This window comes from Streptomyces cinnamoneus, assembly GCF_002939475.1.
In the GTDB taxonomy this organism is placed as follows: Bacteria; Actinomycetota; Actinomycetes; order Streptomycetales; family Streptomycetaceae; genus Streptomyces; species Streptomyces cinnamoneus_A.
Genome location: NZ_PKFQ01000001.1, coordinates 4641585 through 4867504, shown reverse-complemented (window position 1 = coordinate 4867504; position 225920 = coordinate 4641585). Strand labels below are relative to the sequence as shown.

The 225920-nt window shown below is 72.7% G+C and carries 202 protein-coding genes, 3 tRNA genes and 1 riboswitch (2 of these 206 cut by a window edge); of the genes, 85 read left to right on the top strand and 120 right to left on the bottom strand.

The window, feature by feature from the left end:
• A protein-coding gene (gene pyk / locus CYQ11_RS21920) for a pyruvate kinase (protein WP_099201124.1) crosses the window boundary here: on the top strand, positions 1 to 876 show its 3' portion. 552 nt of this gene lie to the left of the window's left edge; the window shows 876 of its 1428 coding nt (coding positions 553-1428); the start codon falls outside the window, past its left edge; it ends in the stop codon at positions 874 to 876.
• Between the two features lie 85 nt (positions 877 to 961).
• Here the strand turns inward: pyk and CYQ11_RS21915 are convergent, their stop codons facing one another.
• The 4 genes from CYQ11_RS21915 to CYQ11_RS21900 all read right to left on the bottom strand — a co-directional run bounded on the left by CYQ11_RS21915 (position 962) and on the right by CYQ11_RS21900 (position 5011).
• Complete coding sequence (locus tag CYQ11_RS21915) at positions 962 to 2284, bottom strand: hypothetical protein (RefSeq protein WP_099201125.1); 1323 nt, start codon at positions 2282 to 2284, stop codon at positions 962 to 964.
• The gene (locus CYQ11_RS21910) at positions 2274 to 2723 is read right to left on the bottom strand and encodes a DUF6114 domain-containing protein (RefSeq protein ID WP_099201126.1); all 450 of its coding nucleotides are present in this window, start codon (positions 2721 to 2723) and stop codon (positions 2274 to 2276) included. Before CYQ11_RS21910 ends, CYQ11_RS21915 begins: the two co-directional genes overlap by 11 nt.
• A 104-nt stretch (positions 2724 to 2827) precedes the next feature.
• Positions 2828 to 3457 carry a DUF6230 family protein gene (locus tag CYQ11_RS21905; protein WP_099201127.1) on the bottom strand — a complete coding sequence of 210 codons (630 nt, stop codon included), beginning with the start codon at positions 3455 to 3457 and terminating at the stop codon, positions 2828 to 2830.
• 588 nt (positions 3458 to 4045) lie between these two features.
• On the bottom strand, positions 4046 to 5011 hold the full coding sequence (locus CYQ11_RS21900; RefSeq protein ID WP_181143744.1) for a tetratricopeptide repeat protein: 966 nt from the start codon (positions 5009 to 5011) through the stop codon (positions 4046 to 4048).
• 251 nt (positions 5012 to 5262) lie between these two features.
• On the opposite strand from CYQ11_RS21900, the gene CYQ11_RS21895 reads away from it, so the two are divergent.
• Positions 5263 to 5937, top strand: a complete 675-nt coding sequence (locus CYQ11_RS21895) for a TetR/AcrR family transcriptional regulator (protein WP_099201129.1) — start codon at positions 5263 to 5265, stop codon at positions 5935 to 5937.
• 93 nt (positions 5938 to 6030) lie between these two features.
• Here the strand turns inward: CYQ11_RS21895 and icmA are convergent, their stop codons facing one another.
• From icmA to CYQ11_RS21870, 5 genes are all read right to left on the bottom strand, one after another.
• Positions 6031 to 7731, bottom strand: coding sequence for a coenzyme B12-dependent isobutyryl-CoA mutase large subunit (gene icmA / locus CYQ11_RS21890; protein ID WP_099201130.1), 1701 nt, complete (start codon positions 7729 to 7731; stop codon positions 6031 to 6033).
• A 131-nt stretch (positions 7732 to 7862) separates the two neighbouring features.
• Positions 7863 to 8195 (bottom strand): DUF3817 domain-containing protein, encoded by a 333-nt coding sequence (locus tag CYQ11_RS21885; protein WP_099201131.1) that lies wholly within the window; start codon positions 8193 to 8195, stop codon positions 7863 to 7865.
• A gap of 77 nt (positions 8196 to 8272) precedes the next feature.
• Positions 8273 to 8827 carry a MarR family winged helix-turn-helix transcriptional regulator gene (locus tag CYQ11_RS21880; protein WP_099201132.1) on the bottom strand — a complete coding sequence of 185 codons (555 nt, stop codon included), beginning with the start codon at positions 8825 to 8827 and terminating at the stop codon, positions 8273 to 8275.
• A gap of 66 nt (positions 8828 to 8893) precedes the next feature.
• Positions 8894 to 9202, bottom strand: a complete 309-nt coding sequence (locus CYQ11_RS21875; RefSeq protein ID WP_099201133.1) for an MTH1187 family thiamine-binding protein — start codon at positions 9200 to 9202, stop codon at positions 8894 to 8896.
• Entirely contained in the window at positions 9199 to 9543 is a 345-nt protein-coding gene (locus tag CYQ11_RS21870) for a DUF3817 domain-containing protein (RefSeq protein WP_099201134.1), read from the bottom strand. Before CYQ11_RS21870 ends, CYQ11_RS21875 begins: the two co-directional genes overlap by 4 nt.
• A 170-nt stretch (positions 9544 to 9713) precedes the next feature.
• Here CYQ11_RS21870 and CYQ11_RS21865 point away from each other — a divergent pair, with 170 nt between their 5' ends.
• The 4 genes from CYQ11_RS21865 to CYQ11_RS21850 all read left to right on the top strand — a co-directional run bounded on the left by CYQ11_RS21865 (position 9714) and on the right by CYQ11_RS21850 (position 12463).
• Positions 9714 to 10355, top strand: a complete 642-nt coding sequence (locus CYQ11_RS21865) for an AIM24 family protein (RefSeq protein ID WP_099201135.1) — start codon at positions 9714 to 9716, stop codon at positions 10353 to 10355.
• A 109-nt stretch (positions 10356 to 10464) separates the two neighbouring features.
• On the top strand, positions 10465 to 11115 hold the full coding sequence (locus CYQ11_RS21860; protein ID WP_099201136.1) for an AIM24 family protein: 651 nt from the start codon (positions 10465 to 10467) through the stop codon (positions 11113 to 11115).
• Positions 11112 to 11879, top strand: coding sequence for an AIM24 family protein (locus tag CYQ11_RS21855; protein WP_099201137.1), 768 nt, complete (start codon positions 11112 to 11114; stop codon positions 11877 to 11879). Before CYQ11_RS21860 ends, CYQ11_RS21855 begins: the two co-directional genes overlap by 4 nt.
• Positions 11880 to 11986: 107 nt before the next feature.
• Positions 11987 to 12463: a MarR family winged helix-turn-helix transcriptional regulator gene (locus CYQ11_RS21850; RefSeq protein WP_099201138.1), complete on the top strand. Its 477-nt coding sequence runs from the start codon at positions 11987 to 11989 to the stop codon at positions 12461 to 12463.
• Positions 12464 to 12530: 67 nt separating this feature from the next.
• Here CYQ11_RS21850 and meaB read toward each other — a convergent pair whose 3' ends face one another.
• Entirely contained in the window at positions 12531 to 13487 is a 957-nt protein-coding gene (gene meaB, locus CYQ11_RS21845) for a methylmalonyl Co-A mutase-associated GTPase MeaB (RefSeq protein ID WP_099201139.1), read from the bottom strand.
• 32 nt (positions 13488 to 13519) lie between these two features.
• Positions 13520 to 14731 carry an acetyl-CoA C-acetyltransferase gene (locus tag CYQ11_RS21840; RefSeq protein WP_099201140.1) on the bottom strand — a complete coding sequence of 404 codons (1212 nt, stop codon included), beginning with the start codon at positions 14729 to 14731 and terminating at the stop codon, positions 13520 to 13522.
• A 141-nt stretch (positions 14732 to 14872) separates the two neighbouring features.
• Between CYQ11_RS21840 and mce the strand changes: the two genes are divergently transcribed.
• The 7 genes from mce (at position 14873) to CYQ11_RS21800 (ending at position 25791) form a co-directional block, all read left to right on the top strand.
• On the top strand, positions 14873 to 15313 hold the full coding sequence (gene mce, locus CYQ11_RS21835; RefSeq protein WP_099201141.1) for a methylmalonyl-CoA epimerase: 441 nt from the start codon (positions 14873 to 14875) through the stop codon (positions 15311 to 15313).
• A gap of 162 nt (positions 15314 to 15475) precedes the next feature.
• Entirely contained in the window at positions 15476 to 20449 is a 4974-nt protein-coding gene (scy, locus tag CYQ11_RS21830) for a polarized growth protein Scy (RefSeq protein ID WP_240003568.1), read from the top strand.
• Between the two features lie 124 nt (positions 20450 to 20573).
• Positions 20574 to 21512, top strand: a complete 939-nt coding sequence (locus CYQ11_RS21825; protein WP_071962662.1) for a coiled-coil domain-containing protein — start codon at positions 20574 to 20576, stop codon at positions 21510 to 21512.
• Between the two features lie 174 nt (positions 21513 to 21686).
• Positions 21687 to 22667, top strand: a complete 981-nt coding sequence (locus CYQ11_RS21820; protein ID WP_099201143.1) for an ABC transporter ATP-binding protein — start codon at positions 21687 to 21689, stop codon at positions 22665 to 22667.
• A gap of 2 nt (positions 22668 to 22669) precedes the next feature.
• A complete protein-coding gene (locus CYQ11_RS21815) occupies positions 22670 to 23440 on the top strand; it encodes an ABC transporter permease (protein ID WP_181143875.1) in 771 nt (256 codons plus the stop codon).
• 222 nt (positions 23441 to 23662) lie between these two features.
• Positions 23663 to 24868: an ABC transporter ATP-binding protein gene (locus CYQ11_RS21805; protein ID WP_099201144.1), complete on the top strand. Its 1206-nt coding sequence runs from the start codon at positions 23663 to 23665 to the stop codon at positions 24866 to 24868.
• Positions 24865 to 25791 (top strand): ABC-2 transporter permease, encoded by a 927-nt coding sequence (locus CYQ11_RS21800; protein ID WP_099201145.1) that lies wholly within the window; start codon positions 24865 to 24867, stop codon positions 25789 to 25791. Before CYQ11_RS21805 ends, CYQ11_RS21800 begins: the two co-directional genes overlap by 4 nt.
• A 21-nt stretch (positions 25792 to 25812) precedes the next feature.
• On the opposite strand, the gene CYQ11_RS21795 is transcribed toward CYQ11_RS21800, so the two are convergent.
• Entirely contained in the window at positions 25813 to 26145 is a 333-nt protein-coding gene (locus tag CYQ11_RS21795; protein WP_099201146.1) for an Rv1322 family protein, read from the bottom strand.
• A 206-nt stretch (positions 26146 to 26351) separates the two neighbouring features.
• Here CYQ11_RS21795 and CYQ11_RS21790 point away from each other — a divergent pair, with 206 nt between their 5' ends.
• A complete protein-coding gene (locus tag CYQ11_RS21790; protein ID WP_099201147.1) occupies positions 26352 to 27377 on the top strand; it encodes an LLM class flavin-dependent oxidoreductase in 1026 nt (341 codons plus the stop codon).
• A 57-nt stretch (positions 27378 to 27434) separates the two neighbouring features.
• Here CYQ11_RS21790 and CYQ11_RS21785 read toward each other — a convergent pair whose 3' ends face one another.
• Positions 27435 to 27827, bottom strand: coding sequence for an SCO5389 family protein (locus tag CYQ11_RS21785; RefSeq protein ID WP_099201148.1), 393 nt, complete (start codon positions 27825 to 27827; stop codon positions 27435 to 27437).
• Positions 27828 to 28033: 206 nt separating this feature from the next.
• On the opposite strand from CYQ11_RS21785, the gene nucS reads away from it, so the two are divergent.
• The gene (nucS, locus tag CYQ11_RS21780; RefSeq protein WP_099201149.1) at positions 28034 to 28693 is read left to right on the top strand and encodes an endonuclease NucS; all 660 of its coding nucleotides are present in this window, start codon (positions 28034 to 28036) and stop codon (positions 28691 to 28693) included.
• A gap of 70 nt (positions 28694 to 28763) precedes the next feature.
• Here the strand turns inward: nucS and CYQ11_RS21775 are convergent, their stop codons facing one another.
• The 3 genes from CYQ11_RS21775 to CYQ11_RS21765 all read right to left on the bottom strand — a co-directional run bounded on the left by CYQ11_RS21775 (position 28764) and on the right by CYQ11_RS21765 (position 32999).
• Positions 28764 to 31409: a Cdc6/Cdc18 family protein gene (locus CYQ11_RS21775; protein ID WP_099201150.1), complete on the bottom strand. Its 2646-nt coding sequence runs from the start codon at positions 31407 to 31409 to the stop codon at positions 28764 to 28766.
• Positions 31410 to 31675: 266 nt separating this feature from the next.
• A complete protein-coding gene (locus tag CYQ11_RS21770; protein WP_099201151.1) occupies positions 31676 to 32008 on the bottom strand; it encodes an STAS domain-containing protein in 333 nt (110 codons plus the stop codon).
• Positions 32009 to 32150: 142 nt separating this feature from the next.
• Positions 32151 to 32999, bottom strand: a complete 849-nt coding sequence (locus CYQ11_RS21765; RefSeq protein WP_099201152.1) for a 3-hydroxyacyl-CoA dehydrogenase family protein — start codon at positions 32997 to 32999, stop codon at positions 32151 to 32153.
• A gap of 388 nt (positions 33000 to 33387) precedes the next feature.
• Between CYQ11_RS21765 and CYQ11_RS21760 the strand changes: the two genes are divergently transcribed.
• Entirely contained in the window at positions 33388 to 33624 is a 237-nt protein-coding gene (locus CYQ11_RS21760) for a DUF7848 domain-containing protein (protein ID WP_099201153.1), read from the top strand.
• Positions 33625 to 33736: 112 nt separating this feature from the next.
• On the opposite strand, the gene CYQ11_RS21755 is transcribed toward CYQ11_RS21760, so the two are convergent.
• Both CYQ11_RS21755 and CYQ11_RS21750 read right to left on the bottom strand, forming a co-directional pair.
• Positions 33737 to 34753 carry a hypothetical protein gene (locus CYQ11_RS21755; protein WP_146104726.1) on the bottom strand — a complete coding sequence of 339 codons (1017 nt, stop codon included), beginning with the start codon at positions 34751 to 34753 and terminating at the stop codon, positions 33737 to 33739.
• Between the two features lie 64 nt (positions 34754 to 34817).
• Positions 34818 to 35444 (bottom strand): TetR/AcrR family transcriptional regulator, encoded by a 627-nt coding sequence (locus tag CYQ11_RS21750; protein WP_099201155.1) that lies wholly within the window; start codon positions 35442 to 35444, stop codon positions 34818 to 34820.
• Between the two features lie 80 nt (positions 35445 to 35524).
• Between CYQ11_RS21750 and CYQ11_RS21745 the strand changes: the two genes are divergently transcribed.
• Genes CYQ11_RS21745 through CYQ11_RS21735 form a run of 3 tightly spaced genes read left to right on the top strand, consistent with a single transcriptional unit; the run spans position 35525 to position 37666 of the window.
• Positions 35525 to 36307, top strand: coding sequence for an ABC transporter ATP-binding protein (locus CYQ11_RS21745; protein WP_099201156.1), 783 nt, complete (start codon positions 35525 to 35527; stop codon positions 36305 to 36307).
• An 11-nt stretch (positions 36308 to 36318) separates the two neighbouring features.
• Positions 36319 to 37080, top strand: coding sequence for an ABC transporter permease (locus CYQ11_RS21740; protein ID WP_099201157.1), 762 nt, complete (start codon positions 36319 to 36321; stop codon positions 37078 to 37080).
• Positions 37081 to 37093: 13 nt separating this feature from the next.
• A complete protein-coding gene (locus tag CYQ11_RS21735; RefSeq protein WP_099201158.1) occupies positions 37094 to 37666 on the top strand; it encodes a cob(I)yrinic acid a,c-diamide adenosyltransferase in 573 nt (190 codons plus the stop codon).
• A 68-nt stretch (positions 37667 to 37734) separates the two neighbouring features.
• On the opposite strand, the gene CYQ11_RS21730 is transcribed toward CYQ11_RS21735, so the two are convergent.
• The 3 genes from CYQ11_RS21730 to CYQ11_RS21720 all read right to left on the bottom strand — a co-directional run bounded on the left by CYQ11_RS21730 (position 37735) and on the right by CYQ11_RS21720 (position 41758).
• Positions 37735 to 39771 carry a glycoside hydrolase family 18 chitinase gene (locus CYQ11_RS21730; protein WP_099201159.1) on the bottom strand — a complete coding sequence of 679 codons (2037 nt, stop codon included), beginning with the start codon at positions 39769 to 39771 and terminating at the stop codon, positions 37735 to 37737.
• Between the two features lie 77 nt (positions 39772 to 39848).
• Entirely contained in the window at positions 39849 to 40556 is a 708-nt protein-coding gene (locus CYQ11_RS21725) for a response regulator (protein ID WP_099201160.1), read from the bottom strand.
• Entirely contained in the window at positions 40553 to 41758 is a 1206-nt protein-coding gene (locus tag CYQ11_RS21720; protein WP_099201161.1) for a sensor histidine kinase, read from the bottom strand. The genes CYQ11_RS21725 and CYQ11_RS21720 overlap by 4 nt, the downstream gene beginning before the upstream one ends.
• A gap of 159 nt (positions 41759 to 41917) precedes the next feature.
• On the opposite strand from CYQ11_RS21720, the gene CYQ11_RS21715 reads away from it, so the two are divergent.
• Positions 41918 to 42508 (top strand): hypothetical protein, encoded by a 591-nt coding sequence (locus CYQ11_RS21715; RefSeq protein WP_099201162.1) that lies wholly within the window; start codon positions 41918 to 41920, stop codon positions 42506 to 42508.
• On the opposite strand, the gene CYQ11_RS21710 is transcribed toward CYQ11_RS21715, so the two are convergent.
• The 25 genes from CYQ11_RS21710 to CYQ11_RS21590 form a co-directional block, all read right to left on the bottom strand.
• Positions 42495 to 42944 (bottom strand): DUF2550 domain-containing protein, encoded by a 450-nt coding sequence (locus CYQ11_RS21710; RefSeq protein ID WP_099201657.1) that lies wholly within the window; start codon positions 42942 to 42944, stop codon positions 42495 to 42497. The two genes, CYQ11_RS21715 and CYQ11_RS21710, sit on opposite strands and share 14 nt — an antisense overlap.
• 122 nt (positions 42945 to 43066) lie before the next feature.
• Positions 43067 to 43441, bottom strand: a complete 375-nt coding sequence (locus CYQ11_RS21705; RefSeq protein WP_099201163.1) for a F0F1 ATP synthase subunit epsilon — start codon at positions 43439 to 43441, stop codon at positions 43067 to 43069.
• A 112-nt stretch (positions 43442 to 43553) separates the two neighbouring features.
• Positions 43554 to 44996, bottom strand: coding sequence for a F0F1 ATP synthase subunit beta (atpD, locus tag CYQ11_RS21700; protein ID WP_099201164.1), 1443 nt, complete (start codon positions 44994 to 44996; stop codon positions 43554 to 43556).
• The gene (locus tag CYQ11_RS21695; RefSeq protein WP_099201165.1) at positions 44996 to 45916 is read right to left on the bottom strand and encodes a F0F1 ATP synthase subunit gamma; all 921 of its coding nucleotides are present in this window, start codon (positions 45914 to 45916) and stop codon (positions 44996 to 44998) included. The genes atpD and CYQ11_RS21695 overlap by 1 nt, the downstream gene beginning before the upstream one ends.
• Positions 45917 to 45918: 2 nt before the next feature.
• The gene (gene atpA / locus CYQ11_RS21690; protein ID WP_099201166.1) at positions 45919 to 47490 is read right to left on the bottom strand and encodes a F0F1 ATP synthase subunit alpha; all 1572 of its coding nucleotides are present in this window, start codon (positions 47488 to 47490) and stop codon (positions 45919 to 45921) included.
• 142 nt (positions 47491 to 47632) lie between these two features.
• Entirely contained in the window at positions 47633 to 48448 is an 816-nt protein-coding gene (locus CYQ11_RS21685) for a F0F1 ATP synthase subunit delta (RefSeq protein ID WP_099201167.1), read from the bottom strand.
• Positions 48445 to 48996, bottom strand: a complete 552-nt coding sequence (locus CYQ11_RS21680; protein WP_398779786.1) for a F0F1 ATP synthase subunit B — start codon at positions 48994 to 48996, stop codon at positions 48445 to 48447. Before CYQ11_RS21680 ends, CYQ11_RS21685 begins: the two co-directional genes overlap by 4 nt.
• A 54-nt stretch (positions 48997 to 49050) precedes the next feature.
• Positions 49051 to 49302: an ATP synthase F0 subunit C gene (gene atpE, locus CYQ11_RS21675; protein WP_099201169.1), complete on the bottom strand. Its 252-nt coding sequence runs from the start codon at positions 49300 to 49302 to the stop codon at positions 49051 to 49053.
• A gap of 76 nt (positions 49303 to 49378) precedes the next feature.
• The gene (atpB, locus tag CYQ11_RS21670) at positions 49379 to 50173 is read right to left on the bottom strand and encodes a F0F1 ATP synthase subunit A (RefSeq protein ID WP_099201658.1); all 795 of its coding nucleotides are present in this window, start codon (positions 50171 to 50173) and stop codon (positions 49379 to 49381) included.
• A gap of 282 nt (positions 50174 to 50455) precedes the next feature.
• Positions 50456 to 50893, bottom strand: a complete 438-nt coding sequence (locus CYQ11_RS21665) for a Cg1360 family ATP-synthase-associated protein (RefSeq protein WP_099201170.1) — start codon at positions 50891 to 50893, stop codon at positions 50456 to 50458.
• A gap of 253 nt (positions 50894 to 51146) precedes the next feature.
• Positions 51147 to 52457 carry an MraY family glycosyltransferase gene (locus tag CYQ11_RS21660; protein WP_240003571.1) on the bottom strand — a complete coding sequence of 437 codons (1311 nt, stop codon included), beginning with the start codon at positions 52455 to 52457 and terminating at the stop codon, positions 51147 to 51149.
• A gap of 112 nt (positions 52458 to 52569) precedes the next feature.
• Complete coding sequence (locus CYQ11_RS21655; protein ID WP_099201172.1) at positions 52570 to 53898, bottom strand: serine hydroxymethyltransferase; 1329 nt, start codon at positions 53896 to 53898, stop codon at positions 52570 to 52572.
• Positions 53899 to 54088: 190 nt separating this feature from the next.
• Entirely contained in the window at positions 54089 to 54742 is a 654-nt protein-coding gene (locus CYQ11_RS21650) for an arsenate reductase/protein-tyrosine-phosphatase family protein (protein WP_099201173.1), read from the bottom strand.
• Positions 54739 to 55386 (bottom strand): L-threonylcarbamoyladenylate synthase, encoded by a 648-nt coding sequence (locus tag CYQ11_RS21645; RefSeq protein ID WP_099201174.1) that lies wholly within the window; start codon positions 55384 to 55386, stop codon positions 54739 to 54741. The genes CYQ11_RS21650 and CYQ11_RS21645 overlap by 4 nt, the downstream gene beginning before the upstream one ends.
• Positions 55387 to 55438: 52 nt before the next feature.
• Positions 55439 to 56284: a peptide chain release factor N(5)-glutamine methyltransferase gene (gene prmC, locus CYQ11_RS21640; protein ID WP_099201175.1), complete on the bottom strand. Its 846-nt coding sequence runs from the start codon at positions 56282 to 56284 to the stop codon at positions 55439 to 55441.
• Positions 56285 to 56403: 119 nt separating this feature from the next.
• A complete protein-coding gene (gene prfA, locus CYQ11_RS21635) occupies positions 56404 to 57483 on the bottom strand; it encodes a peptide chain release factor 1 (protein WP_099201176.1) in 1080 nt (359 codons plus the stop codon).
• Positions 57484 to 57626: 143 nt separating this feature from the next.
• On the bottom strand, positions 57627 to 57851 hold the full coding sequence (rpmE, locus tag CYQ11_RS21630) for a 50S ribosomal protein L31 (RefSeq protein ID WP_099201177.1): 225 nt from the start codon (positions 57849 to 57851) through the stop codon (positions 57627 to 57629).
• A 164-nt stretch (positions 57852 to 58015) separates the two neighbouring features.
• A complete protein-coding gene (locus CYQ11_RS21625) occupies positions 58016 to 59131 on the bottom strand; it encodes an LCP family protein (RefSeq protein ID WP_099201178.1) in 1116 nt (371 codons plus the stop codon).
• 352 nt (positions 59132 to 59483) lie between these two features.
• Positions 59484 to 61526 (bottom strand): transcription termination factor Rho, encoded by a 2043-nt coding sequence (gene rho / locus CYQ11_RS21620; RefSeq protein ID WP_099201179.1) that lies wholly within the window; start codon positions 61524 to 61526, stop codon positions 59484 to 59486.
• Between the two features lie 417 nt (positions 61527 to 61943).
• Positions 61944 to 62858 (bottom strand): homoserine kinase, encoded by a 915-nt coding sequence (thrB, locus tag CYQ11_RS21615; protein ID WP_099201180.1) that lies wholly within the window; start codon positions 62856 to 62858, stop codon positions 61944 to 61946.
• Positions 62859 to 63167: 309 nt separating this feature from the next.
• Complete coding sequence (gene thrC / locus CYQ11_RS21610; protein ID WP_099201181.1) at positions 63168 to 64256, bottom strand: threonine synthase; 1089 nt, start codon at positions 64254 to 64256, stop codon at positions 63168 to 63170.
• Between the two features lie 32 nt (positions 64257 to 64288).
• A complete protein-coding gene (locus tag CYQ11_RS21605) occupies positions 64289 to 65581 on the bottom strand; it encodes a homoserine dehydrogenase (RefSeq protein WP_099201182.1) in 1293 nt (430 codons plus the stop codon).
• Between the two features lie 174 nt (positions 65582 to 65755).
• On the bottom strand, positions 65756 to 67150 hold the full coding sequence (lysA, locus tag CYQ11_RS21600; protein WP_099201183.1) for a diaminopimelate decarboxylase: 1395 nt from the start codon (positions 67148 to 67150) through the stop codon (positions 65756 to 65758).
• Between the two features lie 21 nt (positions 67151 to 67171).
• The gene (nrtL, locus tag CYQ11_RS21595; protein WP_099201184.1) at positions 67172 to 67993 is read right to left on the bottom strand and encodes an ArgS-related anticodon-binding protein NrtL; all 822 of its coding nucleotides are present in this window, start codon (positions 67991 to 67993) and stop codon (positions 67172 to 67174) included.
• Between the two features lie 93 nt (positions 67994 to 68086).
• Positions 68087 to 68530, bottom strand: a complete 444-nt coding sequence (locus CYQ11_RS21590; protein ID WP_099201185.1) for a response regulator — start codon at positions 68528 to 68530, stop codon at positions 68087 to 68089.
• Positions 68531 to 68713: 183 nt separating this feature from the next.
• Here CYQ11_RS21590 and CYQ11_RS21585 point away from each other — a divergent pair.
• Positions 68714 to 68785, top strand: a tRNA-Arg gene (locus CYQ11_RS21585).
• A gap of 1180 nt (positions 68786 to 69965) precedes the next feature.
• On the opposite strand, the gene CYQ11_RS21580 is transcribed toward CYQ11_RS21585, so the two are convergent.
• Together CYQ11_RS21580 and CYQ11_RS21575 are read right to left on the bottom strand one after the other, a co-directional pair.
• Positions 69966 to 70781, bottom strand: coding sequence for a polysaccharide deacetylase family protein (locus tag CYQ11_RS21580; RefSeq protein WP_099201186.1), 816 nt, complete (start codon positions 70779 to 70781; stop codon positions 69966 to 69968).
• A gap of 129 nt (positions 70782 to 70910) precedes the next feature.
• On the bottom strand, positions 70911 to 72008 hold the full coding sequence (locus tag CYQ11_RS21575) for a ferritin-like domain-containing protein (RefSeq protein ID WP_099201187.1): 1098 nt from the start codon (positions 72006 to 72008) through the stop codon (positions 70911 to 70913).
• A gap of 177 nt (positions 72009 to 72185) precedes the next feature.
• On the opposite strand from CYQ11_RS21575, the gene CYQ11_RS21570 reads away from it, so the two are divergent.
• The 4 genes from CYQ11_RS21570 (at position 72186) to CYQ11_RS21555 (ending at position 75194) form a co-directional block, all read left to right on the top strand.
• Positions 72186 to 73145: an AurF N-oxygenase family protein gene (locus CYQ11_RS21570; protein WP_099201188.1), complete on the top strand. Its 960-nt coding sequence runs from the start codon at positions 72186 to 72188 to the stop codon at positions 73143 to 73145.
• 85 nt (positions 73146 to 73230) lie between these two features.
• A complete protein-coding gene (locus CYQ11_RS21565; RefSeq protein ID WP_099201189.1) occupies positions 73231 to 73953 on the top strand; it encodes a TetR/AcrR family transcriptional regulator in 723 nt (240 codons plus the stop codon).
• 104 nt (positions 73954 to 74057) lie between these two features.
• The gene (locus CYQ11_RS21560; protein ID WP_099201190.1) at positions 74058 to 74375 is read left to right on the top strand and encodes a DUF8847 domain-containing protein; all 318 of its coding nucleotides are present in this window, start codon (positions 74058 to 74060) and stop codon (positions 74373 to 74375) included.
• Between the two features lie 108 nt (positions 74376 to 74483).
• Positions 74484 to 75194, top strand: a complete 711-nt coding sequence (locus CYQ11_RS21555) for a coiled-coil domain-containing protein (protein ID WP_099201191.1) — start codon at positions 74484 to 74486, stop codon at positions 75192 to 75194.
• A 245-nt stretch (positions 75195 to 75439) separates the two neighbouring features.
• Here the strand turns inward: CYQ11_RS21555 and CYQ11_RS21550 are convergent, their stop codons facing one another.
• From CYQ11_RS21550 to CYQ11_RS30690, 5 genes are read right to left on the bottom strand one after another with little or no spacing between them, the layout of a single operon-like run.
• Positions 75440 to 76774 (bottom strand): styrene monooxygenase/indole monooxygenase family protein, encoded by a 1335-nt coding sequence (locus CYQ11_RS21550; RefSeq protein WP_181143743.1) that lies wholly within the window; start codon positions 76772 to 76774, stop codon positions 75440 to 75442.
• Positions 76775 to 76781: 7 nt separating this feature from the next.
• Positions 76782 to 77423, bottom strand: a complete 642-nt coding sequence (locus tag CYQ11_RS21545; RefSeq protein ID WP_240003605.1) for a GTP-binding protein — start codon at positions 77421 to 77423, stop codon at positions 76782 to 76784.
• A 58-nt stretch (positions 77424 to 77481) separates the two neighbouring features.
• Complete coding sequence (locus tag CYQ11_RS21540; protein WP_099201193.1) at positions 77482 to 77901, bottom strand: DUF742 domain-containing protein; 420 nt, start codon at positions 77899 to 77901, stop codon at positions 77482 to 77484.
• Positions 77898 to 78410 carry a roadblock/LC7 domain-containing protein gene (locus CYQ11_RS21535; RefSeq protein ID WP_099201659.1) on the bottom strand — a complete coding sequence of 171 codons (513 nt, stop codon included), beginning with the start codon at positions 78408 to 78410 and terminating at the stop codon, positions 77898 to 77900. The genes CYQ11_RS21540 and CYQ11_RS21535 overlap by 4 nt, the downstream gene beginning before the upstream one ends.
• Before the next feature lie 35 nt (positions 78411 to 78445).
• The gene (locus tag CYQ11_RS30690; protein ID WP_275666422.1) at positions 78446 to 81316 is read right to left on the bottom strand and encodes a sensor histidine kinase; all 2871 of its coding nucleotides are present in this window, start codon (positions 81314 to 81316) and stop codon (positions 78446 to 78448) included.
• Between the two features lie 100 nt (positions 81317 to 81416).
• Between CYQ11_RS30690 and CYQ11_RS21525 the strand changes: the two genes are divergently transcribed.
• Positions 81417 to 82190 (top strand): protein phosphatase 2C domain-containing protein, encoded by a 774-nt coding sequence (locus tag CYQ11_RS21525; RefSeq protein WP_099201195.1) that lies wholly within the window; start codon positions 81417 to 81419, stop codon positions 82188 to 82190.
• Positions 82191 to 82219: 29 nt separating this feature from the next.
• Here CYQ11_RS21525 and CYQ11_RS21520 read toward each other — a convergent pair whose 3' ends face one another.
• The gene (locus CYQ11_RS21520; protein ID WP_181143741.1) at positions 82220 to 82714 is read right to left on the bottom strand and encodes a MarR family winged helix-turn-helix transcriptional regulator; all 495 of its coding nucleotides are present in this window, start codon (positions 82712 to 82714) and stop codon (positions 82220 to 82222) included.
• 231 nt (positions 82715 to 82945) lie between these two features.
• On the opposite strand from CYQ11_RS21520, the gene CYQ11_RS21515 reads away from it, so the two are divergent.
• Positions 82946 to 83797, top strand: coding sequence for a lysozyme (locus CYQ11_RS21515; protein WP_099201197.1), 852 nt, complete (start codon positions 82946 to 82948; stop codon positions 83795 to 83797).
• A gap of 88 nt (positions 83798 to 83885) precedes the next feature.
• On the opposite strand, the gene CYQ11_RS21510 is transcribed toward CYQ11_RS21515, so the two are convergent.
• On the bottom strand, positions 83886 to 86747 hold the full coding sequence (locus tag CYQ11_RS21510; RefSeq protein WP_181143740.1) for a M4 family metallopeptidase: 2862 nt from the start codon (positions 86745 to 86747) through the stop codon (positions 83886 to 83888).
• Between the two features lie 261 nt (positions 86748 to 87008).
• Here CYQ11_RS21510 and CYQ11_RS21505 point away from each other — a divergent pair, with 261 nt between their 5' ends.
• Positions 87009 to 87305 carry a hypothetical protein gene (locus CYQ11_RS21505; RefSeq protein ID WP_181143739.1) on the top strand — a complete coding sequence of 99 codons (297 nt, stop codon included), beginning with the start codon at positions 87009 to 87011 and terminating at the stop codon, positions 87303 to 87305.
• On the top strand, positions 87302 to 87643 hold the full coding sequence (locus CYQ11_RS21500) for a DUF6255 family natural product biosynthesis protein (RefSeq protein ID WP_099201200.1): 342 nt from the start codon (positions 87302 to 87304) through the stop codon (positions 87641 to 87643). The genes CYQ11_RS21505 and CYQ11_RS21500 overlap by 4 nt, the downstream gene beginning before the upstream one ends.
• 52 nt (positions 87644 to 87695) lie before the next feature.
• Here the strand turns inward: CYQ11_RS21500 and lon are convergent, their stop codons facing one another.
• Together lon and CYQ11_RS21490 are read right to left on the bottom strand one after the other, a co-directional pair.
• On the bottom strand, positions 87696 to 90101 hold the full coding sequence (gene lon, locus CYQ11_RS21495; RefSeq protein ID WP_099201201.1) for an endopeptidase La: 2406 nt from the start codon (positions 90099 to 90101) through the stop codon (positions 87696 to 87698).
• 261 nt (positions 90102 to 90362) lie between these two features.
• Positions 90363 to 91247 carry a rhomboid-like protein gene (locus CYQ11_RS21490; RefSeq protein WP_181143738.1) on the bottom strand — a complete coding sequence of 295 codons (885 nt, stop codon included), beginning with the start codon at positions 91245 to 91247 and terminating at the stop codon, positions 90363 to 90365.
• Between the two features lie 192 nt (positions 91248 to 91439).
• Here CYQ11_RS21490 and CYQ11_RS21485 point away from each other — a divergent pair, with 192 nt between their 5' ends.
• The 4 genes from CYQ11_RS21485 to CYQ11_RS21470 all read left to right on the top strand — a co-directional run bounded on the left by CYQ11_RS21485 (position 91440) and on the right by CYQ11_RS21470 (position 98230).
• Positions 91440 to 92135: a spermidine synthase family protein gene (locus CYQ11_RS21485; protein ID WP_099201202.1), complete on the top strand. Its 696-nt coding sequence runs from the start codon at positions 91440 to 91442 to the stop codon at positions 92133 to 92135.
• Between the two features lie 89 nt (positions 92136 to 92224).
• Positions 92225 to 92962 (top strand): response regulator transcription factor, encoded by a 738-nt coding sequence (locus CYQ11_RS21480; RefSeq protein WP_099201203.1) that lies wholly within the window; start codon positions 92225 to 92227, stop codon positions 92960 to 92962.
• Positions 92963 to 93080: 118 nt separating this feature from the next.
• The gene (locus CYQ11_RS21475) at positions 93081 to 94193 is read left to right on the top strand and encodes a HAMP domain-containing sensor histidine kinase (protein ID WP_099201204.1); all 1113 of its coding nucleotides are present in this window, start codon (positions 93081 to 93083) and stop codon (positions 94191 to 94193) included.
• A gap of 239 nt (positions 94194 to 94432) precedes the next feature.
• Positions 94433 to 98230: a multifunctional oxoglutarate decarboxylase/oxoglutarate dehydrogenase thiamine pyrophosphate-binding subunit/dihydrolipoyllysine-residue succinyltransferase subunit gene (locus CYQ11_RS21470; RefSeq protein ID WP_099201205.1), complete on the top strand. Its 3798-nt coding sequence runs from the start codon at positions 94433 to 94435 to the stop codon at positions 98228 to 98230.
• An 85-nt stretch (positions 98231 to 98315) separates the two neighbouring features.
• Here CYQ11_RS21470 and fxsT read toward each other — a convergent pair whose 3' ends face one another.
• From fxsT to CYQ11_RS29690, 7 genes are all read right to left on the bottom strand, one after another.
• Positions 98316 to 101333: an FxSxx-COOH system tetratricopeptide repeat protein gene (gene fxsT / locus CYQ11_RS21465; RefSeq protein ID WP_099201206.1), complete on the bottom strand. Its 3018-nt coding sequence runs from the start codon at positions 101331 to 101333 to the stop codon at positions 98316 to 98318.
• Between the two features lie 60 nt (positions 101334 to 101393).
• Positions 101394 to 102740 (bottom strand): aKG-HExxH-type peptide beta-hydroxylase, encoded by a 1347-nt coding sequence (locus tag CYQ11_RS30685; RefSeq protein ID WP_181143737.1) that lies wholly within the window; start codon positions 102738 to 102740, stop codon positions 101394 to 101396.
• Positions 102737 to 102964, bottom strand: a complete 228-nt coding sequence (locus CYQ11_RS29695) for a hypothetical protein (protein WP_181143893.1) — start codon at positions 102962 to 102964, stop codon at positions 102737 to 102739. The genes CYQ11_RS30685 and CYQ11_RS29695 overlap by 4 nt, the downstream gene beginning before the upstream one ends.
• Before the next feature lie 111 nt (positions 102965 to 103075).
• Positions 103076 to 106276 (bottom strand): SAV_2336 N-terminal domain-related protein, encoded by a 3201-nt coding sequence (locus tag CYQ11_RS21455; RefSeq protein WP_099201208.1) that lies wholly within the window; start codon positions 106274 to 106276, stop codon positions 103076 to 103078.
• A gap of 6 nt (positions 106277 to 106282) precedes the next feature.
• A complete protein-coding gene (locus CYQ11_RS21450; RefSeq protein WP_099201209.1) occupies positions 106283 to 107287 on the bottom strand; it encodes an AAA family ATPase in 1005 nt (334 codons plus the stop codon).
• A gap of 154 nt (positions 107288 to 107441) precedes the next feature.
• Positions 107442 to 109550, bottom strand: coding sequence for a VMAP-C domain-containing protein (locus CYQ11_RS21445; RefSeq protein ID WP_275666458.1), 2109 nt, complete (start codon positions 109548 to 109550; stop codon positions 107442 to 107444).
• A 32-nt stretch (positions 109551 to 109582) separates the two neighbouring features.
• On the bottom strand, positions 109583 to 110008 hold the full coding sequence (locus tag CYQ11_RS29690) for a CU044_2847 family protein (protein ID WP_181143735.1): 426 nt from the start codon (positions 110006 to 110008) through the stop codon (positions 109583 to 109585).
• A 138-nt stretch (positions 110009 to 110146) separates the two neighbouring features.
• On the opposite strand from CYQ11_RS29690, the gene CYQ11_RS21440 reads away from it, so the two are divergent.
• Positions 110147 to 110326 carry a DUF6104 family protein gene (locus tag CYQ11_RS21440; protein WP_099201211.1) on the top strand — a complete coding sequence of 60 codons (180 nt, stop codon included), beginning with the start codon at positions 110147 to 110149 and terminating at the stop codon, positions 110324 to 110326.
• Positions 110327 to 110425: 99 nt separating this feature from the next.
• Here CYQ11_RS21440 and CYQ11_RS21435 read toward each other — a convergent pair whose 3' ends face one another.
• A complete protein-coding gene (locus CYQ11_RS21435; protein WP_099201212.1) occupies positions 110426 to 111265 on the bottom strand; it encodes a hypothetical protein in 840 nt (279 codons plus the stop codon).
• A 125-nt stretch (positions 111266 to 111390) separates the two neighbouring features.
• On the opposite strand from CYQ11_RS21435, the gene CYQ11_RS21430 reads away from it, so the two are divergent.
• Both CYQ11_RS21430 and CYQ11_RS21425 read left to right on the top strand, forming a co-directional pair.
• Positions 111391 to 112263: a DUF4097 family beta strand repeat-containing protein gene (locus CYQ11_RS21430; protein ID WP_099201213.1), complete on the top strand. Its 873-nt coding sequence runs from the start codon at positions 111391 to 111393 to the stop codon at positions 112261 to 112263.
• Positions 112263 to 113234: a PadR family transcriptional regulator gene (locus CYQ11_RS21425; RefSeq protein ID WP_099201214.1), complete on the top strand. Its 972-nt coding sequence runs from the start codon at positions 112263 to 112265 to the stop codon at positions 113232 to 113234. Before CYQ11_RS21430 ends, CYQ11_RS21425 begins: the two co-directional genes overlap by 1 nt.
• Before the next feature lie 63 nt (positions 113235 to 113297).
• Here CYQ11_RS21425 and CYQ11_RS21420 read toward each other — a convergent pair whose 3' ends face one another.
• From CYQ11_RS21420 to CYQ11_RS21410, 3 genes are all read right to left on the bottom strand, one after another.
• Positions 113298 to 114683, bottom strand: coding sequence for a glycoside hydrolase family 5 protein (locus CYQ11_RS21420; protein ID WP_099201215.1), 1386 nt, complete (start codon positions 114681 to 114683; stop codon positions 113298 to 113300).
• Positions 114684 to 114690: 7 nt separating this feature from the next.
• Positions 114691 to 115653 carry a zinc-binding dehydrogenase gene (locus tag CYQ11_RS21415; protein WP_099201216.1) on the bottom strand — a complete coding sequence of 321 codons (963 nt, stop codon included), beginning with the start codon at positions 115651 to 115653 and terminating at the stop codon, positions 114691 to 114693.
• Positions 115654 to 115987: 334 nt separating this feature from the next.
• Entirely contained in the window at positions 115988 to 117202 is a 1215-nt protein-coding gene (locus tag CYQ11_RS21410) for an NAD(P)-dependent malic enzyme (protein WP_099201217.1), read from the bottom strand.
• 598 nt (positions 117203 to 117800) lie between these two features.
• On the opposite strand from CYQ11_RS21410, the gene CYQ11_RS21405 reads away from it, so the two are divergent.
• The 4 genes from CYQ11_RS21405 (at position 117801) to CYQ11_RS21390 (ending at position 121802) form a co-directional block, all read left to right on the top strand.
• Positions 117801 to 118766, top strand: a complete 966-nt coding sequence (locus CYQ11_RS21405; RefSeq protein WP_099201218.1) for an ABC transporter substrate-binding protein — start codon at positions 117801 to 117803, stop codon at positions 118764 to 118766.
• A gap of 555 nt (positions 118767 to 119321) precedes the next feature.
• Entirely contained in the window at positions 119322 to 120215 is an 894-nt protein-coding gene (locus tag CYQ11_RS21400; RefSeq protein ID WP_099201660.1) for an amino acid ABC transporter permease, read from the top strand.
• Positions 120212 to 120973, top strand: a complete 762-nt coding sequence (locus CYQ11_RS21395) for an amino acid ABC transporter ATP-binding protein (RefSeq protein WP_099201219.1) — start codon at positions 120212 to 120214, stop codon at positions 120971 to 120973. The genes CYQ11_RS21400 and CYQ11_RS21395 overlap by 4 nt, the downstream gene beginning before the upstream one ends.
• Before the next feature lie 187 nt (positions 120974 to 121160).
• Positions 121161 to 121802, top strand: a complete 642-nt coding sequence (locus tag CYQ11_RS21390) for a CGNR zinc finger domain-containing protein (RefSeq protein WP_099201220.1) — start codon at positions 121161 to 121163, stop codon at positions 121800 to 121802.
• Here the strand turns inward: CYQ11_RS21390 and sodX are convergent.
• The gene (gene sodX / locus CYQ11_RS21385) at positions 121694 to 122158 is read right to left on the bottom strand and encodes a nickel-type superoxide dismutase maturation protease (protein ID WP_181143872.1); all 465 of its coding nucleotides are present in this window, start codon (positions 122156 to 122158) and stop codon (positions 121694 to 121696) included. The genes CYQ11_RS21390 and sodX overlap by 109 nt on opposite strands.
• A gap of 150 nt (positions 122159 to 122308) precedes the next feature.
• On the opposite strand from sodX, the gene sodN reads away from it, so the two are divergent.
• The 4 genes from sodN (at position 122309) to CYQ11_RS21365 (ending at position 124858) form a co-directional block, all read left to right on the top strand.
• Positions 122309 to 122704: a superoxide dismutase, Ni gene (gene sodN / locus CYQ11_RS21380; RefSeq protein WP_099201221.1), complete on the top strand. Its 396-nt coding sequence runs from the start codon at positions 122309 to 122311 to the stop codon at positions 122702 to 122704.
• 235 nt (positions 122705 to 122939) lie between these two features.
• Entirely contained in the window at positions 122940 to 123416 is a 477-nt protein-coding gene (locus CYQ11_RS21375) for an SRPBCC family protein (protein ID WP_099201222.1), read from the top strand.
• 32 nt (positions 123417 to 123448) lie between these two features.
• Positions 123449 to 124072 carry a DUF3592 domain-containing protein gene (locus CYQ11_RS21370; protein ID WP_146104724.1) on the top strand — a complete coding sequence of 208 codons (624 nt, stop codon included), beginning with the start codon at positions 123449 to 123451 and terminating at the stop codon, positions 124070 to 124072.
• 120 nt (positions 124073 to 124192) lie between these two features.
• Complete coding sequence (locus tag CYQ11_RS21365) at positions 124193 to 124858, top strand: HAD family acid phosphatase (protein ID WP_099201224.1); 666 nt, start codon at positions 124193 to 124195, stop codon at positions 124856 to 124858.
• Positions 124859 to 124873: 15 nt separating this feature from the next.
• Here the strand turns inward: CYQ11_RS21365 and CYQ11_RS21360 are convergent, their stop codons facing one another.
• Positions 124874 to 125137: a GlsB/YeaQ/YmgE family stress response membrane protein gene (locus CYQ11_RS21360; protein ID WP_099201225.1), complete on the bottom strand. Its 264-nt coding sequence runs from the start codon at positions 125135 to 125137 to the stop codon at positions 124874 to 124876.
• Positions 125138 to 125279: 142 nt separating this feature from the next.
• Here CYQ11_RS21360 and CYQ11_RS21355 point away from each other — a divergent pair, with 142 nt between their 5' ends.
• Both CYQ11_RS21355 and mgtA read left to right on the top strand, forming a co-directional pair.
• Complete coding sequence (locus CYQ11_RS21355) at positions 125280 to 125732, top strand: ArsR/SmtB family transcription factor (protein WP_240003573.1); 453 nt, start codon at positions 125280 to 125282, stop codon at positions 125730 to 125732.
• Positions 125695 to 128238 carry a magnesium-translocating P-type ATPase gene (gene mgtA / locus CYQ11_RS21350; RefSeq protein WP_099201226.1) on the top strand — a complete coding sequence of 848 codons (2544 nt, stop codon included), beginning with the start codon at positions 125695 to 125697 and terminating at the stop codon, positions 128236 to 128238. The genes CYQ11_RS21355 and mgtA overlap by 38 nt, the downstream gene beginning before the upstream one ends.
• 27 nt (positions 128239 to 128265) lie before the next feature.
• On the opposite strand, the gene CYQ11_RS29685 is transcribed toward mgtA, so the two are convergent.
• A complete protein-coding gene (locus CYQ11_RS29685) occupies positions 128266 to 129630 on the bottom strand; it encodes a hypothetical protein (protein ID WP_181143734.1) in 1365 nt (454 codons plus the stop codon).
• 121 nt (positions 129631 to 129751) lie between these two features.
• Positions 129752 to 131239 carry an LCP family protein gene (locus CYQ11_RS21340; RefSeq protein ID WP_099201227.1) on the bottom strand — a complete coding sequence of 496 codons (1488 nt, stop codon included), beginning with the start codon at positions 131237 to 131239 and terminating at the stop codon, positions 129752 to 129754.
• A gap of 161 nt (positions 131240 to 131400) precedes the next feature.
• On the opposite strand from CYQ11_RS21340, the gene tatA reads away from it, so the two are divergent.
• The 3 genes from tatA to CYQ11_RS21325 all read left to right on the top strand — a co-directional run bounded on the left by tatA (position 131401) and on the right by CYQ11_RS21325 (position 134199).
• Entirely contained in the window at positions 131401 to 131646 is a 246-nt protein-coding gene (gene tatA / locus CYQ11_RS21335) for a Sec-independent protein translocase subunit TatA (protein WP_181143733.1), read from the top strand.
• A gap of 96 nt (positions 131647 to 131742) precedes the next feature.
• Positions 131743 to 133095 carry an alkaline phosphatase gene (locus CYQ11_RS21330; RefSeq protein WP_099201229.1) on the top strand — a complete coding sequence of 451 codons (1353 nt, stop codon included), beginning with the start codon at positions 131743 to 131745 and terminating at the stop codon, positions 133093 to 133095.
• A gap of 165 nt (positions 133096 to 133260) precedes the next feature.
• The gene (locus tag CYQ11_RS21325) at positions 133261 to 134199 is read left to right on the top strand and encodes a beta-ketoacyl-ACP synthase III (RefSeq protein WP_099201230.1); all 939 of its coding nucleotides are present in this window, start codon (positions 133261 to 133263) and stop codon (positions 134197 to 134199) included.
• Positions 134200 to 134515: 316 nt separating this feature from the next.
• Here the strand turns inward: CYQ11_RS21325 and CYQ11_RS21320 are convergent, their stop codons facing one another.
• Complete coding sequence (locus tag CYQ11_RS21320) at positions 134516 to 135427, bottom strand: glutaminase (RefSeq protein WP_099201231.1); 912 nt, start codon at positions 135425 to 135427, stop codon at positions 134516 to 134518.
• A gap of 50 nt (positions 135428 to 135477) precedes the next feature.
• Between CYQ11_RS21320 and CYQ11_RS21315 the strand changes: the two genes are divergently transcribed.
• Positions 135478 to 136398 carry a 1-aminocyclopropane-1-carboxylate deaminase/D-cysteine desulfhydrase gene (locus CYQ11_RS21315; RefSeq protein ID WP_099201232.1) on the top strand — a complete coding sequence of 307 codons (921 nt, stop codon included), beginning with the start codon at positions 135478 to 135480 and terminating at the stop codon, positions 136396 to 136398.
• Positions 136399 to 136708: 310 nt separating this feature from the next.
• Here CYQ11_RS21315 and CYQ11_RS21310 read toward each other — a convergent pair whose 3' ends face one another.
• The gene (locus CYQ11_RS21310) at positions 136709 to 138313 is read right to left on the bottom strand and encodes a Na+/H+ antiporter (RefSeq protein WP_099201233.1); all 1605 of its coding nucleotides are present in this window, start codon (positions 138311 to 138313) and stop codon (positions 136709 to 136711) included.
• Between the two features lie 103 nt (positions 138314 to 138416).
• Between CYQ11_RS21310 and CYQ11_RS21305 the strand changes: the two genes are divergently transcribed.
• From CYQ11_RS21305 to CYQ11_RS21290, 4 genes are all read left to right on the top strand, one after another.
• Complete coding sequence (locus tag CYQ11_RS21305) at positions 138417 to 138677, top strand: UBP-type zinc finger domain-containing protein (RefSeq protein WP_099201234.1); 261 nt, start codon at positions 138417 to 138419, stop codon at positions 138675 to 138677.
• A 24-nt stretch (positions 138678 to 138701) separates the two neighbouring features.
• Positions 138702 to 139247: a GNAT family N-acetyltransferase gene (locus tag CYQ11_RS21300; protein ID WP_099201235.1), complete on the top strand. Its 546-nt coding sequence runs from the start codon at positions 138702 to 138704 to the stop codon at positions 139245 to 139247.
• A 197-nt stretch (positions 139248 to 139444) separates the two neighbouring features.
• A complete protein-coding gene (locus CYQ11_RS21295) occupies positions 139445 to 139861 on the top strand; it encodes an ATP-binding protein (RefSeq protein WP_099201236.1) in 417 nt (138 codons plus the stop codon).
• Between the two features lie 16 nt (positions 139862 to 139877).
• Complete coding sequence (locus CYQ11_RS21290; RefSeq protein WP_398779876.1) at positions 139878 to 140816, top strand: RNA polymerase sigma factor SigF; 939 nt, start codon at positions 139878 to 139880, stop codon at positions 140814 to 140816.
• Between the two features lie 60 nt (positions 140817 to 140876).
• Here the strand turns inward: CYQ11_RS21290 and CYQ11_RS21285 are convergent, their stop codons facing one another.
• Entirely contained in the window at positions 140877 to 141350 is a 474-nt protein-coding gene (locus tag CYQ11_RS21285; protein ID WP_099201238.1) for a hypothetical protein, read from the bottom strand.
• Between the two features lie 114 nt (positions 141351 to 141464).
• On the opposite strand from CYQ11_RS21285, the gene CYQ11_RS21280 reads away from it, so the two are divergent.
• A complete protein-coding gene (locus CYQ11_RS21280) occupies positions 141465 to 142433 on the top strand; it encodes a diacylglycerol/lipid kinase family protein (RefSeq protein ID WP_099201239.1) in 969 nt (322 codons plus the stop codon).
• Positions 142434 to 142756: 323 nt separating this feature from the next.
• Positions 142757 to 143014 carry a WhiB family transcriptional regulator gene (locus CYQ11_RS21275; RefSeq protein WP_004937597.1) on the top strand — a complete coding sequence of 86 codons (258 nt, stop codon included), beginning with the start codon at positions 142757 to 142759 and terminating at the stop codon, positions 143012 to 143014.
• A 204-nt stretch (positions 143015 to 143218) separates the two neighbouring features.
• Here the strand turns inward: CYQ11_RS21275 and CYQ11_RS21270 are convergent, their stop codons facing one another.
• A complete protein-coding gene (locus CYQ11_RS21270) occupies positions 143219 to 144688 on the bottom strand; it encodes a sensor histidine kinase (protein WP_099201240.1) in 1470 nt (489 codons plus the stop codon).
• Positions 144689 to 145061: 373 nt separating this feature from the next.
• Between CYQ11_RS21270 and nagB the strand changes: the two genes are divergently transcribed.
• Positions 145062 to 145847: a glucosamine-6-phosphate deaminase gene (nagB, locus tag CYQ11_RS21265; protein ID WP_099201241.1), complete on the top strand. Its 786-nt coding sequence runs from the start codon at positions 145062 to 145064 to the stop codon at positions 145845 to 145847.
• Between the two features lie 89 nt (positions 145848 to 145936).
• Here the strand turns inward: nagB and CYQ11_RS21260 are convergent, their stop codons facing one another.
• The 6 genes from CYQ11_RS21260 to CYQ11_RS21245 all read right to left on the bottom strand — a co-directional run bounded on the left by CYQ11_RS21260 (position 145937) and on the right by CYQ11_RS21245 (position 150405).
• A complete protein-coding gene (locus CYQ11_RS21260; RefSeq protein ID WP_099201242.1) occupies positions 145937 to 146887 on the bottom strand; it encodes a hypothetical protein in 951 nt (316 codons plus the stop codon).
• Between the two features lie 360 nt (positions 146888 to 147247).
• The gene (locus CYQ11_RS21255) at positions 147248 to 147772 is read right to left on the bottom strand and encodes a DUF6879 family protein (protein ID WP_099201243.1); all 525 of its coding nucleotides are present in this window, start codon (positions 147770 to 147772) and stop codon (positions 147248 to 147250) included.
• The gene (locus CYQ11_RS30910) at positions 147772 to 148047 is read right to left on the bottom strand and encodes a DUF6255 family natural product biosynthesis protein (protein ID WP_398779873.1); all 276 of its coding nucleotides are present in this window, start codon (positions 148045 to 148047) and stop codon (positions 147772 to 147774) included. Before CYQ11_RS30910 ends, CYQ11_RS21255 begins: the two co-directional genes overlap by 1 nt.
• The gene (locus CYQ11_RS29680) at positions 148044 to 148220 is read right to left on the bottom strand and encodes a hypothetical protein (RefSeq protein WP_181143732.1); all 177 of its coding nucleotides are present in this window, start codon (positions 148218 to 148220) and stop codon (positions 148044 to 148046) included. Before CYQ11_RS29680 ends, CYQ11_RS30910 begins: the two co-directional genes overlap by 4 nt.
• A 62-nt stretch (positions 148221 to 148282) precedes the next feature.
• Entirely contained in the window at positions 148283 to 149497 is a 1215-nt protein-coding gene (locus tag CYQ11_RS21250) for a helix-turn-helix domain-containing protein (protein WP_099201244.1), read from the bottom strand.
• A gap of 47 nt (positions 149498 to 149544) precedes the next feature.
• A complete protein-coding gene (locus tag CYQ11_RS21245) occupies positions 149545 to 150405 on the bottom strand; it encodes a LysR family transcriptional regulator (RefSeq protein WP_099201245.1) in 861 nt (286 codons plus the stop codon).
• Between the two features lie 78 nt (positions 150406 to 150483).
• On the opposite strand from CYQ11_RS21245, the gene CYQ11_RS21240 reads away from it, so the two are divergent.
• Positions 150484 to 151395: an EamA family transporter gene (locus CYQ11_RS21240; protein ID WP_099201246.1), complete on the top strand. Its 912-nt coding sequence runs from the start codon at positions 150484 to 150486 to the stop codon at positions 151393 to 151395.
• A gap of 29 nt (positions 151396 to 151424) precedes the next feature.
• On the opposite strand, the gene CYQ11_RS21235 is transcribed toward CYQ11_RS21240, so the two are convergent.
• From CYQ11_RS21235 to CYQ11_RS21220, 4 genes are all read right to left on the bottom strand, one after another.
• Entirely contained in the window at positions 151425 to 152936 is a 1512-nt protein-coding gene (locus tag CYQ11_RS21235; RefSeq protein ID WP_099201247.1) for a glycoside hydrolase family 3 protein, read from the bottom strand.
• 11 nt (positions 152937 to 152947) lie between these two features.
• Entirely contained in the window at positions 152948 to 153766 is an 819-nt protein-coding gene (locus CYQ11_RS21230; protein WP_099201662.1) for a carbohydrate ABC transporter permease, read from the bottom strand.
• 83 nt (positions 153767 to 153849) lie between these two features.
• Complete coding sequence (locus CYQ11_RS21225; RefSeq protein WP_099201248.1) at positions 153850 to 154827, bottom strand: carbohydrate ABC transporter permease; 978 nt, start codon at positions 154825 to 154827, stop codon at positions 153850 to 153852.
• A 93-nt stretch (positions 154828 to 154920) separates the two neighbouring features.
• Complete coding sequence (locus CYQ11_RS21220; protein ID WP_099201249.1) at positions 154921 to 156192, bottom strand: extracellular solute-binding protein; 1272 nt, start codon at positions 156190 to 156192, stop codon at positions 154921 to 154923.
• A gap of 244 nt (positions 156193 to 156436) precedes the next feature.
• Between CYQ11_RS21220 and CYQ11_RS21215 the strand changes: the two genes are divergently transcribed.
• From CYQ11_RS21215 to CYQ11_RS21185, 7 genes are all read left to right on the top strand, one after another.
• Positions 156437 to 157201 carry a GntR family transcriptional regulator gene (locus CYQ11_RS21215; protein ID WP_099201250.1) on the top strand — a complete coding sequence of 255 codons (765 nt, stop codon included), beginning with the start codon at positions 156437 to 156439 and terminating at the stop codon, positions 157199 to 157201.
• A gap of 129 nt (positions 157202 to 157330) precedes the next feature.
• Positions 157331 to 157834 (top strand): hypothetical protein, encoded by a 504-nt coding sequence (locus tag CYQ11_RS21210; RefSeq protein WP_099201251.1) that lies wholly within the window; start codon positions 157331 to 157333, stop codon positions 157832 to 157834.
• Positions 157835 to 157996: 162 nt separating this feature from the next.
• On the top strand, positions 157997 to 158266 hold the full coding sequence (locus tag CYQ11_RS21205) for a DUF3311 domain-containing protein (protein WP_099201252.1): 270 nt from the start codon (positions 157997 to 157999) through the stop codon (positions 158264 to 158266).
• Positions 158263 to 159894, top strand: coding sequence for a monocarboxylate uptake permease MctP (gene mctP / locus CYQ11_RS21200; protein ID WP_099201253.1), 1632 nt, complete (start codon positions 158263 to 158265; stop codon positions 159892 to 159894). Before CYQ11_RS21205 ends, mctP begins: the two co-directional genes overlap by 4 nt.
• 370 nt (positions 159895 to 160264) lie before the next feature.
• A riboswitch (cobalamin riboswitch) is annotated at positions 160265 to 160395 on the top strand.
• A 171-nt stretch (positions 160396 to 160566) separates the two neighbouring features.
• A complete protein-coding gene (locus CYQ11_RS21195) occupies positions 160567 to 162969 on the top strand; it encodes a ribonucleoside-diphosphate reductase subunit alpha (RefSeq protein WP_099201254.1) in 2403 nt (800 codons plus the stop codon).
• On the top strand, positions 162969 to 163985 hold the full coding sequence (locus tag CYQ11_RS21190) for a ribonucleotide-diphosphate reductase subunit beta (RefSeq protein WP_099201255.1): 1017 nt from the start codon (positions 162969 to 162971) through the stop codon (positions 163983 to 163985). The genes CYQ11_RS21195 and CYQ11_RS21190 overlap by 1 nt, the downstream gene beginning before the upstream one ends.
• 103 nt (positions 163986 to 164088) lie before the next feature.
• Entirely contained in the window at positions 164089 to 164514 is a 426-nt protein-coding gene (locus tag CYQ11_RS21185; protein WP_099201256.1) for a YciI family protein, read from the top strand.
• 46 nt (positions 164515 to 164560) lie between these two features.
• Here CYQ11_RS21185 and def read toward each other — a convergent pair whose 3' ends face one another.
• The 8 genes from def to CYQ11_RS21145 all read right to left on the bottom strand — a co-directional run bounded on the left by def (position 164561) and on the right by CYQ11_RS21145 (position 172157).
• Positions 164561 to 165208: a peptide deformylase gene (def, locus tag CYQ11_RS21180; protein ID WP_099201257.1), complete on the bottom strand. Its 648-nt coding sequence runs from the start codon at positions 165206 to 165208 to the stop codon at positions 164561 to 164563.
• A 91-nt stretch (positions 165209 to 165299) separates the two neighbouring features.
• Positions 165300 to 166286, bottom strand: coding sequence for a tetratricopeptide repeat protein (locus CYQ11_RS21175; RefSeq protein WP_099201258.1), 987 nt, complete (start codon positions 166284 to 166286; stop codon positions 165300 to 165302).
• A gap of 268 nt (positions 166287 to 166554) precedes the next feature.
• Positions 166555 to 167871 (bottom strand): HD-GYP domain-containing protein, encoded by a 1317-nt coding sequence (locus tag CYQ11_RS21170; RefSeq protein ID WP_240003575.1) that lies wholly within the window; start codon positions 167869 to 167871, stop codon positions 166555 to 166557.
• A complete protein-coding gene (locus CYQ11_RS21165) occupies positions 167868 to 169211 on the bottom strand; it encodes an HD-GYP domain-containing protein (RefSeq protein ID WP_099201259.1) in 1344 nt (447 codons plus the stop codon). The genes CYQ11_RS21170 and CYQ11_RS21165 overlap by 4 nt, the downstream gene beginning before the upstream one ends.
• A 179-nt stretch (positions 169212 to 169390) precedes the next feature.
• Positions 169391 to 169723, bottom strand: coding sequence for a mycothiol system anti-sigma-R factor (gene rsrA, locus CYQ11_RS21160; RefSeq protein WP_099201260.1), 333 nt, complete (start codon positions 169721 to 169723; stop codon positions 169391 to 169393).
• Complete coding sequence (locus CYQ11_RS21155; RefSeq protein WP_240003608.1) at positions 169720 to 170406, bottom strand: sigma-70 family RNA polymerase sigma factor; 687 nt, start codon at positions 170404 to 170406, stop codon at positions 169720 to 169722. Before CYQ11_RS21155 ends, rsrA begins: the two co-directional genes overlap by 4 nt.
• 262 nt (positions 170407 to 170668) lie before the next feature.
• The gene (locus tag CYQ11_RS21150; RefSeq protein ID WP_240003576.1) at positions 170669 to 171310 is read right to left on the bottom strand and encodes an alpha/beta hydrolase family protein; all 642 of its coding nucleotides are present in this window, start codon (positions 171308 to 171310) and stop codon (positions 170669 to 170671) included.
• A gap of 25 nt (positions 171311 to 171335) precedes the next feature.
• The gene (locus CYQ11_RS21145; protein WP_099201262.1) at positions 171336 to 172157 is read right to left on the bottom strand and encodes an SOS response-associated peptidase; all 822 of its coding nucleotides are present in this window, start codon (positions 172155 to 172157) and stop codon (positions 171336 to 171338) included.
• A 41-nt stretch (positions 172158 to 172198) separates the two neighbouring features.
• Here CYQ11_RS21145 and CYQ11_RS21140 point away from each other — a divergent pair, with 41 nt between their 5' ends.
• The 4 genes from CYQ11_RS21140 (at position 172199) to CYQ11_RS21125 (ending at position 175816) form a co-directional block, all read left to right on the top strand.
• Complete coding sequence (locus CYQ11_RS21140; protein ID WP_099197793.1) at positions 172199 to 172915, top strand: M50 family metallopeptidase; 717 nt, start codon at positions 172199 to 172201, stop codon at positions 172913 to 172915.
• A 120-nt stretch (positions 172916 to 173035) separates the two neighbouring features.
• On the top strand, positions 173036 to 174382 hold the full coding sequence (gene aroA / locus CYQ11_RS21135; RefSeq protein WP_099197767.1) for a 3-phosphoshikimate 1-carboxyvinyltransferase: 1347 nt from the start codon (positions 173036 to 173038) through the stop codon (positions 174380 to 174382).
• Between the two features lie 17 nt (positions 174383 to 174399).
• On the top strand, positions 174400 to 175404 hold the full coding sequence (rsgA, locus tag CYQ11_RS21130; protein WP_099201263.1) for a ribosome small subunit-dependent GTPase A: 1005 nt from the start codon (positions 174400 to 174402) through the stop codon (positions 175402 to 175404).
• 88 nt (positions 175405 to 175492) lie between these two features.
• The gene (locus CYQ11_RS21125) at positions 175493 to 175816 is read left to right on the top strand and encodes a DMT family transporter (RefSeq protein WP_099197770.1); all 324 of its coding nucleotides are present in this window, start codon (positions 175493 to 175495) and stop codon (positions 175814 to 175816) included.
• Here the strand turns inward: CYQ11_RS21125 and CYQ11_RS21120 are convergent.
• Positions 175782 to 176444: a TetR/AcrR family transcriptional regulator gene (locus CYQ11_RS21120; protein ID WP_099201264.1), complete on the bottom strand. Its 663-nt coding sequence runs from the start codon at positions 176442 to 176444 to the stop codon at positions 175782 to 175784. The two genes, CYQ11_RS21125 and CYQ11_RS21120, sit on opposite strands and share 35 nt — an antisense overlap.
• A 136-nt stretch (positions 176445 to 176580) precedes the next feature.
• On the opposite strand from CYQ11_RS21120, the gene hisN reads away from it, so the two are divergent.
• Both hisN and CYQ11_RS21110 read left to right on the top strand, forming a co-directional pair.
• Positions 176581 to 177375, top strand: coding sequence for a histidinol-phosphatase (gene hisN, locus CYQ11_RS21115; protein ID WP_099197768.1), 795 nt, complete (start codon positions 176581 to 176583; stop codon positions 177373 to 177375).
• A 201-nt stretch (positions 177376 to 177576) separates the two neighbouring features.
• A complete protein-coding gene (locus CYQ11_RS21110; RefSeq protein ID WP_099197769.1) occupies positions 177577 to 177978 on the top strand; it encodes a CBS domain-containing protein in 402 nt (133 codons plus the stop codon).
• A gap of 101 nt (positions 177979 to 178079) precedes the next feature.
• Here the strand turns inward: CYQ11_RS21110 and CYQ11_RS21105 are convergent, their stop codons facing one another.
• Positions 178080 to 179576, bottom strand: a complete 1497-nt coding sequence (locus CYQ11_RS21105) for a catalase (RefSeq protein ID WP_398779882.1) — start codon at positions 179574 to 179576, stop codon at positions 178080 to 178082.
• Between the two features lie 153 nt (positions 179577 to 179729).
• Here CYQ11_RS21105 and CYQ11_RS21100 point away from each other — a divergent pair, with 153 nt between their 5' ends.
• Positions 179730 to 180146 (top strand): Fur family transcriptional regulator, encoded by a 417-nt coding sequence (locus CYQ11_RS21100; RefSeq protein ID WP_099201266.1) that lies wholly within the window; start codon positions 179730 to 179732, stop codon positions 180144 to 180146.
• 134 nt (positions 180147 to 180280) lie between these two features.
• Here CYQ11_RS21100 and CYQ11_RS21095 read toward each other — a convergent pair.
• The 4 genes from CYQ11_RS21095 to CYQ11_RS21080 form a co-directional block, all read right to left on the bottom strand.
• Positions 180281 to 180354: transfer RNA gene (locus CYQ11_RS21095), tRNA-Met, on the bottom strand.
• 82 nt (positions 180355 to 180436) lie between these two features.
• A complete protein-coding gene (locus tag CYQ11_RS21090) occupies positions 180437 to 182410 on the bottom strand; it encodes a tetratricopeptide repeat protein (RefSeq protein WP_398779862.1) in 1974 nt (657 codons plus the stop codon).
• Between the two features lie 256 nt (positions 182411 to 182666).
• Positions 182667 to 182740 (bottom strand) — tRNA-Met (locus tag CYQ11_RS21085).
• Between the two features lie 45 nt (positions 182741 to 182785).
• On the bottom strand, positions 182786 to 185668 hold the full coding sequence (locus tag CYQ11_RS21080) for a UPF0182 family membrane protein (protein ID WP_099201268.1): 2883 nt from the start codon (positions 185666 to 185668) through the stop codon (positions 182786 to 182788).
• A gap of 143 nt (positions 185669 to 185811) precedes the next feature.
• On the opposite strand from CYQ11_RS21080, the gene CYQ11_RS21075 reads away from it, so the two are divergent.
• Positions 185812 to 186396, top strand: coding sequence for a PPA1309 family protein (locus CYQ11_RS21075; RefSeq protein ID WP_240003577.1), 585 nt, complete (start codon positions 185812 to 185814; stop codon positions 186394 to 186396).
• Positions 186397 to 186495: 99 nt separating this feature from the next.
• On the opposite strand, the gene CYQ11_RS21070 is transcribed toward CYQ11_RS21075, so the two are convergent.
• The 4 genes from CYQ11_RS21070 to CYQ11_RS21055 all read right to left on the bottom strand — a co-directional run bounded on the left by CYQ11_RS21070 (position 186496) and on the right by CYQ11_RS21055 (position 189812).
• Entirely contained in the window at positions 186496 to 187584 is a 1089-nt protein-coding gene (locus CYQ11_RS21070; protein WP_099201270.1) for a YlbL family protein, read from the bottom strand.
• A gap of 75 nt (positions 187585 to 187659) precedes the next feature.
• The gene (locus CYQ11_RS21065; protein ID WP_099201271.1) at positions 187660 to 187860 is read right to left on the bottom strand and encodes a hypothetical protein; all 201 of its coding nucleotides are present in this window, start codon (positions 187858 to 187860) and stop codon (positions 187660 to 187662) included.
• A gap of 175 nt (positions 187861 to 188035) precedes the next feature.
• Positions 188036 to 188491: a molybdenum cofactor biosynthesis protein MoaE gene (locus CYQ11_RS21060; RefSeq protein ID WP_420894526.1), complete on the bottom strand. Its 456-nt coding sequence runs from the start codon at positions 188489 to 188491 to the stop codon at positions 188036 to 188038.
• Positions 188492 to 188648: 157 nt separating this feature from the next.
• Complete coding sequence (locus CYQ11_RS21055; RefSeq protein WP_099201272.1) at positions 188649 to 189812, bottom strand: SDR family oxidoreductase; 1164 nt, start codon at positions 189810 to 189812, stop codon at positions 188649 to 188651.
• 204 nt (positions 189813 to 190016) lie between these two features.
• Here CYQ11_RS21055 and CYQ11_RS21050 point away from each other — a divergent pair, with 204 nt between their 5' ends.
• A complete protein-coding gene (locus CYQ11_RS21050) occupies positions 190017 to 191453 on the top strand; it encodes a zinc-dependent metalloprotease (RefSeq protein ID WP_099201273.1) in 1437 nt (478 codons plus the stop codon).
• Positions 191450 to 191977 carry an NUDIX hydrolase gene (locus tag CYQ11_RS21045; RefSeq protein ID WP_099201274.1) on the top strand — a complete coding sequence of 176 codons (528 nt, stop codon included), beginning with the start codon at positions 191450 to 191452 and terminating at the stop codon, positions 191975 to 191977. Before CYQ11_RS21050 ends, CYQ11_RS21045 begins: the two co-directional genes overlap by 4 nt.
• 148 nt (positions 191978 to 192125) lie before the next feature.
• On the opposite strand, the gene CYQ11_RS21040 is transcribed toward CYQ11_RS21045, so the two are convergent.
• The 4 genes from CYQ11_RS21040 to CYQ11_RS21025 all read right to left on the bottom strand — a co-directional run bounded on the left by CYQ11_RS21040 (position 192126) and on the right by CYQ11_RS21025 (position 196244).
• Entirely contained in the window at positions 192126 to 192884 is a 759-nt protein-coding gene (locus CYQ11_RS21040; protein WP_099201275.1) for an AIM24 family protein, read from the bottom strand.
• A gap of 17 nt (positions 192885 to 192901) precedes the next feature.
• Positions 192902 to 193585 carry an AIM24 family protein gene (locus CYQ11_RS21035; protein WP_099201666.1) on the bottom strand — a complete coding sequence of 228 codons (684 nt, stop codon included), beginning with the start codon at positions 193583 to 193585 and terminating at the stop codon, positions 192902 to 192904.
• 17 nt (positions 193586 to 193602) lie between these two features.
• Complete coding sequence (locus CYQ11_RS21030; RefSeq protein WP_099201276.1) at positions 193603 to 195345, bottom strand: TerD family protein; 1743 nt, start codon at positions 195343 to 195345, stop codon at positions 193603 to 193605.
• A gap of 302 nt (positions 195346 to 195647) precedes the next feature.
• Complete coding sequence (locus CYQ11_RS21025) at positions 195648 to 196244, bottom strand: M48 metallopeptidase family protein (protein ID WP_099201277.1); 597 nt, start codon at positions 196242 to 196244, stop codon at positions 195648 to 195650.
• Between the two features lie 458 nt (positions 196245 to 196702).
• On the opposite strand from CYQ11_RS21025, the gene CYQ11_RS21020 reads away from it, so the two are divergent.
• Positions 196703 to 197836 carry a ThiF family adenylyltransferase gene (locus tag CYQ11_RS21020; RefSeq protein ID WP_240003609.1) on the top strand — a complete coding sequence of 378 codons (1134 nt, stop codon included), beginning with the start codon at positions 196703 to 196705 and terminating at the stop codon, positions 197834 to 197836.
• Between the two features lie 50 nt (positions 197837 to 197886).
• The gene (locus CYQ11_RS21015) at positions 197887 to 199251 is read left to right on the top strand and encodes an ABC1 kinase family protein (protein ID WP_099201278.1); all 1365 of its coding nucleotides are present in this window, start codon (positions 197887 to 197889) and stop codon (positions 199249 to 199251) included.
• Positions 199252 to 199272: 21 nt separating this feature from the next.
• On the opposite strand, the gene CYQ11_RS21010 is transcribed toward CYQ11_RS21015, so the two are convergent.
• The 5 genes from CYQ11_RS21010 to CYQ11_RS20990 form a co-directional block, all read right to left on the bottom strand.
• Positions 199273 to 199494 (bottom strand): hypothetical protein, encoded by a 222-nt coding sequence (locus CYQ11_RS21010; RefSeq protein WP_099201279.1) that lies wholly within the window; start codon positions 199492 to 199494, stop codon positions 199273 to 199275.
• 92 nt (positions 199495 to 199586) lie between these two features.
• Positions 199587 to 199913 carry a putative WhiB-interacting protein gene (locus CYQ11_RS21005; protein ID WP_099201280.1) on the bottom strand — a complete coding sequence of 109 codons (327 nt, stop codon included), beginning with the start codon at positions 199911 to 199913 and terminating at the stop codon, positions 199587 to 199589.
• Complete coding sequence (locus tag CYQ11_RS21000; RefSeq protein WP_099201281.1) at positions 199910 to 200272, bottom strand: WhiB family transcriptional regulator; 363 nt, start codon at positions 200270 to 200272, stop codon at positions 199910 to 199912. The genes CYQ11_RS21005 and CYQ11_RS21000 overlap by 4 nt, the downstream gene beginning before the upstream one ends.
• Before the next feature lie 131 nt (positions 200273 to 200403).
• Positions 200404 to 200694 carry a hypothetical protein gene (locus CYQ11_RS20995; RefSeq protein ID WP_099201282.1) on the bottom strand — a complete coding sequence of 97 codons (291 nt, stop codon included), beginning with the start codon at positions 200692 to 200694 and terminating at the stop codon, positions 200404 to 200406.
• A gap of 140 nt (positions 200695 to 200834) precedes the next feature.
• Positions 200835 to 203039: an ATP-dependent DNA helicase UvrD2 gene (locus CYQ11_RS20990; RefSeq protein WP_099201283.1), complete on the bottom strand. Its 2205-nt coding sequence runs from the start codon at positions 203037 to 203039 to the stop codon at positions 200835 to 200837.
• Between the two features lie 188 nt (positions 203040 to 203227).
• On the opposite strand from CYQ11_RS20990, the gene CYQ11_RS20985 reads away from it, so the two are divergent.
• Complete coding sequence (locus CYQ11_RS20985) at positions 203228 to 203485, top strand: glutaredoxin domain-containing protein (protein ID WP_099201284.1); 258 nt, start codon at positions 203228 to 203230, stop codon at positions 203483 to 203485.
• Between the two features lie 104 nt (positions 203486 to 203589).
• On the opposite strand, the gene nudC is transcribed toward CYQ11_RS20985, so the two are convergent.
• The 5 genes from nudC to CYQ11_RS20960 all read right to left on the bottom strand — a co-directional run bounded on the left by nudC (position 203590) and on the right by CYQ11_RS20960 (position 213420).
• Positions 203590 to 204519, bottom strand: coding sequence for an NAD(+) diphosphatase (nudC, locus tag CYQ11_RS20980; protein WP_181143731.1), 930 nt, complete (start codon positions 204517 to 204519; stop codon positions 203590 to 203592).
• Between the two features lie 46 nt (positions 204520 to 204565).
• Positions 204566 to 205975, bottom strand: a complete 1410-nt coding sequence (locus CYQ11_RS20975; RefSeq protein ID WP_099201285.1) for a dipeptidase — start codon at positions 205973 to 205975, stop codon at positions 204566 to 204568.
• A 47-nt stretch (positions 205976 to 206022) separates the two neighbouring features.
• Positions 206023 to 209508 (bottom strand): ATP-dependent helicase, encoded by a 3486-nt coding sequence (locus tag CYQ11_RS20970; RefSeq protein ID WP_099201286.1) that lies wholly within the window; start codon positions 209506 to 209508, stop codon positions 206023 to 206025.
• 31 nt (positions 209509 to 209539) lie between these two features.
• Positions 209540 to 212854: an ATP-dependent helicase gene (locus tag CYQ11_RS20965; protein ID WP_181143730.1), complete on the bottom strand. Its 3315-nt coding sequence runs from the start codon at positions 212852 to 212854 to the stop codon at positions 209540 to 209542.
• A 197-nt stretch (positions 212855 to 213051) separates the two neighbouring features.
• The gene (locus CYQ11_RS20960; RefSeq protein WP_099201288.1) at positions 213052 to 213420 is read right to left on the bottom strand and encodes an MGMT family protein; all 369 of its coding nucleotides are present in this window, start codon (positions 213418 to 213420) and stop codon (positions 213052 to 213054) included.
• 177 nt (positions 213421 to 213597) lie between these two features.
• Here CYQ11_RS20960 and CYQ11_RS20955 point away from each other — a divergent pair, with 177 nt between their 5' ends.
• From CYQ11_RS20955 to CYQ11_RS20925, 7 genes are all read left to right on the top strand, one after another.
• Positions 213598 to 216342 carry a flippase-like domain-containing protein gene (locus CYQ11_RS20955; RefSeq protein WP_099201289.1) on the top strand — a complete coding sequence of 915 codons (2745 nt, stop codon included), beginning with the start codon at positions 213598 to 213600 and terminating at the stop codon, positions 216340 to 216342.
• A 100-nt stretch (positions 216343 to 216442) separates the two neighbouring features.
• Positions 216443 to 216844, top strand: coding sequence for a TOBE domain-containing protein (locus tag CYQ11_RS20950; RefSeq protein WP_099201290.1), 402 nt, complete (start codon positions 216443 to 216445; stop codon positions 216842 to 216844).
• 16 nt (positions 216845 to 216860) lie between these two features.
• Positions 216861 to 217640 (top strand): molybdate ABC transporter substrate-binding protein, encoded by a 780-nt coding sequence (gene modA, locus CYQ11_RS20945; protein ID WP_099201291.1) that lies wholly within the window; start codon positions 216861 to 216863, stop codon positions 217638 to 217640.
• On the top strand, positions 217637 to 219574 hold the full coding sequence (locus tag CYQ11_RS20940) for an ABC transporter permease (RefSeq protein WP_099201292.1): 1938 nt from the start codon (positions 217637 to 217639) through the stop codon (positions 219572 to 219574). The genes modA and CYQ11_RS20940 overlap by 4 nt, the downstream gene beginning before the upstream one ends.
• 179 nt (positions 219575 to 219753) lie before the next feature.
• Positions 219754 to 221286, top strand: coding sequence for an alpha/beta hydrolase (locus CYQ11_RS20935; RefSeq protein ID WP_099201293.1), 1533 nt, complete (start codon positions 219754 to 219756; stop codon positions 221284 to 221286).
• A 107-nt stretch (positions 221287 to 221393) separates the two neighbouring features.
• Positions 221394 to 222434: a hypothetical protein gene (locus tag CYQ11_RS20930; RefSeq protein ID WP_104651079.1), complete on the top strand. Its 1041-nt coding sequence runs from the start codon at positions 221394 to 221396 to the stop codon at positions 222432 to 222434.
• Positions 222435 to 222498: 64 nt separating this feature from the next.
• Complete coding sequence (locus tag CYQ11_RS20925; protein WP_099201295.1) at positions 222499 to 224046, top strand: alpha/beta hydrolase; 1548 nt, start codon at positions 222499 to 222501, stop codon at positions 224044 to 224046.
• Positions 224047 to 224155: 109 nt separating this feature from the next.
• On the opposite strand, the gene moeZ is transcribed toward CYQ11_RS20925, so the two are convergent.
• On the bottom strand, positions 224156 to 225334 hold the full coding sequence (moeZ, locus tag CYQ11_RS20920) for an adenylyltransferase/sulfurtransferase MoeZ (protein WP_099201296.1): 1179 nt from the start codon (positions 225332 to 225334) through the stop codon (positions 224156 to 224158).
• A gap of 87 nt (positions 225335 to 225421) precedes the next feature.
• Positions 225422 to 225920 carry the 3' portion of a spherulation-specific family 4 protein gene (locus tag CYQ11_RS20915; RefSeq protein WP_099201297.1) on the bottom strand. Its footprint extends 281 nt past the window's final position, so 499 of the gene's 780 nt are visible here — the last part of the coding sequence; the start codon falls outside the window, past its right edge — the gene reads right to left on this strand; it ends in the stop codon at positions 225422 to 225424.

Genomic DNA, 225920 nt, shown 5'->3' with positions numbered 1-225920 from the left:
GACATGGTCGCGCTGTCCTTCGTCCGCGACGCCGCCGACGTGCGCGACGTGCACCGCGTCATGGACGAGGTGGGCCGCCGGGTGCCGGTCATCGCCAAGGTCGAGAAGCCGCAGGCCGTCGAGAACATGGCCGAGGTCGTCATGGCCTTCGACGGTGTGATGGTGGCCCGTGGCGACCTGGCCGTGGAGTACCCGCTGGAGCGCGTCCCGCTGGTGCAGAAGCGCCTCATCGAGATGTGCCGCCGCAACGCCAAGCCGGTGATCGTCGCGACCCAGATGATGGAGTCGATGATCACCAACTCGCGCCCGACGCGCGCCGAGGCGTCCGACGTCGCCAACGCGATCCTGGACGGTGCGGACGCGGTCATGCTCTCCGCGGAGTCGTCGGTCGGCGCCTACCCGATCGAGACGGTCAAGACGATGTCCCGCATCGTCGAGGCGGCCGAGCAGGAGCTGCTCTCCAAGGGCCTCCAGCCGCTGGTGCCGGGCAAGAAGCCGCGCACGCAGGGCGGTTCCGTGGCCCGCGCCGCGTGCGAGATCGCGGACTTCCTGGGCGCCAAGTCGCTGGTCGCCTTCACCAAGTCCGGTGACACCGCCCGCCGCCTGTCCCGCTACCGCGCGGCCCAGCCCATCCTGGCCTTCACCACGGACGCCTCGACCCGCAACCAGCTCACGCTGAGCTGGGGCGTGGAGACGTACGTCGTGCCGCACGTGGACAACACCGACGCGATGGTCGACCTGGTCGACGCCGAGCTGCTGAAGCTCCAGCGCTACAACGCCGGCGACACCATGATCATCACCGCCGGCTCCCCGCCCGGCGTCCCGGGCACGACCAACATGGTCCGGGTCCACCACCTGGGCGGCGAGAGCCGCTGACGCGTGGAAGGCGCCGGACGGGCTGGATCTCCAGCCCGTCCGGCGCCTTCCGCGTATCCGGGTCCGCGAAGCCCGAGGTCAGCGTCTAGGGATACGTTCCTTCAGTCAGGTACTGGTGCAGGTTCGGGATGTGCAGCGTCCCGCCGAACTGGCCCGCCTGACGGATCTTGACGTTCGTGAAGAAGATCGGAATCGGCAGCTTCAGCCCGGGTATCAGCGGCGGCACACTCGTCGGCGACTGCGTCGACGGGATCAGCCCGAGCAGATTGCCCTTCAGCTCCTCCGTGTACATCGTGATCCTGCCGCCGGAGACCGTGGAGTTCGTCCCCTTGCCGGTCACGTGGTACTGCCGGCCCTGGCTGTTCACGATCTGGTGCAGGTCCTGGATCTCCAGCATGTCCGCCGTGAACTTCAGAACGGACTTCTGCTCCCCGTTCACCGTCCTGATCCGCTTGACGCCCTCATAGGTCAGACCGTGCAGGGTGAGCTTGCTCGCCTCCAGGTACCACGGCTGGTTCGGGAAGGCCCGGTGCTCGTTCTCGTCCACGACCGTGCCCTTGGGACACGGCGGAAGCTCGCCGGGGCTGCCGGAGGCGGACGGGCTCGGCGACGGCGACGCGGAGGCGGAGGCCGAGGGAGAGGCGGACGGGGACGGGGACCCGGACGGCTTCGGGACGACGCCCGGCCCGGCGGAACCACCGGGCGTGGGGGCCACCTTGGGCGCGTCCTTCGCCTTGCCGGGCGCCGCGGCGGACGCGGACGGCGCCGTGGACGGCTTGGGTGACGCGGACGGCGCGGGGGCCGGCTTCGCGCCGCCGCCCGTGACGCCACTGAGGACGTCGTGGAGCTTGTCGCCCAGGCCCAGCGGGTCCAGGATGCTTCCCGGCTTGGCCGCGGACGGGGTCGGCGAGGCGGTGGGCGCCGACGGCGCCGGTGCGGGCTTCGCGACGCCGGGCGTACCGGCCGGGGACGGCTTGCCCGCGGCCTCCGGCTTCGCCGCCGTCCCGGCCTTGTCGGCCGTCTCGGTCTTCTCGGCCTTGTCACCCTCGCCGGGCTTCTCCGCCTCGTCCGCCTTCTGCGCGTCCTCGGGCTTCGCCGACGGCGTCGACGCCCCCGGCGACGGCGTGGGCGACGTGCTCGCCCCCGGGCTCGGCTGGTCGGCGCCGTCCGGTGCCGGGGCGCACGCCCCTTCGAAGAGCTGGCCCGGCGACGGCGGCTTGGCCGAGGCCAGGGTCGGGGTCAGGCCCATGCCCATCAGGACGGCGCCGGGCATGGCCGCCAGGGCGACCGCCTTGCCGGCCGGCATGTGCAGCCGGGCCAGCAGCGGTCTGCGCGGGGCGGCATGCCGGGGGGTCGTTCTCGCGAGGCCCTCCGGGCCGCCGCTCTCGTGTTCCTCGTCAGTCGGCACTGGGGCTCCCGGCGGTCTTCTCAGCGGGTGCTTCGGGCAGCGGCTTGCCCGGCATCCAGGACACCCCCAGGCCACCGCCGACGAGGGCGAGCAGGAAGCCGACCAGGAACGCCCCGAAGTTCGAGACGACCAGTGAGACCAGGGCGAGCAGGATCGCGGCGACCCCCGCGAAGACCCGCGACTGCGGCTGGAACCACATGGTCAGGCCGAGCACGATCAGCAGCACGCCGATGATCAGCGAGCCGGCTCCGGCCGTGGTGGCCAGGCGGATGTGCAGGTCGCCCAGCGTCATGGTCTGGTACGGGATGTACATGATCGGGACGCCGGCCAGGATGCACAACAACCCGCCCCAGAAAGGCCGTCGGCCCCGCCAGTCCCAGAATGAACTGCGGGTACGGCCGAGAGTGTCGAACAGCCGTGGTCGCGTGTCGGCGCTCATGGTGTACAGCTCCTCGGGACTGGCGAATCGGTGACGCGTGCTGCGGCGGGGACGTACGGGCACGGGAGGACGGCCCGCCGCCCCGCACCCGTCCGTTCAGCGCGTCAGTTGGGGCACTTGGCGGCACCCATGCTGACGCCCATGTGGAGACCGGGAAGGGTGAACGTACCCGCCGAGGTCGCCCAGGCGCGCTGGTTGACGTCGGTGAACTCCACCTCGTCCGCCTGCTGCGCGAACGAACCCGGTACGTACGCACCGCGGCCGTCCTTGCCCGGCGTGGCGGGGCCCGGCCCCTTGTTCGTGGCATCGACCGCCACACCGATGTCCACGTTGGTGAACGTGGCGTTGGCCGAGAGGTCGTCGGCGTCGATGAAGAGCTTCGTCGCCTCCACCTGCTTGCCGCCCTCGCCGGCCGTCAGCTTCATCGACACGTCGCCGAACGGCGTCGGGATGGTCACCGCCTGGCAGAGGTTGGTGATCTCCGCCTCGTTGATGCCGACGACCGCGACGGGCTTGTTCCCGTTCTTGGTGACGTCGTTCGCGCCGTACTGCACGAACCCCTTGCCGTGCAGCCGCTTGGCCGTCACCTGGAACTGCTGGCCCGACACACTGAACGACGCCGCCAGCGCGCCCTGCGCGAGGGCCACGCCTATCGCGGCCGTTGCCGCGACGCTCGGCACCATGACGACGGCGAACCGCCGCCATCTGGTCCCACCACGAGTCTGGGACTTCACGACTTTCCTCCTTCTCGGACGTACACCCCCGGCACGCGCTGTGCGCCCGTGCCCGGAATGGGAGAAGAGCTACGTCCTCGGGAAGAAGAGCGCCGTCGCGTGAGACGGCGCCAACCGCGCCCGATACACACCGGCGTTCACCCCCGAGCGACAACCACTGACCGTGCGCTCACACGGCCTCGGGGGCAGGCTCCGCCTCGGCGGAGACCCCCCTGCCCCGGGAGCCGGCCCGGCTGTCGCCGCACCGGCTGCTCGGTGGGGACCCACGAACCCGCGCGCCGACCGGATGCCGGGCGCGGGGATGGACCGAGCGTGCGGCCGATCGTGGTGCATTCGCGGCCGGGGCACAAGAGGTTGATTACTGGCGAGTAACGGGCGGATAACCGAAGGGAGTCCGGTCCGCATCGCCGGACCGCCGAGGAGCACCGGAGCGTGTCCGGACACGAGGGGGGAAAAAGCGAAGAACCCGGACGAAGGTCCGGGTTCTTCTTACTCGCAGTAACCGATGCCCCGTTTACCAAGATTTGGCAAAGTGAGGCCCTGTGTCCCCTGGGACACAGGAGGGATGAGGTTCCGTGCGGGGGCGCCTCAGAACAGGGCGCGCGACAGCGCGGTGCGCGCGGCCGTCACCCGCGGGTCGTCGGGACCGATGACCTCGAACAGCTCCAGCAGCCGAACCCGGGCCGCGTCGCGGTCCTCGCCCGCGGTCCGCTTCACCGCCTCGATCAGCCGGCCGAAGGCGTCCTGGACGTGACCGCCGGCCAGATCCAGGTCCGCCGCGGCGATCTGCGCCCGGGCGTCGCCCGGCGCGTCGGCGGCCGCCTTGCGGACCTGCTGGGGGTCCATGCCCTGGACCCGCTGCAACAGCTCGGCCTGGGCCAGGCCCAGCTTCGCCTCGGGGTTGCCCGGGTCGTCGGACAGCACGTTCTTGTAGGCCCGGACGGCGCCGCCCAGGTCACCGGCGTCCAGCGCGTCGTGCGCGGCGCCCAGCGCGGAGTCGTACGGGGTCGCGGGAGCCTGCGGCGCCGCCGGGACGCCCTCGCCCTCCCCGGCCGGGGCGCCGACGATGCCGAAGCGCTGCTCGGCCACCGCGACGAGCTGGTCCAGCACCTGCCGGACCTGCGCCTCGGGCGCGGCACCCTGGAAGAGTGGCAGGGCCTGCCCGGCCACCACCGCGAAGACCGCCGGGATGGACTGCACGCCGAACTGCTGGAACAGCAGCTGATTGGCCTCGACGTCGACCTTGGCGAGGACGAACCGGCCGGCGTACTCCTGGGCCAGCCGCTCCAGCAGCGGGCCGAGCTGCTTGCAGGGCTCGCACCAGTCGGCCCAGAAGTCGATGACGACGGGCACTTCGGCGGAGCGCTGCAGGACGTCGAGCTCGAAGCCCGCCTCGTCGACGTCGAAGACCAGGGGGCCCGCGCCGGCACCCGGCACGCCGCCCTGGCGCGCCGCTTCGGCCCGCGCCTGCTCGGCCTTCTGCTTCGCCTCCCCGGCCGCCTTCACCGCGGCGAGGTCGACCACTCCACTCATGGACATGTTCCGTGGCTGCATGGGCCCATCCTCCCCCCTCAGCGCCGGTGATCGGAAAAAGTGCGCCCTCAGCGTGATTCCGTACCGTGAAACCCTGAACCTGTAGCGGTTCGCTGTCGACGCCGGGTCCCCACCAGGCGTCCGTGGTTGTCGCTCTTACGCTACGAGTCGTAGCGTAACTGGATCCCCGGCTTCAGCGGTCGGCACGCCCGGTGATCTGGCTCACATTCCCGGGCCCGCTTCTTGCCCTACTCGGCGGTAAGGTCGCTGCCATGACCTCCGCCCCCTCCCCCGCGCGCCGCCCCGGCGCCAGCCGCACGGGCCGGCCGCGCAGCGCGGACGCCGACCGCGCGATCCTCACCGCGACGCGTGCGGCGCTGGTCGAACTCGGCTGGGGAAAGCTGACCCTGGGGGACGTGGCGGCCCGCGCCGGCGTGGCCAAGACGACCCTCTACCGCCGCTGGGCGGGCAAGAACGAGCTGGTCGTGGACGCGGTGGCGGCTCTCTTCGACGAGCACCTCGAACTGCCGGACCGCGGCAGTCTGCACGCGGACGTCGAGGGCGTCGTCCTCCAGTTCGCGGCCCTGCTGGAACGCCCGGAGACGAAGACGGCACTGATGGCCGTGGTGGCGGAGTCGACCCGGGACGACGCCCTGCGCGACCGCATCCGCTCCGCGATCGTCGACCGTCAGAAGTCCCTGGTCCTGCTCGGCCGCGAACGCGCGCAACTGCGCGGCGAGCTGCCGCGCGAGGAGGACGGCGCGGCCGCCGCGCGCACCGCGGACCTGATCTTCGACGTCATCGCGGGCGCGGTCGTCCACCGCACGCTGGTCAGCGCGGAACCGGTGGACGCGGAGTGGGCACGCGGCTTCACGGCCCTGCTGGTGGGGGGCCTGACGGCGGTGGCGGTGCCCGGGGCCGCCGGGGGCCGGGCCCCGGACGCGTAGGCGCGCGGCCCCGGGGCGGGACGTGGCGCTCAGACGGACGAACCGGTCGCGCGGGATCCCGCGCGACCGGTTCGTCCGTCTGAGCGCGGGGCGTCAGAAGCCCGGCGGCTCCGTGTACGTCCCCCACTCGTCCCGCAGGACGCCGCAGATCTCACCCAGCGTGGCTTCGGCCCGTACCGCCTCCAGCATGGGGCCGATCATGTTCGAGCCGTCGCGGGCGGCGGCCAGCATGGCGTCGAGGGAGGCGCGGACCTTCGCGTCGTCGCGCTCGGCCTTGCGGTCGGCGAGGACGCGGACCTGCTCGCGCTCCACCTCGTGGCTGACGCGCAGGATCTCCAGGTCGCCGGTGACCGAGCCGTCGTGGCAGTTGACGCCGACGACACGCTTGGCGCCCTTCTCCAGGGCCTGCTGGTAGCGGAAGGCGCTCTCGGCGATCTCGCCCGTGAACCAGCCGTCCTCGATGCCGCGCAGGATGCCGGACGTGATGGGCCCGATGGGGTGCTTCCCGTCGGGGTGCGCCCGCAGGCCGCGCTCCTTGATCTGCTCGAAGATCTTCTCGGCGTCGGCCTCGATGCGGTCGGTGAGCTGTTCGACGTACCAGGAGCCGCCCAGCGGGTCGGCGACGTTGGCCACGCCCGTCTCCTCCATCAGCACCTGCTGGGTGCGCAGCGCGATCTCGGCGGCCTGCTCGCTGGGCAGGGCGAGGGTCTCGTCGAGGGCGTTGGTGTGCAGGGAGTTGGTGCCGCCGAGCACGGCGGCCAGCGCCTCCACGGCCGTGCGGACGACGTTGTTGTACGGCTGCTGGGCGGTCAGCGAGACGCCCGCGGTCTGGGTGTGGAAGCGCAGCCACTGGGCCTTGTCGGTCTTCGCGCCGTAGACCTCCTTCATCCAGCGGGCCCAGATGCGGCGGGCGGCGCGGAACTTGGCGATCTCCTCGAAGAAGTCGACGTGCGCGTCGAAGAAGAACGACAGGCCGGGCGCGAAGACGTCGACGTCCAGGCCGCGGGAGAGGCCCAGCTCCACGTAGCCGAAGCCGTCCGCGAGGGTGTAGGCGAGCTCCTGCGCGGCCGTCGCCCCCGCCTCACGGATGTGGTAGCCGGAGACGGACAGCGGCTTGTAGGCGGGGATGGAACGCGCGCAGTGCTCCATCAGGTCGCCGATCAGGCGCAGGTGGGGCTCGGGCTGGAAGAGCCACTCCTTCTGCGCGATGTACTCCTTGAAGATGTCCGTCTGCAGGGTGCCGTTGAGCACCGACGTGTCGACGCCCTGGCGCTCGGCGGCCACGAGGTACATGCAGAAGGCCGGGACGGCCGGGCCGCTGATGGTCATGGACGTGGTGACGTCGCCGAGCGGGATGTCCTTGAAGAGGATCTCCATGTCGGCGGCGGAGTCGATGGCGACGCCGCAGTGGCCGACCTCGCCCAGGGAGCGCGGGTCGTCGGAGTCGCGGCCCATGAGGGTGGGCATGTCGAAGGCCACCGAGAGGCCGCCCCCACCGTTGGCGAGGATCATCTTGTAGCGCTCGTTGGTCTGCTCGGCGTTGCCGAAGCCGGCGAACTGCCGGATCGTCCAGGTGCGGCCGCGGTAGCCGGTCGCGTACAGCCCGCGCGTGAAGGGGTACTCGCCGGGCCAGCCGATGCGCTCGAAACCCGCGTACGTGTCCCCCTCGCGGGGGCCGTAGACCGGCTCGACGTCGTCGCCCGAGAGCGTGGTGAAGTCGGCGTCGCGCTTGCGGGCCTTGTCGAACCGGGCCTGCCAGCGGCTGCGTCCCGCCTCGATCGCACTTGCGTCCATGTGGTGCCGTCCGCCTCTGTCGGGTCCCCGCGCCAAGCGAGAAGAAAATTTACTAGGACGTCCTACTAAATTTTCGCGCAAGAGAGCCCCGGACACAAGGGGGGTGTCCGGGGCGGGGTGTCGCGGTGGCGTCAGGCCCGCACGGGGCCGGCCTGAGCCGCGACCAGCGGCTCCAGGTCACGCGTGGCCTTGCGCTCGACGAAGAACGCGGCCAGTGGGATCGTGCCCGCGACCAGCGTCCACACCAGCCGGCCGAACGGCCACTTGGCCTTGGAGGCCATGTCGAAGGCGAAGACCAGGTACACGACGAACAGCCAGCCGTGCGCGATGGCGATGACGCGGACCGGACCCGAGACGTCCATGTCCAGCCCGTATTTGGCGATCATGCCGATCGTCAGGAGGAGGAGCAGCACACCCGTGACGTAGGCCATGGCGCGGTAGCGGGTCAGCACGCTTTGTTTCATGCGTCGAGCGTAACGGCACGATCCGGGGCGATCTTCGCCGCCCCGCCCTGGAGTTGCCCGCCGTGTCGCCCGCCCGGCTACGCGTCCGCCCGGTCCCGCCCGGCCGGCTCGCCCTGCTCGTCCCGCTCGTCGGCGAAGTCCTCCGCCGCCACCCGCAGCGGCCGCAACATGCGGAAGATCTCCCCGCACTCCTCGGCGTCGTACACCCCGAGGCCGAAGTCCATCGCCATCAGGTCGCGCGTGGCCGACTCCACGACCTCGCGGCCCTTGTCGGTGATCGAGGCGAGGGTGCCGCGCCCGTCGTTGGGGTTGGGCCGCTTGGCCACCAGGCCCGCGGTGACCAGGCGGTCCACGGTGTTGGTCACCGAGGTGGGGTGCACCATCAGACGCTCGCCGATCTTCGACATCGGCAGCTCGCCCGCCCGGGAGAAGGTCAGCAGCACCAGGGCCTCGTAGCGCGCGAAGGTGAGCCCGTAGGGCTTCACGACCGCGTCGACCTGGCCGAGCAGGATCTGCTGGGCCCGCATGATCGAAGTGATCGCGGCCATGGCCGGCACGGAGCCCCAGCGCTGCTTCCAGAGCTCGTCGGCGCGGGCGATGGGGTCGAACGGGAGGCTGAGGGGCTTCGGCACGCGTCGAGCCTACCGGGCCGCCCCACCACGGCCCCCGGCATCTCGGATAACGGACGCGACGACGCCCTACGCCTGCCCGGCGCCCTCTTCCAGGTAGCGCTCGACCGTCGCGACCTTGGAGGTCAGCCCGTCGGTGACGCCCGCGCGGATGTCGGCCTTCAGCACCAGGGAGACCCGGCCGCAGCGGGCCTCGACGGCGGCGACGGCACGCTTGACGACGTCCATGACCTCGTCCCACTCGCCCTCGACGGAGGTGAACATCGCGTCGGTGCGGTTCGGCAGGCCGGACTCGCGCACGACGCGCACCGCGTCGGCCACGTAGCTGCCGACGTCCTCCCCGACGCCGATCGGGGAGACCGAGAAGGCGACGATCATGCGTTGACCACACCCTCCTTGCGGGCGCGGGCGGCGATCAGGGTCGCCTCGGCCTCACGGCGCAGCATGCGCTCGGCGAAGAAGCCGCCGAAGGGCAGGACGGAGAGGACGAAGTAGAGGGCGGCGGTCTTGAAAGCCCACTTCGTCTGGTTCCAGGCGTCGATCCAGAAGATCACGTAGATGATGAAGAGGACGCCGTGGACGGCGCCCATCACCGGCACGGCGTTGAAGTCGGTGGTCCGCTTGAGCACGGAGCACACCATCAGCAGCAGGAAGGAAACGGCCTCCGGGGCGGAGACCAGGCGGAGCCGGCGCAGGGCGGAGGCGGTCTTGAGGTCCACGGGTCACACCTTCGGTCGCGTGGCGGAACGGTCACCGCTTGTGAGGGCGTTCACAAGCCGGTCCATTGTCGCAGCCCGGCCGCCGGCCGGTGGCAACCGGGTCCGTTCCGAAGGGGTTCCGGGGCCATGGGGCCTGTTGGAGGCGTATGTCCGCCCGCTAGCGTCGGGGCGTGGCTCAGTTTCGGCTCCATGGGAGCAAGGTTCTCGCCGTCGACATGGCGGGGGACGCGGTCAAGGCCAAGAACGGGTCGATGGTCGCGTACGAGGGCGATATGGCGTTCAAGAAGATGACCGGCGGCGGTGACGGCCTGCGCGGCATGGTCACGCGGCGGCTCACCGGCGAGCAGATGGACATGATGGAGGTGAAGGGGACCGGCACCTGCTACTTCGCCGACCGGGCGAGCGAGATCAATCTGGTGACGCTGCGCGGCGAGACGCTGTACGTGGAGGCCAGCAACCTCCTGTGCACGGACACGGCACTGCGGACGGGCACCACGTTCACCGGACTGCGGGGCGCCTCGCAGGGCAACGGCCTGTTCACGACGACGGTGGAGGGTTCCGGGCAGGCGGCCGTCCTCTCCGCGGGCACGGCGATCGTGCTGCGGGTGACCAAGCAGATGCCCCTGCAGGTCGACCCGGGTGCGTACATCGCGCACACCGGCAGGCTCAAGCAGCACTTCCAGATCGGCGTGAACTTCCGCCGCACGTCCATCGGCGAGGGCTCGGGCGAGGCCTTCCAGATCCGCTTCGAGGGTGACGGGCTCGTCTACGTCCAGCCCAGCGAGCGCAACACCATCGGGGGTGACCTGTGAGCGTCGCACGCGCGGCCGCCGGGCCGCAGACGATCACCGAGGCCGCGCCGCCGCGCCGCGCCGGCGGAGCAACAGGCCCCTCCCGGGAGAACCGAAGGAGGGGGGCCTGATGCCCTTCCGGCTCTTGAACTCGCGCATGGTCGAGGCCCAGGTCGTACCGGGCCAGCGGCTGTTCAGCCAGCGCGGGGCGATGCTCGCCTACAAGGGCGAGGTCTCCTTCACCCCCAGCATCACCGGCGGGCAGGGCGGGGTGATGGGGATGATCGGCCGCCGGATCGCGAACGAGGCCACGCCGCTGATGACCGTCGAGGGCAGCGGGACGGTGATGTTCGGGCACGGCGGCCACCACGTCCACGTGATCGACCTGAACGGCGACACCCTCTACGTGGAGGCCGACCGGCTGCTCGCGTTCGACGGGACGCTCCAGCAAGGGACGATGTTCATGGGGTCCCAGGGAGGCGTGATGGGCATGGTGCGCGGTCAGGTCACCGGGCAGGGCCTGTTCACCACCACGCTCAAGGGCCACGGCTCGGTGGCGGTGATGGCCCACGGCGGCTTCATCGAACTGCCGATCACCGGCAAGCGGCCCGTGGTCGTCGACCCGCAGGCCTACGTCGCCCACCGCGGCGAGGTGCGCAACAAGCTGTCGGCCGCCATCGGCTGGCGCGAGGTCGTCGGCCGTGGTTCCGGGGAGGCGTTCCGCCTCGAACTGTCGGGCAACGGCACGGTGTACGTGCAGGCGTCGGAGGAAAAGCTGTGAACGGCCCGGTCACCCATGACGCGACCACCCTTCCGGTGGACGACAACGTCAATCCGTACACCTTCAGCGTGGACCTCAACGGCCAGTGGTTTCTGCAGAAGGGGAAGATGATCGCCTACTACGGGCAGATCGACTTCCACGGCATCGGCCACGGCCCGCTGGACCGGCTGATCTCGGGGAGCTTCCACTCGCCCCTGCACGCCGCGGACTGGGTGGTCGCCGAGGGGCGCGGCAAGATGCTGCTGGCGGACCGGTCCTTCGACGTCAACTCCTACGACCTGGAGGACGGCAACCTCACGGTGCGCTCGGGCAACCTCCTCGCCTTCCAGCCGTCACTGTCGCTGAAGCAGTCGATCATCCCCGGCTTCCTCACCCTCATCGGGACGGGGAAGTTCGTGGCCGCCTCCAACGGCCCGGTCGTCTTCGTGGAGCCGCCGATCCGGGTGGACCCGCAGGCGCTGGTGGGCTGGGCGGACTGCCCCTCGCCCTGCCACCACTACGACCACCAGTACCTGCGCGGGGTCATGGGCGGGGTGCGGCGGCTGACGGGCCTCGGCGGCGCCTCCGGCGAGGAGCACCAGTACGAGTTCGTCGGGGCGGGGACGGTGCTGCTCCAGTCGACCGAGCAGATGATGGAGGAGATCAGCACGGGCGAGACGCCGCCGGATCACGAGGGCGGATCACCCGCAAGCCCCGGAAACCAGCCAATGACGCCGCGTCTACCGGGCCAGCTGGGCGACCTCCAGCGCCGCTTCGGGCTGTGAGCGGTACTCTGCGGAGTGTGACGTCGAACGCATGACCTCTCGTTCCGCTCGTTCCTTCCGCACCTGTCATTTGATTAAACTTTCAACCTCTTAGGTAGAATCCGTCTATGGACACCGAGAACGGCACCCGCTGGCTCAGCGACGAGGAACAGGCCACTTGGCGCACCCACCTGGACGTGAGCCGGCTGCTGATGCACCAGCTCGAACGGGACCTACAGCCGTTCGGCCTCACCAACAACGACTACGAGATCCTGGTCAACCTCTCGGAGTCGGAGGACCACCGCATGCGGATGAGCGACCTCGCCACCGCCACCCTGCAGTCCAAGAGCCGCCTCTCCCACCAGATCACGCGCATGGAGAACGCCGGCCTCGTCCGCCGGGAGAACTGCGAGTCCGACCGGCGGGGGCTCTTCGCCGTCCTGACCGACCACGGCTGGGACACGATGCGCCAGGTCGCGCCCCACCACGTCGCGTCCGTCCGCGAGCACTTCATAGACCTGCTGTCGCCGGAGGACCTCAAGGCGCTGCGTGAGGCGCTGACCCCGGTGGCCGGACACCTGCGCTCGGCGCGCGGCAAGATCTGACCCTCCCCGGCCCCGTGCCTTCGCCGCTCCCCCCGGGGGGAGGCGAAGGCACAGGGCCGGGGCGCTCTCAGGCGCTGGTCACGCCCGCCACCAGCTCGTCCGCCGCCGCGTACGGATCGAGCGCACCGCCCACCACGCGCTCGGCGAGGGCGTCCAGCCGGCGGTCACCCCGCAGGTCCCCGATCCGCTCCCGCAGCGCCGTCACCGCGATCGTCTCGACCTCGTGCGCCGCGCGGGCCCGCCGGCGCCCGGCCAGCACGCCCCGCTCCTCCATCCACGCCCGGTGCTTCTCCAGCGCCTCGACCACCTCGTCGATGCCCTCGCCGCGCGCGGCCACCGTCTTGACGATGGGGGGCCGCCAGTCGCCCGCGGCACGGGCCTCGCCCAGGCCCAGCATGTGGTTGAGCTCCCGGGCCGTGGCGTCCGCGCCGTCCCGGTCCGCCTTGTTGACCACGTACACGTCGCCGATCTCCAGGATCCCGGCCTTCGCGGCCTGGATCCCGTCCCCCATGCCGGGGGCCAGCAGCACCACGGACGTGTCGGCCTGCGAGGCGATCTCCACCTCCGACTGGCCGACGCCGACCGTCTCCACGAGCACCACGTCGCAGCCGGCCGCGTCCAGCACGCGGATCGCCTGCGGGGCGGCCCACGCAAGGCCGCCGAGGTGGCCGCGCGTGGCCATCGAGCGGATGTAGACGCCCGGGTCCGAGGCGTGATCGGACATCCGCACCCGGTCGCCCAGGAGCGCGCCGCCGGAGAAGGGCGAGGAGGGGTCCACGGCGAGCACGCCCACCCGCTTGCCCATCCGGCGGTAGGCCGTGACCAGCGCCGAGGTGGAGGTCGACTTGCCGACCCCGGGCGAGCCGGTCAGCCCGACCACGTAGGCGTTGCCGGTGAGCGGGGCCAACGCCGCCATCACCTCGCGCAGCTGCGGGGACGCCCCCTCCACCAGTGAGATCAGCCGGGCCACGGCCCGGGGCCGGCCCTCTCGCGCCTGCTCGACCAGGGTGGGGACGTCCGCCATCACTGCTCCGTTCTGCGAGGACCCGTCGAGTGTCAGTTGCCCGGAACGCGCAGGATCAGGGCGTCGCCCTGACCGCCGCCACCGCACAGCGCGGCCGCGCCCACGCCGCCGCCGCGCCGCTTGAGCTCCAGCGCGAGGTGGAGCACCAGCCGGGCACCCGACATGCCGATCGGGTGGCCGAGCGCGATGGCTCCGCCGTTGACGTTCACCTTTTCCGGCGATACGCCCAGATCCTTCATTGACTGCACGGAGACGGCCGCGAATGCCTCATTGATCTCGATCAGGTCGAGGTCGTCCACCGTGATCCCTTCCTTGCCCAACGCGTGCTTTATGGCGTTGGACGGCTGGGACTGGAGGGAGTTGTCGGGGCCGGCCACGTTGCCGTGGGCGCCGATCTCGGCGATCCAGGCCAGGCCCAGCTCCTCCGCCTTGGCCTTGCTCATGACGACCACGGCCGCGGCACCGTCGGAGATCTGGGAGGCCGTGCCGGCGGTGATGGTGCCGTCCTTGGCGAAGGCGGGCCGCAGCTTGGCCAGCGTCTCCACCGTGGTCTCCGCGCGGATGCCCTCGTCCTTGCTGCAGACCACCGGCTCGCCCTTGCGCTGCGGGATCTCCACGGGGGTGATCTCGGCTTCGAAGAGGCCGTTCTTCTGGGCGGCGGCGGCCCGCTGGTGCGACAGGGCCGCGATCTCGTCCTGCTCGGGGCGGCGGATTCCCAGGCGGGCGTTGTGCTTCTCGGTCGACTCGCCCATGGCGATGCCCTCGAAGGGGTCCGTCAGCCCGTCGTACGCCATGGCGTCGAGCATCTCGATCGCGCCGTACTTGTACCCCTCGCGGGACTTGGGCAGCAGGTGCGGGGCGTTGGTCATGGACTCCTGGCCACCGGCCACCACGACGTCGAACTCACCCGCGCGGATGAGCTGGTCGGCCAGCGCGATCGCGTCGAGGCCGGAGAGGCAGACCTTGTTGACCGTCAGCGCGGGCACCGACATGGGGATGCCGGCCTTCACGGCGGCCTGGCGGGCCGGGATCTGACCGGCGCCGGCCGTCAGGACCTGCCCCATGATCACGTACTGCACCTGGTCGCCACCGATGCCGGCCCGGTCGAGGGCGGCCTTGATGGCCACGCCCCCCAGGTCGGAGGCGGAGAAGCTGCGCAGCGATCCCAGCAGCCGTCCCATGGGCGTCCGGGCGCCCGCGACGATGACGGAGGTCGTGCCGGAATTGCCGTTGGTACCAGTCATGGGCTCGGCCCTTTCGAGCGGAGGGGGATGTTAACGACGGTTCCCGTCAATGTACTGAGGGGTACGTGTCCCGGTCACCGGGCCGAAGGTGTGATCGCGCGCACGTTGCGTAACCACCCTCTCCAGCGGTGCACTGGACCCATGCTGACGCGCATCGACCACATCGGGATCGCCTGCTCCGACCTCGACAAGACCGTCGAGTTCTACCGTGCCACGTACGGATTCGAGGTGTTCCACACCGAGGTCAACGAGGAGCAGGGCGTCCGCGAGGCCATGCTCAAAATCAACGAGACCTCCGACGGCGGGGCCTCCTACCTGCAACTGCTCCAGCCCACGCGCGACGACTCCCCCGTCGGCAAGTGGCTCGCCAAGAACGGCGAGGGCGTTCACCACATCGCGTTCGGTACGGCGGACGTCGACACCGACTCCGAGGCCATCCGCGACAAGGGCGTCCGGGTCCTCTACGAGCAGCCGCGCACCGGATCCATGGGCTCCCGCATCACCTTCCTCCACCCCAAGGACTGCCACGGGGTCCTGACGGAACTGGTCACCTCCGCGCCTGTCGCGGAGACGGACCACTGACCCTCCCCTCCCCCGGCCGGTAGAGTGCAGGTTCGGCCGGGGTACGGGTAGGCCCCGGACCGGGCTGTGCCGATGATCTGACACCATTTCTTCGGAAGGGCGGGCTCCGGGTTCCACCACCTACGCAGTACGGGGCCGGCCGCCGACGCGACCAGGGGACGGATGGACCGCGCTGTGCGGGGGTACGACCGCTACGAGGCTGACGACCACCTCTCGAAGTTCGAGGCCGAGATGGAGCGGCTGCGGACCGAGCGGGAGAAGGCGGTCCAGCACGCCGACGACCTCGGCTATCAGGTCGAGGTGCTGCGCGCCAAGCTCCACGAGGCGCGCCGCAATCTCGCTCACCGTCCCGCCTACGACTCGGCGGACATCGGCTATCAGGCCGAACAACTGCTGCGCAATGCCCAGATCCAGGCCGAGCAGCTGCGCACCGACGCCGAGCGCGAGGTGCGCGAGGCCCGGGCCCAGACGCAGCGCCTGCTCCAGGAGCAGGCCGAGCGGCAGGCCCGCATGGAGGCCGAGCTGCACGCCGAGGCGGTGGCCCGCCGGCAGCGGCTGGACGAGGAGCTCAACGAGCGCCGCCGCACCGTCGAGTCGCACGTCAACGAGAACGTGTCCTGGGCCGAGCAGCTGCGCGCCCGCACCGAGGCCCAGGCGCGCCGCCTGCTGGAGGAGTCCCGGGCCGAGGCCGAGGCGGCGCTGGCCGCCGCGCGGACCGAGGCGCAGCGGCTGACCGAGCAGGCCAGCGGCCGGCTCGGGGCCGCGGCCGAGGAGGCCCGTGCCGAAGCCGAAGCGATCCTGCGCCGCGCGCGCACGGACGCCGAGCGGCTGCTGACGGCCGCCTCCGCGCAGGCGCAGGAGGCCACCGACCACGCCGAGCAGCTGCGCACGGCGACGAGCGCCGAGTCCGACCAGGCCCGCAGCGCCGCCACCGAGCTGACCCGTGCCGCCGAGGCGCGGATGCAGGAGGCGGACACGGCGCTGCGCGAGGCCCGGGCCGAGGCCGAGAAGCTGGTCGCCGAGGCCAAGGAGGCCGCGACGGCGCGCCTGTCGAGCGCCGAGTCCGACAACGAGCAGCGCACCCGCACCGCCCGCGCCGAGATCGCGCGGCTGGTGAGCGAGGCCACCAAGGAGGCGGAGGCCCTGCGGGCCGAGGCCGAGCAGCTGCGTGCCGACGCCGCCGCCGAGGCGGAGCGGCTGGTGGCCGAGGCCGCCGAGAAGGCGCGCAGCGCCGTGGCCGAGGACTCGGCCGCGCAGCTGGCCAAGGCGGCCCGCACGGCCGAGGAGGTGCTGGCCAAGGCGTCGCAGGACGCCCAGGCCGCCACGAAGGCCGCCGCCGTGGAGGCGGAGCGCATCCGCAAGGAGGCCGAGGCCGAGGCCGAGCGGCTGCGGGCGCAGGCCGCCGACACGGCCGAGCAGCTCAAGGGCGAGGCCAAGGACGACACCAAGGAGTACCGGGCCAAGACGGTCGAGCTCCAGGAGGAGGCGCGCCGGCTGCGGGCCGAGGCCGAGCAGCTGCGGGCGGACGCCGTCGCCGAGGGCGAGCGGCTGCGCAGCGAGGCGCGCCGCGAGGCGCTCCAGCAGATCGAGGAGGCCGCCAGCACGGCCGAGGAGCTGCTGGTCAAGGCCAAGGCGGATGCCGAGGAGACGCGCGCGGGCGCGACCGCCGAGAGCGAGCGGGTGCGTGCGGAGGCGGCCGAGCGGGCCGCGACCTTGCGCAAGCAGGCCGAGGAGGCCCTGGAGCGGGCGCGCACCGAGGCCGAGGAGATGGCCGAGGAGGCCGAGGACCACGCCGAGCGCGTGCGCTCGGAGGCGGCCGAGGCCGCCCGGGCGGCGCGCGAGGAGGCCGAGAAGGCGGCCCGCGCCCGCCGTCTGGAGGCCGACGCGGAGCTGACCCGTCTTCAGACGGAGGCCGAGCAGCGGGTCGAGGCGGCGGAGACGGCGCTGCGCGAGGCCCGCGCGGAGGCCGAGAAGCTGCGCCGCGAGGCCGCCGAGGAGGCCGAGAGGCTGCGCTCGGAGGCCGCCGAGCGGGTGCGCACGCTGTCGGCGCAGGCCGAGACGGACGCCGAGCGGCTGCGGTCCGAGGCCGCCGCCGAGGCGTCCGGGGCGCGAGCCGAGGGCGAGGCCACGGCCGCGCGGCTGCGCGAGGAGGCCGAGGCCGAGGCCGAGCGGCTGCGCACGGAGGCGCAGGAGGCGGCCGACCGGGTGCGGGCCGAGGCGAACGCCGCCGCCGAGCGGACGGCCGCCGAGGCCGCCGAGGCGCTGACCGCCGCGCAGGAGGAGGCCGCCCGCCGCCGCCGCGAGGCGGAGGAGCTGCTCGGTGACGCCCGTACGGAGGCGCAGGCCGAGCGCGAGGCGGCGCGCGAGCAGAGCGAGGAGCTGCTGGCGTCGGCGCGCACACGGGTCGCCGAGGCTCAGGAGGAGAGCCGGCGCCTGGTCGAGGAGGCCGAGCGGCGGGCGTCCGAGCTGGTCGCCGCCGCGGAGCAGACCGCGCAGCAGGTGCGGGACGCGGTGGCCGGGCTGCACGAGCAGGCCGAGGAGGAGATCGCCGGGCTGCGTTCGGCGGCCGAGCACAACGCCGAGCGCACGGTGACGGACGCTCAGATCGAGGCGGACCGGGTCCGCGCCGAGGCGTACGCCGAGCGCGAGCGCGCGGACGAGGACGCGGCGCGCACCCGTGCGGAGGCGAAGGCCGCCTCGGAGGCCGCGGAGCAGCAGGCCGAGCAGACGCTCGCGGACGCGGCCCGGGTGCTGGACGAGGCCCGCGAGGCGGCGAACGTCCGGCGCTCGGAGGCGGCGCGGCAGGCCGACGAGCTGGTCGCGGAGGCGACCACCGAGGCCGAGCGCCTGGTCGCCGAGGCCACCCGCACCGTGGAGGAGGCCCGCGAGGCCGCCGACGCCCAGCGGGCCGAGGCCGCCGAGCAGGCCGAGCGCACCGTGGCCGACGCCGACGCGGACGCCGACCGGCTGCGGGCGGAGGCCGCGCGCATGGTCGACGAGGCCCGCGAGGCGGCCAACGCCCGCCGGGCGGAGGCGGCCCAGCAGGCCGACGAGCTGATCGCCGAGGCCACGGCCGAGGCGGAGAAGATGGCCGCCGAGGCCACCCGCACCGTGGAGGAAGCCCGTGAGGCCGCCGACGCGCACCGGGCGGAGGCGTCGGCGGACGCGGACCGGCTCATCGCCGACGCGGCCGAGATGGTGGAGGCCGCCCGCAAGGACGCGGCCCTGTTCGAGGAGAAGGCCCGCGAGGCGGCCGAGGCCCACCGGGCCGAGGCGGACGCCGACGCGGAGCGGCTGCGCGCGGAGGCGGCCCGTACGGTCGACGAGGCCCGCGAGGCCGCGAACGCCCGCCGGTCGGAGGCGGCCCGGCAGGCCGACGAGCTCGTCTCGGAGGCGACCACCGAGGCCGAACGCCTGGTCGCCGAGGCCACCCGCACCGTGGAGGAGGCCCGCGAGGCCGCCGACGCCCAGCAGGCGGAGGCCGCCGAGCAGGCCGAGCGCACCCTCGCCGACGCCGCCGCGGAGGCGGAGCGGCTGCGGGCCGCCGCGGCCGAGGCCAAGGCGAAGGCCGACGAGAAGGCCGACGCGGTGGTCGCCAAGGCGACCGCCGAGGCCGAGCGGATGGTGGCGGACGCGTCCGCCAAGGCGCAGCAGATGCGGACCGACGCCTCCGACGCGCTGGCGTCGGCGGAGCAGGACGCGGCGCGGACGCGGGCGGAGGCCCGCGAGGACGCGAACAAGATGCGCACCGAGGGCCGCGCCGAGGCGGAGCGGATCGTCAACGAGGCGGCCGAGCTGACCTCGTCCGCGCAGGACGACGCCGACCGCATCCTGGACAAGGCGCGCGAGGCGGCGAACGCCCGCCGGGCGGAGGCCGCCGAGCAGGCGGACGAGCTGATCGCCAAGGCGGCGGACGAGGCGCGGAAGATGGCCGACGAGGCCGCCCGCGCCCTGGCCGAGGCCCAGGCGGCGGCGACGGCGCACCGGGCGGAGGCCACCGAGCAGGCCGAGCGCACCCTGGCCGAGGCGGGCGCGGAGGCGGAGCGGCTGCGGGCCGACGCCGACGCGGTGCTGGAGGCCGCCCGGGACGAGGCCGGCCGCACCACCGACGAGGCCCGCGAGGCGGCGAACGCCCGCCGGGCGGAGGCCGCCGAGCAGGCGGACAGCCTCATCGCCGAGGCGACCGCCGAGGCCGAGCGGATGGCCACCGAGGCCGGCGAGGCCCTCGCGGCCGCCCAGGAGGACGCCAACAGCACCCGCGCCGAGTCCGCGAAGATCAAGGCCGACGCCGTGCTGGAGGCCGAGCGGCTGCGCGCCGAGGCGCGGGCCGAGGGCGAACGCACGGTCGACGAGGCGCGGGACGCGGGCGCCAGGCGGCTGGCGGACGCCGCCGAGCAGGCCGACGCCCTCGTCGCCAAGGCGCAGGAGGAGGCCCTGCGGGCCGCCGCCGCGGCCGAGGAGCAGGCCGACACGATGGTGGGCGCGGCCCGCCGCGAGGCCGAGCGGATCGTCGCGGAGGCGACCGGCGAGGGCAACGCCCTGGTCGAGCAGGCCCGGGCGGACGCCAACAGCCTGCTGTCCGAGGCCCGTGGGGACGCCACCGGCATAAGGGAGCGGGCCGAGGACCTGCGGTCCCGCATCGAGGCCGAGGTGGAGGAGCTGCACGAGCGCGCCCGCCGGGAGGCGGCCGAGGCGATGCAGTCGGCGGGCGAGCGCTGCGACAAGCTGGTCGAGGCGGCCACGGAGCAGCTGGCGAGCGCCGAGAAGAAGGCGGAGAAGCTGCGTTCCGAGGCGGCCGGGGAGGCCAACAAGGTGCGCATCGCCGCCGTGAAGAAGGCCGAGGGCCTGATCAAGGAGGCGGAGCAGAAGAAGGCCGCCGCCGTACGCGAGGCGGAGCGCCTGCGCACCGAGGCTCAGGAGGAGGCCGCACGGCTTCTGGAGGAAGGAAAGCGGGAGTTGGAGGTGCTGGTCCGTCGCCGTGAGGACATTCAGGCCGAGATTTCCCGTGTCCAGGACGTGTTGGAGGCGTTGGAATCATTTGAGTCCCCCGGGGCAGGCGGCTCCAAGGACGGCGGGGTGAAGGCGACGGCAGGTGTCGGCGCTACTCGATCGGGTGGCAAGCAGTCCCAGAAGTAGCCACTCAATCGAGGGTTCGTTTTCCAGATTCCCCAACTGTCTACAACCATCTGCACGATGACACGCCGCTCACGCCCCTAGGATTCCCTCTATCACCTCACAGGTCTCCAATGACAGGAACCCCATGAGCGACACTTCCTCCCCCTTCGGCTTCGAGTTGGTGCGGCGTGGATACGACCGCGGCCAGGTGGACGACCGCATTACGAAGCTCGTAGCGGACCGTGACAGCGCACTGGCCCGGATCACCTCTCTGGAAAAGCGCATCGAGGAGCTCCACCTCGAGACGCAGAACGCTCAGGCTCAGATCAATGACGCGGAGCCCTCCTACGCCGGCCTCGGCGCGCGGGTCGAGAAGATCCTCCGGCTGGCCGAGGAAGAGGCCAAGGACCTGCGTGAGGAGGCCCGGCGCGCCGCCGAGCAGCACCGCGAGCTGGCGGAGTCGGCCGCCCAGCAGGTGCGCAACGACGCCGAGTCGTTCGCCGCCGACCGCAAGGCGAAGGCGGAGGACGAGGGCGCGCGGATCGTCGAGAAGGCCAAGGGCGACGCCGCCACGCTGCGTGCCGAGGCGCAGAAGGACGCCCAGTCCAAGCGCGAGGAGGCGGACGCCCTCTTCGAGGAGACCCGGGCCAAGGCCGCCCAGGCCGCCGCGGACTTCGAGACCAACCTGGCCAAGCGCCGCGAGCAGTCCGAGCGCGACCTCGCCTCCCGCCAGGCCAAGGCCGAGAAGCGGCTGGCGGAGATCGAGCACCGCGCCGAGCAGCTGCGCCTGGAGGCCGAGAAGCTGCGCACGGACGCCGAGCGCCGCGCCCGCCAGACGGTGGAGACCGCGCAGCGCCAGGCCGAGGACATCGTGGCCGACGCCAACGCCAAGGCGGACCGCATCCGCAGCGAGTCCGAGCGCGAGCTGGCGGCGCTGACCAACCGCCGCGACAGCATCAACGCCCAGCTGACCAACGTCCGCGAGATGCTGGCCACGCTGACCGGCGCGGCGGTGGCCGCGGCCGGCGTGCCCGGCGACGACGAGCCGATCTCGCGGGGCGTCCCGGCCCAGCAGAGCCGCTGACGACGCGGCGTACGACCGTCATTCGTCCGGGGGGATCCTGTCCTCAGCGCGCCCCGCACGGCCTCGGGCCGGGGGCGGGGCGCGCTGACCGGCTTCCCCGAGTGGTGTCGGTCCGCTTTCCCGGAGTGCGCGCCACCGGTGGCGGGGCCCGGCGGGCGCCCTTACCGTGACGGAATGATCGAGCTTGAGGGCCTGACCAAGCACTACGGCGACGTGCGCGCCGTCGATCACCTCACGTTCACCGTGCGCCCCGGCATCATCACCGGCTTCTTGGGCCCCAATGGTGCGGGCAAGTCGACGACCATGCGGATGATGCTGGACCTCGACAACCCCACCAGCGGCACGGTCCGCATCGACGGCCGGCACTACCGGGAGCTGCGCGACCCACTGCGGGCCGTCGGGGCCCTGCTGGACGCCAAGGCCATGCACGGCGGTCGCAGCGCCTACCACCACCTGCTGTGTCTGGCCCAGAGCAACGGGATCGCCCCCGCCCGGGTGCGGGAGGTGCTGGACACCGTCGGCCTCACCTCGGTGGCGAAGAAGCGCACCAAGGGCTTCTCGCTGGGCATGGGCCAGCGCCTGGGCATCGCGGCGGCGCTGCTGGGCGACCCCCGGATCCTGATGTTCGACGAGCCGGTCAACGGGCTCGACCCCGAGGGCATCCACTGGATCCGCAACCTGATGAAGGGGCTGGCCGCCCAGGGCCGTACGGTCTTCGTCTCCTCGCACCTGATGAGCGAGATGGCCCTGACCGCCGACCATCTGATCGTCATCGGTCGCGGCCGGCTGATGGCCGACATGAGCATGTCCGACTTCATCAGCGAGAACTCGCGCTCGTACGTCCGGATGCGCTCGCCGGACGCCGAGCGGCTGCGGGACGTGCTGCACGGCGCCGGCATCGACGTCGCGCCCGGCGCCGACGGCGCCCTGGAGGTGACGGGCGAGGACGCCGCGCACCTGGGCGAGCTGGCGGCCCGGCACCGGATCGTGCTGCACGAGCTCAGTCCCCAGCAGGCGTCCCTGGAGGAGGCCTTCATGCGGCTCACCGCCGGTTCGGTGGAGTACCACGCGCACGAGAACCACCAGCGGTCCGCGGCCGGGGCAAAGGCCCCCGCGGGGGCCTGGGGAGCCGACTGGCGGAAGAAGGGATCGTGACGATGGCGGTGGCGGCCCAGGTCCTGCGATCGGAATGGACGAAGATCAAATCCGTGCGCTCCACGGTGTGGACGCTCGGGCTGGCCGTGGTGGTGACCGTCGGCCTGGGCGCGCTGATCAGCGCGCTGACCGCGAACGCCTTCGACGGCATGCCGGAGAAAGACAAGATCCTTTTCGATCCCACCTATACGAGCTTCGCCGGTATGGGACTCGGCCAGCTCGCATTGATCGTTTTCGGTGTTCTGGTGGTCTCCAACGAATACAGCACCGGAATGATCCGCACTTCCCTCGCCGCCGTTCCGCAGCGCGGCACCTTTCTGGCCTGCAAGATCGCTATTGCCGCGCTGCTCGCATTCGCCGTCGCAATGGTCACCAGCTTTGTGACCTTCTTCGTCGGACAGGCGATGCTCGACGGCCACAAGGCACAACTCGGCGATCCGGGCGTGCTGCGCGCGGTGGTCGGCGGCGGCCTCTACATGACGCTGATCGCGGTGTTCTCGATGGGCGTCGCGACGATGCTGCGCAGCCCGATGCTCTCGCTCGGCATTCTGATGCCGTTCTTCTTCCTCATCTCCAACATCCTGGGGAACGTGCCCGCGACGCGGAAGGTGGGCCGCTACCTCCCCGACCAGGCGGGCCAGAAGGTCATGCAGGTGGTGACCCGCGACAGCGACGCCCCGTACGGACCCTGGGGCGGCTTCGCGATCATGGTGTTGTGGGTCGTGGCCGCCCTGGCCGGGGGGTACGCGCTGCTGAAGAAGCGGGACGCCTAGACCGTGTCCGCACACCCCTCCCCCACCGTCTCCCGTCACGTCCCGTGATCGCACGACCGCCCCACCAGGCGCTCCCGACCCACCGGCACCACCCGCGCCGCCTTCCGGTTCCTTCCGGGCACCCTCCGTGACGTGCGGTTCTCCAGGAACCGTCAACCACTCGTTTATCCTCCTTACCCTTACGGGGGCTAACGCCCTGTGCCAGTTCGTGAGGGGCGGAGAATGATCGAGGCAGTCGGCCTGACGAAGCGCTACGGCGCCAAGACGGCCGTGCACAACCTGTCGTTCCACGTGCGGCCAGGCATGGTCACCGGGTTCCTGGGGCCCAACGGCTCCGGCAAGTCGACGACCATGCGCATGATCGTCGGCCTGGACGTACCCACCTCCGGCCGGGTCACCATCGGCGGTCTGCCCTACCACAAGCTGCCCAACGCGCCCCGCCAGGTCGGCGCCCTGCTCGACGCCAAGGCCGTGCACGGCGGCCGCAGCGCCCGTACGCACCTGCTCTCCCTCGCCCAGCTCGGCGGCATCCCGGCCCAGCGCGTCGACGAGGTCCTCGACGTCGTCGGCCTGCGGGAGGTGGCCAAGAAGCGCACCCGCGGCTTCTCCCTCGGCATGGGCCAGCGCCTGGGCATCGCCGCGGCGCTGCTGGGCGACCCCCAGGTGCTGCTCTTCGACGAGCCGGTCAACGGGCTCGACCCCGAGGGCATCCTCTGGGTCCGCAACCTCATGAAGCGGCTCGCGGCCGAGGGCCGCACGGTCCTGGTCTCCTCGCACCTGATGAGCGAGATGGCCCTGACCGCCGACCACCTGATCGTCATCGGGCGCGGCCAGCTCATGGCCGACATGAGCGTCAAGGACTTCATCTCCGCGAACTCCTCGGACTTCGCCCGCGTCCGGACGCCCGAGGGCGAGCCGGAGGCGCGCGAGAAGCTCACCTCCGCCCTGGTCGAGGCCGGCGGCCGGGTGCTGCCCGAGCAGGACGGCGCCCTGCGCGTGGTGGGCCTGGCCCTGCCGCGCATCAGCGACGTGGCCCACGGGGCGGACGTCCGCCTCTGGGAGCTCTCCCCGCACCAGGCCTCCCTGGAGGAGGCCTACATGCGCATGACGCAGGGAGCGGTCGACTACCGCTCGACCGCCGACCAGCGCGCCGGCTTCCAGGCCCCGGCCCAGCCCGGCTGGCAGCCCTACGCCCCGGCCCCCGCGGTCCGGCCCGAGCAGGCATACCCGGCCCTGCCGGGCGAGCAGCCGAACCCGTACGCCCAGGGCGCCCCGCAGCCGCCCCAGGCCGCCCCGCCCGCCGTCCCGGTGCCGGCGGCGCCGAGCGGCGCCCCGGCCACCGGCCCCGCGCCCGCCACCCCGCAGGCGAAGCCGGCAGCCGCCGCCCCCGCCGATCTGACCAAGCGCGACAGTCAGGACGCCCGATGAACACCCCGCAGCAGCACACCGCGCCCCCGCAGCAGCCGCCCGTGCCGCCGGCGAGCCCGGCCTTCCCGCCGCAGCCCCAGCCGCAGACGCAGGGCTACTGGCCCGGTCAGACGCCCGTCGGCGGCTACGTGTCGCCGATCCCCCTGCGCAGGGCCACGCTCACCGACGCGCTCGCCGCCGAGTGGACCAAGATCCGTTCCCTGCGGTCCACGATGTGGACGCTGGGCACCATGGTCGTGCTCACGGTGGGCATCGGACTGCTGATCGCCGTCGCGCTCGGGTCCACGAACGGTTCCACCGGCGAGAACACCGGGTCCGTCCTGGTCCTCGGCCTCTACGGCGTGATGCTCGGCGTCATGTGCGTGATCACGCTGGGCGTCCTGACGATCTCCTCGGAGTACGGCACCGGCCTCATCCGCACGACGCTGACCGCCTGCCCGGACCGGGCCCGCGTGCTGACGGCCAAGGCCGTCGTGTTCTTCCTGCTCACCTTCACGATCACGCTGCTGAGCACGGGGATCGTGGCGGTGGCCGACGACGTCTTCGCCGGTCACCTGGCCTCGGTGGACCCCAGCGGGGAGCAGTGGGTGCGGGCGACGATCGGCATGAGCCTGTTCGTGTCGCTGCTCGGCGTGGTCTCGCTGGCCGTCGGGACGGTGGTGCGGCACGCCGCCGGTGCCATCACGACGATGCTCGGCATCGTCCTCCTGCCGCTGATCATGGCGCTGTTCATGGACACGTCCAGCCTCCAGGACGTGCGGGACGCCCTGTTCGGCTACTCGATCCCCAGCCAGATGGCCGCCCTCTACGACGTCAACACCCTCGGCGGCCCCACCGGCTGGACGCCGCTGTGGATCATGCTGGGCGCGACGGCGGTCGCCCTGGGGGGCGCCTACACCTCGCTCCTCAAGCGCGACGCCTAGGGACACCCGCCGAGGGCGCCCTCAGTACCTCGGCGCGTTACGGGACCGCTGGAGCCGCGCGCTCCGGCGGTCCTTCGCGTTCCAGCAGGACTTGTGCCAGTGGCGCCGGTCCTCGACGCCCCCGCCGAACCGCGGCCACGCCACCAGGTGCGGCACCCCGGGCGGGATCTCCTGGTCGCAGCCCGGGCAGCGGTAGTGCTTCGCCGCCGCGCCGCCGCCGATCATGCGCACGGCCCACTCCTCGCCCTGCCAGGACTCCGTGCGCTCCAGCCCGTAGCGCTCGCTGTTCCCGTCGCGCGGGAGGGAGGTCTGTGGGTCGGCGCCGCCTCGGGGGCGGTTTCGGCGCGGAGACACGGGGCACCTCGGTGGGTCTGGGGCTACGGGTCGCAAACCAGCCTACGCGGCGTGGTCGCCCCCACGATCCGGCATCCGGTCCGCCCTATGCCGCGAACTCTCCGATCATCATGAAAACTTCATGCCCGGCCGTACCTTTGGCACGTGTCAGGCGTTATTGCCTCCAGGGGGAGAAGCCGCGTCGGTCGCTAGGAGGTACAAGAGCGATGCGCGTTGGAGCCTTTGTCCTGGCCGCCCAGTTTCCGGGCCAGGGCCATGAGGAGGCGCTGTACAGGGCCGTCCGCTCGGCGGAGGTCGCCGAGGAGGCCGGGCTGGACGCCGTCTGGCTGGCAGAACACCACTTCGTACCGTACGGGGTGTGTCCCTCGGCGGTGACGCTGGCCGCCCTGCTGCTCGGCCGCACGCGCGCCCTGCGGGTGGGCACGGCCGTGAGCGTCCTGCCCACGACGCATCCGGTGACCCTCGGCGAGCAGGCGGCGCTGCTGCACCTGACGTCTGGAGGAAGGTTCACTCTGGGGGTGGGCAGGGGCGGGCCCTGGGTCGACCTGGAGGTGTTCAACTCAGGCCTGGGGGCGTACGAAGAGGGGTTCCCGGAATCCCTCGAATTGCTGATGCGCTGGCTGCGCGAGCCCCGTGTCGGCAGTTCCAGCGAGCGGTTCGCGTTCCGCGAGGTGCCGGTGGTGCCCCGCCCGGACGAACTGCTGGACTCCGCCGGCCCGGAAGTGATCGTCGCCTGCACCTCGCCCGCGAGCGTGCGGCTGGCCGCCGCCCAGGGGCTGCCGATGCTGCTCGGCATGCACAGCGCGGACGAGGAGAAGGCGGAGATGGTCGCCCTGTGGCGCAAGTGCGCGCTGGAGGCGGGGAGTTCACCCGAGGCGGTCGCGGCGGCCGGGCACGTGTCCGCCGGGGTGGTGCAGATCGCGGACCGGCGCCAGGAGGCGGCGGAGACGCTGCTGAAGACGATGCCGGGATGGCTGCACCACGGACTGTCCGCCCATGTGACGGTCGACGGCCGGCTCCGCAGGATGCGGGATCCGCTCGCGTACACCGAGTTGCTCTGCGAGCTGCACCCCGTCGGCTCGCCCCGGCTGTGCGCCGACCGCCTGGCGGCCACCGCGGAGCGTACGGGCATCAGCCGCTTCGCCCTGCTGGCCGAGGGTTCGGGCGATCTCGCGGCCACCGAGGAGAACCTGCGCCGGCTCGGCGCGGACGTGCTGCCGCTGCTCGACTGAGCTGCCGCCCCCTTCTCCTCGCTCCTCCCGCGTCCCGGAGCGGCAGCACGGAACGCGTCAGCAGTCGCGGAGCTCCGGCGACTGGTTCAGCAGCTGACCGCGGATCGAGGTGAAGCGGGCCAGGCGTTGGTCCACCGAGGCGTCCAGGGGGAAGACCGCCACCCGGTGGCAGTTCTGGAACGCCAGGCGGACCCCGAAGTGTCGCTGCAGCGCACCGCGGATCGCGTCACTCGCCAGGGCGCGCAGCAGCTGCCCGCGCGCCTGCTCGTCCGGCGGGGGCGTCCGGTTGTCGGCGAACTCACCACCGTCGGCCTGGAGCCGGTCCACCAGGGAGCTGATCATCTCCCACGCGTAGGGCAGGGAGGTCCGGACGCAGTCGACGAATTCGGCTTCGTCGACCTCGCCTCGCTCGGCCTGTTCAAGGAGGGCCGGTGAGACGTCGAGCGACATGGGTTCTCCTCTCGCGACCCCGCGTGCGGGGTCTAGGGGTGGGCGAGCGGACGACGACGCCCTGTGCCCGTACGGCGACCGCCCGCTTCAACGGTAATCCGGCCACTGCTGCCCCACCAGGAGAACACCGACAACTGGCCAAAGCCCGAGGGCCCCTTCCAGGGCGAATCGCGTGAAGTGGCAGGAGTCGAGTAGCGTGGCTCACCATGCGTCTCGTCATCGCCCGTTGCTCCGTGGACTACGCGGGCCGGCTCACCGCCCACCTGCCCTCCGCCCCGCGCCTGATTCTGGTGAAGGCGGACGGCAGCGTCTCGATCCACGCCGACGACAGGGCCTACAAGCCCCTGAACTGGATGTCGCCGCCGTGCACCCTCAAGGAGGGCGACGGAGTCTGGACGGTGATCAACAAGGCGGGCGAGAAGCTCATCATCACCATGGAAGAGGTGCTGCACGACTCATCGCACGAGCTGGGCGTCGACCCGGGCCTCATCAAGGACGGCGTGGAAGCCCACCTCCAGGAGCTGCTCGCCGACCGCATCGAGACGCTCGGTGAGGGCTACACCCTGATCCGCCGCGAATACCCCACGGCGATCGGTCCCGTTGACATCCTGTGCCGGGACGCGGACGGCCAGACGGTGGCCGTGGAGCTGAAGCGGCGCGGCGACATCGACGGTGTGGAACAGCTCACGCGCTACCTGGAGCTGCTCAACCGCGACCCGCACCTCGCGCCCGTGCGCGGCGTCTTCGCCGCGCAGGAGATCAAGCCGCAGGCGCGCGTGCTGGCCACGGACCGCGGCATCGGCTGCGTCGTGCTCGACTACGACGCGATGCGCGGCATCGAGGACGACAAGCTGCGGCTGTTCTGACCGCCGCGAGTCCGCGCACCAAGGGGAAGGGCCCGTACGCCGGTGGCGTACGGGCCCTTCCCCTTGTGTTTCAGGCCACCGGGGTCCCCGGCGCCGGGGCGCCCGTGGTGGTCCGGCCCGGCGCCGGGCCGCTCGCGGAGTTGGAGCTTCCGCTGGTCGGCGGCTGGGACGGCGCGGTGGTCGGGGGCTTCGGCGAGTCCGAGGGCTTGTCGCCCCCCGTCTTCGTCGGCGTCGGCTTGGGCGACGGCTTCGGGGACTCGCCGCCGGACGTGCGGCTGGGGCTCGGCGACGGCCGGTCCGGCGAGGGCGACCGGGTGGCGGAGCCGCCGCTCGGCGACGCGGACGGCGACGGCGCGGTGGTGCCGCCGGGCGCGCCGGGCGAACCGCCCGGGCGGGGCGTCTCCCCGGGCCGGGCCTTGCGCGCGGGCACCTGCGGCGCCCCCGGCTGGCCGACGGCCGGCTCGTCCGCGGTCAGGCCGTCGCCGCCGTCCTGCTGGGACGCGGACTGGCCCGGCTTCACGGTGTCCGAGTGCCCGCCCGTGCTGCCGCCGGAGGCGGCGCCGAGGGTGACCACGGTGCCGAGCACGGCGGCGAGGAGGACGCCGGCGCCCGCGGCGGCGAGGTTGCGCCTGTTGCCGCCGGACATCAGCTTCTGGACCCACGGCTGCCGGGCCACGGGGCCGCCGGCCGGGGGGCCGCTCGGCGGGGCGGGCACCCGGGCGGGTGCCGGCCGGGCCGGCGGGACGGCGGAGGCCGCCGGGACGCGGTTGACGACCGTGGTCGCGTTCCCGGCGGGCTGCCGGGCGGCGAAGGACGCGGGCGCCTTGGCGGGCGGGGCCGCGGACTCCTCGCTGCGGGCGTCGGGGACCTCCTCGCCGGCGGACGTGCTCCGGTCGGCCCGCGGGGCCGGCAGCGGCGGCAGGGGCGGGGTCTTGTCCCCGGCACCGGCGAGGGGCCTCGGCGGCGTCTGGCCGGGAAGCCGGCGGGCGCCGAGCGCGAGGCCCGAGCGGTCGGCGACCAGGGCGAGCGCCCGGCGGCCGGCGACGGCGCCGCGCTTGTCGGCCAGGACGCCGCGCAGTCCGATGGACGCCTCCAGCTCGGCGCGGGCGCGGTCGACGTGGCCGGTGCAGAGGGCGAGAACGCCCAACTCGTGGTGGAAATACGCTTCTTCGCCGACCTCGCCGGCGGCTCTGGCGGCCTCCTGACCGTGGCGCAGGCAGCGCTCCCAGGCGCCCCAGTGCAGGGCGGCCGCGAAGGCCGGCGCCGCCGTGCGGGCCAGCAGGACGGCGGCCGCGCGGTGCCCGGAGTCCTCGTCGGCGACGAGGACGGCGAGGGCCGCGAGGATGGCGTCGGCCTCGACGGCGATCCGCTCGGGGGTGACGGACGGGTGCCCGGCCCACCACGCGTAGTGCTGCGCGGCGGAGTGCGCCCGGGCGACGGCCTCGTCGCCGTAGTCCTGGGCGAGCAGCTGGTCGGCGACGCCCGCCGCGAGGCGGTAGTGGGAGCCGACGGCGCTGATCAGCCCGCAGGCAAGCAGCTCGCCGACGACGGCGTCCGCGTGGGTGTCCCCGGCGAGCGCCGGCAGGTGGGCCTGGTGGGGCAGCTCGCCGCCGAGGGCGACGGCGAAGCGCAGGGTGTCGCGGGCCGCCTCGCCGAGCCGTGAGGCGAGCAGGGCGGCGGGGGCGGCGGCCTGCGCGAGGGTCGGCAGCGGCACGTCCTGGACCTCGGCCGGGTCCTCGGTGGCGTCCTCGGCCCGGTAGGGCCGCTCGGCGAAGACGCCGAACTCGTCGACGGCCGCGGGGGCGGCGGCGAGGGCGTCGCGCTGCCGGAGCAGGGCGCCGGCCTGGACGAACCGCAGGGGCAGGCCCTCGGATTCGAACCACAGGTCGGCCGCCCAGCCCGCCTCCTCGTCCGTGAGCGGCCGGTCCACGGCCCGCTCCAGCAGTTCCAGGCAGCTGGTGCGGTCGAGACCGCCGAGGAAGACCTCTTCCAGGTGCGAGTCGGCGGAGGGGGCGGCGACGTCGGGGGTGGCGGCCAGCAGGAAGGCGCACTCGGGGGTGGCGTCGAGGAGCTCGTCGAGGGTGCTGCCGCCGAACTCCAGGTCGTCGAGGACGACGACGGCGCCGATGTCGTGGACCGCCGCCAGCATCGCGGCCCGGTCGGGGCGGTGCAGCGGCGCGTGGTGGACGGCGGCGAACAGCTCGTACAGCACGTCGGTGGGCGTGCGGTGGTGGCCGCTGAGGCGTACGACGCCGTCGGGCGCCAGGTCCTCGCAGTCCTCGGCGACGGCGTCGAGGAGGGCACTGCGGCCGGAGCCGGAGGGGCCGGTCAGGCGGACCGAGCGGCCGCGGGAGATGAGGCGGGCGAGTCTCTCGCGCTCCTCGTCGCGGTGGAGCAGGGGGATCTCGGGGCCGGCCGGGCGGGCCGGGCGCGGCGGGGTGGCGGCGCGGCGCAGTTCGGCGCGCTCGTCGGGGTCGTGACGCCGGGACCGGCTGGGCTGGGCACCGGGCGGGCAGGGCTCTATCTCGCTGCCGTCCACCGGGTTGACGGTCAGGAGGTAGTCGCCGGCGACGAGCTGGACGACGCGGACGGGGCCGCCGGCGGTCTCCGGGGCCGGCAGACCGCCCTCGCGGGGCGGGCGTCGCCTGCCGCCGTCGGTGGCGGACGCGCTCTCGTCGTCGCGGAATTCCTCGGATCCCCGGTTCGTCGGGTCCATGGTTCTTCAGCCCCCCAGATGCGTGGCGTGCCGTCGTGCCCTCCGGCCTGTCCGCACTCCTTCGACCCTCCGGACGGGAGCTGCCCGTGCCGTCGCTTCCGGTCCGGTGCCCGCCGTGGGCTTTCTTGGGCGGCGGGAAACCGAACAGACCTTGGCACAGTATCTACGACCCGGAGGGTGCCCCGGCGCCATGGGACGTCACAGTCTCATGAGAATCGGGGCACTCGGGGCGCAAAGGGCTCACGGGACCCGCCCGGCGCTCTGCGCTACACGTGGGGCAGGGGGCGGCGGTGGTCCGCCCCGGTGTCCTCCTCGATGGCGAGGATGCGGTGCAGCCGGGTGGCGACCAGGACCCGCTGCATCCGGTCGGGCACACCGCGCAGGACCAGCCGCCGGCCGGTGCGCCCGGCGCGGCGGTGGGCACCCATGATGACGCCGAGTCCGGTGGCGTCCCAGGAGTCCAGCTCGGTCAGGTCGAGCACGAGGTCGCCCCGGCCCGCGTCGAGCGCGGAGTGCAGCACCGTACGGGCGTCCGCCGCGCTGCGGACGTCGAGGCGCCCCCCGACGACCAGTTCGGCGTGGTCGCCCCTGATGTGCATATGCGCTCCCGGTAGTGGTGCGTGTGCGTGATGTGGTCGTGGTTCTAAAGAACTGACTGCCTCTCACACGACAAAGTTGCCGCATATAAGGGAACCCATACCGAATTCACCCTCGGGGGTGAACTCGGTGGACGGTTCAGCCTTAGTACTGGTAGAAGCCCTGACCGCTCTTGCGACCCAGGTCGCCGGCGTCGACCATGCGGCGCATCAGCTCCGGCGGGGCGAACTTCTCGTCCTGGCATTCGGTGTAGATGTTGCCCGTGGCGTGCAGCAGGATGTCCACGCCCGTCAGGTCGGCGGTCGCCAGCGGGCCCATGGCGTGGCCGAAGCCCAGCTTGCAGGCGACGTCGATGTCCTCGGCGCTGGCCACACCCGATTCGTACAGCTTCGCCGCCTCGACGACGAGCGCCGAGATGAGGCGGGTGGTGACGAAGCCCGCGACGTCGCGGTTGACGACGATGCAGGTCTTGCCGACACCCTCGGCGAACTCGCGCGCGCGGGCGAGCGTTTCGTCGCTGGTCTTGTGACCGCGCACCAGCTCGCACAGCTGCATCATCGGCACCGGGGAGAAGAAGTGCGCGCCGACCACGCGCTCGGGGCGCTTCGTGGCGGCCGCGATCTTGGTGATCGGGATGGCGGAGGTGTTCGAGGCCAGCACGGTCTCGTCCCCGACCAGGCCGTCCAGCGTGCGGAAGATCTCGCGCTTGACGTCGACGTCCTCGAAGACCGCCTCGACGACGATGTCCGCGTCGGCGACGGCGTCCAGGTCGGTGGTGGCCGTGATGCGGCCCAGCGCGGCCTCGGCGGCGCCGGCCTCCAGCTTGCCCTTGGCGACGAACTTGTCGTAGGAGGCCTTGATGCCGTCCGTCCCCCGCTTGAGCGCCTCGTCGGTGACGTCCCGCAGCACGACGTCCCACCCGGCCTGAGCGGAGACCTGAGCGATACCGGAACCCATCAGTCCGGCTCCGATGACGGCGAGCTTCTTGGCCATGCGGCTGTCCCCTTACTCCCTGTGCATGTATCTGTTCATTACGCCTCTCGGCCCGGACCTTAGCGTCCGGCGGCGCGCCGTTGGGCAGGAAGAGATGCGCGTCACGCCCCAAATGACGGACATCACACGGAGTCGGCCACGGCCCACGTCTCCTGGTGCAGTTGGGGCACATGGGCCCCAGGGCCCACGGCAGCGGACTCGCCCCGAGAGGCCGTCCCCCGCACCGGGCCGCGCGGCGCCGGGACCTCGTCCCGAGCCCCGCAAGTGAGGCTTGAGCCCGGCCCGTTCGTCCTCGACACTCGGACGGACAGGAGCGGGCCGGATCCCGGACGCCGAGCACACCGGCCGGGCGGGCCCGCCGCCGACGCCGTCAGCCGGAGGCACCCGCATGAGCGTGCACACCGTGATCCGCTGGGCGGACTGGACCATCGGCCCCGACACCGCGCCGGACGTGCCGGCCGTCACCTTCGCCATGCACTGCACCACGTGCGACGCCGCGTCGGGGAAGGACGGCGACTTCGAGACCGTCCGCGACTGGGCGTTCCGGCACGTGGGGCGCCACCCCTCCCACACGGGCTACCGGGAAGTGATCCACCGGCACTGGCGGGCGACGCTGGTGCGCTGACCGCTCGGGACGCCCGCGGGGGCGCCCACGCGCCGGCATGACGGCCGGCCACGGCCCGTACGCCACCGGGGTGGACGCCCCCGCGGGCAGGGCGCGGGCCGGCCGTCCGGACTCACTCCTCGTCGTCCTCGTCGCCGTCCTCCGCGGCCCTGAGGGCCCTCAGACCGGCCCTCAGCTCGCCGAGCGTGTCGTCCGCCAGCTCTTCCAGAAAGGCGGGGCACACCCACGCGTCCAGGGGCTCGTCATCCTGCTCGGCCTCGTCTTCCTCGTCCCAGCCGTAGGGCTCGGCCAGCTCCGCCCGGCCGCCCGGGCTGCGCAGCAGGAAGCCTGCCTGGTTCATGTCGTCCGGATCGCCGGTGCCGGGGTGCTCGCCGGGGCCGTGGGCGCACGGGGCGTCGTCCAGCAGCGGGACGGCCGCCTCGATCCCCGCGATCATCGCCTTGAGCACCGCCGGGTCGGTGATGCGCTCCGACGTCGCGTACCAGCAGGTGGCGTTCATGGTGACGAGGAATCCCGCCAGCACTCCGCGGGTCGGCCGGTCGGGCAGGAGGCCTGCCTCGCCGATCAGGTCCAGGCCCGGATCGCCGTGGGGATGGTCGTTCACGATCCCCGACAGGACGCGCATGCGGAAGTGGAGGCCCTCCGGGGACCCCACCGGGACGCGGCGGACGGAGAAGGGGGCGATCACGTCCGCGGCGAGGCGGGCCCACCCCGCGACGTTGACCGGGCACAGCACCCGGCCGGCGTCGGGGTCGCCGTTTGGCGCCGCGGGTCCGCCGGGCAGCAGCCCGGTGTCCCCCAGCCATATCTCGTCCTCGAGCGCGTCCATGGCGGCCTCGAAGGGGTGGTCGTCGTGTGCGCAGGGCCGTCCGTCGAGGGCCTTCACCGCGGCGCACAGGGCGTCGACGGCGGCGCGCCTCGCCTCCCTCCCGGGGCGCCAGGCGAGGTGGCCCGACATCGCCACCAGCCCGGCCACCCACAGGTGGGCCCGCTCTCCGCCCGGGTCGGCGGCGAGCCTGCGGGCGCAGTCCAGCACGAGGGGTCCGGCCTCGTCCGCCGGGGACGTGTCGCTGATGTGGCGCCAGGCGTCGGCGAGCCGGCGGACGGTGGGGTCGGTCGTATCGATCACGACCTGCACGACGGTGTCCCCGTGCGGGCGGTTCCCGGTGCCCGTTCCGGCGGGCCGTCGCCGCCTACGCGACCGCGTAGGCGAGGAGCTTCTCGCTCAGCAGGTCCTCGATCTCGTCGAGGAGGACGAGCACCGCCCGCGACGTCTCCGCCGCCGAGCGGCCGGCCGTCAGCTCGCGCTGGACGAACTCCACGACGTGGGACTGGATCCAGCCGAGCTGACTGGCCACCAGCTCCGGCAGGAGGTCGTCGTCGCCGCGCTCCTGCGCCAGCACGGCGGTCAAGGCCTCCGTCGCGCGGCGGCGCATGTCCAGGACGCGGGAGCGGAGGGCCTGGGACTCGCCGATGACGCGCATGAAGCGGTCGTAGCCGTCGACCAGGCCGAGGCGGGGGGAGACGGCCACCGTCTCGGCGCGCAGCGCGCGCAGCACCGCGCGGGCCGCGGACTCTCCGGCCGGGCGGCCCCGGACGACCGCCGCCAGCCAGCCCACCGCGTCGTCCTCGCGGTCGAGGAAGAGGTCCTCCTTGGCCGGGAAGTAGTTGTAGACCGTGTTGACGGAGACGTCCGCCGCGGCGGCGACCTCGGCGATCGTCACCGCGTCGAAGCCGCGCTCCAGGAACAGGCCCGTGGCCACGTCCGAGAGGTGCTGCCTGGTCTGCCGCTTCTTCCGTTCCCTGAGTCCTTCCGTCATGCCCCCATCGTAGCTTCGCTGCACTCCATGAAAATTTGGGGTCATTGCAATTTTTAAGTCGCTCTGTTTTTCTTGCGGGCATGGACAGCATCCACACCTCCGGCCTCGCCCGGAGCTTCGCGACCCCGCACGGCCCCGTGGTCGCCGTGCGCGGCATCGACCTGACCGTCCGGCGCGGCGAGATACTCGGCTTCCTCGGCCCCAACGGCGCGGGCAAGACCACCACCCTGCGCATGCTCACCACGCTCCTCGCCCCCACCGGCGGCACCGCGACCGTCGCCGGCCACGACCTCGTGCGCGACCCGGAGGGCGTGCGCCGCAGCACGGGCTACGTCGCCCAGTCCGGCGGCGTCGACCCCGCCGTCTCCGTACGGGAGGAGCTGGTCACCCAGGGCCGGCTCTACCGCCTCACCAAGCGCCTCGCCCAAGACCGCGCGGAGGAACTGGCCACCGCCCTGGACCTGGTGGACCTGCTGGAACGCCCCTGCGGCACGCTGTCCGGGGGGCAGCGGCGGCGGCTCGACATCGCCATGGCCCTCGCCCACCGGCCCGAAGTGCTCCTCCTCGACGAGCCGACCACCGGCCTCGACCCCCGCAGCCGCGCCGACCTGTGGGACCTCGTGCGCCGCGTCCGCTCCGAGTGGGGCACGACCATCCTCCTCACCACCCACTACCTCGACGAAGCCGACGCCCTCGCCGACCGGCTGGTCGTCGTCGACAAGGGCGCCATCGCGGCCGAGGGGACGCCGGCGGAGCTGAAGTCCCGTCACGGGGGCTCGCCCGACGCCACCCTCCAGGACGCGTTCCTGGCCGTCACCGGGCGCGCCCCGGCCCCGCCGCACACCACCCCTCTCGCCGTCTAGGAGCCCACGCCGTGCGCACCCTCCTCTCCGACACCGCCCTGGTCTTCGGCCGCTACGCCCGCCAGACCCTGCGCTCGAAGGCCGCCATGACCTTCGGCGCGCTCATGCCCGCGCTCTACCTCGTCCTCTACGGCCCCCTGCTCACCGGCCTGCCCCTCGGCGACGGCCGCGGCGGTGGCTCCTGGCGGGTCCTCGTGCCCGGCCTGCTGCTCCAGCTCGCCCTCTTCGGGGCGTCCTTCGCCGGACTCGGGATCATCATCGAAAAACAGCACGGCGTCGTCGAGCGGATGCGGGTGACCCCCGTCAGCCGGCCGGCCCTCCTCCTGGGGCGCGTGCTGCGGGACGCCGCGCTGCTCACCGTCCAGTCGGTCCTGCTCGTCGTGGTGGCGTTCGCCATGGGGTTGCGGGCGCCGCTGCCCGGCGTCCTCATCGGCCTCGCGTTCACGGCCTCGCTCGCGCTGTCGCTGGCGTCGCTGTCGTGCACGCTGGCCGTGAAGTCCCCGACGCCGCAGGCGTTCGCGCCGGTCGTCAACACCGTCACCATGCCCGCGATGCTGCTCTCCGGCCTGCTGCTGCCGATGTCCCTCGCGCCGGGCTGGCTCGACGCGCTCTCACACGTGATGCCGCTGCGCTATCTGGTGGACGCGGTGCGCGCCGCGTTCGCCGGCGACTACACCTCCGACGCCCTGCTGTCCGGCACGGTGGCCGCGCTGGCGCTGACGGCCGCCTCGGTGACGGTGGGCACACGCCACTTCCGCCGGGCCGGGTCCTAGCTAGGCTCGTCCCATGGTCCATCTGACGCGCATCTACACCCGCACCGGCGACGACGGCACCACCGCCCTCGGCGACATGAGCCGCACCGTCAAGACCGACACCCGCATCGCGGCCTACGCCGACGCCAACGAGGCCAACGCCGCGATCGGGGTCGCCATCGCGCTCGGGCAGCTGCCGGCCGAGGTCGTCAAGGTGCTCGTACGAGTCCAGAACGACCTCTTCGACGTGGGGGCCGACCTGGCCACCCCCGTGGTAGAGGAGCCCAAGTACCCGCCGCTGCGCGTCGAGCAGTCGTACATCGACAAGCTGGAGGCGGACTGCGACCGCTTCCTGGAGCCCCTGGAGAAGCTCCGCAGCTTCATCCTGCCCGGCGGCACGCCGGGGGCCGCGCTCCTGCACCAGGCGTGCACCGTCGTGCGGCGGGCCGAGCGCTCGACGTGGGCGGCGCTGGAGCTGCACGCGGACATCATGAACCCCCTGACGGCCACGTACCTCAACCGGCTGTCGGACCTGCTGTTCATTCTGGCGCGCTCGGCCAACCAGGAGGTCGGCGACGTCCTGTGGGTGCCCGGCGAGAACCGCTGACACCACGGCGTGAGCGGCCGGGGAGACGGGGGGCCTTCCGTCTCCCCGGCCGGTTCGGGGGCGCGGCCCTACCGCAGGCCGTTGTCCACGGCCGTCATCAGCGTGCCGCTGTCGCCTGACATCTCCCAGATCATGACGCCGCCCAGCTTCTTCGGCTTGAGCCAGGCCGTCTTCCTGCCGATCGACCAGGCGTCGTCGAAGGTCCACCACTGGCCGCCCGCGCCGGTGTAGCCGTACGTCGCAACCGACTGCTCGTCGTGGTGGACGGTCAGGTTCGGCACGGACGCGAGGAGGTTGTCGTACCCGCGGGTGCCCGCCTCCTCGGGGAACTGGCCCGGTGCCGCGCCGCCCGCGCTCTGCCAGACGCCGTGGACTCCGCCGTCGGCGACCTGCTGCCAGCCGCGGCCGTAGAAGGCCAGGCCCAGGACGACCTTCCGCGGGTCCACGCCGGCGTCCAGATACGTCTGCACGGTCCGCTCGACGCTGAACTTCGTGTCGTACGGGTCCTTGGCGTCCGCGTAGAGGTTGCCCTGGTGGCCGGTCCGGTTGGGCTCCCAGCTGTTGTCGCTGCCGGAGCCGTGGAAGTCGTAGCCCTGGACGTTGGCGAAGTCCATGAAGTCGAAGACGCTGGGCGTGCCGTCCTTCGTCGTGATGTCCCAGCCCGCCTCGATCTTGGCGGGGTCGGCGGGGGTGAAGGCGGTGAGCAGGTACTTCCTGCCCGTCGTCGCGCTCAGCGCGTCGAGCTGCTTGCGGAACTCCGCGAAGAGCAGCGTGTTGTTCGCCTTGTCGTCCGTGGAGACGTGGTTGCCGGCGTGGCCCTCGGAGCCGGGCCACTCCCAGTCGATGTCGAAGCCGTCGAAGATCCCGGCCGCGACGCCGTCGCCACCGCGCCCGCCGGTCACCGGCAGGTTCCCCTTGATGTACATGTCGATGCAGGACTTCACGAACTTCTGCCGGGAGGCGTCGGTCTTCGCGACGTCCGAGAAGTACTTGCTGTAGGTCCAGCCGCCGACGGAGATGTTGACCTTCAGCTTGGGGTACTTGGCCTTGAGCTTCTTCAGCTGGTTGAAGTTGCCGGCCAGCGGCTGGTCCCAGGTGTCGCCCACGCCGTCGACGGACTCGCCGGCGCCGAAGCCCTTCTCGTAGTCGGCCCAGGAGTCGCCCGCGCCGTCGCCCTGGCCCGGGTCCTGGGGGTTGGGCGTGGTGGCCTTGGTGACGCCGTTGAGGCACGTCAGGTTGAGCGGGTCGATGTTGGAGAAGGAGTAGTTGAGGTGGGTGAGCCTGGCGGCGGCCCCGCGGTCGTCGAGGGACTTCACGGTGTATCCGCGTCCGTAGATGCCCCACTGCACGAAGTAGCCGGCCTTGACGTAGCCGGTCCCCGGCTGCGGATCGCCGCCGCCGGTCGTCCGTACGGTCAGCGGGGCACTGGCCGGCCCGGTCTGGCCGGCGGTGTCACGGGCGACGACCGTGTAGGTGTACTCGGTGTCGGCGGTCAGGCCGGTGTCGGTGTACGCCAGCTTCGCCACCGTCGCGACCTTCGCGGAGCCGCGGTAGACGTCGTAGTTCTTCACGCCCTTGTCGTCCGTGGCGGCGTCCCACTTCAGCGCGATGCTGTCGGCCGTCACGGCGGTGGAGGCGGGCTTGCCGGGCGCGCTCGGCGGGCTGTCGACCGACGAGCCATCGCAGGGGCCGCCGTTGAGCCGGCAGCCTTCGGGCGCGCCGTCGCCGGCGCCCACGAATCCGAAGGTGACGCTGGCGCCGGGGGCGACGGTCCCGTTGTACTCGCGGTTCCTGGCCGTGTGGTGCGTTCCGGCGGAGGTGATCAGGGCGTCCCAGTAGGAGCCGATCGTCGTGGAGGAGGGGAAGTCCCATTCCACGGTCCAGCCGTCGAGGGGCGTGGAGCCGGTGTTCTTCACCGTCCACTGGGCCTGGAAACCGGTCCCCCAGTCGGAGGTCTTGACGAAGGTGGCCGTGGCGGACGGCGCGGCCTGGGCCGGAGCCGCCAGTCCGACGAGCGCGGCGAGGGGGAGCAGCAGGGCGGCGCACGCCGCCACCACCGCTCGGAAGGTGGGATGTCTGCGTTGTCCTGAGGTTCCTGTGCTCAAGGGGTGCTCCCCGAGTGAGGTCCGGACAGTGGGGGGTGAGCGTTGTGAAGGGAGCGTAAAAAGGTCCGTACCAATGGTCAAGAGGTCTGGACCAGACCCAACTCCCGTGCCAGCACGGCGGCTTGGACGCGACTGCGCAGCCCCAGCTTCGCCAGCAGCCGGCTGACATGCGTCTTCACCGTCGCCTCTGCCATGCTCAGCCGCCCCGCGATCTCCGCGTTCGACAGCCCCTCCCCCAGACAGACCAGCACCTCGCGCTCCCGCCTCGTCAGCGCGTCCAGCATCCCCGGGTCGGGCGCGTTCGCCGGGCGCACGGGCGCGGGGCGCGCGAACTCCGCGATCAGCCGCCGCGTGACCGCGGGCGAGATCAGGCCCTCCCCGCGCGCCACCGTCCGCACGGCCTCGACCAGTTCGGCCGCCTCGCTGTCCTTCAGGAGGAACCCCGCCGCCCCCGCGCGCAGCGCCCCGAAGACGTACTCGTCCAGGTCGAAGGTCGTCAGCACGAGCACGTCGGCGAATCCCCCCTCGCTGACCATCCGGGTGGCCGAGACGCCGTCCAGGCGCGGCATCTGGACGTCCATCAGCACCAGGTCGGGCCGCAGTTCCCGGGCCAGCCGCACGGCCTCCTCCCCGTCGCCGGCCTCCCCGACGACCTCGATGCCCGGCGCCGACCGCAGGATGAGCACCAGCCCGCTCCGCACCGCCGCCTGGTCCTCGGCCACCACGACCCGGATCCGCCCCCCGCCCTCGGCCCCCACGGCCCGCTCCCCGCTCCCGCCCGTCATCGCGTCTCCTCCTCGTCCACGGGCAGCACCGCCCGTATGCGCCACACCCGGCCCGTCCGCCCCTCGGCGGGACCGGCCTCGAACTCCCCGCCCAGCAGGGCCACCCGCTCCCGCATCCCCACCAGCCCCGCCCCCGCGCCGGGCGCCCTGGGCCCCGCGCGGCCGTCGCCCAGCGGGCTGGTCACCTCCACGGTCAGCGGCCCGGAACCGGCGTCCGCCCGCCGCAGCTCCACGGTCACCTCCCCGGAGGCGGCGTGCTTGACGACGTTCGTCAGCGACTCCTGCACGATCCGGTACGCCGCCAGCTCGACCGGCGCCGGCAGCGCTCCCGCCCCCCGCCCGTCACTCAGGACGAACGCGAAGCGGTCGTCCCGCACGCCCCGGCGCGCCTGGGCCACCAGCGCGTCGAGACCGTCGAGCCGAGGCGTGGCGGCGGGCTCGTCCGCGCCCACCGTCTCCCGCAGCAGCCCGATGAGCCGGCGCATCTCGGCCAAACCCTGGACGCTGTTCTCCCGGATGACCCCGAGCGCCTCCCGGGACGCCTCCGGCTCGTTGATCGACAGGGCGGCCGAGGAGTGGATGGCGATGGCCGACAGGTGCCCCGCGACCATGTCGTGGAGCTCGCGCGCCATCCGGGCGCGCTCCGCGCCCACCGCCTCCCGCCGGTCCAGCTCGGCCAGCAGGGCCGTCCGCTCGGCCGCCATCCGGGCGGCCTCGGCGGCGTCCCGGTGCACCCGCACGCCCACCCCCGTCCAGGCGGGCGCCACGGTCACCACACCCAGCCCGATGCCGATCAGCAGGGCCACGGGCTCGCGGATCAGCACGACGGCCACCAGCGTGCCGACCACGGTGACCGCCTCGGTCACCCGCGGGATGCGCCGGTATGCCTCCGGCGGCCCGTAGAGCACCGCCGAGTAGACGAGGTCCGTGTACATGGCGACATTCGCGAAGAGGCTGCCCGAGCAGACGTCGACGACCAGCGCACCGGTCCCCACCGCCAGGCCCACCAGCGGAGCCGTGCGCCGCAGCAGTTCGGCACCGGCCATGAGGGCCAGCGCGACGAGCGCCAGCCACTGCGGCAACTCCGCCTCCGGCCGGTTGTTCAGCCCCAGCGCGTAGAGCAGGGCCCCGCCGAGCAGCCCGGCGGCGGCGATGAGGACCGCTTCACGATCGGGCAGACGAGAGGGAAAACGAACCGGCATGGGTCCATCCCAGCACGTCGGAGGGGGTGTGGACGTCCGCCGGCCGGACGCGCGCGAGAGGGCGGCACTACACCGAAGGATGCAGTGGCGGATCGTCACGGGCGACGACGAAACGGCCGGGAACCGCCGTGACGCTGGAGGGGAGGAAAGGAGAGGTCCATGATCGTCACGCTGATTCTCGTCTGCGAGGTGGGCTTCTGGGTGCTGCTCGCCGGCGGGCTCAGCCTGCGCTATCTGGCACGCATGCCGCGTACGGGGATCGCGGTGCTGCTGCTGGAACCCGTACTGGAACTGGTGCTGCTGATCGCCACCGCGGTCGACCTGAGGAACGGCGCGTCGGCCGACTGGAAACACGGCCTGGCCGCGGTCTACATCGGCTACTCGGTGGGCCTGGGACACTCCACGATCACGTGGGTCGACCAGCGCTTCGCCCACCGCTTCGCGGGCGGCCCCCCGCCGGTCAAGCCGCCGAAGCACGGGGCGGCGCGCACCGCGTACGAGTGGAAGGTGGCCGGCCGGTGGATCCTTGCGGCGGCCGTGGCGGCCGCTCTGCTCCAGGCGGCCGTCTGGTACGTCGGCGACTCGGGGGACGTCAGTTCCCTGCGGGCCTGGCAGACGAAGATGCTCATCGTGGTCGGCATCAACCTGGCCATCGCGGTGAGCTACACGATCTGGCCGAAGCAGCCGAAGGACAAGGGCGAGGACGGGGACCCCGACGGGGCGGTGCCGGACCTCGTCAAGCGACGTTGACCCGCTGCCCGGGGGGCGCCGCCTCCAGCCAGGCCAGGAAGCCGGTCAGCGCGTCCTCGCTCATGGCCAGCTCCAGACGCGTCCCCCGGTGCAGACAGACCAGCACGGTCGCGTCCGACAGCAGGGCCAGCTCCTCCTCGCCCTGGGGAGTGCGGCGCTCCAGCACCTCGATGGAGTCGCGCTCCAGGGCGCGGCGGGGCCTCGGCGCGTACGAGAAGACCCGGAACCACTCGATCCGGTCACCGTTGTAGCGGGCGACGCCGTACACCCATCCCTTGCCGAGCGGCTCGGGATCCTCCTCGGGGACGTTCCAGCGCAGGCTGCAGTCGAACGTACCGCCGGACCGCTGGATGAGCCGTCTCCGCAGTCCGAAGACGAAGAGCCCCACCAGCACCAGCAGGACGACGATGCCGCTCACGAGCAGCGCGAGGACCATCTCCACCGACCTCCTCGCATCATCTAGAGCAACCGCACCTGCGTTATTGCCTCAGCCGCGGACCGCCCTGGAGGGTTCCAGTGCGGTCCGCGGCTGAGGGACGTACGTACAGCGGATCGGGGCTAGTGAACGCCCGTGACCGCCTTCAGCCGGACATCCGCGCGACGCTCGGCGGCGGCGTCAGCCTCCGCCTTCGCGCGCTCGAGCGCCCGCTCCGCACGCTTGACGTCGATCTCGTCGGCAAGCTCCGCGATCTCGGCGAGCAGCGAGAGCTTGTCGTCGGCGAACGAGATGAAACCGCCGTGCACCGCGGCGACGACGTTGCCGTCGGCGGTCTTGATGGTCACCGGGCCGGACTCCAGCACACCGAGAAGCGGCTGGTGGCCGGGCATGACGCCGATGTCACCCGATGTGGTACGCGCGATGACCAGAGTGGCCTCGCCGGACCAGACGCTTCGGTCCGCCGCGACCAGCTCGACGTGCAGCTCAGCAGCCAACGTGGCTCCTCGGGTCTCCACCCGCCGGGTACGGCGGGTGTTGGGTCAAAGAATAGGGGACGTGGCGTCCGGGGGCGGGAGTGCCCCGCCCCCGGACGTCAGAGCACAGGGCTCAGGAGACGCCCAGCTCCTTGGCGTTCTTCTTGAGGTCCTCAAGACCACCGCACATGAAGAAGGCCTGCTCCGGGAAGTGGTCGAACTCACCGTCGCAGATCGCGTTGAACGCGGCGATGGACTCGTCCAGCGGAACGTCCGAACCGTCGACACCGGTGAACTGCTTCGCCGCGTGGGTGTTCTGCGACAGGAAGCGCTCGACGCGACGGGCGCGGTGGACGACCAGCTTGTCCTCTTCGCCCAGCTCGTCGATACCGAGGATCGCGATGATGTCCTGGAGGTCCTTGTACTTCTGCAGGATCCCCTTGACGCGCGAGGCGCACTCGTAGTGCTCCTGCGCGATGTAGCGCGGGTCCAGGATGCGGGACGTCGAGTCCAGCGGGTCCACCGCCGGGTAGATGCCCTTCTCCGAGATCGGACGCGAGAGAACGGTGGTCGCGTCCAGGTGGGCGAAGGTGGTCGCCGGCGCCGGGTCGGTCAGGTCGTCCGCGGGGACGTAGATCGCCTGCATCGAGGTGATCGAGTGACCACGGGTCGAGGTGATGCGCTCCTGGAGGAGGCCCATCTCGTCCGCGAGGTTCGGCTGGTAACCCACCGCGGAGGGCATGCGGCCCAGCAGGGTGGAGACCTCGGAACCGGCCTGGGTGAAGCGGAAGATGTTGTCGATGAAGAACAGCACGTCCTGCTTCTGCACATCGCGGAAGTACTCCGCCATGGTCAGACCGGCCAGGGCGACGCGCAGACGGGTGCCCGGGGGCTCGTCCATCTGGCCGAAGACCAGCGCGGTCTTGTCGAGAACGCCGGCCTCCTCCATCTCGACCATGAGGTCGTTGCCCTCACGGGTGCGCTCACCGACGCCGGCGAAGACGGAAACGCCCTCGTGCAGCTTCGCCACACGCATGATCATTTCCTGGATCAGAACGGTCTTGCCGACACCGGCACCACCGAACAGACCGATCTTGCCGCCCTTGACGTACGGGGTCAGCAGGTCGACGACCTTCAGGCCGGTCTCGAACATCTCGGTCTTGGACTCGAGCTGGTCGAAGGCCGGGGCCTTGCGGTGGATCGCCCAGCGCTCGGCGTCGGCGGTCACGGACGGGTCGTCGTTCAGGACCTGGCCGAGGGTGTTGAACACCTTGCCCTTGGTCACGTCGCCGACCGGAACGGTGATGCCCGTGCCCGTGTTGGTCACCGCGGCCTGGCGGACCAGACCGTCGGTGGGCTGCATGGAGATCGCGCGGACCAGGCCCTCGCCCAGGTGCTGGGCGACCTCGAGGGTCAGGGTCTTGCGACCGCCCTCCTCGGCCGGGTCGTCGACCTCGACGTGCAGAGCGTTGTAGATCTCCGGCATCGCGTCGACGGGGAACTCCACGTCGACGACGGGGCCGATGACCCGCGCGACGCGGCCCGTGGCGGCGGCCGTCTCAACAGTGGTCGTCATTAGTTGTCACTCCCCGCGGTCGCGTCGGCCAGAGCGCTGGCGCCACCGACGATCTCGCTGATTTCCTGGGTGATGTCGGCCTGTCGGGCCGCATTGGCAAGCCGCGTGAACGACTTGATGAGCTCTTCCGCGTTGTCGGTCGCGGACTTCATCGCGCGGCGGCGGGCTGCGTGCTCGGAAGCGGCGGCCTGCAGCAGTGCGTTGTAGATCCGGGACTCGACGTACCGCGGCAGCAGCGCGTCGAGCACGCCCTCGTCGGACGGCTCGAAGTCGTACAGCGGCAGGATCTTGTCCTTGACCGCCTCGGACTCCTCGACCGTCGTCTCGAGGCTGAGCGGCAGCAGCCGCTTGTCCACCGGCGTCTGCGTCATCATCGACACGAATTCCGTGAAGACGATGTGCAGCTCGTCCACGCCGCCCTCGGCCGTGTCCTGCTGGACGGCCTCGATCAGCGGACCGGCGACCTTCTTGGCGTCGGCGTAGGTCGGGCTGTCGGTGAAGCCCGTCCACGACTGGACGACCGGGCGCTCACGGAAGCTGTAGTACGCGACGCCCTTGCGGCCGACGATGTACGTGACGACTTCCTTGCCCTCCGCCTTGAGGCGGGTGGTGAGCTGGTCGGCGGCCTTGATCGCGTTGGAGGAGTAGCCGCCGGCCAGACCGCGGTCGCTCGTGACGAGCAGCACCGCGGCCCGGACCGGGTTCTCCACCTCGGTGGTCAGGGCGTGCTTGGTGTTGGAGCCGGTGGCAACCGCGGTCACTGCCCGGGTGAGCTCACTGGCGTACGGAGTGGACGCGGCCACCTGGCGCTGTGCCTTGACGATGCGCGAGGCGGCGATCATCTCCATCGCCTTGGTGATCTTCTTGGTCGCAGTGACGGACTTGATCCGTCGCTTGTAGACCCGGAGCTGGGCACCCATGCTCAGCCCTCGCCCAGCAGCTTGCCGTCCGAGGTCTCGAACTGCTGCTTGAAGGACGCGATCGCGTCGCCCACGGCCTGCAGCGTGTCGTCGGACATCTTGCCGCCCTCGACGATGGAGGTCATCAGGCCCTTGTGCTCGCGGTGCAGGTAGTCCAGCAGCTCGCGCTCGAAGCGGCGGATGTCCTCGACCGGGACGTCGTCCATCTTGCCGGTGGTGCCGGCCCAGATGGAGACGACCTGGTCCTCGGTCGAGTACGGGGCGTACTGCGACTGCTTCAGCAGCTCGACCATGCGCTTGCCGCGCTCCAGGGCGGACTTCGACGCGGCGTCCAGGTCGGAACCGAAGGCGGCGAAGGCCTCCAGCTCACGGAACTGGGCGAGGTCCACGCGAAGACGGCCGGAGACCTGCTTCATGGCCTTGTGCTGGGCGGAGCCACCGACACGGGAGACCGAGATACCGACGTTCAGCGCGGGACGCTGACCGGCGTTGAAGAGGTCCGACTCCAGGAAGCACTGGCCGTCGGTGATGGAGATGACGTTGGTCGGGATGAACGCCGACACGTCGTTCGCCTTGGTCTCGACGATCGGCAGACCGGTCATCGAGCCGGCGCCCATCTCGTCGGAGAGCTTGGCGCAGCGCTCCAGCAGACGCGAGTGCAGGTAGAAGACGTCACCCGGGTAGGCCTCACGGCCCGGCGGACGACGCAGCAGCAGGGACACGGCGCGGTAGGCGTCGGCCTGCTTCGACAGGTCGTCGAAGACGATCAGGACGTGCTTGCCCTGGTACATCCAGTGCTGACCGATGGCCGAGCCGGTGTACGGCGCGAGGAACTTGAAGCCGGCCGGGTCGGACGCGGGGGCCGCGACGATGGTCGTGTACTCCAGGGCACCGGCCTCCTCCAGCGCCGCGCGCACGGAGGCGATGGTGGAGCCCTTCTGGCCGATGGCGACGTAGATGCAGCGGACCTGCTTCTTCGGGTCGCCGGTGCGCCAGTTGTCGCGCTGGTTGATGATCGTGTCGACGGCCAGGGCGGTCTTGCCGGTCTGGCGGTCACCGATGATCAGCTGACGCTGGCCACGGCCGACCGGGGTCATCGCGTCGACGGCCTTGTAGCCGGTCTCCATCGGCTCGTGGACCGACTTGCGCTGCATGACCGTGGGGGCCTGCAGCTCGAGGGCGCGGCGGCCCTCGGTCGCGATCTCGCCGAGGCCGTCGATCGGGTTGCCCAGCGGGTCGACGACGCGGCCGAGGTAGCCCTCGCCGACCGCGACGGAGAGCACCTCACCGGTGCGCTGCACCGGCTGGCCCTCCTCGATGCCGCTGAACTCGCCGAGGATGACCGCACCGATCTCGCGCTCCTCGAGGTTGAGGGCGAGACCGAGGGTGCCGTCCTCGAACTTCAGCAGCTCGTTCGCCATGGCCGAGGGAAGACCCTCGACCTTCGCGATGCCGTCGCCGGCAACGCTGACCGTACCGACCTCCTCGCGCGAGGCCGCGTCCGGCTTGTACGCCTGGACAAAGTTCTCCAGTGCGTCCCGGATCTCCTCCGGCCGGATCGTGAGCTCCGCCATCTGGGTTCCCTGCTCTCCTTGTTGGGCCCGAAGTAATTCTGGGGGTCTGGGGAGTTACTCCCACAGCAGCTGCGCTGCGGGCCCCCAGAGGACACCGTCGACCCAACTCGGGCCGTCAGTTTGCTCTTGAGTTGGTGGCTGGTCAGCCGGCCATCCGGCGGCTCGCCTCGGCGAGCCGGTCGGCGATGGTGCCGGTGATGACCTCGTCGCCGATCCGCACCTGGATGCCGCCGAGGACCTCGGGGTCCACGTCCAGGTTGAGGTGGACACGCCTGCCGTACAGCTTGGCGAGCCCCTCACCGAGGCGCTGCTTCTGCTGGTCGGTCAGCGGCACCGCGGACACGACCTCCGCGACCATGCGGTCCCGGCGGTCGGCGGCCAGCTTGGAGAGGGCGTTCAGCCCCGCCTCCAGGCTACGGCCACGCGGCGCGGTCACCAGTCGGACGACCAGGCGCTCGGTGACCGGGTTGGCCCGGCCGCCCAGGAGCTCGTGCAGCAGGCCGGCCTTGGCGGACCGGACGGCCACGCGGTCGGTCAGCGCGGAGCGCAGCTCCGAGTTCGAGGCGACGATCCGGCCGAAGCGGAACAGCTCGTCCTCGACGTCGTCCAGATCACCGGCGCGCTCGGCGGCGATGAGGTCGGCGCCGCTGGCGAGCTCCTCGATCGCGTCCACCAGGTCGCGCGAGCGCGACCAGCGGGAGCGGACCATGCCCGCGACGAGGTCGGCGCACTCGTCGCCCACCTGGCCGCCCAGCAGGCGCTTCGCCAGCCCGGCCTTGGCCTCGCCGTCCTGCGCCGGGTCGGTGAGGACCCGACGCAGCGACACCTCGCGGTCCAGCAGTGCGGTGACGGCCGCAAGCTCCTCGGCGAGCTTCGCCGCGTCCACGGAGGTGTTGTCCGCGAGCGCGTCGAGGCTCTCGCGTGCGGAGGCCGTGGCCTCCCGGCTCGCAAGGCTCATCGGGTCGCCTCTGCCTTCGTCACGTCCACCGACTTCTCCTCAAGGGCGTCGAGGAAACGGTCGATGGTGCGGCTCTGCCGGGCGGAGTCCGCGAGGGACTCGCCCACGATCTTGCCGGCCAGGTCGATGGCGAGCTGGCCCACGTCCTGGCGGAGCGAGGCCGCGGCGGCCTTGCGGTCGGCCTCGACCTGGGCGTGCCCGGCAGCGATGATCTCCTCACGCTGCCGCTGGCCCTCGGACCGCATCTCGGCGATCAGCGCGACGCCCTGCTCCTGCGCCTCCTGGCGCAGACGCGCGGCCTCGTGGCGGGCGTCGGCGAGCTGGGCCCGGTAGTCCTCGAGCACCTGCTGAGCCTCGGCCTGCGCGGCCTCGGCCTTCTCCATGCCGCCCTCGATGGCCGCCCGGCGCTCGTCCAGAACCTTGTTGATGTTCGGGAGGAGCTTCTTGCCCAGGAAGATGAAGACGATGGCAAAGGCGACGAGACCGATGACGAGCTCTGGGATCGGCGGGAGGAGGGGGTTTTCCAGCTCCCCCTCGGACGCCAACATCAGGGCGTTCACATCAGTGCCTTTCGTCGAAAAAGGTGGTCGTCAGGCCGCGGATCAGGAGGTCGGGTAGACGAACGGCATGACCAGACCGATCAGGGCGAGCGCCTCACAGAAGGCGAAGCCGAGGATCTGGTTGGCACGGATCAGGCCGGCGGCCTCGGGCTGACGGGCCAGCGCCTGGGTGCCGTTACCGAAGACGATGCCGACGCCGACGCCGGGGCCGATCGCGGCCAGGCCGTAGCCGATCGAGCCCAGGTTGCCCTTGATCTCGACACCAGCGGCGATGGTCTGGAGAGCAGCAGACATGCTCGTTCTTCCTTCTCTTTCACGGACCGGTGGGGGTTGGCCACCGGACGATTGTTGGACTGGGCAGGCGAGGTGCTCAGTGGTGCTCGGCGAGCGCGCCCTGGATGTAGTTCGTGGCCAGCAGGACGAAGACGTACGCCTGAACGGCCTGGATGAAGAGCTCGAAGCCCGTCATCACGATGGTCATCACGAACGAGACGCCGGCGTAGGCGATGCCGATGCCGTTCAGCAGGTACCAGCTGGCGACGGTGAACATCAGGATCAGCAGGTGGCCGGCGAACATGTTGGCGAAGAGCCGGACGGCGTGGGTGAACGGCCGGATGAGCACGTTCGAGAAGAACTCGAGGACGACGGCCAGCGGCAGCACCCCGCCGAGCGACTTGTCGTAGCCGGTGATGTTCTTCAGACCGCCGACGAAGCCGTGCTTCTTGAAGGTCAGGGTCATCCACATGACGTAGACGATCAGCGCGAGCGCCGCCGGGAAGGCGATGATCGAGGTGACCGGGAACTGGGCGACCGGGATGATCGACCACAGGTTCATGATCCAGACGAAGAAGAACAGCGAGACCATGAAGGGGACGTACTTCTCGCCCTGCTTCTTGCCGAGCGCCTCGTAGACGATGCCCCGGCGGACGAAGTCGTAGCCCGCCTCGCCCACCATCTGGAGCTTGCCCGGGACCACCTTGGCCTTGCCGAATGCCGCCCAGAAGAAGCCGATGACGATGACCGTGGTCAGCACGGCCAGCAGCATCGGCTTGTTGAAGTCGTAACCGCCAATGCTGAAGATCGGCTCAAACAGGAACGAGTGAAGGCCTGGAGCCGGGAAGCCGCACCCATCGAAGATGTGGCAATCGGTCTCGAAGGCGAGCAGCGTCTGGTCAGCACTCACCGCGAGCTCCTTCAGCGTGGCGCATGGGTACGGCAACCTCGTTGTGTCGGCGCGGCGCGAAGCCACGGAACGGCACTGGACTGGTCTTGCGGATGGGGGGGCAGGTGATCGGCGCGTGACCGATCGGCGTAAGCGGCATCAGCTGCATGGACCGCCGATCGCTTCCCGGGAATGTCGGGAGTTCAGCCGCCTGCGCCCACTGTGCCTCAGATGGCACCGGACGATAGCAGGTGAGCACACGAGCACTTATCCCGGCCCTACCGGTCACGTCGGAGACCCGGCGGGCGTGGACTCCCGGGCCTCGGAGGCCTCGGGCTCCACATAAAGGATCTTGGCCTTCATGTAGGCGCGCGTCTGCGCGGCGGTCCACACGAGGACCGCACCGAGCAGGGCGAACGCGAAGGCGCGGGTGTTGAACAGCGATGTGTCCCGGAAGACCGCGAGAACGACCGCGGAGATCAGGAACTGCGTCACGTAGAGCACCAGGCCCATGGCCTGGAACAAGTGCGGAAACGACTTGGCGGTGCGCTGGAGGACGAAGAGGCCCATGGCCATCACTCCGCCGGCGACGGCGGTGCCGACGGCGGCGCCGATCGCTCCCTTGCCTCCGGCGAGCACGAAGCCGGCAGCGACGGCGACCACGCCTGCGACGGCGGTCGGGACGGCGCACTGCATGAGTGTTCGGGCGTCGTTGGACTGCATGAAGGGTTTCTCCGGCGAAGGTCGGAAGCAACGATTCGTCGTGGACGAGCGTATCCCCGGAAATCAGAGGGGACCTCGCGACAAAGGGCCGTCGCACTACGGTCCTTCGGCTTTAGCACCGGGTTTCGTGAACGGTATCACAAACTATTTGATGAGGTCTTTACCTACATCGTGTGCCGCACGTCACACGGAAGGGTCAAGCCCCAGGTCACCGGGGTGACGAGGGGCGGATTCCTCTGCTATGTGCACCCTTTCAGGAGCCGGTGCCGATCTTCCTGCCGTGGGCGAAGCGCGAGCGGTCGCCGATGGCCGTGGCCCCGTGCAGACCCGCGGGTACGGGCTCGCCCCGGCGCTCCCCCGCGGCGGTGGCGGCCTCGGCGGCCGGGGCCGCCGGAACGGCCTTGCGGCGGTAGCGGGGCGGCACGAAGCGCTCGGCCCAGCGCGGGGCGCGCGGGGTGAAGCGCGGCATCAGCAGCAGCACCAGACCCACCGCGCTCAGCGCGACGATCACCAGCAGGATCCAGACACTGGCGGAGTTCACGGAGTAGGCCACCGTGCCGAAGGCGATCAGCGCCGACCAGAAGTACATGATCAGCACGGCGCGGCTGTGCGAGTGGCCGATCTCCAGCAGCCGGTGGTGCAGGTGCCCCCGGTCCGCCGCGAACGGCGACTGCCCCTTCCAGGTGCGCCGCACGATCGCCAGCAGCAGGTCCGCGACGGGCACCGCGATGACCGTCAGCGGCAGCAGCAGCGGGATGTAGACGGGCACCGTGGCGTGCACGGCCGCCCGCTCGGACCCCGCCCACAGCGCGAGCGCGTCCGGGTCGACCTGTCCGGTGATGGAGATCGCGCCGGCGGACATCACCAGGCCGATGAGCATCGAGCCGGAGTCGCCCATGAAGATCCGGGCGGGGTGCATGTTGTGCGGCAGGAAGCCCAGGCACATGCCCATCAGGACCGCCGCGAACAGCGTCGCGGGGGCGGCGGCCTCCAGGCCGTGGCCGAACCACATCCGGTAGGCGTACATGAAGAAGGCGGCCGCGGCGATGCACACCATGCCCGCCGCCAGGCCGTCCAGGCCGTCGACGAAGTTCACGGCGTTGATGGTGATCACGATCAGGGCGACGGTCAGGAGCGTGCCCTGCATGGGCGTCAGCGAGACCGTGCCCACGCCGGGGACGGGGATGAAGAGGATCGTCAGGCCCTGGAGCACCATGACACCGGCGGCGATCATCTGTCCGCCCAGCTTGACCAGGGCGTCCACGCCCCACTTGTCGTCCAGGACGCCCAGCAGCCAGATCAGGCCGGCCCCGGACAGCAGGGCGCGCGGCTCGTTGACCTCGAAGACGTGCTTGAGGTTCGACAGGTGCGCCGCCACCAGCAGTCCCGCGCAGAGCCCGCCGAACATCGCGATACCACCGAGCCGCGGCGTCGGCTCCCGGTGCACGTCACGCGCGCGGATCTCCGGCATGGCGCCGGCCGCGATCGCGAACTTCCGCACCGGGCCCGTCAGCAGATAGGTGACCGCTGCGGTGACGCACAACGTCAGCAGGTATTCACGCACGGGCTGCCCCAGAGGTCTCGCTGGACATCACAGCCCCACACCATATTCGCGTCAGCCCCCGATCCGTGAACGCGGGAGAAGACGCTCCCCACCTCCCACCGGTTGCAAATGATCACATCTGGGAGCGATACGGAGGGAACTTTCCGGCCAGTTCCGCCACCTCCGCCCGCACCCGCCGCTCCTGCCCCCCGCCGCGCAGCACCGCGCCGAGCAGTTCCCCGACGCGTCGCATCTCGGCCTCGCCCATGCCCTGGGTGGTGACCGCCGCGGTGCCCATCCGCAGCCCCCGCGCGGTGCCCTGCGCCAGCCCGCAGGTGTCCAGGACCACACCCGCGGCGGCCAGCCGTCCGCGGGCCGTGGCGGCGTCCAGGGCGAGCGGGGAGACGTCGGCGGTCACCAGGTGCGTGTCCGTGCCTCCCGTGGCGACCACGAGGCCCTGGGCGGCCAGCACGGCGGCGAGCTGGCGGGCGTTGGCCACCACCTGGTGGGCGTAGGCGGTGAACGCCGGGGTCGCGGCCTCGGCGAAGGCGACCGCCTTGGCGGCGACGGTGTGCATCTGCGCACCGCCCTGGGTGAACGGGAAGACCGCCCGGTCGACGGCCTCGGCGAGCCGGGTGCCACACAGGATCAGCCCGCCGCGCGGCCCCCGCAGCACCTTGTGCGTGGTCGCGCACACCACGTCGGCGTACGGGACGGGACTGGGCGCCGCTCCCCCGGCGATCAGCCCGATGGGGTGCGCGGCGTCGACGATCAGACGGGCGCCGGTCTCGTCGGCGATCTCCCGGAACGCGGCGTAGTCGGGGTGGCGGGGATAGGAGATCGAGCCGCAGACGATGGCCTTGGGCCGGTGCTGCCGGGCCAGGGCGCGCACCTGCTCGTAGTCGATCAGGCCGGTGTCCTCGCGCACGCCGTAGCCGACGAAGTCGAACCAGCGGCCGGAGAAGTTGGCCGGGGAGCCGTGCGTGAGGTGACCGCCCTGCCCGAGGGACATGGCGAGCACGGTGTCGCCCGGCTCCAGGAGCGCGGCGTAGGCGGCGAGCACGGCGGCGGTGCCGGAGTGCGGCTGGACGTTGGCGTGCCCGGCGCCGAAGAGCTCCTTGGCGCGCTCGACGGCGAGGCGCTCGGCGAGGTCGACCATCTCGCAGCCGCCGTGGTGCCGGGCGCCCGGGTAGCCCTCGGCGTACTTGTTGGTCAGCGGCGAGCCCAGGGCGGCGAGCACGGCGGGCGAGGCGAAGTTCTCGGCGGCGATGAGCTGGAGCCCCGTGGCCTGCCGCTCGGTCTCGGCGAGCAGCAGTCCGGCGATCTCCGGATCCTGGCGCAGCAGCGCGGCGAAGCCGGGCTCCCAGGAGGCGTGCGGCCCGGGGGGCCGGGCGGGGCGGGTGGCCTCGCGGGCTCGTTGCGTACCGGCGGCGCCGCGGGCGGGGGCTGGGCTGACGGACATCGCGGGCTCCGGACTGTGCGGGTGCGATGGGTGCGGGTGCGCGGCGGCGGACGCGCCGGACGAGGGCTCCCGGCCGGGCGGGCGGGGCCGGCGACGCGTGCGGGGCCTCCAGCACCAATGTAGGCCCGCGACGCCCCGGATGCCCGGTGTGCGCCGTGATCCGCCGGGGGCCGGGGCGGCGGGAGCGGGCCTAGCCGCGGAAGGGCACTCCCGTGAGCGCGGTGACGACCGGGTCCAGGGCCTGGTTGATCTCGTCGCCGATGGAGCGGAAGAACGTGATCGGAGCGCCGTAGGGGTCGTGGACCTCGTCGGCCTCCGCGCTGGGGGCCAGCAGCCAGCCGCGCAGCGCGGCGGCGGCCTGCACCAGGGCGCGGGCGCGCTCGACCACCCCGCCGGCCCGCTCGGGGTCCGGGAGGGTCGCGGGGTCTATGGCCCGCACCAGCCGGGTGAACTCCTTCAGCGTGAAGGTGCGCAGTCCCGCGGAGTGGCCCATGGAGATCACCTGGGCGCGGTGGTCGCGGGTGGCGGTCAGGACCAGGTCGGCGCGGATGACGTGCTCGTCGAGCAGTTCACGGCCGGTGAAGCCCTGCGGGTCGGCGCCGAAGTCGGCCAGGACCGTCGCGGCGTGCGCCTCCATGGGCGCGCCCTCGTGGCCCCAGGTGCCCGCGCTCTCGACCACCAGGCCGCCCGCGAAGGGGTCGCCGAGGCGGTGGGCGAGGGCATGGCGGGTCAGCCGCTCGGTGATGGGCGAGCGGCAGACGTTGCCGGTGCTGACGTGGAGGATGCGGAAAGTGTCGGTGAGGGTGTCCGGTCCCGCTATGCCACGCCCCTGTGGGGCGATCAATTCGCCACCTCGAGGTCGGGTACCACCTCGCGGAGCTGCTCGGCGCTGACGGCACCGGCGCGCAGCAGGACGGGCACCTTGCCGGTGACGTCCACGATGGAGGACGGCACGTCGGCGGGGGTGGCGCCGCCGTCGAGGTAGACGGAGACGGAGTCGCCGAGCATCTCCTGCGCGGCGTCACAGGTCTGCGGGGCCGGGTGGCCGGTGAGGTTGGCGCTGGAGACGGCCATGGGCCCGAACTCGGCGAGCAGTTCCAGGGCGACCGGGTGCAGCGGCATCCGCACCGCGACGGTGCCGCGGGTCTCGCCCAGGTCCCAGGTCAGCGACGGCTGGTGCTTGGCCACGAGCGTGAGCGCGCCGGGCCAGAAGGCGTCGACGAGGTCCCAGGCCTGCTCGGAGAAGTCGGTGACGAGCCCGTGCAGGGTGTTCGGGGAGCCGACGAGGACGGGCGAGGGCATGCCCCGGCCACGGCCCTTGGCCGTGAGGAGGTCGCCCACGGCCTGGCGGCTGAAGGCGTCCGCACCGATGCCGTACACGGTGTCGGTGGGCAGCACGACCAGCTCGCCGCGGCGCACCGCGGCGGCGGCCTCGCGCAGGCCGGTCTTGCGGTCGGTCGCGTCGCTGCAGTCGTAACGCCGTGCCATTAACGGACCTCCTCGTACGGGGCGAACAGGGCAGCTGTCTGGGGTGCCGCGATCACGGCATCGCCTTTCGCGCGGTGGCGAAACGCGGGCGGTTGTTGAGGTCGGGGTGGTCGGCCGCGTCGGCCCAGCCCCGCTCCTCGGTGAAGATCCACGGCACCTGGCCGCCCTGGGTGTCGGCGTGCTCGATGACGACGACGCCGCCGGGGCGCAGCAGGCGGTGCGCGGTGCGCTCCAGGCCGCGGATGGTGTCGAGGCCGTCCTCGCCCGAGAACAGCGCGAGCTCGGGGTCGTGGTCGCGGGCCTCGGGGGCGACGTGCTCCCACTCGGTGAGCGGGATGTACGGGGGGTTGGAGATGACCAGGTCGACCTGGCCGTCCAGCTCGGGCAGCGCGGCGAGGGCGTCGCCGTGGTGCAGCCGCACCCGGGAGCCCTCGACGTTCTTGCTGGCCCAGCCGAAGGCGGTCTCGTCCAGCTCCACGGCGTGCACCCGCGAGCGCGGCACCTCCTGGGCGAGGGCGAGGGCGATGGCGCCGGAGCCGGTGCACAGGTCGACGATGAGGGGCTCGACGACGTCCATGGCCCGGACGGCGTCTATGGCCCAGCCGACGACCGACTCGGTCTCGGGCCGGGGCACGAAGACGCCGGGGCCGACCTGGAGCTCCAGGTAGCGGAAGAAGGCGCGGCCGGTGATGTGCTGGAGCGGCTCCCGGGCCTCGCGGCGGGCGACGGCCTCCCAGTAGCGGGCGTCGAAGTCCGCGTCGGCCACGGTGTGCAGCTCACCGCGCTTGACGCCGTGCACGAAGGCGGCCAGTTCCTCCGCGTCGAAGCGCGGAGAGGGTACGCCGGCGTCGGCCAGCCGCTGAGTGGCTTGCGCCACCTCTGCGAGCAGCAGGTTCACGTTGATCCTCTCGCGTCGTCGCGGTCGGTTGCCCGGGGCGGCCGGGCGGGTCCGGGGACCGGTCCCGTCCGGCGCCCGGGGACGCGCCGCACGCCGTGCAACAGCAGTCTGTCAGTCGGTCAGCCGGCGGCGGCCAGCTTGGCGGCGGAGTCGGCGTCGACACAGGCCTGGATGACCGCGTCCAGCTCGCCGTCGAGCACCTGGTCCAAGTTGTACGCCTTGAAGCCGACCCGGTGGTCCGAAATGCGGTTCTCCGGGAAGTTGTAGGTCCGGATCTTCTCGGATCGGTCGACGGTGCGGACCTGGCTGCGCCGGGCGTCCGCGGCCTCGGCCTCGGCCTTCTCCTGGGCGGCCGCCAGCAGCCGGGAGCGCAGGATGCGCATGGCCTGCTCCTTGTTCTGGAGCTGGCTCTTCTCGTTCTGGCAGGAGGCCACGACACCGGTCGGCAGGTGCGTGATGCGCACCGCGGAGTCCGTGGTGTTCACGGACTGGCCGCCGGGGCCGGAGGAGCGGTAGACGTCGATACGGAGATCGTTCATGTTGATCTCGACGTCGACCTCCTCGGCCTCGGGCGTGACGAGCACGCCGGCGGCGGAGGTGTGGATGCGGCCCTGCGACTCGGTGGCGGGCACGCGCTGGACGCGGTGCACCCCGCCCTCGTACTTCATCCGGGCCCAGACGCCCTGACCGGGCTCGGTGGCGCCGTTGCCGCCCTTGGTCTTCACCGCGACCTGGACGTCCTTGTAGCCGCCCAGCTCGGACTCGGTGGCGTCGATGATCTCGGTCTTCCAGCCCACGCGCTCGGCGTAGCGCAGGTACATGCGCAGCAGGTCGCCGGCGAAGAGGGCCGACTCGTCGCCGCCCGCGCCGGCCTTGATCTCGAGGATGACGTCCTTGTCGTCGCTGGGGTCGCGGGGGACGAGCAGCAGCCGCAGTTTCTCGGTCAGCTCCTCGCGCTGCTTCTCCAGGTCCTTGACCTCGGCGGCGAAGTCCGGATCGTCGGCGGCGAACTCACGCGCGGTCTCGATGTCGTCGGCGGTCCGCTTCCAGGCGCGGTAGGTCCCGACGATCGGGGTCAGCTCGGCGTAGCGCTTGTTGAGCTTGCGGGCGTTGGCCTGGTCCGCGTGCACGGCCGGATCGGCGAGCCGCTTCTCGAGGTCGGCGTGCTCGCCGAGCAGTTCCTCGACTGCCTCGAACATCAAGTTTCCCTAGCTGCTGGAAGTGACGGGCCTGCGGGCGGGTGCCTACCGGCGTTGCTCCGTGGACGGGGCTGCTGGACGACAAAGCGCCGGTCCGGTCGCCCTCGCAAGCGAGGGCGACGGGAACCGGCGCCTGCGGGTCGCTACTTCTTGGCCGACCCGGCGTTCTTGCCGAAGCGGGCCTCGAACCGCGCCACACGGCCACCGGTGTCGAGGATCTTCTGCTTGCCCGTGTAGAACGGGTGGCAGGCGGAGCAGACCTCGGCGCGGATGACGCCGCCGTCGATCGTGCTACGGGTGGTGAAGGAGGCGCCACAGGTGCAGCTGACCTGGGTCTCCACGTACTCCGGGTGGATGTCGCGCTTCAAGGGTTCTCCTAGGTTCGGGAGGGCACCGGGTCGTAGAGGCGGGATTGCCTTACGTGAACCGGGGCCGACGTACCAGTCTGCCAGTACTGGCCGTATCCCCCAAAACGGGGGTGGCGGGCCCGGTATTCCCGGGCCCGGCGGGAGGGGCGGGGCGCCCGCCCCCGCTACTGGACCACGCCGTCGGCCTGCGTCTTGGCGCCGTCGCCCTCCTTGAGCGCGGCCTCCGGGACCGGCTTGTCCTCGCGGAACGCCTGCCAGATCTGCTCGGCGGCGGCCGTGAGCGGGACGACGCGGTCGGAGTCCCGGGGGTCGGGGCCGACCGGGAGGGTCACCATGTGCATGTCCTCGGAGCCGATGCCCTTGAGGCTGTTCGCGAAGCCGTAGAGCTTGTCCACGGAGGCGAGGTCCTTGTCGGTCGTCAGCGCCTTGGTGGCGGTGTCGGCGATCCCGTAGAGCTTGGTGGGGCTGGTGAAGAGCCCGATGGACTTGACCTGGTCGAGCAGCGCCTTGATGAACGCCTGCTGGAGCTTGATCCGGCCGAGGTCGCTGCCGTCGCCGACGCCGTGGCGGGTGCGGACGAGGCCGAGGGACTGCTCGCCGTCGAGGCGGTGGGTGCCGGCGTCGAGCTTGAGGTGGCTCCACTTGTCGTTGATCGGCTTGGTGGTGGTGACCTCCACGCCGCCCAGCTTGTCGATCAGTCTCTGGAAGCCGGCGAAGTCGACCTCCAGGTAGTGGTCCATCCTGATGTTGGTCATCGCCTCGACGGTCTTGACCGCGCAGACCGCGCCGCCGAGGGAGTACGCCTCGTTGAACTGCTCGCGCTTGACCGCGGGGCTGGTCTTGCCGCTGGGCGTGGTGCAGGCGGGGCGCGAGATGATCGTGTCGCGGGGGATGGAGACCACGCTGGCCTCCTTGTGACCCGCGTAGACGTGGACGATCATCGCGGTGTCCGAGCGGGAGCTGCCCTCGTCCCTGCCGTACTTGTCGTTGTCGCCGGCCCGGGAGTCCGAGCCGAGGACGAGGATGTCCATCGAGCCGTTGTCGACGTTGTCCGGCCGGTTCTTGCCCAGGGCCGCGTTGATGTCGACGCTGCTGAGGTTTCCGTTGAGCTTGAAGTAGAGGAACCCGGCGCCCGTGCCGCCGAGGAGCACCAGGGCGCCGGCGCTCCAGGCGGCTATTCGGCGGCCCGTGCGGCGGACCGGGGGCTTGCGACGGCGACCGTGTTTCCCGCGGGCACGGCGGCGCGGCGCCGCCCCCGGGCTCCTGCTGTCGTCGGTCATGCGCTCCTCAGTCCTTCGCTGTGTCTCCGGAGCGCCCTTCGCGTCTCCGGGGATCCTGTGCTGGTTGACGGGCAAGTCTGCGCCAGGGTTGCACAGCGGGTTCTGAGGACCGTCTTAGAAATTCTCGGCCGGATGCCGTAGTCACGTCTGCGCTCCCCCTGCCGCCACCTGCGGTTTCGGCCCATTCGAGGGAGTTGGTTCCGGCCGCCGGGCCGGGGTGGGGCTGTGGCGCATGTCTCAAAATGTCACAGGAAGATCACGATCTGCCGGGCGCCCCGGCGCGGACACGACGAAGGCCCCCTCGTCCGCGGGGGACGGGGAGGCCTTCGTACGGGATCGCTCGTGACGCGGATCAGTCGTTGCCGTTGCCCGGGGAGGGCGTGGTCTTGGCGATCTGCATCAGGAACTCGGCGTTGGACTTCGTCTGCTTCATCTTGTCGAGGAGCAGCTCGATCGCCTGCTGCGAGTCCAGCGCGTGCAGCACCCGGCGGAGCTTCCAGACGATGGCCAGCTCTTCGCTGCCCAGGAGGATCTCCTCCTTGCGGGTGCCGGACGGGTCGACGTCCACGGCCGGGAAGATGCGCTTGTCGGCGAGCTTCCGGTCGAGCTTGAGCTCCATGTTGCCGGTGCCCTTGAACTCCTCGAAGATCACCTCGTCCATGCGCGAGCCGGTCTCGACCAGCGCGGTGGCCAGGATGGTCAGCGAGCCGCCGTCCTCGATGTTGCGCGCCGCGCCGAAGAACTTCTTCGGCGGGTAGAGCGCGGTCGAGTCGACACCACCGGACAGGATGCGGCCCGAGGCGGGGGCGGCCAGGTTGTAGGCACGGCCCAGACGGGTGATCGAGTCCAGCAGGACCACCACGTCGTGGCCCAGCTCCACCAGGCGCTTGGCGCGCTCGATGGCCAGCTCGGCGACCGTGGTGTGGTCCTCGGCCGGGCGGTCGAAGGTCGAGGAGATGACCTCGCCCTTGACCGACCGCTGCATGTCGGTGACCTCTTCCGGACGCTCGTCGACCAGGACGACCATCAGGTGGCACTCGGGGTTGTTCGTGGTGATCGCGTTGGCGATCGCCTGCATGATCATGGTCTTGCCGGTCTTCGGCGGGGCCACGATCAGACCGCGCTGGCCCTTGCCGATGGGGGCGACCAGGTCGATGATGCGGGTCGTCAGCACGCCCGGGTCCGTCTCCAACCGCAGGCGGTCCTGCGGGTAGAGCGGGGTGAGCTTGCCGAACTCCGGGCGGCCGCGGCCGGTTTCGGGCGCCATGCCGTTCACCGAGTCGAGGCGCACGAGGGCGTTGAACTTCTCGCGCCGCTCGCCGTCCTTCGGCTGCCGGACCGCACCGGTGACGTGGTCACCCTTGCGCAGGCCGTTCTTGCGGACCTGGGCCAGGGAGACGTAGACGTCGTTCGGGCCCGGCAGGTAGCCGGAGGTCCGGATGAAGGCGTAGTTGTCGAGGATGTCCAGGATGCCCGCGACGGGGATCAGGACGTCGTCGTCGGAGACCTGCGGCTCGCCCGCGAAGTCCTCGCGGCCACGACGGCCACGACGGTCGCGGTAGCGGCCGCGGCGGCCGCGGCGGCCCCCCTCGAAGTCGTCGTCGTCCTGCGGGCCGCCGCCCTGGGGGCCTCGGTCGCCGCGCTGCTGGCGGTCGCCCTTCTGCCCGGCGTCGCCGTCCCGGCCGCCCCGGCGGTCGCGGTCACGGTCGCGGTCGCGGTCGCGCTGACCGCGCTCGCCACGCTCGCCGCGCTCACGGCGCTCCCCCTTCTGGCCGCGCTCGCCGCGGTCCTGGCGCTCGCCGCCCTTGGCGGCCTTGCCCTCGGCGGTGTCCACGGCGGCCTCGGCCTTGGCCTCGGCACGCTCCTCGGTGCGCACCTCGGTCTTGGTCTCGGCACGCGCCGGCTCGGCGGCGGGCGCCTCGGGGCTGCCGGCGGGCGCGGTGGCGCGGCGCCGGCGGCGCTCGCCGGCCGGGGCCTCGTCGCTGCCCGGCTGGCCCGGGATCTCGATCTGCTGCTGCCCGGCCTTGTCGGCGGCCTTCTCGGCGGCGGCGTCACCCGTGCGGGTCCTGGAGGTGGCACGGCGCTTCGGCTTGGTCTCGGCGGCCGCGGGGGCCGCCTCGGCCTTGGCGGGCGCGGCGCTGCCGCCGGCCTGCCTCTCCTTGATGACCTCGATCAGCTGGCCTTTACGCATCCGCGCGGTGCCCTTGATGCCGAGGCTGGAGGCGAGCTGCTGGAGCTCGGCCAGGACCATGGCGTCGAGGCCCGTGCCCGAGCGTCGCCGCTTGGGGGCGGTGGCAGCACCGGTGGCAGGCGCGGCGGGAGCGTCCGTGGCGGGCGCGGAGGCATTGCCGGCGGCGCCGGCGTTCACGCCCATCAGATCGGTGGTGTCGCTCACGAAGGGGTCCTTCCCTGGAGCGGGCGTCGGCCTGTCTGGCTCGGCGACCGGTTGTGCTGTCCGGCTGCGGTCCTGATGTGCGGACCGGGCCGGGGCGGTGGTCCGCCGGTGTTACGGCGGAAGAATCAGTGCATTGGTGCCGGCGTGAAGAATGAGGGAAGGGCACGACATAACGCTTCACTCATGTCGCCCACGCCGATTCCGGAGCGTGCTCGCATCTGCTCAGGCAGGCTGCTCAGGCAGTTGGGGAGGCTCCCGGAAGAAAAGCGGCCCCTGATCGGGACACACAGCACCGAGCCGATGTGGCTTCGAGTGCAGACTTGAGGTTAACACTACCGGATCCCACAAACATTCCCCCTCTCCAGATACGGCAACCGCGTTTTTCGTGGCGCCGGGAATTCCCCCCGCCGCCACGGGTCAGGCGAGCGGCAGCACGCTCGTCCCCCCGGCGTCGAGGGCCAGCCGGTTGGCCGCCCATCCCTCGCCCGCCAGCCGTGCGACCTTGTCGGCCGCACCGTCCTCGACCAGCGCGAGCACCGTGGGGCCCGCGCCGGAGATGACCGCGGGCACCCCGTCCGCCCGCAGTCGGTTGACCAGGGCCACGCTCTCCGGCATGGCCGGGGAGCGGTAGTCCTGGTGGAGCCGGTCCTCGGTGGCCGGCAGCAGCAGCTCGGGGCGCCTGGTCAGGGCCTCCACGAGCAGCGCCGCGCGCCCGGCGTTGGCGGCGGCGTCCACATGGGGGACGCTGCGCGGCAGCAGCCCGCGCGCGGTCTCGGTCAGTACGGCCTTCGACGGCACGAAGACCACCGGAACGATGGAATCCGCAGGGTCCATCCGAATGGCCCGGGCGACGCCCGCCTCCATCCAGGCGAGCGTGAAGCCGCCGAGCAGGCAGGCGGCGACGTTGTCGGGATGACCCTCGATCTCGGTCGCCAGCTCCAGCATGGCCGCCTCGTCGAGCTTCTCGGCCCCGCCTATGGTCACCGCGCGGGCGGCGACGATGCCCGCGCAGATGGCCGCGGAGGACGAGCCGAGGCCCCGGCCGTGCGGAATGCGGTTGGCGCACACGATCTCCAGGCCGCGCGGCTGGCCGCCGAGCAGGTCGAAGGTGGTGCGCAGCGACCGTACGAGCAGATGGCTCTCGTCGCGCGGGAGGGTTTCGGCACCCTCGCCGGCGATGTCGATGTGCAGCCCGGATTCCGCCACCCGGAGCACGACGTCGTCGTAGAGCCCCAGGGACAGGCCGAGGGCGTCGAAGCCGGGACCGAGGTTTGCGCTGGTGGCGGGGGTGCGCACTCGGACGGCGGCGGCGCGGAACGCGGGACCGGCCATCGCTCGATGACTCTCCTTGGTGTGGCCGTGGGTGGTGGCGTGTGACATCCGCAAGGGCCGCGACGGCGATGCCGTGTGGGAGCGGCACGGTCTGCGACGGGGCGGTGTGATGCACAGCCTATCGAAGGAAGGTTCTGTGGCGACATAGGGCGCACGGGAGGCGCACGATGCGTGTCGCGGCCACACCGCGGTCTTTTGTCGACTTGGGTCCTCTTTGCCCTCAAACGCCGGGGGGTTCACCCCGGACGCCGGGCGGGCGGTGTGGCCCGCCCGGCGTCTTTGAGGACCGGGCCGCCGGGGCCCGGAGGGTCAGACGAGGCCGAGCCGCTCGGCGGCCGTACCGGCGTCCACGGGAACGGTGATGGGCTGCGGGGCGCCCGCCACCGCCCAGTCCGGGTCCTTCAGGCCGTTGCCCGTGACCGTGCAGACGATGCGCTGCCCCGGGTCGACGAGCCCCAGCTCCGCGGCCTTCAGCAGGCCCGCGACGCTCGCGGCCGAGGCCGGCTCGACGAAGACGCCCTCCTGGGAGGCCAACAGGCGGTAGGCGGCCAGGATCTGTCGGTCGGTCACCTCGTCGATGAGGCCGCCCGACTCGTCCCGCGCCTGCTCGGCGAACTGCCACGAGGCGGGGTTGCCGATGCGGATCGCGGTGGCGATGGTGTGCGGGTCCTTCACCGGCTCGCCGCGCACGATCGGCGCGGAACCGGAGGCCTGGAAGCCCCACATCCGGGGGGTGTGGGAGGCGATGCCGTCGGCGGCGTACTCGCGGTAGCCCCGCCAATAGGCGGTGATGTTGCCCGCGTTGCCCACCGGGAGGACGTGGATGTCCGGGGCGTCGCCGAGCGCGTCCACGATCTCGAAGGCGGCCGTCTTCTGGCCCTCGATGCGGACCGGGTTGACCGAATTGACCAGGGCCACCGGGTAGTTCTCGGAGAGCCCGCGGGCGAGCGTGAGGCAGTCGTCGAAGTTGCCGTCGACCTGGAGGATGCGGGCGCCGTGGACCAGCGCCTGCCCCATCTTGCCGAGGGCGATCTTGCCCTGCGGGACGAGCACCGCGCAGACCATGCCGGCCCGCACGGCGTAGGCCGCGGCGGAGGCGGAAGTGTTGCCCGTGGAGGCGCAGATGACCGCCTGCGCGCCCTCTTCCTTCGCCCGGGTGATGGCCATGGTCATGCCGCGGTCCTTGAAGGACCCCGTCGGGTTGGCGCCCTCCACCTTGAGGTGGACCTCGCAGCCCGTGCGCTCGGAGAGCACCTGCGCCGGGACGAGCGGGGTGCCGCCCTCGCGCAGGGTGACGACCGGCGTGGTGTCGGTCACCGGCAGGCGGTCGCGGTACTCCTCGATGATGCCGCGCCACTGGTGAGTGCCGGGAATCTGACGGCCGTTGTTGGCAGACATTGCTTTCGTAATCTCCTCGATCGCCTTCTCGACTACTCGCCCTCGACCCGCATGATGCTGGCGACACCGCGGACGGTGTCCAGCTTGCGCAGCGCGTCGACCGTCGCCGAGAGCGCGGCGTCGGCGGCCCGGTGGGTGACGACGACCAGGGACGCCTCGCCGGCCTTGCCCTGCTGGCGGACCGTGTCGATGGACACCGCGTGCTCGGCGAAGACCGTGGCGACCTGGGCCAGGACACCCGGCTTGTCGGCCACGTCGAGACTGATGTGGTAGCGCGTCACCACGGTGTCCATGGGGCTCACGGGCAGCCGCGTGTAGGCGGATTCGCCGGGGCCCGTGGCCTCGGCGAGCTTGTTGCGGCAGACGGCGACCAGGTCGCCCAGGACGGCGGAGGCGGTCGGCGAGCCGCCCGCGCCCGGTCCGTAGAACATCAGCTGGCCGGCGGCCTCGGCCTCGACGAAGACGGCGTTGTACGCCTCGCGCACGGAGGCCAGCGGGTGGCTGAGCGGGATCATCGCCGGGTGCACGCGGGCGGTGACCGACCGGCCGTCCCCAGCCCGCTCGCAGATGGCGAGCAGCTTGATGGTGCAGCCCATCTGCTTCGCGGATGCGAAGTCTGCGGCGGTGACCTCGGTCATCCCCTCGCGGTAGACGTCGTCCAGGCGCACCCGCGTGTGGAAGGCGATGCCGGCCAGGATCGCGGCCTTGGCGGCGGCGTCGAAGCCCTCGACGTCGGCGGTCGGGTCGGCCTCGGCGTAACCGAGGGCGGTGGCCTCGTCGAGCGCCTCGGAGTAGCCGGCGCCGCTCGAGTCCATCTTGTCGAGGATGAAGTTGGTCGTGCCGTTGACGATGCCGAGCACGCGGTTGACCTTGTCGCCGGCGAGGGACTCGCGCAGCGGCCGGACCAGCGGGATCGCGCCGGCGACGGCGGCCTCGTAGTAGAGGTCGGCGCCGTGCCGCTCGGCGGCGGCGTGCAGGGCGGCGCCGTCCTGGGCCAGCAGCGCCTTGTTCGCGGAGACCACGCTCGCGCCGTGCTCGAAGGCCGTGGTGATCAGGCCGCGCGCGGGCTCGATGCCGCCGATGACCTCGACGACCACGTCGATGTCGCCGCGTTTGACCAGGGCGGTGGCGTCGGTGGTGATCAGGTCGGCGGGCACTCCGGCCCGTACCCGGTCCGGGCGGCGGACCGCGATGCCGGCGAGCTCGACGGGCGCCCCGACGCGTTGCGCGAGGTCGTCCGTGTGCGTCGTCATGATGCGCGCCACCTCTGAGCCGACCACTCCACAGCCCAGCAGCGCCACCTTCAGCGGACGCGTACGCATCATCCGACCTCGTTTCCTCTACATCTTTGGTAGATACCAGTCTCACTCACTGGAAGGGGGATTCCTCCCCCCGTCCAGTATCCGAGACCTTTGTTTCTGTTTTTGTTGCTGTTTTCTGTCAGCTGCTCCGTCAGCCGTTCAGGCCGTCGGTGTCAGCCGTCGGGTGCCGGCTGCACCTCAGCCGACGTCGAGACGGAGAAGGTCCTCTTCCGTCTCCCGTCGGACGATCACTCGTGCTTCGCCGTCCTCCCGCACGGCGACCACCGGCGGGCGCAGCGCGTGGTTGTAGTTGCTCGCCATCGAGCGGCAGTACGCCCCGGTGGCCGGCACCGCGAGCAGGTCGCCGGGCGCCACGTCGGCGGGCAGGAAGGCGTTGCGCACCACGATGTCCCCGGACTCGCAGTGCTTGCCGACCACGCGCACCAGCACCGGCTCGGCGGTGGAGGTGCGGGACGCCAGGGCGACGGAGTACTCGGCGTCGTACAGCGCCGTGCGGATGTTGTCGGACATGCCGCCGTCGACGCTGACGTACGTGCGCAGGCCCGGGAGCTCCTTGACCGTGCCCACCTCGTAGAGCGTGAAGGCGGTCGGTCCGACGATCGCGCGCCCCGGCTCGACGGAGATGCGCGGCACGGTCAGCCCGGCCGCCGCGCACTCGCGGGTGACGATGTCGCGCAGGGCGGCCGCGATCTCGCGCGGCTCGCGCGGGTCGTCCTCGGGGGTGTAGGCGATCCCGAGGCCACCGCCGAGGTCGATCTCGGGCAGCTCGACGCCGTGCTCGTCGCGGACCTCGGCGAGCAGTTGCACGACACGGCGGGCGGAGACCTCGAAGCCGGCCATGTCGAAGATCTGCGAGCCGATGTGGGAGTGGATGCCGACGAGCTCCAGCCCGTCGAGCTTGAGCGCCCGCCGCACGGCCTCGGCGGCCTGCCCGCCGGCGAGGGCGAGGCCGAACTTCTGGTCCTCGTGGGCGGTCGCGATGAACTCGTGGGTGTGCGCCTCGACGCCGACGGTCACGCGGATCTGCACGCGCTGGCGCTTGCCGAGCCGCTCGGCGATGTGCGCGACGCGCACGATCTCCTGGAAGGAGTCGACGACGATCCGCCCCACGCCCTCCTCGACGGCGCGGGTGATCTCCTCCACGGACTTGTTGTTGCCGTGCAGGGCGATGCGCTCGGCGGGCATGCCGGCGCCGAGGGCGGTGGCCAGCTCGCCGCCGGAGCAGACGTCGAGGTTGAGCCCTTCCTCGGTGAGCCAGCGGACGACGGCGCGGGAGAGGAAGGCCTTGCCGGCGTAGAAGACGTCGGCGTCGGGCCCGAAGGCGTCCCGCCAGGCGCGGCACCGCGCCCGGAAGTCGCTCTCGTCGAGGAAGTAGGCGGGGGTGCCGAACTCGGCGGCGAGGTCGGTGGCGCCGCGACCGCCGACGGTGATGGCGCCGGCCTTGTTCCTGGTGACCGTGCGGGCCCAGACACGGGGGTCGAGGGCGTTGAGGTCGGCGGGCGGGGGCGCGTAGTGCCCCTCGGGCAGGACGTCGGCGTGGCGGGGCCCGGCGGGGTGGGCGGAGCGGCTCATGGCGCTGATCTCCTCGGATGCTCAGAGGCGTGCGGGTGCGGTGATGCCGAGCTGGGTCAGGCCGTCGGCCAGCACCGCGCCCGTGGCCTCGGCGAGGGCCAGCCGGGCGCGGTGGACGGCCAAGGGTTTCTCGGCACCGCGGGGCAGCGTGGGACACGCCGCCTGCCAGCGCAGGAACGCGTCGGCGACGCGCTCCAGGTGCCGTGCGAGCCGCTCGGGGGCGCGGGCGGCGGTGATGCGGGAGTGGTCGGCGAGGTGGGCGAGCAGCGGGTCGGCGCTGTCGTCGCCGAGGTCGCCGGGCTCGGGCGCGAAGCCCAGGCCGGCGGCGTTGCGCAGGAGCGCGCGGGTGCGGGAGTGGGCGTACCGGACGCGGAAGAGGGGGTTGGTCTCGCGCTGGACGAGGAGGAGGTCGCGGTCGAGACCGGGGGGGCTGACGAGGCTCCAGCGGGCGGCGTCGGAGCCGAGCCGCGCGAGGAGTTCGGGGCCGGGCCGCAGGTCGAGGGGCTCGCTGCCGTCGGCGGTCCCGGCGAGCGCCTCCCGCACGATCTGCGCGCCGGAGGCCGCGTCCAGGGTGATGTTGAGGAAGCCGGGTTCGGCGATGTCGACGCGCGCGATGCCGGGCTGGCCGGCGAGCCGCCGTCGCAGCACCTCGGCGATCTCCCGGGCGGGCCGCCCGGTGTCGCGGGCGATGCGGAGGGCGACGTTGGTGGCGTAGTCCCCGCACCCCGGCCGGGGCGGAACCCGCACGGTGACCCGCGTGGGGACGACGGCGCACAGCTCGTCGGCCTCGATGGCGCAGCGCACGGTGTGCAACACGGTGCGGGTGAGATCGGCGGGGGTCACAGCCCAAGCCTAGGGGAGAGGGGGGCGGGGTCGGCGAACCGGTTTCGCGTTGTGGGACGGGGTGCGGAGGTGCCTCCCCGGCCGCCCGGTGGCTCACCCGGCGGGATGCACGACCGTTTCGGCGTCCCCGGGGGCCTCGGCACGGGGCAGGCCGTCGACGTCCTCGCCACGGCCGTAGCGGACGAGCCGCCCGACGAGCCGGACCATCTCGGCGGGCTCGAAGGGCTTCGCGAGGAACGCGTCCACCCCGGCCGGCCGGCCGGTGTCCGCCTCCGGCTGGGTGCACGCGCTGATGATCGCGATGGGGATGTCCCGGGTCCGCGTGTCGGCGCGCAGCCGGGCGGCGGTGTTGAGCCCGTCGAGCCGGGGCATGACGACGTCCAGCGTCACGACGTCGGGGCGCACCCGGTGCACGATCTCCAGACACTCGGCACCGTCGGCCGCGGTCACGACCTCGAAGCCTTCGAGTTCGAGGTTGACCCTGATCAACTGCCGGATGACCTTGTTGTCGTCGACGACAAGGACCCGGCCGGGCAAGCCAGGCACACCCCGAGAGTAGGCGCGCCCCCCACCCTGCGTCCGGGTTTTCCCCACTTCCACCCCCCTGCGAGCGAGCTTTCCCGCCGCCCCTCCCGGTTTTCGATCACCGGGTGCCGGACAGCCCGCGGGAGCTGGTAGTGTTCTACCCGTCGCCGCGAGCGAGAGCGAGCCGGCCGACACGCCCCCGTAGCTCAGGGGATAGAGCAACGGCCTCCGGAGCCGTGTGCGCAGGTTCGAATCCTGCCGGGGGCACCCTAGGTGCCCAAAGACCCCGCCATCAGCGGTAACGCTGAGACGGGGTCTTCGCGTATGCCCGGGCGGGCACCGCGGTGGGCCTCCCGCGGTCGGTGTGCGGGCGGGCCGTGGAGGCAGCGGTCCGGGGGGCTTCGCGGGTCGGGCGGCACAGGGCGGTAGCGGGCCCGGCCAGGGTCCCCACAGCCCCGCGTCCTCGGACACCGACGCGAAGCGTGGCCGAAAGCCCCCGGCGGCCCCGTCGCCGGGTCAGACCCGGAAGCCGGTGACTCGTCGAAGGGCAAGGAGCGGCGTGCGGCGCCCATGGGCCTCCCGCGCCGGGAGGGACCTCGCCAACTCCGCGCAAACGAACGGCCCTTCAGTCTTTTCTCACGCCCCCGACCCACCCCCACGCACTTCGCCAGGCTTCGCCAGACTCCGCCACCCCATTCGCCAACCCCCGCACGCCTCCGACCTGCGGAAGCAAAAAAGAACCCGCGGATTCGCCACCCCCTCGCCACCCTGCGCCAATTGGGGACCCGATCCGCGCCACCCGTGTGACCTGCGGCGTAACCCTCGGCCATTCTCGGCCCACCGGCCCGTTGCTACAGTTGGGGAGACAGTCAGGCTCGCCCGCCAGCTGGTCGTACGCCAGGAACTGGCGGTGGCTCCGCGTGTCGTCAGCGGAGGTTCAGGCTCTCGCGCAGGACGCGAAAGGCCTGGCCCTGGAGCCACCCAGGGCCAGGCCTGTCATGCGCGGGGCGTTGTGTGGGCCCGGCCGAACATACGGCGGCCGGGCCCACCACGTGAGCGCCAACCCGTCGTCCGGGACCTCATCAGCCTTGCGCGTCAGCGCAGGAGCTGGTCAACCACACCCGCGATGGCAGTGACCGCGGTGAGGGCCGCCGCCGCCAGGTGGACCCAGTCACTGGACGGGCGCCGACGACGAACCCTTCGCCTGTTCTCCGGTCGTGCCATACAGCCCCAGCCTCCTCGCCTCGACAGGTCGGGGACAGCAACTCCCCGGCCCCCGCCAAGATGGGCGGGGGCGTCCGCGTGAGCCGAGGGACGACTGAAGCTGCCGGCAGCCTAGCGCCGGACAGGGTTCATACGCGCCCTGTATGCCGTTTCGGGCCCCCCGGGCCGGCACATCGGCTAGAGTGCGCCGACGCAACGGCGGGCCCGGGTGGTCCGGACCGGATCAGACCTTCGGGAAGTCGAAGCCGTAGCCCTCCTCCTTCAGCCAGGAAATACAGCGCGCCAGCGCCTCGACGCTCTGGCTGCGCTCTCCCCCGCCGTCGTGGAAGAGGATGATCGGGCCCTCCCGCACCTCTCGTTTCACCGTCGCGACGATGCGGTCGACTCCCGGTCGCTGCCAGTCGTGGGTGTCCACGTTCCAGCCGAGGGGACGCATTCCGTTGGCGGCGGAAAGACCCCGGGAGTAAGGGGTGAACGCACCGCCCGGGGCCCGGTAGTAGTGGACCGCCGCGGTGCCGCCGGCGGCTTCCTCGATCATTTTCTTGGCGTCGAGCACCTGCTGCCTCTGGTATTCCTCGGAGCGTTTGTCCATCGCGGTGTTGTGGTCCACCGAGTGGTCGCAGAGCCGGTGGCCGGCCGCCACGATCTGTTTGACGAGATCGGGGTGGGCCCTGGCGGACGGGCCGATCATGCAGAAGACGGCCTTGACGCCGTTCTGCTTGAGGACGGCCAGCGTCCGCGGGGTCCAGACCGGGTCCGGTCCGTCGTCGATCGTGAGGGCGACGTTCTTGCCGCCCCGCTCCGTCTCGTGCGCGAGCGACGCCGACACCGGGCCGGACGGGAGGGCGTCCGAGGGCACCGCAGAAGCACCCCCTCCGCCCTTGCCGTCCGGGGACGCCGACCCCTGTGCGCTCACGCCCCCCATGCCGTCGGTGTCCTGTGTGGCCACGGCCACCGTCCCGGATATCACTCCGGCGAGAGCCAGCAGCGACCCCGCCGCGATCACGATGTTCCGCCGTCGGGCCATCAATCGAGCCATGGACGTCCCACTCCCCCTCGTGCACCCGAGTGTGTCCTGCCCGCGTAGACGGCCATGTACTGCACGGAGTTCCACAATTCACCGTTGCGCACAGAACTGCGACAAAAATTCGCAGCTGCCTCACCGCTGTTATGCCTCCGATATCACCTCGGCGATCTCAGCCGTGCGCGCGGCTTCCTCCCGGGCGAATCGCTGCACGTCAAGCCGTTCCGCCAGCTCCTCGTCCTGGGCCATCAACCGGTCGAGATCGCAGGCGCCCAGGTCGAATACCCCCATGTCGACATAGGCCCTTTGAAGCCTTTCACCCCACAGGCCGATATCTTTCACACACGGCACGATGCGACTGAAAAGAAGCTTGCGGAACAGCCGGAGATATTCGGACTGTTCACTCAGGGCCGCGGCCTCGGCGGCCGGCACTCCGAAATCGACCAGCACCTCGTCACCGCGCAGCCGGTCGCGCATCAGATGGCAGCCCTCGATCACGAAGTCCTCCCGCTCGCGCAGTTCGGCGGCGGACAGCTGGCGGTAGTGGTCCCGCAGCGCCATGCGCCCGAAGGCGACGTGGCGGGCCTCGTCCTGCATCACGTAGGCGAGGATCTGCTTCGGCAGCGGCTTGCTCGTGTTGTCGCGCAGCATGCCGAAGGCCGCGAGCGCCAGCCCCTCGATCAGCACCTGCATCCCCAGGTAGGGCATGTCCCAACGGGAGTCGCGCAAGGTGCTGTCGAGCAGGGAGCGAAGACTGAGGTTGACCGGGTAGAGCATGCCGATCTTCTCGTGCAGGAAGCGGCTGTAGATCTCCACATGGCGGGCCTCGTCCATGGCCTGGGTGGCGGAGTAGAACTTCGCGTCCAGGTCGGGCACGGACTCCACGATGCGGCTCGCGCACACCAGGGCGCCCTGCTCCCCGTGCAGGAACTGGCTGAACTGCCAGGACGCGAAGTGCCGGCGCAGCTCCCGCTGCCCCAAGGCGCCCATGCGGTCCCAGTACGGGCTGCCGTGGCCCGGCAGGTTGGCGTCCGGCACACCGAGCGGATCGTAGGGGTCCACCTCCTCGTCCCAGTCGATGCGCTTGTCGGCGTCCCACTGCTTGTCCTTGCCCTTCCGGTAGAGGGCGAGGAGCCGTTCGCGGCCGTCGTCGTAGTCCCAGCCGAAGCGGGCGGCGCCGGTGGCGGGCACCTCCCACCCCCGGGACCCCGGGTCGTGCGCGTAGAGCTCGTGCGTCGTCATGAACGCCTCCGAACCTTGCTTCTGCCGTGCGCCCACAGGTCGTTGGCAGGCTCACACGGTGGTTACCGCCCGGTCAATGAGCGGTACGGGCATCGTCCCGAGGGGTTGACGGCTGTTACTGACAAGTTGTCTTATAAGGCCGTACCGGCGGTAACCGAACATGAGGTGGAATCGGCCATGACGACCGCGCCCGATCGGCACGCACATCCGCTCCACCGGCACCCCACGCACCCGCCGCACGACGCGCTCGGCCCGCTCAAGGACCGCGAACAGGTCGCCCTGCGGCTGCTCGAGTCCTCCGCGAAGCACTCCTACGACCCCGACACCGAACTCGACTGGGACGCGCCCCCCGAGGACGGCAAGTGGTACTGGCCCCCCGAGCTGGTCTCGCTCTACGACACCCCGCTGTGGCGGCGGATGCCCGAGGAGCAGCGCATGGACCTGGCCCGGCACGAGGCCGCCTCGCTCGCCTCCCTCGGCATATGGTTCGAGATCATCCTGATGCAGCTGCTGGTCCGGCACGTCTACGACAAGCCGGTCACCAGCGCCCACGTGCGGTACGCGCTCACCGAGATCGCCGACGAGTGCCGGCACTCGCAGATGTTCGCCCGCATGATCCACAAGGGTGGGGCGCCCGCCTATCCCGTCTCCCGGACGCACCACAACCTCGGCCGTTTCCTGAAGACGGTCTCCACCACGCCCGGCTCCTTCACCTGCACCCTGCTCGGCGAGGAGATCCTCGACTGGATGCAGCGGCTGACCTTCCCCGACGAGCGCGTCCAGCCGCTCGTCCGCGGCGTCACCCGCATCCACGTGGTCGAGGAGGCGCGCCACGTCCGCTACGCCCGGGAGGAGTTGCGCCGCCAGATGGTGTCCTGTCCGCGCTGGGAGGCGGAGCTCACGCGGATCAGCGCGGGTGAGGCCGCCCGCGTCTTCTCCCGCGCGTTCGTCAACCCGCAGGTCTACACGAACGTGGGCCTGGACCGCCGCGAGGCCCTCGCCCAGGTCAGAGCCAGCGCCCACCGGCGGGAGGTGATGCGGACGGGGGCCCGGCGGCTGACGGACTTCCTGGACGACCTCGGCCTGCTCCGAGGGGCCGGGCGCCGGTTGTGGAGAAGCTCGGGGCTGCTGGCCTGAGCCGGTCCCGGCGCCCGCCCGGTGCCCCGCCGGCCGACCGACCGCCCCAGCCCCGCCCGAGGCCGCGACCGTTACCCTGCCAGGCATGACCGGCAGCGGAACCGCCTCCTACCGCAGGCTCAGCGTCACCGAGCGGCGCGCCCAGCTCATCACCGCGGCGCTCGGGCTCTTCGCGCACCGCGCGCCCGAGGACATCTCCCTCGACGACGTCGCGGCCGCCGCGGAGGTGTCCCGGCCGCTCGTCTACCGCTACTTCCCCGGCGGCAAGGCCCAGTTGTACGAGGCCGCCCTGCGCAGCGCCGCCGACGACCTCGAACTCTGCTTCGCCGAGCCCCAGACCGGCCCGCTCACGGGCCGCCTCGCCGCCGCCCTCGACCGCTACCTCGCCTTCGTCGACGAGCACGACGCCGGTTTCAGCGCCCTGCTGCAGGGCGGCAGCGTCGCCGAGACCTCCCGCACGGGCGCCATCGTCGACGAGGTGCGCCGGGCCGCGGCCGCGCAGATCCTCAAGCACCTGTCCGTGCCGGCTCCCGGCGTGCGGCTGCGGATGATGGTCCGCACGTGGATAACGGCCGTCGAGGCGGCCTCCCTGATCTGGCTGGACGAGGAGAAACAGCCCCCGCGGCAGGAGCTGCGCGACTGGCTCGTCGACCACTTCGTGGCCCTGCTCACGGCCACGGCGGCGAGCGACCCGCAGACCGCCCGCGTGACGCGCTCGGCCCTGGCCATGGAGCCCGCGGACGGTCCGGTGGGCGATCTGGCCCGGCGCGTGGCCCCCGTCGTCGCGGAGGCGGCCCACCTGATGTGACCGGCGGCCGGGGCCGGGCGGCCGCCCGGCCCTCCGGGTGACGCCGGGCCCCCCCGGCGCCACCTGATGACGGCCCACGGGCGGGGCTGACGGACACTGACTGCGTGAGAAGCGAGAAGACGCCCTTCGAGGGCGGCCCACTGGACGGGCGCGTGCTGTCCGTGCTCCTGGGACACACGGGCCTGCCGCCCAAGACGTACACGGTCCCGGTGCCGGCCGCGGAGGAGGGCGCCGCCCCGACGGTGCACGTCTACCGGCGGGTGCCCGCGGGCACCACCCGGCGGCTGGGCCTGCCGAGGGGGTGGAAGTACGCGTACGACCCCGAGGGAAGGCCGGGAGGCGGTCTGCGCTGGCCGTGGTCGCGGCGTCCCTCGCCGCCGTCCGGCCGGGCCCCCGAGGACGGGACGCCCCCTCAGGGGTGAGCGCGTTGCGCCGTTTCGCCCCTTACCGGTCGCACTAGTCATATCTGCGCGGGGGTGCGTGCCACGATCCTCCACGGCACCGTCAGGCCCGTAACCGGAGGTGAGTCCGTGTCCCCGTCCCGTCGCCTCGTCCGCTCGGTGCGCACGGTGGCGCTGGCCGCCGGGGCGGCCGTGCTCGCCGTGCCCACCGTGCCCGCGGGGGCGGCGCCCGCCGCGCCGCCGGGCCGGCCGGTGAGCGCGCTGCTGACGCAGCTCCAGTCGCTGTACCGGAAGGCCGAGGAGGCCGGCGAGGCCTACGCCGCGACCCGCGAGAAGCTGAAGAAGCAGCGCGCCGTGGTCGACCGGCTGGGCGAGGAACTGGCCGGCGCGCGCGTCGCCCTGAACGCGGGCCGCGTCGACGCCGGGCGGCTGGCCAGGGCGCAGTACCGGGACGGCGGCGGCGCGGCGGCGGCGCCGTGGCTGCGGTTCCTCTTCAGCTCCGACGCACGGCAGGCGATGGACACGCGGCACCAGATCGACCGGGCGGCCGACAGCCGGGCGGCCGTGATCGGCCGGCTCTCGCAGGACGCGAGGCGGACCGCGACCCTCGCCTCCCGGTCCCGGGACGCGCTGAACGTCCAGCAGACGCTCACCGCCGAACAGAGGAAGCAGAAGGACGCGGTGCGCAAGCGGCTGGGTGCGGTCGAGAAGCTGCTGGCGTCGCTCTCGCCCGGACAACTGGCCGAGCTGCGCCGCGTCGAGGGCGGGAGCGGCGGCGGGGCGGCCGCGGGACGGCTGCGGTTGCGCCTCCCGGGCGCGAGACCGGCGCACCGCCGTTGAGGAACGGCCCCCGAGGCGACGGCCCCTCGCGCCGCGTCCGGACCGCCGACCGGACCACCACGGCGGCGTCTTGGGCCCGCTCCCCTAGGGGGTGTCCGATGGGTCGGTGCGGGTCCTGCGGTGGTCGGTGCGGTAGATCGCAAGGCGGAGCATCTGCCTCGGACCGGGCGTCCTCGGCTGATGCGACAACGCAGCGAGGTGCCGTACCGGCTCCGCAGGGCCCGTGCCGACCCATCGGGCACCCCCTAGCGCCCGGCCGCGCCGCCGGGCGGGCCGGCCCTGTTCGCCGCCCTCACCGGCGGCCCCTCCGTGGGGTCCCTCGACTCCCTCAGCTCCTTCATCACCTGTGCCACATACGCCTCCGCCTCCGCCGCGTCGAAGAAGTAGTGCGCGAAGTCCGACGGGTCGTCGTAGCCGTTGGCGAAGCGGTCGGCGACCGGTTGCGCGCCGGCCGCCGCGGCGATGAGGGCCCGGACGTGGGCGGCGGGGGGCGCCAGCATCGTGTTGGTCCACCGCGTCACGTGCCGCGCCGAGGCCCAGTAGCGGTCGAAGGCGGTCCGCATCCAGTCGGCGTCGAAGGGGGCGTCGCCCCGCTCGACGATCGACGCGAGGTACGAGGCCGCGCACTTGGCGGCCGAGTTGGAGCCCTGGCCGGTGAGCGGGTCGTTGACGACGACCGCGTCCGCGACGCCGAGGACCAGCCCGCCGGAGGGCAGCCGGCCGACCGGGTCGCGGACGACCGGGGTGTAGCCGCCGGCCAGGGTGGCCCGGGCGTCGGTCAGCTCCACGGCCGTGGCCCGCCCGTACTCCCACGGCACGAACCGTTCCAGCAGCTCCAGCGTGCGCGCCAGGTGCTCGCCGGGGCCGTCGACGTCGCGGAAGACGTCGAGCGGGCCGCCCGGCAGGCCCTCCCAGAAGAGGATGTCGGCGCGGCCGGAGGTGGTGAGCGTGGGGATGACCCACAGCTCGCCGACGCCGGGCACGAGGTTGCAGCGGGCCGCGTCGTACTCCGGGTGCTCGGCGCGCGGGCCCAGGCCGTGGACGTAGGCGAGGGCCAGGGACCGCCTGGGCGTGGCGTGGGGCGAGCGGGCGGCGTCCCGGGGGAAGAGGGACACCAGCTCGCCCTTGCCCGCCGAGACCAGCACCAGGTCGTAGCGGGGGGCCAGGAAGTCCAGGTCGGAGACGGCCGCGGCGTGGATGACGAGCCGGCCGCCGCGCTCGGCGAAGGTGTCGAGCCAGCCGGCCATCTTCACCCGCTGGTCGACGGACTGGGCGTAGCCGTCGAGCCGGCCCACCCAGTCGACCAGGCGCTGGACGCCCGCGACGCCGGGCACCGTGCCGGCGACGGACAGGCCGAGGCCCTCCACGCAGGGGGCGAGGCTCTCCCAGAAGTTGAGGCCCAGCTCGCGCTCGTACCGCAGGGCGGTGCGGAACATGATCTGGGTCGACATGACCCGCCCGGCCCGGATCTCCTCGGCCGTGCGGTTCGACATGACGGTCACGTCGTAGCCCTTGGCCTGGAGGCCGAGGGCCAGCTGGAGCCCGGACTGGCCTGCTCCGACTATCAGGATCCGGCGCACGGCGCGCTCACCTCCGCTCCTGGGGGCCGGTGTCCGTGACGGCGAGGGCCCGGCCCACCAGGGTCAGCAGCGTCTCGACGACCGTGATCCGCCGGCGTGCGTCCATGGTCACGACCGGTACGTCCGCCGGCAGGGCGAGCGCCTCGCGGACCACCTCCGGGGCGTGCCGGGTGGCGCCGTCGAAGTGGTTGACGGCGACGACGTACGGCAGGCCGCCGCTTTCGAAGTAGTCGAGCGCGGGGAAGCAGTCGGCCAGCCGCCGCGTGTCCACCAGGACGACGGCGCCGATGGCTCCGCGCACCAGGTCGTCCCACATGAACCAGAACCGCTTCTGGCCGGGCGTGCCGAACAGGTACAGCACGAGGTCGGCGTCGAGGGTGATGCGGCCGAAGTCCATGGCGACCGTGGTGGTCGCCTTGTCGGGGACCGCGGTGAGGTCGTCCACGTCCTCGGCGGCCGTGGTCATGACGGCCTCCGTCCGCAAGGGGGTGATCTCGGAGACGGAGCCGACGAACGTCGTCTTGCCGACGCCGAACCCTCCCGCGATCACGATCTTCGTGGCGTTGGGGGCGCGGGAGAGGTCCAGCTGCCAGCCGCGGGCCTGTTCGTCCGGGGCCGGGTCGCCCGCGTCCGCCACCGCGTCCGCCACCGCGTCCGCGGCACCGGCGGCCACCGCCCCGTCCGTGCCGGTCACGACGTCTTTCTCGTCAGAGTCTGCGGAGTCCACTCAGCACCCTTTCGAGCAGCGCGCGGTCGGGCCGGCCGACGGCGTGACCGGTGCCGTACACGCGGATCCTTCCCTGGTCGGCCAGGTCGCCGAGGAGCATCCGCACGACGCCCAGCGGCATCTTCAGCAGGGCGGAGACCTCGGCGACCGAGCGCAGCCGGCGGCACAGCCCGATGATCGCGCGGACCTCGGGCATGACCCGCGAGGCGAGCCCCCCGGAGGCCGGCTCGGACGGACCGGCGCCGGCGCACGTGCCCGCGGCGGCCACGAAGGTCTCGACGAGCAGGACGTGGCCGAAGCGGGAGCGTCCGCCGGTGAGCGAGTACGGGCGGACGCGCGCGGTCCGGCGGTCCGGTGGCGGACCGGGCGCCGGGGCGAGCGAGCCGGGGGCGGTGGTCATCCGACGGCCTCCACCGACTGGCGCAGCTCCCGGCGCAGTTCGGGGGTCAGGACGTGCCCGGCCCGGCCGACGAAGAGGGCCATCTGGTAGGCGACGATGCTCATGTCGCAGTCGGGCGCGGTGTGGACGCCCAGCAGGGAGCCGTCGCTGATGGTCATGACGAACAGGCCGCCGCCGTCCATGGCGACCATGGTCTGCTTGACGACGCCGCCGTCCATCAGGGCCGCCGCGCCCGTGGTGAGGCTGCCGAGGCCCGCCACGATGGTGGCGAGGTCGGCGGTGGAGCCGCGCGGCCCCTCCGTCCCGCGCGCGCCGCACGGCTGCGGGGCGCCCGCCGGGCCCGCCGGTGCCGTGCGCTCCGGTGAGGAGGACAGCAACAGCAGCCCGTCGGAGGAGACCACGGCGACGGACAGCACGCCGGGCACCTCCTCCACCAGGTCGGTCAACAGCCAGTGCAGGCTGCGCGCCTCGTCGCTCAGCCCCAGGGCAGTGACACCTGCGGTGTCGATGGGGGTGAGGGGTGTCGTCCCCCGGGAAAATGCAGTCACCCGCGTGCCTCCTCTACAGTGCCGCCCTCGTCCGGCGCCCCCGCTCGTGTCCGGTCCGTGCCCCGTGCACGGCCGCGTTCGTACCCCGCCGCCTCCGCCTCCGCGTCGCGCCGTCCCTCACGGGCGCCCTGCTGGAAGCCGGCGAGCTTGCGGCGCAGGGCCTCGGCGTCCACGCCCTGCCGCACGCTGAGCGGCACCGGCTTCTGCGGCACGACGCGGGGCGTCCGCCTGGGCAGGCCGGTGCCGGTCAGCCCGCCGCCCGCCGGGCCGCCGTGCGGGCCGCCGTGCGGTCCGCCGTGCATCCCGCTCAGCGGCCCCACGACGGGGTCCGGCCGGGGCGCGGGGCGCGGGTGGGGCACCGCGGCGGGCCCGTGGCCCTGCGGCCCCCGGCTCCCGAAGCCCTGCTGTCCCGGTGGTGTGTGGGGGCCCTGATGGCCCTGGTGCACGCGGTTGCTGCCCTCGTGCGTCTGGTGGGACATCGCCTGGTGGGACGCCCCGCCCGCGTACGACGCCGGTCCCGGGCGGGCGTGCCGGCCCGCGGCCGAGCGCGGGTCGTCGTGGCCCGCCGGCGGTGTCTGGCGCGACACGGGGCCCGGTGGGGGCTGGCGCACGGTCGTGAGCTGGATGGTCTGCTCGTCCTGCTGGAACACCGGCGCGGTGTGCCGGTGCGCGTGGGACAGGGGGGAGCGGCCGGGCATGGTGTGGGAGTTGGACTCGGCCACCACCCCCGGCAGGTCCACGTGCGGCACCGTCCGCGCGGCCCCCGGCACCGGGGGCGCGGCGGCCGGGTCGGACAGGGCCGGGGACTCGGCGGGCAGCAGGTGGCAGGGCAGGACGACCACCGCGGTGATGCCGCCCGGCCGCTGCTCGCGCAGCTGGACGCGGACCCCGTGCCGGGCCGCGAGCCGCGCCACCACGTACAGCCCGAGCCCCATGACGGGCTCGCCCCTCTCGGCGCACTCCGTCCGCCGGTGCTCCGGGTCGGCCTCGGCCAGCAGGACGTTCAGCTCGTCGAGCCGCTCGGGGGCCATGCCGATGCCCTCGTCCTGGATGGAGAGCATCACCTCGCCGTTCTCCAGCAGCCATCCGGAGACCTGGACCTGGACGTCGGGAGGGGAGAACGCCGTGGCGTTCTCCAGCAGTTCGGCGACCAGGTGGCTGATGTCGTCGGCGGCGAAGCCGGCGAGCTGGGACCGGGCGGGGAGGGAGTGGATGCGCACGCGCTCGTACCGCTCGATCTCGCTGACGGCCGCCCGCAGGATGTCCAGCAGGGGCACGGGAGCGGTGTGGCTGCTGTGGTGCTCGACACCGGCGAGGGAGAGCAGGTTCTCGTTGTGCCGGCGCATGCGGGTGGCGAGGTGGTCGAGCTTGAAGAGGACCTCCAGGCGGTCGGGGTCCGCCTCGTGGGCCTCCAGGGACTCGATGACGGTCAGCTGCCGCTCGACCAGCCCGAGGGTGCGCTGGGAGAGGCTCACGTACGTGCTGTGCACACGCCCGGAGAGCCCCGACATCTGCTCGGTGACCTCGGTGAACTTCGCCCGCAGCACGTCGCGTTCGTCGGCGAGGTCCTGGCGGGCCACGTCCATCCGGGTGCGCTCGCCCTCCAGCAGCCCGATGCGCTCGCGCAGCCGGACGACGGTGCCGTGGAGGACGTTGAGCGACCGGGCGATCTCGGCGAACTCGTCGTCGCGGCCGTGGAAGGCGACGGGCTTGGCGGGCACCGGGTCGGCGCACACCCGCCGTGCCCCCGCCCGCAGCGCGGCGAGCGGGCGGGTCATCGAGCGCGCGGTCTGCACGCTGACGCCGAGGACCAGCAGGAAGCCCAGCGCGGCGAGGACGCAGCGCACCTCCAGGGCGGTCACGTCGTGGTCGCGCAGGCCGGCGAGGCGGGCCATCTCCTCGGTGGCGAGGCCGGTTTCCACACCGCGCATCTGGTCGACGCGGGCGGTCAGCTCGGCCCGTACGGGCCCGGGCCGCTCCACGTCGGCCGCCGAGGGCTGGGGCCGCACGGCGAGCCGCGCCAGCCGGGCCTCGGCTGCGGCGACCTGCGGTCCGCCGACGGTACGGGCGTACTCCTCGCGCAGCTCGCCGGGGGCCAGCCGGCGGAAGTCGGCGAGCGCCGTCTGCTCCCGCACGACGGTCTGCTGGGCGAGGGCGCTCAGCCGCTCCTGGGTGCCGCGCGCGGCGAGGGCCGCGAGGTGGAGGCCCCGCGCGCCGGACGCGGCCTCCACGGCGCGGCCCAGCTCGGGCAGGGCGAGGGCGCCGCCGGACTGGGCACGGGCGGGCAGGCCGTGGCCGAGGTCGGCGGAGACGTCGTGCAGGGCGCGGACGACGGCGCTGTACGCGGCGGAGGTCGCGGGCGCGTCACCGGGCCCGGTGAGGGCCAGACGGCGGACCTCGGGCAGGCCGTCGAGCCGGTGCCGCAGCGACGCCGGGGCGACGCGGCGGAAGGCGGCGATCTGCCGGTCGACCCGGGCGCGTTGGTCCTCCGTGACGGCGGGCGAGGTGGACGCGGCGCCGCGGCCGGCGGCCACGTACTCGGTCATGGTGTCGCGTTCGTCGGCGAGCGAGTGGGCGAGCGCGACGGCGCTGACGTCGGCCTTGGCGAGGGCGGCCAGGCGCCGGGAGTCGCCGAGGTCGCGTATGGCGTCGGCGATGCCGAAGGCAGCCGCCCCCAGGGCCGTGAGCGAGACGACGGCCACGGAGGCGATGAGCCGGTTGCGTACGCGGGCGGTGCGCTCCGGAACTCCTGTGGTCTGCTGTTCGCGCTGGCCGCCGCGAAGCCGCTTCTTCCGCACCGGTGCTCGCAATCTGCTGTCGTCCGTGGGTCCCGTCCCGCCCTGGTGGCCCTGGCCGGTGTCACTCACCGCTTCCCCCCGGCAAGTGCCCATCAGGTAAACCGCCCGGCGCGCCGGAAGGATGCGCGCCAACGGCCGGGGAATTTCGGGCATCCGGCACACTGGCCGCATGCGCATCGAACTCGCCACTCAGCCAGCAGATCCGCACCGTCCGAACGAGGATTTCGCCTCGGTCGCGTTGCCCGCGTCGGGCCGGGGCGGGGCCCTGGTCCTGCTCGACGGGGTGACCCCGCCGCCGGACGGCGCCACGGGCTGCGAGCACGGTGTCGCCTGGTTCACGGCGCGGCTGGGCGGGGCGCTGCTCGAACTCCTCGCCGCGCGGCGGGAGCTGACCCCGGCGGCGTGCCTGTCGGCCGCCATCTCCCGTACGGCGGACGCCCATCGCGGCACCTGCGACCTCGCGCACCGGCGCACTCCGCAGGCCACGGTGGTGCTGGCGCGCTGGGACGAGGAGCGGGTGGAGCACCTGGTGCTGTCGGACTCGGTGCTGCTGGCCGAGGGCACGGACGGCACGGTGACGCCCGTGCTGGACGACCGCATCGCCCGGCTGGCCGCCCTCGGCCCGGTGACGGACGCGCAGCGCAACGCGGAGGGCGGCTTCTTCACGGCCGCCGCGGACCCGGCGGTGGCCGTGCGGGCGGTGACGGGCTCATGGGCGCGCGCGGAGGTGCGGGCGCTGGCGGCGCTCAGCGACGGGGCGGCCCGCTGGGTGGAGGTCTTCGGCGCGGGCGACTGGGCGGAGTGCTTCGCGCTGCTGGCGAAGGAGGGGCCCCGGGCGCTGATCGACGAGGTCCGCGCGGCGGAGCGGGCGGACCCGGACGGCACGGTCTTCCGGCGCGGCAAGCGCCACGACGACGCGGTGGCGCTCCACGCGGAACTGTGAGGGGCCCGGGGCAGGGGCCTGGTGGGTTCCTAGGACTCGGCGCTCTCGTTGAGCTGGTGGAGCAGGCGCGCCAGCTCGGCGACCTCGGTCGGGTCCCAGTCGGCGAGCTTGCTCATGTACTGGGCGCGGCGGGCGTCGCGCACGCGGGTGAAACGGGCGCGGCCCTCGTCCGTGAGCTGGATGAGTGAGGCGCGGCCGTCGGCCGGGTCCGGGTCGCGGGTGACGAGGCCGAGCTCGCCCAGGGCGCGCAGCTGGCGGCTCATGGTGGCCTTGCCGACGCCGAAGTAGGCGGCGAGGTCGGTGGCCCGCTGCTGGCCCGCGTCGACGAGCCGTACGAGCAGGCCGTAGGCGGCGGGCTCCAGGTCGGGGTGGACCTCGCGGGCCATCTCGCCGGAGGAGGAGCGGGCACGGCGCAGAAAGACGGTCAGCTCGCGCTCCAGGGCGAGGAAGGGGTGGTCCACGCCACTGCCCCCGCCCTCGCCCGCACCGCCCGGCACGGGTGGCGGAGTACTGGTCTCGTGCACGTCTGGCCCTCTCCTGCTGGTCGGCCTTTTCAGCCGCTGAAAAATTAATGTGATCGCGGCGCTTCACCGCAGCTCCGTCAGTATTTCGCAGGATTAGACCAACGGCAGCACCGCGGGTCCCTATCGCGGGGCGCGTCTACGGGTACCCCCATTAATGACATGGTCATACCAATGCGTACGGCCGTGAGATCCCCCACCTCCCCCCACCCCACCCGGCCTCGGAGGCATTTGATGCCCGCGCACCACTTCGCTCCGGGCCGCCGTACCCCCCACTCCACGGCGGCCGTCCTCGTCTGTCTGCTCACCCTCCTCGCCCTGCTCGCCGTCCTTCCCGGCAGCGCCCACGCGGCGCCGGCCCGCGACGGCAAGCAGCCCACGCACCCCGAACGGGACTGGATGGGCTCCACCCTCCGCCATCACGAAGGGGAAAAGGCGGTGCCCCCGACGGCCGGGGTCTCCTCGGTCGACGGCGTCGACGTCAGCAGTCACAACGGAAACGTCTCCTGGTCCACCCTCTGGAACAGCGGCAACCGCTTCGCCTACACCAAGGCCACCGAGGGCACCAGCTACACCAATCCGTACTTCGCGCAGCAGTACAACGGCGCCTACAAGGCCGGAATGATCCGCGGCGCGTACCACTTCGCGCTGCCGGGGAACTCCGGCGGCGCCGCCCAGGCCAACTACTTCGTCAACCACGGCGGCGGCTGGTCCAGCGACGGCAGGACCCTGCCCGGCGTCCTCGACATGGAGTACAACCCGTACGGAAGCACCTGCTACGACATGAGCGCGGGCGAGCTGGTCGACTGGGTGGCGGACTTCTTCGCCACCTACCGGTCCCGCACCGGACGCGACGCGGTCATCTACACCAGCACCACCTGGTGGAAGAAGTGCACCGGCAACTACGCGGGCTTCGGCAGATACAACCCGCTGTGGGTTCCCAGCTACGGCTCCTCCTCCGGTGAGCTGCCGGCCGGCTGGGACTTCTACACGTTCTGGCAGTACACCGACACCGGTCCGGTGGTCGGCGACCACAACCGCTTCAACGGCTCGTCCGCCCGGCTCAAGGCCCTCGCCTACGGCTGACGGCCGGACGGCCCCGGCCGTGAAGCCACCGGGCCCCCGGCGCGTCGGCGCCGGGGGCCCGGTTCACATCCGGCTCACGTCCGCGGGGTCATCCGCACCTGCCCGCCGGGCGGGTGCGGGTCACCAGGTCGGTGGAGCCGGTGGTGCCGTCGACCCACACCACCTGCTTGCCGCCGGCCGCCGCGGCCGAGGTCTGCTCGCCGCGGTTGCAGGAGACGCGGCCCAGCGCGGAGCCGTCCGCGCCGAACTGCCACAGCTTGGCCATCGTCTCGTTGTGGTAGGCGCTGTCGGGCTGCTCGGCCGTCACCGTCACCGCGTCGTCGGAGGCCGTCAGGGCGGAGCCGTGGAGCGCGCCCTCACCCTTCTCCTTGCTGATGTCCACCACGCCCGTGCCGTCGAGGTTCGCGCGCCGCACCGCCGTCTGGCCCAGGTCCACGACCTCGTCCGCCAGCCAGTACACGTGCTTGCCGGTGATGGCCGTCTGCCCGATGGCCTGCGGCTCACCGAGCTGGCCCATCAGCTTCCGCTCCCCGGACCTCAGGTCCAAAACCTCGACGCCCGACCGGTACGCGTCACCCTCGGGGTACGCCTTGGCGTAGGCGACCCGGCCGCCGCTGAGGGACGGCAGGCCCGTGCCCACCTCGCTGCGGGCGCCGTCGACCCAGGTCGGCTCCTTGTCCCCGGTGCGCAGGTAGCCCACGTGCCGGGAGCCGAAGAAGTCCGTCGTCTCGAAGGCCACCACCGCGCCCTCGACCCGGACCGCGCCGACGTCGGCGGTGTTGCTGCCGTACAGCTTCTTGACCGGTCCCCCGGCCAGCGGCCGGGACAGCACGTCCACGCCCTTGGGGCCGTACGCCGTCCACACCACGCTCTTGCCGTCCGTGGCGGGGTTGACGTGGTAGCGCCCGTCGTTGGGGCTCATCAGCTTCGGCGCGCCCTTGCCGTCGGCGCGGCCGGCCCACACGGAGTAGGCCTCGGTGCCGTCGTCGTTCGACTTGCTGGTCGTCCACCAGCCGCCGCCGGCGCCCACGCCCGAACCGGACGTGTTGAGCTTGCCGAACAGCTGGTCGGAGTCGACGCCGAGGGCCTGCTCCCAGTTGGGGACGATGCCGTGGGCGTTGAAGGAACGCGTGATGACCTTGAGGTCGCCCGCGGAGACCTTCAGGGCCTTGGCCGCGGCGACGACCGCGTTGCGGCCCTCCGTGAAGCCGTCGAGCGGGCTCATGTACTCGGCCAGCGCCTTGTAGACCACCTTGTCGGCGAGGGTGCGGCCCAGGTCCTCGCGCATGTCCCACAGGGCGCCCGAGAAGATGGTGGAGTTCAGGTGCACCCCGCCGTTGTCGGAGCCGAAGCCGACGCCCAGGAAGTTCTTCGACGTCGTCGCGCCGTCGTTGAGGTCCCGGAAGGCGCACTGGCGCGGCGACTTGTTGCGGCACAGGTTGCCGCCCAGCAGGCCCGCGTCCGGGTCGTCCATCGGCATGCCCGCGGCGTCCACGGCGATGGCGTTGCCGAAGTAGTCGGCGAGGGCCTCGTTGAGGGCGCCCGACTGGCCCGCGTAGACGAGGCCGGCGGTGTGCTCGACGACGCCGTGCGTCATCTCGTGCCCGACCACGTCCAGGTCGGCGGAGAGCGTCTTGTAGTCCTCGTCGCCGCCGCCGTAGACCATCTTGGCGCCGTCCCAGAAGGCGTTGACGTACGGCATCCCGAAGTTCGTCACGCCCACCAGGGAGTCGATCGCCATGCCGCGGCCGTCCAGGCTGTCCCGGCCGTGCACCTTCTTGTAGTAGTCGTAGACCTTGCCGGCCGCCCAGTGCGCGTCCACCGCGCCCGCCTCGGTGGCCTCCTTGCCGAACTGGGGCCCCGCCGAGCCGAACTCCTTGATCCCCTGGGGCCAGGCGCCGTCCGTCTCGCCGACGTCCTTGCCGCGCGCGTCCCAGGTGGAGATCTTGTTCTTGCTGGACTCCCACATGCGCGCGTGGTCGGTCATCACGTACTGGCCGCGCGCGGTGTCGAAGTACAGGCCCAGCTCGACGGTGGTGCCGTCGTACCTCACCCCGGAGCCGGCGACGCCGGGGTTCTTGGGCCCGTCCGCGGGCGCGCGGCCCGCGCCGGGGCCCGCCGCCTTGGCCGCGTCCTGCCCGGCGGCCTTCGGGACGCCGAAGGTCTTGATGCCGCTGTACTGCAACACCGGGTAGCCCGCCTTGGCGTCGACGTAGACCTCGCGCAGCACGGGCTGCCCGGTGGCCGGGTCGGTGCCGCGCACGGTGACGTGGTGGGTGAGCACGCCCGCGCCCTTGGGCAGCACGACCAGGCCGCGCGCGGTGCCGCTGAGCGCCCCCACCGCCTTGGTCCGCGCCCCGTCGCGGCCCGCGACGTCGTCCTTGCCGAGCGCCTTGCCGCCCAGCTGGGCGAGTGTGGCCCCGACCGCCCGCCGCACGGCCAGGTCCTCGCCGACCTCGGCGGTCACGTCGGTCTTCAGACCGGTGAAGTACGTGCCGGAGGTGCCGGTGACGACGCGCTTGCCGTCCTTCTTCTCCATGCGGACGACGTACTGTCCGCCGAGGACCTCGACGCCGCGGTGCCTCTGCTGGAGCCTGACCGTCTCCGAGGTGCCCCGGGCGACCGTCTCCAGGGGCTTCAGGTCGCGGTCGGGGCGGTCGATGCCGTAGCGGCTCCGCTTGTCGGCGAGGTGTCCGCGGGCGGCGTCCGCGGCGCTGCCGCCCGCCTTCACGCCCTCCCGGATGCCGTCCACCAGGGAGGGGGTGGAGGTTCCCTTCCCCGGTACCATCTCGGGCCCGGAGTCGTGCGCGGCCGCGGCGGCCTGTCCGGGCAGTGCGGACACGACAAGGGCGGCAGCGCCCAGTAGCGCTGCCGCCCCTGCTATCCCGGTCTTCGCGGCCGGTCTTCCTGAACGTGCTCTGGGCTTACGCAAGGTTCCCCCTCCGTACATGCCGGATTGACGCCGGAGACTCACGCCGGAACGGGCGCGAGTGGTCGGGGCCATGCAAGCGGTGTGGTGAGGGCCGATCAATGGGGCGTGCGTTTCCGTGGGTTACTTTCAGCCGCCGCCGGTCCGGACCGGGCGCCGGTCACGGAACCCGTCGACCCCAGGCCATGGCTGGTCCCTCCCCCTCGCGGCCCCGTACGTTCCTCGCGTGAGCCGCAGACGGAAGGCATCGTGCACATGACGTACCGGAACGGGACCTATGTCATGGACACCCGTGAAAACAGAATCGCCCAGGTGATCGGCGAGACCGGCACCCGAGTGCAGGTCCAGCGACCGGGCGGGGGCCTCACCTGGGAGGTGCCCGCCTCCGCGCTGCGGCTGGCCACCCGCGACGAGCGGAACGCGGCCGGACTGCGCCCCTACCAGAGCGGCTGTGCCGAGTGCGCCGTGCTGGAAGCCGCTCGAACGAGTGCTCTGGACGGGGAAAAGCCGGCCGCCGCGGCCGCCGCGCGGACACACTGGATCGTGGCCCACTCCACCCAGCTCAGGGAGAACGAATGAAGAACTGCCGGCACCGCTTCCTCCAGGACGCCGCCCCCGGCGAACACCGCTGCGCAGGCTGTGGCATGCGGCGGTTCACGAGCTACGGGGCGCTGCGGCCCCCGGGGTTGCCGGAGCCGCGGGTGCGGCCGGAGGTGGCGGCGGAGAAGGCCGACCGGCGGGCGTCCCTCGTCATCGCCCTGGGCCTGTACCGCAACCGCAACCGCTGGGGGCGCAGCCGGGAGGAGTTCCGCGCGGCCTACCCCCGGCTCGCCGGGGTCACCCCGCCGTCCCTGCCCGCCGGGCTCTCGTTCGACGAGGCCCTGATGACCTTCCGCGCCGAGATCGAGGCTCCCTAGGTCCCGGCGCGGCGGGGGCTGCGCCCCCCGTGCGGCTTCCTTGGCCGGATCCTCACACGGCGACCGGCACTTCGGGCCGGCCCGCGGTCGCCGGCGTCAGTGCCAGTTCCAGCACCTGGCGGACGTCGGAGACGGGGTGGACGTCGAGCGTGTCCAGCACCTCCGCGGGGACGTCGTCCAGGTCGGGCTCGTTCCGCTTGGGGATGACCACGGTGGTGATCCCGGCCCGGTGCGCGGCGAGCAGCTTCTGCTTGACGCCGCCGACGGGCAGGACGCGGCCCGTCAGCGAGACCTCGCCCGTCATGGCCACGTCCGGGCGGACCTGGCGGCCGGAGAGCAGGGAGGCGAGTGCGGTCGTCATCGTGACGCCCGCGCTGGGCCCGTCCTTGGGCACCGCGCCCGCCGGTACGTGCAGATGGACACCCCGTTCCTTGAAGTCGCCGACCGGCAGCTCCAGTTCCGCGCCGTGGGAGCGCAGGAAGGACAGGGCGATCTGGGCGGACTCCTTCATGACGTCGCCGAGCTGGCCGGTGAGGGTCAGCCCCGCCCCGCCCGTCTCGGGGTCGGCCAGGGACGCCTCGACGAACAGGACGTCGCCGCCCGCGCCCGTGACCGCCAGGCCCGTGGCCACGCCGGGTACGGACGTGCGCCGTTCGGCCGGGTCCTGGGCGGACTCGGGCGTGTGGTGCGGCCGCCCGATCAGCGGCCGCAACTGGTCCACACCGATGGTGAACGGCAGGTCCTGCTCGCCCAGTTCGTGCCGGGCCGCGACCTTGCGCAGCAGCCGGGCGATCGCGCGCTCCAGGTTCCGCACGCCCGCCTCGCGGGTGTACTCGCCGGCGAGCCTGCGCAGCGCACCGTCCTCCAGCGCGACCTCGCCCGGCTCCAGGCCGGCGCGCTCCAGCTGCCTGCGCAGCAGGTGGTCGCGGGCGATGACGACCTTCTCGTCCTCGGTGTAGCCGTCGAGGCGGACCAGTTCCATGCGGTCCAGGAGGGCCTCGGGGATCGCTTCGAGGACGTTGGCCGTCGCCAGGAAGACGACGTCGGACAGGTCGAGCTCGACCTCCAGGTAGTGGTCCCGGAAGGTGTGGTTCTGGGCGGGGTCCAGGACTTCGAGCAGGGCGGCCGCCGGGTCGCCGCGGAAGTCCGAGCCGACCTTGTCGATCTCGTCGAGCAGGACGACCGGGTTCATCGAGCCGGCCTCCTTGACCGCCCGGACGATCCGGCCCGGCAGCGCGCCGACGTAGGTGCGCCGGTGGCCGCGGATCTCCGCCTCGTCGCGGACCCCGCCGAGCGCGACGCGGACGAACTTGCGGCCCATCGCGCGGGCGACGCTCTCGCCCAGCGAGGTCTTGCCGACGCCGGGCGGGCCGACGAGCGCGAGCACCGCGCCCCCGCGCCGCCCGCCGACCACACCCAGCCCCCGGTCGGCGCGCCGCTTGCGCACCGCCAGGTATTCGGTGATCCGTTCCTTGACGTCCTCCAGTCCCGCGTGGTCGGCGTCGAGGACGGCCTTGGCGCCCGGGATGTCGTACGCGTCCTCCGTGCGCTCGTTCCACGGCATCTCCAGGACCGTGTCGAGCCAGGTGCGGATCCAGCCGCTCTCGGGGCTCTGGTCGGAGGCGCGTTCGAGCTTGTCGACCTCCTTCAGGGCCGCCTGGCGGACGTCGTCCGGCAGGTCGGCGGCCTCGACGCGGGCGCGGTAGTCCTCCGACTCGCTCTCCGGGTCGCCGCTCAGCCCGGCCAGTTCCTTGCGGACGGCCTCCAGCTGGCGGCGGAGCAGGAACTCGCGCTGCTGCTTGTCGACGCCTTCCTGGACGTCCTTCGCGATGGACTCCGCGACGTCCTGCTCGGCGAGGTGGTCGCCGAGCCACTTCACGGCCAGGCGGAGCCGGGCCACCGGGTCGGCGGTCTCCAGCAGCTCGACGCGCTGGGCGACGGTGAGGAAGGGCGAATAGCCGGAGTTGTCGGCGAGCTGGCCGACGTCGTCGATCTGCTGGACGCGGTCGACGACCTGCCAGGCGCCGCGCTTGCGCAGCCAGCTGGTGGCCAGCGCCTTGTACTCCTTCATCAGCTCGGTCACGGCGCCCGGCAGCGGATCGGGGGTGACCTCCTCCATCGCGGTGCCCTCGACCCACAGCGCGGCACCGGGCCCGGTCGTGCCGGATCCGATCCGCACCCGGCGGACGCCGCGGATGAGCGCGCCGGGGTCGCCGTCGGAGAGGCGGCCCACCTGCTCCACGGTGCCGAGCGTGCCGACCGCCGCGTACGTGCCGTCGACCCGCGGGACGAGCAGCACCCGCGGCTTGGCGCCGGTCCCGGCGGCCGCCTGCGCCGCCTCCACGGCCGCGCGGACGTCGCCGTCGGACAGGTCCAGCGGGACGACCATGCCGGGCAGCACCACCTCGTCGTCGAGCGGCAGCACGGGCAGGGTGAGCGGTGTGGACGTCGAAGCCATGATCTCCCCTTCGGCAGGCAAGTTGAGCTATGTCGACTCAATGCCCGGGAAGCCCGTGGTGTTCCCAGGCTCGTGTTCGCTGTGAGCGATCACGCCGGGGACGCCGGCCGTGCCCGGCACGCCCTGCGGCCATCCCTGGGGGTGACGCCGAAGTGAAGCGCGAAGTGCCGGCGCACAGGGGCGGCCGCGCCCGGACCGCACGGCCCGCCGGCCGTCACGCCGTGTTCTTCACCTCGGCGAGGCGACGGCGCCGCGCCCCCGTCAGCCCGACCGGAGGGCGTCCGCGTCGCGGCGCTGCCCGCCGGCGCCGTCCGCGGCGCGCGGCCGGGGGATCCGGCACGGCACACCCTCCCCCAGCGCACCGGCCGCACCGGGCTCCCCGGCCGCGGGTGCCGCAGCGGGGGGCGGCGGGACGGCCGCGGCCGCCGAGAGGGCCGGGGCCGCTCCACGGCTCGGGGACCGGTCCCGCACCAGCGAGCGGCAGGCGACGCCCGTCAGCAGGGCGATCGGATGCCCCCAGCTCGCCAGCGGGTCGACCAGATCGACCAGGTCCCGGGCGCACATCGCCCCGGCCACGCCCAGCAGGGCCCATTCGGCGCGCCGCGACAGCAGCCCCGACAGGGCGCCGACGCAGGCCATCAGGCCGAAGCTGATGCCGTAGTCGAGGCGGTGCATCGACGCCTCCGGCAGCCGGCCGGCGGCCACGGCGCCGGCCACGGGGAGTTCCGTGGCCAGCGTGGCCAGGACGTGGCCGAGGAGGAAGACCCCCGCCGCGCGGGCGGAGCCCACGCGCCGCTCCAGCGCGGTCATGACGAGGACGAAGACGGGCCCGTACGCGGAGTACACGCCGCCCGCGATCCACAGGGCGCTGGCGACCAGCACCACGAGCGGCTGCTCGGCGAGGTGGGCGGCGTCGGTGCTGGAGTCGCGCAGGAGCTGGTTGACCGTGGCCTCGTCACCGAGGTCGGTGTAGACGGCGGTGGCCAGCAGGACGAGACCGTAGAAGAACGTGAAGGGCGTGCCCAGGGGCGTGGGCAGCAGCCGGCGCAGGCCGCGCGGGAGGTGGCGCGCGCGGCGGACCGGGGCCGGGGCGGCGCCCGGCACCGCTTCGGCGTCGACGTCGGCGTCCGCGTCAACCGCAGTCACTCGGCCAAGCCCCTTTCCACGGGCTTCCTCGGGCTCGCCGGGCAGCGCGTCCGTCCACCCGTCCGCTCCTGAACATTAAGGTGCACAGCGGTCCGCCGAATCAACCTCTGGCCGTGACTCCAGTCACCCTTGTCAACCCTTTGACGCGCCCGCGCGTCGCCAGAGGCACCGACGACCCGAGGAGGCACGCACATGACCGCAGTGAGCACCCGGCACGGCGACGACGCGCCCGTCACCGTCGAGCGCCGTGACGGCCCCCACGGGGAGGTGGTGCTGAGGCGGCGCGGGGAGCACTTCGAGATCATCGCCAACGGGTGCTTCCTGATGGACACCGCCGACGGCCGCTCGGAACGGCGCCTGGTCGACGCCGCACTCGCCGCCCTGCCGCCGGACCGCCCGGCGCCCAGTGTGCTGATCGGCGGGCTCGGGGTCGGCTTCTCGCTGGCCCGGGCGGTGGCCGAGCCGCGCTGGGGACACGTCACGGTCGTCGAACGCGAGCGGGCGGTGGTCGACTGGCACCGGGCCGGCCCGCTGGCGGCCTTCTCCGGCGGGGCGCTCGCCGACCCCCGCACCGAGGTCGTCGTGGGGGACCTCGTCGCCCACCTCCACGCGCCCGGCACCCGCTACGACGCCCTGTGCCTGGACATCGACAACGGCCCCGACTGGACCGTCACCGACGACAACGGCGGCCTGTACTCCCCCGCCGGGCTCGCCGCCTGCCGTGCCCGGCTGACGCCCGGCGGAGTGCTCGCCGTGTGGTCCGCACAGCCGTCCCCGGCGTTCGAGGAAGCCCTCCGGAATGCCGGATTCGCCGGGGTAACGACTGAAGAGATCACCGTTGCCCGAGGCGTCCCGGACGTGGTCCACCTCGGCGTCAGCGCCGCGTAGCCGAGCCGAGCCGGGTGCCCGTACCCTGCCTTGCACAGCTGGAGGGACCGGCGGGAAGACCGGTATGGGAAGACGCTGGGGGCGGGCGCATGGAGCAGACACACATCAGCCCGGGCGGCGCCGCGGCCACCGCCGGGGCGCAGCGCCGGGTGCTGGTCGTCGAGGACGACCGCACCATCGTGGACGCCATCTCGGCGCGGCTGCGGGCCGAGGGGTTCCAGGTGCGCACGGCGGGCGACGGGCCCGCGGCCGTGGACACGGCCGAGGCGTGGCAGCCGGACCTGCTGGTCCTGGACGTCATGCTGCCGGGCTTCGACGGCCTGGAGGTGTGCCGAAGAGTCCAGGCGCAGCGGCCCGTGCCCGTGCTGATGCTCACGGCCCGGGACGACGAGACGGACATGCTCGTCGGGCTGGGCGTCGGCGCCGACGACTACATGACCAAGCCGTTCTCGATGCGCGAGCTGGCGGCGCGGGTGCACGTGCTGCTGCGCCGGGTGGAGCGGGCGACGCTGGCGGCCCACACGCCGCGCAGCGGCATCCTCCGGCTCGGCGAGCTGGAGATCGACCACGCACAGCGCAGGGTGCGGGTGCGTGGTGCGGACGTCCACCTCACGCCCACGGAGTTCGACCTCCTGGTCTGCCTGGCCAACACCCCGCGCGCGGTGCTCTCCCGGGAGCAGCTGCTGGCCGAGGTGTGGGACTGGGCCGACGCCTCCGGCACCCGGACGGTCGACAGCCACATCAAGGCGCTGCGCCGCAAGATCGGTGCCGAGCGGATCCGGACGGTGCACGGGGTGGGATACGCCCTGGAGACCCCGGCCGCATGACCGGCGCACGCGCGGCCGCCGGGCCGCGCCCGATACCGACGGCCGTACCGCCGCGCCCCGAGGGCGCCGCGGACGGCTTCCCCGGACCGGGTCCGGGAGAGAGTGAAGACGACACGGCATGACCGCTCCCCCGCCCGGCGACGGACCTTCGGTGCCGGGGCCGTGGCACCGGCTGTGGGAGGCGCTGCGCCCACTGGACCCCTACCGGTCGGTCAAGGCGGCGCTCGGCGCCCTGGTCATCGGCTCCGTCGTGATCACGACCTTCCTGGTGTCCGTCGCCATCCACTCGGCCACCGAGCTCCGCGTGATCACCATCTTCTCGATCATCGCCTCGCTGCTGATCACCCAGTTCGTGGCGCACGGCCTGACGGCGCCGCTGGACGAGATGACCGAGGTCACCCGGTCGATGGCGCAGGGTGACTACTCCCGGCGGGTGCGGGCGGGGCGGCGCGACGAGTTCGGCGACCTGGCCCACGCCTTCAACCGGATGGCGGCCGACCTGGAGGCGGTGGACACCCACCGCAAGGAGCTGGTCGCCAACGTCTCCCACGAGCTGCGCACCCCCATCGCGGGGCTGCGCGCGGTGTTGGAGAACGTCGTGGACGGCGTGTCGGCGCCCGACCCGGAGACCATGCGCACGGCCCTGCGCCAGACCGAACGGCTGGGCCGGCTGGTGGAGCAGCTGCTGGACCTCTCCCGGCTGGACAACGGCGTGGTGCCGCTGCGCTCGCGGCGCTTCGAGGTGTGGCCGTATCTGGCGGGGGTGCTGAAGGAGGCCAGCATGGCCGTCGGCGGCGCCGGGTCACCACGCGCCCGCAACGACGTCCACCTGCACCTGGACGTCTCCCCGCCGGAGCTGACGGCGCACGCGGACGCCGAGCGGCTGCACCAGGTGGTGGCGAACCTCGTGGACAACGCCGTCAAGCACAGTCCCCCGCACGGCCGGGTCACCGTCCGGGCCCGCCGGGGCGAGGGCGCGCAGTCGCTGGCCCTGGAGGTGCTGGACGAGGGGCCGGGCATCCCGGAGTCCGAGCGGCACCGCGTCTTCGAGCGCTTCAACCGGGGCTCCTCGGGGGCCCAGGGCCCGGTGGGCGACGGCGGCACGGGGCTGGGCCTGGCGATCGCCCGCTGGGCGGTCGACCTGCACGGCGGGAGCATCGGCGTGGCCGAGTCCCCCCGTGGCTGTCGCATCAAGGTCACGCTTCCGGGAAGGCCCAAAGATCAGAGTTGACGTAGGGTCGGTGGTGGAAGCACGCATTCACCGGATGTGAGGCGGGCTTCGGCGAACCTGGAAAGCCCGGGGAGATGTGAAACCACGGTGCTTTCCCGCCGCGTCATACCCCGAAACCCGGCAGCGAGTGTGACATAGGCGACTGCTTGCCCGGCTGGCCTGCATGAAGGGGGCCGACAGGCGTAGCCTTTATTCCCGCTGTCCACCACCTTAGGAAGCGGAAGAGGGCGGTTGCCGCCGTGTCGCCACAGTCCCCCAACACCTCGAGCGTCTCGACCGACCAAGCGGGGCAGGGCAAGAGCCCTGCCGACGTGTTCGGTCCCAATGAGTGGCTCGTCGACGAGATCTACCAGCAGTACCTCCAGGACCCGAACTCGGTCGACCGAGCCTGGTGGGACTTCTTCGCCGACTACAAGCCGGGTCAGGCAGCGGGCGCGCCGCCGACGGCGGTGACCGGGGCCGAGGCCCCCACCGCACCGGCGCAGGCCCCCGCGGCCGCACAGCCCGCGCCGGCCGCGAAGCCGGCCGCCGCTGCTCCGGCCGCCACGCCCGCCGCCGCTCCGGCGGCGCCCGCCAAGCCCGCGGCCGCGCAGCCGGCGGCCCCCGCCGCCAAGCCTGCCGCCGCGAAGCCCGCGGCCAAGGCCGCCGCGGCCCCGGCGGCCGACGCCGCCGGTCCCGAGTTCGTGACGCTGCGCGGCCCGGCCGCCGCGGTCGCCAAGAACATGAACGCCTCGCTGGAGCTGCCGACGGCCACGTCCGTCCGCGCCGTCCCGGTGAAGCTGCTGTTCGACCAGCGCATCGTCATCAACAACCACCTCAAGCGCGCCCGGGGTGGCAAGGTCTCCTTCACGCACCTCATCGGCTACGCCATGGTGCAGGCGCTGAAGCTGATGCCGTCGATGAACTACTCCTTCGCGGAGAAGGACGGCAAGCCCACCCTCGTCAAGCCCGAGCACGTCAACCTGGGCCTGGCGATCGACCTGGTGAAGCCGAACGGTGACCGCCAGCTCGTGGTGGCGGCCATCAAGAAGGCCGAGACCCTGAACTTCTTCGAGTTCTGGCAGGCCTACGAGGACATCGTCCGCCGCGCCCGTGTGGGCAAGCTGACGATGGAGGACTTCACCGGGGTCACCGCGTCGCTGACCAACCCCGGCGGCATCGGCACGGTCCACTCCGTGCCGCGCCTGATGCCCGGCCAGGGCCTCATCATCGGCGTGGGCGCCATGGACTACCCCGCCGAGTTCCAGGGCACCTCGCAGGACGCCCTGAACAAGATGGGCATCTCCAAGGTCATGACCCTGACCTCGACGTACGACCACCGGGTCATCCAGGGCGCCGCCTCCGGCGAGTTCCTGCGGATCATGCACCAGCTGCTGCTCGGCGAGAACGACTTCTACGACGAGATCTTCCAGGCGCTGCGCATCCCCTACGAGCCGGTCCGCTGGCTCAAGGACATCGACGCCTCGCACGACGACGACGTCACCAAGGCCGCCCGCGTCTTCGAGCTGATCCACTCCTACCGGGTCCGCGGCCACGTCATGGCCGACACCGACCCGCTGGAGTACCGCCAGCGCAAGCACCCCGACCTCGACATCACCGAGCACGGCCTCACCCTGTGGGACCTGGAGCGCGAGTTCGCGGTCGGCGGCTTCGCCGGCAAGTCGATGATGAAGCTGCGCGACATCCTGGGCGTGCTGCGCGACTCGTACTGCCGCACCACCGGCATCGAGTTCATGCACATCCAGGACCCGAAGCAGCGCAAGTGGATCCAGGACCGCGTCGAGCGCCCGCACTCCAAGCCGGAGCGCGAGGAGCAGCTGCGCATCCTGCGCCGGCTGAACGCCGCCGAGGCGTTCGAGACCTTCCTGCAGACGAAGTACGTCGGCCAGAAGCGGTTCTCCCTGGAGGGCGGCGAGTCCGTCATCCCGCTGCTGGACGCGGTGCTGGACGCGGCCGCCGAGGCCCGTCTGGACGAGGCCGTCATCGGCATGGCCCACCGTGGCCGGCTGAACGTCCTCGCCAACATCGTCGGCAAGTCCTACGCGCAGATCTTCCGCGAGTTCGAGGGCAACCTCGACCCGAAGTCGATGCACGGCTCCGGCGACGTGAAGTACCACCTGGGTGCCGAGGGCGTCTTCACCGGCCTGGACGGCGAGCAGATCAACGTCTCGCTGGCCGCCAACCCGTCCCACCTGGAGACCGTCGACCCGGTCGTCGAGGGCATCGCCCGCGCCAAGCAGGACATCATCGGCAAGGCGGGCACGGACTTCACCGTCCTGCCCATCCAGCTGCACGGCGACGCGGCCTTCGCGGGCCAGGGCGTCGTGGCCGAGACGCTCAACATGTCGCAGCTGCGCGGTTACCGCACCGGCGGCACCGTGCACATCGTCATCAACAACCAGGTCGGCTTCACCGCGCCGCCGGAGTCCTCGCGCTCGTCGATGTACTGCACCGACGTCGCCCGGATGATCGAGGCGCCGATCTTCCACGTGAACGGTGACGACCCGGAGGCCGTGGTCCGCGTCGCGCGGCTCGCCTTCGAGTTCCGCCAGGCGTTCAACAAGGACGTCGTCATCGACCTGATCTGCTACCGGCGTCGGGGCCACAACGAGTCGGACAACCCCTCGTTCACCCAGCCGCTGATGTACGACCTGATCGACAAGAAGCGCTCGGTGCGCAAGCTCTACACCGAGTCCCTCATCGGTCGCGGCGACATCACCCTGGAGGAGGCCGAGCAGGCCCTGCAGGACTACCAGGGCCAGCTGGAGAAGGTCTTCGTCGAGGTCCGGGACGCCGACACCGCCCCGCAGGCGGGCGAGGCCCCGGCCCCGCAGGCCGAGTTCCCGGTGGCCGTGGAGACCGCGATCTCCCAGGAGGTCCTCAAGCGGATCGCCGAGTCGCAGGTCACCATGCCCGAGAACGTCACCGTGCACCCGCGTCTGGTCCCGCAGCTCCAGCGCCGCGCGGCCAGCGTCGAGGACGGCACGATCGACTGGGGCATGGGCGAGACCCTCGCCTTCGGTTCGCTGCTGATGGAGGGCACCCCGGTCCGGCTCGCCGGCCAGGACTCCCGCCGCGGCACCTTCGGCCAGCGGCACGCGGTGCTGGTCGACCGGGAGACCGGCGAGGACTACACCCCGCTGCTCTACCTGTCCGACGAGCAGGCCCGTTTCAACGTCTACGACTCGCTGCTCAGCGAGTACGCGGCGATGGGCTTCGAGTACGGCTACTCGCTGGCCCGCCCGGACGCGCTGGTGCTGTGGGAGGCGCAGTTCGGCGACTTCGTCAACGGTGCCCAGAACATCGTCGACGAGTTCATCTCCTCGTCCGAGCAGAAGTGGGGCCAGACGTCCGGCGTCACCCTGCTGCTGCCGCACGGCTACGAGGGCCAGGGCCCGGACCACTCCTCGGCCCGCATCGAGCGCTTCCTCCAGCTGTGCGCGCAGAACAACATGACGGTCGCCATGCCGACGCTGCCGTCGAACTACTTCCACCTCCTGCGCTGGCAGGTCCACAACCCGCACCACAAGCCGCTGATCGTCTTCACCCCGAAGTCGATGCTGCGTCTGAAGGCCGCGGCGTCCAAGGCGGAGGAGTTCACCAGCGGCGCCTTCCGCCCGGTCATCGGTGACGACAGCGTGGACGCGAACGACGTCCGCAAGGTCGTCTTCTGCTCGGGCAAGGTCTACTACGACCTGGAGGCCGAGCGGGTCAAGCGCGGCGTCAAGGACACCGCCATCATCCGCCTTGAGCGCCTGTACCCGCTGCCGGGTGCGGAGCTCCAGGCCGAGATCGCCAAGTTCCCGAACGCCGAGAAGTACATCTGGGCGCAGGAGGAGCCGGCGAACCAGGGTGCGTGGCCGTTCATCGCGCTGAACCTGATCGACCACCTGGACCTGGCCGTGGGTGCCGACGTCCCGGCGCGCGAGCGGCTGCGGCGGATCTCCCGCCCGCACTCCTCCTCGCCGGCGGTCGGCTCGGCCAAGCGCCACCAGGCGGAGCAGGCGGCGCTGATCGCGGAGGTCTTCGAGGCCTGATCCCGCCTCTCCTGAAGCGGGAACGGGGCCCCGCACCACTTCGGTGGTGCGGGGCCCCGTCCGTTGTCCGTCAGCCGTCTTCGGGCTAGCCCAGATACGGCTCGAAGTCCCAGTAGGGCCGCACCCGCTGCCGGGCCGCCAGGGTGTGGGGGTGCTGGGCGCCGAGCGTGCGCGTCAGCCGCTGGAGCGCGTCCTCCTCGACCTTGCCCGCCTCCTCGTGCTCGCGCAGGCCGCGCAGGTCCATGGCCAGGGCGACCTCGCAGGAGAGGGTGAAGGGGTGGTCCTCGCCCAGGGCGTGCCGGGCCCGGCGCAGGGTGTCGCGGCTGAGCTCCTGGGCGCTGTCGAGGCGCCCGGTGAAGTTGCGCCCGGCGGCGGCGTTGAGGGCGCAGCCCAGCACCCAGGGGTGGTCGCGGCCCAGGGTGGCGGTGAGCCCCGCGAAGGCGGCCTCGAACATGGTCAGGGCCTCGGTGCGCTCGCCCGCGGCCTGGAGCACCAGGCCGGTGTTGGACAGCATGCCGGTGCTGATGGGGTGGGCGGGGCCGAGCAGGTCGCGGAAGCCGCTCTCGCCCTCGGCGATGAGGTCCTTGGCCTGCTGGAGGTCGCCGTGCTCGCGGGCGTAGTTGCCGTAGTCGACGACGAGGCCGAGGGTGGCGTAGTGCCCGCGGCCGTGGACCTGTTCGGTCTGTTCCAGCAGGCCGGCCATGACGGCGCCCACGTCCTGGAGGGCGCCGGCGCGGCGCTCGCACAGGGCGAGGTTGTGGCGGGCGCGCAGGGTCTGGGGGTGCTGGGGGCCGAGCACCTGGACGTGCAGCCGCATCACCAGTTCCTGGCGGGCCAGGGCGTCGCGGTAGCGGCCCATGAGCCGCAGGTCGCGGGCGCAGGCGATGCCGGAGACCAGGGTGGCCGGGTGGCGGTCGCGCAGCAGGGTCTCGCGCTTGCGGAGGGTCTCCAGGTCGATCTCGTACGCCTCGGTGTAGCGGCCGAGCAGCCGCAGGCCCGCGCCCAGGTTGTGCTGGGCGAGCAGGGTCAGGTAGTCGTCGGGGCCGAGGAGTTCGAGGGCGGTCTCCAGCACCTCGCGCTGGGCCTGGAGGGCCTCGGTGTACTGGCCGAGGTACCGCTGGTCGGCGGCGAGGCAGCTGGTGGCGGTCATCAGGCCGGTGCCGTCCGGGCCGGGGGCGGCGCGCAGCCTCTCCAGCAGGGCGCGGTCCAGTTCGTAGGCGGCCCGGAAGGAGCCGTAGGCCCGCAGGATGTTGCCCTGCTGGGCGGTGAGCTCCAGCATGCGCGGGTGCTCGGGCGGGAGGATCTCCGACCAGTGCTCGCGGATCTGCTCGGCCAGGTTCACGCCGGTGCGGAACTCGCCGCTGCGGAAGCAGTAGCGCAGGACGTTCAGCACGGTCTCCTGCACCCGCTCGTTGGTGCTGCCGAGGGCGCCGGAGGGCTCCAGGTGGGGCAGCAGCTCGGCGTAGCGGGGCCACAGGCGGGCGTCCTGGGGGTTGCCGGGGTCGGCGGCGGCGAGCATCCGGCGGACGACCTGGCGGTGCAGGTCGCGCTCGGCGGGCGCGGTGAGGCGGCCGACGATGTCGTGGACGATGCGGTGCATGTGCACCGACTCCTGCTCGGGGCCCGGCTCCTCGCCGGCGATGGCGGTGCGGGTGTCGCGGGTGAACACCGAGTAGTTGACGAGGGTGTCCAGGGCGCGGGTCCAGCCGGCCAGGTCGCTGGAGAGCCAGCCGAGGTCGGCGGGCAGACCCTCGGGCGGCACGTGACGGACCAGGCCGATGGGGATGCGCCCGGGGGCGAACGCCGCGCACAGCGAGAGCAGTTCGACGGCGTGCGGCTGGGATTCGCGGAGCCGGTTGATCAGTATCGACCAGGAGGTGAGGGAGGAGCGCGGCACGCCGTCGAAGCCGCCCTGGTCGGCCAGCTCCGACAGCTCGCCGTCACGCACCATGCGCAGGTACTCGGGGACCTCCATGTCCGACTCGCCCAGCCAGGCGGCGGCCTGGACGAGCGCCAGCGGGATGTCGCCCAGCTCGGCGGAGACCTCGTCGGCCTGTTCGGCGGTGATCCGCGGGGCGCGGCGCATCAGATAGCCGGTGCTCTCGTGGCGCTCGAAGCCGGGCACGTCCATCAGGGCCGTGCGGCTCTCGCTCCAGCTGCGGTTGCGGGAGGTGATCAGGACGTGGCCGGAGCCCTCGGGCAGGACGTCGTCGGCGCCCTCGATGTCGTCCCAGCCGTCGAAGACCAGCAGCCAGCGGCCGTAGGGCTCGCCGCGGCGCAGGGCGTCGCGGACGGCGCGGATGCGCTCGCCGGGCTCCGAGCCGCTGACCAGGCCCAGTTCGGGGGCGAGCTCGCCCAGGCGTTCGCGCAGGGTGCCGCGGGTGTCGGAGTTGACCCACCAGACGACGTCGTAGTCGGAGCTGAAGCGGTGGCAGTACTCGGCGGCCATCTGGGTCTTGCCGATGCCGGACATGCCCAGGAGCGTGACGACGGCGGTGCCCTGGTCGGCGTCCGTCAGGCGTTCCTGGAGGCGGTTGAGCAGGTCGTCGCGGCCGGTGAAGCGGACGTTGCGGCGGGGGATCTCGCCCCAGACGGCCGGCGGGTCGTTGGGGTAGCGGGAGCCCGGTCCGTGCGGCAGGGGGCGGGCGTTCGGGGCGGGCGGCAGGCCGAGGCGGCCCAGGAGCCTGCGCTCGGCCTCGTGGGCGCCCACGCTCCACAGGTCCACCGGCTCCAGGACGGCGGTCGCGGGCAGCAGGGCGCGGTTGGTGAGGTTGACGGCGGCGAACCGCTCGGCGTGGGTGGCGACGACGCCGCGCAGCGCCTCGGTCCACTCGCCCTCGCGGCGCGGCCCGAGCTGGAAGAACCAGTCGCTGAGCACCAGCAGTATCCGGCCGGAGGCCAGCAGCAGGTCGCCGAGCGCCGACTCCAGCGGCACCTCGCGCGGCGGGTCCCAGCGGTGCAGGGTGACGCGGTGGCCGTGGCTCTCCAGCCGGTGGGCGATCCAGGTGGCCCAGGGCCGGTGGAAACCGGCGAAGACGACGACGAAGTGCTCGCCGGCGCGAGCCTGCGTACCGGTGCCGGCCGTGGTCCGCTGCGTGGCCATGCGCGCGTCTCCCTTGTTCCTTCGCACCCCGTCGGCCGGAGAACCGGCACGACCGCAAGATTACCGTACGTCACCGGCCGGTGACGTACCGCCGAACGGTGCGCAGTGGCCGGCGGTCCCGAGCAGGACCGCCAGGTGCCGCTCCATACCTTCGACGAACTCCCGTCCTTCGGGAGTGAGTTCACCTGATTCAAGCAGGATGGGCAGGGCCTGCGCGACCTGTCCGCCGTAGGAATCGCGGCGCGCCCGGGCGTCGGCCGCGGCGGCGGGCGGCAGCGGTCGCCGCCGGGCGGCCCGGTCCCAGAAGTCGGCGAGGGCGAGGTGGGCGTAGGTGCCCTGGAGGACGCCCGCCAGGGGCCGCGGGTCGGCCCGCCACGCGACCCGGTGCACGGCGCCCGGCGCGGCCTGGTGCAGGGGGACGAGGTCGTGGAGCACCGACAGCTTGCTGTGCTGGGTCTCGTGGACGAGGACCTCGGCGAGTTCGGCGGCGGACTCCGGCGGGGTCGTGAACACCGCGCCCGGCGCGGCCCGGAAGGTGGCGCTCGCCTTGGCTCCGGCCTCCAGGACCCGGCCGCCCGCGCCGTGCCGGGCGAGGGGCACCAGGCAGCGCAGCAGCGCCACGGTCTCCGCGGCGCGCTGGGGGTCGGTGGCCCGCAGCAGCGCGAGGGCAGCCCGCCACCGGCGCAGCCACGGCTCGTGGCCGCCGGCCTCGCGGGGGGCCGCGGGCAGGGCGGCCCGGCCCACGCCGCCGGACGGCGCGCGGTAGGGGTCGAGGTCGTCCAGGCAGGCGCCGCTGCCCGGCAGACGGCGCAGCCCCTGCCAGCCGGCTCCGGCGCCGGACAGCCGGCCCGCGGCGCGCAGCAGGACGGGCCCGGCGCGCCGGCCGTCGGCGGTCAGGCGGGCGGTACGGCCGTGAGCGGTCAGCCGCACCGTCTCGGCGCCGGTGCGGGCGAGGCCGGCGCCGGGCAGGGCGAGGATCCCGCCGGGGGCGGCCAGGTCGAGGGCGAAATCGGTGCCGGCGCGCAGGGCGGCGGTGGCGGCGACGGCGCCGAAGTGGTCGAGGCTGCGGGTCAGGGGCTCGCCGTCGGCGGCGGTCAGCGCGGCCGCCAGCCAGTTGCCGACGGACGGGTGATCCAGGGTGTCGCGGACCGGAAGCGGGGCGTGCTCCTCGGCGCGCTCCAGCAGCCGCCAGTGCTCGGCGAAGCGCTCGCGGGCGTGGCCGGGCACCGCCGAGGGCCGCCGCTCCAGCCTGGTCAGCAGGGACTTGAGCAGCACCAGCCGCCGGCTGTGCAGCCCGTCGAGCAGGAACGCGAGGTCCTCGGGGCCGGACCGGGTGCGGGCCAGCCGACCGGCCGGGGAGGGGGCGCCGGGCCGGGCTCCGCCTTTGTCCGGAACCCGCCGGGTCACCGGCCGGTACAGGGTTCCACCACCCCGCCCTCGTTGCCCGCGTCCCAGGCCTCGGCCAGCGCTCCCGGGCAGCGCAGCACGTGATCGACGGCGGCCGCGAGGCCGGGGTCCGCGGTCTCCCGCAGGGCCCGCAGGCCGACTCCGGCGAGGTCGGGCAGGGGCAGGGCCCTCGCCGCACCGCCCAGGGCCTGGCCGGCCGTAAGGGCGCTCTTGAGCTTCGGCACGCTCTTCTCCTCCCTGCCGCCTTCCGCCGAGGACGGCCCCCGCGGCTGCACGTTTCTTCCCAAGGGCCGTAAAGCGGAAACACGTTCGGGCCGGGTCCGGCCTCATCCGGCTCATTCGCCGGCGAGCCGCGTTACGCATTCCCGGGTGGCCTGCACCTCGTCCCAGGGCACGTCGGCGAGCCGGCCGGTGAGGTCCCACCACTCCCGTCGCGCCTCGCGGTAGGCGGCCAGGGCGGCCCCGCGCAGGCCCATGCGCTCCAGGGCCACGCCGTGGCCGTGCAGGGCGCGTGCGGCGGTCACCGAGCCGGGGCCGTCGGGGGTGGGCAGACGGCGGGCCTCCTTGACCGCCGCGTCGAAGGCGGTGGCGGCCTCCGCGACCGGCATGGCGCCCGGCTGCCGGCTCAGCAGCAGCCGGGCGTAACCGAGGCGCAGCCACGCCTCGGCGCGGGTCGCGGGGTCCGGGGCGCGGCGGGCCGCCTGTTCCAGCAGGTGGCAGCTCTCGTAGAGGTCGGGCAGGAAGCCCTGCCGCCCGTACCGCAGGGTCAGCGCCCGGCCCAGCATGAGCTGGGTGCGGGCCCGCAGGGGCCACCGGCCGGGGCTGACGGTCAGGGCCTCCCGCAGCACGGCTTCGGCGCGGCCGACGGGGTCCGGGGCGGGGACGGGGGCCGCGGCGGCGTCGTCCGCGGACGGCGGGCCGCCCCGGATGGCGCCCCGGGGGCCGGCCACCTCCTCCGCGCGGCCCAGCAACGACTCGCCCCACTCGGTGAGGAGTTCGCACCGGCCGAGGCTGTCGCGGGCGGTGAGGGCGACCGCGCCGGCGTAGGCGTCGTCGGCCGCGGGCCCGTCGCCGGCCGCGGCGTGGGCGCGTGCCTGCTCGGTGCGGCAGCGCAGTCGCTGGAGGTCGTCGGCCACCGTCTCCTCGGCCCGCGCCAGGGCGGCGAGGGTCTCGGCGGCGGGCGCGCCGGACAGCCGCAGGGCCGCCGCGAGGTCGAGGAGGGCGGCGCCGCGCTGGGCGTCCGGGGCGCCGTCGCTCTCCAGCAGCTCGTGACCGGTGCGCAGTTCGGCGGCGGCCGCGCCGGCGCGCCCGGCGGGTTCGTCGCCGGCCGCGGCGAGGGCGAGCAGCACCCTGCCGAGCCGCAGGTGCCGTGCGGGGGTCCCCGGCGACAGGGCGCGCAGGGTGCGTTCGGCGTCGCGGAGCCGTTCGGGGTCGCCGTCGGCGAGCCAGGCGGCGTACTGGGCGGCGGCCAGCTCCAGGGCCGCCTCGGTGTGCCGGCCGCTGCCGGGCGGGGTGTGGTCGCGGGCCTCGGTGAGCAGGGCGACGGCCTCCGTCAGGATCGTGTGCCGCCGTCCGGGGTCGTGGCGTACGGACTCGGTGCCGGCCAGCGCGCACAGCACGCCGCCGAGGACGAGCCGGGCCCGTACGGCCTCGGGCGCGGGGGCCGGCTCCGCCCCACCGGGTGCGGGGTCGGGGCCGGTGCGGCCGGTGCCCACCGGGAACGGCAGGCCGGCCGCCGGTTCGGCCAGGGCGCGGGCTTCGTGGAGCAGGCCGGGGTCGCCCTGGACGTGCCACAGGCGCAGCAGCCGCTCGGCCTCGGCGACCGGTCCGCCCTCGACGGCCACCGGCCGGTACCAGCGGACCACACGGGCGGGGACCTCGGCGAACAGCTCCGGTTCGGCGGCGCCCGCTTCCGCGGGGCCGCCCGGCTCGTCGGACGCCTGCGGGGGGCCCGGGTCCGGCTGGGTGCCGGACAGCTGGGCGGCGGCGAGCGCGGAGAAGTTGCGGGCGCCCTTGCCGAAGTGGCGCTCGACGTAGTCGGAGCAGTGCTTGAGGACGAGGGCGGCGGCGCTGCGGTCCAGGGACTGCAGGAGCATCTCCCGTACGCCGTCGGCGAATTCGTACCGCGCCCCGGCCCAGGGGCCGGGCTCCTCGCGGTCCGCGCCGGGGAGCTTGCGCAGCAGCCCGCTGAGCAGGACCTCGGCCAGTTCCATGGGTCCGGTGTCGGGGAGCATGGCCCGCTGGACGACCTGCATGACGGGCAGGGTGAGCGGCACGGCGGCGAGGTGCACCGCGAGCCGCAGGGCACCGGGTGAGGCGCCGGCCCGGAAGGCCCTGAGCAGTTCCCCGGCGGTGCGGCCGTCGCGCTCGCCGTGCGGCGGCGCCGGCCGGGCGGGGTGGCCGGGCAGCAGCCATCCGGCGGCGCCGCGCACGGCCGAGCGGCCGGGTCCGGACAGCAGCCGGGCCCAGGTGCCCAGGGCGTCCCGGGTGGGCAGCAGGACGGGCACGGGCAGGGCCCCGGGGGCGGGCCCCGGTCCGTAGCCCTCGGGGGTGAAGTGCAGCCGGCCGCCGGTGGCGGGGTCCCGGGTGAGCAGCCCGGCCTCCGCGGGCAGTGCCGTACGGGGCCACAGGCGCGGCGGCAGCGGCTGGACGACGGCCAGGGGGGAGGTGTGCGCCCAGTCGTGGAGCAGCCGCTGGGCCGTTCCCTCCTGCCACAGCGGCCCCACGCAGTCGCTGATGACCAGCGTGAGGCGGCGCCCGGTGGGGTCGCGGAACTGTCCCGCGGGGCGCGGGCACAGATGGCGCGCGCTCCCCGGGGGGCCGGGCTCGGCCGTGGTGCCGATCAGGGGCGCACCGTCGGCCGACCGGTGCAGGTAGCGCACCCGCACGTCACGGAAGGCACCTAACTGGGCGCAGGTCTGGTGCAGTTCCTCCAGCATCCGCTCCCAGACCGCCATGGACGGCGAGGTGTCCATCAGCAGCTGCATGGAGACCGAACGGCCCTCGCCCGGGCGGAAGACGGGCTCCAGCACCCCGCTGCGGGCACCCCGGTCGGCGGTGGCGTCCTCGTCCAGCGGCCCCCGGACCGGTGCGGCGAGCGTGCGGTAGCCGCGCAGCGGACGCAGGGCCCGCTGGAGGCCGAGCAGGCCCGGCAGCGACGAGGCCATCGGTATGCGTATGGGGAACGCCCCGACGGGCTCCGACCGGCCACCCCCGTGGGCGTAGAGGGCCACCGGATCCGACCGCTCGGCCAGCCGTTCCGCCGCCGCCCCGCCGGCCGGGCCGCTCACGCCGGGGACGTCCGGCGCCAGGGGCCCGGCGGCCCCGGGGCGTGCGGGACCGGCGTCGGAGGCCGTGCGCTCCGGGCGGTCAGCGGCCGGGGGCCGCCCGCCCGGCGCCTGCCCGGCCGCGCCCGCCGGCGAGACCCACTGGGCGAGCCACACCGCGTCGGCGAGTTCCTCCGCCGTGAGGTCCCAGGCCGCGGCGCGCAGCCGGGCGACCAGTTGCCCCAGCCGGTGGTCGGGGGGCGCCGTCATCTCTCATCACCTCGGGCGGTCCAGTGGGCGCATGAGCATGTCCGCGAGCCGGTCGCGCGTGACCCGTTCGGTGCGGGGGGCGTGCTGGGTGAGGAAGAGGGCGTTCAGCAGCTGGTCGGCGGCGATGACCTCGCCGGGCTCCCGGTCCAGGAAGCGCTGGATCAGGGCGTCGCCGCCGGTGACCGCGTCGTCGCCCAGGTGGGCCCTGACCATGGCCGTCAGCTGCTCCTCGCCGGGCGGTTCGAGGTTGAGCTGGATGCAGCGGCGCAGCAGCGCGGCCGGGAAGTCCCGCTCGCCGTTGGAGGTCAGCACGATCAGGGGGAACGTGGTGCAGCGCACCCGGCCGCCGTGGATCACGGCCCGCTCGCCGTCGTCGGTGAGCACCTCCACCTCGGGCTCGCGGTCGGCGATCCGCTCCAGTTCCGTGAGCCGGAACTCCCCCTCCTCCAGGGCGTTGAGGAGGTCGTTCGGCAGGTCCAGGTCGCCCTTGTCCAGCTCGTCGACGAGCAGCACCCGGGGCAGCGTCGTGGGCAGCAGAGCCGTGCCCAGCGGGCCGAGGCGGACGTACGAGCCGATGGGGCGCCGCTCCTGCCCGGCGCCCCCGGCCCGTTCCAGCTGGACGTCCTGGAGGCGGGCGATGGCGTCGTAGTGGTAGAGCCCGTCGCGCAGCGTGGAGCGGCTGACGATGGGCCAGCGCAGCACCCTGCCCAGGCCCAGCTCGTGGGCGACGGCGTGGGCGAGGGTGGACTTGCCGGTGCCGGGGTTGCCGGTGACCAGCAGGGGGCGGCGCAGGTAGAGGGCGGCGTTGACGGCCTCGACCTCCTCGGGGCGCGGGTGGTGGTTCTCCACCAGCCGGCGCAGCACCCCGAGCCGGCGAGCCGCGCTCGGGTCCGTGCCGGCCCCCGTGTCCGGCCCGGCGGAGGCGAAGTCCCGCCAGGGCGGGGGCGGCGGCAGCTGCCGTATCCCGTCGTGCGGCAGGCCGGCTCCCCGGTAGATGCGCCAATCGTTCACACTGGGCTCCTCGTAGCTGGTCGTGACCTTGAGGCCTGCCGCGCCCGGGCCCCGCTTCGCTGTGACACGCCGTGAGGCCCCCGGTCGACGGTACCGGTACGGCACGGCGCTGCCGACCCCGGTCGCGCTCCCCTGGGGTGTTCTTGACGCGTCGTCATGGACCTGTACCCCAGCCGGCGCCCGGCACGTACAACGGCGTGTCGGGCAGCGGCGGATGATCGGGCGAATCGAAGAGCACGGCAATCGACCGGGCCCACAGGACTTCCGGGTCGGGCGCGTCGGGGTCGCCACAGCGGATGCGGAGGTTGCGGATGCGCCGGTGGAGACCGTCCGCGGTCCCCGCCTCGCCCACCAGCCGGGCGATTTCGTGATGGAATTCGGCGCAATCCGTATGGCCCGTGGCGCATCTGCGCCAGATCACCACCGGGTGCCCGGCGGCCAGCGCCGCCTCCATCGCCATGGCCCCGGCGCCGCCGGCCACCTCGCCGCAGTAGACGGGCACCGCCGAGTCGGCGGCGTCCGACAGCCGCCCGTACGCCGCGTGCCCGCTCTCGCGGCCCGCGCCGCCGTGGCCGCGCTCCGGCGCCTCACGGCGCAGCGGCACGACGGTCAGCGGGCCCCGGCTCGTCCCGCTCCAGCGTCTGTGCCACTCGGGGATGGCCGGGTGGTCGCGGCGCCTGCGGTCGCGCACCACCACCACGCGGCGCTGCCCCAGCGGCATGGTGTGCGGGTCGATGCCGCCGCCCGGCGCGTCGGGGGCCGTCAGCCGCCAGGCGTCCAGCGGCTCGTCGAACAGCTCGCGGGGCAGCACCACTTGGACCTCGGCCAGGTGCTCGCCCACGTCGCCCTGGCGCAGGGCCCGCGCGATCGGCTCGCGCAGGGCCTCGCGCAGCCGCGCCCGGGGCACGCCCCGCTCGTCGCCGGCCAGCGGGGTGACCACGCCGTCCTCCAGGAGCAGTTTCACCCGCCAGGGGTAACAGCTGCCGTAGAGCAGGGGGTCGACCTCCACGATGACGTCCGCGCGGGCCCGGCCCTCGGCCGCGCCGGGCGCGCCCGGCTCGACGTCCCTGCGCTCCGGCTTGCGCAGCTCCACCGTGCCGGGCGGGGCGGGCTCGCGCGGCTCGGCCGGGCCGGCCGAACCGCCGTGCAGGATCTGGTGGATCTCCTCCCGGATGACGTCGGGCAGCGACTCGGCCTGCCCGGCCAGCCAGGTGCTCAGCTCGCGCAGCGGCGCCACGTCCCGGCCCTCGCCCAGCCGGCTCACGGCCGCCGCGACCCGGGCGGCGTACAGCAGCACGGCCTCCAGTTCCAGGTCCCGGTCGGGGCCCGTCTCCTTGGTCCGGCCGCCGTCGCGCAGGTCGTACAGCAGCCCCACGCCCTCGCGCCAGGTGCGCGGGTCGTGCTCGACGCCCGGCTGGTACGGGGCCTGGATCACCCGCCGCTTGGCGTGCCCGACCAGCAGCATGACCTCGCCGGGCGTGCGCGGCTGGGTCAGCTCGGCGAGGCGGGCGAAGAGGTGGGTGCGCAGGACGGGCGTGAAGCCGTCCGCCCGAGGCGGGCGCAGCGCCTGCTGGAGGCCGGTCCAGCTGCCGCCGGTGCCCATGGTGCGGTAGCGGCGCAGATGATGGCGGTCGTGGGCGCTGATGATCGAGTGCAGCCGGTCGCGGCCCGGGCCGTCGTCGGCGATCCGGCGCAGGGCGGTGACGGGCACGGCCAGGCCGGCCGTGTCGTGGCCGCGTCCCTTGCTCACGCCGATCACCGCGCCCCGGCCGGTGTCCACGACGGGCCCGCCCGAACAGCCGGCCACGGGGATCTCGCCGCGCAGCAGCATGGCGCTGCCGTCGCTGCCGTCACCGCCGCTGGCGGTGCCCAGGCCGAAGCGCAGGGCCAGCTCCCCGGTCTCCTGCGACCAGCCGTGCAGACTGACCGGGGCGGGCACGACCGCCGACCGGTCGCTCAGCCACAGGCACTCGGCGTCCTCCGCGTCCGCCACCTCGACGAGGGCCAGGTCGGGCAGGGGCCAGCGGCGGGGCGGCGCGTCGGGGTCGGGCGGGCGGGGCAGGGCGAGCGCGACGCGGCCCTCGGTCGTGCGGTCCCGCCAGTCCGTGATGTCGATGCCCGTCACTCCGCCGAGCACGTCACCACCCCCGTTCCCCACCACGTGGGCGCAGGTAAGGACCCACCCCGGAGCGATGAAGAACCCACTGCCCCAGAACCGGGCGCCGCTGCGGTCATACCCGCCACCGGGCGCGGAAATGCGCACGACGGCCCGGCGCGCGGTGCCGTCGAGGGCGCTCAAGGAGCGCCGGGGGTCGTGGGGCCGCCGGGGGCGGGCGGCGGCGGGGCCGGCGCCGCCCGCTCGGACCAGGTCAGCGAGACCGTGATCGACGCCTTGCCGTTGCCGTCCGCGAGCAGGCCGATCACCCGTCCCGCCTGGGCGGACAGCTCGATCCCGAAGTCGACCCGCACCTCGTCCGGCCGCGCCGCCGCGAGCCCCATGCGCAGGGACCCGACGACGCCGCGCACGACGTCGGCGAGGCCGCTGGCGGCGTCCGCCACGTGCCGGACGGCACTGGAGTCCTCGTACGCGCCGGGGGCGCCCGGAGCGCCGTAGGCGCCGTACGCACCCCCAGGCGGCTCCTGGAGCTCCTGCGCCTCCGTGATCCGCGCCCAGACCACCGTGCCGTCGTCCAGGCGCACTTGAGCGATTCCGCCAGCCACGTGCCACCCCCCGTTACCGTGGATGATGCAGCAGGCTAGTCCTCTGGTCCGATGGGCGCGAGAGGCTGTGGCCAAGGGCCGGCCGGGGGCCGCCTATCCTGGGCGGAGAGATTCCCCCACCCCCTGACGGAGATCACGTTGTACTTCACCGACCGCGGCATCGAGGAGCTGGAGAACCGGCGCGGCGAGGAGGAGGTCTCCCTCGCCTGGGTGGCCGAGCGCCTCCGCGAGTTCGTCGACCTCAACCCGGACTTCGAGGTCCCGGTGGAGCGGCTGGCGACGTGGCTGGCGCGGCTGGACGACGAGGACGACGAGTAAGCGGCCTCGCGCGCTTCTCCGGCCTCCGCCCGGGCCCTCCGCACCGCGCGCCGGCCTTGCCGGGCACGGGTCCGCCGGTCTTCTCGCCCGTAGCGTCCGTCACCGTGTGCGCGGCCCACGGCGGCGCCACGCGTCGTACGCGATCGTCAGCGCGCCGTCCGCCAGCAGCACGGCGCCCGCCAGCGCCCAGCCCCGGCGGGGCCTCTCCGCCCGCCTGGCGCGGCTCAGCAGCACCGCGCCGGCCAGCAGTTCCGCCGTTCCCAGCGCCCGCGCCCGCGGCCCCCGCACCCACGTGCCCAGCGGGCCCCGTTCCGTCGCGTCGAGCCCGTCGCGCATCGCGGCGCGCCAGCCCGGCCACTCCACCGCCTCCGCCGACGGCGCCGCCTCCATCGCCGCGCGCAGCGTCCGCGCGCTCGCGCCCGGCACCAGCCCCTGCGGCAGGTGCAGGCCGGCCCGCGCGAGCACCGCGACGAGGCCCCGCACCCGCGCGGCGGCGTCCGCGTCCGAGTCCGGCGCCGTCAGCCGGTCGAACGCCGCCGCGTCCAGCACCGGATCCAGCCCCAGCCGGGCCCGCAGGGCCGTCAACGCGCCCTCGTCGCCCAGCGGGGAGCCGTCCGCCAGCCAGGTGTAGCCGAGCGTGCGGCGGAAGCCCGCCGCCACGACGAAGCCCGCACCCTCCTCGTCCCACCACAGGCCGACCGCCGGCCAGGACTCGGCGACCGTCAGGGCGTGCGTCCACTCCGCCGTCAGCGCGGCCGGGTTCTCGGCGGCGCCCGGGCCCGGCTCCTCCGCCGGCACCAGCACGCTCCACCCCCCGCCCGCCGGGGCGACGAGCAGCGGTTCGCGCAGCAGCTGGGCGGACGGACGGACACGGTCGGGATCGGCCCGGCAGAGCAGCAGCGCGCCTGCCGCCGCCCGGCTGTGATCGGTTGCGGACATGCGTCAACGCTAAGCCACGCCGCTGACCCTTGACTTCCCAAAACCGCGATATATCGTGTCTGGCGAGAGACGCGATATGTTGTATCGCGTTCAGGTCCCGGACCAGGGTTCACGAGGAGGCCGGCATGCCGGACCAGTCGGAGTGGTCGCTCGCCACACCACAGAAGCTCACCTTCGACGCGCCAGTCACCGATCTGAGCGTGCGCATCGTCGGCGGCACGGTCAACGTCGTGGGAACGGACAGCGGGCCCGCACGGCTGGAGCTGACCCGGATCGACGGCCCGCCGCTGCTCGTCAGCCACAAGGCGGGCGTCCTGACCGTCGGCTACGAGGACGTGCCGTGGCAGAACTTCCTCAAGTGGTTCGACCGCAAGGGCTGGAAGCGCACCGCCTCCGCGACCCTGACCGTGCCCACCGCGACGCGCGTCGAGGTCGGCGTCGTCAGCGCCACCGCCGTCGTCTCCGGCATCGGCGGCGCGACCGAGGTGCGCGGCGTCACCGGCGACACCACACTGGTCGGCGTCACCGGAGCCGTGCGCGCGGAGACCGTCTCCGGGGGGCTGGAGGCCCAGGCCCTCGGCGGGGACCTGCGCTTCGGCTCCGTCTCCGGCGACCTCACGCTCATCGAGAGCTCCGGCGGTACGGTCAAGGCCGACTCGGTGAGCGGCGACATGACGCTCGACCTGGCCGCCCTGCCGCCCTCCGACGCCTCCCGCCCGGCCGTCGCCCTCAGCAGCGTCTCCGGTGAGATCGCCGTACGGCTGCCGCACTCCGCCGACACGGAGGTCCACGCCAACACCACCAGCGGCAAGGTCTCCTGCGCCGTCGAGGGCCTGCGGGTCGAGGACCAGTGGGGCGCCAGGCGCATCACCGGCACGCTCGGCTCGGGACAGGGCCTGCTCAAGATCACCACCGTCTCCGGGGCGGTCGCGCTGCTGCGCAGGCCGCCGGTCCAGGACGCTCCCGCCGGCGCCCCCGCTCAGGGAAAGGTCCTCTGATGCCTCCTGTCTTCGCCCACGGCCGGCTGCGGCTGTACCTGCTCAAGCTCCTCGACGAGGCGCCGCGCCACGGCTACGAGGTGATCCGCCTCCTGGAGGAGCGCTTCCAGGGCCTGTACGCGCCCTCCGCCGGCACCGTCTACCCCCGGCTGGCCAAGCTGGAGGCCGAGGGGCTGGTCACGCACGCCACGGAGGGCGGGCGCAAGGTGTACTCCATCACCGATGCCGGGCGGGCCGAACTCGCCGACCGGCAGGGGGAGCTGGCCGCGCTGGAACTGGAGATCCGCGACTCCGTCGCCGCGTTGGCCGCGGACATCCGCGAGGACGTGCGGGGGGCGGCGGGTGACCTGCGGCGCGAGATGCGGGAGGAGGCGCTGCGGGCCCGCGCGGACGCCGCCGGCGCGGCCGCACCGGGCGGGGCGGGGCCGTACTTCACGGGCGCGAAGGAGGAACTGCGGCGCGCCAAGGAGGAGTTGCGGGAGCAGGCACGACGGGCCAAGGAGGACAGCCGGCGCGCCCGGCAGGAGGCCCAGACCGCGCGGCGGCAGGCCTGGCAGGCGCAGGAGCATGCCCGGCAGGAGGTGCGGCGCATCACGGAGCGGGTCCAGGAGCAGGTGCGCGAGCACACGCGGCAGGGCGACTGGCCGACCGGGCTGGTGGAAGGCGTCAGCGCGCTGGCGCAGGAGCTGGGGGCGCTGGCGGGGGCGGGGGCCGGTGGTTCCGGTGGTTCCGGTGGTTCCGGTGAGAACGGGTCCGGATCCGCTTCTGGTTCCGACGCCGGCGCCGGTGCTGGCAGTCGGCGTGACGCCGTGCGCGATCTGGACCGGATGCTCGACCGCTTCCGCGACGACGTGCGTGACGTCGCACGGGACCACGGGCTGACCGGCGATCAACTGGTGGCCGTCAAGGGCCACTTGGTGGATGCCGCCGCCCGCATCCATGCCGTCGTACGGGGTGAACGGCTGGGCTGACGCCGTCCCGGCCCGGCCCCTCACGCCATCGTCGTGAGGGGCTCCGTCCGGCTGCCCGTGTCCTCAGCCTGTCGCCACCACCGTCACCGGGTTTCCCTTCAGCGCCTTGACGTGGATCGTCCGCCTCGTGTCGGGGCCCACCTCCGTCACGTCGGCCCTCGCCCCGCCCGTCACGCGGACGCGCCAGCCCGTGGGCGACGGCGGCAGCGTCACTTCCGTCACCCCGGCCGGGCGGGGCACGTACTCCAGGCGGTACGTCTCCCGCTCGCCGGACTCGTACGTCGTCGTTCCCGCCACCGCGCTCGCGAAGGGCCTGGCCGTCCGCTGCTTGTTCGGGCGGTACCGGCCGTCCTGGTCGAGGGCGCAGTAGCCGCCCCCGTAACACCACTGCCAGCCCGCCCAGCCGGAGGCGTAGCGGCTCAGAGAGGCGAGGGCCTCCTCGTAGAAGCGGCCCATGTTCGGCAGGGAACTGTCGAGCGGGCCCCACTCGCCGACGACGACCGGCAGGTGGTGGGCGCGGGGGTAGTGGACGATCGCCGCCTCGTACGTCCGCAGCCAGCCGGACGCCGGGTCGTAGTCCCGGCCCGCCTCCATCGCGGCGTTGTAGAAGTGCGGCGCGTAGACGACCTTGGGGTCCTCGACGCGGCCCAGGCCCGTGGGTCTGCCCTCGCCCGCCGCCGGGGTCGGCTCGACGAACAGCCAGTGCCGCCGGTCGACCTCCCGGATCGCCCGGGCGATGCGGTTGTACATGGGCGTGATCTGCGTGGCCTCGATGCGGCGCGCGGCCTCGAACATGTCCTCGCCGGGACGCATGCGGCCCATCGGCTCGTTGATCAGGTCGTAGCCGAACACCGCCGGGTGGCGCGCCAGGCGTTCCGCCAGGACCCGCCACATCCGGGTCTGTGCCCGGCGCAGGTCCTCGTCCTCGTAGAGGTGCTGGAAGGCGGCCTGGACCGCGGGCTCGAAGTACTCCGCGAACCAGTCGTCCGGGTGGGTGCGGTAGGGCAGGCCGTCCGTGCGCGTCGCCCAGGCCGGGATGCCCCGGTGGCCGCCGAAGGCCGGGCCGTAGACGTCCTGGTGGGCGTCGATCACGACGCGGACGTGATGGAGCCGGGCCCAGTCGAGGACCCGTTCGACCTTGCGGAGGTAGCGCTCGCTGTAGTGGCCGGGGCGGGGTTCGAGGTCGTCCCAGAAGACCGCCAGACGGGCGAAGTTGAAGCCCTTGGCCGACAGGTCGCGCACGGAACGCTCAGTGATGTCCTCCAGCGCCCGCTCCCCCTGGTGGTCCTTGTCCGCCAGGTTCCAGCCGCGCAGGGTGAGGGCGCGGCCGTGCTCGTCGGTGAGGCGGGGGATGCCGGGATCCGTGCGGGCGTGGGCCGTCGGTGCGAGGAGGGCCAGGACAGCGGTTACGGCGAGGAACGCCGCCTTGCGCAAGCGTCTCTTCGGCATCCGTCGTTCATACCGTCAGCACCACCTTGCCGAACAGATCGCCGCTGGACATCTTTTCGAAGCCCTCGCGCGCCCGGTCCAGGGGCAGGACCGAGTCGATCAGCGGGCGCACGTCCTTGGTCGCGCAGAGGCTGAGCAGGTCCGCCAGCTCCTCCTTGGTGCCCATCGTCGAGCCGACGACCTTGAGCTCCAGGAAGAAGATGCGGTTCAGTTCGGCGGCGGGCGGGTTCGGGCCGCTGGTCGCGCCGGAGATCACGAGCGTGCCGCCGGGCTTGAGGGACTTGACCGAGTGCGACCAGGTGGCCGCGCCGACGGTCTCGATCACGGCGTCCACACGGTGCGGCAGGCGGGCGCCGGGCTCGAACGCCGCCTCCGCACCCAGTTCCACCGCGCGCTTGCGCTTGGCCTCGTCGCGGCTCGTGGTGAAGACCCGGAGGCCCGCGACGGCGCCGAGGACGATCGCCGCCGTGGCGACTCCGCCGCCGGCGCCCTGGACCAGGACGCTCTGGCCGGGGCGCACGTCCGCGTTGGTGAACAGCATCCGGTAGGCGGTCAGCCAGGCCGTGGGCAGGCAGGCGGCCTCCTCGAATGAGAGCCCCGCGGGCTTGGGCAGCACGTTCCAGCTGGGGACCGAGACACGCTCGGCGAACGTGCCCTGGTAGCGCTCGGTGAGGATCGAACGGGGCTCGTCGGGGCCGACGCCGTGGCCGGTCTGGCCGATGACGGAGTGGACGACGACCTCGTTGCCGTCCTCGTCCACGCCGGCCGCGTCGCAGCCGAGGATCATCGGCAGGACCTTCTCGCTGATCCCCACGCCGCGCAGCGTCCACAGGTCGTGGTGGTTGAGCGTGGCGGCCTTGACGTTGACGGTCGTCCAGCCGGGCCGCGCCTCGGGCTCGGGGCGCTCCCCCAGCACGAGTCCGTTCAGCGGCTGGTCCCGGTCGATGCGTGCGGCGTAGGCGGCGAACATGATCCGAACCTAGCCCCGGGGGACGCGGCGGGGGAACCGGGTGGGGATGTGACACGCGCCGCGTCCGGCGGCCACTGCCGCAACGGTCGTATCCCGAGGAGGAAGCCTCCTGGCCGGCCCCCGGCGCGGGGCCGGAGCCGGCTTCGTGCGTTCGTACGACCGCAGCGGGGGGGACGCTCATGCGTCGCTTGTGCCGCGGTCACCGGCGCGGTGGCGTGGTGGGGCCGCGGCGGCCGCGCGGGTGGCGGGGCGGGCGCGGAAAGAGGCCGGAACCGGCGAGGGGCCGGCCCGGGCCTTCGTGGTCCGGTCCGGCCCCCCTACGGGCTCCGTGGCGTCAGCGGCGGGCGACGCCGTCGGCGCGCGCCGCGGCCGCGACGGCGGCCGTGACCGCCGGGGCCACCCGCTCGTCGAACGGCGAGGGGATCACGCAGTCCGCGCTCAGCTCGTCCGCCACCACGGCGGCCAGCGCCTCGGCGGCCGCGAGCTTCATGCCCTCGGTGATGCGCGAGGCGCGCACCTGGAGGGCGCCGGCGAAGATGCCAGGGAAGGCGAGCACGTTGTTGATCTGGTTCGGGTAGTCGCTGCGGCCCGTCGCGACGACGGCCGCGTACTTGTGCGCGACGTCCGGGTGGATCTCCGGCGTGGGGTTGGCCATGGCGAAGATCAGGGCGTTCTTCGCCATCTTCGCGACCGCCGACTCCGGGACCGTACCGCCGGAGACGCCGATGAAGACGTCCGCGCCGTCCAGCGCGGTCTCCAGCGGGCCGGTGAGACCAGCCTTATTGGTGAAGCCCGCGAGCTCGCGCTTGACGTCGGTGAGGTCCTCGCGGTCCCCGGAAACGATGCCCTTGCGGTCGCAGACGGCGACGTCGCCGATGCCCGCCTCGACCAGGATGCGGGCGATGGCCACGCCGGCCGCGCCCGCGCCCGAGATCACCGCGCGCAGTTCGCCGAGCGTACGGCCGGTGAGCTGCGCGGCGTTGCGCAGGGCGGCCAAGGTGACGACGGCGGTGCCGTGCTGGTCGTCGTGGAAGACGGGGATGTCCACGCGCTCCTGGAGCCGGCGCTCGACCTCGAAGCAGCGGGGCGCCGAGATGTCCTCCAGGTTGATGCCGCCGAAGGAGGGCGCCAGGCGGGCGACGGTGTCGACGATCTCGTCCACCTCGCGGCAGTCGAGGGCGATCGGCACGGCGTCCACGCCGCCGAACTGCTTGAAGAGGATCGCCTTGCCCTCCATGACGGGCAGGGACGCCTCCGGCCCGATGTCACCGAGCCCGAGGACGGCGCTGCCGTCCGTGACGACCGCGACGACCTGCGACTTCCAGGTGTAGTCGTGGACGAGTTCGGGCTGCTCGGCGATGGCGCTGCACACCTTCGCCACGCCGGGGGTGTAGGCCAGGGACAGATCGTCCCTGTCCCGCACCGGGACGGTCGCCTGGACCGCCATCTTGCCGCCTCGGTGCAGCGCGAAGGCCGGATCGAAGAGCTCTTCCCGAGAGCCTTCGTCCGGGCCGTTGTCGCTGCGAGGATTCACGATCTCCGCTGCCACTGTTCTTTGACCCCTTTGTCGAATTACTGATCGAGGGTAACCGTCCGAGGATGCGGGACGGGTCGGGCACGTGTCCGTGACCCGGCCGGCGGATGGCCGTCGGTCGACGGGCGGTACGGACACCGGGCACGCCGCACACACGCGCCCTGAGCCCCGGGTGAGGGGTGTGACTGGCTTTTCTACCGGATGGCGCTACGGCCGACGAGTGAGTTCCCGGGCTGTTCGGCATGGCGGTCGTCACCTTGGCGCCACGATGGAAGAAAAACCATGCCAAAGAGGTGCCGGAGGGACCGGAAGTCCATGGAGTGAGACAAGAGGGACGTGACCTGGGTCTCGCACCGGGCCCGGATGCGGGTGGAAGCCGCCGTCTTCCGGGCGGGAAGCGCCCCGGTACGGCAGGGGGATCACCCGTTATCCGATTTTGACATGGCTGGCCCCCCGAATGGGGCAGTCCGGATGGCAAGATGCGCGGAACGCACGAGGTCGCGGCCCACGAAGAAGTGTGCTGCGGCCCTCGGCTCTGTCCGCGTTGTGCTCGTGATCCCGTGATTTTCATGTGAACAGTCGGCTATCCCCTCGATCGCAGGAGGAACCAGCAATGACCGCAAGCACCACCCCCCGCCCGGCTGCCGCCAGGAGTCGTTTGGCCGCTGCCGGCGCGATCGCGGTCGCCGGCGCCCTGCTGCTGACCGGGTGTGGCGACCAGCGTGACAAGACCGGCAACGAGGCCGGTCAGTCCGCGCAGGGCAACCAGGCGCCCCTGTTCGGCAAGCTGCCGAAGAAGATCCAGGACTCCAAGGTCATCAAGGTGGGCTCCGATATCGCCTACCCGCCGGTGGAGTTCAAGAAGGACGGCAAGGTCGTCGGTGTCGACCCCGACATCGCCGCCGCGCTCGGCAAGCAGCTCGGCGTGAAGGTCGAATTCAACAACGGCACCTTCGACAACCTCTTGACCGGTCTGCGTTCCAAGCGTTACGACATCGCGATGTCCGCGATGACGGACACCAAGGACCGCCAAGAGGGCGTTGACTCCAAAACGGGCAACAAGGTCGGCGAGGGCGTCGACTTCGTCGACTACTTCAACGCCGGTGTCTCGCTCTACACGAAGAAGGGCGACACCAAGGGCATCGGCTCCTGGGACGACCTGTGCGGCAAGAAGGTCGCGGTGCAGCGCGGCACGGTCTCCCACGACCTCGCCAAGGCCCAGTCCGACAAGTGCGAGAAGGACGACAAGGACAAGATCAGCATCGAGGCCTTCGACACGGACCTCGAGGCGCAGACCCGGCTGAAGGCCGGCGGCGTCGAGGCGGTGTCCAGCGACTTCCCTGTCGCGGCCTACGCGATCAAGACCTCCGGCGGCGGCAACGACTTCGAGTCGGTCGGTGAGCAGGTGGAGGCCGCCCCGTACGGCATCGCGGTCGCCAAGGACAACACCCAGCTGCGGGACGCCCTCAAGGAGGCGCTCGACGCGATCATCAAGAACGGTGAGTACGACAAGGTCGTCCAGACCTGGGGCGTCGACGCGGGCGCCATCAAGGAAGCCAAGGTCAACGGCGGTTCCTGACCCCTCCGCGGTCCCCCCTCACCCTCTCCTCCCACCCTCCTTGTCTTCCTTTCCTCGTATGGAACGCTGAAAGGCACCCCCGTGACTTCTTCCCCCGACAAGCCCGACAAGGCAGAGCCTGCCGGCGAGTCCGACAAGACGACGCCCGCGGACGACTCCGGCAAGGCCGCCTCCGCCGAGGGCTCCGGCACGACGGAGCCGGCCAAGGACTCCGCCGGGACCGGCTCCTCCGCCGACTCGGGCAAGGCCGAGCCCGCCGAGGGCTCCGACGAGGCGAAGGCCGCCGACGAGGCGAAGCCCGAGCCCGCCGAAAAGGCCGAAAAGACTGCGAAGGCCGACGCGGCCGACAAGGCCGACGAGCCCGCCGACAAGGCCGACGAGCCCGCAGCCGCCGGCGAGGACGACCCGTCCGAGAAGGCCGACGAGCCCGCGCCCGCCGACAAGCCGGGCAAGGGCGAGAAGGCCGCCAAGGCCGAGAAGGCCGAGAAGCCCGCCAAGGCCGACCTCTCCAAGGACAAGGCGGCCGGCAAGGGCAAGCCCGCCCCCGCCTCGTCCGTGCCCGACGCCATCAAGGCCATCCCGGTCCGGCACTACGGGCGCTGGGTCTCCGCGGTCGTCGTCCTGGCCCTCCTCGGCCTGCTGGTCAACGCCTTCGCCTCGGCGAACGTCCACTACAGCGCCATCCCGGACTACCTCTTCGACTCCACCGTGATCTCCGGTCTGGGCAAGACCGTCCTGATCTCGGTCCTGTCGATGGTGCTGGGCCTGGCACTGGGCATCGTCCTGGCCGTGATGCGGCTGTCGAAGAACCCGGTGACCTCGTCGGTCTCCTGGCTGTACATCTGGTTCTTCCGGGGCACCCCGGTCTACGTCCAGCTGCTGCTGTGGTTCAACCTCGCGCTGATCTTCCCGTACATCAACCTCGGCCCGATCTACCGGGACGAGATGAGCGACTTCATGACCCCCTTCATGGCCGCGCTGCTCGGCCTGGGTCTGAACGAGGCCGCCTACATGTCCGAGATCGTCCGGGCCGGCATCCAGTCCGTCGACGAGGGCCAGACCGAGGCCGCCCACGCGCTGGGCATGAGCCAGGGCAGGACGCTGCGCCGCATCGTGCTGCCGCAGGCCATGCGGGTGATCGTGCCGCCGACCGGCAACGAGTTCATCAACATGCTCAAGACCTCGTCGCTGGCGGCCAGCGCGGCCCAGTACCTGGAACTGCTGCGGTCCACCTCCGACATCGGCCAGACCACCGGCGCCACGGTCGAGATGCTCTTCCTCGCCGCCACCTGGTACCTCATCCTGACCAGCGTCTTCAGCGTCGGCCAGTTCTACCTTGAGCGGCACTACGCCCGCGGCTCGCTGCGCACGCTGCCGCTCACCCCCTTCCAGAAGATCAAGAAGAACCTGGCGTCCTTCAGCCGTCAGTCCGGAGGTGTCAGCGCATGAACGCGATGGTGAAGGCCGAGGGCGTCCACAAGTCCTACGGTGCCGCGCACATCCTCAAGGGCATCGACCTGGAGGTCGCCCCGCGCGAGGTGTTCTGCCTCATCGGCCCCTCGGGCTCGGGCAAGTCCACCTTCCTGCGGTGCATCAACCACCTGGAGCAGATCAACGCCGGCCGGCTGTACGTCGACGGCGAGCTGGTGGGCTACCGCCAGCAGGGCAACAAGCTGTACGAGCTCAAGGACAGCGAGGTCGCCCGGAACCGCCGTGACATCGGCATGGTGTTCCAGCGCTTCAACCTCTTCCCGCACATGACCGCGCTCGCCAACGTCATGGAGGCGCCGGTGCAGGTGAAGGGGGAGAGCAAGGCCGTGGCCCGGGAGCGGGCCAGGAAGCTGCTCGACCGCGTCGGCCTCGCCGACAAGGCCGACAACTACCCCTCCCAGCTGTCCGGCGGCCAGCAGCAGCGCGTCGCCATCGCCCGCGCGCTGGCGATGGAGCCGAAGCTGATGCTCTTCGACGAGCCGACCTCGGCCCTCGACCCGGAGCTCGTCGGTGACGTCCTCGACGTCATGCGGGACCTCGCCGAGGAGGGCATGACGATGATCGTGGTCACCCACGAGATGGGCTTCGCCCGCGAGGTGGGCGACTCGATCGTCTTCATGGACCAGGGCGTCGTCGTCGAGTCGGGACACCCGCGCGAGGTGCTGACCAACCCGCAGCACGACCGGACCAAGGCGTTCCTGTCGAAGGTCCTCTGACCGGACACGACCGAGGGGCGGTACGGGCATCACGCCCGTACCGCCCCTCGGGCAGTTCCGCTCACCGTGCCGGGGGTGTCCGACGCCCGGTGCCTTCCGTTCGCAGCGCCATGTAATACCCTCGAAGCAGAATCGGTCATTACTGATCGATGGCAGTGATCTCAGCCCCGCTGCGTAAGGACCCCAAGTGGAACTGGCCTATTACTCGGACTATGCCGTGCGGCTGGTCAACACCGAGCAGCCCGCCCGCGGCACCGACGCGCTCACGTCGCTCGACGCCGTGCGCGCGCTCCTCGGCCCGGAGTCGCAGGCCGCCCGCCGGCTCGTCGACGGCGACCTCACCCGCCTGCGCTCGGTCCGGGGCCGGCTGCGCACGGTCTTCGAGGCCGCCTCGGAGGGCGACGAAGTACGGGCGGTGGACCTGCTCAACGCGCTGCTGATGGAGTTCCCCGTCAGCCCGCAGATCTCCGGCCACGAGTACCGGGACGAGGACGGCCGCCCCAAGTGGCATATGCACATCGCCGACCACGCCGCCAACGCCGGTGCCGTCTACACCGCCACCGCGAGCATGGGCCTGGCCGTGCACCTGACGGAGTACGGCGTCGACCGGCTCGGCATCTGCCAGGCGCCGCCGTGCCGCAACGCCTACCTCGACACCTCGACCAACCGCTCGCGGCGCTACTGCTCCGACCGCTGCGCGACCCGCGCCAACGTCGCCGCCTACCGCGCCCGCAAGCGCCGCGAGAGCGAACGCCCGGCGGAGCCGGCCACCCTCACCGGACGCACGGCCGAGGCGGCCCAGGACAGCAGCGCCCCGGCCGACCGCTGACCGGCCCCGGGCGGCGGCCGCAGCCGCAGCCACGCCCGGGCCACCACGAACTCGTCCGGCACGGCGCCGAACTCGCGGCTGTCGTTCTCCACCAGGGGGTTGTCCCCCATCACCCACCAGCCGCCCGCGCGCCGCTCCACGGCGCGCTTGACGATCAGCAGGTCCTGGCGGAACGGATGCCGCATCACGACCACGTCACCCGGACGCACGACGGCCCCGTACCGCACCACCAGCTGATCCCCGGGGTTCAGCGTCGGGACCATCGAGGGGTTGTAGACCTCGGCGAGCCCGATCCGCAGCAGTCCCCGACGCTCGCGGTCCAGCTCCTGCCCGCGCTCGTCCACCTGCTCCTGCACCACGGCACCTCCGTGTCCTCACCTCGGCCGGTCCTCGGGTCCCAGCGTGACACCGGACTTTTGACCTAAGCGCCCCGGGGCGCCCGAGAAAAGCCTTCCCGCACCGAGTAATCTCGCACCTGAGAAGACGATCACGAGGAAGGACAGCACATGCTTTCCCGCCTGTTCGCCCCCAAGGTGAAGGTCAGCGCGCACTGCGACCTGCCCTGCGGCGTGTACGACCCGGCCCAGGCCCGCATCGAGGCGGAGTCGGTCAAGGCCGTCCAGGAGAAGTACCAGGCCAACGAGGACCCGGCCTTCCGTTCCCGCGCGATCCTCATCAAGGAGCAGCGCGCGGAGCTGGCCAAGCACCACGTCTCGGTGCTGTGGAGCGACTACTTCAAGCCCCCGCACTTCGAGAAGTACCCCCAGCTGCACCAGCTGGTCAACGACACCCTGAAGGCCCTGAGCGCCGCCAAGGCCTCGACGGACCCGAAGACGGGCGAGAAGGCGCTGGAGCTCATCGCCGAGATCGACCGCATCTTCTGGGAGACCAAGAAGGCCTGACCGCGGCTCAACCCGCCGGTCGCGGGGGTCTTCGCCGTACGAAGCCCCTTTTGTCCGCACCCGGTCCGCAGGACTCCGCCCACGGAGTCCGTCGCGGGCCGGGTGCGGTCGTCTTCCGGCGGGCGGATCGCGGGAACAAGCCACCTCGGGCGAATACGCGTTGATATGGATCGTCCGAGATAGCAAGATCACCAAGTGTCCGGCACGAACCGACACCGCCCCAGGAGTCCGCGTCATGCGCATCGAGGTCACCCTGCCCGTCAATGACCCCGCTCGTCCCGACCAGCCGCGGCTCGACCGCGCCCAGGTCTGGGACGGGCTGCTGCGCAAGGCCGAGTACGCCGTGCCCTTCGTGCCCGGCATGACCGAGTGCACGGTGCTCGAACGCCGCGAGAACGGGCTGGTGCGCGAGGTCGTCGTGGACGGCGAGCGCATCACGGAGGAGGTCACCTTCGAACCGCCCCTGCTGGTCAGCTTCTTCCGCCGCGACGACCGGGCCAGCTGGGTCATCCGCAACCGGATAGGCGAGGACGCCGCCGGCTCCCTGACGCTGACGTTCATCGGTGACATGCCCCACCCGGCCACCCCCGGCGCGACCGCGGCCGAGGGCCAGAGCCGGGAGGAGGTCCTGGAGGAGATGCGGGCCCGGACGCTGGAGACGGTCCGCAACACGCTGGAGGTCATCCGGCGGACGGCGACGGCCGGCTCGTGATCGTCTACCTGTTGCCGGCGATACCCGGCCTCATGACGCTCGGCGCACTCGCCATGGTGGCCGGGGCCGTGCTGCGCCGACGGCGCCTCAAGGCCGCCTGGTCCGGCGGGATCGCCGTGCAGGGGCGCTGCCTGCGCACCTACGTGACCACCACCGTGTGGCGGCGCGGGCACCACGAGAGCGCGTCGAGCTCGCTCAGCCACGTCTACGAGTTCACCGACCAGGACGGGCGCACCAGGCGCTTCGAGGAGGACGGGCGCGGGACGGTCTTCGAGGGCGACGCGGTCGTCGTCCGGTATCCGCCGGGACGCCCCGACCGGGCCACCGCGCTGGAGCCCGACGATCCGCGGGCCCGGGCGAAGACACGCCTGCAGATGGGCTTCGGCGTGTTCGCCACGCTCCTGTGCGTCGCGGCGACCGCCGTCTTCCTCACGGCGACCTCCGTCTTCCAGTCCGCGAAGGACGAGGTGGACGACTTCCGCAAGCGCCCGCCGGCGGAACAGCGGCAGGAGCCCCGCCAGCCGTCGGCCACCGGCTGGCCCGCCGAGCTGCCCGCGCCGCCCGTGACCCTGCCCACGGACCTGCCGGTGCCTCCTGGCCCGCCCATGCCCTCGGACCCGCCGATGCCCCCGGGGTTCCCGGCGAAGCACCCCTGACCTCCGGCGCCCGCCGCCGGTACGCCGCCCCCGTCTCCGGGGCCACCCGCCACTCACGCGACACGCGCGCGTCGGCACGGCGTCACTTGCCGGCCACTCCTGATCGTGAGCATGCCAGGCATGAGCCAATCGATCAGGACGCGACGCGTCGCCTCGGCCGTCCTCACCGCCACCGCCGTCACCGCGCTCACCCTGAGCACGGCAGGAACGGCGGGGGCGGCGGGGGCGGCGGGGGCGGCAACAGAGGCCGCCCCGCGGCACACCTCCGGCACCGCCGGGCTCAAGGGCGTCGACTACGACACCTGGCAGCGCGACGTGCGCGCCGTCGTCGCCCAGGCGACCCCCTACGTCACCGAGCGCACCGCCGGGACCGCCGCCGACGGCCGCAAGCCGGCCGTCGTCCTGGACATCGACAACAGCTCGCTGGAGACGGACTTCCACTGGACGACCTTCCCCACGCCCGCCATCCGGCCCGTCCTGGAGCTCACCCGCTACGCCCACGCGCGCGGCGCCGCCATCTTCTTCGTCACGGCCCGTCCGGGCATCCTCGACTCCGTCACGGAGTGGAACCTGCGTCAGGTCGGCTACCCGGTCAGCGGTCTGTACGTGCGCCACCTCCCGGACCTCTTCCAGGACGTGAGCACCTACAAGACCGCCAAGCGGGCGGAGATCGAGGCGCGGGGCTACACGATCGTCGCCAACATCGGTAACCACACCACCGATCTGGTGGGTGGGCACGCCGAGCGGACCTTCAAGCTCCCCGACTACGACGGCAAGCTGTCCTGACCGCTCAGGCCGGCCTCAGTGCCGGGCCCTGGCCCGGTCGACGGCGACGACCCCCAGGGCCGCCAGACCGATCTGGATGAGCCATTCGATCCAGTCGACGCCCTTGGTGTCGTCCACGCCGAGCGCGTGGGCGATGAGGGCGCCGACGAGGGCCGCCGCGATGCCGATCAGGATCGTCGTGAACACCCCGATGTGCTGCCGCCCGGGCACGACCAGGCGACCGAGGACGCCGATGATCGCCCCGATCACGATCGCACTGATAATTCCTGAGATTTCCATGATCTCCCCCTTGCGACCGGTTCCTGTCGATACACCTGCCCAATGCCCGGTGGGTGCATGTCAGGCCGTCCGCCCGATCCGGGGTGCCTAGACTGGGGCCTTCCCGGGCGGAAGGACGCCCGATGGGGACGGGAGAGGGACAGTGACGGCAGGCGTCAGGGGCTTCGAGAGCTTCGAAGAGCCTTTCGACGGCTCGTGCGACCCGTCGGCGGAGGTCCTGGCCGAGGCCGCCGCCGCGTTCGGCCTGCTCGCCTCGTCCGCCCGGCTGCACCTCGTCTGGGCGCTGGCCCAGGGCGAGAGCGACGTGAGCGGGCTCGCCGAACGCGTCGGCGGCGCGCTGCCCGCGATCAGCCAGCACCTGGCGAAGCTGAAGCTCGCGGGCCTGGTGCGGTCCCGGCGCGAGGGACGCCGGGTGGTGTACCTGGTGGACGACCCCGACGTGGTGACCATCGTGCGGCTGATGGTCGGCCAGCTGGCCGACCGGCGGGCCGGGACGGCCGACGGCGGCAAGGGCGGCGGCCGGACCGCCCCGGGCCGCACCGCCCAGGCGGACGTCGGTGCCGGGGCCGGACGCCTCCGTGGTCTGGGCGCCTGAGGCCCGTACGGCCCCCGGCCCGGGCGGCGGCACCACCCTGGAGGTCCTGCGCGCCCTGGAGAGCGGGCCGCGCGGGCTCACCGAGGCGGAGGCGGAAGCCCGCCTGACCCACCACGGCGAGAACGTCTTCGCGGGCCGGCGCCCGGCCTCCTGGCCGCGCCGCTTCGCGCGCAGCCTGCGTGACCCCTTCACCGCCGTGCTCCTCGGCCTCGGCCTGGTCTCGGCGGCCGTGGCCGCCTGGGGCACCGCCTGCGTCATCGCCGCGCTGGTCACGGTCAGCGGCGTCCTGCGCGCCACCGGCGAGCACCGCGCCGACCGCTCGGCGGCCGCCCTGCGCGACCTGGTCGCCACGACGGCCACGGTGCGCCGCCGCGCGACAGCGTCCGCGCCGCCCACGGCCCGTGAACTGCCGGTCGACCAGCTCGTCCCCGGAGACGTGGTGCTGCTCGCCCCCGGCGACCTGGTCCCGGCCGACCTGCGGCTGCTGCGCGCGACGGGGCTGTCCGTGCACGAGGCCGCGCTGACCGGCGAGTCCGCGCCGGCCGCCAGGAACGCCCAGGACCCCTGCCTCCAGGGCGGCAGCGTCGTCTCCGGCACCGGCAGCGGCGTGGTCGTCGCCACCGGCCGCGACACGGTGCTCTCCGGCGCCCTTCCCACGCCGCGCCACCGCAGCGCACCCGGCCCCTTCCACCGCTCGGTCAACGGCATCGCCTGGACGCTCATCCGCTTCATGCTGCTCGTCGCGCCCCTGGTGGTGATCGCCGGCGCGCTGCTGCGCGGACGGGGCCTGGAGACGCTGCCGTTCGCCGTCGCCGTGGCCGTCGGGCTGACGCCCGAGATGCTGCCCGTCATCGTGACCACCGCGCTGGCGCGCGGGGCCGCGCTGCTCGCGCGGGACCGCGAGGTGATCGTGCGACGGCTGCCCGCCCTGCACGACCTGGGCGCGGTGGACACTCTCTGCGTGGACAAGACGGGCACCCTCACCCAGGACCGGCCCGTCGTCGCCCGCGCCCTCGACGCGGACGGCCACGACGACCCGGACGTCCTGCGCTGGGCCGCCGTCAACGCCCTGTGGACCGTGCACCTGGCCGAGCTGCCGGTGCCGGACGCCCTGGACGAGGCGGTCCTGGACGCCGCCGAGGCGGACGCGCCGGGGTACGAGGCGGAGTACGAGGGCGTCGACGCGCTCCCCTGCGGGCCCGGCCGGCGGCTCTCCACGGCCGTCGTCCGCCGCCCCGGCGACCCCCGCTTCGCCCTCGCGCGGACGCACACGCTCGTCGTCAAGGGCGCGCCCGAGGACGTCCTGGACCGCTGCGCCCTGGCCCCGGCGGAGCGCGAGCGGCTCGTCCACCGCGCCGCGGACCTGGCCGCCGACGGGCTCCGGGTGCTCGCCGTGGCCCGGGCCGAACGGCCCGCGTGCGAGGGCCCGTACACGCCCGCCGACGAGCACGGCCTGACCTTCGCCGGCTTCGTGGCCCTGAGCGACGCCCCCGCCCCCACGGCGGCCGAGGCGCTCGCCGAGCTGGCGCGCCGGGGCGTGGCGGTCAAGGTCCTCACCGGCGACCACCCCGGCACCGCGGCCCGTATCTGCCGCGACCTGGGCCTTCACCCGGGCGCGGTCCTGACCGCCGACCGCCTCGACGCGCTCGGCGACGCGGAGCTGGTCCGCGTCGCCCGCCGCACCACCGTCTTCGCCCGGTGCTCCCCCGAGCACAAGGCCCGCGTCGTCGAGGCGCTGCGGGCCGGGGGCCGCACCACCGGCTTCCTCGGGGACGGCGTCAACGACCTGGCCGCGCTGCACGCCGCCGACGTGGGGATCTGCCCGCGCGGCGGCGTGGACGTGGCGCGGGAGGCGGCGGACGTGGTGCTGGCCTCGAAGGACCTGACCGCGCTGGAACGGGCCATCGTGGTGGGCCGGCGCAGCACCGCGAACATCGGCTCCTACCTGCGGATCACGCTGTCGTCGAACGTCGGCAACGTGATCGCGATGCTGGTGGCCGGGCTGGCGCTGCCGTTCCTGCCGATGCTGCCGGCGCAGGTGCTGACGCAGAACCTGTTCTTCGACGCGGCGCAGCTCGCGCTGGCCTTCGACGACCCGGGGCGGGAGGCCGCCGCCCGCCCGGCGGTGCTGCGGCCGCGGGCGCTGTTGCGCTTCGTGGCGGGGTTCGGGGCGCTGAACGCGGCGGCGGACCTGGCGACCTTCGCGGTGCTGGCCCTGACGGCCGGCGAGGGGCCGTTCCACGCCGGCTGGTTCACGGAGAACCTGCTGACGCAGGCGGCGGTGATGCTGCTGCTGCGGTCGGGGGCGGGGCACGCCCCCGGGCCGCTGCGGTTCGCCGTGGCGGGGCTGGGCGTCGCGGGGCTGCTGCTGCCGGTGTCGCCCGTGGGGGCGGCGCTGGGGATGGCGCCGCTCTCGCCGCTCTGCTACGGGCTGGTGGGCGTGGTGCTGGCGCTGTACGGCGCGGCGCTCACGGTGGCCCGGCGGGGGTGGTTCGGTCCCCGGTGACGGGGGCTCCGCGCCGGGCCCCGGCCGTCACCACCCTCCGCCGCCGAAGTCCCCGCCGCCGCCTCCGAAGTCCCCGCCGCCCCCGCCGTCGCCCCATCCCCCGCCGCCGAAGTCGTCGGAGTTGTAGTCCGAGCCGGTGTAGTCGCCGCCTTCGGGGCCGCCCCCGTCGGGCGAGGCCGCGTAGGCGGGGCCGCTCATCATGCTGCCGAGCATCGTGCCCACCAGCAGCCCCGGCAGCAGGCCGCCGCCGAAGTAGCCGCCGGCCCAGGGCGCGTACGCGGGCCCGGCGTTCCAGTACGGCTGGGGGCCGCCCGCGGTCTGGACCTGGCGGGCCAGCGGCTCCTCGCCCTCCGCCAGCCGGGTGGCGTCCGCCGCGCACGCCGGTACGGTCCGCACCGCGCCGCCCGGGGGCGCCCATTCGACGTCCTGCACGGAGGGCCCGTGGCGCGGGTCGAAGAAGCAGGGCATCCGGCGCTCGGGCAGCGGGGCGCCGGTGCGGCGGGCGGCGAGCGTGGCCAGGGCGAAGCGGCCCTCGTCCAGGGAGGCGGTGACGCCCTCCACCTCCTGCGGCCTGCCGGCCGCGGCCATCTTGGACTTCGCCTCCTCGTACGCGTCCAGCGCCCGCTCGTAGTCGGCCCGCATCGCTTCGGTGGCGCCGGCCTCGGACGGGGAGAAGTCCAGCCGGTCCAGCTCCTCGCCGAACGCCGTGATGTCCTCGTCGACCACCACCCGCAGCGCGTCCAGCTCGGCCCGCTCGCGCTCCTCCCTCTTCCGCCTGGTCCGCCGGTAGAGGGCGTAGGCGCCCGCGCCGCCGGCCACGACGACCGCGCCACCGGTGATCAGCCCGGCCGTCCCGAAGCCCTTGTCCTCCACGCCGCTCCAGGAGCCGGGGGCGTGACCGCGGGCGGTCCGGGCGGCTGCGTCGACGAAGGCGCTCAGCTGGCTGTTCGTGTCCCCTCCGGTGCGCCGGACGGAGCCGACGAGGTTGGAGACGGCGTTGCGGGACATCACCGACCGGTCGGCGGCGGCGTTGAACGCGTCGCCGAGGTGGACGGCGTAGACGCCGCTGATGCCGACCTTGGTGCGCAGGTCGGCGAGGACGGTGGACCTCGGGAACTCGGGGGCGGCGGGCAGGACGGCCACGAAGACGGGCTTGTCCGCGTCCTTGATCTGCCGGGCCAGCCGGTCGGCGTCGGCGGCCGGCAGCTGGCCGGCGGCGCGGGGGTCGACGTAGACGGGGTTCTTGCGCAACGCCTCGGCCACGGTGTCCAGGCCTCCGGCGGCGTGCGCGGGGGCCGGGGCGTACAGCAGCGCGCCGGCCAGCGCGATCAGGGCGGCGACCAGGGCCAGCAGGGGCCTGGGCAGCGCCGGGCGGGTGGCGGTGGCGGACATGGCTGCTCCTCGACTCCCGACGAAAGGGATCTTCTTCACGTTTCAGTCTGCACCTACCACACTGCGCCTACCACGAAAGCGAATCAATCAGGCATTCGCCTCCGTTGCCACACCCCCGCGCTCACCCGAACGAGAGGTTCGCGCACGGGTCGTCGTCCGCCGAGCGGGGCTTCTCCAGGGCGTCGGCGGACAGCAGGCCCGGCGCGGGCGTCCCCGAGGGGGCCGCCGAGGACGGGCCCGTCGACGGGGAGGCGGCCGGCGCGGCCGCGTAGTCCCGCCCGAGGGTGAGCGCCACCCCGCTGCCGGCGGTCCCGCGCACGTACGCCCCGGGGAAGAGCCGGGCCAGCGTGCGCGCACCCGCCGCCTCACCCGGGCCGAACTCGATCACCGTGGTGGCCGCGTCGCGCCCCCGCGCCGTGGCCGTCCCGGTGACGGTGAAGCCGTGCCCCTCCAGCGAGGCGGCGGCCCGGGCGGCGAGCCCGGAGACGTCGGTGCCGTTGAGGACGTACACCTTCACCCCGTCGCCGGAGACGCTCTCGGCGGCGGGCGTGGCCGAGGGCGACGGCCGCCCCGGCCCGGGGTCCGCGCCGCCGAGGGGACGATCCGCCTTCAGCGCCGCCCACAGGGCGTCCGCTTCGGGCTGGACGATCGCCACGCGGTTGCCGTCATAGCGCCAGGGCAGCGTCACGAACTTCATGTCGCGCAGGTCGACCTTCTTGAGGGACATCGCGAACGACAGCATCTTCTGGGCCGAGCCCAGCCCGGGGTCGACGGTCATCGACTTGGTGGCCGCGTCCGCGAGCGGCAGCAGCGTGCCCGGGTTGAAGCCCTGGGACCGCACCTTCTTGATCATGGCGGAGACGAACGCCTGCTGCCGCTGTATGCGCCCTATGTCCGAGCCGTCGCCGATCCCGTGCCGCACCCGGACGTAGTCCAGCGCCCGCTGGCCCGAGACGTGCTGCCGCCCCTTGGCGAAGAGGAGGTCGCCGCGCCGGCCGAGGTGGGGGTTGAGGTCGCCCGCGTAGACGTCGGACGGCACGCACACCTCGACGCCGCCCACGGCGGAGGTCATCGAGGAGAAGCCCGCGAAGTCCACGACGACCGTGTGGTCCACGCGCAGACCCGTCAGCCGCTCGACGGTGTTCTGGGTGCAGGCGGGATTCCCCTTGACCGTATCCCCCACGGAGAACGCGGAGTTGAACATCACATGCCGCCGCTCCTCCGTCCAACCGCCGTCGGGCAGCCTGCACGGAGGGATGTCCACCAGCGTGTCGCGGGGGATGGAGACGGCGACCGCGTGCTCGCGGTCGTCGTAGACGTGCAGCAGGAAGGCCGTGTCGGAGCGGCCCACGTCGCCTTCGCCGCCGCCGAGCCGGCTGTTGTCACCCGCCCGCGAGTCGGAGCCGATGACCAGGACGTTCTGCCCGGCGGCCGCGGCGTCGGGGCGGTTCTTCGAGAGGCCGTCCGCGTCGAACGTGCTGATGTTCCCGTTGAGTCTGAGATACAGCCAGCCCGCGCCGGCGGTCAGCAGCACCAGGAACGAGACCGCGACGACGGTGACGATCCGCATCCGCCGGTGCCGCCTGGACTTGCCTCGCCTGCCCGTCATATCGCGCCCTCATCCGCTCCCCCGGGTCCGTGCCTGTCGCCGGGTTAGACGGACGGTCACGGACTTTGGTTGTCCAGTTGCGCAATCTAGCAAGTATGGTGGGCTCGCCGACAACGGCACAGGAGTCGTCTCAAGAGTCAGCTGAGAGGTGGTGGGCGCCCGTGCTGCGCAACGCCCTGGAGCCCTGGCACGTCCTCGTGATCGTGCTCGTCGTGGTCGTGCTGTTCGGGTCGAAGAAGCTGCCCGACACGGCACGCGCGCTGGGCAAGTCCCTGCGCATCCTCAAGAGCGAGACGAGGGCCCTGAAGGACGACACGGCCACGGCCGGCCCGCCGTCCGGCGCGCAGGGCGACCCGGCCGGCACCCCGACACCCGCGCCCCGCAACGCCGTCGACAGCCCCCGGTGATCTCCGCGTCACCTCGCCGACCCCGGCGGTACACCCGCCCCTGGTGAGCTTCCTCCCGCCGGGCACTTCGCACCGGCCCAGCTAGGAGGAATGACCATGGGTTCTCGTCCGTACCGCCGTCTCGCCTGGGGCGCCGCCGCACTGCTCGTCGCCGGCATCGCGGTGCCCGCCGCGGCCGCCGCGTCCGAGCACGGCGGCCAGTCGGACGTCTCGAGCCACGGCCCGAAGAAGGCCAAGAACGTCATCCTGCTCATCGGTGACGGCATGGGCGACTCGGAGATCACCCTGGCCCGCGACTACACCGTGGGCGCGGCCGGCCGCCTGAACATGGACAAGTTCCCCATGACCGGCTCCTACACGACGTACTCCGTCGACAAGGACGGCAAGCCGGACTACGTCACCGACTCCGCCGCCAGCGGCACCGGCTGGGCGACCGGCCACAAGACCGTCAACGGCCGGATATCCAAGACGCCCGGCACCGACAAGCCCATGACCACGATCCTGGAGCTGGCCCAGCGCAACGGCCTCGCCACCGGCAGCGTCACCACCGCCGAACTCACCGACGCCACCCCCGCCGTCCTGGCCTCGCACGCCACCGACCGCAGCTGCGCGGGCCCGGCCGACATGAAGGCGTGCCCGAACGACACGATCGCCAAGGGCGGCCCCGGCTCCATCGCCGAGCAGAGCGTGAACCACAAGGTGGACGTGCTCCTGGGCGGCGGCAAGGCCCGCTTCGACCAGAAGATCACCGAAGGCCCGTACCGGGGCATGACCGTCACCCAGCAGGCCCAGAAGCTCGGCTACCAGGTCGTCACCGACAACAAGGGCCTGACCACCGCCCGCTCCGGCAAGCCCGTCCTCGGCCTCTTCGCCGACGGCAACGTCCCCGTCGAGTGGACCGGCAAGGCCGCGGCCGTCGGCGGCACCGCCGCCCAGCGCTGCGTGACCGCCAACCCCGACCGTAAGGCCGGCACCCCCGCCCTGGAGGACCAGGCCCGCAAGGCCCTGGACCTGCTGGACACCCCCAAGGCCAAGAAGAACGGCTTCTTCCTCCAGATCGAGGGGGCGTCCATCGACAAGCGCGACCACGCCGCCGACCCGTGCGGCCAGATCGGCGAGACCGCCGCCTTCGACCGCGCCGTCAAGGTCGCCCGCGACTACGCCGCGAAGCACCCCGACACCCTGGTCGTCACCACCGCCGACCACGGCCACACCAGCCAGATCGTCCCGCTGGAGGCCACCCCGCCCGGCCTCTCCTCGACCCTGGTCACCAACGAGGGCCGGCAGCTGAAGGTCAACTACTCCACCAACACGCCGGGCCAGGCGCAGGAGCACACCGGCACCCAGGTCCGCATCGCCGCCCAGGGCCCGCAGTCCCAGCGCGTCCTCGGCGTCACCGACCAGACCGAGCTGTTCACCACGATCCGCACGGCGCTGTCGCTGCGCTGATCCACTTCCTCGCCCCTCGGGGGCCCGGCCGCCGGGCGCGGCCGGGCCCCTGCCGATTGCGCCAGTTATCCCGGCCGAAGATTGGCGGATCACGCACCCGCCCGGCGGCAGCACAGCGTCAAGACTGAGAGAGCCACGTCACGCGCCGCGCAGGAGGAACCGCCGATGACCGGGTCTCGTGTACTGGCCCTCGGCCACTACCAGCCAGCCAGGGTGCTCACCAACGACGAACTGGCCACCATGGTCGACACCAGCGACGAGTGGATCCGCTCACGGGTGGGCATCCGCACCCGCCGGATCGCCGCGCCCGACGAGACGGTGGCCTCCATGGCCACCGAGGCCGCGGCCAAGGCCCTCGCGGGCAGCGGCCTGCCGCCCGCCGAGATCGACCTCGTCCTCGTCGCCACCTGCACCGCGGTCGACCGCAGCCCCAACACGGCCGCACGCGTCGCAGCCGCCCTGGGCCTCGCCTCGCCGGCCGTCATGGACGTCAACGTCGTCTGCGCCGGCTTCACCCACGCCCTGGCCTCCGCCGACCACGCCATCCGCGCCGGGTCGGCGCGCAACGCGCTGGTCATCGGCGTGGAGAAGTTCACGGCCGTCACCGACTGGACCGACCGCACCACCTGCGTCCTCGTCGGCGACGGCGCCGGGGCGGCCGTGGTCACCGCGTCCGACGAGCCCGGCATCGGGCCTGTCGTGTGGGGCTCGGTCCCGCAGATGAGCCACGCCGTCCGCATCGAGGGCACGCCCTCGCGCTTCGCGCAGGAGGGCCAGTCCGTCTACCGCTGGGCCACGACGCAGCTGCCGCCGATCGCCCGCCAGGTGTGCGAACGGGCGGGGGTCGCGCCCGAGGAGCTGGCGGCGGTGGTCCTGCACCAGGCGAACCTCCGCATCATCGAACCGGTGGCGCGGAGGCTGGGGGCGGTGAACGCGATCGTGGCCAGCGACGTGACGGAGTCCGGCAACACGTCGGCGGCGAGCATCCCGCTGGCGCTGTCGAAGCTCGTGGCCTCGGGGCGGGTGGAGACGGGCGCGCCGGTGCTGCTGTTCGGTTTCGGCGGCAACCTGTCGTACGCGGGCCAGGTCATCCGCTGCCCCTGAGGGCGTCGCCGTTGCCCCGTGAGGGGGCTCGGGCGGTGGGCTGGGATGGGAGTCCGGTGGGCTGGGGTCCGGTGGGCTGGGGTCCGGTGGGCTGGGGCGGGGCCGGGGTGGGACGGGCCCTTCTGGGGGCTGCACTCTTTGCGGCTACTGGTTCCCGTGTGCTCGTGCCCCGCACTCCCGCAAAGAGTGCTTTACGCCCCCTGCCAGGGCCCGTCCCACCCCGGCCCCTCCCGCCGTCCGTCCGGGAAGGCACCCGTCCATCCGAGAAGGCACCGTCCATCCGGGAAGGCCGTACCGCCCCCGAAGGCGTACTGCCTCAGAAGACAGACCATCCGGTCAGTGAGGTGAAGTGGTCCAGGGCGGCGACGCCGGCCACGGAGTTGCCGCGGGCGTCCAGGCCCGGGCTCCACACGCACAGGGTGCAGCGGCCCGGTATGACGGCGACGATGCCGCCGCCCACGCCGCTCTTGCCGGGGAGCCCCACGCGGTAGGCGAAGTCGCCCGCGGCGTCGTACGTCCCACAGGTCAGCATGACGGCGTTGACCTGCTTCGCCTCCCGCCGCGGCAGCAGCCGCGTGCCGTCGGCGCGGAGCCCGTGCCGGGCCAGGAAGCCGGCCGCGAGGGCCAGGTCACGGCAGCTCATCTCGATGGAGCACTGCCAGAAGTAGTGCTCCAGGACCGTGGACACGGGGTTGTCGAGATTGCCGTAGCTGGCCATGAAGTGGGCCAGGGCGGCGTTGCGGTCGCCGTGCTCGGACTCCGACTTGGCGACGGTCGCGTCGAAGGAGACGTCCGGGTTCCCGCTCTCGGCCCGCAGGAACTCCAGCATCGTGGTGCTGGCGTCACCGGTCAGCGTCTGGAGGCGGTCGGTCACGACCAGCGCGCCGGCGTTGATGAACGGATTACGCGGGATGCCGTGCTCGTACTCCAGCTGGACCAGCGAGTTGAAGGGGTTGCCGGACGGCTCGGTGCCCACCCGTTCCCAGATCTTGTCGCCGCCCTCCGCCAGCACCAGCGCGAGGCTGAAGGCCTTGGAGATGGACTGCACGGAGAAGGGCCGCTCCCAGTCGCCCACGCCGTACACCCCGCCGTCGACGTCCGCGACGGCCATGCCGAAGTGGCCGGTGTCCACCTCGGCCAGGGCCGGAATGTAGTCGGCGACCTGCCCGCGACCGACCAGCGGCTGCGCGAAGGCGGCGACCTCTTCGAGTACGGCCTGGTAGTCCACTGCAGTGCTGCGCTTTCCTAGCTTCGTTGCTGGCCGGGCAAGAGTACAAAATGGACGGTGTGACCAGCGACAATCCCCCCGGTACGGCGGACCCCGCCGCGTTGCGGCCGCTGCTGCCGTCGCCCCTCGTCGAGGTGGCGGACCCGCGCTTCGCGCGACGCGGTCTGCGGCTGCTGCTCAAACGGGACGACCTGATACACCCCGACCTGCCGGGCAACAAGTGGCGCAAGCTGGAGCCGAACCTGCGCGCCGCTGCCGCGTCGGGCACCCGCTCGCTGCTCACCTTCGGGGGCGCGTACTCGAACCACCTGCGGGCGACGGCGGCGGCGGGCCGGCTGTTGGGCTTCGAGACGACCGGCGTCGTGCGGGGCGAGGAACTGGCGGCCCGCCCGCTGAACCCTTCGCTGGCCCGCTGCGCGGCGGACGGAATGCGCCTGCGGTTCGTGGATCGCGCGACCTACCGCCGCAAGACGGACCCGGAGGTGCTGGCGGCGGTGGCGCCACCCGGCGCCTTCGTCATCCCGGAGGGAGGCAGCAACGCCGCGGCGGCGCGGGGCTGCGAGGCGCTGGGACGGGAACTGCGGGACGTCGCGGACGTGGTGGGCGTGGCCTGCGGCACGGGCGGCACCCTGGCGGGCCTGGCCGCGGGCCTGGGGAGGGGACAGCGGGCCATCGGCTTCCCGGTGTTGAAGGGCGGCTTCCTGGAGGAGGAAGTGCTCCGCCTCCAGCGGGAGGCCTTCGGGGGGAGACGCGGGGACTGGATGCTGGACGAGCGCTTCCACGGCGGCGGCTACGCGAAGCGCACACCCGGGCTGGACGCGTTCGCGGACGACTTCGAGGAGCGCCACGGCCTGCCGCTGGAACGCCTGTACGTGGCGAAGATGCTGTACGGGCTGACGACGCTGGCAGAGGAGGGCGCGTTCACCCCGGGCACGAGCGTGGTCGCCGTCATCACGGGGACGGCACGATAAGTCGGCCCAAGGGTGCCCGGCCATTCCCCCATCCCCCAGCCCAGATGTGTGCCACCCACCCACCAGGTCACCCGCACACGGCGGATGCGGTGCGGCCCGGGAGGGGATGTGGACGTGAGGGGCCGGGGCGGGGCGGATGGGCCCTGGCAGGGGCGTAAAACACTCTTTGCGGGAGTGCGGGGCACGATGGACACGGAACCAGTAGCCGCAAAGAGTGCAGCCCCAGAAGGGCCCGTCCGCCCCGCCCCGGCCACGCACGGACCGACGCACTCAGCCCGGCACCGGCACCGGCACCCCGCCCCCACACACGTCACCCCCCGGCGCCCTCCTCCCGGTACGCCGCCGCCTCCTCCAGGTCCAGCCGCCGCAACAGCGTCCTGAGCATCTCGTCGTCGATGCGCCGCGCGTCCCGCAGCGCCACGAACACCTCCCGCTCCGCCTCGATCACCTCGCGGGCCAGCCGCCGGTAGGTGTCGTCCACCGACTCCCCCGTGCGTTCGTCGACCGCCCCCAGTCGTTCCCACACCGCGTTGCGGCGCCGTTCCAGCACGGCTCGCAGCCGGTCCGCGAGCGGTTGCGGCAGGGTGTTGCGCTCGTCGGCGAGGAGTTCCTCCAGGCGGGCCTCGGCGGCGGCGGACGCCTCGCTCTGGGCCTGGGCCTCCGCGAGCGTGTCGGCGCCGGTGTCGCGTTCGGGCAGCCGCAGCCGCCGGATGAGCGGGGGCAGCGTGAGGCCCTGCACCACCAGCGTGCCGATGACGGTGGTGAAGGTGAGGAAGAGGATCAGGTTGCGGGCAGGGAAGGGCGCGCCGTCGCGCGTGGCGACGGGGATGGAGAAGGCGATGGCGAGCGAGACGACGCCCCGCATGCCCGCCCAGCCGACCACGACGGGGGCCTTCCAGTTCGTGTCGGGTTCGCGCTCGCGGATCCGTGCGGACAGGGCGCGCGGCAGGAACGTGGCGGGGAAGACCCAGAGGAAGCGCGCGGCGACGACGGCGACGAAGAGCGCGACGGCGTACCAGGCGGCCTCCCCCAGCCCGTACGTCCCGAGGTCGCGCAGCACCACGCGCAGTTGGAGGCCGATCAGGGCGAAGACGGCGGATTCCAGGATGAAGGCGACCATCTTCCAGACGGCCGCTTCCTGGAGCCGGGTGGCGAAGTCGACCTGCCACGACCGGTGCCCGAGGTACAGCGCGACGACCACGACGGCGAGCACGCCGGAGGCGTGGACCTGTTCGGCGGCGGCGTAGGCGACGAAGGGGATGAGGAGGGAGAGGGTGTTCTGGAGCAGCGGCTCGCGCAGGTGTTTGCGCAGCCAGTGGATCGGCACCATGAGGACGAGGCCGACGCCGATGCCGCCGAGGGACGCGACGGCGAAGGCGCGGATGCCCTCGGCCCAGGTCGCGCCCGCGCCGACGGCGGCGGCGAGGGCGACCCGGTAGGCGGTGATGGCGGTCGCGTCGTTCACCAGGGACTCGCCCTGGAGGATGGTGGTGATCCGTGAAGGCAGCCCCAGGCGGCGGGCGATGGCGGTGGCGGCGACGGCGTCGGGCGGGGCGACGACCGCGCCGAGGACGAGGGCCGCGGCGTCCGGCAGGCCGGGGACGACGCGGGAGGCGACGTATCCGACGGTGAGGGTCGCGAAGAGGACGTAGCCGATGGACAGCAGGGCGACCGGCCGCATGTTGGCCCGCAGGTCGAGGTAGGAGCTGTCGAGGGCGGCGGTGTGCAGGAGGGGTGGCAGCAGCAGCGGCAGGACGACGTCGGGGTCGAGGGTGTAGTCGGGGACGCCCGGCACGTACGAGGCCAGGAGTCCGGCGGCGACCAGGAGCAGGGGTGCCGGCACGGGCGTGCGGCGGGCGAGGCCCGCGATGGCGGCGCCGCCCGCCACCAGGATCAGCAGTGGCATCACGTCCATGGGTCCCCCTCGTCTCCGTTCGTCCGCGTCCGCGCCCCCGGCGTCCACGCACCCGGCATGCGCACGCGCACGCCCGGCGCTCACGCGCTCTAACCTGGTAATCATGATCGAGTGTTCTCACGTCGCCGGGTTGCCGCGCCCCGAGCCGGGTCCGCTGAGCGCCGGTTGTCCGGAGTGCGAGGCGAGGGGCAGCCATCCGGTGCAGCTGCGGCTGTGTCTGGAGTGCGGTCACGTGGGCTGCTGCGACTCCTCGGCGTACCGGCACGCGACGGCGCACTTCGAGGAGACGGGCCACGCGGTGATGCGCACCTTCGAGCCGGGGCAGAGCTGGCGGTGGTGCTACGTGGACAAGGGCATCGTCTGAGCGGGTGCCAGCTAGCATGCAGGCATGATCCGATCAGCCACGCCCGCCGACGTCCCCGTCATCCACACGATGATCCGCGAACTGGCGGAGTACGAACGGGCGCTGGACGAGGCGCGGGCGACCGAGGAGCAGCTGCGCGACGCGCTCTTCGGGCCGGACGCCGCGGTCTTCGCGCTGATAGCGGAGAGTGACGGAGGCGCGGAGGGGGACACGGGCAGTGGCGGCGAGGTCGTGGGCTTCGCGCTGTGGTTCCGCAACTTCTCCACGTGGACGGGCACGCACGGTGTCTACCTGGAGGACCTCTACGTCCGGCCGCAGGCGCGCGGCGGCGGCCACGGCAAGGCGCTCCTGGCGGCGCTGGCGCGGATCTGCGTGGACCGCGGCTACGAGCGTTTCGAATGGTCAGTGCTGGACTGGAACACGCCGTCGATCGCCTTCTACAAGTCCCTCGGCGCGGAGGCGATGGACGAGTGGACCGTGCGACGACTCTCAGGGGAATCGCTCCACAGTCTTGCGGCGCTCGCGCAGAGTGACGAAAATCCCAACAGGCCGACTTCTCTTTCGATTTGAGACCGCAAGACCCTAGCGACTGTCCGTACGCATGGGTTTACCATGAGTGACAGTCGTGGGGCTGCGGCGCTGAACCGCAGATCGCGATAGCGTCTCAGCCGGACCATGTGCCGCACCACCCGTGTCACCCTTCGTCCGAAGGCCGCGGGACCGGCGCTCCGACAGCTCAAGAAGCTTGTGCCACCTTGGAGGTGAGGGTGTCCCCCATCGCAGGCGAGCCTGGGACGACCCAGGACTTCGTGGAAGTCCGGCTGCCCGCTGCCGGTGCCTACCTGTCGGTGCTGCGGACGGCGACAGCCGGCCTCGCGGCCCGCCTGGACTTCACCCTCGACGAGATCGAGGACCTGCGCATCGCCGTCGACGAGGCGTGCGCGATCCTGCTCCAGCAAGCCGTTCCCGGTTCCGTTCTCAGCTGCGTGTTCCGCCTGGTCGGGGACGCGCTGCGGGTGACCGTCTCGGCACCCACCACGGACGGCCGCGCGCCCGAGCGCGACACCTTCGCCTGGACGGTGCTCTCCGCGCTGGCCGGCGAGGTCGACTCCGACGTCGCGGACGACCGTACGGTCAGCATCAGTCTGCACAAGAAGCGCGGCGCCGGCCCCGGGCAGCCGTGACGGAAGAGGGGGCTCCGTGAGTACTGCTTCATCGCGGGGAGTGCGTACCCCGGCCATCCCGCAGCAGCCTGCCCGGCCGCATCCGGCGGAGCCTGCACCGGATCAGGCGAGCCCGGAAGTGGACCGGGCGAGCGACCCACCAGAGCGGGCGGACCACATGGATCAGCACCGGCACCGGCAGCGGCACGCACACTCCGATCCACACGACCGCAGCGGTGCGCGGGCCCTGTTCGTCGAGCTGCGGGCGCTTCCGGACGGCTCGGCGGAGCGGGCCGAGCTGCGCAACAACCTCGTGCGGATGCATCTGCCCCTGGTGGAACACCTGGCGCGGCGGTTCCGCAACCGCGGCGAGCCGCTCGACGACCTGACCCAGGTCGCCACGATCGGTCTGATCAAGTCGGTGGACCGCTTCGACCCGGACCGCGGGGTGGAGTTCTCCACGTACGCCACGCCCACGGTCGTCGGCGAGATCAAGCGGCACTTCCGTGACAAGGGCTGGGCGGTGCGGGTGCCGCGCCGGCTCCAGGAGCTGAGGCTGGCGCTGACCACGGCGACGGCCGAGCTGTCCCAGCGGCACGGCCGGGCCCCCACGGTCCACGAGCTGGCCGAGCACCTGGGGATCTCGGAGGAGGAGGTGCTGGAGGGACTGGAGTCCGCCAACGCCTACAGCACGCTCTCGCTGGACGTGCCCGACACGGACGACGAGTCCCCGGCGGTCGCGGACACCCTCGGCGCTGAGGACGAGGCGCTGGAGGGCGTGGAGTACCGCGAGTCGCTCAAGCCGCTGCTGGAGGACCTGCCGCCGCGCGAGAAGAAGATCTTGCTGCTGCGGTTCTTCGGCAACATGACGCAGTCGCAGATCGCCCAGGAGGTCGGCATCTCGCAGATGCACGTCTCCCGGCTGCTGGCCCGTACGCTCGCCCAGCTCCGGGAGCGCCTGCTGATCGAGGAGTGAGCCGGCGGCCCGGGGCGCCGGACCATGGGGACCGCGAGGGCCGGGCGGCCGGGCCCGCGGTCAGGACTCGCGCGGGCCGATGCCGAGCGCCTCGGTCGCCGTGGGGTTCACCAGCAGCGCCAGGGTGGCCACGGCGACGAGCGCCAGCGCCACGGCCGCGGCGATCAGCGCGCCGCCGCCGTTGAAGAACATCCAGGCCACCGGCAGCGCCATGATCTGGGTGGCCAGCGCGGGCCCGCGGCTCCAGCGGCGGCGCAGCCACAGGCCGCGCGCCGCCAGCAGCGGCAGCGCGGCGAGGGCGAGCACGGTCAGTCCGCCCGTCTCCGCCTGCTGGGGGCTGTCCGGCCGGCCCAGCAGGCCCATGACGAGCAGGTAGATCCCCCAGCCGGCCAGCACCACGCCTTCCAGGCCATTCAGGGCCGCGGCCGCGCTCAACCGGGCCGGGCGGGGGCCGGCGGGCTCGGCGGACGCCGCGGCAGGGGCCCCACCGGTGCTCTTCCGGGCGGTTTTCGACGAGGACTGCTTGCTGCTCACCCCAGCAGGGTAGCCGTACGGACGTGCCGGACGGGGGCGACGCCCGCTCGGCTTTCGGCCATGAGCCAGGGCCTGGGATGGGGTGTGTACCGACAGGTAGGTAGGCTGGCGCGCATGCGTGCGCTTCTCGTGGTCAATCCTTCGGCCACCACCACCAGTGCCCGTACCCGCGATGTCCTGGCGCACGCGCTCGCCAGTGACCTCAAGCTGGACGTCGCCACGACGGAGTACCGGGGCCACGCCCGCGATCTCGCCCGCAGGGCCGCAGAGAGCGGGAACATAGAGCTCGTGGTCGCCCTCGGTGGCGACGGCACGGTCAACGAGGTCGTCAACGGCCTCCTCCACGGCGGCCCCGACCCGGAGGGCCTGCCGCGGCTGGCGGTGGTCCCCGGCGGCTCCACGAACGTCTTCGCCCGTGCCCTTGGTCTGCCCAACGACGCGATCGAGGCGACCGGCGCCCTGCTGGACGCGCTGCGCGAGGGTTCCGAGCGCACCGTGGGCCTGGGCCTCGCGTCCGGCACGCCGGGCACGGAGGACGAGGCGGTTCCGGCGCGCTGGTTCACCTTCTGCGCCGGGTACGGCTTCGACGCGGGAGTCGTAGGCCGGGTGGAGCAACAGCGGGAGCGCGGCAAGCGTTCGACCCACTCCCTGTATGTGCGACAGGTGATGCGGCAGTTCTTCGGCGAGCCGAACCGCCGGCATGGCACGATCACGCTCGAACGGCCCGGCGAGGAGCCACTCGAGAATCTCGTCATGTCGATAATCTGCAACACCGCGCCGTGGACGTACTTCGGCAACCGGCCCATGTACGCGCTGCCCAAGGCGTCCTTCGACACCGCCCTTGACGTGCTGGGATTCACCAAGCTGTCGACGCTGACGGCGAGCCGTCACGCCACGCAGTTGCTGACCTCGACGCCGGAGCGCGGTCCCGAGGGTCGCCACGCTGTGTCACTGCATGACCAGACCTCTTTCACCTTGCATTCGCAGGCCCCCCTGCCGTTTCAGATGGACGGCGACCACCTCGGACTGCGTACCAGCGTGACGTTCACAGGCGTACGCCGTGCACTGCGTGTGATTGTGTGAGTGCCAGGGCCTAAAGTCCTTTCACTCGAACGTTTAGACTGGGTTCCACCCCCTGGAATGACGGCTGTGACCTAGCCGACACCGAGGAATCAAAAAAAACTTTCCGGAAGGGGTTGTATCCGCCGCCGAGGTTTGCGAGTCTCTTCATGGCGATCGGGACAGCCCGCCATCAAGGCTTCCCCGAAGAGCCCGAACCCCCTCACCTATCTTCCTGGACCGCACCAGTCTCATGCCTGGGCGTCGGCCCTTCCGTTGCGGGGGGATTCGTGAAAGCGTTCACATTCACAAGCCACGTAGCCGTAACACGAGGAGATGGAGCAGCCATGGACTGGCGTCACAACGCCGTTTGCCGCGAGGAAGACCCCGAGCTGTTCTTCCCCATCGGCAACACCGGTCCTGCGCTGCTGCAGATCGAGGAAGCCAAGGCCGTCTGCCGCCGCTGCCCCGTGATGGAGCAGTGCCTGCAGTGGGCGCTCGAGTCCGGCCAGGACTCCGGCGTCTGGGGTGGCCTCAGCGAGGACGAGCGCCGCGCGATGAAGCGCCGCGCCGCTCGCAACCGGGCGCGTAACGCCACCGCCTGATCCACCCTTCGGCCCCCGAGCCGCAGCGCGCAGCACCCCCCACAGTGCGCTATGCACATATGAAGCTTTGAGCCCCGGACCTCTCATCTGAGGTCCGGGGCTCAGTGCTGTGCGACGCGGCCGGGTGGCGGGACCCGGGGCACGGGCCCCTTCGCGTCGGGCCTACGACTTCCCGACCGCGACTTCCCGACCGCGGCTTCCCGGCTACGGCTTCTCGGCCCGTACGGGAATGTCGAGCACGACGCGCGTCCCCTGCCCGGAAGCGGGCACCATGTCGAACTTTCCGCCCAACTCCCCTTCCACCAGGGTCCGTACGATCTGGAGTCCCAGATTGCCGGCGCGCTGGGGGTCGAAGCCCTCGGGCAGACCGCGGCCGTCGTCCTGCACCGAGATCAGCAGCCGGGCGTCCTTGCGGGAGCCGCCGCGCACGGCGGTCACCTCGACGGTGCCCTGCTCCCCCGGACCGAAGCCGTGTTCGAGGGCGTTCTGGAGCAGCTCGGTCAGCACCATGGCCAGCGGAGTGGCGACCTCCGCGTCGAGCACGCCGAAGCGGCCCGTACGGCGCGCGGCGACCCGGCCCGGGGAGATCTCGGCGACCATGGCCAGCACCCGGTCGGCGATCTCGTCGAACTCCACCCGCTCGTCAAGGTTCTGCGACAGCGTCTCGTGGACGATCGCGATGGAACCGACACGGCGGACCGCCTCCTCCAGCGCCTCGCGGCCCTCGGGGGAGCCGATCCGGCGGGCCTGGAGGCGCAGCAGGGCGGCCACGGTCTGGAGGTTGTTCTTCACCCGGTGGTGGATCTCCCGGATGGTGGCGTCCTTGGTGATCAACTCGCGTTCGCGGCGTCGCAGTTCGGTCACGTCGCGCAACAGTACGAGCGAACCGATGTGGCTGCCCTTCGGTTTGAGCGGGATGGCCCTCAGGTGGATGACCCCGTCGTTGGCCTCGACCTCGAACTCCCGCGGCGCCCATCCGCTGGCGAGCTTGGCCAGTCCCTCGTCGACCGGGCCGCGCGAGGGGGCCAGCCGTGCGGTGGTCTCCCCCAGGTGGTGCCCGACGAGGTCGGCGGCGAGGCCGAGCCGGTGGTAGGCGGACAGCGCGTTGGGGCTCGCGTACTGCACGATGCCGTCGGCGTCGAGCCGGATCAGTCCGTCGCCGGCGCGGGGCGAGGCGTCCATGTCGACTTGTTGTCCCGGGAAGGGGAAGGCGCCGGCCGCGATCATCTGGGCGAGGTCGGAGGCGCTCTGGAGGTAGGTCAGCTCCAGCCGGCTGGGCGTGCGCACGGTCAGCAGGTTGGTGTTCCGCGCGATGACCCCGAGGACCCGGCCGTCCCGGCGGACCGGGATGGACTCGACCCGCACCGGCACCTCCTCGCGCCACTCCGGGTCTCCCTCGCGCACGATCCGCCCCTCGTCGAGGGCGGCGTCGAGCATGGGGCGGCGGCCGCGCGGCACGAGATGGCCGACCATGTCGTTCTGGTAGGAGGTGGGTCCGGTGTTGGGCCGCATCTGGGCGACGGACACGTAGCGGGTGCCGTCGAGCGTGGGCACCCACAGGACCAGGTCGGCGAAGGACAGGTCGGAGAGCAGCTGCCACTCCGAGACCAGCAGGTGCAGCCACTCCAGGTCGGAGTCGTCGAGGGCGGTGTGCTGGCGTACGAGGTCGTTCATGGAGGGCACGGCCCCGAGCCTACCCGCGGGCGCCGGGCCCGGGTTTTTCCACCTGCGGGTGAAGGGGCATGGACACCGGCGAATGGTCTAGTCCACAATGGAAAGGCAAAGTTTCCGCCTCCTCCGCACAGGGGGGCGGGACGAGGCCGCACGCCCCTGACGGCGTGGCGGCCTCCGTCGGCCCGGCCGGGCCGTGGGGCCCGCACACCCCGCGGCCGACGGTCGTCGCCGATGTCGCTCGGGCTGCGGTGCCGGTCGGGTTGAGGGTCCCGCCAGCGCCGCGGCCCGCAGTCGTTTCCGGGGCCCGTTCCGCCGGGGTCCGTTCTGCTAAATTGGTCTATACCACACCCCTCTCCAGATCGGCAGGCCCAGCGTGGAAGTTGTCATCGTCCCGGACGCCAAGGCAGGCGGCGAGCTGATCGCCGAGGCCATGGCCGCTCTGCTGCGCCGCAAGCCCGACGCCCTGCTCGGCGTGGCCACGGGCTCCACTCCGCTGCCCGTCTACGAGGCCCTGTCCGCGAAGGTGCGCACCGGTGACGTGGACGCCTCGCGGGCCCGCGTCTGCCAGCTCGACGAGTACGTCGGCCTGCCCGCCGACCACCCCGAGTCGTACCGCTCCACGGTGCTCCGCCAGGTCGTCGAGCCCCTCGGTCTGACCGAGGCGTCCTTCATGGGCCCGGACGGCACCGCCGAGGACGTCCAGGCCGCCTGCGAGGCGTACGACCGCGTGCTGGCCGAGGCGGGCGGGGTGGACCTCCAGCTGCTGGGGATCGGCACGGACGGGCACATCGGCTTCAACGAGCCCTGCTCCTCGCTCGCCTCCCGCACCCGCATCAAGACGCTGACGGAGCAGACCCGCGTCGACAACGCGCGCTTCTTCGACGGCGACATCGAGCAGGTGCCCCACCACGTCATCACCCAGGGCATCGGCACGATCCTGGAGGCCCGCCACCTGGTGCTGCTGGCCACGGGCGAGGGCAAGGCCGACGCCGTCGCGGCGAGCGTCGAGGGCCCGGTCGCCTCGGTGGTCCCCGCCTCCGCGCTCCAGCTGCACCCGCACGCGACGGTCGTGGTCGACGAGGCCGCGGCGTCGAAGCTGCGCCTGGCGGACTACTTCCGGCACACGTACGCGAACAAGCCGGTGTGGCAGGGGCTGTAGCGGGCTCCTGACTCAGGGCAGGACCCGCACCGCTCCCGTGCCGCGCCGGGTGGCGGACGGCGGCAACCCGCCGGTGACCGGCTGCCGGCTCAGGGCAGGCAGGCGGCGCCCAGCATGGCGGCCTGCACCGCGGCCACGCCGCGCCGGGTGGCGGCGACGGCGCCGCCTTCCCGGTCCACGGCCCCCTGCGTACGGCAGTCGCGGCAGTGCGTCTCGTCCCCGAGCGGCCGGATGACCCGCCCGCAGCGGCCCGCGCAGGCCCGCAGGGGGCGGGGGCGGGGTACGCCCTCGGGGGCCGGGCCGTGAGCCGGGGGCTCGGGCATCTTGCGCGTGAGCCGGTCCCGCAGGATTCCGGCGGGCGAGCGCAGCCGGTCGGGCAGCCCGGAGGTCAGCGCCTCGTGCAGGTCGTGCGGTGTGACGCCGCGCAGGAGCCACTCCCCCGCGAGCGGTGCGAGCTGCCGCACGTCACCACCGCCGAGCCGGAGGCGCCGGTCGGTACGGACCAGGGCGGCGAGAAGGCGGGCACCGCGCTCGGTGTGGGCGCCGCGCGCCGGTTCCTCGCCCTCGGCCTGCCCGGCCTCGTCAACCTCGTCAGCTTCCTCGGCCGGTGGGAGGGGAGGGTGGGAGGTGTTCCCCTCGGTCTTCTCAGGGGAACGGCCGACGGCCCGGCGCGACGGTTCACCGGGGGCCGGATCGGCGGCACCCGGCGGCTGCTTGCCGTCACGGACGGCTGCGGCTTCTTCGCGAGTGAGCGGCACATTGGAGATGAGCTGTTCGGTGGCCCACCGCCCGTCGGGGCCTTGCCGCCGCCAGTCGTGGAAGTAGCCCTCGGCGATCAGCTGGCGCTTGGCGCGGGTGAAGGCGGTCTTCTTGATGCCGGCGCGCTGGGCGGTGGTGTAGAAGGGCTGGTCGAGGTCGCCGGGGAGGGAGAGCTGCCAGAGCAGCAGACACTTCGCGTCCGGCGACAGCCGCGGATGGCGGATGATTTCGTTCGGTACCTGAGAGAAGAAGCGCGCGGGGGCGCTAACATTTCGGTGCATCCCTGGGAGGGCCTGTTCTCCTGGTGGCTGTAGACCCCCGATGCAGGCGCCAATCCTGCGCGGGGGTCGCTTGATATGGGCCACCGTAGGGCGCACTGGTGAACTTGGGCTCGGTTCATGGCAAGTTGAACGATTGTGCGCGATTGATGACGGTGTCCGGATCGTCCAGCCATACGAGTTGACCGTCTGGGACGACTGTCGGGCCCGCTCGCGCGCCGCGTACGAACGGGGCCGTGGTGGCCCGGCTCAGGTGGGGCTGGTTCCGGCCTGGGCCTTGTCCAGGCGAGCGGCGAGGGCCCCGCGTCCCGCCTGGGCGCTGGAGCAGGCCGACGAGGGCATGAACTGGCCGGCTGGTTCTTGTCAGAGGGCGTACTTCTCGTGCGGGATACCGCGCTCCCACACCGCTTCAAAGGCCGAGACGCAGAGTCTGACGGTTGCTGGATCCTCTGTCTGGTCGGTGTGAACCCATCGGCCGTCGCCGTCGAAGACGTTGAACTGCACGATCCGGCCGTCGAAGAGCCAGAAGTCATTGCCCGGGAGCGCGATGTCCGACGCGTTCCTCCGGGGCAGCCAGCGAACCTCCTCACCGGCTGCGACGTTCGTGAACGTCCCCGAGTGCTCGAACCGGATGTACTCGCTCACAGGCTCGAACACGATCCGGGCACGACGCATCGTCACGCCCTTGCCAGTGACCTCCTGCACCAGGTCGAGCCAGGGGCGCCACCAGGACCGGCGATCCGACGGATCGAGGCGATGGCCCGCCTTCCACGCCGCAAAACCGTCGGCCTCGCCGTCCACGGCATACGCGTCGCGCATCTCCAAGTGCACTGCCGAGCCGTCGGCGGACCCGATCAGGTCGGCAAAGCTGCTCAAGCTCTGCGCCATCAAGCACCTCCCTGAGAAGCGGGATCAGCCGCCTCGGAGCGCGGACCACTACCTTGCCCCATGGATGCTCCGTTCACACAGAACGCGCCGATGCCCGCTCCGACGACCGTGACACCGTGGCGCGTCAGTGCTTCGGGCAGGTCGACGGCCAGTCCCACGGCCCTGTAGTCCACGAAGCGGCGCACTCCGCACCTCTCGCAGGTCCGCACACCCTCATCTGTCGACCATGCGGCTTCAGGATGGGGGCAGCGCCTCTGCGCAGCGAGGTCGGTCACGAGTGCGCGGCCCGCAGGTGGCGGCCCATCGCCACGGTCATGGCGACCGCCGTGTGCAGATCGTCGCTCTCCAGGGCCTGCGCGTGCCGTCTTCTGATTCCCCAACACGCGGGGCAGCGAGGCCCGGAACGGCCCGTGGTCTCCTGAGCCTGCTGCTTGCTGGTCGTCGCCATGGCACGAGGGTGCCGTCATGACGACTGCCGCCCCAGGGACGGAACGTCCTACTTCCGCGACGCTAATCCGCGATGCCCAGGAACTCCGCCAGCTTCCGCAAGCCCGGTGGCCGGGCCGGCCGGGACCAGAGGTCGTTGACCGTCGCCACGGCGAGCGTGTGATGCCGCATCCAGGCCCTGGCCTCGCGGTGGAGCTTCTCCAGAGCCTTGACGGCGTTCTCCGCGTCACCGATGTCCGTGTACGCACGGGCGACGTCCAGGAGGAGCCACGTCCGCCACGACGGCGGGGTGTCCTTGCTCAGACGCATTCCCCTGGCCAGGTCGAGGGCTTCCTCCGGGCGGGCGTGCTGGACGGCCAGCCGTACCCGCTCGATGCGCACCGAGGACTTGCTGAAGATGCTCAGCAACTTCCCGTTGGCCGGGGCGGGCATGGACGCCAGGCGCCCTGCGCCCTGCTCCGCGATCCGCATCATGTCGTTCGCGGTGTCGTAGTCCCCGGAGCGGGCGGTGCTCGTGGCGGCCGACATCAGCAGTCCGCCCCAGACCCGTACGCCTTCGGCATTGTGGACATGGCCGCGCTCGACGCCGTCGGCGGCGTGTACGGCAAGGTGCCCCGCGTCGTCGAGGCGGTTCTGGCGTTGATACGCCCATGCCACAGAGTTGCAGATCATGGCAGGCAGAAGCGGGTCTGCCGACGCCTCCGCCGCCGCCATGGCCCGTTCGAGGCTCGACAGGGCGAGATCCGTCTTCCCCAGCCGGATGGACAGATGGCCGCCCAGCTGGAGGGCCTTGGCCAAGGCGCCTTGCCCGGCCGCCCGTTGTTCGTCACTGCCGACTGCGGCCGCCAGGCGCGCGTCGGCGATGATGCCCGGCAGCGTCTCCATGACCCGGCCGAAGTCAGCCGCGTGATAGAGCGTCCAGGCGTCCTCGATCTCGGCCCGCAGCAACGGCAACGACAGCTCCTCCACTCCCCGCGGCTCGGGTGGGGGCTCGAAGAGGGGCGGCATGATGGCCCGCCGCAAGGACACCAGCGCGGGTGGCTCCGCCGCACCGTTGGACGGCACGCCCGGCGGGTCGCCCACCAGGGTCGTGACCTCCACTCCCAGCCCCTTGGCGAGGGCGTGAAGCGTGGGCAGGCGGGCCGAGTTCTTGCGCCGCTGCTCAAGTTTGCGCACGACGTCGACTGACACGCCGGAACGTCCGGCCAGTTCTTCCTGCGTAAGGTCGGCCATTCTGCGGAGCCTGCCTACGCGATCGCCCAGGTGCTCGTTCGCCATGCCCCGAAGTTACGCCTCGGCGGGGAGGCGCAGCAGCCGCGTGTGCGTCAGGCCGCCGCCACCACCTCCCGCGCCAGCCGGACCAACTCCGGAATCGACGGGTGGGCCGGCGGGCCGGGGCGCCAGGCCAGGAGCAACGGCACCGGTGGGGCGTCGGTCAGGGGGCGGTAGGCGATCGCGGGGTGTTTGTGCAGGCCCGGCGTCGCCGAGGTCGTGATGCCCGCGGCCCGGCCCGCGGCGATGGCCGTCAGCCACTCGTCCGTGTTGGTGACCTGGATCGTCGCCGCCGGGCGCGCCGTGGCGGGCCAGAGGTCCAGCGTCGTGGTGCCCGCCACCGTGTTCAAGGCGATCGGCCACGCCGCGAGGTCCGCCAGCGTGAGGGCGTCGCGGTCGGCGAGGGCGCTGCCCGCGGGCACCACCGCGACCCGTTCCTCCTCCAGGAGCAGCCGCGTGACCAGTCCCGGTGCCGTCACGTCGCCGCGCAGCAGCGCGACGTCGACCGTGCCCCGGGTGAGTCCGGCCGTGCGGTCGTCGACGCGGCGCAGCTCCAGCGGCACGTCCGGGTGCTCCTCGTCCCAGCGGCGCAGCAGCGGGATGGTGTGGGGCCCGAGCGCGGCCCAGGGGTGTCCGAGGCGCAGCGGCAGGGTCGTCAGGGAGCGGGGGTCGAGGGCCGTGTCCACGGCGGCCAGCGCGGCGGCGGCCTTGTCGTGGAACGCGCGGCCCGCCGCCGTCAGTTCCAGGTGGTGGGTGGAACGGTCGACCAGGCGTACGCCCAGGTGGTCCTCGAGTTGGCGGAGCGTCCGGGAGAGGGCGGGCTGCCCGGTGTGCAGCCGGGCCGCGGCGCGCGTGATCGTGCCCTCCTCGGCGATGGCGAGGAAGGCCCGCAGATGGCGCAGCTCCATGGTCATGCCTCAAAAGCATAACGGCGGGCCAGCAAGCATTTCACGGGGAGCGGGCGAGATCTTTAGCGTGAGGACATGACAAAAATGACCTCCACTGCGGCTCCCGGCACCCCGACAGCCGGCGGTGTCCGTGCGGCGCCGGCGCCCGCCGGCGTCGGCAGTCTCGGCGGCATCGGGCTGGTGCTGGCCGGTACCGTCTCGGTGCAGTTCGGCTCCGCCGTCGCCGCGTTGCTCTTCCCGCGCGCGGGCGCCCTCGGTGTGGTCGCGCTGCGGGTGACGATCGCGGCCGTGCTGCTGCTGGCCTTCTGCCGGCCTCGGCTGCGGGGCCACAGCCGTTCGGACTGGGCCGTCGCCGGGGCGTTCGGGCTCGCGCTCGGCGGGATGAACATCCTCTTCTACCAGGCGATCGACCGGATCCCGCTGGGCCCGGCGGTCACCTTGGAGGTCCTCGGCCCGCTCCTGCTGTCCGTCGTCGCCGCGCGCCGGGCGGTGAGCCTGGTGTGGGCGGGGCTGGCGCTCGCGGGCGTCTTCCTGCTCGGGCAGGAGGGCTTCGACCGGCTCAACCCGGCGGGCGCCGGGTTCGCGCTGGGGGCGGGCGTGATGTGGGCGGCGTACATCGTCTTCAACTCCCGGGCGGGGGCCCGCTTCCCGCGGCTGGACGGGCTGGCCGTGGCGATGGGCGTGGCCGCGCTGGTGAGCCTGCCGCTGGGGATCGGCTCCGCGGGCGGCACGCTGCTCGAACCGGGCGTGCTGGGTCTCGGGGCGGCCGTGGCGCTGCTGTCCTCGGGGGTGCCGTACGCGCTGGAGCTGCTGGCCCTGCGCCGCCTGTCGGCGGCGACCTTCGCGGTGCTGATGAGCCTGGCCCCGGCGGTCGCGGCGCTGGCCGGGTTCCTGGTGCTGGGGCAGACGCTGTCGGCCCCGCAGTGCCTGGCGATCGTCCTGGTGGTGGTGGCCAGCGCCGGTGCCGTGCGGGCGGGGGCGAGCGGCCGGGGGTGACCCCCGCCCGCACGGCCCGGGTCCGCCGCCTAGGTACTCGCCACGGCCTCCGCCACGACCTCCGCCGCGGCCGTGCCGCACACCCGGGCCGCGCCGTGTGTGGCGATGTGCAGCGCGCCCGTGGGCGGGGCCTCGTTGAGGCCCATCTCCACGACGACCGTGTCCGGCCGCGCGGCCAGCAGCGCGCCCAGCGCGCGTGCCATCCACGGGTGGCGGTGGACGTCGCGGACGACGGCGACGATCCGCCGCTCCCCCGCCGCCGTCAGGACCGCGTCCGCGCAGGCCGACTCGGGGCCGTAGGTCCGCGTCCGCGTGCCGGGCAGCAGCCGCACCAGCTCCGCGCCCACGCCCCACGGCGTCTCGTCGCCGACGGCGATGTTCGCGCCGGGGGTGAACGCGGCCACGTACACGGGCCCGGCCGGCGGCTCGTACCCCGGCGTCCTCGTCACCCGCAGCGCCCGGCGCGCGGCCGTGAGGCCCACTCCGGGGGCGGGCGCGCTCCCCTCCCGCGCGCCCGTGCCCGTGGTCCAGTCCGCCAGGGCCCGCACCCGGGCGGCCGCGTCCGCGAGCCGTTCCTCCGGCAGGTCGCCGGAGCGGACGGCCGCGACGAGCGCGTCGCGCAGGCGCAGCACGGTGGCCTCGTCGGCCAGTCCGCCGCCGACGCAGATCGCGTCGGCGCCCGCCGCGAGGGCCATGACGCTGCCGCGCTCGATCCCGTACGTGGCGGAGATCGCCCGCATCTCCATGCCGTCGGTGACGATCAGGCCGTCGAAGCCGAGGCCGCCCCGGGTGACGGGGGCGCGCAGCAGCCCGTGCAGCGCGGTCGGGCTGAGGGTGGCGGGCAGGGCGGGGTCGAGCGCGGGCAGCAGGATGTGGGCGCTCATCACCGCCTTCGTGCCGGCTCCGATCGCGGCGCGGAAGGGCACCAGTTCGCGGGCGTGCAGCGTCGCGAGGTCCGCGTCGATGCGCGGCATGTCGTGGTGGGAGTCGACGGCGGTGTCGCCGTGGCCGGGGAAGTGCTTGGTGCAGGCGGCCACTCCGGCGGACTGCATGCCGTCGACGTAGGCGGCGGTGTGCCGGGCGACGAGCGTGGGGTCGGCGCCGAAGGACCGTACGCCGATGACGGGGTTGTCCGGGTCGGAGTTGACGTCGCCGGAGGGCGCCCAGTTGAGGTTGACGCCGCACTCGGCGAGGCGGCGGCCGAGCTCGTGGGCGACGGCCCGGGTCAGCTCGGTGTCGTCGACGGTGCCGAGGGCGAGGTTGCCGGGGAAGGAGGAGCCGGTGCGCGCCTCCAGGCGGGTGACGTCGCCGCCTTCCTCGTCGATGGCCACGAGCACGTCGCCGCGCTCGGCGCGCAGCCGCTCGGTGAGGGCGGCGAGCTGCTCGGGCGAGGCGATGTTGCGGCCGAAGAGTCCGACGGAGGCGAGGCCCTCGCCGAGCCGGCGCAGCAGCCAGTCGGGCGCGGTGGTGCCCGTGAAGCCGGGCTGGAGCACGGCGAGGGCGTCGCGGGTGAGGGTGCGGGGGGACGTGGGTGCGGTCATGTCTGTAGTACCTAGCCCTTCACCGCGCCGGACGTGAGGCCGCCGACCGCCTTGCGTTGGAGGATCACGAAGAGGATGAGGATCGGTACGGCGAAGAGCGACGAGGCGGCCATGGTGGCGCCCCAGTCGTCGCCGAAGGTGGTGCGGAAGCCGGTGAGCCAGAGGGGCAGGGTCTGGGACCCGGCGTCCTTGTTGAGGATCAGGACCATCGGGAACTCGTTCCAGACGGTGATGAATCCGAACAGCGACGTGGCCATCAGGCCGGGCGCGAGCAACGGGAAGATCACCTTGAGGAACGCCTGGGTGCGGGTGCAGCCGTCGACCATCGCGGACTCCTCCAGCTCCTTGGGCACGGCGGCGACGTAGCCGCGCAGCGTCAGGACGGTGAAGGGCAGCACCATGACCGTGTAGATGGCGATGAGGGGCGGCAGGCTGTTGAGCATGTCCGCGTCGCGCACGATCATGTAGTAGGCGATGGTCATGACCTCCCAGGGGGCCATCTGGGCCATCATCATGACCAGGATGAAGCTCTTGCGGCCCTTGAAGCGCATGCGGGCGACGGCGAACGACGCGAGCAGCGCGATGACGAGCGAGAGCCCGACGGCGACCAGGGTGACGGTCAGGGAGTTGCCGACGAACGTCCAGAAGCCGTCGGCGTCCACGGCCTTGGTGAAGTGCTCGAAGGTGGGGCTGGTGGGGAACCAGACGGGGGTCTCGCTGACGATGTCCGGGGTGGGCTTGAGGGCCGTGGCGAACATCCAGTAGACGGGGAACGCGAAGACGACGAAGAGGACGACCGCCGTCGCCCCCGGCCAGACGCGACCGAGCAGCGGGCCGGCTCCGGTCCGGCGGCTGGGGGCGGTGCGGCTGGGGGTGGTGCGGCCCGGGACAGTGCGGTTCGGGGCGGGACGCCTCACAGCTCGTCCTCCTCTTGCTTGAGCACAAGGCGCAGGTAGTAGGCGGTCAGGACCAGCAGCATCACGATGGTCAGGATGGAGATCGCGGCGCCCATGCCGAAGTGCTGGCTGCCGATGCCCTCGGTGAAGGCGTAGACGGGCAGCGTCTCGGTGAGCCGGTCGGGGCCGCCCTCGTTGATCGCGAAGACCTGGGTGAACGCCTTGAAGACCCAGATGACCTCAAGGAAGGTGGTGGCGAGGAAGAAGGGCTTCAGGAAGGGGAAGGTCACGGAGGTGAACTGCTTCCAGGTGCCCGCGCCGTCCAGCGAGGCCGCCTCGTACAGCTCCGTGGGGATCGTGGTCGTGGCGGCGTAGAGGTTGATCGCCACGAAGGGGATCGACTGCCAGACGATCAGCACGGTGATGACGAAGAACGTCGACAGCTGGTCGCCGGTCCAGTTGTAGCCGGCCATGGAGTGCCAGCCGGCCTGGTCCAGCAGGTGGTTGACGATGCCGTAGCGCTGGTCGAACAGCCATTGGAAGACGGTGGTCGCGGCGACGACGGGCATGGCCCAGGGGAGGAGGAGGCCGAGCGAGAGCAGCAGGCGCGTCTTCGTGCCGAGCCGGGCGAGCAGCAGGCCGATGAGGCAGCCCAGCACCATGATCAGGACGACGTTGGCGGCGGTGAAGACGACGGACCGGCCGGTGACGCCCCAGAACTCCGCGCTGCCGAGGGCGTCCCGGTAGTTGCCTGCGCCCGTCCACTCGGTGACGTGCCGGATGAGCTGGCGCCGGTTGAGGTTCTGGAACGACAGCAGGCCGTTCTTCACCATCGTCCAGCCCAGCAGCACGAGGAGGGCGGCGGCGGGGAGGATCAGCACGTACGGGACGGCGCGTCCGGCCCGTGTGCGGCCCGGGCGGGGCGGCGGGGCGCCCCCCTTGCCGGTCGTCGGCGCCGGCGGGGCGGCCGTCGCCTCTTCGGTCTGCGCTGACATCGTCGTCCGCCTTCTCCCCTGTCGAACCGTGTTGCGTCTACGCGTTTCCGTACGGGCCGGCGCCGTGGGCCTGCCCGTACGGAAAGCGGCGGGTCACTGCTTCTGGCTGAGGCGCTTGTTCATGTCGGCCTCGACCTGCTTGGCGGCTTCCTCGGGGGACTTGCCGTTCAGGACGGCCGTCATGTAGGCCTTGATCGGGTTGGGCGCGTTCTCGACGTTGGCCCATTCGGGGATCAGCGGCGTGGTGCCGCCGCTCTTGGCGGCGGGCGCGGCGGCCTCGGCGACGGCGTTGCCCTTCACGTGGGCCAGCAGGGCGTCCTTGTTGGGGATGGAGCCGACCTCCTTGGCCAGCGCGCCCTCGTTCTTGTCGGACAGCGCGATCTTCAGGAACTCCTTGGCGAGGTCCTTCTTCTTGCTGCCCTCGGCGACGGCGAGGTTGGAGCCGCCGAGGAACACGCCCTCGGGCTTGTCGGCGCTCTCACCGGGGACGGTGAAGTAGCCGATGTCCTTCTTGATCTCCGGGTTGGCCTTGACCGCGGTGTCGGCCTCCCAGCCCATGCCGATGAACGCGCCGGTCTTCCCCTTGGCGAAGACGTCCGCCTGCTGCGGGGTGGCCTCGTCCTTGTCCTTGGGGGCCTTGCTGAAGGACTGGTACTGCTTGTAGACCTCCATGGCCTTGGCGACCTTCGGGTCGCCGAGGTTGGAGACGTACTTCTTGCCGTCCTTCTTCACCAGGTCGGCGCCGGCGCCGATGGTCAGGCCGTCGAAGAAGTACCAGTTCTGGCCCGGGAGGTAGAGGGGCTCGGCCTCGCCCTTGCTCTGAATCGCTTCGAGGTCCTTGAAGAACTCGGCCCGGGTCCTGGGGACGTCCGTGATGCCCGCGTCGGCCCAGATCTTCTTGTTGTAGACGACGACGCGGTTGGCCGCCCACCAGGGGGCGGCGTACTGCTTGCCCTCGAAGACGGACGGCTTGTTGAGGGACTCGGTCCAGTCCCCGCCGATCTCCTTCTTCAGGTCGTCGAGCTCCGCGAGGCCGCCGGTCTCGGCGTAGGACGGGGTCTGGGTGTTGCCGATCTCGATGACGTCCGGGGGTGTGGACTCGGAGAGGGCGGTGGTCAGCTTCTGCTGGATGCCGTCCCACTTCTGGATCTGGATGTCCAGCTTCGCCCCGGTCTTCTGTTCGAACTCGGTCTTGACCGCGTCCGTCCAGCCCGCAGGATTCGAGCCATCCATGAACCAGACGGTCAGGGTCTTGCCCCGGGAACCGCCGGCGTCGGTCGCCTTGTCACTGTCGCTGGACCCACAGGCCGCAACACTCACCAACATGGCCGCGACACCCGTCGCCGCTATGAGCCCACGCTTCACAGCACTCTCCTCAAGGACCGAATGTGGTCTTTAATGGTTTAGACCAGTGCCCGCAGCTTGGCCTAGACCTTTTGGGGTGTCAAGGGTGTATAAGAGTCGCTGTCGGCTCCGTTACCGGACCGACACCTCAAGGTCGAGCCGGGTATCTCCGGTCCCCTCGGGCTCGGCCCGTGCCACCATGTGACCGCTATAGACGGAGGAGCCGGTGACGGCAGCAGGATCATCGGAGTCGGGAAGGCACGCCATGGCGACCGAGGGCGGGACAGCGGAGAGCGGCGCTTCGGGCGGTGCGCGGACGGCGCGCGTTCCCAAGTATTACCGCCTCAAACGCCACTTGCTGGAAATGACCGAAACCATGCCCCCGGGCACCCCGGTCCCCCCGGAGCGCACGCTCGCCGCCGAGTTCGACACCTCGCGCACCACGGTGCGTCAGGCCCTCCAGGAACTGGTCGTCGAGGGGCGGCTGGAGCGCATCCAGGGCAAGGGGACCTTCGTCGCGAAGCCGAAGGTCTCCCAGGCGCTGCAACTGACCTCCTACACGGAGGACATGCGCGCCCAGGGCCTGGAGCCCACCTCCCAGCTCCTCGACATCGGCTACGTCACCGCCGACGACCGCCTCGCCCGGCTGCTGGACATCACCACGGGCGGCCGCGTCCTGCGCATCGAACGGCTGCGACTCGCCAGCGGCGAGCCCATGGCCATCGAGACCACCCATCTGTCGGCGAAGCGCTTCCCGGCCCTGCGCCGGAGCCTGGCGAAGTACACCTCGCTCTACACGGCCCTCGCCGAGGTGTACGGCATCCACCTCGCCGAGGCGGAGGAGACCATCGAGACGTCCCTGGCCACGCCCCGCGAGGCGGGCCTGCTGGGCACGGACGTGGGCCTGCCCATGCTCATGCTCTCCCGCCACTCGCTGGACGCGGAGGGCAAGCCGGTGGAGTGGGTCAGGTCGGTGTACCGGGGCGACCGGTACAAGTTCGTGGCCCGGCTGCGCCGCCCGGCCGAGTGACCCCCGGCCGAGTGACCCCTGGCCGGGCGGCGCCCCGGGGGGGGCGTCCCGTGGGTGTCGCGTAGGGGTCCGGTGCACGACTTGGCCCTGGAGCCCGGACCGCCGGAAGCGACCACGTACGGTGGCGGGATGAGCCACGCCGTCGATGCCGTCGATGCCGCCGCGATCGCCCTCAATGAGCGCTCCTGGACCCCTTCGGACTACGAGCTGACCCTCGCCCGGGACTTCCTGACCCGTCGCGACGGACTGCCGCCCCGCCTCCTGCCGGGCATGCCCGCCTGCCCCAGCCCCCAGGGCTGGGTGACCCAGCACGTGCTGTGGCTGGAGGACGTGTCCCACCTCGCGGACGGGCTGCTGGCGGCCTGGCGCGACTGGCTGGCGGACGGCCCCATGGTGGCGCTCCTGGCCGCGTACGCGAACCTGGCCCGCTCGGCCGTCCCCCTCGCCGCGCAGCTCGCCCAGGACTGGGCCGCCGAGTGGCAGGCACCGCCCTCGGCGCAGGAGACCTCGTGGTGGGAGGACTGGCGGCTGCCGGCCGAACAGCGACGGCAGATAGACGCCTTGACGGATCGTCTGATCATGGCGGGGGCCGTGGTGGTGATGGCCGTGAACCGCGGGGAGACGGGTCGCTGAGCGCCGCGCGCGGTACGGGCCGGACGGCGGCGGGCGACACCGCCGCCCCCGGCCCCGCGGCGTTGTCATACCGATATGCGGATAGGGGGTGACGTCCGGAGGCTCCCTCCCCTAGATTTCCTGCGCATTACGCAAGTGATCGCGCAGGGACGGAGTCACCGCATGTCGGAACCACCCGAGCAACCACCCGCGGACGGCCGCAAACCGGTCGTGCCCGTTCCGCTGTTCGTCGCGGGCGTATGCCTCGCGATCCCCTTCGTGGCGATGCTGTGGGTCGGCTCCTATGCCCGGGTCACCCCGTCCTTTATAGGAATCCCCTTCTTCTACTGGTACCAGATGCTGTGGGTCGTCATATCGACCCTGCTCACGGTCATCGCCTACGTGCTCGTACGACGTCATGAGCGGACGCGCGGAAGGGGTGCGGGCCGATGAAGGACGGCGTCAACGGCGTGGCACTCGCCGTGTTCATCTTCTTCTTCCTCGCGGTCACCGTCATGGGCTTCATGGCCGCGAAATGGCGGCGGGCCGAGAACGCGGAAAACCTCGACGAATGGGGCCTCGGCGGCCGTTCGTTCGGTACCTGGGTCACCTGGTTCCTGCTGGGCGGCGACCTCTATACCGCGTATACGTTCGTAGCCGTACCGGCCGCCATTTACGCGGGCGGCGCGGCCGGGTTCTTCGCGGTGCCGTACACGATCCTGTGCTATCCGCTGGTCTTCACCTTCCTCCCCCGCCTGTGGTCGGTCGCCCACCGGCACGGATACGTCACCTCCTCGGACTTCGTCCGGGGCCGGTTCGGCTCGAAGGGCCTCTCGCTCGCCCTGGCCCTGACCGGCATCCTCGCGACGATGCCGTACATCGCGCTGCAACTGGTGGGCATCCAGGCGGTGCTCGACGTCATGGGCGTCGGCGGCGGGGCGGACGCGAACTGGTTCGTCAAGGACCTTCCCCTGCTCATCGCCTTCGGCGTGCTCGCGGCGTACACCTACTCGTCCGGCCTGCGCGCACCGGCGCTGATCGCGTTCGTCAAGGACGCCCTGATCTACATCGTCATCGTGGTGGCGATCATCTACATCCCCATCAAACTGGGCGGATTCGACGACATCTTCGCGAAGGCGGGCGAGGCCTTCTCCGCAAAGAACCCGGCCACCGGCAAGCCGCGCGGCTCCCTCGTCCCCGGACCCGACGCCCAGTGGGCGTACGCCACGCTGGCCATGGGCTCCGCGATGGCCCTCTTCCTCTACCCCCACTCGGTGACGGCCGTCCTCTCCAGCAGGAGCCGCAACGTCATCCGCCGCAACACCACCATCCTCCCCCTCTACTCGCTCATGCTGGGCCTGCTGGCGATGCTGGGCTTCATGGCCATCGCGGCCGGGGTGAAGGTGAAGAACGGCCAGCTGGCGATCCCCCAGCTGTTCGAGGACATGTTCCCCGACTGGTTCACCGGCGTGGCCTTCGCGGCGATAGGCATCGGCGCGCTCGTCCCGGCGGCGATCATGTCGATCGCGGCGGCGAACCTCTTCACCCGCAACATCTACAAGGACTTCCTCAAGCCGGACGCGACGCCGGCGCACGAGGCGAAGGTGTCCAAGCTGGCCTCCCTGCTGGTGAAGGTGGGCGCGCTGGTCTTCGTCCTCACGATGGACAAAACAGTGGCCATCAATTTCCAGCTGCTGGGTGGCATCTGGATCCTCCAGACCGTCCCGGCCCTGGTGGGCGGGCTCTTCACGCGCTGGTTCCACCGCTGGGCGCTGCTGGCGGGCTGGGCGGCCGGCATGGCGTACGGGACCTGGCGGGCGTACGACACGCCGAGCGCGACCCAGGACCACTTCGGCAACACGAACCTGATCCCGCTGATCGGTGAGAAGGGATACATCGGTCTGACCGCCTTCGTCCTGAACGTCCTCGTGGTCGTCGTCCTCACCTTCGTCCTGAAGGCGGTGGGCGCCCCGGACGGCGTGGACCAGACGAAGCCGTCGGACTACACCGCCGACGCGGGCGACCCGGGCGTGGAGCGGGAGCTGCCCCCGGCGACGGCGGGGGTGCCGGGAGGCCACTGAGGCTTCCGCCTCCTCCACCCGAGCAGCCGCGGCCGACCGCGCCGCCCGGACCGGTTCCACCGGCCGGGCGGCGCGGTCGTTCGTCGTTCCCCCCACCCCCGCGCCGGGCCCGACGGGCGCCGACCGGGGCAACCTCCCCGGCACCCGGCCGGGGCCGGCCGAAGCACCCCCCGAAGGCCCCCAGCCACCCCTCTGGCGCCCTCGCCGCACCCTTCCCGTCACCCGGCACACCGGGGCCCCCGCGCGTCCTCCCACGCCCCGTGACGGCTCTCCCGGAACACCCCAACACCCCACCCCGCTACCACATTCCGCAACCACTTCATGACGGCCCGACACAACATGTGGGGGTGCCTCCGAGGCCCAGCACTAGATGTATGCTCGTGCTCGCTGTCGTCGCAGGGGAATCCGGTGGAAATCCGGAACTGTCCCGCAACGGTGTATGTGTGCGCATATACCAGGCGCACCTGAAGTCCGAGGACCTGCCGCCAGCGCGCCCACCACCGAGCCTGCCCTTGGCTCGGCTATGGGCGTTGAATTCGTCCGGGCCTCGAGGGGTGGGCCGGCGGACGCCTACGAGCCACGCCCTGGCACACGCCAGCGATGCGTGCCCGTAGGCGACCGTCGTGCGCTCCCAGACGCGGCCCACCCAGCCGAGCGAGGGAGAGCCCCACCGTGACCATCGCGCCCGCGGATCTAGAGTCAGGTCCCGTCTCAGCGAACGCGGAAGCGACCGGCGGCCCCGGGACCGCGCTGCTGCGGACCCTGACCGATCTCACCGCCGACCTTCCGGCCACCGACCCGGGCAAGGTCGCCGCCGCCGCGCTGCGCGGCCGGCACCCCGGTTCGGACGAGGCCGAGCTGCGGTCCCTCGCGACCGAGGCCGCGGCCGGGCTGATCGCCGAGGAGCCCGAGTACTCCCGGCTCGCCGCGCGGCTGCTCACCCGGGCCATCGCCGACGAGGCGGCCGGCCAGGGCGCGACCTCCTTCTCCGCCTCCGTCGAGGTCGGGCACCGCGAGGGCCTGATCGCCGACGAGACGGCCGCCTTCGTGCGGACGCACGCCGCCCGGCTGGACGCCCTCGTGGACGCCGCCCTCGCCGACGGCGCCGACGACCGCTTCGGCTACTTCGGCCTGCGCACCCTGCACAGCCGCTACCTGCTGCGCCACCCCATCCACCGCGACGTGATCGAGACCCCGCAGCACTTCCTGCTGCGCGTGGCCTGCGGTCTGGCCGAGAACCACTCGGAGCAGGCCCTGGACGACGTCGCGGAGCTGTACCGGCTGACCAGCACGCTGTCGTACCTGCCCTCCTCCCCCACGCTCTTCAACTCCGGCACCCGCCACCCGCAGATGTCGTCCTGCTACCTGCTGGACTCGCCGCTGGACGAGCTGGACTCGATCTACGACCGCTACCACCAGGTGGCGCGGCTGTCGAAGCACGCGGGCGGCATCGGCCTGTCCTACTCCCGCATCCGCTCCCGCGGCTCGCTCATCCGCGGCACCAACGGCCACTCCAACGGCATCGTGCCGTTCCTGCGGACGCTCGACGCCTCCGTCGCGGCCGTCAACCAGGGCGGCCGCCGCAAGGGCGCGGCCTGCGTCTACCTGGAGACCTGGCACGCGGACATCGAGGAGTTCCTGGAGCTCCGCGACAACACCGGTGAGGAGGCCCGCCGCACCCACAACCTCAACATCGCGCACTGGATCCCGGACGAGTTCATGCGCCGCGTCGAGGCGGACGCGGACTGGTCGCTGTTCTCCCCCGCGGACACCCCGGACCTGGTCGACCTCTACGGCGACGAGTTCGACGCCGCGTACCGCGCCTACGAGGCCGCGGGCAAGGCCGTCAAGCAGATCCCGGCCCGGGTGCTCTACGCCCGCATGATGCGCACCCTCGCGCAGACCGGCAACGGCTGGATGACGTTCAAGGACGCCGCCAACCGCACCGCCAACCAGACGGCCGAGAAGGGCAAGGTCGTCCACTCCTCGAACCTCTGCACCGAGATCCTCGAGGTCACCGACGACGGCGAGACCGCCGTCTGCAACCTCGGCTCGGTCAACCTCGCCGCCCACTTGGGCACCGACGGCGAGATGGACTGGGAGAAGCTCGACCGCACGGTCCGCACGGCCGTCACGTTCCTCGACCGCGTCGTGGACATCAACTTCTACCCGACCGAGCAGGCCGGCAACTCCAACAGCCGCTGGCGCCCGGTGGGCCTGGGCCTGATGGGTCTGCAGGACGTCTTCTTCCGCCTGCGCCTGCCCTTCGACTCCGCCGAGGCGAAGGAGCTGTCGACCCGGATCTCCGAGCGGATCATGCTCGCGGCGTACGAGGCGTCCGCCGACCTCGCCGAGCGGCACGGCCCGCACCCGGCCTGGTCCGCCACCCGCACCGCGCGCGGCGTGCTGCACCCCGACCACTACCCGAACGCCGTCCCCGGCTGGGCGGACCGCTGGGAGGCGCTGCGCGCGCGCATCGGCGAGGTCGGCATGCGCAACTCGCTGCTGCTGGCGATCGCCCCGACGGCGACCATCGCCTCCATCGCGGGCGTCTACGAGTGCATCGAGCCGCAGGTCTCCAACCTCTTCAAGCGCGAGACGCTCTCGGGTGAGTTCCTCCAGGTCAACACCTACCTGGTGGAGGACCTGAAGAAGCTCGGCGTGTGGGACCGCACGACCCGTGACGCCATGACCGACGCCAACGGCTCGATCCAGGACATGAAGTGGATCCCGCAGGAGGTGCGCGACCTGTACCGCACCGCCTGGGAGATCCCGCAGCGCTTCCTGATCGACATGGCCGCGGCCCGCACCCCGTACCTGGACCAGAGCCAGTCGCTGAACCTCTTCATGGCCTCGCCCACCATCGGCAAGCTCAGCTCGATGTACGCGTACGCCTGGAAGCAGGGCATCAAGACGACGTACTACCTGCGCTCGCGTCCGGCCACCCGGATCGCCCGCGCGGCGTCCGGCGGTGCCGCCGCCCCCGCCACCATCCCCGTGCAGCAGGCCGCGCCCGACGCGGACGCCATCGCCTGCTCCCTTGAGAACCCCGAGTCCTGCGAGGCCTGCCAGTAATGAGCTCCACCGAACAGAAGAACCTGCTGGACCCGGGCTTCGAACTGACCCTGCGTCCCATGCGGTACCCGGACTTCTACGACCGCTACCGCGACGCGATCAAGAACACCTGGACCGTCGAGGAGGTCGACCTCCACTCGGACGTCGCCGACCTCGCCAAGCTCTCCCCGGGTGAGCAGCACATGATCGGCCGCCTCGTCGCGTTCTTCGCGACCGGCGACTCGATCGTGGCCAACAACCTCGTGCTGACGCTGTACAAGCACATCAACTCCCCCGAGGCGCGCCTCTACCTGTCGCGGCAGCTGTTCGAGGAGGCCGTGCACGTCCAGTTCTATCTGACGCTGCTCGACACCTACCTGCCCGACCCGGAGGAGCGCGCGGCGGCCTTCGACGCGGTGGAGAACATCCCCTCCATCCGCGACAAGGCGCAGTTCTGCTTCAAGTGGATCAACGAGGTCGAGAAGATCGACCGGCTGGAGACGAAGGCCGACCGCCGTCGCTTCCTGCTCAACCTGATCTGCTTCGCCGCCTGCATCGAGGGCCTGTTCTTCTACGGCGCCTTCGCCTACGTGTACTGGTTCCGCAGCCGCGGTCTGCTGCACGGCCTGGCGACCGGCACCAACTGGGTGTTCCGCGACGAGACCATGCACATGAACTTCGCGTTCGAGGTCGTGGACACCGTCCGCCAGGAGGAGCCCGAGCTCTTCGACGCCGAGCTCGAGCAGCAGGTCACGGACATGCTGAAGGAGGCCGTCGAGGCGGAGCTGCAGTTCGGCCGCGACCTGTGCGGCGAGGGCCTGCCGGGCATGAACACCGAGTCCATGCGCGAGTACCTCCAGTGCGTGGCCGACCAGCGTCTGCAGCGCCTGGGCTTCAAGCCGGTCTTCGGCTCGGAGAACCCGTTCTCCTTCATGGAGCTGCAGAACGTCCAGGAGCTGACCAACTTCTTCGAGCGCCGCGCCTCCGCGTACCAGGTGGCGGTCGAGGGCACGGTCGCCTTCGACGACGACTTCTGATCCCCCCGAAGAATGTGACCCTCGCGGGTTAAATCCCCGCCCACGCGGCATCGCGTGTCTCCCGTCCGGGAACCCAGTGAACCCGGACGAACGGAGACACGCGATGCCGCGTTTTATGATGATCGTCAAGGCGAGTGAGGAATCCGAGGCCGGCATGATGCCGACCAAGCAGATGATCGCCGACATGAGCCGGTACAACGAGGAGCTGGCCGGGGCGGGCGCGATGCTCGCCGGTGACGGGCTGCACCCCACCTCCAAGGGGGCGCGCGTGAGCTATTCCGGGGGCACCCCGGTCGTCACGGAAGGGCCCTTCGGGAACACCCGCGACCTGGTCGCCGGCTACTGGATCATCCAGGTCGGCTCCATGGACGAGGCCCTGGAGTGGGCCCGGCGCATCCCCTTCGAGGAGGGCGAGGTCGAGGTCCGGCAGGTCTTCGAGCCCTCCGACTTCCCGGCCGACGTCCTCTCCCCCGAGGACGCGGCCCGCGAGGAGTCGCTGCGCGAAGAACTGCGGCGGCGGCAGAGCTGAGACCCCAGCCCTGCCGCCGCCGTGGTCGTGCGGTGCGCGGCGCGCGTCAGTCGTTCGCCACGACCGGGTAGCGCGGGGTGCCCTCGGCCATCTGCTTCAGCGCGTCCTTGCGGTCCCGCTTCGACAGGCGGTCGATGTACAGGTAGCCGTACAGGTGGTCGGTCTCGTGCTGGAGGCAGCGCGCGAAGTAGCCCGTGCCCTCGACCGCGATCGGGTTGCCGTGCATGTCCTGGCCGCGGACGACCGCGTAGTCGGGGCGGGCCAGAGCGGCGTAGGCGGTCGGGACCGAGAGGCAGCCCTCGTTGGAGTCGTCGAGGAGGCGGCGCTCGGCCGGCAGCTCGTCGAGGACCGGGTTGCAGACGTGGCCGACGTGCCGGACGCCCTCGTCGTCCATGCAGTCGTACACGAAGACCTTCAGGTCGACGCCGATCTGGTTGGCGGCGAGGCCGACGCCCTCGGCCGTGCGCTGGCTGGCGAACATGTCGTCGATGAGCTTCGCCAGCTCGTCGTCGAACTCCGTGACGTTCTTGCACTCCTTGTGCAGGACGGGGTTGCCGACCACGGTGATCGGGCGGGAGGTGCCCCGCTCGCGGTGGGCGCGCTCGCGCTCCTCGCAGTCCTCGGTGTCCACGATGAACTCGCGGGCCTCGCCCGACTCGTCGTTCACCGGCTGCTGAGTGTCTTGCTGCGCCATGTCCGCCGTATGCCTCTCTCACAACCCGAAAGCACTATCTTGCCCTGAAACCACGGGGCCCCGTACAGGGTACGGGGACCGTGGCGGCCGATCAGCAGACCTCTTCGAGATCCCGCCACTCCCGGGTGTCGGGGCTGTCGGCGACCCAGCCGTCCAGCAGGCCGCGCACCAGGCCCGCCGGCGCGGCGATGCCGCACTCGCGCTCGGGCACCCACAGGGAGCCGGAGCCGGCGGTGCGGTGGCCGAGCGGGCCGGGGTGGCCGGGCTCGCTGTGGTCGTGCGGGTCCAGGTGCTCGCCGTCGCCCTCGTCGCTGGGCATCCTGCTCTCCGAGCAGGTGCGGCACAGCAGCCGCACGGACGAGGACCAGTCCTCGGCGGCGAAGCCCGCGTCGGCCGCGAGCCGCTCCAGGGCGTCCCGGTCGGCCTCCGTGGCCGCCTCCAGCAGCACCACCCAGGTGGGGACGGGCGAGGGGGCCCACAGCTCGATCTCGTCGAAGACCGGGTAGGAGGGGCCAGCGGCGGTGACCCGCTCGCCGTGCGGGACGCCGTCGTGCAGCACGACCTCGCCCCAGCGGCGGCCGGAGGACGGCAGCGGGATGGAGAGCACCTCGATCCGCGCCGGGTCGAGCCGGCGGCCCCAGACGACCTCGGCCTCGCCCTCCGGGGAGAGCCGCACGGCCGCGCTGCCCAGCTCCATGCCGGCCGGCTCGCCGGCCGGGCCGCCCTCGCCGGGGACCTTGAGCCCGTACGCCTGCCAGGCGCGGCGGGCCAGCGGCCAGTCCTGGAGGGCGGTGGCGGCGATGCCCACGTTCCACCAGTCCGGGGCGCCCGCCTCGCGGTCCAGCAGTGCCACCGCGCGCAGGCCGGCGGCGCGGGCCTGCTCCCAGTCGTGCCGGAACTTGTGCAGCAGCGCGAGGTTGAACCACGACTCGGACAACCATGGCTCCATGTCGGCCGCGCGCGTGAGCAGCGCGCCCGCGTCCTCGTACCGGCCGTCGCCGATGAGCGTGAAGGCACGGTCGGTGGCCTGCCGCCACGAGGCGGAAGGCCGGTGCCGTACCTTGCCGAAGATCCTCACGATTCCCGCCTGCCGGTTTCTGCGTGCGACCACGCCGGTTGGACCGCGTGACGGCCGCCGTCCTCCCTGACGGCGCGCTGCCACACCACGACTGCTCCGGGGAGCGGCTGTACCCACCGGTCCTTCTTGCCGACAACGGTGCGCACGACACCCCCCGATTTCCGCTTTCTCGCCATTCTCTTCGTCTTCTTCGCATCCAACCATGCCCCTTCGGACGCCCGCTCATTACCCGTGGGTTCAGCGGGCTGGTCAGGGGTCGGCAGGGGGCTCACGAGCCGGAGGGTGCGGGGCGGCCCCTGGCGAGCACCGTGGCGAGCGCCTCCACCACCCGGGGCTCGTGGTCGTGCGCTGTGGCCAGGCGGAGCCGCTCCAGGGCGCGCAGGGGGCCGCACGCGGGGTCGGCGGCGTAGTCGTCGTAGGCGTTGACCGTCCGGACGACACGCGCCGTGAGCGGCTGGTCCCGGTACGGATCCGCCTGCCGCTCGACCACCAGGGCGACTTCCGGGGGGACCCCGGTCTGGCGCACCACGGCGCCGCCCAGCATGGCGATGCGGCGCCGCTGCTCGGCGGGCAGCGGCTCGGTGGCCCCGGCGGGCAGCGGTTCGGTCAGGGAGAGCTGGCCGACGTCGTGCATCAGGGCCGCGTACTCCACGACGGTGAGCTCGGCCCGGGACAGGCCCAGCTCGCGGCCCACGGCCCTGCCGAGCGCCGCCACCCGGCGGGCGTGGCCGGCGGGGGTGTAGCCGGCGATCTCCGTGGCCCTGGCCAGGGAGGCGATGGTCTGGCGGCGGGTGGCCCGGACGGCCTCGTAGCGGTGGAGGGACAGCTGGGTGACCAGCAGCGGCAGGCAGAACACCGGCAGCGCCCACAGGCCCGCGGCGGCCACCGCGAGGGCCATCACCACGCCGGTCGCACCGATCGCCGACCCGATGCCGGGCAGGGCCCGCAGCTCCTCGCGCAGCACCGGGCCGTACGCGCCGCCGGCGCGGGCTCGGGTGAGGACGGCGGCGACGACGGCGTCGCACAGGGCGGTGAGCGCGAGGAGGAGCAGCAGGAAAAGGGCGTAGTACGGGCTGTGGGCGGGCCACCGGCCGAGGACGCCGCAGGCGTGCAGGGGCTGGAAGCAGGTGGCGGCGAAGCCGGCGTTGAGCACGCGCCGGGCGAGCCGGTCGAGCGCGGGCGGGCGGCCGACGGCGCCGGCGAGGGTGGCGCCGAGCACGACGGCGACGACCTGGGGGGCGCCGTGCGAGGCGGGCTCCCCGCCGATCTCGCCGAGCAGGGCGTAGGCGAGCGTCCCGGCGGAGCCCAGGGGGGCGGTGTCGCGGGCCGCCGCGGGCCGCCGCCGCGCGGCCTCGCCGAGGGCGATGAGCACTCCGTAGGCCAGCGCCACATGGGGCTGGGCCACGCCCCGCCAGGCGGTCCAGGCCAGCGCCCCGAGGGCGGCCGCGCCGGCCGCGCCGTGCACGCCGCGCACGGCGCGGGGGCCGGTCCACCAGGTGCGCGGGGCGCCCTGGCACGTCGGGGTCCCGTCCCCGGGACGGCGGTCCTGGCGGGGTGGGCGGGGCGGTGCTCCGGGGGCCCTCATGCCCGGCCTCCCGGCCGGGCGTCGGTGCCGGCCGGCGCGCCGGGGGCCGAACAGTGATCAAGAGGGACGTTTCGGCTGACCGGAACTGCGGGTTCCTGCGGGTCCGGGGCGAAGGCCGGGTGCCAGCCGTGGCGGTCCAGGGCGCGGGCGAGGGCTGCGACCATGGCTGGGTCGAAGTGGGTGCCGGAGCAGCGGTGGAGCTCGTCGAGGGCGACCGGCACCGGGCGGGCGCGGCTGTAGCTGCGGGTGGAGGTCATGGCGTCGAAGGCGTCGGCCACGGACACCACCCGGGCGAACTCGGGGATCTGACATCCCTTCAGGCCGTAGGGGTAGCCCGTGCCGTCCAGGCGCTCGTGGTGGTGGAGGATCGCGGCGCGCGCCTCGTCGAGGAAGCCGATGCCGCGCACCATCTCGTGGCCGTATTCGGGGTGGAGCTCGATGACGCGGCGCTCCTCGGGGGTGAGCGGGCCGTCCTTGCGCAGCAGCCGGGTGGGGACGCCCAGCTTGCCGACGTCGTGCAGCGTGCCGGCGAAGCGGAGGGCTTCGAGGCGGTCGCCGGAGATGCCCAGCTCGCGGGCGATCAGCACGGAGGCGCGGCCCACGCGCTCGCTGTGGCCGCGGGTGTAGCGGTCCTTGAGGTCGACGGCCTGCACCAGGGCCCGGACCGTGGCCTGGTGTGCGGCGCGCTCCCGGCGGCAGCGGCCCTGGACCCAGGAGGAGACGGCCATCGGCAGCAGCACCAGCAGCGCGGCCGGGGGCCCGTAGGGGCTGTGCCACAGGACGGCCGTCATCAGGCCGGTCGGCCCGTGGGCCAGCGGCGGGACGAGTGCCGCCGGCAGCGGGCCGCGCCAGGCGGTGCGCGGGGAGCGGCCCTCGGCGGTGACGAGCACCCCGCCGTCGAGGGCGGTGACGACGAGGGCGAGGACGAGCGCCGCGACCAGGGCGGGCACCAGGGCGTGGGGGAAGTCGGGGGCGGTGACCACGCGGGGGGCGCCCCGTCCGTAGACGTACGAGGCGGCGTTCGCGGCGAGGGAGGACTGCGCCGCGTGCCACAGCCGGCGCAGCCACGCCGGCCGCTGTGCCACCCGCCCGGCGAGGGCGCCGGGGACGGCCACCAGCCCGGCGGCGCCCGGCGGCAGCAGGAAGGCCCCGGCGAGCAGGACGGGCAGGGTCAGGGGGCAGCGCGGCAGTCGTTCGCAGACGACGCAGACGCCGGCGAGCAGCAGCACCGGGCCCCAGGGCACCGCGGCCCCGGCCCGTACGGCGGGCAGGGCGCACACCGCGGCGGCGAGCACGGCGCACGCGATATAGGCGCGCGCCGCCGCCGGAAGTGCCCACATGGCGCGTCCTCCCCGACCCTCGGACATGGCGTCTGGATGGGGAGAATAGGCTCAGCCGCGGGCGCTGAAAGCCGCTCCGGCTATTGCGCCGTCCGTTCGGGTGACGTTCCCGGGTGCGGTGGTTTGGATCAGTAGTACCGCAGAACAGCCGAGCGGAACCGCCGGGGCGCGGCGCCGGATCAGTCCTGCTGCGCGGCGGCCTCCGCCGCCTCGGCGGCCCTCGCCTCGGCCACCACGTCCTGCTCGGGGACCGTCTGGCCGGAGCGGATCAGCTCGATCCGGCCCATGACCTTGGACCGCAGGTCGGCGGGGACGTCGTCATGGCCGCAGCAGCGCTTGACGAGCTTCTTCACGGCCTGTTCGAGGCCGTACTTCTCCAGGCACGGCGAGCATTCGTCGATGTGCACCTCGAACTTGGCGCAGTCACCTTCGGGCATCTCGTGGTCGAGGAACTCGTAGAGGTGGTCGAGGACTTCAGAGCAGTCCGTCTCGTGCGGGTCTCCGCAGCTCATGAGTCCGACCCTTTCCGGTTGTGCGACTCGTCGGAACCCTTCGGCGCGGCGGCCGTCCCGGCGGGGACGAGGCCGCGCTCGCGGGCGTAGTCCTCCAGCATGCCGCGCAGCTGACGCCGGCCGCGGTGCAGCCGGGACATCACCGTGCCGATGGGGGTACCCATGATGTCCGCGATCTCCTTGTACGCAAAGCCCTCCACATCCGCGAGGTAGACCGCGATGCGGAACTCCTCGGGAATGGCCTGGAGGGCCTCCTTGACATCGGAGTCGGGGAGGTGGTCCAGCGCCTGGGACTCGGCGGAGCGCAGTCCCGTGGACATGTGGGACTCGGCGCGCGCCAGCTGCCAGTCCTCGATCTCCTCGGACGCGCTGCGCAGCGGCTCGCGCTGCTTCTTGCGGTACGAGTTGATGAAGGTGTTGGTCAGGATGCGGTACAGCCAGGCCTTGAGGTTCGTGCCCTCGCGGAACTGGTGGAAGGAGGCGTACGCCTTGGCGTACGTCTCCTGCACCAGGTCCTCGGCGTCGGCGGGATTGCGCGTCATGCGCAGCGCCGCCGAGTACATCTGGTCCAGGAAGGTCAAGGCGTCGCGCTCGAAGCGCGCACTGCGCTCGACCGCGCTCTCGCCGGGCTCCCGTCGCTGGCTGTCATCGGCCCCCGTGTCGGTCCCAGTGACCGGACCCACCTCCTCCAACACCCTGGCGGCGCCCGAGGCGGACCCGCTCGAATCGGAGAATAGACGACGATCCGGTCCGCCCGCCGCTCCAGCCGCGACCGGCTGGGCCCCGCCCATGACCGCCCATCCCAGGTCGGCCGTCTGCGGGCGGGACGGGCATGCGATCGAACCCATGCGGGGAACTCCCATTCCTTAACGTCTTGCCGGTCGTGACTACAGAGGGCTCAACAGTCGTACGGCCGGGATCATTCCCCCGCGGGCGCGGCAGGGCTCAGAAGCTCCGGAGCCACTCCTCGACCGCGCGGGTGATCACCGCGAGCGCCTCGTCCTGGGTGGTCTCCGCCTTCTTGGGGACCGCGAAGCCGTGGTCCCCGTACGGCACCTCCACCGGCCGGGCACCAGGAGGGAACTCCTCCGGCCGCCCGAACGGGTCGCGGCCGCCCTGCACCACGAGGGTGGGCAGTCCCGCGCCCGTCAGCTCGTCGGCCCGGGACTTCTCCGGCTTGCCCGGCGGGTGGAGCGGGAAGCTGAGCGCGAGGACCCCGGCCGCGCCCAGCTCCGCGCCCGTGCGGCAGGCGACGCGCGCCCCGGCGCTGCGGCCGCCGGCCACGACGGGCAGACCGGGGGCGGTGAGCGCGGGCCACAGCGCCCGCCATGCCTCGTCGAGCGATGTGGGCGCGGGGGCGACCCTCTTTCCGGCCACCCGCCACGGCTGCTCCACCAGGGCGACCGTCACGTCCTGCCGGGGCAGCGCGGCGGCCAGGGCCTGGAGGTCGCGGGCCTCGACGCCGCCGCCCGCGCCGTGGCCGAGGGCCAGCACCAGGCGGGCGGAGGGGGCGAGGTACCAGTGGACGCGGGCGTCCCCGGCGGGGGTCGGCACGTCCTGGACGGTCACTGCGATCTTCGTCGTCACCCGTCCATCCTGCCGCGCCGGGACGTCAGAACAGCGTCGCCTCCTCCGGCGCGGCCAGTTCCTCCAGCAGTTCCGGGCCGTTGTTGCGGACGTCGCTGACCGCCGTGGTGACGGGGTGGGCGCGGACGAGTCCGGCGGGCGGCGGCGCCAGCAGCGACCGCAGCTCCCCGGGGTCCGTACGGGGGTCCAGCCAGGCGGCCCAGCGTTCGGGCGGCAGGACGAGCGGCATCCGGGGGTGGATCTCCGCGAGGGAACCCGGTCCCCCCTCCCCCGCGCCGTCCGTCCCGGCGAACGGGCCGGGTTCGGCGGCGGTCGTGATGACCGAGCAGGTCGCCCACCAGGCCCGGGGGTGGTCGGGCGGCAGCGCCGGGTCGCGCCAGAACTCGTACACCCCGGCCATGGCCATCACCGAGCCGTCGGCGGCCGTGACGAAGTAGGGCTGCTTGCGGGTGCGCTTCCGGCGGCCCTGCTCCTCCAGCTCCCGCTCCTGGGCGCCCGTGACCCACTCGTAGTAGCCGTCCGCCGGGAGCAGGCAGCGCCGGGACTCGAAGGCCCGCCGGAAGGACGGCTTCTCATGGACCGTCTCCGCCCGGGCGTTGATCATCTTCGCCGCGCCCTCGGGGCTCCTGGCCCACGACGGCACCAGCCCCCAGCGCAGCGTGCGCAGCTGACGAACCGGACGGCGGTCCGCTGCGTCTTTCAAGGGACGCTCGAGCACCGCGTGGACGCTCTTCGTCGGCGCCACGTTCCAGTCCGGAGCGAGCGTCTCCTCCGGTTCCCACTTCTCCACCCCGAACAGGCCGGCCAGGTCCTCCGGCCGCCGGCTCGCCGCATATCGACCGCACATGAGTGCCACACTGCCACGTAGACGCAAGGAGCGGCCCCCAGATGGACAGCAGTACCACCGCGACCGACCTGTGGAACCGCGTCGTGGGGAACCAGCCGCACCCGTCCACCTGGCTGATAGCCGTCACCGGCGCCGTCGCCCTGGCCGCCGTCACCCCGTACGGGGTCTGGCGGATCACCCGCAACGCGATCACCATCGCCCATGAGGGCGGCCACGCCCTGGTGGCGCTGCTCAGCGGGCGGCGGCTGGACGGCATCCGGCTGCACTCGGACACCTCGGGCCTGACGGTCTCGCGCGGCCGGCCCTCGGGGATCGGCATGGTGCTCACCGCGGCCGCCGGCTACACCGCCCCCTCGCTGCTGGGGCTGGCCGGCGCCGCGCTGCTCGCCGCCGGGCACACCACCGCGCTGCTGTGGGGCGCGGCGGCGCTGCTCGCCGCCATGCTGGTCATGATCCGCAACGCGTACGGGGCACTGACGGTGGTGGTCGCCGGGGCGGCGTTCGTGCTGGTGTCCTGGCTGTGCGGGCCCCAGGTGCAGGCCGCGTTCGCGTACGGGGTGGTGTGGTTCCTGCTGCTCGGCGGGGTGCGGCCGCCGTTCGAGCTGGGGCGCAAGCGGCGGCACGGCGGAGCGCCGGACTCCGACGCGGACCAGCTGGCCCGGCTGACGAGCGTGCCGGCCGCGTTCTGGCTGCTGTTCTTCCACGTGGTGTCCCTGGCGTCGCTGGCCGGCGGCGGCCGCTGGATGCTCGCGGCGTGAGCCGACGCGTGGTGGGCGGGGCAGCGAACCGGAGGACTTCCCTCCACTCATGGGCGCGGAGCGGGGGCCCCGGGGACTTCCGGGGCCGAACCACGAGGAGAACGTCAGTAAGGTAAGGGCATGACCGAGAGCACCGCGCACACCGATCTCTGGCCCGCCCCCGTCGCGACCGCAGCCGTCGACGCGACCGTCACCGTGCCCGGATCGAAGTCGGTCACCAACCGGGGCCTGGTGCTCGCGGCCCTGGCCGCCGAGCCGGGCTGGCTGCGCCGCCCGCTGCGCTCGCGCGACACCGTGCTGATGGCCGACGCGCTGCGCGCCATGGGCGTCGGCATCGAGGAGGGCGTGGGCCCCGACGGCACCGGCGAGGCCTGGCGGGTCATCCCCGCCCGGCTGCACGGCCCGGCCTCCGTGGACGTCGGCAACGCCGGCACCGTGATGCGCTTCCTGCCGCCGGTGGCCACCCTCGCCGACGGCCCCGTGCGCTTCGACGGCGACCCGCGCAGCTACGAACGCCCGCTGCACGGCGTGATCGACTCCCTGCGCGCCCTCGGCGCCCGCATCGAGGACAACGACCGCGGCGCCCTGCCGCTGACCGTCCACGGCGCCGGCGCGCTGGACGGCGGACCCGTCGAGATCGACGCCTCGTCCTCCTCGCAGTTCGTCAGCGCCCTGCTGCTGTCCGGCCCGCGCTTCAACCAGGGCGTCGAGGTGCGGCACGTGGGCGCCGCCCTGCCGTCGCTGCCGCACATCCGGATGACGGTCGACATGCTGCGCATGGCCGGGGCCCAGGTGGACACCCCCGAGTCCGGCGGCGAGCCGGATGTCTGGCGGGTCTCCCCCAGCGCCCTGCTCGGCCGGGACCTGGTCGTCGAGCCGGACCTGTCCAACGCGGCGCCGTTCCTGGCGGCCGCCCTGGTCACGGGCGGCCGGGTCACCATCCCGGACTGGCCCGAGCACACCACCCAGCCGGGGGACGCCCTGCGCGGGATCTTCACCGACATGGGCGGCGCCTGCGAGCTCACCGACGCGGGCCTGACCTTCACCGGCACGGGCCGCGTCACCGGCATCGACGCCGACCTCCACGAGGTCGGCGAGCTGACCCCCGTGATCGCCGCGGTCGCGGCACTGGCCGACTCCGAGTCCGTCCTGCGCGGCATCGCCCACCTGCGCCTGCACGAGACCGACCGGCTCGCCGCGCTGGCCAAGGAGATCAACGAACTGGGCGGCGACGTCACCGAGACCGAGGACGGGCTGCGCATCCGCCCGCGCGCCCTGCACGGCGGTGTCTTCCACACCTACGAGGACCACCGGCTGGCCACCGCCGCCGCCGTCATCGGCCTGGCGGTCGAGGGCGTCCAGGTGGAGAACGTGGCGACCACCGCCAAGACCATGCCCGACTTCCCGGAGCTGTGGACCGGGATGCTCGGCTCCGTCGCGGGGGCGACGACGGCGCCGAGAAGCTGAAGAGACCTGGAAGACCCATGCGCCGCTACGGCAAGCACACCGACGAGGACGACGTCCGCGTCCGCCCCAACCGCAAGGGCAACCGCCCCCGGACGACCATCCGCCCGAAGCACGAGGACGCCGCCGAGGGCTTCGTCCTGACCGTCGACCGCGGCCGGCTGACGGTCCTCGTCGAGGACCGCACCGTGCTGGCCATGAAGGCCCGTGAACTGGGCCGCAAGGGAGTCGTCGTCGGGGACCGGGTCGCGGTCGTCGGGGACCTCAGCGGCGCCAAGGACACCCTCGCCCGGATCGTCCGGGTCGAGACGCGCAGCTCCGTGCTGCGCCGCACGGCCGACGACGACGACCCGTACGAGCGCGTCGTCGTCGCCAACGCCGACCAGCTGGCCATCGTCACCGCCCTCGCCGACCCCGAGCCGCGCCCCCGGCTGATCGACCGCTGCCTGGTCGCCGCCTACGACGCGGGGCTCGAACCGCTGCTGGTGCTGACGAAGTCCGACCTGGCGTCGGCGGAGACCCTCATGGAGTCCTACGGCTCCCTGGGCACCCGTTACGTGGTCACCAGCCGCGACGAGCTGGCCGAGGGCACCGCCGCCCGCCAGGTCCGCGAGCAGCTGGAGGGCCGGATCACCGCCTTCGTCGGGCACTCCGGCGTCGGCAAGACCACCCTGGTCAACGCGCTCGTGGAGCGGCAGCGGGCCACCGGCCACGTCAACGCGGTCACCGGCCGCGGCCGCCACACCACCACCTCCGCGCTGGCGCTGCCGCTGCCGGACGGCACGGGCTGGGTCATCGACACCCCGGGCGTGCGGTCCTTCGGCCTGCACCACGTCGACCCCTCCCGCGTCATCCACGCCTTCCCCGACCTGGAGCCGGGCACCGAGGAGTGCCCGCGCGCGTGCAGCCACGACGAGCAGGACTGCGCGCTGGACCAGTGGGTGGCGGACGGTCACGCCGATCCGCAGCGCCTCTACTCCCTGCGCCGGCTCCTCGCGACGAGGGAGCGGCGCGAAGGCGACTGATCGCCTACGTTTGCGAGTGACCGTCAGCGGCAAGGGCATGAAGGACACCGGTGCCGGCTGGGCGGTCCACGGAACGGGAGGCAATCTGATGGCGTGGCTGCTCGTCGTGGTCGCCGGACTGCTCGAAACCGGCTTCGCCGTCTGCCTGAAGCTCTCGCACGGCTTCACCCGCCTGTGGCCCACGATCGCCTTCGCCGCGTTCGCGCTCGGCAGCTTCGGCCTGCTGACGCTCTCCCTGCGCAAGCTCGACGTGGGCCCCGCCTACGCGGTGTGGACGGGCATCGGCGCGACCGGTACCGCGATCTACGGCATGGTCTTCCTGGACGACCTGGTCTCCGCGCTCAAGCTCGTCTCCATCGCCTTCGTGATCGTCGGCGTCATCGGCCTCCAGCTGTCGGGGTCGGCGCACTGACCCCGGCCCGCTGCGGCGCGTTCAGCAGCACCCGCACCAGGTGGGCGACCTCGTGCGCCGCCTCCTCGTCCGTGCCGGCCGGGGCGATCACGTAGGACAGGGTCAGCCGGACGGCCGCCTCGCAGGCCCGGCGCGTGGCGCCGTCGCACTCCGCCGCGCCGCCGATCGCCCGGGCCGCGCTGTCGCGCAGCCGCTCGGCCAGCGCCCCCGGCGAGGGCGCGCCGCGCGGCGGCAGCGGCCCGGCCGGCCGGCGGGGCGCGGGGACGGGCGGCACGGCGGCGGGCGGCAGCCGGTCGCCGCGGCAGCCGGTGAGCGCCGCCCGGACGAACGGGTTCGCGCGGGCCGTGCGCAGGATCCACCGCGCGGCGGCGGCATAGCAGTCGCCGGCGTCGGCGCCGCCGACCCCGGCGGTCTCCGCCAGCGCGCGCTCCACCCCGGCGAAGAAGGCGTCGGCCTCGCGGCGCACCAGGGCGCGGGCGAGGCCGTCCTTGCTGCCGAACTCGTTGTAGAGGGTCTGCCGGGACACCCCGGCGGCGGCCGCCACGTCGACCATCCGGACCCCGTTCCAGGGGCGGGCGCCGAGCGCCGTGTAGGCCGCGTCCAGCAAGAGCTCTCGTGCCGCGGGCATCGTCGCCTCCCCGGCCGCAGGGCCGCACGACGGTTGGGGGCGAGCCACAGAATTGACGCACCGCAAGGCGGTGTCAAGGGGCACGGCAGGCCGCGCCGCGCGTGACCTGGCGATGGCCACAGGTAGTGTGCAAGTCATGTCCGACTACCACGATGATCTGCGTCTGGCCCATGTCCTGGCGGACGCCGCCGACGCGGCCACCATGGACCGGTTCAAGGCACTCGACCTGAAGGTCGAGACCAAACCGGACATGACACCGGTGAGCGAGGCGGACAAGGCCGCCGAGGAACTGATCCGTGGTCATCTCCACCGGGCCCGGCCGCGCGACGCCGTGCTGGGCGAGGAGTTCGGCAGCGAGGGCACGGGCCCGCGCCGCTGGGTCATCGACCCCATCGACGGCACGAAGAACTACGTGCGCGGCGTGCCGGTGTGGGCCACGCTCATCTCCCTGATGGTGCAGGGCGAAGGCGGCTACCACCCGGTGGTGGGTCTGGTCTCCGCGCCGGCGCTGGGCCGGCGGTGGTGGGCGGCGAAGGAGTCGGGGGCCTACACCGGGCGCAGCCTGTCGTCGGCGAGCCGTCTGCAGGTCTCGCGGGTGGGACGGATCGAGGACGCGTCGTTCGCGTACTCCTCGCTGTCGGGCTGGGAGGAGCGCGGGATGCTGCCGGGCTTCCTGGACCTGACGCGCGACTGCTGGCGCACGCGCGGCTACGGCGACTTCTGGCCCTACATGATGGTCGCCGAGGGCTCGGTGGACATCTGCGCGGAGCCGGAGCTGTCGCTGTGGGACATGGCGGCGAACGTGGTCATCGTCGAGGAGGCGGGCGGCTGCTTCACCGGCCTGGACGGGCGTCCGGGCCCGCACAGCGGCAACGCCGCGGCGTCCAACGGGGTGCTGCACGACGAGTTGCTCAGCTATCTGCGCCCCTGAGCGACGGGCCGCGCCGCGGCCAAGTGGTCGTAAAAAACCGGCAAATTCCCGTACCGCACAACCCTTGTCCGCCCTGGTGGAGGCGTGTGACGATGTCAGCCCGACGCTTGTGAACTTGTGAACTCCCCGGTGCCCCGGGCACTATCGGAGTTCGCAGTTCCGGGACTGACGCGCAGTCCATGAAGGAGGTGGCTCCAGGCCATGCTCGTCCGTGACGCCATGAGCAGGGTGGTCCTCACCATCGGCCCCGCTCACACCCTCCGCCAGGCCGCCCGGCTGATGTCCGCCCGCAGGATGGGCGCGGCGGTCGTCCTCGACCCCGACCACAGCGGGCCCGGCATCCTCACCGAGCGGGACATCCTCGACGCGGTCGGGGCGGGCCACGACCCCGACCACGAGACCGCCCACGGCCACACCACCACCGACGTCGTCTTCGCGGCCCCGGACTGGACGCTGGACGAGGCCGCCGCGGCCATGGCGCGCGGCGAGTTCCGCCATCTGATCGTTCTCGACGGCGAGGAGACCGTAGGAGTGGTGTCGGTGCGCGACATCATCCGTTGCTGGGTCCCGGCCCGCGACGGCGCGCGGGCGCTGACCGTCTGACCCCTCCCCCGCGGGCGGAGATCCGCGCGAGAACGGCCGAAGAGGCCGGAGCCCCTTGGCGTCCGGCCTCTTCGGTTGGTACGGCAAGCGTCCAGTGGCTGTCAGCCGCGCAGGGCCTGGACCGCGGCGTCCAGCCGCTTGCCGTAGTCGGGGTCCGCCTGGCGGAAGTTGTTCACCGCGCGCTCGACGATGTCGTCGCGCGAGACCTTCGCGATGAAGCCGGCGAGGTTGGCGATCAGGCGCTCCTTCTCGTCCTCGGACATCAGGCGGTAGAGGTTGCCCGCCTGGACGAAGTCGTTGTCCTCGGCGTGCGAGGGGGCGACGTGGTTGCCCGTCGCCCCGGAGACGGGCACGGGCTGCCACAGCGGCCGGTCGGTCTGGGCCGGGCCGCCGAAGCTGTTCGGCTCGTAGTTCTTGGTTCCCTTGTGGCGGCCGTCGTAGAGGAAGCCGTCGCGGGAGTAGGTGCGGGCCTCGGTGGCGTGGGGGCGGTTGACCGGCAGGTGGTCGGCGTTGATGCCGACGCGGTAGCGGTGGGCGTCGCCGTAGGCGAAGAGCCGGCCCTGGAGCATCTTGTCGGGCGAGGGGCCGATGCCCGGCACGAAGTGCGCGGGGCTGAAGATGGACTGCTCGACCTCGGCGAAGACGTTCTCCGGGTTGCGGTTCAGCTCCAGCTTGCCGATCTCGATCGGCGGGTAGTCCTCGTGCGGCCACACCTTGGTGAGGTCGAACGGGTTGAAGCGGTAGTTCGCCGCCTCGTCCGCCGGCATGATCTGCACCTGCACGGTCCAGGTCGGGAAGTCGCCGCGCTCGATGGCCTCGCGCAGGTCGCGCTGGTGGCTGTCGGGGTCCATGCCCGAGACCTGCACGGCCTCGTCGGCCGTGAGGTTCTTGATGCCCTGGTCGGTCTTGAAGTGGTACTTGACCCAGAAGACCTCGCCGGCCGCGTTGTTCCACTGGTAGGTGTGGGAGCCGTAGCCGTTCATGTGGCGGTACGAGGCCGGGATGCCCCGGTCGCCGAACAGCCAGGTCACCTGGTGCGTCGACTCGGGCGACAGGCCCCAGAAGTCCCAGACGTTGTCCGCCTCCTGCGAGCCGGTGTACGGGTCGCGCTTCTGGGTGTGGATGAAGTCCGGGAACTTGATGGCGTCCTTGATGAAGAACACCGGGGTGTTGTTGCCGACGAGGTCGTAGTTCCCCTCTTCGGTGTAGAACTTCAGCGCGAAGCCGCGGGGGTCACGGACGGCGTCCGCCGAACCGAGGTTGCCGGCGACCGTCGAGAAGCGCAGGAACGTTTCGGTCTGCTTGCCCACCTCGGACAGGAAACGCGCCCGCGTCCACTGCGAGACGTCCCGCGTCAGAGTGAACGTGCCGTACGCGCCGGCGCCCCGGGCGTGCACCACGCGCTCCGGGATCCGCTCCCGGTTGAAGTGCGCGAGCTTCTCCAGCAGGAGCTGGTCCTGCACCAGGACGGGACCGCCGAGCCCGGCGCTCTCGCTGTTCTGGTTGTCCGCGACCGGAGCGCCCGACTCCGTGGTCAGCGGGCCCGTCGTCGTTACCGCCTCGCCGTTCGCCGTGCTCACGTGCGCCTCCGTCGTCAGATCGTCTTCTACGTCCCGGCCGCTTGGCCCGAGCCGAAAACGATCCTACATTGGACTTAGTCCAAGTCAAGACCGAGAGCATTGAAATACCGATTCCATGGATGGACAGGACCCGCTGCTACGCTGGTGCTATCTGACTGATAGGTGAATGGCATGAGTGACCTGCTGGAACGGCTCCGGGGACGCGGCTGGAGGCTGACCGCCCAGCGGCGCGTCGTCGCCGAAGTGCTCGACGGGGACCACGTCCACTACACGGCCGACGAGGTCCACGCGAAGGCGGCCGAGCTGCTGCCGGAGATCTCGCGCGCCACGGTGTACAACACCCTCGGAGAGCTCGTCTCGCTGGGCGAGGTCCTTGAGGTGAGCACCGACGGCCGCGCCAAGCGCTACGACCCCAACGCCCACCACGCGCACCAGCACCTGGTGTGCTCCCGGTGCGGCACGATCCGCGACGTCCACCCGGCCGGCGACCTGCTGGCGGGGCTGCCGTCCGAGGAGCGCTTCGGCTTCCAGGTCTCTGCGGTCGAGGTGACCTACCGGGGGATCTGCCCGGGCTGCGCCGCGCCGTGAGTCGCCCGGCCGCGCCCCGGCCCTCCTCGCGAAGACGGGCGGCGTTACGAGAACGGGCCGCCTCACGAAGACGGCCCGTTCCGCGCAGACGCCGAAGGCCCGGATCCTGAAGAGGATCCGGGCCTTCGGTGCAGTAGCGGGGACAGGATTTGAACCTGCGACCTCTGGGTTATGAGCCCAGCGAGCTACCGAGCTGCTCCACCCCGCGTCGGTGATGCAACTTTAACCCGCCCGTGACCCTCAACGCAAACGCCCCGTCGGGGGCGCTCACGTCCCGGCCCTCCCGGGCGCTACGCGCTGAGCTCCTGCGACAGGGCGTCCCGCAGCCGGGCGGCGCGCTCGGCGACCTCCGCCGGCCCCAGTTCCACGGCCTGGGCGCACCACAGCCTGCCCTCCGCGAGGTCGCCCCGGCGGGCCGCGAGCAGGGCGAGCCGCAGCGCCGCGCGGCCGTGCCCGGCCTCGGCGGCCCTGGCCCACCACAGCGCCGCCTCCTGCTCGCTGCCCTCACGGGCGAGGAGCAGGCCGAGGTTGAAGGCGCCGTTGCGGCTGCCGGCCTCGGCGGCCTGCCGGTACCAGTGCGCGGCGGCCACCACGTCGCCCCGCTCGGCGACCAGCATGCCCAGGCGCACCTGGGCCCGCCGGTGGCCCTGCCGGGCGGCCCGCTCGTACCACTCCTCGCACTCGAAGCGGCCGTGGCCGTCGTCGTCGCGGTCGAGCAGCGCGCCGAGGCGGAAGGCGGCCTCGGCGTTGCCGCCCTTCACCGCGGTCCGCAGATGGCGCTCGGCCTCCTCGCCGGCCTCCGGGCCGCCTTCGCGCAGCAGCGCCATCGCGACCTGGAGGGCCGCGTCGGTGTGCCCGGCGGCGGCGGCGCGCTCGTACCACTGGAAGGCCGTCTCGTCCTCGTCGCGCCCGGCGTAGAGGATGCCCAGGTTGAAGGCGGCGTCGACGCTGCCGGCCTCGGCGGCCTTGGAGAACCACGGCTCCGCGCCCGCCGAGTCGCCGCCCTGGAGCAGCAGGACGGCCAGGGCGTTGGCGGCCTCCTTGTGGCCGGCGTAGGCGGCGCGCCGGTACCACTGCTCGGCCTGGGCGGTGCGGCCCTGCTCGGCGCAGAGCAGGCCGAGGTTGTAGGCGCCGTTGACGTCGCCGGCGTCCAGTGCGGTGCGGTACCAGCGCTCGGCCTGCTGGGGCTCGCCGCGGTCGGCGTGCAGGGCGCCCAGGGCGTTGGCGGCGTTGCCGTCGCCCTCCTGGGCCGCGCGGCGCCACCAGACGGCGGCGCTGTCGGTGTCGCCGGCGTCGCGCAGCAGGAAGCCGAGGGCGCACGCCGCGCGGGGCTCGCCGTCCTTGGCGGAGGTGAGGTACCAGCGGGCGGCCTCCTGCGTCTCGCCGCGCGCCTCCAGCAGGGTGCCCAGGTGCAGGGCGGCGCGCCGGTGGCCGCGGGCGGCGGCCTGGCGGTACCACTGCTCGGCCTCGCCGGCCGGGCCGTCCGGGCGGCGGCCGCCGGCGGCCGCGGCGGCGCGCAGCTCGCGCACCGAGGTGTCGCCGCCGCCGACGGCGACCAGCCGGCTGTTGGTGGAGGGGACGAGGCTTCCGCCGAGGCCGTCGTCGAGCCCGCCGGAGCGGGCCTGGGCCCCGGGGGAGCGGCCGTCGAGTATGCGGGCCAGGCGGTAGGCGGCCTCGCGGTGGCCGCGCTCGGCGGCGGAGCGGAACCAGCGCTCGGCGTCCACGTCGCTGCGGTGCTCCAGCAGGTCGGCGAGGGCGTAGGCGCCGAGGGCGTGCCCGGACTCGGCCGACTGCCGCAGCCAGTACTCCGCGGCGGGCTCGTCGCCGCGCTCGCGGTGGTAGCGGCCCAGGGCGTGCGCCGCGGGCGCGGAGCCCGCGACGGCCGCCACGCGCCACCAGGCGGCGGCCTCGTCGGCGTAGCCGCGCTGGTGCAGCAGGACGCCGAGGTTGTTGGCCGCGGAGCGGTCCCCTTCGGCGGTGGCGGCGCGCAGGTGCCGCTCGGCGCCGTCGAGGTCGCCGCGGCGGAGCAGCAGCGCGCCGAGCATGCTCAGGGATGCGGGGTCGCCCGATTCGGCGGCGCGGCGGCGTGCGGTCTCCAGCTCCAGGTCGGCCGCTTCGGTGGCGCAGCCGGCGTCCGGGGAGGAGCCCTCCCCCTGGCCCCCCGGGCCGTACGACGACGGATTACGGTCGCCGTCCTGATCGCTCCCGTCCGCGGGAGCTCCTACAAGCCGACGTGTTTCCAACAGCCTCGCCTTGTCCCCCATAAGTCCCATCGTCGCACTCCCGCAACCTGCGTACACCTGGAATGCCGCAGCCAGTGAGGTCACTTCAGCGTTTTGTCGACTTCCCGACTTCCCGACACGGCGGTGCTCCAAACTCTAATCAAAAGCCCCGCACACAACCCGCACAGACCACGCGCGCCGGGCCACGAAGTGTCATCTCCCGTGCACGGGGCGCCCGTCGGGGCCGCGGCAACACGACAAGGCCCGGAGTCCGAGGACTCCGGGCCTTGACTTTGAGTAGCGGGGACAGGATTTGAACCTGCGACCTCTGGGTTATGAGCCCAGCGAGCTACCGAGCTGCTCCACCCCGCGCCGTTGTGGAACAACCGTACCACGGCGCGGGGCGGGTGTGGGCCGTCAGCTGCCCGGCTTGGTGCCCCCCTCGGCCGCGGTCTCGGCCTTGGCGAGGCGGTCGAGGGCGTCCTTCAGGTCCTGCTGGGCCTTGCCGTAGGCCGCCCAGTCCTTCTTGTCGAGCGCTTTCTGCCCGGCGTCGAAGGCGTCCTGGGCGTCCTTCACGGCCTGCTTGACCGTGGGGTTCGCGCTGCCCTCGGAGGGCGGTCTCGTGGTGCCCTCGGACGGCGGGCGGGTGGTGTCCGGCGCCTTCCCGCCGAAGACCTCGTCGAGGGCCTGGGCGAGCGTGTCCTTGAAGGCGATCTTCTCGCCGTAGTTGACGAGCACCTTCTTCAGCAGCGGGTAGTTGGTCCCCGCGCCGCGCACGTACACCGGCTCCACGTACAGCAGTCCGCCGCTGAGCGGGACCGTCAGCAGATTTCCGTACTCGACCTCGGAATCACCGCGCTTGAGGATATTGATCTCGTTCGCGACGGCCGTGTCGCCGTTGAATTTGCTCTGTGCCTGCTGGGGTCCCCACACCGTGCTCTCGGACGGCAGCTTCAGAATTCTGATGCGGCCGTAGTCGCGGCTCTTCGCGTTGGCGTCGACGGCCATGAAGGCGCCGAGGTTGGGACGGCCCTTGGGCGTGAAGGTGGTCGTCAGCGAGAAGGCCTGCTCCCGCTGGTCGGGCATCTTCATGCTCAGGTAGTACGGCGGCACCGCGTTCCCGGACTTGGTGGTCGGGTCGTCCGGGACCTCCCAGCGCTCACTGCCGGTGTAGAACGTGCCCGGGTTGGTGACGTGGTAGCGGGAGAGCAGCTCGCGCTGGACCTTGAACAGGTCCTGCGGGTAGCGCAGGTGGTCCATCAGCTGGCTGCTGATCTGGCTCTTCGCCTTCACCGTGCCGGGGAACGCCTTCATCCACGTCTTGAGGACCGGGTCCTTGGTGTCCCACTGGTACAGCTTGACCGTGCCGTCGTAGGCGTCCACGGTCGCCTTGACCGAGTTGCGAATGTAGTTGACCTGGTTCTGCTGAGCGACGACCGCACGCTGACCGTTCGTGAGCGAGTCGGCGGTGGTGTCGCCGAGCGTCGTCCGCGAGGCGTAGGGGTAGCCGTTGCTCGTGGTGTAGGCGTCGACGATCCACTGGATGCGACCGTCGACCACCGCCGGATAGGCGTCGCCGTCGATCGTCAGCCACGGCGCGACCGATTCCACGCGCTGCTTCGGCGTGCGGTTGTACAGGATCCGCGAACCGTCGCCGATGGCACCGGAATAGAGGATCTGCGGCTCGCCGAACGCCACCGCGTAGGCGGCGCGGTTGACCGGGTTGGAGAGGCTGACGCCGCTCTTGCCCTGATAGCTGTAGCTCTTCTCGCCCTGGTCGCTGGAGTAGTCGAGCTCCTTCTGCGGACCGCCCACGATCGAGTACTGCGTGGTCTTCTCGCCGTAATAGACGCGCTGCTCGTAGGAGCCGAGCATGCCCTCCGTCGGCAGCTTCTTCTCGGTGAAGTCCGGGGCGCCGGAGCTGTCCGTGGAAGTGCCCTTGGCGGTGATGGCGCCGTAACCGTGGGTGTATTTGAAGTGGTCGTTGATCCAGTTGCGCTCGGGGATGCCCCGGATGTTCAGCTCGCGCAGACCGACGACCGTGTCCTGCTCCTTGCCGTTCGCCTTGTAGCGGTCGACGTCGAGCGTGGACGGGAACTGGTAGTACCCGCGGACCTGCTGTTCCTGCTGGAACGCGGGCGAGACGATGTTCGGGTCGAGGAGCCGCAGGCTGGCCGTCGCATCGGCCTCGGCGCGCAGCTTGTCCTTGTCGCTCCCGGTGTCGCTCTTGCCCGAGTAGTCCTTCACGTCCACGCCGTCGATGCCGTAGGCCTGGCGCGTGGCCGTGATGTTCTTCTTGATGTACGGCGCTTCCTTGGCCTGCTCGTTCGGCTGGACCTGGAACTTCTGCACGATCGCCGGGTAGAGCCCGCCGATCAGCACCGCCGAGAGGACCATCAGGCCGAAGCCGATCACCGGCAGCTGCCACGTGCGCCGCCACAGCGTCGCGAAGAACAGCACGGCGCAGATCAGCGCGATGATGAAGAGGATCGTCTTGGCCGGCAGGTAGGCGTTGGCGTCCACGTACCGCAGACCGGTCCACCCGTCGGTCGACTTCAGCCCGCTGGACTTCACCGCGAGCCCGTACCGGTCCAGCCAGTAGGCGACCGCCTTGAGCGTCACGAAGAGGCCGAGCAGGACGGACAGGTGCCCCGTGGCCGCGGCCGTGGCCCGCCCGCTGGGGCTGGTGAGCCGCAGCCCGCCGTAGAGGTAGTGCACCAGCGCGGCCGCGATCAGCGACAGCACGGCCGCCGCGAAGCCGAAGCTCAGCAGGAAGCGGTACCAGGGCAGGTCGAAGGTGTAGAAGGAGATGTCCTTGTGGAACTGCGGGTCCCGCTGCCCGAAGGACACCCCGTTGACCCACTGCAGCCAGGTGCGCCACTGCCCGGCGGCGGACGCGCCGGCGACCAGGCCGACCAGCGCGGCGACCGCCAGCAGCACCCACTTCTTGTACGGGGCGATGCTCATGCGGTAGCGGTCGAGGCTCTGCTGCTCCGTCGACATCGCGCTCAGCGGCGGCCGCAGCCGGTGCGCCAGCCAGATGTTGGTCCCCACGGCCACGGCCATCAGCAGCCCGAAGACGGCGAAGAGGCCGATCTTGGTGCCGAGGGTGGTGGTGAAGACCGAGGAGTAGTGCACCGAGCGGTACCAGAGCCAGTCGGTCCAGAACCCGGCGAACATGACGAAGAGCATGGCCAGCCCCGCCAGCACGCCCAGGGTCGTCAGCAGGGTCCGGACACGCCGGGACGGTCGGCCGACTCTGATCCGTGGCCCTGTCGGGCCTCCGCCGCGGTCCGGCATCTGGAAAGCCAAGGTGCGCACCTCGAAGTTCGCTGTCGATGGAGCTGTCGATCAGGCCCAGTGATGGTAGGACCCACTGTGGCAACTTACCGACGCTTTACTCGGTTCCCGATTTCGGCCCCTCTCAGGGCACGATATTGACCATGTCCAGCAATACCGGTTCGAACCTTCCCGGCTCCCAGGAGCCCAGCACCCCGATGGCGGCCAGCCCGCTGACCCGTGCCGTGCTCGAGATCGACGAGTACGCCTCGACTCTCGGCTGGGACCAGCCCGCCCGGCTGTTCGCCCTCGTCGACACGGCCCGCCTGCGGGTCCAGGAGCCCGGCCTGGCCGCCCAGCTCGGCCTCGACGACGCCTCCTCCACCACCACCTCCTACACCCCGATCGAACAGGAGGAGCTGCCGGCCGGCGCCGCCCTCGACGAGTTCCTCGGCACCATCGCCTGGCCCGACGCCGTGGTCGGGTGCGCCCTGACCGTGGAGCGGCTGATGCTCCCGCCGTCCGCCGAGGGCTCGGTGCCCCACGGCATGAACGACAAGCAGCTCGCCGCGTGGGTCGCCAAGCACCCGGACCGCCAGGAGGTCCGGATGACCGTGGCCGTCCTGCGTGACGGGGCGCGCGAGTCGGCCGTGCGGCTGCGCGAGAAGGACTCGCCGAACGAGGTCCTCACCGGCGCCGACCTGGTGCCGGGCCTCGCGGAGGCGCTCGCCGCGACGTTCGCGGACTGACGGACGGCGGGGAGCTGCGGGGGGGCTCCTGCCGGAGGAACTGCGCGGGGCCCCGCTGGGGCCCCGCGGAGGGGGGACAGGGCTAGCGTGGGGGCAGGGCTAGCGTGCCGAGCAGCTCGGCAGGCCGGCCGTGTCCCCCTTGCGGACCTTCTCCAGCGACTGGAGCGCGTCCTTGATCGTGTCGACCTTGACCAGGGTGAGGCCGGCGGGGGTGTCCTTCGCGGCGGCCGCGCAGTTGTCCTTGGGCGTGAGGAAGTAGCGGGCGCCCTTCGAGCGCGCGCCCACCGTCTTCATCTCGATGCCGCCGATCGGGCCGACCTTGCCGTTCTCGTCGATCGTGCCCGTGCCGGCGACGAACTTGCCGCCGGTCAGGTCCTCCGGCGTGAGCTTGTCGACTATCCCCAGCGCGAACATCAGCCCGGCGCTCGGGCCGCCGACGTCCGCGAGCTTGATGTTGATCGTGAACGGGAAGGTGTGGTCCGTGCCCGCCTGGATGCCGACGATGGCCCGCTTGTCGTCGGGGGCCGGGCGCGTGACGAGCGCGACCGTCTCCTCGGTCGCCGGCTGCCGCTTCTCCTTCTCGGCCGCGGCCGCCTCCTTGGCCGGGACGGTCAGGAAGGTCACCTTCTCGCCCGCCTTGTGCCGGGTGACGAGCTTGGCCACGTCGCCGGGCTCCTTGACCTCCGTACCGTCCACGGCCTTGATCATGTCGCCGGCGTGCAGCTGGCCCTCGGCGGGGCTGCCCTTGACGACGGACGACACGACGACCCGGGTGCCGACAGGGATGTCGAGCTGCTTGAGGGCGGCCACCTTGGCGCTCTCCTGGGACTGCGTGAACTCCTCCGCGGTCTCCTGGTTCAGCTCGTCCGGCGACTTGTCCTCGGGGTAGAGCGTGCTGTGCGGCACGACCAGGTTGTCGTGCGCGAGCCAGCCGTAGACCGCCTCCACCAGGTTCATCCGGTACTGGGAGCCGGTCACGCGGACCGTGGTCATGTTGAGGTGACCGGTGGTCGGGTAGGTCTTGTGGCCCGAGATCTGGAGAACCGGTTCGCCGCCGTGCTCACCCAGCGTATTGACGGTGGGCCCCGGGGACATCTCCGAATACGGCACGGGGATCAGCACGCCTGCGCAGAGCAGCGCGACCAGCGTCAACAGGGAGGCGAGCATCGTCGCGGTGCGGCGGGGCATGGAACGACAGTACGGGACGGGTCCGGCCGTCCCCTTCCGGGGCGGTCCGTACGGGGCAGCGACGGCGCGCTCCCGTCAGTGGCCCGAAGCGGAACCGGACTCCGCACGCTCCATGGCCTCGCGGATCTCCGTGCGCTCCATGGCCTCGCGGAACTTCGCGTAGCCCGCGAGCTCGGCCACGTCGCCTGTCTTGCGGTTACGGGCTGCCCAGCTGCCCCAGAGGGCGGCCACGACCGCCGCGGCAACCGGAATCAGCAACCAAGCGAGCGCCGCCATGCCGGCCTCCGACCCCTGTACGCAATTGCCACTGACTGATGAGCAGATTAGACGTCTTCGGTCTCAACGCTTACGCCAGGGGCCCGGTTACGCAACCAGGAACGGCCCAAAAGTGGGCGACTTTGATTCCCGCGCGCCTGTGCGCCGCCCTGCCCCCTGTCATGCGCCTCCCCCGTCAGGCGCCCACCCACTCCTCGGTGCCGTCGGCGAAATTCTGGTGCTTCCAGATCGGCACCTCGCTCTTGAGGTCGTCGATCAGCCGCCGGCACGCCGCGAAGGCCTCCGCACGGTGCGGGCAGGAGACGGCCACCACGACGGCCAGGTCGCCCACGGCCAGCTCGCCCACGCGGTGGACGGCGGCCAGGGCCCGTACGGGGAAGTCGTCCACGACCTTCTGCGCCACCCGGCGCAGCTCGGCCTCGGCGGAGGGGTGGGCGGAGTAGCCGAGGCCCGCGACGTCCGCGCCGCCGTCGTGGTCGCGCACGGTGCCGACGAAGAGCGCCGTGCCGCCCGCGGCGTCGTCCCCGACCGCCGCGAAGACCTCGTCCAGGGACAGCGGCGTGTCGCGGACCGCGAGGAGGCGGACGGGATCGGGGGCGGCGAGCTCGCCGGGGTGGTGGGGGTGAGACATGGCACCCATCGTGCCGCACGGGGGCGGCTGCGACGAAGAGAGGTCGAGCACGTGCGCGACGGCCGTCCGTGCGGTTTCACGGCTCCCCGCGGGCCCCTGCGGGCCCGGCGGCGGCCGGGGAGGCCTCTCCAGGCCTTCCAGGCCATCCCCCGGGCTCTTAGAGCCGTCTGCGGGCCTTGCGGGCCCGGCGCACCAGTGCGGCGGTGCCCAGGAGGGCGACGGTCGCGCCGGCGGCACCGGCGGCGGTGGCGTCCTTGCGGCCCAGGCGGCGGCCCGCGACCGTGTGGCGGCCCGCGACCTCTTCCAGCAGTTCCGCCAGGACCTCCTCGTTGGTCCACCGGGGACGCCAGCCGGCGTCGTGCAGCCGGTGGCCGCTGACCACCCAGGGGTGCATCGTGTACTCGAGGTCGCCGGCGGGCGACGGGGTCAGGCCCAGGCGGTGCAGCCGGGAGGCCGCGCCCAGCGCGACGGCCGAGGGCAGCTCCATGCGGCGGATGCCGGTCAGCTCCTCGACCTCCTCCTGCTCCAGCCAGCCGTCGCAGGCGACGGCCAGCTCGCCCTCCGCCTTCTCCAGGGCGGCGAACTCCAGGGCGCTCACCAGGTCCTCCACATGGCAGAACTGCCAGGTGGGCCGGGACCCGGCGACGACCAGGAGGCGGGGGGACTCGAAATAGCGGGTCAGGGCGGTGTCGGTGCCGCCGACCAGGATGGCCGGCCGCAGGACCGTCACGTTCAGGCCGGGGTGCGCCCGGGGCGCGCGCCTGGCCAGCCGCTCTATCTCCAGCAGGTCCCCCACGCCGGTGGCCTCGGCGGTCGCCCGCAGCTCCGCGTCCTCGGCCAGCGGCACGTCGTTGTCGGGGTGCGCCCCGTAGACCATCGCGGAGGTGCACAGCACCACGCGGTGCACGCCGGCGGCCGCGGCGGCGGTCAGCACCGTCTGGGTGCCGCGCACGTTGTAGGCGGTGCGCGCGGCGGCGTCGGTCTCCAGGTCGAGGTCGATCGCCAGGTGCACGACGACGTCGGCGCCGCGCAGCTTCTCGGCGATCGCCGGGTCGCGCACGTCGAGCACGTGCCACTGGGCCTCGGTCACGTCACCGCGGCGCTCGTCGATCGCCACGACCTGCTTGATCTCCTCCGACTCGGCGAGCCGCCGCGTGAGCAGCGCACCGACGCCGCGGGCGGCGCCGGTGACCACGACGACGGGCCGCCGGCCGGAGCGGGAACCGCCCAGCGGCAGCCGGGACGGGGTCGTACTCTCGCGTGCGGAACCGTTTCGCGCAGCGCGAACTTCTCGGTCGGCTTCTCGGTCGGGGGAACTCACCGGGCGTCTCCAGCGGTTGTCTTCAGTACGTATGTGCCATCACCTTTGTCATGACGCGTACGTACCAGGTGACGTCCATCCTGCCGCAGGCCCCGGGCGAGCGGAGCACCAAGCCCGGATAGCGGCGAGGTGTCTACGCTTGGTGGTGTTGTCGGGCATTCGCCGCCGGTCCACAGCCGGCGGCCCTACGAGCCGAGGAAACCCGTGAGTGACACCCCATTCGGATTCGGTCTTCCGCCGGAGGAGCCGGAGAACGGCGACGACGGCCAGAAGAAGGGCGGTGGCCAGGGAGGCGGCCAGGGGCCCGCGAATCCGTTCGGGTTCGGCGGGTCGGCGGCCGGTGGCGACAACCCCTTCGCCGCGATGTTCGGGTCCATGAACCCGAACGACCTGGGCGCCGCCTTCCAGCAGCTCGGGCAGATGCTCTCCTACGAGGGCGGCCCGGTGAACTGGGACATGGCCAAGCAGATCGCCCGCCAGACCGTCGCGCAGGGCACCGCCGACGGCAGCAAGGACGCCAGCGTCTCCGCCGGCGAGCGGTCGGCGGTCGAGGAGGCCGTGCGCCTGGCCGACCTGTGGCTGGACGGCGTGACGTCGCTGCCGTCGGGCGCGGGCTCGGCCGTCGCGTGGAGCCGCGCGGAATGGGTCGAGGCGACCCTGCCGGTGTGGAAGGACCTGGTCGACCCGGTCGCGGAGCGCGTCGGGGCGGCCATGGGCGACGTGCTGCCCGAGGAGATGCAGGCCATGGCCGGCCCGCTGCTCGGGATGATGCGCGGCATGGGCGGCGCCATGTTCGGCACCCAGATCGGCCAGGCCGTGGGCGTGCTGGCGGGCGAGGTGGTCGGCTCGACCGACATCGGCCTGCCGCTGGGCCCCGTGGGCAAGGCCGCGCTGCTGCCGGTCAACATCGCGGCCCTCGGCTCCGGCCTCGGCGTCCCCGAGGACCAGGTGCGGCTGTACCTGGCCCTGCGCGAGGCCGCCCACCAGCGGCTCTTCGCCCACGTGCCGTGGCTGCGCTCGCACCTGTTCGGCGCCGTCGAGGGCTACGCCCGGGGCATCAAGGTCGACACCTCCAAGCTGGAGGACGTGGTCGGCCAGCTCGACCCCACCCGCCCCGAGCAGATGCAGGAAGCCCTTCAGCAGGGCATGTTCCAGCCGGAGGACACCCCGGAGCAGAAGGCCGCGCTGGCCCGCCTGGAGACCGCGCTCGCGCTGGTCGAGGGCTGGGTGGACGCGGTCGTGCACGCGGCGGCGGCCCCGCACCTGCCGTCGGCCGGCGCGCTGCGCGAGACGCTGCGCCGGCGCCGCGCCTCCGGCGGCCCGGCCGAGCAGACCTTCGCCACGCTGATCGGTCTGGAGCTGCGGCCCCGCCGGCTGCGGGACGCCTCGCGGCTGTGGGCCTCGCTCACGGACGCGCGGGGTGTGGACGGCCGGGACGCCCTCTGGGAGCACCCGGACATGCTGCCGACGGCCGGGGACCTGGACGACCCGGACGGCTTCGTCCACCGCGAGCACCTGGACTTCTCCGAGCTCGACAAGATGCTCGGCGAGGCGGCCGGCCGGGCGAAGGACGCCGGCACGGAGACCGGCGGGGAGTCCGGCGAGGACGGCAAGGGCGACAAGGGCGAAGGCGAGAAGTGAGCCTCCACGAGAACGCCGTCCGCGTACTGAAGGACTACGCGCGCCAGGACGAGCTGCGCGCGCTCTACCTGGACCACCTGGCCGCCCACCCGGACGCCATGTGGAAGCCCTGCGAGGCCGGGCACCTGACCGCGAGCGCGCTGGTGATCGACCCGGCGCGCGGCCGGGTGCTGCTCACCCTGCACCGCAAGCTGCGGATGTGGCTCCAGATGGGCGGCCACTGCGAGGCCGGCGACGCGACGGTCGAGGAGGCCGCGCTGCGGGAGGCCACGGAGGAGTCCGGCATCGCGAGCCTGACGCTGCTGCCGGGCGGCCCGGTGCGGCTGGACCGGCATCCCATCCCGTCGCCGTGCAACTGGCACCTGGACGTGCAGTACGCGGCCCTGGTGCCGGCGGGCGCGGTGGAGGCCATCAGCGACGAGTCGCTGGAGCTGCGCTGGTTCGCGTACGACGAGGTGGCCTCGGTGGCCGACGAGTCGGTCGTCGAGCTGCTGCGGCGGACGCTGGAGCGGCTGGAGGCGTAGGGCCGGGGACAGGGGGCTTCTGTTCCGGCTTCTGTTCCTTGGGCTTCTGTTCCTTGTAAGGGCTTGGGTAAGGGGCGGCCACTCATGGTGGCCGCCCCTTACTGTGCTCAGCGCCTGACTGTGCTCAGCGCTCAGCCCGGCTCTGTGTTCAGTTGCTCCAGATGTTGCCGTGGTTCTGACCGTGCGCGCCCTGCTGGCCGAAGCCGTACTGCGCGGCCAGGCCCTGCCCGATCTGGGCGCCCTGGGGCGGCAGCAGCTCACTGGGCTGGACGAGCGCGTAGCCGTGGCCGGCGAAGCTGAGCTCCCAGCCCTCGCCCGTGCTGCCACGGCGGCGCCACACGCCGGAGGAGGACGTCTGCGCCTGCATCTGCACCCGCAGCGACGTCGACCAGGCGACGACGGCGTCCGCGTCGGCGCTGACGACCTTGTCGGGCGTGACCTGGAGCATCAGCGGCTGGCCGGAGGTCATCAGGGCCACCTTGCCCTGGCCGGAGATGTTGAGCTGGTGGGAGCCCGCCCCGGAGATCCCGTGATGGCTGTCCACCGCGTAGGTGTCCCAGTGCAGGGTGGAGTCCAGCGCGAGGACGTAGGAGCCGTCCACGGTCAGCCCCTGGTGGTCGACGTCCACCACGTGGACGTACTGCGCGAGGTTGGCGAAGTAGAGCGTGCCCTGGCCCGAGCAGCGCATCAGGTCCAGGCCCTCGCCCGTGTGGGCGCGGGCGTGCTGCTGGCCGCGGGTCTGGTACTCGGCGTCGAACTCGATGATGCCCTGGTAGGCGACCATCGAGCCCTTGCGGGCGAGGACGTCCTCGTGGCCGGTCAGGGAGACCCGCAGCAGCTGCGGGTTCTGCAAGGCGTAGCGGTCCTGCGTCTGGGCCTCGGTGTGGCCGAAAAGCGGGCTCTGCATGTTCTTCTCGCTCCCCCTCAGCCCCGGGCCCGGAGCCGGTCGGTGCTGTCCTCGCTGGGCTGGACGACGACGAAGCCCTCGCCGGAGAAGCCCAGTTGGTACGCCTCGCCGCTGCCCCGCCCGACCAGCGAGGATGCCTTGAAGCTGCGCTTGCCCTTCATCTTGAGATTGCTCGACCAGGCCACGAGCGCGTCCGGGTCGACGTAGGTCTCGTCCTCGCCCCGGCCGCAGTCCACGACGATCGGGGTGCCGCGGGAGGTGAGCGCCACCCATCCGGTGCCGCTGATGGCCACGTTGAACAGGCCCTGGCCGGCGAACTTCGCCATGCCCTTGACGCGCTCGACGCCCCACTGGAGGTGGGCGTCGAAGGCGAGCACGTTGGTGCCGTTGACGGACAGGGCGTCGCCGTTGAGCTGGACGCAGATGACGTCCGCCCCGTAGTCGGCGAGGTAGAGCAGGCCGTCGCCGTGGCACCGCATGAGCGGCATGCCCTCGCCGGTGAGCCACTGGGAGGCCATCTGCCGGACGGCCGGTGGGTTCGGGTCGTACTGGACGTAGCCCTCGTAGGCGATCATCGAGCCGCTGCGGGCGAAGAGGTCGTGACCCGTCTGCAGGGCGACCTTCAGCATGTTGCTGCCGTGGTTCTCCATGCGGGCGGCCACCGGGGCCGGGGCGTGGCCCGGGAACGGTGTCTGATTCATGGTCATTTCGGGCTCCCTCAGACCTCGTAGGGCTGGACGACGATGAAGTTTCCGGGCGCACCGCGGAACTGGAGGTTCACGGCTTCTCCGCTGTAGCCCGGGTAGGAGTTGCGCCGCAGCCGCACCTGGCTGGAGACGATCACCTGGGCACCGGCCGACCAGGCCACGATGGCGTTGCTGTCGGCGTAGGTGGTGGGGGTGACGGGGAGCACGACGGGCGTGCCGTGGGTCTTGACCACGACGGTGCCCATGCCCTGGAACTGCATCGTGAACAGCGCGCCGCCGGGGATGCCGTGGCCCTCGATCCTGCGGACCTCGTAGTGCAGCGACTCGTCGAAGGCGAGGACCGCGTCGGCGGAGACGCAGATCGCCTCGTTCTCCAGCTGGATGGGGTGGACATGCGCGGAGTTCTCGGCGAGGAAGACCTGTCCCCGGCCGGTGCAGCGCATCAGCTGCATCTCCTGGCCCGTCGCGTTGCCCACGATGCGGCTCATGACGCCCGCACCCTTGTAGCTGAAGTCGACCTTGCCCTGGTAGAGCACCATGCTGCCCTGCCGCGCCAGCACCGGCTGCGGGTCCGCGCCGAGGTCGACGCGGATGAGCTTGGCGTTCTGCGGCGTCCAGCGCTGGCCGTTGGGGGCCTCGCGGTACTTCTCGAGCGCCGCCTGCACACCGGGCACCGCCGGACCGGGCGCGGCGTGGGCGCCGGGAGCGCCGTACGGGGCCGGGGCGGGCTGCGCCGGGTGGCCGTAGGGCTGCTGGCCGGGGTGGCCGGGCTGGCCGTACGGGGCGGCCTGCTGGGCGCCCGGGTAGGGCTGCGCGGGCACGACGGGGGCGCCGTACGACTGGTGGGCGGGGGGCGCCTGGGGCGGCGGGGGCGGCTGGCCGTACGGAGCGTGCTGGCCGGGGACGCCGGGCGGGCCGGGCGGCGCGACGACGCCGCGAGGGGGTGTCTGGCCGCCGGAGAAGTGTCCGGGCGGCGCGATGGGGGCAGCGAGGGTAGGGGCCGCGTGCACCTGCTGCGAGGCGGCCGGAGGCACCGGGGGCGGAGTGCTGCCCGGCGGGGGCGCGAAGCTGTGGGCGGGCGCGGGGGCCGGGGCCTGGGGCGCCGGGGATGCGGCGGCGGCCGCCGCTCCGGGCGGGGCGAAGGCCGGCGGCGCGCTGGCCTGCGCGGGAGGCGCGAAGGAGGGGGCGGCAGCGGGGGCGCCGGCGGCCGGGGCGGGCTCCTCCTCTTCCAGCACCTCGCCGCCGAAGTTGCGCAGCAGCGCCTCCAGTCCGCCGTCGAAGCCCTGCCCGACGGCGGCGAACCGCCAGACGTCCTTCAGGTAGAGGTCGCCGAGCATCACCGCGCGCTCGGTGCTGAACTCCGCACCGGTGAAGGAGTAGCGGGCCACCTCCACCCCGCCGGCGACGACACGGAGGTAACCGGGCCCGACCTGCGACATCTGGCCGGCGCCGTCGAGGGTCGCCGTGAAGGTGAGCTTGCGGATGTGCGCCGGGACGCGGTCGAGCGTGACGCGGAACGACTCCGTGTCGCCGGCCTGCGCCCCGAGCTGCTGAACGGCCTCCTCGGGCGACTTGGGCTGGTTGAAGAAGACGAAGTACCGGTCGTCGGAGAGCCGCTCGTCGGCGTCGAGGCCGAAGCAACTGATGTCGAAGGTCAGACCGGGGCCGCCGATCTGCACTCCCACGTACAGATCGGTCCCCGCCGTCAGGTCAGTGATCTTGGCCTTGTGGCCGCGCTGGAATTCCCTGGACATGCGTGACGACCGTCCCCCATCCGTGCTGCGATGACTGCGTTGCGACAGGCTAACGGCTGAGGACGACAGCGGGTGATTCCGGGGGCGACGGCAGATTCCGGGAAGCCGGCGGGTGCGCGTCACGAGGGGCGTGCGTGACGGGAAGGCACGCGCCGCGCGCGGGCGTACGTCGTTCCCCGCGGGCGTGCGTCACGCGGCTCGGGCGGCTGCACATTTCGGGCGTCCGTCTTTTCGGGCACGCGTCATGGGGGTGGGCGTCCGTCATGCGGTGCGGGCATGCGGCGTTCCCCCGCGGCCGTGCGTCACTCGGTGCGGGCGCCGGGGAGGCGGGGCAGCCGGTCGGCGGAGACCACTCCCTCCAGGTAGCCCCGGGCCCGCTCGGTGCGCGGGTACGACTCCAAAAGCCGCCAGAACTCCGGCCCGTGCCCGGGTACCAGCAGGTGCGCCAGCTCGTGGAGGAGGACGTAGTCCACGACGTACTCGGGCATGCCCTGCAGGCGGTGCGAGAGGCGGATGCTGCCCTCGGCGGGGGTGCACGAGCCCCAGCGGGTGTTCTGGTTGGTGACCCAGCGGACCGAGGCGGGCCGGGCCCGGCCGCGCAGGTACTGCTCGGACAGGCTGCGGGCCCGGTCGGCCAGCTCGGCGTCGCCGAGCATCCGCTTGCTCTCCTGGGCCGCGAGCTTGTCGAGCATCACGGTCACCCAGCGCTTCTCCTCCGCGTCCGACATCCGGGCCGGGATGAGGACGACGGTGCGGTCGCCCTCGCGGTAGGCCGAGACCGTCCTGCGTCGGCGCGCGCTCCTGCGGACCTCGACCGCGCCGGCCTCCGGGGCCCTGGTGAGCGGGCTCGAAGCGCTGCGCGGCGGTCTTGCGGCACTGTGCAGAGGATCGACGGGCACGCCCCGACGTTACCCGCTGGCGGCGCGGGAAGTCCTGAGCCTCGGTCGCTTGTCGGGGAAACGCGGGCAATGCCACACCTGACTTGTATGACAATCACCCCGAGCCTGTGGACAACTCCGCACGGTGACCGTCTGGGGCGGGCAAGCTGAAGCCCGATCCAGGGGGGACCATGCAGACGAAGACCCAGACCCAGCGGATGAAGGCCCAGGCGCCGACGCCCCAGCAGAAGCAGGCGCAGGCACAGGCGCCGCAGCAGACGCACGCCCGGCCCGGGGGGCGGTCACAGCCGCAGCCGCAGCCGCGGGACCGGCCGCAGACGCCGCCCCGGGCCCAGGCGCAGACCCGGGTGCGGATGGAGAAGGGGAAGGCCGGGAGGCCGGCTCCGGCGGGGGCCGGGGGCCTGAGTGCCGGGCCGGTGCGCGCCGGGGCTGCCGCGCTGCCGGACTCCGCGCATCCGATGATCAAGCCCGCGCTGCGGCGGGCCTGGCGCAACCGCGACAGCGTCCAGTTCGGTGCCGCGCCCGCGCACGCGGTGGTCGTGGGACCGCTGGACACGGCGACGAGCTGTTTCCTCGGCCTCCTGGACGGTACGCGCGGCATGCCGCTGCTCCGTGAGGAGGCGCGGCGGATCGGGCTGCCGGAGGGCCGGGCGGACGCCGTGGTGGAGCGGCTGGCCGGAGCCGGGCTGCTGGACGATCCGCGGGGTGGCGGCGAGGGGGCCGCGGCGTTGCGGGGCCGGGGCGGTGACGGGCTGGCGCGGTTGCGGCCGGACCTGGGCTCGCTGTCGGTGCTCCATGCCGAACCGGGCGCGCCCATGAGGCTGATGGCGGCGCGGCAGAGCATGCGGGTCCAGGTGCGGGGAGCGGGGCGGGTGGGGGCCACCGTGGCGGCCCTGCTGTCGGCCTCCGGAGTGGGGCGGGTCGACGTGCTGGACGGCGGCTGCGTCGAACCGTGGGACGTCGCGCCCGGCGGAGTGCGGACCGGGCGGAGCGGGGAGCGGCGGGACGCGACCGTGCGGCAAGTCGTGCGGGAGGCCGCTCCGGTGCCCCCGCCGCGGGCCCGGGCCGGCGGCGGTGACCGGGGTTCCGACGCGGTTCCCCGGCTGGCGCTGGTGATCCTCGCGCCGCGCGACGGGCTCGCGGCGTACGCCCCGGACGTGGCCGCCTCGGAGGAGTTGCTCCTCTCCGGCACGCCCCATCTGTACGCGGGGGTGCTGGAGGCCACAGGGGTGGTGGGGCCCCTGGTGCTGCCGGGCGGGACGGCGTGCGCGGGCTGTGTGGAGCTGGCGAGGGCCGAGCGGGACCCGGCGTGGCCTCGGATGCTCGCCCAGTGGAGGTCCGGCCGGGCGGCGGGAGTACCGTCTTGCGACATGGCACTGGCCACGGTCGTGGCGGGGCTGACCGTGGCGCGGGCGCTGGCCTTTCTCGACGGTGGGTCCACGTCGGGCGCGGGGGTCCGTCTGGAGCTGGCCCTGCCGGGTCCGGCCTGGACTCCCCGGCCCGTCGAGCCGCATCCGCGGTGTCCGTGCGGCGCGGCGGGATCCCCACATCCCGGCATGCCGGAGTCACACGGGCACCGCACGGGACAATGACCCGGTAACCGCCGTCCGCGGCGTGGCTGTTCAGCTAGTTGGAGGGGCGCATGTCTGATCTACCCCGCAAGGCGGTCACCCGGACCGTCAAGTTGGCCGCGTTGCCGTTGGGGTTCGCGGGGCGCACGGCGCTCGGGCTGGGGAAGCGCATCGGAGGGCGGCCGGCGGAGATCATCGCCGCCGAACTGCAGCAGCGCACGGCCGAGCAGTTGTTCGCGACCCTGGGGCAGCTCAAGGGCGGCGCCATGAAGCTCGGTCAGGCGTTGTCCGTCTTCGAGTCGGCTCTTCCCGAGCAGGTCGCCGGGCCCTACCGCGCCGCGCTGACCAAGCTTCAGGAGGCCGCGCCGCCGATGCCGGTGAAGACGGTGCACGCGGCGCTCGCCGAGCGGCTCGGAGCGGACTGGCGGGAGCTGTTCGAAGAGTTCGACGACCGTCCTTCGGCGGCGGCGTCGATCGGACAGGTGCACCGGGCCGTATGGCATGACGGACGCGAGGTCGCGGTCAAGGTGCAGTACCCCGGGGCGGGTGAGGCGCTGCTCTCCGATCTGACCCAACTGGGCCGGTTCGCCAAGCTGCTGGGGCCGCTGGTGCCCGGCATGGACATCAAGCCGCTGATCACCGAGCTGCGCGACCGGGTGTCCGAGGAGCTGGACTATGAGCTGGAGGCCCGGGCACAGGGCGCCCACGCCCGGGAGTTCGCCGGGGACGCCGACGTGGTGGTGCCGGACGTGGTCCACCAGAGCGACCAGGTGCTGGTGACCGAGTGGCTCGAAGGGGTGCCGCTGTCCGAGGTGATAGCGGACGGCACCCAGGAGCAGCGGGACCGGGCGGGTCAGCTGCTGGCCCGTTTCCTCTTCTCCGGCGCGGCCCGCACGGGGCTGCTGCACGCCGATCCCCACCCGGGCAACTTCCGGCTGGTGACCGGTGACGCCCCCGACGGCCCGCCGGAGAAGTGGCGGCTGGGAGTACTGGACTTCGGCACGGTCGACCGGCTGCCGCAGGGACTTCCCGTGCAGATAGGCACGGCGCTGCGGCTCACGCTGGACGGCGAGGCGGAGGCGGTCCACGAGCTGCTGCGGGAGGAGGGCTTCGTCAAGCCGGAGATCGAGCTGGACCCGGGGGCGGTCCTCGAGTATCTGCTGCCGATCATCGAGCCGGCCCAGGTGACGGAGTTCACCTTCACCCGGGACTGGATGCGCGCGCAGGCGACCCGGATCGCCGATCCCCGCTCCCCCGCCTACCAGCTGGCCCGGCGGCTCAATCTGCCCCCGGCGTATCTGCTGATCCACCGGGTGACGATGAGCACCATAGGGGTGCTGTGTCAGCTCAACGCCACGGTGCGGCTGCGGGAGGAGATGGAGGCGTGGGTGCCCGGGTTCGCGGCGGCCGGCCGGAGCCAGGAGACGCCCGCCTGAGGCTCGTCGGGGGCGTCCGGCTCACCACCAGGACGAGTCGAGGCGCCCTTCGATGGCTCTGAGGTTGGCGCGGGCGCAGTCGTCGCAGAAGTAGCGGCGGCTGCCGTTCTCGACCGAGCAGGTCCAGGTCGGCGGCGGCGTGCCGCCGGGGGCTCGGGTGCCACAGCGAGCGCAGGTCAGGGGCTCGGCGGTCTCGGTGGCCTCAGGATCCGACTGCGCTGGTTTGTGCGTCTTCTGGTCCACTCCCAGACGATATCTCCGCGGACGGCCCGGACGCGTTCGGCACACCCGACACGGTGCGGGGCCGGCTCCGAACGGAGCGGCCCCGCGGGCTTTCAGTGCATCACGGCCATGGCCAGGGCCCGGCGGGCACGCAGCGAGGCGCGCTCGGCGCGCCGCTGCATCCGCCGGGCGGCTGCCAGGCGGATGGCCGTGCGTTGGGACTCGGCCTCCCTCAGCCGGTCGTCCATATGAGCCCTGGCCAGGGCTTCTGGGATGAGTTGCATTTCCAGGTTCCTGTTCTGGCGCGACTCGGTCGCACCGGTGGTTTCACGAGCGGGGATGCGGGAGCCGCATGGCTCCGGGGACGGGCGCTGCATCGTCGGGTCCTGCTTCTTGGGGTCGCGCGTGGTGGGGCGGTCGATGGTGCCGAAGACGTTCATGCGGCGACCGGGTTCTTGCGCGGGCGGCCACGGGGACGCTTGCGGGCGACGACCACGCCCTGGACGAACAGTTCGCCGCCCCAGACACCCCAGGGCTCACGACGGTCCATGGCACCGGCGAGGCATGCCTCACGGAGCGGGCACGTCTGGCAGAGGGACTTGGCGTACTCCACGTCGGCCGGCGACTCGGCGAAGAAGACCTCGGGGTCATAGCTGCGGCAGGGAACCGAGCCGCCGAGGTTCTCGATGGCGTCATCGAGGTCGGTGAGCGAGGTGAGGGGGGTCAAGGTGTCCTCCGTGGGCACAGGCGGGGGGATCAGGTCGGTGGCTACTGACGGGGTGTGCGTCTTGAGTTGCACGGTGTGTGTTCCTCGTCTGTTGTTTCCGGCTCGTGGCCGGGCTGGTTCCCCGGGGTGGGGAGCAAACAAAAGGGCCGCGGATCCCGGTGTGGGTTCCGCGGCCCTGGAAGGTGCCGACCTGATCATGCCGATCAGGCTGGATCTCTCCAGGGTTCGAGCCCACGGAAGGCCCACGTCGTGTGGAGCTGGTGCTGCGCGTTCAGGGATCCGGCGCCATTGGTCGCCGCTGCGAGGGCATAGGGCTTGGCCTGTGCCACCGCTGCCGCCTTTACCGCAGACGCCTTGGTCGGTCGCTCTTCGAGGAAGGACGACATGGCGCCGGGCAGACCGGTGCCCTGGAAGGCGGCGGCGGAGAAGCCGAGCATGCTGGCGGAGCCGACCTGGCGATCGGTCATTTTGTTGCTGGCGATGAAGCTGATCATTGTCTCCGCCTCCTCTCGGCGTCTCGGGGGCCGTGACCGGCCCTGCTTTTCGGTTCAGTACAGCACGGAGCGAACGGATCCCGGAAGGGCCGTTGTTTCCCTGCTCGGAAGGCTATGGGTATGCCGTCCGCGTGCGCAAACTATTTTTCCGGAGATTCTTCGGAGGTGTCCGGGGACACGTCTGCCGAGGTCGGCTCCTTGCCTGCGCACAGGGCGAGGACGTCGGCACCGAACCTGTCGAGCTTGCGTCCTCCGACTCCTGAGATGCACACCAGCTCCGCTTCGGTTCCCGGAACGGCCTCCGCGATCGCGAGCAGTGTCTTGTCGGTGAAGACGCAGAAGGCGGGCTGCCCCAGCTGCCGGGCCTGCTCGGCCCGCCAGTCGCGCAGTCGCTCGTAGAGCCCCTCGTCGAGCTCCGAGGGGCAGTCCTCGCACCGCATCAGCTTGATCTCGCCCGCGTCGGTCAGCGTCCTCCCGCAGACCCGGCAGCGCGCCGATCCGCGCCGCTTGCGCGCCCCGCCCCGCTCGACGCCGCCCCGGCCTCCCGCGGCCGGGCTGCCCGGCCGGGGGGCGGCGGAGCCCGGCCGCAGCCCGTTGAGGAAGCGCGTGGGGCGCCGGGAGGGGCGGCCGCCGGGGGCCCGGGACAGGGCCCAGGACAGGCTGAGGTGGACGCGGGCACGGGTGACGCCGACGTAGAGGAGCCGGCGCTCCTCCTCCACCTGTTCGTCGGTCTTGGCGTAGGTGATCGGCAGCATGCCCTCGGTGAGCCCGACCAGGAAGACGGCGTCCCATTCCAGACCCTTGGCGGCGTGGAGTGAGGCGAGCGTCACACCCTCGACGGTCGGCGCGTGCTGCGCGCTCGCCCGCTCGTCCAGCTCCGCCACCAGATCGCCCAGGGTGGCGTCCGGCCGGGCCCGCACGAAGTCCTCTGCGAGCCGCACGAGAGCCGCCAGCGACTCCCAGCGGTCGCGCACCGCGCCCGAGCCGGCCGGGGGCTCCGGCGTCCACCCGCGGGTGCTCAGCACCGCGCGCACCTGGGAGGGCACGTCCTCCGCGTCGGCCAGCTGGGGGTCGGAGTGGCCGCCGGCCCGGGCCGCGCCGCGCAGCAGCAGCCCCGCCTCGCGCACCTCCGGCCGCTCGAAGAACCGCTCGGCGCCCCGGAGCTGGTAGGGCACCCCGGCGTCGGCGAGCGCCTGCTCGTAGACCTCGGACTGGGCGTTGATCCGGTAGAGGATCGCGATCTCGCTGGCGGGCACGCCGGAGTCGATCAGCTCCCGCACCCGGCGGGCGGTGCCCTCCGCCTCGGCCGGCTCGTCGGCGTACTCCCCGTAGACCGGCTGGGGGCCGTGGCCGCGCTGGGAGACCAGCTCCAGCCGGCTCTCCGCGGCCCTGCCCCGCGCCTGGGACAGCAGGCCGTTGGCCAGGTGGACCACCTCGGGCGTGGAGCGGTAGTCGCGGACGAGCTTGACGACCGTGGCGTGCGGGTGGCGGGTGCGGAAGTTGAGCAGGTGATCGGGGGTGGCGCCGGTGAAGGAGTAGATGGTCTGGCTGGCGTCGCCGACCACGCACAGATTGTCCCGGTCGCCCAGCCACAGCTCCAGCAGCCGCTGCTGGAGGGGGCTGACGTCCTGGTACTCGTCGACGACGAAGTGCTGGTACTGGCGGCGCACCGTGTCGGCGATGTCGTGCCGGTCCTGGAGCACGCCCACCGTCAGCAGCAGCACGTCCTCGAAGTCGATCAGACCGCGCTCGCGCTTGAGCTGCTCGTACGTGCCGTAGACGCCGGCGATCTCGGCGGGGTCGCGGGGGACCTCGCGGCCCGACTTCGCGGCGGCGGCCGGATAGTCCTCGGGCACGGTCTGGGTGACCTTCGCCCACTCGATCTCGCCCGTCACGTCCCGCAGCTCGTTGCGATCGAGGCGGACCCGGCAGCGGGCCGCGGCCTCCGCCACGATCTGGACCTTGCGGTCGACCAGCCGCGGCAGCTCGCCGCCCACGGCCTTCGGCCAGAAGTACTGCAGCTGGCGCAGGGCGGCGGAGTGGAACGTACGGGCTTGCACGCCGCCCGCGCCGAGCTGGCGCAGCCGGCCCCGCATCTCGCCCGCCGCGCGGTTGGTGAAGGTGACGGCCAGCACACTGGAGGGCTGGAGCATCCCGGACCGCACGCCGTAGGCGATGCGGTGGGTGATCGCCCGGGTCTTGCCCGTCCCGGCGCCGGCCAGCACGCACACCGGGCCGCTCAGGGCCGTGGCCACCTCGCGCTGCTCGGGGTCGAGCCCGTCGAGCACCGCGTCGGCGGAGGCCGGCACCTGAGGGAAGAGCGTGGAGTGCGTTGCTGCTGTCACCCCGCCATGCTGCCAGGTTCAGGGGGGCGACCGGGAATGTCGTCCACAGGCGGGCCGCTGCGGTCGTACTAATACCGGAGGGGCGCATGGTGGCCCTCACACCCCCCCGGGGAATGGTCCGCCCCGGGTGCGCGTTCTCCCTCCGGAACACCGCCGGACACCACCGAGGAAAAAGGAGCGCGGGTCACATGTCGAGCGCCGTGACGATGTACAGCACCACCTGGTGCGGCTACTGCCGCCGTCTGAAGAGCCAGATGGACCGCGAGGGCATCACCTACAACGAGATCAACATCGAGCTCGACGCCGACTCGGCCGCCTTCGTGGAGAAGGCCAACGGCGGCAACCAGACCGTTCCCACCGTCCGGGTCGTCCCCGTGGGCGGCGGCGCGGAGGTCATCATGACCAACCCCAGCCTGGCCCAGGTGAAGCAGGCGCTCGGCGCCTGATCCCCGCGCCCCCGGGCCCCCGGGCCCCCGGGCCAGAGGCAAGGAGCCCCCGCCGCGGCGGGGGCTTCCTCATGTCCGGGACGGGCCCGCGAAGGGCCGTCCCGCTACGGCAGCGGCTCGCCGTACCAGAGCTCGATCAGACGGGCCGCGATCGAGATGCCCGTCGGCGGGAGGACCTCCCCGGACGCGAACGCGTCGCGCAGGTCCGCGCGGGAGAACCAGCGCGCCTCGTGGATCTCCTCGCCGTCCACCTGGATGTCCGAGGACGTGGCGCGCGCCATGAAGCCCAGCATCAGGCTGGACGGGAAGGGCCAGGGCTGGCTGGCGACGTACTCCACGTCGCCGACCACCACGCCGGCCTCCTCGGCGACCTCGCGCCGGACGGCCTGCTCGATGGACTCGCCCGGCTCCACGAAGCCCGCAAGCGTCGAGAAGCGGCCCTCGGGCCAGTGCATCTGGCGGCCGAGCAGGGCACGGTCGTGCTCGTCGGTCACCAGCATGATCACCGCCGGGTCGGTGCGGGGGTAGTGCTCGGCGCCGCAGGCCGGGCAGCGGCGGATGTGGCCGGCCGCGGCGATGACCGTGCGCTCGCCGCAGCGCGAGCAGAAGCGGTGCAGCCGCTGCCAGTTCTCCAGGGCCACGGCGTGGACGAGCAGGCCGGCGTCACGCGGGGAGAGCAGCAGTCCCGCCTCGCGCAGCCCGGCCGGGCGCGCCGACTGGTCCATGCGGCCGGGCAGCGCGTCCTTCTGGAGGGCGAAGTAGGCCACTCCGTCCGCGTCCTGGCCGAGGAAGTAGCGGTGGGTCTCGGTGACGGGCGCCTCGAAGGCGGGCGTCATCACCAGTTCGGTGCGCCCGTCAGGGGTGTCGTCGACCAGTGCCTGGCCGCCGGAGACCACGAAGACCCGCGTCGAGGGGTGGCTCCAGGCTGCGGAGAGCCACGCCTCGTCCAGGCGGTGGTGCGCGGCGCGGTCGATGCCGCTCGCCCCACTGAGCGTGATCGGCCGGGCGGCTGCGAAATCGGTCCAGGTGGTCACGGCTGCTTCCAACTCCCCCTACGGATGATGATGGTGCTCGCCCGGGTCAGCGGGCGGGTGCGTTCTGCGCGAGGTCGCCCCACAGGTGGGCGGCGGTCTCGACGCCCTTCATGAGGAGGTCGAGTTCGACCTTCTCGTTCGGGGCGTGCCAGCCGTCCGACGGCACCGAGATGCCGAGGAACAGCACGGGGACGCCGAGCACGTCCTGAAGGTCGGCGGCCGGCCCGGAGCCGCCCTCCCGCGTGAAGCGGATCTTCTGCCCGAAGGCGCGGCCCATGGCCCGGACGACGGACTGCAGGGCCGGGTGGTCGAGCGGGGTCAGGCAGGGGCGGGTGGCGCCCCAGAACGTGACCTCGTGCCGGATGCCCTCCGGCAGGCGCGCGGCCACCCATGCGCGGACGGACTGCTGGACGCGGTCGGTGTCCTGGCCCGCGACCAGCCGGAAGGACAGCTTGAGCTGGGCGGTCGAGGGCACGATGGTCTTGCCGCCCGGGCCCTGGTAGCCGCCGCCGATGCCGTTGACCTCGGCGGTGGGGCGGGCCCAGACGCGCTCCAGGGTACTGAAGCCGCTCTCGCCGAGGGCGGCGTGCGAGTGGGCCGCGCGCAGCCACCGCTTCTCGTCGAAGGGCAGCTCGGCGAACAGCTCGCGCTCGGCGTCGGTCAGCTCGACCACGCCGTCGTAGAAGCCCGGGATCGCGACGCGGCGGTCGTCGTCGTGCAGGGCGGCGGCCAGGCGGGCAGCCTCGGTGGCCGGGTTCGGCACCGCGCCCCCGAAGGAACCGGAGTGGAGGTCCTGGTCCGGCCCGTAGAGATCGATCTGGCAGTCGGTGAGGCCGCGCATGCCGGTGCAGACGGTCGGGGTGTCCTCGGCCCACATGCCCGTGTCGGAGACGATCACCATGTCGCAGGCGAGGCGCTCGGCGCGGGCCTGGACGAGCGCGGGGAAGTTCGGCGAGCCGGACTCCTCCTCGCCCTCGATCAGCAGCTTGAGGTTGACGGCGGGGGCCGTGCGGCCGGTGGCGGCCAGGTGGGCGCGGACGCCGAGGGTGTGGAAGAACACCTGGCCCTTGTCGTCGGCGGCGCCGCGCGCGTACAGCCGGCCGTCGACGGTCGTGGGCTCGAACGGGTCCGTGTGCCAGCCGTCCTCGCGGGCCGCGGGCTGCACGTCGTGGTGCCCGTAGACCAGGACCGTCGGGGCGCCGTCCGCACCGGAGGGCCACTCCGCGAACACGGCGGGCGCGCCGGCGCCGTCGCCCGTCTCCCAGACCTCGACGACGGGGAAGCCCGTCTCCGTGAGCTTCGCCGCCAGCCAGTCCGCGCTCCGGCGCACGTCACCCGCGCGGGCCGGGTCGGCCGACACGGAGGGGATGCGCAGCCAGTCGGCGAGGTCGCCGAGGAATGCGGCGCGGTGCTCGTCGATGTACGCGCGGACGACGTTGTCCGGGGTGTCGCTCATGACATCGAGCCTATCCGGACACACGGCGTGACCATGACCGGGTTTCCTCACTCTCCCTCCCCCAGAAGGATCTTTTCGAGCGCGGCACGGCCGGGCAGCGCGGGCGGCCTGACGACCTCGCCGTCGCGTACGTAGACGAACGCGGCGGTCACGGAGGACAGCGGCAGGCCGTGCAGTTCGGCCCAGGCGAGGCGGTAGACCGCCAGCTGGAGGGGGTCGGCGTCGTGGTCGCGCTGGGTCTTCCAGTCGACGATCTCGTACCGGTCCCCCGCGCCGGCCCCGGGCCCCGCCTCGCGGTAGACCGCGTCAATCCGGCCGCGGACCACTCGGCCCGCGAGGGTGAGCTGGAACGGCACCTCGACGCGGTGCGGGGTGCGGTGGGCGTAGGGCGTGCGCTCGAAGGCCTCCTTGAGGGCGGCGAGGTCCCGCTCGTCGGCGATCTCCGGCTCGTCCTCCTCGGCGCCCGGCAGCGGGTCGGGGCCCGGCAACGGGAGCGGCAGGGCCTCGAAGCGGGACTCCACCCAGGCGTGGAAGCGGGTGCCGCGGCGCGCGGCCGGCTGCGGCCTGCGCGGCATGGGCCGGGCGAGGTCGCGGGCGAAGGCGTCCGGGTCGGCGGCCAGCCGGATCAGCTGGGAGGCGGTCAGCGTGGGCGGCAGGAGGACGTCGCGCACCTGCGCGCGGGCGCGCCTCAGCTCGCCGGCGAGGGCGTCGAGGTCGCGGTCCCAGGAGGCCACGGTGCGCAGCTCCTCGGGGAGCAGCCGCTCGGCGGGCGGGCCGGCCTCGGCTTCGGTCGCGGTCGCGGTCCCGGTCACGGAAGGCGACCGCGGATCGTCGCCCGGGCCGGTGGGGACGGTGCGCTCCGGGCGTTCCTCCAGGAGTTCGTCCCAGTCGACGGGCTCGTCCCCGTAGGCGTCCGGCTCGTCCTCGTACGCGGCGGCGCCCTCCTCGTACGTTCCGTGGTGCTCCTCGTCCTCCGGCGGCGGGGGCCAGTCCGGGTCGTGGGCCGGGGCCGTCCGGTCGTCCGGCTCCTCCTGCCGCGTGCGGGCGCGCTCCAGGTGGGCCAGCACCGCGTCCGCCGCCCGGCGGCGGCGCGCCAGGGAGTCCGGGTCCAGGGGCAGGGGCCAGGAGTGGTCCGTGGCGGCCTCGCGCAGGGCGGGGTTCTGCACGCCCTCCTCCGGGGCGTCGGCCCAGACCTCGATCTCGCCGTGGCCCGCCTCGCAGTGCAGGCGCAGCGCGTCGAGGAAGGCGGAGGGGCCGCGGGGCTTCTTCTGGTTCGGGCCCCACCAGTGGCCGGAGCCGAGCAGGAGGGAGCGGGGGCGGGTGAAGGTGACGTAGCCGAGGCGCAGTTCCTCGGTGTGCTGGTGGGCCTTCATGGCCGTCTTGAAGGCGACGAGGCCCTTGCTGTCCCAGGCGGTCACGTCGGGAAGGGTGTCGGCGTCGCCGCGCAGGGCGTGTGGGAGGACCTTCGGCTGGGCCGTCCAGGCGTCCCGGGACTGCTCGCTGGGGAAGGACTTGGCGACGAGGCCGGGGACGGCCACGACATCCCACTCCAGGCCCTTGGACTTGTGCGCGGTGAGGATCTTGACGGTGTCCTCGCCGCCCGGCAGCGAGCTGTCCAGGCCCTTCTCGTACTGCGCGGCCGTGCGCAGGAAGCCCAGGAAGGCCGGCAGCGTGGCCTCGCCGTCCAGGGCCGCGAAGCCCGCGGCGACGTCGAGGAACTGGGTGAGGGTCTCCCGGCGGCGCGCGGCCAGGGCGTGCGGGGAGGCGGACAGCTCGACTTCGAGGCCCGTGGTGGCGAGGACGCGGTGCAGGACGTCCATCAGCGGATCGGCCAGGCTGCGGCGCAGGTCGCGCAGCTCGGCGGCGAGGCGGGCGAAGCGGACGCGGGCCTCGGGCGAGAACGGTAGGCCGTCGTCGGGCTGCTCGGTGGTGAGGAAGGTGTCCAGCGCGTCGGCCAGCGAGACGACCTCGGCCGGGTCCACGCCCTCGACCGCTTCGGCGAGGCGCCGCCCGGGGTCGGCGCCCGTGGGCCCGTAGGGCACGAGGGTGCGGGCGCGGCGGCCGAGGAGCGCCAGGTCGCGGGGGCCGACGCGCCAGCGGGGGCCGATGAGGAGCCGGACGAGGGCGGCGTTGGCCGTGGGGTCCTGGAGGACCTCGCAGACGGCGACGAGGTCGGCGATCTCCGGCAGGTGCAGCAGCCCGGACAGGCCCACGACCTCGACCGGGATGTCCCGCTCCACCAGGGCGCCCTGGATCTGGGCGAAGTCGCCCGCGGTCCGGCACAGCACCGCGATGTCGCCGGGCCGGGTGCCGGTGCGCACGAGGTGTGCGAGGGAGTCGGCGAGCCAGTCGAGCTCCTCGGCGTGGGTGGGCAGCAGGGCGCAGCGCACCACGCCGTCGCGCTCGGCGCCGGGTGCGGGCCGCAGCGCCTCGACGCCCTCGTGGCGCGCGCGCAGGGGCGCCGCCAGGGCGTTGGCGAGGTCGAGCAGGCGGCCGCCGCTGCGGCGGTTCTCGCTGAGGGAGTGGCGCCGGGCGGGACGGCCGTCGGCGTGGGGGAAGTGGTGCGGGAAGTCGTCCAGGTTGGCCACGGAGGCGCCGCGCCAGCCGTAGATGGCCTGGCAGGGGTCGCCGACGGCGGTCACCGCGTGCCCCGTGCCCCCGCCGAACAGGCCGGAGAGCAGGAGCCGTTGGGCGACGGAGGTGTCCTGGTACTCGTCGAGGAGGACGACCTTGAACTCCTCCCGCAGGAGGCGGCCCACCTCCGGGCGGCCGGCCAGCTCCGCGCAGTGGGCGATCTGGTCGCCGAAGTCGAGGAGGTCGCGGCCGCGCTTCTCCCGCCGGTACTCCTCGACCAGGCCGAGCAGTTCCGTGCGGGCGCGGGCGGTGGCGGGCACCTTGCGCAGGTCGTCGTTGGTGAGCCTGACGTCCTCCAGCGCCGCCAGCAGGCCGTGGTCGTACGCCCGCAGCCGGGCGGGCGGGACCAGGTGCTCGGCCAGCTCGCCGTCCAGGGCGAGGAGGTCGGCGACGAGGTCGGCGAAGGAGCGGGTCAGCGCGGGGTGCGGGCCCGGGGAGGCGCGCAGGACGCGGGCGGCCAGCTGGAAGCGGGTGGCGTCGGCGAGCAGCCGGGCGGTGGGCTCCAGGCCGATGCGCAGGCCGTGGTCCTTCAGCAGGCGCCCGGCGAAGGCGTGGTACGTCGAGATCTGCGGCTCGCCGGCGGTCTCCTCCCCGAAACCGCCGTCGGACGGCTCGTCCGGCAGGACCCCGGCCTGGCCGAGCGCCTTGCGGACGCGCTCGGACAGCTCGCCGGCGGCCTTGTTGGTGAAGGTCAGGCCGAGGACCTGCTCGGGCGCGACCTGTCCCGTGCCGACCAGCCAGACGACGCGGGCGGCCATGACGGTGGTCTTGCCCGAGCCGGCTCCGGCCACGATGACCTGCGGGGCGAGCGGCGCGGTGATGCAGGCCGTCTGCTCCGGGGTGAACGGGATGCCGAGCAGCTCCTTGAGCTGCTCGGGGTCGGTCAGGCGCGGGGTCACACCACACACGCTAACGGGGGCCACTGACACCTCACTCCACGATCTGCCGGCCCTCGGGCCGGGCCGTGCAGGAGGCGCGGAAGGAGCAGTGCGCGCAGTGCTGGCCGGGGCGGGGCGCGAACCGTTCCTCGAGCACCCGGCCCGCGGCCTCGGCGAGCAGCCCGCCGATCCAGTCGCCCTCCGCGCCCCCGTCCGGCGGCCGTTGCGCCTGGATCTTGGGCAGGGCGTCCCCGCCCTCCTTCTTGGCCGCGCCCTGGCGCAGCTGGACGAGTTCGGCGCCGCCCGCGGGGGGCCGCTCGCCGCCGAAGACGTCGTCCACGGCGCCCTCCCGCACCGCGAGCTGGTAGACGGCCAGCTGGGGGTGGCGTTCGACGTCCCTGGCGGACACCGCGCCCTTGCCGGTCTTGAAGTCGACGACGTAGGCGCGGCCCTGGTCGTCGCGTTCGACGCGGTCCATGGAGCCGCGGATGCGGACGAGGTACTGCTCGGCCTTGAGGGTGACGTCGAAGGGGTGCTCGGTCGCCACGGCACTGCGGCCGCCGCGGTCCATCACGTGCCAGCGCAGGAAGCGCTCCAGGGCGGCGCGGGCGTTCTCCTTCTCCTGCAGCGACTTCCAGGGGGCGTCGAAGGCGAGCGCGTCCCACACCGACTCCAGCCGCTCCATCAGGACGGCGAGGTCGGCGGGGGTGCGGCCGGAGGCGACCTCGTCGGCGAGGACGTGCACGACGTTGCCGAAGCCCTGGGCGGCGGTGGCCGGGGCGTCGGCCTTCACCTCGCGTCCCAGGAACCACTGGAGGGAGCAGGTGTCGGTGAGCTGGCCGAGGGCGGAGCCGGAGAGGGCGAGGGGCCGGCCGGGGTCCCGCAGCGGCGCCTCGCTGTGGGTGGCCTCGTCGAGGCCCCACCAGCGGTAGGGGTGTGCCGCGGGGACGAGCGGCTGGTCCTCCTCGTCGCGCAGCGCCGCCAGCCGGGCGAGCCGCTCGGCGGCGGCGGCGCGCAGGGCCTCCGAGGCGCCGGGGTCGACGGTCGTGGCGCGCAGCTCGGCCACGAGCGGGGCGACGGCGAGGGGGCGGCGGGGCCGCTGGGTGATGTCGACGGGCTCGGCGCCCAGCTCGGCCAGGAAGCGGGAGGGCTGGTCACCGTCCTCAGCGGCGGCCTTGACGGCGGTGACGACCAGCCGCTCGCACGCGCGCGTGGCGGCCACGTAGAACAGCCGGCGCTCCTCGGCGAGGAGGGCACCGGGGCTGAGGGGCTCGGCCAGTCCGTCGCGCCCGATGCGGTCGGCCTCCAGGAGCGAGCCGCGGCGGCGCAGGTCGGGCCAGAGGCCCTCCTGGACGCCCGCCACCACGACCAGCCGCCACTGGAGCCCCTTGGAGCGGTGGGCGGTCATGAGCCGTACGGCGTCCGGGCGCACGGCCCGGCGGGTGAGGGTGTCGGCGGCGATGTCCTGGGCCTGGAGCTCGTCCAGGAAGTTCAGGGCACCGTGGCCGCCGGTGCGCTCCTCGGCGCGGGCGGCGGTCTCGAAGAGGGCGCACACGGCGTCGAGGTCCCGGTCGGCGTTGCGGCCGGCGGCGCCGCCGCGGTGGGCCGCGCGCTGGAGGCGGGTGGGCCAGGGGGTGCCGTCCCACAGCGCCCAGAGGGCGTCCTCGGTGGTGCCGCCGTTCTCGAGGAGTTCGCGGGCGCCGAGCAGAAGCGCGCCCAGGCGCTGGGCGCCCCGGGCGTACGCCGGGTCGTGGGCGGCGAGCCGCGCCGGTTCGGCGAGGGCCTCGGCGATGAGGACGTCCGAGGGCCTCGGGGCGGGGGCGCCCGCGGCCCGTTCCTCCTCGCGCAGGGCACGGCCGAGCCTGCGCAGGTCGGTGGCGTCCATGCCGCCCAGGGGCGAGGTGAGCAGGGCGAGCGCGGTCTCGGCGTCCAGCCAGGGGCGCTCCGGCCCCCTGGCGGGGTCCGGGTCCTGCGCCGGTGTCCCGGCGGCCGGCCGGTCCGCCGCCTCCGCCACCACCCGCAGCGCGGTGAGCAGGGGGGCGACCGCCGGCTCGTGCCGCAGCGGCACGTCGTCGCCGTCGACCTCGACGGGGACGCCGGCGGAGGTCAGCGCGCGGCGCAGGCCCGGTATCGAGCGGGAGCCCGCGCGGACGAGGACGGCCATCTCGCGCCAGGGGACGCCGTCCTCCAGGTGCGCGCGGCGCAGGACGTCGGCGATGTTGTCGACCTCGGCACCGGCGGTCGGGTAGGTGTACGCCTCGACGCGGCCGCCCTCCCGTACGGCCGCGAGGTCCCGGTGGGCGCGCACCGCGTCGGCGGGCAGCCGGGTGAGCGGCATGCGGCGGGTGAGCAGCCGGGTGGCGGCGAGCAGGTCCGCCCCGGAGCGGCGCGAGACGGTCAGCACCCGCACCGGCGCGGGCGAGCCGTCGGCCTGGCGGAAGACGTGCGGGAAGTCCAGGATGCCGCCCACGTCGGCGCCCCGGAAGGCGTAGATCGACTGGTCGGGGTCGCCGAAGGCCACGAGAGTCCGCCCGCCCGTGCCCGCCAGGGCCCGCAGCAGCCGCACCTGGGCCACGTCGGTGTCCTGGTACTCGTCCACGAAGATCGCGTCGTAGCGCCGGCCCGGCTCCGCGCCGGCCCCGGGGCTCTCCGCGAGCAGCACCGCGCGGTGGACCAGCTCGGCGTAGTCGAGCACGCCGCGCATGTCGAGCACGTCGAGGTAGTCGGCCAGGAAGGACGCGGCGGCCCGCCAGTCCGGCCGGCCGGTCAGGCCGGCGAAGCGGCCCAGCTCGGCCGGGCCCAGGCCCAGCTCGCGGCTGCGGGCGAGGACGGCCCGCACCTCGTCGGCGAAGCCGCGCGTGGTCAGGCAGGCGCGCAGCTCGCCGGGCCAGTCGACGCGGCCCAGCTCGGTCTCCCCGGCCAGCAGCTCGCGGACCATGACGTCCTGTTCGGGACCGGACAGCAGGCGGACCGGCTCCGAGAACGGGGCGCCGTCCTCATCGCCCTGGTGGGCGCGCACCAGGGCGTAGCAGTAGGAGTGGAAGGTGGTCGCCTGCGGCCCGTGGGCGCCGAGGCGGGCGGCCATGCGGTCGCGCAGCTCGACGGCCGCCTTGCGGCTGAAGGTCAGGACGAGGATCCGCTGCGGGTCGGTGCCGCGCCGCACCCGCTCCACCACGGCCTCGACGAGCGTCGTCGTCTTGCCCGTACCCGGCCCGGCGAGCACCAGCAGCGGCCCGTGAGCGTGCTCAACCACGGCACGCTGGTGTGCGTCCAGCTCAGGAGGAGCCACGCGCTCCGGCCGGGTGCGCACCAGGCGGTACGCGCCCGCGGGCTGCCGCGCCGGGCGGGGAGACGGGGAGGAACTCACGTGGATGGCCGGTCCTGGTGGAGGTGCGGGGTGTGGTGCTGACAGGAGGGGCCGTGCGAAGGCCGGTCCCCGACGCTACGCCAGGGGACGGGTGGGACGCAGAGCGTCCGGGGTGTTCCCCTCGCCGCCGTGCGGCCTCACACCTTCGGGTTACCCCTTGGGGGCACTGGGCCGGGAGCGGGGCGGCGGGTGCGGCGTCAGGTGTGCGGAGTCACATCCGGCGCGCCGGCGCCGTCCCAGCGGGCCCGTGCCATCGCGAGCCGCGGCATGTGGCCGTCGGCCCCCTCGCCGGCGGTGCCCCGCTCGCGCAGCGGTGTGCCCTCCGCGCGGTAGTGGCCGAGGGCGCGCAGCTCGTGGCCGGGCAGCAGGACGCCGTCCGCGCGGACCACGCGCCACCAGGCGACGGTCCCGCCGTAGAGCGCCATGACCCGGCCGACCTGGCGGGGTCCTCCCTCGCCGAGCCACTCGGCGACGTCCCCGTACGTCATCACGCGCCCCGGCGGGATCAGCTCGGCGACGGCCAGCACTCGCTCGGCGTACTCCGGAAGCTCGTTCACCCGGTCCATACTGCCGCAGGCCGCCGACAACCGGCCCCAGCCGATCGGAATAAGACATTCCACAAGATCACCCAGAGTGCGTCTCCGCAGTACAGGGCGTACGATCCGGAGTCCGCGCCCCCCGAAATGCACCCTGATAACCCCTTGCCCGGCCGGGCCATGCCACCATCTTCCGGGCGGTGACTGGTGATACGAGACCAAGACGAGACTGACGAGCAGCAGGGCGCACAGCCTCCGGAGGAGGAGGGCGCTCCCGGGGTGCTGCCCTGCCACGGCCACCCGGACCCCGGCCGGCCCGGGGAGGCGGAGGCACCCGCGGGCTACCGGTGCGAGGACGGCGAGGTCACGGTCGACAAGGTTTCCGGCGACGAGCCGCTGCTCCCCGCCCGCGTCCACCGCCCCGCCGACCTGGTGCGGCTCTTCCTGGGCATCGTCGGCATCGCCCTCGTGCTCGCCCTCGCGGCCTTCGCCCACGGCACCACCACGGGCCTGGCGACGGACATCCGCGAGAGCACCGGGCGGGCACCGCAGCTGCTGGCGAACTTCGCCGGGCTCGCGGCCAACGTCGCGATCTTCATCGTCCCCGTGGCGTTCGCCATCGAACGGCTCATCAAACGGGACGGCCTGCGCATCGCCGACGGCGTCCTGGCCGCCGTCCTCGCGCACGGGGTCTCCCTGGCCACCGACCTGTGGGTCGCCGAGGCCGCCCCCGCGTCGATCCGCGCCGCGCTCACCCAGGCCTCCCCCACCGGCGGCTTCACCGACCCGGTGCACGGCTATCTGGCCCCGGTGATCGCCTACATGACGGCGGTCGGCATGTCCCGCCGGCCCCGCTGGCGCGTGGCCATGTGGGCGGTCCTCCTCCTGGACGCCTTCGCGGTGCTCGTCAACGGCTACACCACGCCGTTCTCGATCGTGACCACCGTGCTGATCGGCTGGACCGTCGCCTACGGCACGCTCTACGCCGTCGGCTCCCCCAACGTCCGCCCCACCGGCCAGCACCTGCTGGCCGGGCTGCGGCGCGTCGGCTTCAAGCCGGTGACCGCCCTGCGCATCGAGGACGCCGAGACCGAGCCCTCCAGCCACCCCGACCGCGGCCGGCGCTACATGGTCACCCTGGAGGACGGCCCGCCCCTGGACGTCACGGTCGTCGACCGCGAGCAGCAGGCGCAGGGCTTCTTCTACCGCGTCTGGCAGCGGCTCGCCCTGCGCGGCATCATCCAGCGCCGCAGTCTGGTGTCCCTGCGCCAGGCCCTGGAGCAGGAGGCGCTGCTGGCCTACGCGGCCATCGCCGCCGGCGCCAACGCGCCCAAGCTCATCGCCACCTCCGAGCTGGGCCCGGACGCCGTGATGCTCGTCTACGAGCACATCGGCGGCCGCACCCTCGACGCCACGCCCACCGAGGAGATCACCGACGAGCTGACGGCGGGCGCCTGGCGCCAGGTGCACGCCCTGCAGTCCCGCCGGATCGCCCACCGCCGGCTGGACGGTGACGCGCTCCTGGTGGATCGTTCCGGCAACGTCGTCCTGACCGATCTGCGCGGCGGCGAGATCGCCGCCGGAGACCTGGTGCTGCGGATGGACGTGGCCCAGCTGCTGACGACGCTGGGCCTGCGGGTCGGCGCCGAGCGCGCCGTGGCCTCCGCCGTCGCCGTCCTCGGCCCCGAGGCGGTCGCCGACAGCCTGCCGCTGCTCCAGCCCATCGCTCTCTCCCGGGCCAGCCGGGCCACGCTGCGCCAGATCGCCCGCGAGCGGGCGGAGCAGGAGCGCGAGGCGGTCCTGGAGTCGTCCCGCGTCGACCGCGAGCAGAAGGCGCGCGAGCGCGCCGAGGCCGGGCCCGAGGACGCCAAGGGCGACCGCAGGGCGATCAAGGCCGAGCGGAAGGCGGAGAAGCAGGCCCTCGACGTGGCCGCCGAGGAGGCCCGCGAGGAGGACCTGCTCGCCCAGATCCGCCGGCAGGTGTTGCTGATCCGCCCGCAGGCTCCGATAGAGCCCGTCCGCCTGGAACGCATCAGGCCCCGGACGCTGATCAGCTCCCTGGCGGGCGCCATCGCCGCCTACGTCCTGCTGTCGCAGCTCGCCCACGTCAGACTGGGCGACCTCGTCGCCCACGCCAACTGGGGATGGGTGGCCGCCGCGGCCGGCTTCTCCGCGCTGACCTACGTGGCGGCGGCGATGAGCCTGCTGGGCTTCGTGCCCGAGAAGGTGCCGTTCGGCCGGACGCTGCTCGCGCAGGTCGCCGGCTCGTTCGTGAAGCTGGTCGCCCCGGCGGCGGTTGGCGGCGTGGCCCTCAACACGCGCTTCCTCCAGCGCTCGGGCCTGCGGCCCGGCCTCGCGGTGGCCAGCGTGGGAGCGTCCCAGCTGTTCGGTCTGGCCAGCCACATCATCCTGCTGCTGACCTTCGGCTACATCACCGGCACCGAGCGCACGTCCTCGGCGCTGCCGCCGTCCCGCACGGTGATCGGCGGCCTGCTGACGGCCGCGGTGCTGGTCCTCGTGGTCACGGCGGTCCCCTTCCTGCGGAAGTTCGTCTCCACCCGGCTGCGCTCGCTGTTCGCCGGCGTGGTGCCGCGCATGCTGGACCTGCTCCAGCGGCCGAAGAAGGTCGCCGGTGGCGTCGGCGGCTGGCTGCTGCTGTCCGCCGCGTTCGTCATGTGTCTCGACACCTCGATCCGGGCCTTCGGCGGCGAGCTGAGCTACGCGAGCGTCGCCGTGGTCTTCCTCGCCGGCAACGCGCTCGGCTCCGCGGCCCCGACCCCCGGCGGCGTGGGTGCCGTGGAGGGCGTCCTGATCGGTGCGCTCACCCTCGCCGGGCTGCCGGCCGAGACGGCGGCGCCGGCCGTGCTGCTGTACCGCCTGATGACGTTCTGGCTGCCGGTGCTGCCGGGGTGGCTGTGCTTCAACCAGCTGACCCGCAAGGGGGCGATCTGAGGCCGGCCCGGCCCCCGGCGCCGACCTCGGCTCGCCCCTGCGAGCCGCAATCTCCTATCCGCCTTGCATCTGCTGCCGTTGCGGCCCTACGGTGCCGCGTATGCGGTCGTACACCATCGGGCAGGCAGCCCGTCTGCTGAGCGTGAGCCCCGACACCGTCCGGCGGTGGGCGGACGCCGGGCGCATCCCCACCGAGCGCGACGAGGGCGGCAAGCGGCTCATCGAGGGCCCCGACCTCGCGGCGTTCTCCGTGGCGCTCGCCGCCGAGGCCACCGGGGGCGACGGCGACGAGTCGACGTACACCACCGCCCGCAACGCCTTCCCGGGGATCATCACCGCCGTCAAGCTCGGCGACGTCGCCGCCCAGGTCGAGATCCAGGCCGGCCCGCACCGCCTGGTCTCCCTGCTGACCAGGGAGGCCGTCGAGGAGCTCGGCCTGGCCGTCGGCATGGAGGCCGTGGCCCGGGTGAAGGCCACCAACGTCCACATCGACCGCGCCTGACGGACCAGGAGAGCCCATGCCCCGCACCGCCCCCCGCCGTCTGCCGGCCGTCCTCGCCGCCGTCCTGGTCCTCCCCCTCGCCGCCGCCTGCGACGGCGACCGCAAGGACTCCGGGTCCGGCGCCAAGGAGCGGACGACCCTCACGGTGCTCGCGGCCGCGTCTTTGACCGACGTCTTCAAGCAGGCCGGTGCCGCCTACGAGAAGGAGCACCCGGACACCAAGGTCACCTTCTCCTTCGCCGGCTCCCAGGAGCTGGCCGCGCAGGTGCGCCAGGGCGCTCCGGCCGACGCGCTCGTGACGGCCGACACCAAGACGATGGACGGCCTCGCGAAGGAGACCGGAACCCCCGGCGTCATCGCCAAGAACCGGCTGACGATCGCCACGGCACCCGGCAACCCGAAGAAGGTCGAAGGACTGGCCGACCTGTCGAAAGCGGACCTCAAGGTGGTCCTCGCCGCCCCCGAGGTGCCCGTGGGGCGCTACAGCAAGCAGGTCCTCGACCAGCAGCACGTCGCCGTGAAGCCGGTCTCGCAGGAGCCGAACGTACGGGCGGTGCTCGGCAAGGTCTCGATGGGCGAGGCCGACGCGGGCATCGTCTACCTCACCGACGCCGCCGCCGCGAAGGGCAAGGTGGCCACGGTGGCGATCCCCGACGACCAGAACGCGGTGGCCAGCTACCCGGCCGCCACGCTCAAGGGCTCCAAGCACGCCGGCGAGGCCGCCGACTTCGTGCGGTGGCTCGCCTCCGACGAGGCCCGGAAGCTGCTGCTCTCGGCGGGCTTCCAGCGGCCGTGACCGGCCGCGCGGTGCGCCGAGGGCGCACGCCCCTGGCGCTCGGGCTGCCCGCCGCGCTGGCCGTGGTCTTCCTGCTGCTGCCCCTCGCCGGGATCCTCGCCCGTACGCCCTGGGGCACGCTCCCCGCGCGCCTGACCTCGCACGAGGTCGTCGAGGCGCTGACCCTCAGCCTCACCGTCTCCGGCTGGGCGCTGCTGCTCTCCCTGGCCCTGGGGGTGCCCCTGGCCTGGCTGCTGGCCCGGGTGGAGTTCCCCGGCAAGGCGCTGGTGCGGTGCCTGGTCCTGCTGCCGATGGTGCTGCCGCCGACGGTGGCGGGCGTGGCGCTGCTCCAGGGCTACGGCCGGCGGGGGCTGCTCGGCACGTACCTGGACCGGTGGTTCGGCCTGACCCTGCCGTTCTCCACCACCGGTGCCGTCCTCGCGGCCACCTTCGTGGCGATGCCGTTCCTCGTGATCAGCCTGGAGGGCTCGCTGGCCGCCCTCCACCCCCGCTACGAGGAGACGGCGACGTCCCTGGGGGCCGGCCCCTCGCGGGTCTTCCGCACGGTCACCGTGCCCATGGTGGCGCCGGGCCTGCTGGCGGGGGCGGCGCTGTGCTGGGCCCGGGCGCTGGGCGAGTTCGGGGCGACCATCACCTTCGCGGGAAACCTCCCGGGCGCCACCCAGACCCTGCCCCTCCAGGTCTACCTGCTCCTCCAGGACGACCCCGAGGGGGCGACGGCGGTGTCGCTGCTCCTGCTCGTGATCGCCACGGCGGTCCTGCTGGCCCTGCGCGGCCGCTGGCTCGGGGCGGGCGGCCACGACGGGCCCCGGCCGCCGGCCGTCCCCGCCGCCGGGCCGGAGCCCCTGCCCGCGCCCGTGCGGGACCAGCCGGAGACGCCCGGCCCCCCGCTGACCGCCCACCCCCTGCGGACGACCGTCTCGGGGGCCACCCGGGCGGCCCTCGACGCGCCGCCCGGCACCACCATCGCGGTGGTCGGCCCGAACGGCGCCGGCAAGACCACGCTCCTGCGCGCCCTGCTGGGCCTCACCCCCCGGGCCACGGCCGCCCCCCTGTACCTGGGCGGCACCGACGTGTCCACGGCGCCCGCGCACCGGCGGCACATCGCCTGGGTCCCGCAGGACGGCGCCCTCTTCCCGCACCTGACCGCCCTGGCCAACACGGCGTACGGCCTGCGGGCGCAGGGCGTGCCCCGGCAGGAGGCCGACCGCCGGGCACGGCAGTGGCTGGAGCGCCTCGGCGTGGGCCACCTCGCCGGCCGCCGGCCCAGCCGGCTCAGCGGCGGCCAGGCCCAGCGGGTGGCGCTGGCGCGCGCCCTGGCGGCACGCCCCCGGCTGCTGCTCCTGGACGAGCCGCTGGCCGCGCTGGACCAGTCGACCCGTGCCCATGTGCGCCACGCGCTGCGGACGCACCTGGCCGGCTTCCCCGGGGTCTGCCTGATCGTCACCCACGACCCGGTGGAGGCCGTGTCCCTGGCCGACCACGTGCTGGTCCTGGAGGACGGCGAGACGGTGCAGTACGCGACGCCGGCGGAGCTGGCCCGCCATCCCCGCTCCCCCTGGGTCGCCCGGATGCTGGGCCGCAACGCCTGGCCCGTGAAGACGACGGCCCGGGGCACGCTGCTGCTGGACTGCGGCACGACTCTGACGACCGCGGACCGGCCCGCCGATGACGCGTCCACCGGCCTGGCGGTGGTGGGCCCCGAGGCGGTCGCCGTGCACACCGCGCGCCCCACAGGGAGCCCCCGGAACGTCTGGGAGGGCACGGTCCGCGAACTCGCCGCCCAGGGCGGACGCGTGCGCGTCCTCATCGACGGCGTCCCGGACGTGATCGCCGAGATCACCCCCGCCGCGGCCGCGGACCTCGGCCTGTCGGAGGGCGCGCCGGTGTGGGTCAGCGTGAAGGCCACCGAGGTCACGTTCGTCGCGCTCTGACCCGAGCCGGTGGGCCGGCGCGTGAGGCCGCGGTCCGGCGTGACCGCGTCCGTTCAGTGACGCCGTGGCTGTAAACCCCTCGACCAGGGGGTTTCACCGGGGGTTTCGCGTGCAGGGCCGGTGGGGCCCGTAACCCGTACGGCCCGCAGCACGCGCGCCCGCCACGTGCGGCCCGGAGGATGGGGGCCGTGTCCAGTTCCCTACGCGTCGGGGCCCTGCTCTCGGCCGTCCTCCTGGCCGTCGCGACGGCCTCCGGCTGCAGTGGCGGCGACGGCGGCGCCTCCACCCCGGGGCCGGGCGCCTCGGCGAACCAGAAGCTGGACTGGAAGTCCTGCCCGGCTCCGAGCACCAGCGAGGACAGCGGGTCCGGCAAACCCCCGGGCCGCGACTGGGAGTGCGCGACGCTGCGGGCACCGCTGGACTACGCGGACCCCGACGGCGAGACCATCGGCATCGCCCTGATCCGGGCGAAGGCCACCGACCAGGCCCACCGCATCGGCTCGCTGATCTTCAACTTCGGCGGCCCCGGTGGCTCCGGGGTCTCCACGCTGCCGGCCTTCGCCGAGGACTACCGCACCCTGCGCACCCGCTACGACCTCGTCAGCTTCGACCCGCGAGGCGTGGGCCGCAGCGCCGCCGTGACCTGTCTGAACGACAAGCAACTGGACGCGTACTACGCGGCGGACGCGACCCCCTCCACCAAGGAGGAGGAGAAGGCCCTCGTGGGCCGGGTGGGCGACTACGCGGAGGCCTGCCGGAAGAACTCCGGGAAGATCCTCCCCCACGTGGGCACGACGAACGCCGCCCGCGACATGGACCTCATGCGGCAGGTCCTGGGCGACGACAAGCTGCACTACTTCGGCGTCTCCTACGGCACCGAACTGGGCGGCGTCTACGCCCACTTGTTCCCCGGCCGGGTGGGCCGCGCCCTGCTCGACGGGGTCGTGGACCCGGCCAGCGACCCCGTGCAGAGCGCCCTCGCCCAGGCCGCCGGCTTCCAGCTTGCCCTCGGCAACTACATGGCGTCCTGCGTGAAGACCTCCGACAACTGCCCCACGGAGCAGCAGATCGTCGCCCTGCTCGACCGCCTCGGCAAGAAGGCCGTGCCCGGGGGCGGGGGCCGGGACCTCACCCAGTCGCTGGCCATGGGCGGCATCGCCCAGTCCCTGTACTCGAAGGACTTCTGGGACTACCTCACCGAGGGCGTGGAGGACGCCGAGAACGGCGACGGCAAGATGCTGCTGACCCTCGGCGACTCCATGAACGGGCGCGGGCCCGACGGCAAGTACAGCTCGCTCCAGGCCTCCCTCAACGCCATCACCTGCGCGGACTTCGCCCAGCGCTACACGGCGGAGGAGGTCGAGCAGAAGACGGCGGAGTTCCGCAAGGCGTCGCCGGTCTTCGGGGAGTTCATGGCGTGGAGCCTGCTCCAGTGCACCGGTTGGCCCGTAAAGGGCGAATGGCAGACCCCCGATGTGAGCGCCAAGGGCTCCGCGCCGATCCTCGTGGTCGGCAACACCGGTGACCCCGCGACCCCTTACGAGGGAGCGCACAAGATGGCCCAGGAGCTCGGGCCCGGGGTGGGCGTGGTGATGACCTATCAGGGCGAAGGCCATGGGGCGTACGACAGCGGGAACGCCTGCGTCAAGAGCGCGGCGGACGCCTACTTGTTGCAGGGCACCGTACCCCCGGCGCATAAGGTGTGCTCATAGCACCCATAGCACATCACACCGGTAATACGAACGCGGCCGGCTCGAATGTCAGTGGCCCGCACTACGATCGCCCGCACAGAGGTTCCGAGCGAGCGGCTGGGGGAAAAGTGTCACCGACCACCGAGCGCACGGGCCGCAGGGTGCGGATGCTCACCGGAGCCCTCGCCGTCGCGGCGTTGGTGGCCGCCCTGGTGGCGCTCTGGCAGACCCAGTTCGGGCCGCTGACCAGGCCCGACTACTGCTGGGGCACCTGGGCGCAGGACGGCGGCCCGTTCCACGCGGGGGCCACCCACCGCACGTCCTCCGAGCGCGCCCCCACGCGGCGCCACCCGAGCGGCCACTGCGCCCTGAGCTGGCGCGGCGGCCACGGCCCGAAGGCCCGCGACCAGCGTCTCGACGTGCGGTACGACACCGGCCCGGAGCCGGCGGACGAGCGCCGGACCTGGCTCGCGGGACTGTTCACCGGGGGTGACAGCGCCCTTCCCGGCGGTCTACCCGGCTTCGTCACCGCGGCCTCGGGCAGTCTGGTGCTGCCCCAGACCTGCGATGTGAAGGGCCTGCCCTCGGTCCTCACCATCAGCGGCACCTTCGCGGACACGGCCGAGACCGCCCGGCTCCTGTTGCAGGCGGCCGACCGCGCGGCCAGGGTGACCGGCTGCGCGCCCCGGGCCGCACCACGCCCGGGTGCCCTGCCGGCGGCCGTCGCGTACGCCGCGCGGGCCGCCGCCATCGCCCCGGGCACCGCCGGGTGCGGCATACCGGCGCTCGGCAGGGAGGTGCGGTCCGCGCCGGCCGGCCGGCTGACCGACCGGGCCGGCAGCCTGCAGGACGACTTCCAGACCTGCGCGGTGGCCAGTGACAGCACGTGGGCGGCCCGGTTCACGATGACCGCCCGTCCCCGCATCGTCGCCCTGTTCGCCGGTCTCACCGGCGACGGGCCGCCCGCCCGGGGCTGGCGCGCCCACGGCCGCATCACGCCGGACGGCGCCCTGGTGACCGCCGACTGCGCCGGCCGCACGACCGTCTTCACCATGCGCTCCGGCCCGGCGCGCACGGGCACGCGCCTGGACGACCCGCGCGAGGTCTTCCCCGACTTCGTCGACGCGGTGGCCGGCAGAATCGGCTGTGCGCCCCTGCACTCCGCCTGAGGGCGACCGTGCGCCGGGGGCCGGGGGTGATTCCGGTGGCCCCCACATCCGTAAAGTCAGGGAGATGAGTCCCACACGGCCAAGGGCCGCCGCCCTCGCTTCCGCCGCCCTGGCGATCACCCTCACCGCCACCGCGTGCGGCAGCGGCGGCACCGGCGCCGGGGGAGGCACGGGCGGCACCGACGGCAAGGCCGCGCCGACGGGCGCCCGGCTCGACTGGAAGCCCTGCTCCGCGCCCACCGCGGCGCAGGGCGGCGGCAAGAAGCCCGGCAAGGGCTGGGAGTGCGCGAAGCTGCCCGTGCCGCTGGACCACGCCAAGCCCGACGGCGAGCAGATCGAGCTCGCGCTGATCCGCGCCAAGGCCACCGGCGGCCGCCGCATCGGCTCGCTCGTGTTCAACTTCGGCGGCCCCGGCGGCTCCGGCGTGGCCACCCTGCCGGGCCTCGCCGACACCTACACCGCCCTGCGGTCCCGCTACGACCTGGTGAGCTTCGACCCGCGCGGCGTCGGCGAGAGCGCGGGCGTGCGCTGCCAGAGCGACAAGGAGCTGGACGCCGCCTTCCAGATCGACGGCACACCGGACGACGACGCCGAACTCCGCGCGACGCTGGACGCCAACAAGGCGTACGTCGACGCCTGCGCCAAGAACTCCGGCAAGGTCCTGCCCCACGTGGACACGGTCGCCGCGGCCCGCGACATGGACCGCCTCCGGGAGGCCCTGGGCGAGAAGCGGCTGCACTACTTCGGCATCTCCTACGGCACCGAACTGGGCGGGGTCTACGCCCACTTGTTCCCCAAGAACGTGGGGCGCACCGTGCTCGACGCCGTCGTCGACCCCACCCAGGACTCGGTGGCCGGCAACCTCGGCCAGACCAAGGGCTTCCAACTCGCCCTGGACGACTACCTCAAGGACTGCGCGTCCCCAGGCGGCGCGAAGGGCGGGTCCTGCCCCACCCAGGACCAGATCACCGCACTGCTGAAGGAACTGGACGGCAGGCCCCTGCCCACCGCCCAGCCGGGCCGGGGGCTCACCCAGGACGAGGCCGTCAACGGCATCGCGGCGGCGCTGTACTCGCAGGAGACCTGGAAGTACCTGACCGCGGGCCTCCGGGAAGCCATCGGCAAGGGCACCGGCAACACCCTGCTCCTGCTCTTCGACTCCCTCAGCGGCCGCTCCCCCGACGGCCACTACAGCAACCTCGGCGCGGCCAACCGGGCCATCTCCTGCGCCGACTCCGACCAGCGCTTCAGCGTCGACGACGTGCGGCGGCACCTGCCGGAGTTCCGCGCGGCCTCACCGGTCTTCGGCGAATCCGCCGCCTGGTCGCTGCTGTCCTGCACCGGCTGGCCGGTGAAGGGCGCGTGGCGGACCCCCGAGGTGAGCGCCCCGGGCGCCGCGCCGATCGTCGTGATCGGCAACACCGGCGACCCGGCGACGCCCCTGGCCGGGGCCGAGCGGATGGCGGAGAAGCTGGGCAAGGGCGTCGGCGTCCGCATCACCGTCAAGGGCGAGGGCCACGGCATGTACGGCGTCAACGCCTGCGCCACCAAGGCCGTGGACGACCGCTTCCTGGAGGACAAGGTCCCCGCGGACGGCACGACCTGCTCCTGACGCGCGGGGCCGGACGCGCGAAAGGGCCCGCCCGCCGTGCGGCGATGCCGGGCCCCTGCACGCGCCGGCGCTCCTCTTTCGGCGCACCGGCTTCCGCTCAGTACATCCCCTAGTACACCGGCTTCTGCGGCTCGACCTGGTTGACCCAGCCGATGACGCCGCCGCCCACGTGCACGGCGTCGGAGAAGCCGGCCGACTTCAGCACCGCGAGCACCTCCGCCGAGCGGACACCCGTCTTGCAGTGCAGGACGATCTTCTTGTCCTGCGGCAGGTCCTGGAGGGCGTTGCCCATCAGGAACTCGTTCTTGGGGATCAGCCGGGCGCCGGGGATCGAGACGATCTCGTACTCGTTCGGCTCGCGGACGTCGATGACGTCGATGTTCTCGCCGGCGTCCATCCACTCCTTGAGCTGCGCGGGAGTGATCGTCGAACCGGCCGCCGCCGCCTGCGCCTCCTCCGAGACGACGCCGCAGAAGGCCTCGTAGTCGATGAGCTCGGTGACGGTGGGGTTCTTGCCGCAGACCGCGCAGTCGGGGTCCTTGCGGACCTTGACCTGCCGGTAGGTCATCTCCAGGGCGTCGTAGATCATCAGCCGGCCGACCAGCGGGTCGCCGATGCCGGCCAGCAGCTTGATGGCCTCGTTGACCTGGATGGAACCGATGGACGCGCACAGCACGCCCAGCACGCCGCCCTCGGCGCACGAGGGGACCATGCCGGGCGGCGGGGGCTCCGGGTAGAGGCAGCGGTAGCAGGGGCCGTGCTCGCTCCAGAACACGGAGGCCTGGCCGTCGAACCGGTAGATCGAACCCCACACGTACGGCTTGCCCAGCAGGACGCAGGCGTCGTTGACCAGGTAGCGGGTGGCGAAGTTGTCCGTGCCGTCCACGATCAGGTCGTACTGGGAGAAGATCTCCATGACGTTCTCGGCCTCAAGGCGGCCTTCATGGAGCACGACGTTCACATACGGGTTGATGCCCAGCACCGTGTCCCGCGCGGAGGCGGCCTTGGAGCGGCCGATGTCCGACTGGCTGTGAATGATCTGCCGTTGCAGGTTCGACTCGTCGACCTCGTCGAACTCCACGATGCCGAGCGTGCCGACGCCCGCCGCGGCCAGGTACATCAGGGCGGGGGAACCGAGGCCGCCGGCGCCCACACAGAGCACCTTCGCGTTCTTCAGGCGCTTCTGCCCGTCCATCCCGACGTCCGGGATGATCAGGTGGCGGGAGTACCGACGGACCTCGTCGACGGTGAGCTCGGCAGCCGGCTCGACCAGGGGTGGCAGCGACACGGGGTCTCCAGGCGGGTCATCCCCACGGGTGCGGGGAGCTTGGAAGCAGCGTTCTGTTGTTCCCCTGTAACCCTGCCACGCCCCGTCTCATTCCGAGACACCCGGTCCGATGCGCGAGACGATCTCGTCCCAGAAGCCGGGCAGGCACTCCCAGGGGTCCAGGCCGTCGTGGTCCGTGCGGTCGGTGAAGTAGATCGTGCCCGCGCCCTGCCAGCGGGCGATGCGCAGCGCCTCGTCCAGGTGCGAGCGCGGCACCCCGTGCACGAAGTGGCAGAACCGCTCGGGCGGGTGCTCGGCGGTCCACTCGGCGGCCTGCGACCAGCGGTAGCCCGACCAGGGCCCGGCGTAGGTCACCAACTGGTCGGCCAGGGCGGCGTATCCCGAGCAGGGGTACGTCCCGTGCCCGAGCACCACGTACGCCCCCGAGAGCAGCGTGCGCAGCGCCCCCACCACCCGGCGGACGCCCGGCAGCGCCTCGGCGTCGGCCGGGCAGCGCCCCAGCGCGAAGCCGTCCACCCGGTACCAGTTGAGGAAGCGCTGGGCGTCGGAGAGCAGTTCACCGAAGGGGCGCGAGCCGAATCCCATG

What these genes read in the sequence shown, in the direction of transcription:
- CYQ11_RS21910 (WP_099201126.1), bottom strand. Translation starts at nt 2,723, where the DNA reads ATGAGCGCCGACACGCGACCACGGCTGTTCGACACTCTCGGCCGTACC.
- CYQ11_RS21900 (WP_181143744.1), bottom strand. Translation starts at nt 5,011, where the DNA reads ATGCAGCCACGGAACATGTCCATGAGTGGAGTGGTCGACCTCGCCGCG.
- CYQ11_RS21895 (WP_099201129.1), top strand. Translation starts at nt 5,263, where the DNA reads ATGACCTCCGCCCCCTCCCCCGCGCGCCGCCCCGGCGCCAGCCGCACG.
- icmA (WP_099201130.1), bottom strand. Translation starts at nt 7,731, where the DNA reads ATGGACGCAAGTGCGATCGAGGCGGGACGCAGCCGCTGGCAGGCCCGG.
- CYQ11_RS21885 (WP_099201131.1), bottom strand. Translation starts at nt 8,195, where the DNA reads ATGAAACAAAGCGTGCTGACCCGCTACCGCGCCATGGCCTACGTCACG.
- CYQ11_RS21875 (WP_099201133.1), bottom strand. Translation starts at nt 9,202, where the DNA reads ATGATCGTCGCCTTCTCGGTCTCCCCGATCGGCGTCGGGGAGGACGTC.
- CYQ11_RS21860 (WP_099201136.1), top strand. Translation starts at nt 10,465, where the DNA reads ATGCCCTTCCGGCTCTTGAACTCGCGCATGGTCGAGGCCCAGGTCGTA.
- CYQ11_RS21850 (WP_099201138.1), top strand. Translation starts at nt 11,987, where the DNA reads ATGGACACCGAGAACGGCACCCGCTGGCTCAGCGACGAGGAACAGGCC.
- meaB (WP_099201139.1), bottom strand. Translation starts at nt 13,487, where the DNA reads ATGGCGGACGTCCCCACCCTGGTCGAGCAGGCGCGAGAGGGCCGGCCC.
- CYQ11_RS21840 (WP_099201140.1), bottom strand. Translation starts at nt 14,731, where the DNA reads ATGACTGGTACCAACGGCAATTCCGGCACGACCTCCGTCATCGTCGCG.
- mce (WP_099201141.1), top strand. Translation starts at nt 14,873, where the DNA reads ATGCTGACGCGCATCGACCACATCGGGATCGCCTGCTCCGACCTCGAC.
- scy (WP_240003568.1), top strand. Translation starts at nt 15,476, where the DNA reads ATGGACCGCGCTGTGCGGGGGTACGACCGCTACGAGGCTGACGACCAC.
- CYQ11_RS21825 (WP_071962662.1), top strand. Translation starts at nt 20,574, where the DNA reads ATGAGCGACACTTCCTCCCCCTTCGGCTTCGAGTTGGTGCGGCGTGGA.
- CYQ11_RS21820 (WP_099201143.1), top strand. Translation starts at nt 21,687, where the DNA reads ATGATCGAGCTTGAGGGCCTGACCAAGCACTACGGCGACGTGCGCGCC.
- CYQ11_RS21815 (WP_181143875.1), top strand. Translation starts at nt 22,670, where the DNA reads ATGGCGGTGGCGGCCCAGGTCCTGCGATCGGAATGGACGAAGATCAAA.
- CYQ11_RS21805 (WP_099201144.1), top strand. Translation starts at nt 23,663, where the DNA reads ATGATCGAGGCAGTCGGCCTGACGAAGCGCTACGGCGCCAAGACGGCC.
- CYQ11_RS21800 (WP_099201145.1), top strand. Translation starts at nt 24,865, where the DNA reads ATGAACACCCCGCAGCAGCACACCGCGCCCCCGCAGCAGCCGCCCGTG.
- CYQ11_RS21790 (WP_099201147.1), top strand. Translation starts at nt 26,352, where the DNA reads ATGCGCGTTGGAGCCTTTGTCCTGGCCGCCCAGTTTCCGGGCCAGGGC.
- CYQ11_RS21785 (WP_099201148.1), bottom strand. Translation starts at nt 27,827, where the DNA reads ATGTCGCTCGACGTCTCACCGGCCCTCCTTGAACAGGCCGAGCGAGGC.
- nucS (WP_099201149.1), top strand. Translation starts at nt 28,034, where the DNA reads ATGCGTCTCGTCATCGCCCGTTGCTCCGTGGACTACGCGGGCCGGCTC.
- CYQ11_RS21775 (WP_099201150.1), bottom strand. Translation starts at nt 31,409, where the DNA reads ATGGACCCGACGAACCGGGGATCCGAGGAATTCCGCGACGACGAGAGC.
- CYQ11_RS21770 (WP_099201151.1), bottom strand. Translation starts at nt 32,008, where the DNA reads ATGCACATCAGGGGCGACCACGCCGAACTGGTCGTCGGGGGGCGCCTC.
- CYQ11_RS21765 (WP_099201152.1), bottom strand. Translation starts at nt 32,999, where the DNA reads ATGGCCAAGAAGCTCGCCGTCATCGGAGCCGGACTGATGGGTTCCGGT.
- CYQ11_RS21760 (WP_099201153.1), top strand. Translation starts at nt 33,388, where the DNA reads ATGAGCGTGCACACCGTGATCCGCTGGGCGGACTGGACCATCGGCCCC.
- CYQ11_RS21750 (WP_099201155.1), bottom strand. Translation starts at nt 35,444, where the DNA reads ATGACGGAAGGACTCAGGGAACGGAAGAAGCGGCAGACCAGGCAGCAC.
- CYQ11_RS21745 (WP_099201156.1), top strand. Translation starts at nt 35,525, where the DNA reads ATGGACAGCATCCACACCTCCGGCCTCGCCCGGAGCTTCGCGACCCCG.
- CYQ11_RS21735 (WP_099201158.1), top strand. Translation starts at nt 37,094, where the DNA reads ATGGTCCATCTGACGCGCATCTACACCCGCACCGGCGACGACGGCACC.
- CYQ11_RS21725 (WP_099201160.1), bottom strand. Translation starts at nt 40,556, where the DNA reads ATGACGGGCGGGAGCGGGGAGCGGGCCGTGGGGGCCGAGGGCGGGGGG.
- CYQ11_RS21720 (WP_099201161.1), bottom strand. Translation starts at nt 41,758, where the DNA reads ATGCCGGTTCGTTTTCCCTCTCGTCTGCCCGATCGTGAAGCGGTCCTC.
- CYQ11_RS21715 (WP_099201162.1), top strand. Translation starts at nt 41,918, where the DNA reads ATGATCGTCACGCTGATTCTCGTCTGCGAGGTGGGCTTCTGGGTGCTG.
- CYQ11_RS21710 (WP_099201657.1), bottom strand. Translation starts at nt 42,944, where the DNA reads ATGGTCCTCGCGCTGCTCGTGAGCGGCATCGTCGTCCTGCTGGTGCTG.
- atpD (WP_099201164.1), bottom strand. Translation starts at nt 44,996, where the DNA reads ATGACGACCACTGTTGAGACGGCCGCCGCCACGGGCCGCGTCGCGCGG.
- CYQ11_RS21695 (WP_099201165.1), bottom strand. Translation starts at nt 45,916, where the DNA reads ATGGGTGCCCAGCTCCGGGTCTACAAGCGACGGATCAAGTCCGTCACT.
- atpA (WP_099201166.1), bottom strand. Translation starts at nt 47,490, where the DNA reads ATGGCGGAGCTCACGATCCGGCCGGAGGAGATCCGGGACGCACTGGAG.
- CYQ11_RS21685 (WP_099201167.1), bottom strand. Translation starts at nt 48,448, where the DNA reads ATGAGCCTTGCGAGCCGGGAGGCCACGGCCTCCGCACGCGAGAGCCTC.
- CYQ11_RS21680 (WP_398779786.1), bottom strand. Translation starts at nt 48,996, where the DNA reads ATGTTGGCGTCCGAGGGGGAGCTGGAAAACCCCCTCCTCCCGCCGATC.
- atpE (WP_099201169.1), bottom strand. Translation starts at nt 49,302, where the DNA reads ATGTCTGCTGCTCTCCAGACCATCGCCGCTGGTGTCGAGATCAAGGGC.
- CYQ11_RS21665 (WP_099201170.1), bottom strand. Translation starts at nt 50,893, where the DNA reads ATGCAGTCCAACGACGCCCGAACACTCATGCAGTGCGCCGTCCCGACC.
- CYQ11_RS21655 (WP_099201172.1), bottom strand. Translation starts at nt 53,898, where the DNA reads ATGTCCGTCAGCCCAGCCCCCGCCCGCGGCGCCGCCGGTACGCAACGA.
- CYQ11_RS21645 (WP_099201174.1), bottom strand. Translation starts at nt 55,386, where the DNA reads ATGGCACGGCGTTACGACTGCAGCGACGCGACCGACCGCAAGACCGGC.
- prfA (WP_099201176.1), bottom strand. Translation starts at nt 57,483, where the DNA reads ATGTTCGAGGCAGTCGAGGAACTGCTCGGCGAGCACGCCGACCTCGAG.
- CYQ11_RS21625 (WP_099201178.1), bottom strand. Translation starts at nt 59,131, where the DNA reads ATGACCGACGACAGCAGGAGCCCGGGGGCGGCGCCGCGCCGCCGTGCC.
- thrB (WP_099201180.1), bottom strand. Translation starts at nt 62,858, where the DNA reads ATGGCCGGTCCCGCGTTCCGCGCCGCCGCCGTCCGAGTGCGCACCCCC.
- thrC (WP_099201181.1), bottom strand. Translation starts at nt 64,256, where the DNA reads ATGTCTGCCAACAACGGCCGTCAGATTCCCGGCACTCACCAGTGGCGC.
- CYQ11_RS21605 (WP_099201182.1), bottom strand. Translation starts at nt 65,581, where the DNA reads ATGATGCGTACGCGTCCGCTGAAGGTGGCGCTGCTGGGCTGTGGAGTG.
- lysA (WP_099201183.1), bottom strand. Translation starts at nt 67,150, where the DNA reads ATGAGCCGCTCCGCCCACCCCGCCGGGCCCCGCCACGCCGACGTCCTG.
- CYQ11_RS21580 (WP_099201186.1), bottom strand. Translation starts at nt 70,781, where the DNA reads ATGGCTCGATTGATGGCCCGACGGCGGAACATCGTGATCGCGGCGGGG.
- CYQ11_RS21575 (WP_099201187.1), bottom strand. Translation starts at nt 72,008, where the DNA reads ATGACGACGCACGAGCTCTACGCGCACGACCCGGGGTCCCGGGGGTGG.
- CYQ11_RS21570 (WP_099201188.1), top strand. Translation starts at nt 72,186, where the DNA reads ATGACGACCGCGCCCGATCGGCACGCACATCCGCTCCACCGGCACCCC.
- CYQ11_RS21565 (WP_099201189.1), top strand. Translation starts at nt 73,231, where the DNA reads ATGACCGGCAGCGGAACCGCCTCCTACCGCAGGCTCAGCGTCACCGAG.
- CYQ11_RS21540 (WP_099201193.1), bottom strand. Translation starts at nt 77,901, where the DNA reads ATGACCACCGCCCCCGGCTCGCTCGCCCCGGCGCCCGGTCCGCCACCG.
- CYQ11_RS21525 (WP_099201195.1), top strand. Translation starts at nt 81,417, where the DNA reads ATGCGCATCGAACTCGCCACTCAGCCAGCAGATCCGCACCGTCCGAAC.
- CYQ11_RS21515 (WP_099201197.1), top strand. Translation starts at nt 82,946, where the DNA reads ATGCCCGCGCACCACTTCGCTCCGGGCCGCCGTACCCCCCACTCCACG.
- CYQ11_RS21510 (WP_181143740.1), bottom strand. Translation starts at nt 86,747, where the DNA reads ATGTACGGAGGGGGAACCTTGCGTAAGCCCAGAGCACGTTCAGGAAGA.
- CYQ11_RS21505 (WP_181143739.1), top strand. Translation starts at nt 87,009, where the DNA reads ATGGACACCCGTGAAAACAGAATCGCCCAGGTGATCGGCGAGACCGGC.
- CYQ11_RS21500 (WP_099201200.1), top strand. Translation starts at nt 87,302, where the DNA reads ATGAAGAACTGCCGGCACCGCTTCCTCCAGGACGCCGCCCCCGGCGAA.
- lon (WP_099201201.1), bottom strand. Translation starts at nt 90,101, where the DNA reads ATGGCTTCGACGTCCACACCGCTCACCCTGCCCGTGCTGCCGCTCGAC.
- CYQ11_RS21485 (WP_099201202.1), top strand. Translation starts at nt 91,440, where the DNA reads ATGACCGCAGTGAGCACCCGGCACGGCGACGACGCGCCCGTCACCGTC.
- CYQ11_RS21480 (WP_099201203.1), top strand. Translation starts at nt 92,225, where the DNA reads ATGGAGCAGACACACATCAGCCCGGGCGGCGCCGCGGCCACCGCCGGG.
- CYQ11_RS21475 (WP_099201204.1), top strand. Translation starts at nt 93,081, where the DNA reads ATGACCGCTCCCCCGCCCGGCGACGGACCTTCGGTGCCGGGGCCGTGG.
- fxsT (WP_099201206.1), bottom strand. Translation starts at nt 101,333, where the DNA reads ATGGCCACGCAGCGGACCACGGCCGGCACCGGTACGCAGGCTCGCGCC.
- CYQ11_RS21455 (WP_099201208.1), bottom strand. Translation starts at nt 106,276, where the DNA reads ATGACGGCGCCCCCCGACCACCGGCTGGGGCAACTGGTCGCCCGGCTG.
- CYQ11_RS21435 (WP_099201212.1), bottom strand. Translation starts at nt 111,265, where the DNA reads ATGTCCGCAACCGATCACAGCCGGGCGGCGGCAGGCGCGCTGCTGCTC.
- CYQ11_RS21430 (WP_099201213.1), top strand. Translation starts at nt 111,391, where the DNA reads ATGCCGGACCAGTCGGAGTGGTCGCTCGCCACACCACAGAAGCTCACC.
- CYQ11_RS21425 (WP_099201214.1), top strand. Translation starts at nt 112,263, where the DNA reads ATGCCTCCTGTCTTCGCCCACGGCCGGCTGCGGCTGTACCTGCTCAAG.
- CYQ11_RS21420 (WP_099201215.1), bottom strand. Translation starts at nt 114,683, where the DNA reads ATGCCGAAGAGACGCTTGCGCAAGGCGGCGTTCCTCGCCGTAACCGCT.
- CYQ11_RS21415 (WP_099201216.1), bottom strand. Translation starts at nt 115,653, where the DNA reads ATGTTCGCCGCCTACGCCGCACGCATCGACCGGGACCAGCCGCTGAAC.
- CYQ11_RS21405 (WP_099201218.1), top strand. Translation starts at nt 117,801, where the DNA reads ATGACCGCAAGCACCACCCCCCGCCCGGCTGCCGCCAGGAGTCGTTTG.
- CYQ11_RS21395 (WP_099201219.1), top strand. Translation starts at nt 120,212, where the DNA reads ATGAACGCGATGGTGAAGGCCGAGGGCGTCCACAAGTCCTACGGTGCC.
- sodN (WP_099201221.1), top strand. Translation starts at nt 122,309, where the DNA reads ATGCTTTCCCGCCTGTTCGCCCCCAAGGTGAAGGTCAGCGCGCACTGC.
- CYQ11_RS21375 (WP_099201222.1), top strand. Translation starts at nt 122,940, where the DNA reads ATGCGCATCGAGGTCACCCTGCCCGTCAATGACCCCGCTCGTCCCGAC.
- CYQ11_RS21370 (WP_146104724.1), top strand. Translation starts at nt 123,449, where the DNA reads ATGACGCTCGGCGCACTCGCCATGGTGGCCGGGGCCGTGCTGCGCCGA.
- CYQ11_RS21365 (WP_099201224.1), top strand. Translation starts at nt 124,193, where the DNA reads ATGAGCCAATCGATCAGGACGCGACGCGTCGCCTCGGCCGTCCTCACC.
- CYQ11_RS21360 (WP_099201225.1), bottom strand. Translation starts at nt 125,137, where the DNA reads ATGGAAATCTCAGGAATTATCAGTGCGATCGTGATCGGGGCGATCATC.
- CYQ11_RS29685 (WP_181143734.1), bottom strand. Translation starts at nt 129,630, where the DNA reads ATGTCCGCCACCGCCACCCGCCCGGCGCTGCCCAGGCCCCTGCTGGCC.
- CYQ11_RS21340 (WP_099201227.1), bottom strand. Translation starts at nt 131,239, where the DNA reads ATGACGGGCAGGCGAGGCAAGTCCAGGCGGCACCGGCGGATGCGGATC.
- CYQ11_RS21330 (WP_099201229.1), top strand. Translation starts at nt 131,743, where the DNA reads ATGGGTTCTCGTCCGTACCGCCGTCTCGCCTGGGGCGCCGCCGCACTG.
- CYQ11_RS21325 (WP_099201230.1), top strand. Translation starts at nt 133,261, where the DNA reads ATGACCGGGTCTCGTGTACTGGCCCTCGGCCACTACCAGCCAGCCAGG.
- CYQ11_RS21315 (WP_099201232.1), top strand. Translation starts at nt 135,478, where the DNA reads ATGGACGGTGTGACCAGCGACAATCCCCCCGGTACGGCGGACCCCGCC.
- CYQ11_RS21310 (WP_099201233.1), bottom strand. Translation starts at nt 138,313, where the DNA reads ATGGACGTGATGCCACTGCTGATCCTGGTGGCGGGCGGCGCCGCCATC.
- CYQ11_RS21305 (WP_099201234.1), top strand. Translation starts at nt 138,417, where the DNA reads ATGATCGAGTGTTCTCACGTCGCCGGGTTGCCGCGCCCCGAGCCGGGT.
- CYQ11_RS21300 (WP_099201235.1), top strand. Translation starts at nt 138,702, where the DNA reads ATGATCCGATCAGCCACGCCCGCCGACGTCCCCGTCATCCACACGATG.
- CYQ11_RS21280 (WP_099201239.1), top strand. Translation starts at nt 141,465, where the DNA reads ATGCGTGCGCTTCTCGTGGTCAATCCTTCGGCCACCACCACCAGTGCC.
- CYQ11_RS21275 (WP_004937597.1), top strand. Translation starts at nt 142,757, where the DNA reads ATGGACTGGCGTCACAACGCCGTTTGCCGCGAGGAAGACCCCGAGCTG.
- CYQ11_RS21270 (WP_099201240.1), bottom strand. Translation starts at nt 144,688, where the DNA reads ATGAACGACCTCGTACGCCAGCACACCGCCCTCGACGACTCCGACCTG.
- CYQ11_RS21260 (WP_099201242.1), bottom strand. Translation starts at nt 146,887, where the DNA reads ATGCACCGAAATGTTAGCGCCCCCGCGCGCTTCTTCTCTCAGGTACCG.
- CYQ11_RS21255 (WP_099201243.1), bottom strand. Translation starts at nt 147,772, where the DNA reads ATGGCGCAGAGCTTGAGCAGCTTTGCCGACCTGATCGGGTCCGCCGAC.
- CYQ11_RS29680 (WP_181143732.1), bottom strand. Translation starts at nt 148,220, where the DNA reads ATGGCGACGACCAGCAAGCAGCAGGCTCAGGAGACCACGGGCCGTTCC.
- CYQ11_RS21250 (WP_099201244.1), bottom strand. Translation starts at nt 149,497, where the DNA reads ATGGCGAACGAGCACCTGGGCGATCGCGTAGGCAGGCTCCGCAGAATG.
- CYQ11_RS21245 (WP_099201245.1), bottom strand. Translation starts at nt 150,405, where the DNA reads ATGACCATGGAGCTGCGCCATCTGCGGGCCTTCCTCGCCATCGCCGAG.
- CYQ11_RS21240 (WP_099201246.1), top strand. Translation starts at nt 150,484, where the DNA reads ATGACCTCCACTGCGGCTCCCGGCACCCCGACAGCCGGCGGTGTCCGT.
- CYQ11_RS21235 (WP_099201247.1), bottom strand. Translation starts at nt 152,936, where the DNA reads ATGACCGCACCCACGTCCCCCCGCACCCTCACCCGCGACGCCCTCGCC.
- CYQ11_RS21225 (WP_099201248.1), bottom strand. Translation starts at nt 154,827, where the DNA reads ATGTCAGCGCAGACCGAAGAGGCGACGGCCGCCCCGCCGGCGCCGACG.
- CYQ11_RS21215 (WP_099201250.1), top strand. Translation starts at nt 156,437, where the DNA reads ATGGCGACCGAGGGCGGGACAGCGGAGAGCGGCGCTTCGGGCGGTGCG.
- CYQ11_RS21210 (WP_099201251.1), top strand. Translation starts at nt 157,331, where the DNA reads ATGAGCCACGCCGTCGATGCCGTCGATGCCGCCGCGATCGCCCTCAAT.
- CYQ11_RS21205 (WP_099201252.1), top strand. Translation starts at nt 157,997, where the DNA reads ATGTCGGAACCACCCGAGCAACCACCCGCGGACGGCCGCAAACCGGTC.
- mctP (WP_099201253.1), top strand. Translation starts at nt 158,263, where the DNA reads ATGAAGGACGGCGTCAACGGCGTGGCACTCGCCGTGTTCATCTTCTTC.
- CYQ11_RS21190 (WP_099201255.1), top strand. Translation starts at nt 162,969, where the DNA reads ATGAGCTCCACCGAACAGAAGAACCTGCTGGACCCGGGCTTCGAACTG.
- CYQ11_RS21185 (WP_099201256.1), top strand. Translation starts at nt 164,089, where the DNA reads ATGCCGCGTTTTATGATGATCGTCAAGGCGAGTGAGGAATCCGAGGCC.
- def (WP_099201257.1), bottom strand. Translation starts at nt 165,208, where the DNA reads ATGGCGCAGCAAGACACTCAGCAGCCGGTGAACGACGAGTCGGGCGAG.
- CYQ11_RS21170 (WP_240003575.1), bottom strand. Translation starts at nt 167,871, where the DNA reads ATGAGGGCCCCCGGAGCACCGCCCCGCCCACCCCGCCAGGACCGCCGT.
- CYQ11_RS21165 (WP_099201259.1), bottom strand. Translation starts at nt 169,211, where the DNA reads ATGTGGGCACTTCCGGCGGCGGCGCGCGCCTATATCGCGTGCGCCGTG.
- rsrA (WP_099201260.1), bottom strand. Translation starts at nt 169,723, where the DNA reads ATGAGCTGCGGAGACCCGCACGAGACGGACTGCTCTGAAGTCCTCGAC.
- CYQ11_RS21145 (WP_099201262.1), bottom strand. Translation starts at nt 172,157, where the DNA reads ATGTGCGGTCGATATGCGGCGAGCCGGCGGCCGGAGGACCTGGCCGGC.
- CYQ11_RS21140 (WP_099197793.1), top strand. Translation starts at nt 172,199, where the DNA reads ATGGACAGCAGTACCACCGCGACCGACCTGTGGAACCGCGTCGTGGGG.
- aroA (WP_099197767.1), top strand. Translation starts at nt 173,036, where the DNA reads ATGACCGAGAGCACCGCGCACACCGATCTCTGGCCCGCCCCCGTCGCG.
- rsgA (WP_099201263.1), top strand. Translation starts at nt 174,400, where the DNA reads ATGCGCCGCTACGGCAAGCACACCGACGAGGACGACGTCCGCGTCCGC.
- CYQ11_RS21125 (WP_099197770.1), top strand. Translation starts at nt 175,493, where the DNA reads ATGGCGTGGCTGCTCGTCGTGGTCGCCGGACTGCTCGAAACCGGCTTC.
- CYQ11_RS21120 (WP_099201264.1), bottom strand. Translation starts at nt 176,444, where the DNA reads ATGCCCGCGGCACGAGAGCTCTTGCTGGACGCGGCCTACACGGCGCTC.
- hisN (WP_099197768.1), top strand. Translation starts at nt 176,581, where the DNA reads ATGTCCGACTACCACGATGATCTGCGTCTGGCCCATGTCCTGGCGGAC.
- CYQ11_RS21110 (WP_099197769.1), top strand. Translation starts at nt 177,577, where the DNA reads ATGCTCGTCCGTGACGCCATGAGCAGGGTGGTCCTCACCATCGGCCCC.
- CYQ11_RS21100 (WP_099201266.1), top strand. Translation starts at nt 179,730, where the DNA reads ATGAGTGACCTGCTGGAACGGCTCCGGGGACGCGGCTGGAGGCTGACC.
- CYQ11_RS21090 (WP_398779862.1), bottom strand. Translation starts at nt 182,410, where the DNA reads ATGGGGGACAAGGCGAGGCTGTTGGAAACACGTCGGCTTGTAGGAGCT.
- CYQ11_RS21080 (WP_099201268.1), bottom strand. Translation starts at nt 185,668, where the DNA reads ATGCCGGACCGCGGCGGAGGCCCGACAGGGCCACGGATCAGAGTCGGC.
- CYQ11_RS21075 (WP_240003577.1), top strand. Translation starts at nt 185,812, where the DNA reads ATGTCCAGCAATACCGGTTCGAACCTTCCCGGCTCCCAGGAGCCCAGC.
- CYQ11_RS21070 (WP_099201270.1), bottom strand. Translation starts at nt 187,584, where the DNA reads ATGCCCCGCCGCACCGCGACGATGCTCGCCTCCCTGTTGACGCTGGTC.
- CYQ11_RS21065 (WP_099201271.1), bottom strand. Translation starts at nt 187,860, where the DNA reads ATGGCGGCGCTCGCTTGGTTGCTGATTCCGGTTGCCGCGGCGGTCGTG.
- CYQ11_RS21060 (WP_420894526.1), bottom strand. Translation starts at nt 188,491, where the DNA reads ATGTCTCACCCCCACCACCCCGGCGAGCTCGCCGCCCCCGATCCCGTC.
- CYQ11_RS21040 (WP_099201275.1), bottom strand. Translation starts at nt 192,884, where the DNA reads ATGCAGAGCCCGCTTTTCGGCCACACCGAGGCCCAGACGCAGGACCGC.
- CYQ11_RS21035 (WP_099201666.1), bottom strand. Translation starts at nt 193,585, where the DNA reads ATGAATCAGACACCGTTCCCGGGCCACGCCCCGGCCCCGGTGGCCGCC.
- CYQ11_RS21030 (WP_099201276.1), bottom strand. Translation starts at nt 195,345, where the DNA reads ATGTCCAGGGAATTCCAGCGCGGCCACAAGGCCAAGATCACTGACCTG.
- CYQ11_RS21020 (WP_240003609.1), top strand. Translation starts at nt 196,703, where the DNA reads ATGATCAAGCCCGCGCTGCGGCGGGCCTGGCGCAACCGCGACAGCGTC.
- CYQ11_RS21015 (WP_099201278.1), top strand. Translation starts at nt 197,887, where the DNA reads ATGTCTGATCTACCCCGCAAGGCGGTCACCCGGACCGTCAAGTTGGCC.
- CYQ11_RS21005 (WP_099201280.1), bottom strand. Translation starts at nt 199,913, where the DNA reads ATGAACGTCTTCGGCACCATCGACCGCCCCACCACGCGCGACCCCAAG.
- CYQ11_RS20995 (WP_099201282.1), bottom strand. Translation starts at nt 200,694, where the DNA reads ATGATCAGCTTCATCGCCAGCAACAAAATGACCGATCGCCAGGTCGGC.
- CYQ11_RS20985 (WP_099201284.1), top strand. Translation starts at nt 203,228, where the DNA reads ATGTCGAGCGCCGTGACGATGTACAGCACCACCTGGTGCGGCTACTGC.
- CYQ11_RS20975 (WP_099201285.1), bottom strand. Translation starts at nt 205,975, where the DNA reads ATGAGCGACACCCCGGACAACGTCGTCCGCGCGTACATCGACGAGCAC.
- CYQ11_RS20960 (WP_099201288.1), bottom strand. Translation starts at nt 213,420, where the DNA reads ATGGACCGGGTGAACGAGCTTCCGGAGTACGCCGAGCGAGTGCTGGCC.
- CYQ11_RS20950 (WP_099201290.1), top strand. Translation starts at nt 216,443, where the DNA reads ATGCGGTCGTACACCATCGGGCAGGCAGCCCGTCTGCTGAGCGTGAGC.
- modA (WP_099201291.1), top strand. Translation starts at nt 216,861, where the DNA reads ATGCCCCGCACCGCCCCCCGCCGTCTGCCGGCCGTCCTCGCCGCCGTC.
- CYQ11_RS20935 (WP_099201293.1), top strand. Translation starts at nt 219,754, where the DNA reads ATGGGGGCCGTGTCCAGTTCCCTACGCGTCGGGGCCCTGCTCTCGGCC.
- CYQ11_RS20925 (WP_099201295.1), top strand. Translation starts at nt 222,499, where the DNA reads ATGAGTCCCACACGGCCAAGGGCCGCCGCCCTCGCTTCCGCCGCCCTG.